This window comes from Bacillus sp. S71 (genome assembly GCF_016625265.1).
GTDB classification, from domain to species: domain Bacteria; phylum Bacillota; class Bacilli; order Bacillales; family Bacillaceae_G; genus Bacillus_A; species Bacillus_A cereus.
In genome coordinates this window covers 115,344-346,029 of sequence record NZ_JACVUW010000005.1, presented here as the reverse complement: position 1 = coordinate 346,029, position 230,686 = coordinate 115,344, and the positions used below count along the sequence as shown (strand labels likewise).

Sequence of the window (230,686 nt, the reverse complement as noted above, 5' to 3'; positions counted from 1 at the left end):
TTTATAATTTTTGTTTTAACTTTTTATATTTTTCAGGTGGGCTTTGTAGAAAGAAGGGTAGAAGATGAAAAGGAAAATCATATTTGGGATATTGGGAATAATAGGAGTAATGATTATAGGTGGCGGAGTATATGCCTATAATGTGTACTCAAAAGTCTCAAAAACATTAGATGAAGTTCATAAACCATTAAAGCGTGATGAAGGTAATAAACAAGAAGAGAAAATCAGTAAATCAGCACCAGTTTCAATCCTATTATTAGGGGCTGATGAACGCGGTGAAGACAAAGGACGTTCAGATTCTTTAATGGTCATCACATTAAACCCCAAAAATAATTCAATGAAAACAGTAAGTATCCCTCGTGATACATATACAGAAATCGTTGGAAAAGGGAAAAGTGATAAAATCAACCATGCGTATGCATTTGGTGGTGTAGATATGTCTGTCGCAACGGTAGAAAAATTCTTAAATGTACCTATCAATTACTATATTGAAGTGAATATGGAAGGATTTAAAGATATCGTAGATGCAGTAGGCGGTGTAGATGTTAATAATGATTTGGAATTTTCACTTGATGGGCAGCATTTCCAAAAAGGAAGTATTCATCTAACGGGTGACCAAGCGCTAGCATATACGCGTATGCGCTATGAGGATCCAAGAGGTGACTTCGGACGTCAAATGCGTCAACGCCAAGTGATGCAGGCTGTTATTAAGAAAGGCGCTACTTTCTCTTCTTTAACAAGTTATGGTGATGTGTTAACAGCAATTCAAAAAAATGTGAAGACAAACTTAACGCAAGATCAAATGTTTGATATGCAAAAGAATTATAAAAATTGCCTGGAAAACAGTGAAGATATTCAAATCCCAGGTGACGGTCACAAAGCCGCTGATGGTATTTGGTACTACTATGTTCCGGATGCTGCAAAACAAGATTTAACGAATAAGTTAAGAGCGCATCTTGAAGTGACTAAGTAATATGTAATAACCCAACTCCTTTGGAAGGAGTTGGGTTTATTTTTGCATGGATTTATATTAGTATTATATATTGTGAGATTAATAGATGAGGTGAATCGATGAATAAGAAAGCAGTACTTGTCCTTATTATTTTTGTATTGTTTGTAGCTTCGATTGTGAGTGGTAAACTGTACTGGAATAAGAAGATTGCGAATGCAACAGGACAAACGAGTGAAGTAACGAAAACAAAGGCTGAAGTGAAAGATAGCGGAGCAAAGAAAGAAGAGAAAAAGGAAGAGAAAAAACAAGATACAAAGTCATCTTTTAATGAAGCATATGCGAAGAACTTGCCAGATGCAGTGAAAGAGAAGTTAAAGAAAGCTGCTGAGGATAAAAAGCCAGTAAACCTTGTTATTGTTGGTGATGAAGCTTCTTCATCTGCAAAAGATGCTTGGGCAGCTAAGTTAACAACTAATTTAGAAACAGCTTACGGTAAAGGTTTATGGAATGTGACGGTAAAGGAATATAAGGGTGAAAGCACAGAAGAGTTAATCGCGAATAAGCGTGATAAAGAGATTGCGAAAGACAATCCAGATGTGATTTTATTTGAACCACCATTCATTACTGATAACGGTAAAACTGGTAATGGGAACTCTGTTGTGAATACACAGAAGTTTGTTCAAGCACTTTCTACTAGTGCAAAAGGCGCTACGATTATGATTCAACCATCAAATCCAGTGTATGGTGCGAAAAATTATCCGAAATCGATTGAAGCATTAAAACAATTTGCAACGCAAAATAATTATACATATATTGATCATTGGGGAGCATGGCCTGATGCGACAACAAAGGCTATCCTACCATACTTACAAGAAGAATTTGGTTTCCCAAGTGCAAAAGGACATGACGTTTGGGCGAAATATGTAACTGATTATTTTGTAGCTAAGTAATGAAGGAGAGATAAAAGGTGTACGAGTTCTCGTATACCTTGTCCTTTTATAATTAAGAGATTTGAAAATAGTAGGAGGAAAACAATGAACTCAATCCTAATCTGCGGCGGAGCCGGGTACATCGGTTCTCACGCTGTGAAAAAATTAGTAGACGAAGGTTTATCTGTAGTAGTAGTAGATAACTTACAAACTGGTCATGAAGATGCAATTACGGAAGGCGCGAAATTTTATAATGGCGACCTTCGTGATAAAGCATTTTTAAGAGATGTTTTTACACAAGAAAATATTGAGGCTGTTATGCATTTTGCAGCTGATTCTTTAGTCGGAGTTAGTATGGAAAAGCCCCTTCAATATTATAATAACAATGTGTATGGTGCACTTTGTTTATTAGAGGTAATGGATGAGTTTAAGGTAGATAAGTTCATTTTCTCTTCTACTGCGGCAACGTATGGTGAGGTAGATGTGGATCTTATTACTGAGGAAACGATGACAAATCCTACGAATACGTACGGAGAGACGAAGTTAGCAATCGAGAAGATGCTTCATTGGTATAGCCAAGCTTCTAATTTACGTTATAAGATTTTCAGATACTTTAACGTGGCTGGTGCAACTCCAAATGGTATTATTGGGGAAGATCACCGTCCAGAAACACATTTAATTCCTCTTGTGCTGCAAGTGGCTTTAGGTCAACGTGAGAAGATTATGATGTTTGGTGATGATTATAATACACCAGACGGTACTTGTATCCGTGATTATATTCATGTTGAAGATTTAGTAGCGGCTCATTTCTTAGGGCTTAAAGACTTGCAGAACAGCGGAGAGAGTGATTTCTATAACTTAGGAAATGGTAATGGTTTCAGTGTAAAAGAAATCGTTGATGCAGTTCGAGAAGTTACAAATCATGAAATTCCTGCTGAGGTAGCACCGCGCCGTGCGGGCGATCCAGCACGTTTAGTTGCTTCTTCTAAGAAAGCGAAAGAGAAGCTAGGATGGGATCCTAAGTATGTAAATGTTAAGACAATCATTGAACATGCTTGGAATTGGCATCAAAAGCAACCGAATGGATATGCTAAATAAATATAATAAGTGAAAGAGAGGGTATCGTCGACAAAATATGTTCGACAATACCCTCTCTTTTTTTGTACGATTTTTGCTATACTAAACTGTACTATAATACATGATGGAAGGAGGAAAATAATGAAAATACTTGTGGTTGATGATGAATCGAGTATTCGTAATTTGATTCGGATGCAGTTGGAGATGGAAGGTTATGAAGTATTGGCAGCGGCTGATGGGAGAGAAGCTTTAGAGCGATGGAATGAAGGGCCGGATGTATTGATTTTGGATGTTATGCTTCCAGATACGGATGGGTATGAGTTGCTTCGTTTGTTCCGTGAGAGGGATAGGGATATTCCGGTGCTTATGTTAACGGCAAAGAGTCAGATGAATGATAAGTTGCTTGGCTTGCAGCTTGGTGCTGATGATTATGTGACGAAGCCGTTTAATTATGCGGAGCTTATTCTTCGGGTTAAGAATATGGCGCGGCGTGTAAAGAAGACGGAGGCGGCTGTAAGTCATGAAGTAATTGAGGCTGGAGAGATAGTGATTTGTCCCAAGGAAAGAAAGGTACATGTGAGTGGAAAAGAGATTCAGTTAACGTACCGAGAGTTTAATTTATGTCAGTTGTTTGTTTCAAATTCGCAGCGTGTGTTTATGAGGGATGAGTTGCTTGAGAAAGTATGGGGATTTGAGTATATCGGAAATACGAGAGCAGTTGATATTATGGTGCAGAGACTTCGAAAGAAGCTTGGGACGAGCGGAGAATATATTAAGACAATTTATGGCGTTGGCTATAAACTGGATTGTTAAGTGGTGATGGTATGTCTTTAAAGCGAAATATGGTGTTTGGAATAGTTGGGCTGTTAATTCCGATTTTTGTTCTTTTATATGCAGTTGTTTATATTACGTTAGAAAAGAATATGTATCATAACGCAGCAGATTCTTTAGAAAAGTTAAGTGTAGAAGCACAAATTTACACGATGAATTATTTAGAGAAGGAAGCAGAAGTGGATACGCTTGGGCCTAATTCACTTTTAATTGCGTCGTATTTAGCGAAGCGTATGGATGTCCGTGTACAGATGATCGGGAAGAATGGCGATGTTGTTGCAGATACACAAAAAGGAGCATTGCTTCACCGTAACATCGACATTGAGAGTTCCTTGAAGGGAAAGAAGTCTTATGTTTTTGAGGAGGCGGATCCCGCTCCCATTCTTTTGTTTTCAAGCCCAGTATATTATGGAAACGATGTCATTGGAAGTATTCGTTTTATAAATGAGTTAACGGGTGAGAAGGAAGTTTTAACAAATGTGAGCTGGACGTTCTTAATGACGTCTCTTTGCCTAGTAGCTACCGGTATTTTCTTTGCGATCCGTTTGGCGAAGTCTCTTCATAAACCAATTGATCAGTTGAGACAAATGGCACAGCGGCTCGCGAATGGTGATTATAAGAGTAAGATTGAGTTAAATGAGTACGTGGAAATCGCTCAGCTTTCCGCATCTTTTAACGCGATGGCCGATGGAATTGAACTGCATATTAAGCAATTGCAGGAGGAGAAAGAGAAGCAGAAAGATTTCCTAGACCGTATTACGCATGAGCTAAAAACACCGCTAACGGCGATTATTGGTTATGTTGATTTAATTCCGAAGTTACAATCGAAAGAAGATGTACAGGAAAGTCTTCGTTATGTGGCTGTGGAAAGTGAGCGTTTATTATCACTTGTAGAGGAACTGCTTAAGTCTTCGAAATATGGGACGAGTACGTTTGAGGTGTCTCCTACAGTTGTGAATATAAAGGAATTGGCAGAAGAAGCAGTTTCAATTGTGAAACCTCGTCTAAATCAGTTTGAAATTGAAGTGATAAATGAGTTAACGGATGTACATGTTGTTGCAGATTTTGATAAGACGAAGCAAATTTTCTTAAATGTGCTTGATAATGCAATTAAGTATAGTGATGCTTCGCACATTCGTATGAATGTAATTGTAAATGAGCATGAGGCGAAGGTTTTTGTTCATGATGATGGGATCGGTATAGATGAAGTGGTGCTTGCAGAGTGGAATGAGTCTCCGAAAGGAAAGGCACTTCCTTCTAGTTACGGGAATGGTTATGGTTTGTATATTTGTCAGGAGATTATGAATAAGCAGGGCGGAAGCATGCGGATTGAGAGTAGTGAAGAAATAGGTACTACAATATTCATTACATTTTTGCTTCCGAGAAGGATGGAAGACATAAAAAACTTGAAAGCGGTTAAATGATACATTTATGAAACAATTATGCGGTATTTTCGAAACAACGTTTTTTTATCTTGGAGGTAGGCAGAAATGAAAAGGCTATCATTTCAAATTCTTATGTTTGTCATTTGTATGATTGTTTCTCTTGTTTTGTTTTATGTTATGGAGAAGCAAATCTATAATCGAATTAACATTGTAAATGATAAACAAGCCGTTTTACAAAGGGTGAATGAATCTCTTCCAATTGAAGTGAAAGTAAGACATGAAAAGTGGGGAGAAATTGTTGTAACGGATGAAGTTCGTTTGCATACGATTGTTTCATTCTTTGACCGAATTCGAATAGAGCCTGAGGGCGTTAAGAGCCAAGAACAAGTATTTACTGGAGAAGTAACGTACTTGAATGGACATAAGCGTACTTTTGCAGTAGGTGACTTGTTCCAGTATGGGGAAAATGTATACGGAAAGAATGGCATGGATCCGATGATTTCAGCACTTCAAACGTATTTATTAAGCCTGTATTACACGCCAGAGCGTATTAGTGATTTCTTTGCTTCAGCAAAGGACGTCGTAGTACGTCAAGGCGATGTGGTACGTACTATCAATCTTACGCACATACTTGATTCTATTCGATACGCAAAGCAAATTACAGATTACGGAGAAATTCAGAAGTTATTACAATCGCAGAATGAACCGATTGCTTATATTACAGCTTATAAAACAGGTAAGCGTGTAAAGAATGATCGTGAAGATATTCTTACGATTTCTGTGTATCCATCGTACTTTGTTGTGCAATATCTCGGTGATAATAACGGAAATGTCATGTATATGAAAGGCTCTCTAGCAGAGTTATTCGTAAAGGAGAATGCGTCATGAGAAAGATAGCCTTTTTCTTCTTTTTGCTAGTAATTGGAGGAGCGATGTCTAGTTGCTCTCGAGATACAACCTCTATTAAATATAGTAAAAATGGTCTCCCTATTTTGGATGATCGTCATATTGTTGCGTATGTAGCGGCTCGTGAGGAAGTTGGTGAAGCGTTACTTTCATCATTTTGTAAGCCGCGCGGATGTACGTATGAATTTATTCGTCTTTCAACAGAAGAACTTCTTCGTAGAGTGGAAGAAGAAGCTGGAAATCCGAAGGCGGATATTATTATTGGCGGTACAGTAGATGCGCATCAAATGATGAAGCAAAAAAATCTTTCTATTCCTGTGATAAGCCAACATGCAAATCGTATTTCAAAAACTGTTAAAGATAAAGATGGTTATTGGTACGGTTATGAAGTGGAGAAGCTGGCAATTGCGATTAATAAAGAGCGGTGGAACGAGGAAATAGCGCCGCTTGGTCTCTCGTATCCGTTAAGATGGAAAGATTTATTGAATCCAGTATATAAGGGAAAGATTGTCATGCCCGATCCAAATGTTTCAGGTACAGCATATACGTTTTTTCAATCACTTATTGATACGTTAGGTGAAGAGGAAGCGAAGGAATATGTGAAGAATCTGGCAGAACAAGTTGGAGAAGTAACAGTGAATGGTTACATCCCAGCAGAACTTGTTGCGAGCGGTGAATATATGATAGGCATCAACTTTATGGGAGATCAGAGAATGCTTCAAAAACAAGGCTTTCCGATTTTAAGTAACGAACCTGAGCAAACAGGGTTATCCGTTAATGCGATTTCTAAACTAAAACGTGCACCGAGTGGTATTATTGCGGATTTATTTATTGATTATTGTTTATCAGAAGAAGCGGGTCACATTTTAGAAAAAGTGTCGTTTGGCGTACCAACTATGTTTGCGAAGAATGAGAAAGAAATAGAAGGACAGCCGGTTAGAAGGACGAAACAAAATATATCAAATAGCGGAATAATCGAGATATGGAATAGACAGCGTCTCTCTCTGAAGTGAGAAAAGGAGACGAAAATATATGTTTAAATGGCTCAAGCCAGCACCTGCAATTGAAAGATTGCCAGCGGATATGATCGACCGTGTATATCGATTACTACGTATTCGTGTGTTAATCGGGATTTCAGTTGGATATGCTGCTTATTATTTAGTTCGTAGTAACTTTACGTTATCAAGTACGTATTTAGTACAAGAATATGGTTTTAGCACAGCTGAAATTGGTCTACTAGGTTCAGTAATGGCAATTGTTTATGGATTTAGTAAGTTCTTTATGGGTAATTTATCAGATAAAGCTTTCGCCCAGCGCTTTATCGCAGTCGGTTTATTCTTATCAGGGCTTGTAAATATTTGTTTCGGCTTTGCATCATCATTTGGGATGATTGTTACATTACTTGTTGTTAACGGTATTGTACAAGGTATGGGAGCACCACCTTGTAGTATTGTTATGACGAAATGGTTCTCGAAGAAAGAGCGCGGTACGAAAACAGGTCTTTGGAATATTTCACATAACGTTGGTGGAATGCTTGTGCCACCACTTGTCGGAATTGGTGTAGGTATTTTTGGTGAAAACCATTGGCAAGGCGGCGTGTTTATTTTCCCTGCAATTATCGCAATGGTAATTTCAGTTCTTGTTTGGATTAATGCGAAGGATACACCAGAATCTGAAGGTCTTCCTCCAATTGATGAGTATCGTAATGACTATGAAAATCTTGAAAAAGCAGATAATGCTAACAAGATGTCACCAAAAGAAATTTTAATGAAGTATGTAGTGAAAAATAAATTTGTATGGTTCTTATGTATTGCGAATGCTTTTGTTTATTTAATTCGTTTCGGTGTTATTAACTGGGTTCCACTTTATTTAACGACAGTTAAAGGATTTTCAAAAGCAGAAGCGCATGCGGCATATGCAATCTTTGAAGGGATGGCAATTCCAAGTTCATTAATCGTTGGTTTTTTAAGTGATAAATTATTTAAAGGAAAACGTATGCCATTATGTATTATTAGTATGGTTGGAGTTGTTATTGGTACGTTTATATATTGGCAAGCAACTAGCGTACTTGTTGTAAGTATTGCAGTTTCTATTATCGGTTGTTTAATTTATGTACCACAGTTCTTAATCGGTTTAAGTGCGATGGAATTAGTACCGAAATTTGCAGTAGGTACGACAGTTGGTATGTGTGGTCTATTCGGTTATGTAGGCGGAAGTCTTGTAGCTAACGCAGCAATTGGTGTTATTGTTGATCGTTCTGGCTGGGATGGTTGTTTCATCTTACTATTAACAGGTGCGGTTTTATCAACAATCTTCTTATTTATTGTTCAACGTGGACATGAGAGAAAAGATCCTAAAGTAGCGTAATATTTTGTTTGAAAAGCTATCCAATTATTATTTTGGATGGCTTTTTCTATATAATATAATCTTTCCTTAAATCTATCTTAAAAGATATAATGTCATATTTCTAATCATTGGAATTTTTGTTACAATATAAATGGATGTGTAAAACTTTGTAAAAAGATTGTAATAATATACAGTTTATTTTCAGAAAGTTTTATACAATTATGTTATTTATTAAACTATTAATTTATAAAGGGAGAGAGAATATGTTACCAAATACGGTTCGTACTCCAAACAAGAAGAAGAAATGGATTATTATTGGGGTTATTGCACTAATTGTTATTGTAGCGGCAATTAATATTTTTGTTATGCAAGGTAAGAAGAAGGGTGCATCAACAAATGCTGATGCTGTAAGTTTTGAGAAAGTGACAGAGCGTAAGCTGAATAATACAAAGTTAATTTCTGGTCAGGTGAAGCCTGGTAATATTGAAAGCTTCTATGCAGATCCGGCCAAAGGAAAAGTGAAAGATATTGAGGTGAAAGAAGGGCAAGAGGTAGAAAAAGGTACGAAGTTATTCTCTTATGACAATGAAGAGATTAACCTTCAAATGAAGCAAGCTGAGCTTGATCAGAAGATGGCGGATATGCGTTATGATCAAGGAAAGAAGAAGATTGATTCGCTCAAGAAAGAAATTAAGAAGGCAAAAGATAGCGGAGCTGGGAAAGAAGTAACAGATCCGATGGACGAGCAAGTAAACGAATTAGAGATAGCTCAAAAGACAACTGACCTTGAGAAAGAAAAAGGAAAGTTGCAGAAAGAAGAGTTAAGTAAGAAGCAGAAAGAGCTTACGATCTATAGTAATTTCGCTGGTGTTGTTCAAAAGTTAGATAAAGATGCGGCACAAAGTTCATCTCAAGCGTTAGGTGGTCAAGGAAAATCGTTTTTACAAGTAGCTTCTAAAGATCCATTCCAAGTTCAAGGTACGTTAACTGAGCTTCAGAAGTCACAAATTCAAAAGGATCAAACATTCACTGTAACAGCGAAAGCAAATAATAAGAAGAAGTGGACTGGTAAGATTACAGAGGTAAGCGAATTCCCAACAAGTGCAGAGATGGCGCAAGCTGGCGGCATGGGTGAACCAACTCAAAATATGTCCCAATATACATATAAAGCTAGCCTTGATAGTCAAGATGGTTTATCTCCAGGTTATCATGTTTCCCTGCAAGTAAACTTAGAGAATAAGACGATGATTGCTGTTCCAAGTAAAAGCATTGTAGAAAAAGGCGATGATGCATTTGTTTATGTTGAGGATAAAGGGAAGCTTCGTAAACAAAATGTGAAAAAAGGTTCTACTGATGGAGACTGGACAGAGGTTGTAGAAGGCGTAACAGTGGGGCAAAAGGTGGTTAAAAATCCTTCCGACGATGTGTATGACGGAATGGAAGTGAAAGAGAAATGATTACGTTAAATAATATTGCTAAAACGTATTATCAAGGAAAATTGGCGGTGCCGATTTTGCATGGCATTAGTTTAACGATTCAGAGTGGTGAGTTCGTTTCGATTATGGGACCGTCTGGTTCTGGTAAGTCGACGCTTATGAATATTATTGGTTGCTTAGATCGTCCAACAGAAGGCGAATATATGCTGAATGACGTGAATATCTTAACAGCAGACGAGTCAAAGCTTGCTTTAATTCGTAATGAATATATTGGCTTTGTATTCCAGCATTTTAATTTACTGCCTCGTCTTTCCGCAGTGGAAAATGTTGAGCTTCCGCTCGTATACGGTGGCGTGAAGAAAGCGGAGCGTCGCAAGCGTGCTTTGGAGGCGTTAGGTAAAGTTGGGTTAGCAGACCGCGTGCATCATTTACCAAATGAGTTATCCGGTGGACAGAAGCAGCGTGTAGCGATTGCAAGAGCGATTGCGAATAACCCAACGTTCATTATGGCCGATGAACCGACTGGTGCACTTGATACGAAGTCTGGTGAGCAAGTTATGGATATTTTCACGAAGCTTAATGCAGAAGGTACGACGATTGTTATGGTTACGCATGAAGAGGAAGTAGCAGCGTATTCTTCCCGCCGCATTGTACTGCGAGACGGGAAAGTTACAGAAGATAGAAGGTGTGCGGTATGAGTTTACTAGATAGTATAAAAATTGCCCTATCTTCTATTTTAGCTCATAAATTACGTTCAGCTCTTACGATGCTCGGTATTATTATCGGGGTAGGTTCGATTATTACAGTCGTTGCAATTGGGCAAGGCGGGGAAGCTGCATTGAAATCGCAGTTTGTTGGGGCAGGTAATCAAACGGTTCCGATTCATTATAGTGCAGATATAAACGATCCTTTCGGTATGGGAATGGTAGAAGCACCGAAGATAACTGAAGAAGACATTTTTGAAATTAAAAAAATTCCAGAAATCGCACATGTGGTAACAACAAATTCAACCATGGAACCACTTGATATTGAAGATAAAAAAGAAATGGTGAGTATTACTGGATTAGATAGTGAGTACTTTGCAGTAAATAAAGTAAAGTTGTTAAAGGGACGTTCTTTACAAGAATCAGATGTGGATCAAGGTAATAACGTTGTCATGATTAGTAAACAAATGGAAGAAAAGGTGTTTAAGGATACCAATCCAGTCGGTAAAATTATTGAAATGAAAGGTCAACCGATGCAAATTATTGGTGTCTACAAATCAGATAATGAGTTTATGGGAATGGGACCATCAGAAGCACTAGTTCCCATTTCATTATGGCCGACACTGTATGGAAAAGATGAAATTCAAAATATTTCTGTTCAAGCAAAAAATGTAGATAATCTAGAAAAAGCAGGTAAAAAAGCTGCAGATGTTTTAAATAGTCGTAAACCGACTGATGCAACTGGTAAATATGAAGTTATGAATTTAAAAGAAATTCAAGAAGGTATTTCGAAGATGACCGGTATTATGACAATGATCATCGGTGGTATCGCTGGTATTTCATTAGTCGTTGGTGGAATTGGTGTTATGAACATCATGCTTGTATCTGTAACGGAGCGTACGCGTGAAATTGGTGTACGTAAAGCACTTGGAGCAACGCGTAGTAAAATTTTATTACAGTTTTTAATTGAAGCAGTTATGTTAACACTTCTAGGTGGTTTAATCGGAATTGGTCTTGGGTATGGCGGAGCATATATCGTTTCTACATTCGCAAAATGGCCACCACTTGTTTCATGGGAAGTTGTCGTTGGAGGCGTACTGTTCTCGATGACACTTGGTATTATTTTCGGATTAATTCCAGCGAACAAAGCTGCGAAATTAGATCCAATTGAAGCATTGCGTTATGAATAATTAATAGTGTAGTAGAACTACACATTACCGTTCTAGTGGGCGGTTCGTAGCCTCTTGCATGAGGAAGTGAACCGCCCGTTAGAACGGGTTATATAAATAGAGGGAGGCGTTATAATGGAAGCGAATATTAATACGCAAGATGTAGTTTCAAAAAAGCCATCATTATTTGGAATGATTACTTCTCCAGGTGAGCAGTTTGAGAGAATGAAGACGAAAAGTCCGGTTTGGGGAGGGTTTTTCTTATTTCTTCTAATGGGGACAATCTTAGCGGCAGCGGTATCTTATTTAGGATTACTTAATACCCCGGAGTTGGCGAAGCTAGTTAAGGATGATACGACAGGCATAATGAAATGGACTACACTTGGATTTGGAGCTATTGGAGGTCTAGTTGGAACAGCTGTTGGTCTTTTTGTAGTAGCAGGATTTTATAAAGTTATTATGATGTTTATGAGTAATGATACTCCATATATGAAGATACTATCTATTTATATATATGCCAATGTTGTCTTTTATGTTGGTAGTCTTCTTAATGTAGCTATAGGATATATTTTAGGTGGGAATGGCGCTGATAAATATACAAGTTTAGGGCCTTTATTTGAACAAGGAACAATTGCATATGGCATTGGTTCTGCATTTGAAGTCTTTAATATTTGGAGTTTAATTTTAACTGGTTTAGGCTTGCATATTGTTGCTGGTTTAAGTAAAAAACAAGCAATAATTTTAATTTCTATATTCTTTATCCTTACAATTGGGTTTAGTATGTTAGGCGGCATGTTCTCTGATTTCGGTGCATAACATATTATTTTAAAAAGGTGGCTCTTCGGAGTCACCTTTTTTATTTTTATCCCTATTTCAAATACCGCCAACAAAATTTCAAATACTACATAGTGTAATTTCAAATTCCGTCGGTAGTATTTGAAATTACTCACAGTGAAATCTTTTCTTTATTTTTATATTGTGAAGGTACCGCGGAATACTAGAAAGGTATACCTTTTAGAAACGGGTACTGTGTGAAGCCAGCGACTTTTAAAGAGGCAGTTGTTTTGTATGAAGGGATGATTGTAAATCAAATAAAGAAATTAGGTATTCGCCAAGATTATGAAGAGTATTATCAATGTGGTTTAATTGGTCTTTGGCATGCGTATGAAAGATTTGATGCAAAGAAGGGGTATTTCCCTGCATATGCACTTGTAACGGTGCGTGGTTATATATTAGAAAGATTGAAGAAAGAATCTACTGTACAAGAAAGATGTGTATGTGTAGGAGAGTATGAGGACATCTTTCATTTTGAAGATGTTGAAATGAGAGTGAAGGATTTTATGAGTGTGTTAGACGAGAAGGAGAAGTATATTATTTTTGAACGTTTTTTTGTAGGGAAGACGATGGGAGAAATCGCTTTAGAGACGGAAATGACATATTATCAAGTAAGATGGATGTATCGGCAAGCACTCGAGAAAATGCGAGATAGTGTAAGAGGATAAAAATAACAAATAGAATGGAAGGTAAGGAAATACTACCTTCCATTCTATTTGTTATTAAGGTGATGAATCTTGCATGTTCATTTGGGATAATACATATCCAGCTTTCCATAATTGCTGACTTAGCTTATGGGAACTAATTTGTATCGTTACGGTAGCTCCGTTTGAAAAATGAATTTTAGCTCGTTTAGCTTTTTGGAAAAACTCTATTGTATGAACATGTTTAAAGAAAAGCCAAATACAATTTGGAGAAGCCGGAGATTCTGTTGGGAAAGCACAAATATATTCTCTATGATTGATCGGAATTGGAACGTTTTGTTTAAATTTAAATTTTGTTTTTACAGCATTACGTCTCCCTTGATAAGTAGAATGAATATTTGTTAGACAAGATTTCTGTATAAGTTGGAGAGCAGTTTGACAAGAGTAAAGATGGTTCCCGCTACTGTCGATAATTTTTGTACGGTAATAAGGGTGTTTACATGGTTCAAGCATCATTGTAGAACTAGAAATAAAAATGTTGTTTTCATTATCCATAATTCTATATCCTCCCTTATAATTTTCATTCTGAATATAATTATATATAAATTAAGTAAATTAATTGTTAATATTCTATTTCATATTGTAAATTTTGGCTATTCGTTTACAATCAATAGGTGATAGTCTTTCTAATTTGCATCGCTTGTACATATATATGAAAATAGAAAAGAGTAGGCGGTGATATAGTATGAAGAAAAAGTATATTATTATGGCTTTAGTTGTCGTTCTCCTAGTATATTTAGCAAACAGCAATCCGAGTAAAGGAGAATATACAGAATGGGCAGCGAAGCAGTTTATGAAGCGTAATGATGTGAGTAAGAAGCTAGATGAAGTTCAAAAAGAGAATGAAGAGGGTCTCCTTGGCGACTTGGCATCGGCCGGTAAAAAGTTAGCGAAAAAGTATGTTGAGCCACAAGTTGGGTTATTAATTGATCATTATACGAAGCGAAATGATTATATATTCTTCTCAACATATACGACTGAGTTTGATATAGGTGAAGAACATTATAAGTACGTATGCGTCGGTTTTTCAAAGATTTTTATTCCGATTGAAATGCCGAAGAAAAAAGACGAATCTGCAAAATGATGCAGATTCGTCTTTTTCATTTTATAGAGTAATTGGAACTTCAGATACATTTTTTTCTACAAGGCGAGCTCCCTTTTTTCTTGTATTTTCATCAATGGATGAAAATACAGATGAGTCAAGGATTGTATCCATTACTTGATTTACGACTTGTGCATCGATTGGTGTGATGGGCGTATCGATAGAAAAAACGACTGTTTTTCCATCTTCTTTCGCGAAAATCAATTCTAGTACTTGCATGTGTTATTCCCTCCTTTGTATTTATCCCGCTATTTACGGGACTCGGGTCTGCTGGTTAAATTGCGGCTAATAATCAGCGGGGATGAATAAAATCCCCACTGATCCGAGTTTTACTTTATAGTTTAGAAAGATCTGATGTGCTAACAAGTTGTACAGCGTGAAGTGGTGATGCTTGTAAGGAAGCGAGAGCATGAGCTACGTTGTGTACTTGATCTAAGCTCGCATTTGTTTTAACACGTTTAAATTGTTTGCTCTTGAAAACTGTTTTGCCGTTCTTATCTAATCCGTTGTTTAAGACAAGACGTAAAGTTAAATCCATTACGATTGTTTCAATTGCCATGTGTATCACCTCCTTTCACTTTATAAATAGGGTACAAATGTCATGTTTTGGCGTGAAATTTTTTCTTTTTTTTGGTACCCTTAAAAGATTAAGAGAGGAGAATTCTGGATAATGAATCGTAAATGGTTATTTTGGATTCCTGTATTACTATGGATGGGGCTGATTTTCTATTCTTCGGCACAACCATATAAAAAGCAGGATATGCGTTCAGATATTGAACAATATGTAAATGTTGAATTTGTGAAAGAGCATTTTTCATGGGTATCTATCGATTATGGTGGAGGAACCCCTGTTAGTATTGCGAATAAAGGTGTAGGCGGATTTATTGAGTTTTTCCTTCGTAAAGGTGCTCATTTTATGGTGTTCTTTATGCTAGGTTCATTGATTTATTACGCTTTTCATCGATCAGGTCATTCGAGGAAAAGATGTTTTATATATGCCCTTCTTTTCGTTACAGGTTATGCAACATTTGATGAAATCCATCAATGGTATACGGGGGACCGTACACCAATGTGGCAAGATTCATTGCTTGATACGTGCGGCGGATTAACCGGGATTATAATAAGTAATTGGTTTTGGAATAGAAAAAAGAGCTAATCTCATTTCGAGATTAGCTCTTTTTTGCGGGTAGTAAAATTTCCTGTAACTTGCCTGATTAAAGTTTCACTTTATCCCGCATTAACGGGCAGTAAGACCCCCACCTCAAAATTCAGCGAAAGCAAAGGAGTTAGGGAGGTGATCAACTGCCCGTAAAAGCCCGATTGGTTCAACTAATAATAAGTGGGGATGAACAAAACCCCCACTGATTAAAGTTTCACTTTATACACCAAGTAATTCTTTTAGTTCGTCTGTTGATAGTTCAGTCATCCAACTATCGCTTGTGATGACCGCATTGTTTAGAGATTGTTTTCTCTCTAGCATTTCATCGATTTTTTCTTCTAATGTTCCTGTAGTAATGAGTTTGTGAACATGAACAAATCGTTTTTGACCAATGCGATATGCGCGGTCCGTTGCTTGATTTTCCACAGCTGGATTCCACCAACGGTCGTAGTGAATGACATGGTTGGCAGCGGTTAAGTTTAGTCCTGTTCCGCCAGCTTTTAAAGATAAGATGAAAATGTCATACGTTCCATTTTGGAATTCCTCAATCATCTTGTCACGATCTTTTTTCGGTACACTACCGTTTAAGAAGAGGACACGCTGGCCGAATTTTTCTTCTAGCACACGTTTTAGCATGTTCCCCATGCCGATGTATTGAGTGAAGATGAGGCAACTTTCATCTTGATCCTTTATATTTTCGATGAGCTCCATTAACGTTTTTGTTTTCATGGAGCGTTCAACGACATTTTGTGGCTCTTCTTCTTTTAAATAAAGAGCAGGATGATTACAAATTTGTTTTAGCTTGTTCAGCATAAGTAATATAAAACCGCGTCTTTCAATTCCGCTTAATCCTTCGACATTTTGCAGTGTATCTTGAACAAGTTGTTCATATAAGGAAGCTTGTTCACCAGTAAGAGGACAGTAAGCTTTTTGTTCTTGTTTATCTGGTAAATTTAATGCGACTGTTTGATCTTTCTTCGTTCGGCGCAGTAAAAATGGTGAGATAAATCGTTGAACTTGTTGGATTTTTCCTTCATCACGATCTTTTTCAATCGGTGTGACGAAGCGGCGCTGGAATTGCCCTAAGCTTCCGAGATATCCATGATTAATAAAGTCGAAAATGGACCAAAGTTCAGCGAGGCGATTTTCCATCGGCGTACCAGTTAAAGCGATTTTGTGATTTGCTTGCAAGTTTCGTACTGCTTTCGACTGTTTCGTATGTGGGTTCTTAATATTTTGTGCTTCATCCAAAATAACAGCATCCCAGCATAATGAAGTCAGTTCTTCCTCATCGAGCTGAGCCAATGCATAAGATGTTAATACAACATCTGCCGATTGAAGGAAATCTTCAAATAAATTGCCCTTATCTCTATTACTTCCGTAATGTAATTGAACACGTAAATTCGGTGCGAAACGCTCAAATTCTTTTTGCCAATTTCCAAGAACAGATGTCGGAGCTACGATTAATGCAGGGCCTGTTTTGAGATTGTTTTCTTTTATATATAGTAAGTAAGAGATTGTTTGAATACTTTTCCCGAGTCCCATATCGTCAGCTAGCAATGCTCCAAATCCAAGCTTTCGTAAATATAATAACCATTCAATACCGTGTTGTTGATACGGACGAAGTGTTGCGTTTAGTGAAGTAGGGACATCTACTTTTGGAATATCTCCAATATGAAGCAGCTTCTGGAAGAGTTCTTCATAATATCCATCTAGTTCGATTTCAATATCAGTAAACGGGCTATTATCTTCTACAATTTCCGTTTCAGCCGTATTTGATAAATGTTGCTGCAGGACATCTTTCATCTCTAGTCCGTATTTATCGGCACGGTTCATGAGTTTCCTTACTTCTTCGATAAAGGCTGGATCTAGTCGCATCCATTGACCGTTTATATTAAATAGACGTTTGTTTTGTTCAACGAGTTCGAAAAATTCGCTTTCTGATAAATCAATGCCGTTTGTCGAAATGCGCCAGTCAAAATTAACGAGCGTATTCATACCGAAGAACGATTGTGTTTGTGCTGTATTTTGCTTCAACTGGACACGTAATTTCGGTTTTGTTGCTTTTAAATTTTGCCACCATGATGGTAGTAAAATTGTAATGCCAGCTGCAAGTAATTCATTGCTTGCTTCTGTTAAGAAGTTCCACGCTTCGGTTTCAAAGAGCTCATTTCGGAACGTATCTTCTTCTTTTAACCACGGTATGAGCTTACTAAAACCTTCTTGTGTTTCTGTAATCCGTTCTTCGTAATCGTGCCATCTTTTCGGTAAGGAATCGATGTTTTCATATACATATATGCGATGCGCCCCGCGCTTTGGTGTCACAATTGTTTCAAGCTTCCACATTTCAAATTCTTCTTGTGGTTCTTGCAGTCTTAGTCCGATTGTAAACGGAAGATCATCTTCAATATAACCAATTTTTCGAAGCCAATCTTCTTCATGTAGTGCTGTTTCCAATTGTCTTTTCGTAAAGTCGTAATGTTCATATAGTCTTTTGGCATCTTCCCAGCCGTCATTTGAGCGATTATCTTGTAATATGCTTTCATTAACTGCTGCTGAGAAAAGAGATGCTAATGTGTCATCTTCAATTGGTGTATTTTGAACTTTCCAAGATGGTTGTTTGGACCAATGATTCATATCTGGTACGAAGCTACCACTCGTAAAGGCATCCCATAATTCATTTGCATCTTTCGTAAGGGCTGTAATAGGTCCGTTTATTTGCATATGTGCAAATGAATTCATCGGTTTGTTTGCAATGTATTCAAATGCTTGTGCGTTTGTCAGCATAACACCTTGTTTTCCTTCGAAGGTTGCCTCTTTTAGAAACGTACCGTAGAAAGAAGTGGAGTGCCATGTGAATGCATTTCGTTTCCAACTTGTTACGGATAATGGAGTACCGCTGTCATCTTCTCCCCAAAGGAACCAACCTTGACTAACATGCTGGAGCCTAATTGTTACTTCAGTTTGATTGATCATCGATTAATTTTCCTTTCCGTAATTCCTCTTGTAGTGCACGCAGACGTGAATGGAGATTGGCGATGTGAATAATGAAAGCATCCCATTCATCGGTGCGTTTTAATCGTTTATATAATGTACGTAATTTCTTTAAGTAACGAACTGCGCGTTTATATGATTTGCGATTTCGTTCTTCAATTGCCTCTACAGCAGCAAGGTGGTAAAGAGGAAGTGCCGCTTCTGGCGCTTCTTTTTCAATATCTTTCAGTGGCTCTTTTAACAGTTCAATTGCTTCAAATCCATATAGGAGATGAAGCTCTGCCCATGTGCGATACTGTTTTTTCGCGAGTACGTACTGTTCATAGTTTGTGAAACTATACGGTAATAGTTCTTGTAAGATCATTTCGAAACCAGCTTGTTCATTTGTATGTGTTGCATATGTTTCATACATGATTACAAATAGGCGAACGACATCTTTTATAAAAATCGTATTTTCGTGATCTTGGATTGTTTTCTTTACTTGTTTATACGTAAAGGAAAGCCAATTTTTCGCACGATCCCACTGCATGGCACTTAATAGTTCTTCTAACCAATAGAAGTATAGACTCACAACAGAAGCAGGCTGTTTTTTTAGTAAGTCCATCGCTAGTAGATCTTCGTCATTCAAAAAGAGAAGATGGGAAGACGCTAACGCTTTGGATAGTGGATTGATTTTCGTATCGATTCGTTTTTCTTCTTCTTGTATTTTCTCTTTATTGTTTAAAAGTTCACTCCATATGTGACGATAAATGAAAAATCGCTCTTGCGTATAAGTGTCGGTAGAGAAGAATACTTCATGAACGAGACGAGCTGTTTCTTGTAAAATTATTTCAGACTCTGAAGGAATCGCTTCTGATTGTAAGTCCCGAACGATGGATTCCACTTTGTCTACAAATAGGCGAATGACATTAACAGGTTGGTGATAAGAATACGTTTTGTTTGCGTCGAATGCCTGAATTTCTTCTAATAACTTTTGAAAGCAGTAAAGTGCTGCGTGTAACCTGAATAATTCATGTATCGCAATGACACGCGGAGCTTTCCGCTCAAGTTTCGTATAGAAATCTGTAAAGATACTCATAAGAAAATACATTTGTTTATAAGTAAGCCGAGCTTGTTCTTTTTTAAATGATTCATATTCTTTTTCAAAATACGATTGCCAACTTTTATAATCGGTTTCTTCAAAAGCTGATGATTGCAATACTTGTCTTGCAGTTCGAATAGGAGGAAGGGAAGGTTTCGTATTATTTTTAAATAAAGTTAATACATCTCCTACTTGCCCGAAACTAGACGCTGCAGATAGTAATACAGCAAGCATATGCTCACATTGTGTTGGTGCGAAGCAATCACAATAACTTTCAGCGACGTTACGAATCGGAATATGAACGCTATATACGTTGCCTTCCGCATCTACAGTTCCTGATAGTGTATAACCATCAAAGTCAACGTTGTAGACAACACCACTACGATATAGGTGCCGAGCTGTAGCGACATGTTCCTGATCAGCTGTTTGCTGTGGATCTAGTCCTTGAACGAACTCATTCGCAATCATCATAATTTCATCTTTCGTAATTGAGTGTTGCAGCATAATATTCCTCCGTACACATATTTCTTTCCTTTACCATTATAAACAAAAAATGCTCAAAACAGAAAAAATGAAATTTGGATTACATAACTTGAAAATCATGGTAATATATAAAATGTTAATTTCATATATGAATATATACGTATAGGAGGAGAAATGATTTGTCAGATTTACAGACGAAGTTAGGTAGTGGAATGAATAAGTTACAAGAAGGAATAGAACAAGGGAAAATGAAGTTGCAAGTTGCACAAGAAATTGCTCAATTGAAAAAGGGAATGCAAGTGCAAATGCAGAAAAAAGCAGAGGTTCTATTAGAGGTTGGACAGCAAGTGTACGTTCAATTAAGAGGAAATGGAGTAAATGAAGCGAGCTTAAAAGAAATGATTGCTCCAGTTCAAGAATTTGATGTAGCTATTTATCAAGCAAGAAAACGCATTGTTGAATTGCAAAAACAACAAGGTGAAAAAGCTACATGTGAATGTGGTGGACCTTTATCAATAAATGATAAGTTTTGTGGTTCGTGTGGAAAGCCTAACCCAATGTTAGCAGTAGAAAATGAAGGTGAAACGGTAAATTGTATTTCATGTAATGAGCATATCGATAAAAACTCTACTTACTGTCCAGTTTGTGGAATTAAGCAAAGTGGGGAGTGAATTAAATGTATTGTCGCACATGTGGAAAACAACATGGTGAAGAAGTAAATTATTGTCCAAATGAAGGTAGTATGGAGATTGCAGGAGCTATAGATGCAATAACATTAGAAAAAGATACTGCAAAATACTGCAAAGGTTGTGGCAATGAAAATGCTCAAAAAAATTTATATTGTCAAAGGTGTGGGTATTCTTTATTTGTTGCGAAGAAAAAAGAACAATCTGTAAAATTGCCTACAATGGATGGTGCTCCTAAAGTTGAATTTAAAGCAGATAAAGCCGTTTTACAAAAAGGTTTTATTGGTGGGGCTGTTGCAAGTATTCTCATGTTAATTGCTGGTTGGATTGGTAGTTTATTATTTGCTTCTATGTTAAGTGAGATGTTTAGCAAATTTGCGAAAGAATTAGAAATGTTGCCGAATTTTTATTCGAGTGCAACTTCTACGATGTTAAGTTATCATTTACTTGGTTTTACAGCTAACGACGATAGTGGATTGATATTTTCTTTATCTTGGCATACTCCATTTACATTACTATTAATCATTCCATTTATTATTTTCGCTGGTACAGGAATTTGGTTAGGGAAGCAGCATGTTGCGAAAACGATTAAAGATCAAATTTTTATGGCATCAACAGTTGGTATTATTTATGGCGTCTTTTTATTCATTATAAGTTTTATAGCATCACAATCTTTTGCAATTCCATTCTCAGATGCAGGTAAGATTACGGTTGGCTATTCAGCGATTAAGAGTTTATTGAGTGGTTTTGTATGTGGGACATTATTTACCTTATTAGGATTTATTGCTCATACAAGCAAAAACAATATGGCAGCAGCATTTCAAGAGTTAATGCCATATGGAGCGTCTGTTTATTACGGTGTTTCAGCTATGATAAAAGGACTTTTAGTAACAGCGGTAGCGGTTTGTATTATGGCGTTAGTAAGTAAGGAAGATGGTATTGAACCATTAAAAGAAATAACAACTTTAAAATCTGAAAGTACATTATTAGCATTAGAGTTAACACCTCAATTATGGAGTATGGCTCATTTTGCGCCGTTAGAAGTATCAAGTCCAGCACTTAGTAAGGAATTTACTGGAATTGGTAAGAAATCAAAAGCATATGAGAGCACACTATCGTTTTCATTTATATCAGGCGTCTCTGTAAATGGCGTAGAGCTCAGAGAGATATTGATTTCAAAAGGAGCAAATGAGGAAAGCCTTGCAGAATTTGATAAAGTGAATAACGTATTCCATTATGGTTTATTACTGCTTATTATTCCATTGTTCTTTATGTTTAGAGCGGGAAGAAAGTTAGCTAAATTACCGACTGCCAATATATATATTACATTAGCGGTATGCAGTGGTTCTTACACAATTATGATGATTATAATGAATATGATTTCTAAGTTCCAAATTAATGTTTCAGGAACTGTAACAGGTTTATTTGGAACAAGTGGAACGGTATTATCTATGCAAAATTCATTTATATATTTAACTTTGTTTAGCTTGATTGTGACATATGTAGCAGCATTTGCTGGAATGAAATTAGCTAAAAAATAGGAGGAGAGCACGTTGAAGTTTTGTGGAACATGTAAAAAGAACGTTGCAGACCATTTAAACTTTTGTCCTGAGTGTGGGAGTAAAGTAGAAGTAATCGTTGATAACACTGCTGCTTCATATACAGAATTACAAAGCGAGACAAAACCAGTGAAAAGTAAGAAAAATGTATTTTTAATCATTGGTTTAGCTATTATTGTTATTTTATTATTTGGGGCATATAAATTTGGAGCATATAAGTTTTCAAAAGAAAAGCAAGTAAATGTAATGATTGAAGCATTCCAAAAGAAAGATATTAACGCAATTGATGAGTTTGTGAAAGCAAATGATTCAAGCTTAAAGATTAAGACAGAGGATATTAAAGCGTACATGCGTTATTTAAAAGAGAATCCTTCTTACAACAAACAATTGTTGTCTTATTTACAGAAAGAGACAGTAGATCAAAAGTTAACAAAAGATAAACCTGCATTTAAAGACGGGGAAATAGTAGAAGAGGGAAAAGAGTGGTTCTTATATCCAAAGTATAAGTTCAGCATAAAATCTTATTATATGAATGTAAGTACAACTGCAAAGAATGCAGAAATATATGTGAATGACAAAAAAGAAACAGAGCTTTCTAGTGATAAAAATTCGAAAGAGTTGGGGCCATACTTCCCAGGTACATATGTTGTAAAGGCAACGGCGAAGACAGAACTTACTGAATTAGAAACAGAGAAAGAAGTAGATTTAGCGGATGAGCAGAGTGAGAAAGTGAAAATTGATTTATCGCTTGAAGGCAAGTATGTAAGCATTTCTTCTGATGAAAGTGATGCAACTGTATTTGTGAACGGGAAAAAACGTGGAAAATTAAGTTATGGAAGTTATAAGCTTGGTCCTGTATCCACAGATGAAACAGTAGAAGTACATTTAGAGAAAACTACTGATTTTGGTGTGATGAAATCTGAAAGTATTAAAATTGGAGACCAAAGCACGTATTACTTAAAATTCCCGAAAGAAACATCAAATTCAGCAGTGGGCGAATTTGTAAAAAATCATATTTATGATAACGTACGTGCAATTTCATTAAATGATTTTAGTTTAATTGAAAATAATTATGATAAGAGCGGGAAATCGTATAAGGAAGACCGTGATTATATACAGTATTTACACAAAAAAGGAATTACAGAAGACTTATTAACGATGGAAGTTCGTAATGTAGAGCGTCAAAGTGATACGAAATATAAAGTAACGACATATGAAGAGTATCACATTCGTTACGGTGATGGATCTGTGAAGTTCAAAAGTTTTAATAACGAACATATTGTAACTGTGAATGGAAATGGAAAGATGCTGTATCATTCTCTTGGTGCAAATAATACGTTGAAATCAGAAGATGTATCTGGTCCAACTCGTTAATATGAAAGAGGCTGTTCAATATTTGAACAGCCTCTTTATTTTGTAGCTAAATCAATATTTCGTGTCAAACCGTTGATATATCGTAAGTTATGATAGATATAATTGAAAAATCGTTGATATATTGCGATTTATGATAGATATATTCGGAAAATCGTTGATATATTTTTTTAAAATTATGAGTGCGTTTCCTTTAATATCGCTTGTACATACGAATCATGTAGTATTTGCTCTATAATTGGCAACATATTTTGTTCAAATGGAATGTCGATAGGAAATGGTTTTTGAGAGCCTGGTTTTATTCCATATTGCACAATTTTGTAATGTGTATTGTTTTCAGACTTGAGCACAATTAACTTATAGCGATTATCATCGCCAGCGAGTGAGAAATCAATAGAAGTAGCGTTATATGTTACTTCATCTTTATATATGTACGGCTTTGGCGTACCAATCCAGTCTACTTTTGCTTGTACATTCATGGGCATAGCCTCCTTATATGTATTATAAATAAATAAAAGCCAGCTCTCAATAAAGAGAACCGGCTTGTAATTTAGCAGTCATTGGTTATTTTAAAATTTTCACTTTAACAGTTTTGCGTCCCCATTTTTGAGCAGCGCTATCTGATCCAAGTAAGATGTCGATACGGTTACCTTTAATTGCACCACCAGTATCTCCAGCGATAGCTTCTCCGTAACCTTCTACCCATACTTTAGATCCTAATGGGATTACTTTCGGGTCAACAGCGATCATTTTCATGTTTGGATTCGCAGTTAAATCATGACCCATTGCAGTTAATACACGGCCGCCATATGTGCCACCGTTTTCGCTCGGGTGAGCTGTATATGCTGTAGCTACAACTGTTAACTCACGACCACCAGATGGTGTGTTAGTTTCAGCAGCTTTCACAGCAGGCTTAGCAGCTGGTTTTGCTTGTGCTGCAGGTGCTTGAGCCTTAGCTGGTGCTTCAGCTTTAGCAGGAACAGTCGTTTCTTGTTTCTCAATTACAGGTGCTGTACCTGTTAAGAAAGGAACATGAACATAAGCTGTTTTCCCGTTATATTCAAATTGTAACCACTCATTTTGTACTTGGTTCGTTGTTTCGATTACATCGTCTTTCTTCAACTTTCCAAGAATTTCTGAGTTTGTGTTCGCTTCAGCACGTACGTTTAATACGTTAGCTGTTACGTAGTAGATGCTTTTTGTGAACTCTGCACTTACGAATGCGTCTTTACCGTCTAAAGTAACTTTTGACCATCCGTTCTCTGTATTTTGAACATCTATCTTATTACCGTTTAGTAATTTACCGACAACTTTTGATTCCATAGTAGGGTTTTCGCGTACGTTTAGTACGTCTGTTGTTACAACAGTTTCTGCATTAGCAGATGATGTGAAAATCCCAAGACCAAAAACTGCTGCTGTTGCTATACCAATTAATTTTTTCATGATAGCCTCCATTGCGTTTGTTTTCGTGTCCTCATTATAGCAACAGATTTTTTCGGATTTGGGGAAAACACACAATTACAAACCATTCGTAATAAGTCGTTAACATCCTGTAATATAACAAAAAATATAGGAAAGCGTTTTTCATTCTATATGACTCATAGGTTTCTAGTTATATTCAAAATATTTAATACAACATGTTTTTTTCGACGTAAATAAGAATATTACAGGAATGTTACATGATGTTTACTAAACGATTACATTCCTTGAGTATTTTACCGTTTTATGGGTAATATAGTTATATAAACATAAACATTTTGTTTGTGAAGCTATAAACACGTGCTATATACTAGCAAAAAAACCGCATAATTGTTACAAAACGAAAGGGTTGCAAGGAAGAACTTTGCCCTTTTTTACATATGTAACACATCCTTTTTTAGGAAAATACATTCCTATCCGCGTTTTTCTCACACAATTTGACAGCAGTATTTCTAACTTGTAGCTCTTGCAGAGTGAAAAGGTTATACGAAAGGTAAGGCTGTCCATAAGAATTCGAATTGGTGAAGGTGAAAGTAAGAAAATCACCGCAAAATTATAGTTTTCTATCCGATTTTACATATCGGAATTTATGTTATTTACAAAAACGAAACCTACGAAGGGGGATTTGATGAGGAAACTGACAAAAACATTCATCGTTTCATTAACATTATGTATTGCATTTACAATTTGGGGGATTATTCCCGAATCTATTATTGGAAAAGGTAGCTTAGGAAATGTAACAACCGCAATTCAAACTGCATTAGTTAGTAAGTTTGGCTGGTTTTATATTATTTCCGTTTCTATTATTTTAGGTGTATCTATCTTTTTAATTGTTTCGAAATACGGTTCTATTCGTTTAGGTAAAGATGATGACGAACCTGATTATAGTTATATGACATGGTTTGCTATGTTATTTAGTGCTGGTATGGGTATTGGCTTAGTTTTCTGGGGCGTTGCCGAACCATTAAACCATTTATACGCACCTCCGTTTGGAGATAGTGCAACTGAGGAAAGTGCGCGCCTTGCACTGCGTTTTTCATTTTTCCATTGGGGATTACATCCTTGGGGACTATATGCGTTTGTAGCGTTATGTATTGCTTACTTTACCTTTAGAAAAGGAAAAGCAAGTACGATTAGTGCGACAGTAGGTCCGTTATTTAAGGGCGGGGAACACGGGCGTATTGCTCATTCATTTGATGTGTTAGCTGTTTTCGCAACTGTGTTTGGTGTTGCAACATCATTAGGTCTCGGTGCAAAACAAATTGCAGGTGGTGTTAGTTATTTAACATCTATCCCGAACTCATTAACGACTCAGTTAGTTATTATTGCAATCGTAACAGTATTATTTATGTTATCTGCGCAAACAGGTCTTGATAAAGGAATTAAATATTTAAGTAATACGAATATTATTTTTGCCTTTGCACTTATGATCATTGTATTATTTGCAGGTCCAACAAACTTTATTATGAATTACTTCACTTCAACAATCGGTTCTTATATTCAGGAATTACCAAGCATGAGCTTCCGTTTAAGTCCATTGGATGAAGGTGGAAATCAATGGATTCAGTCATGGACAATTTTCTATTGGGCATGGTGGATTGCGTGGTCACCGTTCGTAGGTACGTTTATTGCTCGTGTTTCACGAGGTCGTACGATTCGTGAGTTTGTTATCGGTGTGTTACTTGTGCCGACCGTAATTGGTGCACTTTGGTTCTCTGTGTTCGGCGGTACTGGTATTCATATGGAGCTGTTTGGTGATGCACATATCTTCGCCAAAGTGAAAGAAATGGGAACAGAAGTAGGATTATTCGCTATGTTCGATCAGATGGGCAGCTTTGGATCAGCTTTATCGGTTTTAGGTATTTTACTTATTGCAACATTCTTTATTACATCTGCAGACTCTGCAACATTCGTTTTAGGGATGTTAACGACACATGGTAGTTTAAACCCACCAAATCGTATTAAAATGATTTGGGGTATCGTTCTAGCCGCGATAGCTTCAACCTTATTATATATTGGCGGATTAGAAGCATTACAAACAGCAGCTATCATTGCAGCATTCCCGTTCGTCTTTGTTATTTTCTTTATGATGGCAGCATTATTTAAAGAGTTACAAAAAGAAGGACGTATGAAGCGTCATTAATAATAGAAGGAAAAGAGCTGATTTCATATCAGCTCTTTTTTTATCCCTCTATTTGCTGAGCAGTAAGAACCTCACCTCAAAATTCAGCAAAAGCAAATAAATCGAGCTGCTTGTAAAAGCCCGATTGGTGATGGCTAATGAAAGTTTCACTTTATATAGAAGGAATTTGAAATGCGGGTAGGGGAAATAAAATACTTTACCATATAAGTAGTATGCCTTTTATACGAAGAAAAAACGATAGGTTTCGACAATATTCGATACCTTACGAATTCTATTCGTATTTTTGTCAAAAATATGTCGGAAATGTGTTGTCACGTTTATATATATGTGCTATATTATTTCCTGTAAGCGATTTCAAATAGTTTTAAAGCGCATTCAAGGGGGACATCTAGAATAATGAAACGTTACGAAAGAAAGTGGAAGCATATTTGTTTGAAACGTGTGGCACATCGTAGTGTCCAAGAAAGCACGGAACCTAAGACTGAAACGCGCAAAGAACAGCAAGAGAAGCAATTGGTTCTACAAAAATAGCAATCACTTTTTCGTATATAAATGAAGGTCGATCGTTCGTTGGGGGATGGACGTGAAATTACTTTCAGCTAAGGGGTATTGTCTGATATATAATTTATACGGCAATAAATAAGCACAGAGCATACGGCGCTCTGTGCTTATTTTTATTTATCTTTTTTGAATCGAACTGTCTTATCCCAGCCAATGACTTGTTTCTTGCTCTTTGCACGTAAGTATAAGATTAAGCTACGAATAAATAAGTACGTAAAGAGCTGTGCGTACGTAAAGTACATAATAACGCTAATAAAAATATTAGTCGGTGTAAAGGTTCGTTCGACACTCTGGGCACTAAATAATTGAGAAACATATGTAATATATGCGACATACCACATAAATAGTAGCGGAATGCTATATTGAATTTGGAATATCCCGAGTAGCCCAATTACAAACCAAACGTTCGAAATGATTAGGAATAGCCAAAATACAACATACACTAGAACTTGTTGTAAGGAATGGACGAGAAGTTTTCCTTTAAAGAAACTTAATGATGAGAACATTTTTTCTAAAATGTATAAATTCCCTTGGAGCCAACGTGTACGTTGTTTAATAAGGATTTTTAAATGCTCTGGTTCTTGTTCCCAAGTAACTGATTCTGGGACGATTGGTAAGAGATAACCTTTTTGTGTAATTCGTAATGTTAATTCGGCATCTTCTGCAATTGCATAAGGGTCATAGCCACCAAGCTCTTCTAGTGCAGAGCGACGAAGAAGCATGTTTGTTCCTGTCAGTGAGCCTGTTTGGAATAGTAACCAGCGTCCAGATTGCATAAGGAGCTGGAAGATTTGAAATTCTAGCGAAATCATTCGCGTCAGCCAGTTTCTTTTTTCGTTTACTGTACGAACATGTCCAACTGCTCCAACAGCATCTTCAGTTGTTTCAGCGTGCTCTACAAGCATTCGCAGTGCGTGTGGTTCAGGTTGGTTATCTGCATCGTACACACAGAAGTATTCACCATCTGAAATACTAAGGCCGTAGTTTAATACGCGTGATTTACCCTTCGGTTCACCGGACGGAACACGAATGTGACGAATGTGGGCATAAGCTTTGTCGAAATCATCGCCGATTTCAGGTGTTTCATCTTGAGAGTTATCATTTAATAAATAAATGGTTAGCTTTCCTGGATATTCAATCTTCGCCATCGCCTCTAAAGTATCTTTAATAACGACCCCTTCATTATGAGCAGGTATGAAAATATCAACGCTCGGATAATGTTCTAGCGTACGATCTTTTCGTTTACTATTTCGGTGAATTAAGCCCGCGATTGTTAAGAAAGAGTAGTAAACGAGTAAGCCAGAGAATAGAAAGGCCGTAAAAATAAGAACATATTTAATTGAAAATGTGATACTGATCCAAAAAACGAGTACACAAAACAGAAGAAATAAAAGAAGTATAACGAGAGTCATCATAACAATGTCTGTCCTTTGTTTCCAATTTGCTCACGTGAAATTTTTATATCTCGGATTGCTTCAGCTGCAAGCCATTGCTCCATTTTTGGCTTTAGGCGGTTCATTACAATATCAGCACCAGCTTCATTTGTGTTTTGTAATAAAATAACTAGCGTATTATTATCATATTCAGCAGCAAGGTCAAAATCATTCCTTACGGTTTCAACTAATAAGGAAGCTACACGGTCCATAACACTTTCCTTCGTATATTTACTAAAGGAAGTGAAATCAAAGTAAACAATAAAGCCTGTTTCATTACGACGATTCATTGCAGTCGTTAATAACGCTTGGCGTCTCTCGAATTCTTGTCTTGTTAGTAATTTTGATTCTCCAATATATTGTTCCAACGTTCTCACACGCTCAGTCAAAGTTTTATTTTCATGAATAACTTTTTTCAATAGGTGAGTTGTTATGTATACAATGAAGAAGTTAGCTGCCATCAGGAAGTGGGTAATCATATATTGCCATTGAACTGATGTACTCCATAAATGAAGCCATGCTTCATAAAATAAATAAAATACGGAAATGATGGTTCCTAGTATGAAGAAAATAAATGCTGTTTTGTCAGCTAAAAATAAGAATAGTACATTTACGATTACGTATATTATTGTAAAAATGAGCGCATGCTCATAATTCGTCACATGTACAGTAGTAAAATAAAATACAATTTGTAGAATCCACATAGAGAGGATTTTATAGAACTTATCTTTCACAAAACTTTCCTCCTTAAAGCTATTTCATCCATAGATACTTGTAGTATGCGCAATTATTAAGAAATTGACTATGTCGTTAAATTCTTTTGAAGGGCAACAACAAGTAGTATTTCTATTTTCATCAGAAAAATAAAAAGATCTAAACATTATTGTATCATAATGTTCTTATATTTGGGATAAGGTGGTTGATAGATATATATAATACGCTTGGATTGCATGAAAAAAGTCTTCTCTTGGAGAAAGAGAAGACTCTATATAAGTTTATAGGAACATCATACCTGCAACTGCTGCGTTTAAGAAGTTCGCTAATGTACCAGCGATAACTGCTTTAATCCCTAATTGTGCAATTTGTTTACGGCGAGTAGGAGCTAAAGTTCCTGTTACACCTAATTGAATTGCGATAGAAGAGAAGTTTGCGAATCCACAGATTGCAAATGTTAAAATTAGATTTGTTTTGTCAGAGAACTCTGCCATGTGTGGCCCTAAGTTTGCGTATGCAACGAATTCGTTGATTGCAAGTTTTTGACCGATAAAGCTTGCTGCTTGTACAGCTTCACCTGGAGAAACACCGATTAAGATTGCAAATGGTGATAATAAGTAACCGAAGATTAAATCAAGGCTAAGTTTAATATCGAACCAAGAACCAACCCATCCTAATAATCCATTTAATAAAGCGATTAATGCGATGAAAGCCATTAACATTGCTGCTACGTTAATAACAAGTTGCATACCTTCAGATGCACCGCGTGCAGCTGCATCGATAACGTTTGCATCTTCACGTTCTGTAGAAAGTTCAACGTTATTATCTACTTTTTCTGTCTCTGGCATGATTAGTTTTGCAATTAATAAGCTTGATGGAGCTGCCATAATTGCAGCTGCTAATAAGTGCTCTAACGGAATACCCATTGCTGCATAGCCGACAAGAACGGATCCAGCAACAGCTGTCATACCGCTTACCATAATAGTGAAGAATTCACTATTTGTTAAGCGTGCTAAGTAAGGTTTAATTAAAATTGGAGCTTCAGTTTGTCCTAAAAATACAGTCGTTACTGAGTTTAAGCTTTCTGCTTTAGAAGTGCCAAGAAGTTTACTTAATGCACCACCAACGACGCTAACAAATTTCTGCATAATACCGAAATGATATAAGATTGCTACTAATGAACTAATAAATACGATTGGAAGTAGTGCTTGAATAAAGAATACAAATCCCCAAGGTCCTTTTGCGTTGACTAAATCCCCAGCAACGAACTTAATTCCCTCGTAAGAAAAATTAATTAATCCTTGAACACCGTCAGCAGCGTGTTTTAAACCTGCTTTACCAGCATCCCATCGTAATACGATAAATGAAAATGACATTTGTAATGCTAGCGCAATTAAAATTGTGCGCCAATTAATAGCTTTGCGGTTGGAAGATAGTAAGAAAGCAATTGCTAATACTCCAATCACGCCGCCAATTCCCCATAAAAGATTCATGCAGTGTATGCTCCTTCCTCATAGTAAAAAAAGTGTATAAACCAGTTGTCTATACTTTTGCGAATATACATCTTAAGTAACTTATCATAATGGACATCGGAGGTCAAACGTCTAACGAAAAGTTTAAATAAAAAGAAAATTCTTCAAAAAAACACATATGAAATGAATGGACATGAAATAGGTTATGTTTTTTATGAGAATATATACATTATGATAACGTTATGGATTATTTTTGCAGAATAAAGTGTATGAAATGGAAGAATGGATACATTATTTTTATAGAGAGAAGGTAGGAGAAAGGGAGCGATATGTTGAACTCATAGCAAAAAGCCTTCTAGTAAACTAGAAGGCTTGGAAACTATTAATTAAGGTGCTTTCGTGTATCCTAAGAAGTGGCTCTTCCAATAAGAGTTACTTAATGAAGCGATTGCTACACCTTTATCTCCAGCTTGGATAAATGATCCGCCCCCAAGGTAAATACCCATGTGAGAAGGACCTGATTTATAAGTGTTTTGGAAATAAATTAAGTCACCTGGTTGTGGATTTGAAGTTTGTGGTAGGCTACTCCAATATCCCGCAACACTTTGACGGCTAATGTTATGACCAAATTTCTTAAATACGTGGTAGATGTAGCCACTGCAGTCTACGCCGTTAGCAGAAGTTCCGCCCCAAACGTATGGTACACCTTGCATTGATTTTGCATATGCAAGTACGGAAGAACTGTCGCCACTATTATTGCCTGTATTATTATTGTTGTTATTGTTTTGATTGTTATTTTGGTTATTGTTAGGCTTATTATCTACTGCGCCTCCAACTGGTGTTTTAGATAGGTAACGTGTTCCGATATAACCATTTTGACCGTTGTAGTTAATTTTGCTCCATCCAGAGTTTTCAGAGATTACTTGAACCTTCTGACCTTGTGGAAGTGCGCCTATGATTCTATAATTTGTACCTTCGCCGCTACGTACATTTAGTGCAGAAGCATTAATGTAATAGTCGCCAATTGCACCTTGGTTAGGTTTTTCAGGTTGTTTTGGTTGCTCAGGAGTAGTAGTGCCACCTTTAACGAATTTTACAAATTCGCTACTAACAAAGCCTGTTTTTCCTTGGTAATTTACTTTAAACCAACCGTTTTCAGATCCAACTACGTTTAATGTTGTACCGTTTAAAACGCCACCAATTACACTATGGTAAGCGGCAGGGCCTGTACGAACACGTAAAGATGTAGCGTTAACTACGTAAGAACCACCAGTTTGAATAGTTCCATTACTATTGTTTTGCTCTTGTTTGTTGCCTTCTGTAACGTTTTCGTTAGAACCGCCTTTTGTTACGTAGTCTTTGCTTATATAAGCAGTTTGTCCTGCGTAATTGATTTTGAACCAATCTTGAACTTCGCCGACAACTTGTACTACTTGTCCTTTTTTGACAGAACCTACAGTTGTGTGAGAAGTGCTAGGACCTGTACGAACGCGAAGGGAAGATACATTTACTGTATAGTTTCCGCTTGCTGGTTTTACTTCTTGGTTGTTATTATTCGTATTGTTGTTTGAAGAACCCCCATTAGAAGAAACGCCAGATACGAATTCGCCACTTACATAACCTACTTGTCCATTATGGTTAATTTTCACCCAACCATTTTCTTGTCCAATTACGTTTAATGTTTGTCCTTCATATACACGTCCAGAAACAGAACTAGATGTGTTAGGAGCTGTACGTACACGTAATACATCAGCAGTAACTTTATTGTTTCCACCTGTGCTTACATTGTTGTTTGCTGCTCCACTTTTTGATACAAATTCGCCACTAACAAAGCCTGTTTTTCCGTTAATGTTAATTTTGAACCAACCATTTTCTTCGCCAATCACGTTTAATGATTGACCGTTATAAACGCGTGAGATGATGTCGTGAGAAGTGCTTGATCCCGCACGAACATGTAAGACGCTCGCGTTTACCGTATAAGATGAGTTGTTTGACGCAGAAGCTTGGACAGTTGTAGCAGCTTTTTGTGTATTTTGTTCAGGTGCAGCTTGAACACTATCAAGTGTAGGTGCTGCTCCTCCTGCTACAGACACTGCCGCAAGACCGGCAAGATACTTTTTCATAATTTGTCGATTCCTTTCTGTCTGTAATGTAGTGAAGAAATATTTACCAACTGTTAAAAATTCTAAAGAGCATGTCGATTACTGTCAAGGCTTATGTGGGAATCTGAATATGACAAAAAGATTACAAGAAAAAATCAAGGCATAAATTTACACCTTGATTTCCATTTAAATGCATATATTGAATATGAAAGGACAGAAATTATTCGTGTTTAAGAAGATGACATATTGGATTGTAACAAGATTTTATTAAAAGATTTTTGCAGTTTTTTGGTGATAGGTCCAACTTGCCCATCTTGAATCGCGGTTCCATCGAGGTGGGTCATTGGTAAAATTTCAATCGTTGTGCCTGTGAAAAAGCATTCATCTGCTTGATAAACGTCACGAACGCTGAAAAGTTCTTCCTGTACAGGTATGTGAAGAGTATTCGCTAAAGAAAGGACATATTGACGAATAATGCCATTTAAAATAAGGTGATTGGCTGGATGTGTGTAAAGGGTTCCGTTTTTAATTAAAAAGAAGTTGGAATGACTTCCTTCCGTTACAATACCATTCCTTACGAGAAGTGCCTCTTTACAGCCTTTCCGTTCAGCTTTCGTAGCAGCTAGTACGTTTGGTAATAAATTTAATGATTTAATGTCACAGCGTAACCATCGAGTATCCGGTTCTGATATAGCGCGTATACCATATTCGATCCATAACGCTGGTCTTTCTTTTTTTGTAATATAGGCATAAATTGTCGGAGGGTTTTCATATGAAAATATATGTGTGCGAGCTTGTACACCGCGAGATACTTGCAAATAAATTGTGCCATCTTCGTGGAAATGGTTTCTTTCAATTAATTTGTAAAGTAAAGTGATGAGTTCAGCTTTTGAGAAAGGGAGCGATAATTCTATTTCTTCCATGGATCGATATAATCTCGTTATGTGCGGATCTAATAAGTGAAAGTTCCCTTTATATAGGCGAATAACCTCGTAGACACCATCTCCGAACTGCAAACCTCTTTCTTCAAGTTCTATGTACGTTTGTTGTTTTGTTGTATCAATAACTTCATCATTCCAAAGTACAAATTTTTCGTATGCCAATTTCCGTCCCATCCTTTCGTAAGTACGTAAGTAACGTGAAAGTTTCATTCATGCGAGATAAGAATCACTATAGTAATTTTTATGTAAGTAATTCTCTACATATGCCCGTAAATGCCCGATTGGTGAGGGCTGATTAAAGTTTCACTTTACAGCATTTTGTATATACAAATTCGAAAATAAGAATGAGAATCCTGCTTTTAAATAAAAAAAAGCAACATTCTTATGGAATGCTGCACAAGGAGGGTAGCTATCTTTCATAGGGACATTGTCTCGTTGAATGTTTTGTGTATGGAAACAAAACATGTTGAAAGACAATTATAAGAAAGTAGAAACAAAAGATTTACACACTTCTTTAAGGGATCTTACGAAAGATGAGAGATAAGAAATATGTAGAACCTTGTTTACATATTTTATTATAGAGATTCTTCATTAACACTATGTGAATATTTGGTAAAGGTTATGTAATTTTAAAGTTAATGAATATAAGTAGTTGTATGGAAGAAAATAAAAAAAGAGGCTGAGATTACTCAGCACTCTTCTTTTCTTCTTTAATAACTGTTTTTACTTCACCAGTTTTGATCTTATTACTTTCAGAGAAGCGAAGTAAGTCACCTTCAATGATTTTATCAGACATGTTCAATTCATTTTGGGCGCGATCAATTAGTGGTTGAGATTCTTCTTTCGGTAATTGTACAACTTCGCCAGTAGCACGATCGTAGAATGTACTGTTTGTGTACATGTATTTATCTGTAACGAAGCTACCGTCACGAAGAACAACAAATCCTTTATTATCAGGTGAGAATACATCATGACCGAATCGAACGTCATTTGTAGAATCTACACCAAGTAAGTTTAGAATAGTTGGTTTAATGTCAATTTCACCAGTTGGTTTCGAAATTGTTTTACCTTCTTTTTGACCCGGAACGTGAATAAACATCGGTGTTTTTTGTAAGTTCATATGGTCAAATGCAGTGATTTCTTCTTTTCCTAAGAACTGTGCCATTGCACGGTTATGGTTTTCAGAAATACCGTAGTGGTCACCGTAGAATACGATTACTGAGTTGTCGTAAATACCTTCTGCTTTTAGACGCTCAATAAAGTGTTTCATTGCTTCGTCTAAGTAACGAGCAGTTACCATGTAACGGTCAAATACTCCATCACCAGAATTGTATTCGTCGATTAATTTTGTACTGTCATCGTAAGTGAATGGGTAATGATTCGTTAAAGTAAGGAAGCGAGTATAGAATGGTTGCTTCACTTGTTTTAACATATCAATAGATTGATCAAAGTACTCGATATCTTTTAATCCCCAGTTTAATTTTGTTTCTGGCGTAATCTTGTAGTCAAGCTCGTTGTAGTAACGATCATAACCAAGTGCTGGGTACATAATGTTACGGTTCCAGAATGTTGCGTTGTTTGCGTGGAATACCGACGTGTGATACCCTTGCTGACGTAAAATTTCTGGAGTTGCTGTATATTCATTGTTACCGTGTGTGAAGAATACAGCACCGCGGTCTAGTGGATATAACGAAGTATCTACTAGGAATTCAGCATCAGATGTTTTACCTTGACCAGTTTGATGGAAGAAGTTATCAAAGTAATAACTTTCTTTCGTAAATTGGTTTAAGAATGGTGTAACTTCTTGTCCGTTAACTGTGGCACCAATTAAGAATGTTTGTAATGATTCAAGAGAGACAACAATTACGTTTTTCCCTTTTGCAGTACCGAACATATTTGGATCTGGTTTACTTTGTGTTGTTTTTACGTAGTTTTCTGTTTCTTGTAATTTACTACCGTCAGCGAATGCTTTTTGTGAACTTGATTTTGCTTGTAAGCCAAGATCGTATACTTGGTGTACATATAATCCTAAGTTTTTAACAAGCATAACGCGGTCGAATGAACGTGTTAATAGTTCTGGGCGTTCAGCTTCTGCAAGTCCTAAGTTTGCGAAGAAAATAGCAACTGTTGATACGAAGTATAGAGAACGCATCGGGCGTGCTACACGCTCTGTAGGTGCAAAGTTTTTCATTTTCTTCAACAGAACGAAGAATATGATAATGTCTGCAAATGCAAGAATAATTTTGTAGTTAAATAATTCTTTCACACTAGAACCTAAACTTCCGAAGTTAGATGTTTGTCCGAGTACTGGTAAAGTAACGAAGTCATTGTAGAATCCGTAGAACATTACGTTACCAACAAGAACGATTGTTAAGATAAAATTAATTCCTAGTGCTATATAGTTACGTTTTTTCCCTTTTGCAAATAATGCAAGACCAACAAGCAGTAATGATGCTGCTAATGGGCTAAGGAATAAAATGAATTCTTGCATGAAAGATTCAAGTTTTAAATCAAAGCTTGTGCGTGTAATAATGTAAGTTTTCAGCCATAAGGCTAAAGCTACGAATACAGTGAAACGCACATTTTGAAATTGTGATTTCAAGGTTTCTTTCATTCATTTCCACCCTTTCTCTATCAGGCTTGGTCGATTTTGGAGCGAAAAATGCTAAAATAAAAAATACATAGTTTTCTTGGCCATAATTAAAGGTTCTATATTCACCCATATACGACTATAACTATGCATACCCTTTTGGTTTCTTTTGTTGCTCATAAGCATAACGTCATTTCTGTATTATACAACAAAATTCATTTCTGAGAAACACTATAACATTTTACATTTTTTGTATAAGATTTGTCACTACCAGAGAAAACTTTAACATTCGTTTATATGTCCGTCAACTAGAAAATATAACAAAGATAGAGCAGAATGTTAAGTGGAAGTGAAAATTTTCTTTGTTGAGAAATAAGAAACGAAGATGGGCAAGGGTTATCTAGAAATCTATTATATGAAGGAAATCGTGTAAAAATTAACGAACACTTGTTCTTTTTTGGTTTGTTTGTTACAATGAAAGTTCATTGATAGGTTTTGTGTAATTTCCATGAACTTTTACTGATAACATATTGTAGCTTATTTCTTTTTAAAAATAGGGAGGCTTTTACATGAAACAAAAATTTTCAGTTGAAGCGTTTTGGAAGAAAGTAAAACATGTTGCAAAGCAAGCAGGGCAGTCGGTCATTTATACAAGTTTATTACTGTTTTACGTTTTGCAAAGACCCGATGTTCCAAAGCGAGTGAAAATTATTGTAATTGGAGCACTTGCTTATTTTATTGCACCGATTGATGCGATTCCAGATTTCATTGCTGGAATTGGCTATACGGATGATTTAGGGGCGTTAACGGCCGCACTAATACAGGTGTCGTTATACGTCAATGAAGATGTGAAAGATAAGGCACGAGTGAAGTTGGCAGAATGGTTTGGTTCGGATATAGACACAACATTTATCGATCAGAAATTAGGTCAATAGGTGAAACCTGTCATAAGGTGACAGGACGAACGTAAGCGAGGAAGTGCATTATGCCATCAGGAAGAACGCATACGAAAATAAACTTAATATCCCTTCCGGTTGTTTTGTTTTTGCTTTTTTCGTATGGATTAACAAATTTTGATTTTTTATTAACTTTTGCAATTGGTTTTTTAGTAGGTACTTCATTTTTAACACCGGATTTAGATACGTACAGTAATGCTTATAACAAATGGGGTTTCTTACGTATATTTTGGTATCCTTATAAAAAAGTAATGCCGCATCGATCTTTCTTTACGCATACGATTATACTTGGTGATGTGATTCGTATTGCGTACATGTTAATCGTCTTTTCTCCATTTTTATTTCTATTAAATGTAATCGCACTGGATGGTAATTTAATAGAAATTGCGAAGAAACATGAGGTTGAAATTGTAACGTTCTTAATGGGAATTGTTGTGGCAAGTACGCTCCACATTATAGCGGATAAAGTGAATACGCGCCGAAAGAAAATGATGAGAAAAAAGAAGAAACGCAGAAGATAAAGTGAACGAATTAGGAAAAGGGCCCCTTGCAATTTGCAAGGGGCCCTTTTTAAACAAACATTTGTTTAAAATTAAGCTTTCAGCACTTTAATTCCTTTTACAATGTTCCAGATGAAGTAGTATAAGCTGATGATTCCGCAAATAGCTAAGACAATCATTGATCCAATTCCAAGTGTTATATCTGCTTGTTCAGATCCCATGCCCATAATTCCTAAAATGGCTACGCCGATAAATGTAGCGATACTTGGAATGATGTGTGTCCATAGAGCACGTTTTGCATGTGGTTTTGTTTCAGCGTCCCCCACAATCCAAACGATAATTGGGAATAAGATAGGGGCAAATAGTACACTAAAGTATGATAACGCAGCTAATATTTTGTTTCCATTCATATATATCACCTCATAAATAATGTCCGTTGTTATACTATTATTATGCAATAATTTTTGCAAGCTTTCTATCGATGAACATTACAGGAACATGACGATTTTGTAAGATTTTTTTGTTAAATGATAAAATTTTCAAAAAAATCTTTTTTAATGGAAATTGTTATGGTACAGTATAAATGAAAGTTGTTGAAAACGTTTTCTTAAACGTTTTTTTATTTTTAGACTTAAAGGTATGATGACCTGATAGTCTATTGATAAGGTTGTATTTATTTAAAAGGGGATTCTTTAGGGGGAGAGGACAATGAACACATGGACACAAGTTTATGATCCGTTCGGTAATATTTGGATTTCAGCAGCAGTCGCACTTATTCCGATTATCTTTTTTTTCTTAGCTTTAGCGATTTTTCGCATGAAGGGGTATGTGGCAGGATTTATTACAGTTGTACTTACAGTTTTAGTAGCGTTATTCGCTTATAAAATGCCGTTCACGATGGCAATGGCAGCAACCGGATACGGTTTTTTGTACGGGTTATGGCCGATTGCTTGGATTATCATTATGTCGGTATTTTTATATAAAATTTCTGTGAAAACAGGTCAATTCGATGTGATTCGTGCATCGGTATTATCGATTACGAACGATCATCGTCTACTCGTTATTTTAATTGGATTTTCATTTGGAGCATTTTTAGAAGGAGCGGCAGGATTTGGAGCACCAGTAGCGATTACAGCAGCGCTTCTTGCGGGTCTTGGGTTAAATCCTTTATACGCAGCAGGTCTTTGTTTGATTGCAAATACTGCACCAGTGGCGTTCGGAGCGATGGGAATTCCGATTACAGTTGCTGGACAAGTAACAGGTATTGATCCACATAAAATTGGACAAATGGCTGGACATCAATTACCGTTCCTATCATTATTTGTTCCATTCTTTATCGTATTTTTAATGGATGGATTTAAAGGGATAAGACAAACGTGGCCTGCGTTACTTGTAGCGGGTAGTTCATTTGCAATTACGCAGTTCATTACAGCGACATTTTTAGGGCCGGAACTTCCGGATATTACATCGGCACTTGTAAGTTTAATTAGTTTAGCGCTGTTCTTAAAAGTTTGGCAGCCGAAAGAAATCTATCAATCCGAGCAAGCAAATAGTGAAGTAGCAGCAACAACGACAGCAGCATCGATGCCGAAATTAACGTTTGGAAAAGTAGTAAAAGCATGGTCTCCATTTATCGTATTAACGGTTATGGTAGTCATTTGGAGTCAAAGTTTCTTTAAGGCATTATTCGCTCCAGGAGGGGCTTTAGCAAGTCTTGTATTTAAGTTTGAAATTCCAGGTCTGCATAATCTAGTAATGAAAGCAGAGCCGATTGTAAATAAACCAACGCCTTACGAGGCAATTCTGAAGTTTGATGTATTATCAGCAACCGGAACGGCGATTTTAATTGCTTGTATCATTTCCATGTTTATTTTGAAAATGAATGTAAAAGATGCAGTAGTGACATTTAAAGAAACATTAAGTGAATTAAAAATGCCAATTCTATCAATCGGATTCGTACTAGGGTTTGCATTTATCGCAAACTATTCTGGTCTATCTTCTACGTTAGCGTTAGCACTAGCAGGAACTGGCGGACTATTCCCGTTCTTCTCGCCTTTCTTAGGCTGGATTGGTGTATTCTTAACAGGGTCTGATACGTCTGCGAATGCACTGTTCTCGAATTTACAAGCCATTACAGCACAGCAAGTCGGCGTATCTGAAGTGCTTCTTGTTGCAGCAAATACAACAGGCGGTGTAACAGGTAAAATGATTTCTCCGCAGTCGATTGCGATTGCTTGTGCAGCAGTTGGTCTTGCTGGAAAAGAATCGGATTTGTTCCGTTTTACAGTGAAGCATAGTTTGTTCTTCGTAATTATTGTTGGTATTATGACTTATGTTCAGGCTTATTATTTAACGTGGATGATTCCATAAACAACAAAAGAAATAAACTTTAAACTTTCCAAATTATGGTGTATGATGGAAGAGTATTGGAAATTAAATCAGTGATAAACTAGGGGTGCCTAACGTATGCGTAGGCTGAGAGAGAAGCGCGTGAACTTCTTAACCCCTTTGGACCTAATCTGGCTCGTACCAGCGTAGGGAAGTTAACGGCTTTACATAATGATGTCTTTATGAGCCAGGTCCTTATTTTTTTATGGACCTGGCTTTTTTTATGGAAGATGCGCAAATTGGGAATACCGACAGTAGTGGATAGGGTTGTTCAACAAGCAATCAGTCAAGTGCTTGGTTCAATATTTGAAAAACAATTTAGCGAATCTAGTTACGGCTTTAGACAAGGGCTCTTTTATGTTTGTATTTCGGAACTTCATCATATTTCTTTAAATAATAAGCACGGTAAGTAGCTTCACGAAGTTGTACAGAGTTGGCAGCTTCAACCATGTAATAACGAAGATACTGGTTTCCTGTTCGTGTCATGGGTGTTCGTTCCGATTCAAAGTTTCCAGATTGCGATTTTTTCTAGTAAAGACCGGTGTATTTGGCCAATTGTGCTTCGTTCTCAAAGCGTTCAATTTGTCCAACTTCTGCAATGATTCCCGCGGCGTATACGACTCCAATGCCTGGAACACTTGTTAAATATCTCGCTTCTGGAATGGCTTAGAATAAAGCAGTAATGCTTTTTTCTATCTCTTTGATTTGTTTTTTCAATGTTTGAATCAATCGTGCATAAGTGGCTAATACAACGTCCACAGAGTCTTGAACGACCTTACCTAGTCGGTAGGAGTCACGTATGGCTTTCTTGATGGTTTTCGCTAAATCTTCCGGGTCGCTAAAGCGTCCTTTCCCCTTTTTCTGAAGAAGAGTAGCGAGTGCTTCTAGATCCATTTCTGCGATTTCATCCAACGAAAGGGAATCTGAGAGTATTTCCATCATCGTCGCACCAAAAACAGAGGTATTTAACTCTTTCGATAACGTATTACATTTGTAGTAAAGGTTCTTCAGAAAGTGTTGCTTACATTCTGTTTGCTGGTGAACGAGTTGATATCTAGATCGTGTTAAACGTTGAAGGGCAACGTATTTTTCCTCCTTGATAAGAAACTTATTATACCGTCCGATTCGTAAAAAATCGGCAATACGGAAAGCATCTATTTTATCGGTCTTATCTTCTTCAAAGAGTTTTTTATACCGATGGATGGCTTTTGGATTTTGTACGACCACTTCCACGTCTAAAGCCTTCAAATCCTTATCTTCCGTTAGGAACATGGAAGGATGGAAACTATAGACGGAAGTAGATTCCATACCAATGACAATTTTTTTATAGTTGTACAACTATAAAAAAATGGAGAACATCCTCCTTAATGGCGTTGGTACCATTCACATCGTTTGAAAGACAAATTTCTTTCAAAACAGTGTCATGACTGTCAAGAAAACATACATCAAGTTTTTCAGAGCTTACATCAATAGCTACGAATAATCTCAAAGAAAGGACCTCCTTTCTTTGAATAGTATTTGGAATGAGCTTGGATACTGTGGGATCTCCCTAGAGTCCAAAACATAGCCACAACCTCGCGTATGAGTATTCAATGATTGCCTTCATCTAAGCTGCCCTCCTCACTATGAGAGGTAAGTGAAGGAAACCGATACAGCTTGTGCGTATGCAGTGCATTTTGGTCTGGGTCACAGTCTTTTAACGTGGTCGAACTACAGGAGGAGTAAGCATATTCCCGATGGGTCCATTTCTGCACTTCCATTATCTGGGGAAATTACCCAGTATCCAAGACTAAATTTTACCCATACATCATTTTTTTGATGTAGCTCTTGAAGATAAAAACTATTTAATTTTCAAGGAACAGTTATTAACTTAAAACTTATTACGAGGAGGGTGTATTATGAAAAAAATATGCTTTGTATTAATTGTCGATGCTGGTATAAATTATGGTTCAATATTTTCTCTACCATTTTTAAGGAATCAGGATGATTTGAAGGAATATTTTTCTAAGTATTATGATGTTTCAATTAATTATATTAGGGATAAAAACTCAGTTGACTATTTGGTAGTTCCCAAACCGTGTCCAGCTTTTGATAATGAAAATAATCTTCCAATAATTGAAGTACCAGCAATCTTATTTATGGAAAAGAATTTTGAAAAAATAAAGTCTTATATAGACAATTATTTTTCTAATAACTCATAAAGAAAATAAAAGTACAGTAAAAAGAAGTCCGATAAAAAACGAGTGGTGTAGAATATTTCTATTAATCATTCGTTTTTTATTATATTTACATATATTTTTTAAAAGAGGATTATAGACGTTCTGAAAAAAATTAATTATAACAAGAACAGTGTTCGTGCTACTATCTACGGTTATTTTTTGTACTAAGTACCCCTTTAACTAACAAGACAACAAAAAATAATTAACGTATTAAGGAAAATGTTACTTTAAATGTAAGAGCTTTTTCTTTGAGTTTTAGCTCTGAATAATAAAGGTAGTTAAATCACTAAATGGAGGAGCAGGTCAATTTTGTTCCTTGTATAGTAAATTGTTACCTATCTCTATTGCAGATTGTATGGCAGGTAGCAGTTGTAGCGAAATGCAGCAGAGACAAAGGCTCTTTGTCAAACGGGACTGATAAATGTATTTGGCAAGTAAAAAATGGTTCTTTCCGGAGTTAGTTGAAAAGTCTCATTCTCTCCAAAAGTAGAATCTTTGTCCGCAATGTGGAGAATTTGTATCGACCATACATGATTCTTTTAATAAGCTTTAACTTGTTTATGCTCCCTTCGGCAAGACCATTATTATTCTCATAAGTTACCGCATTTCTGACAGCTTCAATATCCACGGCTAATCCATTCGTAAAGCTCTTAAACTCTTGTATATTAGTATTCTTCATTTTCTTAATACAATGGTCGAAATTCTCAATACTCTTTGTGGTGAAGATGTTTTTAAACTCCCATGTTAAGTCATAAACTATTTTTACAATAGGGTGTTCTTCGTAATTATTGTTGGTATTATGACGTATGTTCAAGCATATTATTTAACGTGGATGATTCCATAAAGAGAAAAAGAAATAACCTTTGCATTTTTCAGATTATCGTGTATGATGGGAAAGTATTGAAAATTAAATCAGTGATAAACTAGGGGTGCCTAACGTATGCGTAGGCTGAGAGAGAAGCGCGTGATCTTCTTAACCCTTTGGACCTGATCTGGCTCGTACCAGCGTAGGGAAGTTAACGGCTTTACATAATGATGTCTTTTATGAGCCAGGTCCTTATTTTTTTATGGACCTGGCTCTTTTTATTTTGGCATGCGCTGGCCATATCTCGTCCTTGTCACGAACAGGGGAGGCAACAAAGGTTATGAAACAGTCTGTTTCAGCTGAGCAAATTGAATTGAAATCGAGTTTACCAGGGAGTAAGAAAGTATATGTGGATGGACCACGCGCAGGCATGAAAGTGCCGATGCGTGAGATTGAACAAAGCGAAACGAACGGCATCCCAAATCCTCCAGTCCGTGTGTATGATACGAGCGGTCCTTATACGGATCCGGCGTATAAAGTGGAGCTGGAAAAGGGAATTCCAACGCCGCGTCATTCTTGGATCATGGAGCGCGGGGATGTAGAGGCATATGAAGGGCGCGAGGTGAAACCAGAGGATGATGGTGTGAAAGTGGCTTCGAAACATACACCTGTTTTCCCGCAAATGGATCGCCAGCCGCTTAGAGCGAAGCAAGGTGCAAATGTTACGCAAATGCATTATGCGCGTAATGGCATTATTACGTCTGAGATGGAATACGTTGCAATTCGTGAAGGAGTAGAGCCGGAGTTTGTTCGTAAGGAAATCGCAGAAGGCCGCGCTATTTTACCAGCGAATATTAATCATCCAGAAGCTGAACCGATGATTATCGGGCGTAACTTCCATGTGAAGGTAAACGCGAATATCGGAAACTCTGCTGTATCTTCTTCTATTGCAGAAGAAGTAGAAAAGATGACGTGGGCTACTCGCTGGGGTGCAGATACGATTATGGATTTATCTACAGGTAAAAACATTCATACGACGCGTGAGTGGATTATTCGTAATGCGCCTGTACCAGTTGGAACTGTGCCGATTTATCAAGCGCTTGAAAAGGTAAATGGAATTGCAGAAGATTTAACGTGGGAAGTGTACCGTGATACGTTAATTGAGCAAGCGGAGCAAGGCGTTGATTACTTTACGATTCACGCTGGTGTATTGCTTCGTTACATTCCAATCACGGCAAAGCGTACGACAGGTATCGTTTCGCGTGGTGGTTCGATTATGGCGCAGTGGTGTTTATTCCATCATAAAGAAAACTTCCTATATACTCATTTTGAAGAGATTTGTGAAATTATGAAGCAGTACGATGTTTCGTTCTCTCTTGGAGATGGATTACGTCCAGGATCGATTGCAGATGCAAATGACGAAGCACAATTCTCTGAGCTTGAAACACTTGGTGAATTAACGAAAATTGCTTGGAAACATGATGTGCAAGTTATGATCGAAGGACCTGGACACGTACCGATGCACTTAATTAAAGAGAATATGGAGAAAGAGCTTGATATTTGTCAGGGCGCGCCGTTTTATACACTTGGGCCACTAACGACAGATATTGCACCAGGTTATGACCATATTACATCGGCAATTGGAGCTGCGATGATCGGTTGGTTTGGAACGGCGATGCTTTGTTATGTAACGCCGAAAGAACATTTAGGTTTACCGAATAAAGATGATGTACGCACGGGTGTTATTACGTACAAAATTGCAGCGCATGCGGCTGATCTTGCAAAAGGACATAAAACGGCTCATCAGCGTGATGATGCACTTTCAAAAGCACGTTTCGAATTTCGTTGGCGCGATCAATTTAATTTATCTTTAGATCCTGAACGTGCGATGGAATATCACGATGAAACGTTGCCTGCAGAAGGGGCAAAGACAGCTCACTTCTGTTCAATGTGTGGACCGAAGTTTTGTAGTATGAGAATTTCACATGATATCCGTGAATATGCAAAAGAAAATGATTTAGAAACGACAGAAGCAATTGAAAAAGGAATGAAAGAGAAAGCAGAAGAATTTAAAGAAGCTGGTAGTCATTTATATCAATAACACATTACGCCTCTTTACTTGATTGATCACACTGTAGTACCTAACTTTATTATAGAAGAAGCCCCATTTGCTAAGACGGTAGCAAATGGGGCTTCTGTTGTTTATAAGGCAAAGAAGAGATGTACCCAGTAGAATAAGAGGAATAGTGTGACGACTGTTGTGAGCGGGATAACGATAAGGGATACACTTAAATAGTCTTTCCATTTTACTTTAATTTTGTTTTGTTTCAGAATATACATCCAAATGAGTGAAGCTAGTGTACCGATTGGTAGTAATAGTGAACCGATGTCACTACCAATGATGTTTGCAAGATAGATTGTTTTTAATGTGACTGGATCTAGTCCCATTTCTGTTAATGTAATTGTACCAATCATAAGGGCAGGATGGTTATTGAAGACGTTAGAGAGGATGGATACAAGTCCGCCCATTGCAAAGCTAGCATAGAGTAGATGCTGATTCACAATTGGCTCGAGCCATTGTACAAGTGCAGCTGTTAATCCTGCGTTGTGGAGTCCGTAAATAATGACGTACATAGAGAAGGCGAAAATTAAAATGTGCCACGGTGTCTTTTTCAAAATGTCGACAGGATTTGTTCGTAAGTAGTACCATCTCCAAATGAGAAGAACGAGTGAACCAAGTACTGCAACGATTTCAATTGGGATGGATAAGAAGGATGCAACGAATAGAAGACAGCGCATAAGGAAGACGAAACCTAATACTTTTAACATGAATCTTGTCCGTTTTTGTTTCGTATCAACAGAATTATTTCCTTTTAGTGGATGGAAGTTTTTCGTGAAGAAAATTTCTTCAATATCATATGAAGAAACAGGTAACTTTTTCGGAAGTTTTTTCTTCAAAACTGTATACATGAGCCATGACATAAATAATAAGCCTAATGTTGCAGGTACAAACATCATAGCAGTATGCATATAAAGAGTCATATTAACGATATTTAATGCGATTAAATTTACGATATTACTTACACCAATTGGTGCACTAGATGCCGTAGCGATTAAAGCACCACTTAATAAATAAGGAATTTGCTGATGAGGTTTTAATTGAAGATTTTTTAGAAGAAGAATTAAAATGGGAGTTGTAATTAAAATACTACCGTCGTTATTAAATAAAAGAGTCATGAGAAAACATAATAATTGAATATACCAGTATAAGCGGCGCCCAGAACCCTTTGCTAAATTTGCTAGTTTCGCTGCGGACCAATGGAAGAAGCCGAAGCTTTCTAATATAACTGCCATAACAATAGTTGCTAATATTGTTATGGAGGCACCGCCAATTTTACTTATAATATCCATGATGTCTGGTTTTGATACAAGTCCAGTAATTATGATGATACCAGCTCCGATTGCTGCTGGCCATGCCTCATTTAAACCACGAGGCCGCCAAAAGATAACAATCATCGTTAAGAAGAATACAATAATAGTAATCCATATTTCAATGCTCATATTTTGCCTACCTTTCTATTTTCCCTTGAATAGATGTAGCTTGTCTCAAGGTTATATTGGTAGTATATTCAGCAAAAAATAAGAAGAACTAGACGTATAACGAGATGAAGCGAATATGTGTTTTTCATGCTAAAGGACAAGTGTCACTCGTAGTGAAATAACTATTGTGATAGGAGTCTATTAATTGATTGGGCAGTAAGGTAGTAAATGAGATTTATATCAGCGTAACTGAAAATGTATCAGCGATTATTGAAATATATCGGCGTAACTCAAAATATATCAGCGATCATTGAAATATATCGGCGCAACTGAAAATGTATCAGCGATTTTTAAAATATATCGACTTATCGACAAAACATGAAAAAAGGAGGCCATTCCAAAATGCCTTTTGGAACAGACCCCAAGACTATATTATTTTTCCTTCAAAAAAGTACGATCCTTCAAGAATAAATTCCAGAAGAAAATAAATCCTGGTAATAAAATTGCAATCCCAATTGCGTATAGAATGAGCAGTGCATAGAACGTTTCTGTCGTTGTAAAGCTTGTAAATACAGTTACGTCAGGATAAATAATATAAGGTAAATGTGCGACGCCGTAAGCGTAGCTTGCAAATGCATATTGAGCGACGACAGCTAAAACGGCAATGCGAGGATATCCTAGTGTATTGTACTTTTTGTTTGTCCACCAAAGGGACGAGTATCCGATAACGAATAAAACAATAGAAACTGTAAACCACGGGAATTGCTTTATTAATCCTTGCATAAGCCAATGTGTTTCAGGATCCATTACAACGAGGGCGATGATCGCCGTAACGAGCGTTGCAGGACCAAGGATGATGGCATTTCTTCTATAAATTCTATACGTATCTTCTGAACTTTGTTCTCTCGCAAAATCAGCAAGAAAGAGAGAGGAGAGAAATAGTTCAGACGTTATTCCGAAGAGCATATAGCAATAGATAACCGGGCTAGAAAGAAGTTTTCCATACAGGAGTACTTCTTTCCCTTCAGACATTGTAATATAGGCTCCCTCTGTAACGGGTAAAACGGTAATTAATAGTGCTGGAATTAAGAGACCAGTAATACCTGAAATAACCCGAAGAAGGTACTGATATTTCGGCAAGGAGTAAGCAAACACCATAAATGTACTACGTACTGCAACAAGCACTAAAATTAACATAACTGGTACGAACATTACTGTCGCAAGGGTAAAGGCCGCTTTCGGAAAGAAGCCGAGAAATGCGACAACGACGAAGACGAGAAACGTATTTGTTACTTCCCAAGTTGGTGATAAGTACCGATTCGCAAGTTTGGCAGCGAGCGTTGGATGTTTTGCGTATACCATGCCCCAAAAACCAGCACCAAAATCGATGGACCCTAATATACTGTATACGAAAATAAGGGCCCATAAGATGATGATTGCAATACTTTCCTCATGCATGAGAATCGCCTCCTTGGTGTTGTAAATCATTCTTTAATGGATGTCTTCTAAAGAATGTACGTAGAACAAAGACTGTTAAAATAGCGAGTCCAATATATAAAATGATGAACAAAATAAATAAAGGACCGACGAAATCGGCGCGTGTAGCTGCATCGACGGTACGTTGCATACCATAAATTGTCCATGGTTGACGACCGCTACAACTGAAAATCCATCCGAATTCAATACCGAGCATCATAATTGGTCCGCATGCGGCAGCCCCCCAAAGTAGCCACTTCGGTAGTTCTGTTCCCTTTTTTCGGTACACGAAATACCAATATAAGAGTGCAATTGCTGCAACTGCAAAGGTGAATGCAGCAGTGCCGACCATTAAGTTGAATAGTGTATGTGTATAAAATGGTGGCCATGTTTCTTGTGGGAATTCCTTTAAACCTTTTACGACAGTGCTAGGGTCTAGTCCCACTAATAAGCTAAGCATGTTTGGAATTTCAAGTGCGTAGTTTAGTTCAAGTGTATTAGGATCCACAACTCCGCCAATGGATAGCGGTGCGTGTGATGTCGTTTCAAATAAAGCTTCAGCAGATGCAAGTTTTTCAGGTGAGTGTTTATGTAAGGCAATCGCTGATTCATGTCCTGAAAGCCACATCGTAGCGCCTGTAATAAATGTAACGACAAGCCCTAATAGCAGCCCTTTTTTATGATAAGCAATTTCACGTGTACTTAAATTTTTCTTCAATAATTTAAATCCAGCGATAGAAGCAATGACAGCCGCACCAGTTGCATAAGCCGTAATAACAACATGGAATGCACTTGTGCCAAAACTCGGATTAAAGAAAGCTTTCCAAGGATCAACGTTAAAAACAGATCCATCTGGATTCATTGAAAATCCTGCTGGTGTATTCATCCATGTATTTGCTGATGTAATGAGTACGGCGGATGCCGTGGCACCAAGCATGACGAAAAATAGCGAGATTAATCTCATAAATGGAGGAAGTTTATCAGCTGCATATACGTAAATCGACATGAATAAAGCCTCCAAAAAGAAGGCGAAAATCTCAATTTGGAAGGGAACAGAAATAACTTGCCCAACAATTTTGGCGAAACCAGGCCAAAGAAGTGAGATTTGCACACCAACAATTGTTCCAGTTGGAATTGCTACACCGAGAAGAATAGCAAACGCCTTTGTCCATCTTTTCGCCATAATGGCATAGTCGGAGTCTTTCTTCCAGTGATAGAGTATTTCGCTTATAAAAATCATCAATGAAAGACCGACCCCAAGTGTTGCAAAGATAATGTGGAATGCTAATGAAGAACCAAAAAATGCTCTTGCTAATGTTACCGTATCCATATGTAAACTCCTCTTCTTTTTTGCCATTATTTTCTGATTGAATTGGAAGATTTATTCAAAAAAACTACCAAAAATATATATGTATTTAAAAAGTGAATATGATAATATAATGTTGTAATATTTTGAATAGAAAGAAATAAATAGTTGGTCATGTTTTGTTTGTTTTTTGCTCAGGAATCTTTTATAATCTTTTATGCGAACATAAGTTCTGTTTTTCGGAATCAAGAAGTTTATGTGAAATGGAGAGGGTGTTTTATGTATCCTGAAGTCATTAAAAAGATGGCATTTTCAAAAGAGCATAGAGATTTATTATTGAAGCTATATAATAAAGAAATTACACGTCGTGAATATGATCGACTTGTACAATCGCTATATAAACCTTCTAAAGAGGTTTGCGGGGGATAGAAATGCGGGAGACAATCTAATAGATTGTCTTTTTTAAATTTATGTATGTTCTGATAAAATTAAGGTTAGCCTTACTAGGGAGGTGAAAAGATTGCGGAAACGTTTATATATAGGGATTGGAGTTATCTTCTTAATCGCTTTAGCTGGAATTGTATTTTGGTCAGCTTTACAAGGAAACCGTACAGAAAATTTTATTTTAAGACATATGGTGAATGACAATGGAACACTTGCCACGTATCGTTTAGTAGATACTAAGGCAGGTACGGGTGAAGCTAAGGGACGTGAAGCTTTATCAGAATCGGCGGGATTATGGTTACAGTATACACTTGATAAAGATGATCAGGCGTTATTTGATGAGCAAGTAAAGGTTATTCAAGATAATTTCATATATAAGAATCATATCGTTTTATGGAAACTCTCTGAAAAGGGAGAGAGGCAGTCAGCTACAAATGCACTTATAGATGATCTTCGTATTATAGAACAATTATATCGTGCTTATGAAATGTATAAGGAAGAGCGTTATAAAAACCTTGCCGATCAATTAAGTGATGCTGTACTTCGTTATAATAAAAAAGATAATTATTATGTTGATTATTATGATGCAGATGCAGGAAAACAAAATAATTTTGTAACAACATCATACATAAATCCGCGTGCATTCTCCTATATGAAGAAGTACGGCAAAGTTTCTGCTCAGCAATATCAGGAAGTCGTTCAATTTTTAGCAGATTATCCAAGGCATGGCTGGGCATTCCCAAAAGAGTATAAAGAAGATGGTACATTTACGTACGATAAAGAAGTGAATCTTATTGACCAATCATACGTTGCATATCATCGAAGTTTAGGTGGTCTTTCATCAGCTGCTTATTTGGAATTTATAAAGAAGAAGTTCCAGGAGGATGGAAAGCTATACGGTCGTTACAATTTAGAAACGGGAAAACAAACTGTGAATTATGAATCGCCGGCCGCGTACGGACTAACGATTTTGTACGTACTACAAACAGGTGATACAAAGTTTGCGAAGGAATTGTATGATCATATGGCCACATTCCGAAATGACAACGTATTTAGTAGATATTACGGTGGATATGTAACAGGTGAAAATAATAATACGCATATTTTTGATAACGTATTGCCGCTTTTAGCGGAAATGGAATTGGAGAAGAGTAAGAAATAGAAGGTGCTATCCTCTGGAGATGGCACCTTCTGAAACTGTAAAAGATATACAAGATAAGATGATTGCTACAAAAGATAGCCAAATTTCATTTTTATAAGGACAAATATCTACCATTTCAATATGAGTTACTATAGCAGCTGGCATTATAGCATCTTTAGCATTTGCTTATGTAACATATTTAAATAAAAAAGTTAATAAAACTATTGAAGAAGGAAAAGAACGAAATAGAATCGCAGAAGAAAAAAATTCAGTAAGCTGAAGAATTAATTGGAGAATCCCAGTTGATAGCTACTACAGGGCAGGAGAAATTAGATCTATTAGAAAAAAAACAAAAAGACCTCCCGAAATGGTGGTCTTTTTGTTTATATATAAATATTTTTTTATGTATAAGTAATTGGATGTATTATAAAGAATTTACCTTAAATACAATAGCCCAAGTGATACCAACATAAACACCTTTACCTTTATTATTAGCATCTACTCGAGTGGCTAATAGACCATAATACGCAGCTGTCACCGCTACACCAGCACCAATAATAGGCATTACCGTTGCAGCTAATCCTCCAGCAACAGCTCCAGAATTTGCAACAGTATTTAAGTCAGAAACATATTTCTTTGCTTGAGAATTATTAAACTTTCTCTCATATCCCCACCAATTATAAGTCCATGATCCATAAACAGCAGCATAAGCTACAGGACCTTCAGGAGTTACATTTGTAATTGTTAAATCTGGATTAATAATAATAGTTTTTAATTCAACTTGAGAGTTTAAAAAATCAAAATGCTCTTGTAATTTATCTAGCTCAAACTTTTTGTATACATCTTGAGGAACAGATTGAGTAAAACCAATTTTTCCACCTTCTTTAAGTTCCACATATTGCTCTACAGTTTTTATCATATTTTGTTCCGCAAATGATAATTGTTCAACATTATTAGGTTGAATATTTAATTCTTCTTTCACTGGAGTTACTGTACTAGGTGTATCCGCATGAGCAGCTCCAGCAGCAACAGACGAGAATACAAGTAATGAAGATAAAGTAGAAATAGCTATTTTTTTCATGAATTAAGTCCCCTTTTACATTTATGTATTTTTCTAGTATAATATATTATTAGTTGGTTATTTTGTCAATTGTTTTATTTAAAGTATTTTTTTCCCAATTAAAGGAGGTGATAAGTATGTTAAATACGATAAGAATATTGCTTACTATTTTAGTAACTTTACTAGGTTCCTATGCATTAATAACACAGAATTTTAATCTTATGCCCTTAACATTCTCCTTCTTAGGATTATCTATTTTAATTAATGGTGTAATAGGCCTTAAAGAAAATCGCAAATTTATGTCTTATACTAGTTTTTTAGCAGCCGCTTTTCTTATTTTTGTAGCAATTTACACAGCTATAATTAGATAAATAAAAAAGATAGTAGTGCTAGTAAAATTATCTTTACAAAATAAAAACCTCTTTGACTTAAGAGGTTTTTATTTTATTTATATTAAAATATAAAAATGTAATTCAATATTTACATATATAGAAAATTATTACAAGTATAGTTATGTGTGTATTTTTTTGATATAATTACCTTGTGAATAAGCGGAAAGTTAATTAGGTTTATAATTAGTTATATGTAAATAAATTGAAGGGAAAATATAATTTGTAATTAATCAAATTGTTACCGTTATCCAATACGTATTATTAAAATTAAAGTAGTTCAAGTCGGAAAAAGACTGTATAAAGGACCATAGAGCGTAGCTTTACGGACGAAAAAACTACATGGCTACCGATATGCTTGATTTTGTGGGCTGAAGTATGTCCAAATACAGGAATTTCTCACAGTAGCCTGTAAAATATAGGGAAATAGCTCTTCACCTGATCCTGTTTGGTCAGGTGAAGAGCTATTTCCTAGTTTTTATTGTTTTCATTTAATACAATTTTAAAATATGTTAGAGTGTCGTTATTTATTTGTAAATCAATATAATTTTACGTCCTAATACTAGAGAAGTAATCAATCACAAATTCACGAAATTGCTGAGCAGTTTTCGATAAGTAGCGTTTCTTCGACCAACTTAATCCGATGGTTCGCTGACAAGTGGGTTCAATAATACGCAACTTGCTTGATGCTAAAGTAGAGTTTTTTAATAAAGTTAAACTTGGAACAAAAGCGATGCCGAGACCTTGCTTAATGAGGTCGCTAATTACGGTCGGTTCATCGACTTCAAAAGCAATATGCGGAGTGAAACCAGCTTCTTTACAAAATTCATCTGTTAAGTGTCGAAATCCATAGCCAGTGTTCATACTAATGAACGGTTCGTCCTTTACTTCATGGAGGTGGATATTTTCTCGGCCTGATAAACGATGGCCTGAAGGGACGACTAAGAAAATTTCTTCTGTAATAAGTGGTTCCCAAACAATTTCTTCTCCTTCAATTGGCACAGAGGAGATACAAAAGTCAATTTCTATATTATCTAGTTGTCGTTTCATAGAAGGAGTGGATGCCAGAAATTGTTGGAACCGAACGTTAGGATGTTCTAGTAAAAAAGAGCCAAGTAGTTCTGGTAATATTCTCGGAATAGAAACGGCTAGTGTAATAGAGCTTTGTTGTAATTCGGCTAAATCTTTAATTTCTCGTTCCCCTTCGCTTAATTCATGAAAAATACGCTCTACTCGTTTCAAAAATACTTTTCCGAAAGAATTTAAAGTAATCTGTCGACCTTGGCGATCAAATAAAGGGACGCCTAAATCCTTTTCGAGTCTAGCGATTGTTTTGCTGAGTGAAGGTTGTGCGATATGCAATTCTTCAGCTGCCTTTGTCATATGTTCTAGTCGTGCAACTGTCTGAAAGTATTTTAACTGGAGCAGTTCCATTTCGAATCTCCTTTCTATAGACCAAAAGGAATGAATTGATAATTAAAGATGTATTATACAGTATGGAAAGTGACGTGTATAGTAAATCTGTTAAACCATTCTAATGGTGTTAAATTCGGAGAAGGAGTATGTTTCATGAAGGGAATTCAACTTATATTTAAAGATTGGAAAGCGATGTGGCACCATAAACATGGACGTATCGCTTTAATTTTTTTATTAATCGTTCCGTTAATTTATTCAGGATTCTTTTTAGCTGGATATTGGGATCCGTACGGAAGATTAGATAAATTACCTGTTGCAGTTGTGAACTTAGATAAGGGTGCTATGATGGATGAAAAAACAATTCATGCAGGAGACGATTTTGTTAAAAATTTAAAAGAGAATAAGGAACTAGCTTTTCATTTCGTATCAGAAAAAAATGCAGATGAAGGGTTAAAAGAAGATAAATATTATATGGTTGTTACGATTCCAGAGAATTTCTCTAAAAAGGTAAGTACACTTATGGATGAGAAACCAGAGCCGGCAAAGTTGCAGTACAAAGTAAATCCAGGTAAAAACTTTGTAGCAGCTCAAATTGGAACGACAGCTGTTGAAAATATGAAAACAAAAATCTCGAATAGTATTACGAAATCTTATACAGAAGGTGTCTTTTCAAAGTTTCAAGACTTAGCACAAGGGTTGAGTGATGCAAGTAATGGTGCTGAGAAGTTACATGAAGGAACGACCGATGCAAGAAATGGAGCGAATCAGCTTGCGGATGGTATTGATCGTTTAAGTAATGGGACATCGAAATTGAAAGAAGGAAGTGACAAGCTTGCATCCAGTCAATCTGCTTTAACCGGGGGAGCAAATGAGCTGAGTCAAGGAGCGACATCACTTCATAGTGGTATGGAATTACTAGCACAAGGTGAAAAAACGTTACAATCAGGAATTAGTGAATTAAGTGCTGGTACAAATGAATGGGTGAATGGAAATGAAAAACTTGCTGAAGGGCAAGCGAAAGCGGACAATGCGGCAAATAGTGTAAAACAACAATTAGAAGAGTACGTGAAAAATCATCCAGAAGTGCAGCAAGATCCCGCTTTTCAAAAAATTGTTGCTACGTCTAATGGACTAGCTAAAGCAACAAGTACTTTAAATAATAGCCAACAACAATTGACACAAGGTGCGAAGAAGCTTACTGACGGTCAACATAAGATTGAAGAAGGCATAAATACATTCGGAGTTAAGTTAAATGAAGCTACTGCTGGAACGCAAAAGATAGCAGATGGTGCATCGAATTTGGCTGATGGATTTACGAAGTGGGGAAATGGGTTTACATCATTGCAAGAAGGTGTAAATCAGCTTGCGAGTGGTGGAACGGAGCTGAATAACGGTGCTGGTAAATTAACAAATGGACTTGTTAAACTTGATGATGGTGCGAAAGAACTTTCTACGAAATTGGGAGAGGGCGCAGAGAAGATAGCGGATGTTCGTAATGATGATGCACGTAATACGATGTTCTCAGAGCCAGTTCAGTTAGTGAAGTCAACAGTTTCTGACGTTCCTAACTACGGTTCAGGCATTGCACCATATTTCTTATCGCTTGCATTTTATGTTGGCGGAATTATGGCATCGAATATTTTACCGCTTGGTCGTAGACAAAATATGAAGGTAAGCGGAACGGTACATTTTATTAATAAACTAGGATTGGTATATTTAATTGGACTTATTCAAGCGCTACTCGTAGATGTAGTTGTGCTAGGTGTTATGAAATTAGAAGTTGCCAGTGTGCCACTCTTTGTTTTATCAAGTATTGTGATTTCCTTTACGTTCATGACATTTATTCTTATGTTAGTAACAGTATTTGGTCTTATTGGAAAGTTCTTAGCAGTAACGCTTCTTGTCTTGCAATTAGCGACGAGCGGAGGTACTTTCCCAGGAGAATTAAATATAGCTGTTCTTAGTAAAATTGGACAATTTCTCCCAATGTCTCATTCTCTTAGAGGATTACAAGATGTTATTTCTTTAGGAGATTGGTCGCAATTACAAATGCAAATTTTAATATTGTTATGTTATCTCGTTGTTGCCGGTGGAATTGCTTGGATCACGAGTCATATACAGCATAGAGAAACGAATGTAGAACAAGTTTCTTAAGATGAAATAAGCTATCCGATTTTTTCGGATAGCTTATTTTTTATTTACGTTCCATTACTGCAAAGTAATTATTTTCATTATCAGCAAAGTTGAATGCTCTACCAGTAGGTAAATCTACAACCTGTCCAACTGTGACATTTTTCTCAGAAAGATCTTTATATAGACGGTCTAAGTCATTTGAGAAGAACATAAGTGAAGGTGTATGTAAGTTTAACTCAGGTTGCATCTTTGCAATTAACGCTTTATCGTGAAGGACGATGCTTGTTCCTGCTTCTTTCGCCGGTGCAATTTCAATCCAGCGGAATCCGTTTCCGTTATTCTCTTCCGCAATGATTTGGAACCCTACTTTTTCTGTCCAAAATTGTAATGTTTCGTCTTGGTTATTTACATATAGCATAATTTGTCCAACTTGATTAATCATAGGTGTCTCTCGCTTTCTTTTTATATGCGTATCATTATATCAAATATATGGCTTGAATAGTTTTTTATGATTTTTTCGGAATACAACCTTCGTCCATTTCATCTTTGTTGTAGGAGAAGGACCTGTAATCCAAGTATGAAATGGTATTGTGCTACAAATGACCATTGTTGAAATAGAGATAATAGCCGTTAACACAAATAGTAATAGGCTATATAATATAGTATTTTCTTGCAGTGTGAATAAAGAAAGAAACTTTGTGCATAGTTGCAAGAAGAATAAATGAGCTAAATAAGCACCATACGTGTAATTTCCAATGAAACGTAACGTTTTATATAAGAAACCACGACGCTGTACTATCATAATAGATAACACATACAGTATGATAATTTCGCATACGATATATAAAAACATAGATGGCTTTAAATAGGTAGAAACAGTTAAATGAATAGAGTTTGCTCCGTAAAAACTAAACAACTCATAATTGATGAATAAAAATAAGATGAAAAATAATATTGTTATAAGCGGGATATGTTTCATGACGAATAGACGCCAAGTTTTTAGTGCTACAGCGGCAATGCCACCCATAACGAAATAGAATGAGTAGAATAGAAATGATCGATCTGTATAATGTAAAATTGTTGAGCTTGTTAATTTTTCTCCATTAAAAATATAGTGAGAAGAGAACCACATTAATAGAAAATATAGGCAAGCGAAAAAGGTCATATATTTATATATGTCTTTTTTATTTTCTGTTCGTTTTTGAAACCAATAAAAAAGTGTGCATAGTAAAGGGAACAATAAGTGAATTTGGAACATCATAATAACGTACCAAAGATGGGGCGCGGCTGTTCCGAGTAATAAACTTTTTATTCCGCCTTGTAATGTAATAAGATCATTTGTTGTTAATAAGTAAAGAATAGACCAAAAGAAATAAGGAATGAGTAAGTGTGTCGCTTTTTCAGAAATATATTCTTTATATACTAATTGCTTCGTATAGTGACGAATTAAGTGAAATCCAACGATAAATATGAATGCTGGTGCTGAGAATTTTGCAAGATTAAATAGCATGCCCATAATGAGGGATTGCTCAAGTAAGACATTTCCTTGATTCATTGTATATAATAAGGAACTTTGCAAAACGACAGCGAGAAATGCAATGCTTTGCAAAACTTTAAATTCAGGTGCGCTTTGTGTCATTATTTCCATCTCCTTTTCCATACATGATTATAGTACGGAGAATGGATAATGGATGTGGAATATTTGTGAAGATTTTAACAAATTTGTGGCGAGAGGAAATATCAACTTATCAACAAATAACGACAAAAAGAGGATGCTCGTTTAGAGCATCCTCTTTCTAGCTATTAAGCAAATTTGTTTTTGATCCAATTCTTACCTTCTACAAGGCGAGCTGTCATTACCGCACAAGCGTTATCTGCTGTTACGTTTAACATCGTTGCAGGTGGATCAATGATTGTACTAATTGCTGCGATAATTGGCAGTGCTTCTGGCGGGAAACCGTATAGAGATACGATTAACATTTCACCAATCATACCACCGCCTGGAATAGCACCCATTACTGTTCCTACTAATAAAGAAACAACAAGTGCGATTGCTAATGTTTTCGGTCCTTCGAATTCCATGTTGAAAATACCGAATAAGAAAGCAATTTTTAATACGCCACCTAAAACAGAGCCGTCTTTATGAAGTGTAGAACCAAGAAGGACAACTGTTTCACGAACGTCTGAAGAAATACCCATTTTCTTCGTTGCTTCTAAGTTCGCTGGAATACTTGCGGCACTACTACAAGTTGCAAGTGATGTAACTGTAGGAGAGACCATGTTCTTCCAAAATACTTGTACACCTTGCTTGCGACCTGCAAGGTATGCATAGAATGTGAAGAATACAAAGAAATAAATTAGAGAAGCTGGATAGTATACCATTGCCGCTCGGAAGTAAGTTCCAAGAAGTTGTGGTCCGAATTCACCAACTAATGCTGCGAAGTAAGCAGCAAGTCCGATTGGAGCGTAGTACATAATGAAAGATACAACCTTCATTGAAATCTCTGCACCAGCTTGTAGGAATGTAGCGAATGGTTTTCCTTTTTCGCCAACTGCTGAAGTTGCAATCCCCATTAAGATAGAGAAGAAAATAAGAGCTAACATATTTTCACGAGATAGTAACTTCGAGAAGTCAGATACTGTTAAAATACCGACGATTTGATCTGCAACACTAACAGCTTTGCCGGCTTTGTCAGGTTGTGTTAGTTCTAGTACAACACCTTGTGCTGGCGGGAATACTTTCACGACAATAATCATAAAAATAGCAGCTAAAATACTTGTAAATAAGAAAGTCCCAGCCATACTAGACATAATTTTACCGAAACGTTTTAATCCATCCATATTGGCAATAGACGATGCGATGCTAAAGAACACTAGAGGTACAACAATCGTAAACATTAAGTTTAAGAAAATGTCACCAAGCGGCTTTAAAGCAACTGCATCGGCACCCATGAAATAACCAATGAAACCACCAATTAGGATAGAAGATAATAAAATAAGCGGAAAGCGATATGCCTTCATAAATATATCCTCCTATCAATTAAAAAAATCATACTGAATCATTATAGCGAGTTAGAGTCCTCTTTACTAGGAGAATACGGATAAATGGAATAGCGTGAAAACCAAGAAATTTTTGTTTTTAAGCTCGGCATACAGCAGGAAATCTAGACATATATATTTGTAACCTAGTGGTGGCAAGGGATGCACCATAACTTAGGTTTAGAAAAAGGGGGAGGGAAGCGGAATGAATATTTTGCTTTGCTGTGCAGCGGGAATGTCTTCCAGTTTGATTGTTACAAAGATGGAGAAAGCAGCAGAGGCAAGAGGGATAGAAGTAAAAATCTGGGCAGTATCAGGTTCTGAAGTGAATAGTCATATTGATAAAGCTGATGTCCTTTTACTTGGACCGCAAGTACGTTATTTATTACCGAAAATGAAAGAATTATGTAAGGATAAAGGGATACCTGTTGATGTCATTCAATCCGTTCATTACGGACTTTGTAATGGAGAAGCTATCTTGCAAGCAGCTTTGTCAATGAAACCATGAGGAGAGTGGGATAGATGATACGGTTTTTAGAGAAGTACGTGATGCCGGTAGCAGGGAAGGTTGCAGAGCAGAGGCATTTGCAAGCAATTCGAGATGGAATTATTTTAACGATGCCTTTCTTAATTATTGGATCGTTTTTCCTCATTATTAGTGCACTGCCGATACCTGGATATAACGAGTTTATGGCAGGTTTGTTTGGTGAGAATTGGCAGAGAGCTTTAGGGTATCCAGTTAGTGCAACTTTTAATATAATGGCTTTAATAGCTGTTTTTGGAATCGCTTACAGGCTTGGAGAGTATTATAAAGTGGATGCTTTAGCATCCGGGGCATTGTCGCTTGTGACGTTTTTACTTGCGACTCCATTTCAAGTTGCATATATTATACCAAGTACAAAAGAGAGTGTACTTGTAGAAGGCGCTATCCCAGCAGCATTAATGGGAAGCCAAGGGTTATTTGTAGCAATGATTATCGCACTTATATCTACTGAACTTTATCGGTTTATTGTACAAAAAAAGATAATTATAAAGATGCCAGAGACAGTTCCACCAGCTGTCACGCGTTCATTTGCCGCACTTGTTCCAGGATTTATTGTTGTAACAGTTATTTGGATTTTACGCTTAATTATAGAAAATACTTCTTTTGGCAGTATCCATAATATCGTAGGACAAATTTTACAGGAACCACTTAGTGTACTTGGTGCTAGTCTTTGGGGCGCAATAATAGCAGTTATTCTTGTTCATGTTCTTTGGTCGTGTGGAATTCATGGTGCTACTATTGTTGGTGGTGTAATGAGCCCCGTTTGGTTGTCTTTAATGGATCAAAACCGAGTTGCTTTTCAAGCTGGGCAAGATGTACCAAATACAATTACGGCACAGTTTTTTGACTTATGGATTTATATGGGCGGTTCTGGTGCAACGCTTGCTCTAGTTGTCGGAATGTTACTATTTGCACGAAGTCAACAATTAAAAAGTTTAGGGAGATTGTCAATTGCACCTGGTATATTTAATATTAATGAGATGGTAACTTTTGGTATGCCGATTGTGATGAACCCACTTTTACTAATTCCATTTATATTAGTTCCAGTTGTGTTAACAATTGTTTCTTACTTTGCAATGGAATGGGGATGGGTCGCACGTCCGAGTGGGGCCGCTGTACCTTGGACGACACCTATTCTTTTTAGTGGATATTTAGGATCGGGCGGGAAAATTTCAGGTGTTATTTTGCAACTTGTTAACTTTGCGCTAGCATTCTTCATTTATTTACCGTTCTTAAAAATATGGGATAAACAAAAACTGGCGGAAGAAAAGGGGGAGTAAAGAACTAAAATGGATACGATAGAGACGAAAGCTTTTCATTTAATCTTGCATGGGGGAAACGCGAGAAGTTGTTCAATGGAAGCAATTGATTGTGCGAAGCGTGGGGAGTTTACAGAAGCTGAAGCTAAATTACAAGAAGCACTAGAGGAATTAAAAGAGGCGCACCGTGTACAAACGGAGCTTATCCAGAAAGAAGCTGGTGGCGAAAAGACCGAAGTTACTCTTTTAATGGTACACGCGCAAGATCATTTAATGAATGCAATTACGGTGAAAGAATTAGCAAGTGAGTTTGTAGAGTTATATAGGAAGATGTCGGTGGATGAATGAACCTTGCTTATGCAAGGTTTTTTTATCTCGAATTAACGGACAGTAAAACTCTCACTAATTAAAATTTCATTTTATGTATGTGCCTGTACCATCAGTGGAATGTTCATCCCACTGATGGTATTTACAATCCTCCTTTTTTCGGATGAGTAAGAGTTATAATTAATCGGCAGTAACAATTTCTCCTATACCACGAATTAATCTTTTTATATGCATCCGTTCCGGTTTTAATATATTTACGATATAATCAATCGCTATTTGTGGTTCAACGGTTGTACCGCAAGTATAACAGTCAATAGCTGCAAAATTTTGTTCCGGGTAAGTGTGAATGGAAAGATGGCTTTCTGATAATAGCACTAATACAGTAACACCATATGGCTGGAACTCTTTTTTACTTACGTTTAAAACATGGGCACCAGAGTAATCTGCAGCGTTAACTAAATGGTATTCTAAAAAGTGAATATCATCTAATAGGGAAAAATCCACTCCCCACAAATCTACTATTATATGCTTGCCAAAAGTAGAATATTCCATAAGGCAGCACTCCTTACTATAATATCGTCAAAACTTCATTTCCTGTTTGTAGCATTGATGTAAGATAAGATTTGATTCTGAATTTAAAAGAGCGAGGTTACGTTGTTCTAGATGTTCTTCTTTAAATTGAAATAAAGGAAAAAGAAGAGTAGGCAATGTTCGAGGAGTTGGTACTACATATAATTGTTCAATTTGATCGAGTACATGTGCAGAATTAGTAGCAAGATGAAATCCCCAGTCAGTTCCGAAAGAAGGAACGATTGTATGATAGCTTTTTACAGTTAATCCAGCGTGTTCAATTGTATTACCGATACTCCAATATACTAGAGGTGCATCAGCAGGTGAATTAGATTGACAGACGAAAGCACCATCTTCTGTTAAGAATGTAGCTATACGAGCAAATAGTTCGCTTGTATATAAAGTACTTAACAACTCTGTCGCTGGGTCTGGAAAATCAATAATGATTACATCGTATAAAGATGAAGGTGAATTTAGAAATTCTTTTGCATCGCATACGTGCACGTTCACGCGATTATCAAAAAAAGCATTTTTGTTTAAAGATACTATTTCTGGAACATTACGTGCCATATTAATCATCGCCTCGTCTAAATCAACAAGGTCTACATGTAGCACAGTTTCATATTTCAAAACTTCTCGTAAGGCAAGACCATCGCCACCACCTAATATGAGAACACGTTTTGGATCGATTACTTTTGACATAATTGGATGTACAAGTGCTTCATGATAGATTTGCTCATCAACGGAACTAAATTGTAGTTGCTTGTCCAAGTATAAGCGAACATCGTTTACTTGGACTAAATTAATATTTTGATAATTACTTTTTTCTTCAAATAGGTTCGTATGTTCACCAGCTTGTATTTCTTTTAGAGAAATTTCATCCCACACATCTAAGCTGTGTGAATCTGTAGGTACTATAATTACATTTTCTGATTGTACTTGCTTATCTTGCTTATTCTGTTTGTCCTGTTTATCTTGTTTGTCTTGTGTATCATGCTTGTCCTGCTGTTCTAGTTCAAATTTATCAGAGTCTAATTCAGAACGCTTGTCCTTTTTATAGCTTGTTATTCTATAAATCTTTATTTTGCTTTGTTTTCTATGTTTTGGCATAGGAATCCCCTTTCGAATTGTGTTATTTTATTCTATTTTATTTTATGTAATTTAGTAGAGTGTGCTTGGACAATAGAATAGATAGAAGACTGAGCTCAAGAAAATGTTGTTTTTTACTAGATTTCTACGATAAAAAATTTTTTTAGTGTTTTTTCATATTAAACATAACTAGACAACTAAACACTAATCTATTTTCATACAGTTATGTGTTAAAAGCGTGTTGTTTTATAACACACTGTGTGTTTTTTGGACGACACACTAATTGAAAGCGTTAACACACAAAGAAAATGCTCGAAAAAGCACTGATTTTAGTGGTTTTAAAAAGTTGGCACGCTAATTGCATTAATAAATAGCGTAAAGAAAAATAAATAAACATAAATTTTTTATACTACACAAGGGGGATTTTCAAATGAATATTTTATTATGTTGCTCAGCAGGGATGTCTACAAGTTTACTAGTTACAAAAATGGAAGCGGCTGCAAAAGCTCGCGGTTTAGAAGGCAAGATTTGGGCTGTATCTGGGGATGCAGTAAAAACGAATATCGATCAAGCAGATGTATTATTACTAGGACCACAAGTTCGTTACATGCTCTCTTCAATGAAAACGCTTGCTGACGAGAGAAACGTTGGAATCGACGTTATCAATCCAATGCACTACGGCATGATGAATGGGGAAGCAGTTTTAGATCACGCATTAACACTTAAAAAATAATTAGGGGGGAAGCAAAATGCAAAAGTTTATTGCATTTATGGAGAAATATATTGTTCCTGTCGCTGGTAAAATCGGATCGCAACGTCACTTAGCTGCGATCCGTGACGGATTTATTGCAGTTATGCCACTTATTTTAGTTGGTGCACTGGCATCACTAATTAATGGTTTTCCGTCTGAAGCTTTCCAAGATTTCATGAAAGGTATGTTTGGTGAAACGTGGAAACAAGTCGGCGGTGGAATGTGGACTGGTTCTTTCGCGATTCTAGCACTAATCATAGCATTTACAACAAGTTATAACTTAGCAAAATCTTACGGCGTTGATGGTTTGTCAGCAGGTATTATTTCATTTGGTGCGTTAATTATTCTTACACCAACAACACCGAAAGAAGGCGGATTGAACTTAGCTTGGACAGGTGCACAAGGGTTATTTGTAGCAATTATCGTGGCACTCCTTGTTACTGAAGTATTCCGTTTCTTTGTACAAAGAAACATTACTTTTAAAATGCCTGATGGAGTACCACCAGCAGTTTTAAGATCTTTCGCAGCTATAGTTCCAGCATTTGTTATCTTAACAGTAGTTGCAGGTATTCAATTAGCAGTGAAATTAGCTGGTACAAGTGTTCATGAATTTATCTTTAATACGATTCAATCACCACTACAAAGTTTAGCAGGGACATTACCAAGTGCAATTGTCATTGTACTCCTTGTTCATCTTCTTTGGTTCTTCGGCTTACATGGTCCAAATATCGTTGGTGGTATTATTGAGCCATTATACTTACCGGCATTAGAGAAAAACATGAAGTTATTCCAAGGTGGTACATCTGCATTTGATGTTCCAAACATTATTACAAAACCATTCTTTGATACTTTCGTATATCTTGGTGGTTCTGGTGCAACATTAGCATTCTTGGTAGTGGTATTACTTGTAGCAAAAAGTGCACAGTTACGAGGTGTATCTCGCTTATCGATTGGACCAGGTGCATTCAATATTAATGAACCGGTAATATTTGGTACGCCAATTATTTTAAATCCAGTTTTATTCTTACCGTTTATCATAACGCCAATTGTATTAGTAATCACTTCTTATACAGCTATATCTATTGGCTGGGTACCAAAAACAGTTGCGATGATCCCATGGGCAACACCACCAATTATTAGTGGTTATCTTGTAACAGGTGGACATCTTTCAGGTGCAATTCTACAGTTATTCAACTTTGTAATTGCGATGGTAATCTATTATCCATTCGTTGTATTATGTGACCGTTCAGTTGTTCGTACTGAAAAAGAAGCAGCACAAGGTAATAGTAATTCTTTACCTATGTAACATAGTAATTGTTCTCATAGACAACGATACCTGTGAGAACAATTACCTTTATATCATGTTCAAAAAGATGAAAAACATCTATATGAACACCAAACTATCATTAATAAATTAAAACTTTAATAGAGATGTTCAAACTGAAGGGGTATTTAAATCGGTTGAACCTTATAGAGAGGGCGGTAATTATGATGACTACAGCAGAACAAATTCCATTCCAATTGATTTTAAATAGTGGTAACGCACGAAGCTTTGCGATGGAGGCACTTCAATTTGCCAAACAGGGGAAAATGGCAGAAGCAGATGAAGCGATGGTAAAGGCGAAAGAAGCGATTAATGAAGCGCATCATTTCCAAACAGAGCTCATACAATCAGAAGCAAGAGGAGAAAAAACAGAGATTAGTGTTCTTTTAATTCACGCACAAGATCATTTAATGAATGCGATTACAGTGAAAGAATTAGCAGCAGAGTTTATCGATCTTTATAAAAAGCTTGAAGCGAAAGGGGAATAAAGCATGACTGGAATTAAAATTGCTACAATCGGCGGTGGATCTAGTTATACACCAGAGTTAATTGAAGGATTTATTAAGCGTTATGATGAACTGCCTGTTCGTGAAATTTGGTTAGTAGATATCGAGGCAGGAAAAGAAAAGTTAGAAATCGTTGGTAACTTAGCGAAACGTATGGTGAAAAAATCAGGTTTACCAATCGAGGTACATTTAACACTTGATCGCCGTGAGGCATTAAAAGATGCTGACTTCGTAACAACACAACTTCGCGTTGGTTTATTAGAAGCACGTGCAAAAGATGAAGCAATTCCGTTAAAGTATGATGTAATCGGTCAGGAAACGAATGGCCCTGGTGGTTTATTCAAAGCGTTGAGAACGATTCCTGTTATTTTAGATATTTGTAAGGATATGGAGGAGCTCTGTCCGAATGCATGGTTAATTAACTTTGCAAATCCAGCTGGTATGGTAACAGAGGCTGTCCTTCGTTATACAAATATTCAAAGAGTAGTTGGTCTATGTAACGTTCCGATCGGAATTCGTATGGGTCTTGCAAGATTACTTGAAGTAGATGCGAGTCGTGTTCACGTTGATTTCGCAGGTTTAAATCATATGGTATACGGACTAGATGTATACTTAGATGGTGTAAGTGTAATGGACCGTGTGTTAGAGCTTGTGACAGATCCAGAAAAACAAATTACGATGGAAAATATCGCAGCGCTTAACTGGGAGCCAGACTTTATTCGAGGACTTCGTGCGATTCCATGTCCATACCATCGTTATTACTACAAAACACGTGAAATGTTAGAAGAAGAGAAAGAAGCTTCTGTTGAAAAAGGTACACGTGCAGAAGTAGTAAAACAATTAGAAAATGATTTATTTGAGTTATATAAAGACCCGAACTTAGATATTAAACCACCACAATTAGAAAAACGTGGCGGAGCTTATTATAGTGATGCAGCATGTAGCTTAATTACGTCTATTTACAATAATAAAGGTGATATCCAGCCTGTTAATACACGAAACAACGGAACAATTGCAAGCTTACCACATGATTCAGCTGTTGAAGTGAACTGTATTATTACGAAAGAAGGCCCAAAACCAATTGCAGTTGGAGACCTTCCAGTACCAGTTCGCGGTTTAGTACAACAAATTAAATCATTCGAGCGCACAACAATTGAAGCTGCTGTTACAGGGGATTATCATAAGGCGCTGCTTGCTATGACAATCAATCCACTTGTACCATCAGATAAAGTTGCAAAACAAATTTTAGATGAAATGTTGGAAGCACATAAAGAGTATCTTCCACAGTTCTTTAAAAAGGTAGAGAAGTAAAAGCGGTGCTATTTAGCCCGCTTTTTTTATTCTATTAGGAGGTATTATGATGATTAAGTTAATTGTAAATGCAGATGATTTCGGTCTTACAGAAGGTACAAATTACGGCATTATTGATGGGCATATAAATGGACTTGTAAATTCAACGACGATGATGATGAATATGCCAGGAACAGAGCATGCGGTACGCTTAGCGAAAGAGTACAACCTACTCGGAGTAGGCGTACATCTCGTATTAACAGCAGGGGAACCACTTCTTGGAGACGTACCATCACTTGTAGGTAGCGACGGATCGTTTCATAAACAAAGTGTTGTAAGGGAAGGGAATATAAATCCAGAAGAAGTTGAGAGAGAATGGACTGCTCAAATTGAGAAGTTTTTATCTTACGGATTAACACCAACTCATTTAGATAGTCATCATCATGTGCATGGTTTACCGATTTTACATGATGTTCTTGAGAGATTAGCGGCTAAATATAATGTTCCGATTCGTCGTTGTGAGCAAGATAGAGCGGTGCATCCATTTTCTGATGTGTTTTACAGTGACTTTTATGCGGATGGTGTGACGGAAGATTACTTTGTGAAGTTAAAAGAAAGAGTACAAGGTGAACAAACGGTAGAAATTATGGTTCATCCAGCTTATATTGATCCAGAGCTTGTGAAGCGTTCTTCTTACGTAATGGATCGTGTGAAGGAATTGCGTATTTTAACAGAGAGTGAGTTGCCAGAAGGAATAGAGCTTGTGAAGTTCTAATAGAAAAACGACGGCTACATCATGCCGTCGTTTTTTCTATTTATAAAATGGACAGAATATATCCGCCAAAGGCTCCGAGTATAACGATAACCCAAGGTGGTGTTTTCCAAAAAGCTAGTAAGCAAAAAAGAAGCGAAGCGAAAACGAAATCTGAAGTATTTATAATTGTACTCGTCCAAATGGGATCGTAAAAAGCGGCAATTAAAATACCAACAACTGCGGCGTTAACACCAAGTAGTGCGCCTTGTATGAATGATATTTTTCTCACACTGTTCCAAAATGGTAAAACACCAATAACGAGTAAGAAAGCAGGGAGGAAAATCGCAATTGTTGCGAGTGTTGCCCCAAGCGTCCCGTTTAACACTGCTCCTATATAAGAGGCGAATGTAAATAGTGGTCCTGGTACTGCTTGTGTTAATCCGTATCCAGCTAGGAACTGTTCTTTCGTCATCATGCCGTTTTGTACGAACTCACCTTCAAGAAGGGGCAGCACGACGTGTCCTCCTCCAAATACAAGTGCGCCAGAGCGATAGAAACTATCAAATAAAGCGATGTAATAAGAGAAAGGTCTTAATATTGGTAGCAGTAGTAATAGTCCAAAGAATAAGACGAGACAAGAAACTGCTATCTTTTTTGAAATAGGTACTTTTATATGTTGAGATTGGCTAATTGGTTGGTTGCGATATAAAAACCAGCCGATAAAGCCACATATTATAATGAGGATCACTTGCGTCCAGCTACTTGGCCATAATAAGGCGATTGCGGCAGTTACAATCGCAATCGTCGCACGGTTGCGATCTGGAGTTAACTTTTGCGCCATTCCCCATATGGCGTGAGCGACAATAGCGACTGCTACAAGTTTTAGTCCATGAATCCAGCCAGCACTCCCAAGATCGAACTGATTAAGGAATGAGGCGAAGAAAACTAAAACAAGGACAGACGGTAAAGTGAATCCAATCCATGAAATAATAGCTCCTAAAAGCCCGCCCCGTAATAATCCAACCCCCATACCGACTTGACTGCTGGCAGGACCAGGAAGGAATTGACATAGCGCTACTAAATCTCCATAGCTTCGTTCATCCATCCATTTTCTTTTTTGCACGTATTCGTGGTGAAAATAGCCGAGATGAGCGACAGGACCGCCGAATGAAGTAAGTCCTAATTTAAATGAGACGAGAAAAATCTCTAATAATGTGTGAAAGGTGTGTTTGTTTTTTTTCAAAATAACCTCCTAGAATGTTTTTGCTATGTGCATTATACAAGAAGTGGTAAAGCAAAAGGAACAAATCTAATGTAAAGATTTTGTGAATCTTTTCTTTGTAATTAAAATTGAAAAAGTCATAAATGATTATGTCTAAACCATAAAGTAGTAGAAGTAGTGCTGGGAAATTTATATAAGGAGAATGCCTTATGACAACACATTTCTTTGCCAGGTTAACAGGTAAGAGGGAAGTGCCTCCTGTAAATACAGAAGCTTTTGGGGTAGCAGAGTTTATTTTTAGTGATGATTTAACGAAATTGCATTACAGAGTAATACTAAAAAATATAGAAAAGGTTACATCGTGTCAAATTCATTTAGGGAAGTCTACTCAAATTGGTCCTGTTGTTTTATATTTGTATGGTCCACTGGAGCAAGGGATTAGCTTGAACGAGGGAAGTATTACTGGTGTAGTGAATGTGGAGGATTTTGAGGGACCTTTACAAGGGAAATCATTTGTACATTTACTTCAAGAAATTATTCAAGCAAATGTATATGTTAATGTTCATACGAAATCACAAAAAAGAGGAGAAATAAGAGGGCGAGTTAGAAAAGTAAAGAAGTAGAGGAAAAGGCTGTCCATATGTTGGAACAGCCTTTTCTCATTATATAAGGTGCTAGTTTTAGCGATTATTGTCGTTAAATCGATATATTTTGAAAATCGCTGATATAACTCGCGTTACGGTCGATATTTTTAAAAACTGCCTCGATTAATTTTTCACAGGTTGATTTTTAATAAAGAAGTCCATAACGTAAAATACTTCGTCATCTGGTATTTGTATTTCAAATGTATTTTCAATTGGTTGCAATGCTTTTTTTACTTTCATATACATCCAGTATTCATCTTGTCTTCTTTTCTCCTTATCAGGATGAGGAAGAAGGCTTTCTCCTTTTTGGAGACGATCAACCATACAGCTCATATGCAGAATAACACCCATTAAGCTATCAGGAGTTAGCTGTAAGGAAATTAATTCTTGAATTGTATTTAATGCGTAACGAATTGTTTTGATCAGTAATGCCCCATCGTTACGTTGCATTTGTTGTTCAAGAATATCCGCCATTTTTGCATATGTTTCTTCATACGTAATTAATTCTTGAATGGGCTGAATCGCTGTGTAGTTTACGATGTCTTGGAAATGATATGTTAAGCACGGCACTTGCACATCGAAATTCGTGACGATACAAATGATGTTACGCTCTTTTTTTATGTTCTCGATCATTTTCGTTAAATCTTTTTCATGGACGATACTAATCGGAATAATTTCAATTAAGTCTTTATCAAATCGTAAATAGTTCTCTAACATTTTTTGAATAGCTAAAGCACTTCCTTCACCAGTTAAACAAGCTGTTAAAATAACAGATTTCATTGGAGAGAGAGGTTTTTTCTTTTCTTCTTGTACGTTTAAGTAAAATGGTGTTAAATTTTTTACTGTTTCATACAGCGCATCTAATGAATAACCGAGCTGAGCTTTTCGAGCTGCTTCTAGTGCATGTGGTGTGCTCGTCATCGAGAGAACACGTACAGGGATTTTGAACTCCGTTTCTAATATGTCACCGATATAAGCAAGTGACCCCATATCGACAAGTAAGAGAAGCCCATTTACATTTTGTAGTGTTTTCATATACACTTTCACACGTTCCAAGAAATCTTTCGGTGATTCGTGTAACGGCATATCAATACCGGTTACTTCCTCAATGCCGAGAAGTTCGTTTGCAACGTTTGCCATTTCAGTTGCGATGCCATTACCGTGTGCTAATATTAATACTTTTACTTCTGTTTGTGAGGCAGGAATTGGATCAACAACGAAGAACATTGTTAAAAAGCCAGCTTCATCAATAGGCATTGTTATTTGTAATTCTTCCTCCAGTAGTTGAATGCATTGCATGGCTACGGAAAAGGCTTCTTTATATTTCGTACGAATTTGATTTAATTGTGGGTGATGTATTTGTTTTCCGCTTTGTAAACGTTGTAGAGTTGTCTGTACATGTAAACTTAAAGCGAGAAATACCTTTTCATCAAACGTCTTAGATAAATGCTTTTCAGCAAGTTCCGCTATTTTTTCACATACGGAAACGATATTACGATCCACAATTTTAAAAACATTTTCATGGCTTGTTTTTTTTGATATTTGGTTAAAATATTGTACGAAAAAGCTTTGAACATCATTTTCTATTAGTAATTCTAATTCTTCCTCTTCAATACCACGTGCTTGAAGTTCTTCGTATTTATAATCAATATAATCGTAAATAGAAGAGCGTTTTTCATCTTCTGTTTTATGATTACTCCAACCTTCATCACCTGTAAATACAAATGTTTCATTTGGTATTTGATATAAGTGACGGCTCTTTCTTTCAATGAACAGTCCTTCTTTCATATACCAAGGTAAATCTGTACTTGAAACATAGACAGAATCACGTTTCTTTGTCACGAAGTCAGAATAGGCTTTCGCACAGGCGATTTGAACATCCGTTTTTAATTGACCGATGTTATTGGGACAATTGTAAAAGACGAAAGCACGCATTGTATTTGGGCTAACGTGAATTTCTTTTCGCAGACGAATTGCTTCATTTGTGAAAAATAGCTGTAGTAAAGCAAAGCGCTCTTTATGTGTACGCTCACGAAGTGGTGGCAACGTAACAGTCATCGGTATACGTCTTGTAAATGTTTTTAATAAAAAGGAATTTGGTTCTTCTGTTGTTGCAGTAATGATTAATACTTGTGCTTTACGTTCGTTCTCTGTTTCTCCAAGGCGGCGGTACACTCCGCGGTCAATAAAGGTGAAAAGCATTTCTTGTCCCTCTGGAGGTAGGCGATGTACTTCATCTAAGAAAAGAATTCCTTCATGTGCTTTTTCAATTAACCCTTTTTGATCACTTGCTCCTGTGTAAGCTCCTTTTTTAATCCCAAATAACTGTCCAAGTAGTAGTTGTGGATTGTTTGCGTAATCAGCACAGTTAAAGACGATAAATGGTGCATTTTTGGGAAGCTGTTCAACTTCAATTGCATATTCGTGCATTAAAGAAGCAAACATAGACTTTCCGACCCCTGTTTCTCCCAGTAGTAAAGTATGCATACCGTTTGGAGGGTAGAGAATAGAAGCTTTCGCTTTTTCAATTGCGATTTTAAGGCTCGTATTTTCAATTGCAAATGTATCTAATGAAGTTATGTCTTTTGAATGCGTTTCCAACGAAGTGTTCGTTTCTATGTAAAAACGAACAGGTCGCGTATTTGTTTTTAATAACCGTTTATCTTTTACAAGTTTATTTAAGTCGCTACTTACATTGGCGCGATCTAGTTGTAGAAATGTAGCGAGTTCTGATGCGGTTACACCTTCTGTATAATTTCCTTCTTGTATTGCATTAAAAATGAGATCTATTCGTTTCATTTCCATTCACCTCGAAACTTCATCACTATTTAAAAGTTTACACAAAAATGGGAAGGGTGGGAAGAGAAAAATAAAACAGCTTTAGTCTAGAAGTACTAAAGCTGTTACAATCTTGTGTCTTTCCAAAAATTTACCTCGAGATGAGAAGATGGATTATAGGGAAGAAGTTTGTATCCTTGTGACTGTAAATAATCAATTACTTTTGGCAGTATTTGTACGGTCACACTCGAATCATGCATTAAAATAACTTCGACTTGTTCATCACTTTGATTACGCACTCTTTCGAGTATGGCAGAAGGATTATCATAGCTTTTCCAGTCATAAGTATCAATCGTCCAATCCCACATTTTATACTGGGCTGATACAAGTGCGTCACGGTAATTCTTTTTTAAGTAAGGCATACTACCATATGGAACGCGAACGAGATGTGTATTTAATTTCGTAACTTGCTGGACAATACTTTGTGTTTGTTCCATTTCTGCAATTAAAGTGGAAGGGTCACCAGTGTAAAGGCGTTTTACATCATGTGACATGCTATGGAGCCCGATATAATGTCCTTCTTTAATTAATCGTTGCATCGTTTTTCTGTAATGCGGCACTTTTCCGCCAATAACAAAGAAAGTTGCTTTTCCGTTCTTTTCTTTTAAGATGTTTAAAATTTGCGTCGTATATTTGTTTGGTCCGTCATCAAATGTTAAGTACGCAATTTTTTGTGTAGGAGAAGTTGTTTCAGTATTTGGATGATGTTCAGCAGGAATAACGGTTGTTGCTTCAGTATTAGATGATGCGTACGTAGTAATTGTTAAGAATAAAATAATACATTGAAATACTCGCTTAATCATAACATTCACCCTCAGTTTGACAATCAAGATGTAAAAAAACTTGATACTTTTCTTATTATGTATATCTTTCTCCAATAGAGGAACTCTCAAACAATCTATATTTTGGAAATATAAAATAAGGAATAAAAAATAGCATCCTAAAGGATGCTATTTGAATATTTCATAATGGTAAAGGCTATACTACAATTAGTCTTCGCGTTTTTTCACTTTTTTATAAAAGGAAATAAGTGGTTTGTAACGTTCGTGTACAAGCCCGATTATTTCAGCAATGATTTCTGTGAAGAAAATCAAAGCGAAAAGAAGAATAATGGATAACCATAACGTTGCACTAGTGAAAATAATGGCATTTACACTAAAGAAAATACCGAATGCGTATATAATTAGTACCGTTTTACGATGAGAGAATCCCATTGCAAGTAAGCGGTGATGTAAATGCGATTTATCTGGTGCTGAAATAGGTTTTTTATTTACGATACGACGGATGATTGCAAATATCGTATCAAATATAGGTACACCTAAAATGATAATTGGAACGATAAAACTGAATAACGTTACACTTTTGTATAATCCAAGTAACGATATAACAGAAATACAGTATCCTAAAAATAGTGCTCCTGTATCTCCCATGAAAATTTTTGCTGGATGGAAGTTGAAGAATAAAAATCCAATTGTACTTGCTAATATAATTAATGCGAGTGGCAAGATAATAGCTGTTCCAGTACCCCATGGGCTAGTGAAGGCCATATATGCTAGCGTTGCAAGTACGATAGATGAAATACCAGCAGATAATCCATCTAAGCCGTCAATTAAGTTGATTGCATTCGTAATACCTACAAGCCAAAATACTGTAATTGGATAAGCAAGCCATCCAAGTTCAGTATCCCCAAGGAATGGGATATATAATACTTGCACTAATAATCCACTTTTTACAATCATAATGGCAACTAACAGTTGTCCACCGAATTTTACTTTCGCAGATAACTCGTACATATCATCTAAAATTCCGATGATTACAATGATAATCGCACCTAGTGTTATCGATAACATTCTTTGCTCATATAAGCCGCCGACAACAAATCCTACAGCTACACCAATAAATATTGCTAACCCACCAAGACGTGGCATAATCTTTTGGTGCACTTTACGTGCGTTTGGCTTATCTGTCGCTCCTATTTTAAAAGCTAATTTAATAACTAAAGGAGTAACGACGAGTACAGTGATGAAAGATGCCAAAATGGCATAAATCACTTGTGAGTCCATTAATACCCCACCCTTTATATTCTAACGTAATTTTTTTTTTTGAAAATATATTTATCTGAAAATTATGATGTTTATTTACAGGCTCATAACATATGGTATCACAAAAAGATTAGAATTCAATCTTTTTTTCTCTTTACGGTTAATGGAAGCGGATAGAATATATGACAATTGTATATAGAATGTTGCATCATATGAGAAGGTTAATCGTACTGGACTTTGGAATATGACATTTCCTTTTTTTCTTCGATAGTGAATACTTTTAGTTCAGTATTATAAGTGTTACACGTAGAAATGAGTAAGTTTCATGTTAAAATGTGGGAATTTATCTCGCGTCAACTAGTAGCCCCATTCCTACTAATTAAAGTTTCACTTTATCCCGCATTAACGGGTAGTAAGACCCCCATCTCAAAATTCAGCGAAGCAAAGAAGTTAGGTGGGGATCAACTGCCCGTAAAAGCCCCACTGATTAAAGTTTCACTTTATATTATAGTGCATTTAATTTTACAAAAACTTTAAAAAGAATGAGGGAAGTAATTCATATAATGAAGAAGGAAAAGGGTTTTCTCATTTTTAATGTGAGAGGGGGAAGCACAGGGAGAATTCTGTATTTCATATCTTTTCTATTGTAAATTCCTGTGCGAAAAGGAAATGAAAATTACGATAATAGGTACTGGATATGTTGGATTGATTACAGGAGTTGGATTGGCAAAGTTGGGGCATTCAGTTACATGTTTTGATATAGATGATGAAAAAATTGAACGGATAAAACAAGGGGATTTACCTATTTATGAGGTTAGATTACATGAATTAATAAATTATGCATATGAGAATAATGCTTTAACTTTTACATCAAATAAAGAAGAGGCATTTGATGATGTAGAGTTTATATTTATTGCAGTTGGAACACCACCTTTATTAGATGGGACGGCGGATTTAACGTATATTCAGAGTGCTTGTAACGATATTGGATTATATGCGACAAACGATATTATTGTTGTTACGAAAAGTACAGTTCCAGTAGGTACAAATGATGTAATGAAGGGATGGATTGAGGGGAATTTAAAAGGGAGGCATACAGTACATATCGTATCGAATCCAGAGTTTTTGCGTGAAGGTTCAGGTATTTATGATTTCTTTCATGGAGATCGTATTGTAATTGGAGCGGATAGTGAGGAAGTAGCAAGAAGAGTAGAGAGTTTGTATAGCCAATTATGCTTAGAAACGTATGTTACAGATATTAAAAGTGCAGAGATGATTAAATACGCATCGAATGCCTTTTTAGCTACAAAGATTAGTTTCATTAATGAAATTTCAAATATATGTGAGAAGGTAGGCGCAAATGTATTGGATGTTGCCAAAGGGATGGGAATGGATAAGAGAATTGGTGCATCTTTTTTAAATGCGGGCATTGGATACGGGGGATCATGTTTCCCGAAAGATACGAAAGCACTGGTGCAAATTGCGGGAAATGTTGCTCATGATTTTCGTTTGTTAAAAGCGGTTATTGAAGTAAATAATAAGCAACAGCTGCTATTGATTGAAAAAGCGAAAAAAGTTATGAACATGAATAAAAAGCGGATTGCAGTTCTTGGCGCGTCATTTAAACCGAATACGGATGATATTAGAGAGGCATCATCTCTTATTATAATAGAAGCATTACTTAATATAGGTGCAGAAATTGTTCTGTACGACCCAAAAGCAATTCAATATGTGAAAAATATATTTGGAGATGCTATACAATATAGTAGATGTATAGATGAATCGATTAGAGATGCGAGTGCGGTTTTTATCGTAACAGAATGGGAAGCTATTCGAGTGTACCCGTTAGAAAAGTACGTACAACTTATGAGAGAGCCTATTTTATTTGATGGGAGAAATTGTTATACTGATGAAGATGTTAAGAAACAAAAGATAGATTATTATTCAGTTGGCAGAAGAAGTATTTGTAATAGACATGTTTCTATTATGCGTTAAAAAGGGATGTACTCATCCATATTTTTATATGTCATAATAGAAGCTGTAAATAGTGAAAGAAAAGAGGCAATCACATGACTGAACGTTTAAAAGTAATGACAATTTTCGGGACACGTCCAGAAGCAATTAAAATGGCACCTCTTGTATTAGAGTTGCAAAAACACCCAGAAAAAATTGAATCGATTGTGACTGTAACAGCACAGCATCGCCAAATGTTAGATCAAGTATTAAATATCTTTGGAATTACGCCAGATTTCGATTTAAATATCATGAAAGACCGCCAAACTTTAATTGATGTTACAACACGCGGTTTAGAAGGTTTGGATAAAGTAATGAAAGAAGCGAAGCCGGATATTGTACTTGTACATGGTGATACAACAACAACATTTATTGCAAGCTTAGCTGCTTTTTATAATCAAATTCCAGTAGGTCATGTTGAGGCGGGCCTTCGTACGTGGGATAAGTATTCTCCATACCCAGAAGAGATGAATCGTCAATTAACAGGTGTAATGGCGGATCTTCATTTCTCACCAACAGCAAAATCAGCAACGAACTTACAGAAGGAAAATAAAGATGAGTCACGTATTTTCATCACAGGAAATACAGCGATTGACGCGCTGCAAACGACTGTAAAAGAAACATATAGTCATCCTGTACTAGAGAAACTTGGAAATGATCGTCTTGTACTTATGACAGCTCACCGTCGTGAAAACTTAGGTGAACCTATGCGTAATATGTTCCGTGCAATTAAGCGTCTTGTTGATAAGCATGAAGATGTACAAGTTGTGTACCCTGTTCATATGAACCCTGTTGTTCGTGAAATAGCAAATGAAATTTTAGGTGAACATAATCGTATTCATTTAATTGAGCCGCTAGATGTAATTGATTTCCACAATGTTGCAGCTCGTTCATACTTAATGTTAACGGATTCTGGTGGTGTACAAGAAGAAGCTCCATCACTTGGGGTACCAGTTCTTGTTCTTCGTGATACAACAGAGCGCCCTGAAGGTATTGAAGCAGGTACGCTGAAATTAGCAGGAACAGACGAAGAGACAATCTTTGGTCTTGCAGATGAGTTGTTATCAGATAAAGAAGCTCATGATAAGATGGCGAAAGCATCTAACCCTTACGGTGATGGTCGTGCATCAGAGCGCATTGTAGAAGCAATTTTACAACACTTTAATAAGTAAATAAAAAAGGCCCAATCGGATAGATTGGGCCTTTTTGTTACGGCTGATTGCGCATAATCCACTCTGCATGAGCATTTGTAGAAGGTGGCGGATCAGTTGGTGTTTTATTTTGGTTTGTTTCTTTTTTTGCTTGTTCGTTAGAATTAGAACTTGAATTTGAATCAGGATTTGAGTTGTTTTTTGTAGTTGGATTTTTTGCTTTTTCCCCTAATTCTTTTTCAATTTCGTTACGCACCGTTTCTACACTGATTGGATCTGGAAGGAAGTAATAAATACCGCCTATCTTTTTGTCTTCGCCTTCAAGCTTTAACGTTTGCATTGTAGAAGGATCAAATCCAGAAAGTTTATTGTAAAGAGCAAGTCCGTCTGAAATAGGAATGTCGGTTTTTATATATTTTCCAACGACAGCTGTTAAATCTTTAATTTTAAATACAGTAGAGGTGGAGTTTAGTTTATGAGCAACAGCGGCTAGTAATTGTCTTTGTCTAGCAGCTCGACCATAATCGCCATTTGGATCTTGCTTTCGCATACGGACGTAAGCAAGTGCTTCTTCACCGTTTAAGTTTTGCTGTCCTTGCTTAAATTGAATTTTTTTGTAGTAATCTACGTCAGAGCGCTCCCAGAAATCGAAGGGTACGTCAACCGTAACGCCGCCGACAGCATCAACGATACCTTTAAAGCCTTGGAAATCAATTTTAAGATAATGGTCTACAGGAACTTTTAGAAAGCCTTCGACAGTTTTGATTGCCATTTCTTCTCCGCCGTAAGCATGGGCAGCGTTAATTTTGTCTTCTTTATTTTTACCAACAATTTTAACTCGAGAATCACGAGGAATACTCATAAGTGAAATCTTTTGAGTTTTCGGATTGACTGTTGCAAACATTAATGAGTCTGTACGACCATTTTGACCGTCTGTCGCATAATCTTCTATACCCATAATGAGAATTGTAAAAGGTTCCTTTGTAATTTCTACATCTTTGTTTCTTAAATCCGATTTTTCACGAGTAAAACCACTATACATCCCCATAAGAGAAGAGTAAGAATTTAACACATAAACTCCTATACTGCCAAATAAAAATGCGAAAATAAGGAAGAAGAAAAGTTTCCTTCTTCGCTTCTTTTTTATTCTGCTATTTTGGAGATGATAATAACGTTCTTCCATATATAATCTCCTTAGTTCGTTAGTTCATTTGTAGGGAAGTAATTCACTACATTAATCTTTGAAGGTGATAAATGGGTTATGCTTAGATAACATCTTGTTCTAAGTACAACATATCTCCTTCTGTAATTGTACATTTCCCGTTTGTTAATTCAATCATCCAATCTGTAAATGCTTGTTTGCCGTCTTCTTCTACATACGTATCAAATGTGACATTTTCTAGATAATGTATATCTTTAATGGCATATTTTGAATTACGTAATTCATTTTCCACTTTGCCAAGTAATGTGTAATCAATCTCGGTTTGCATCACACGCATTAGTTTTCGCTGGACAACACCGACATGATTAATGCCTTCGCTTGTACACTTTCCATATGCACGAATTAATCCACCTGCGCCAAGTTTAATGCCACCAAAATAGCGTGTTACGACAACGACGGTATCTTTTAGCCCACGTTTTTTTAGTACTTCTAGCATTGGTACGCCAGCTGTACCGCTAGGCTCGCCGTCATCATTTGCTTTTTGAATATGATCTTGTTCGCCAATTAAATAAGCGGAACAATTATGTGTTGCATTCCAATGCTGTTTTTTTATTTTTTGTATAAATTCTTGAGCCTCTTCCTCAGTCGTTGCTCGGCTAATATAACAAATAAATCTTGATTTTTGAATGACGATTTCGTGTTCGCCGTAGTCTTTGATTGTTAAATATTGTAATAGCACTTGTATACGCCCCTATCTATCAAAATGACTAGTACTTTCCATTTTAAAAGCGAGCCTTTTTATATTCAAACATTTTTTCTAAATAGGCTGAAGTTTTTGGTGAGTATTTTATCTTTTTGTTGTAATTTGTCGAGATGGTGAGTATAATTTCAACCGGCATTTCCCTGTATGGATGCACCATTTGTAGTTTTCGTGTAAAATTAGGAAATAAAACTTTTTATAAGGCAGGTACGAAAATGAAAATAGCTATTGTTACTGATAGTACAGCATATATACCGAAGCAAATCCGTGATGAACTCAATATATATATGATTCCATTAAACGTTGTGTTTGGAACAGAATCTTATCAAGAAGAAGCTGAAATTTCAGCAGATGATTTTTATGTGAAAGTACGTGAACAAGAGGAACTTCCAAAAACTTCTCAACCAGCAATCGGAAAGTTTGTTGAGCTATATGAAGAACTAGCTAAAGATTATGATGCAGTTATTAGTATTCACCTATCAAGTGGAATTAGTGGTACATATCAAACATCAACGACAGCTGGACAGATGGTAGAGGGTATTGATGTATACACGTATGACTCTGAAATTAGTTGTGAAGTACAAGGATTTTATGTGCGTGAAGGTGCAAGGTTAGCAAGTGAAGGAAAGAGTCCAAAAGAGATTATTGCTCGTTTTGATGAAATGAAAAAAACGATGGACGCCTATTTTGTAGTTGATGATTTACATCATTTACAACGTGGTGGTCGATTAAATAGCGCGCAAGCTTTCATCGGCAGTCTGTTACAAGTGAAGCCAGTTTTATATTTTAGAGATAAAATCATTATTCCGTTTGAAAAGATTCGTACACGTAAAAAAGCATTAAAACGTATCATTGAAATTTTTGATGAGCAAGCAAGTAAAGGTGTACCTATGGAAGCAGTTATCATTCATGCGCAACGTGAAGAGGAAGCGAATGAATGGAAGAAAGAATTAGAAGCAAAATATCCTCACGTCACAATTCGTACAGGTTATTTTGGAGCTGTAATTGGTACGCACTTAGGTGAAGGTGCATTAGGTCTTGGATGGTATACGAAGTAATAAAGATATAAAAAGCTCTCTTTTTAAGAGGGTTTTTTTACGGGTATGTTACGTTTAGTTGACAAGTTAATATTTGGAAATGGTAAAATGTACGTAAAATAAAATAATGAGGAAAGTTTTATAACTTACTTTTTACAAGAAACTATATTATAATAGAAGAGAGGTGAAACATATGGAGCATAATTCTTGTTTATGTCCAAAGTTTGAGTCAGCTTTTACTCTGCTTAGTAAGAAGTGGACTGGCTTAATTATTAAATCTTTGCTTGAAGAGTCGAAACGTTTTAGAGAAATCGCAGATATTATCCCAAATATGAGCGATCGTATGTTGTCAGAGCGTTTGAAGGAATTGGAAAGCGAGGGCATTGTAGTTCGTAATGTCTATCCAGAAGTACCAGTTCGAATCGAGTATGGCTTAACTGACAAGGGGAAAGCGTTAGAAAGTGTTATGGATGAGGTCCAAAATTGGGCTGAGAAATGGATGAAGTAGCATTTCATTTGTATTCGTATATTTAATAAAACGTAAGGGATTCCTTACGTTTTTTCTTTGTTTATAGAAGTAAGAAAAGTATATAAATTTCTACACACACATACAAAAATATACGAATTTTGCGCTAGAGTTACATATAATATTACATTTGTTTTACAAAAACGTAACATTAGCAAAAAAAATCCCGAATTATGGTATAAATTTTATAGGTTATATACGGAAAAAGAAAAAAGAAAGCGGTGTAAAAAATAAAATGAAAAAGCTAAAAATGGCATCTTGCGCATTAGTTGCAGGGTTAATGTTTTCAGGGCTAACACCAAATGTATTTGCAGAAGATAAAATTTCTGACGTGAAATCACAAATTAATACACAAAATGACACTTTACATAAACAACAACAAGAACGTGATGAATTACAAAAACAAATGAATGACTTAAACAAAACAATTCAAGGTTTAGATAAGTCTGTTCAAGAGAATGCTGCAAAGCTTGATGAAACAACGAAAAAAGTTTCTGATACTGAGCAATTAATTGAAAAGAAAAATAAAGATATTGCAGAATTACAAACGAAGATTGCAAAACGTGAAGAGTTATTAAGAAAGCGTTTAGTTGCACTTCAAGAACAGCCAAATACGAACGTTGTAACAGAAGTTCTTGTAAACTCTAAAAACGTTGCAGATTTAGTTGATCGTTTAACTTCTGTTTCTAAAATTCTTGAGTCTGATGAAGATATCATGAAAACACAACAAGAAGACCAAGCTAGTGTGAAAAAAGATGTTGCAACGGTAAAAGAGAAACAAAAAGAATTAAAAGAAGCACAAGCTCAAATTGAAACTGCTAAGAAAGAACTTGACGCTGAAAAAGAGAAAAAAGCAACAGCGGTAAACGATTTAAGCGGTAAAATGGATACAGTTGTAACTTCAATGACAAGTACGGAAGGTCAATTGAAAGAGCTTGAGAAACAAGCGCTACAATTACAACGCATTGCAGAAGAAGAAGCACAAGCAAAAGCTGCACAAGAAGCTGCTGCTCAAAAACAAGCAGAGCAAGCTGCTAAAGCTGCGCAAGCTCAGCCAGCACAAGCACCTGCAGAGCAAGCTGCACCAGCAAACAATGGTGGACAAGCTCAAAAAGAAGAGCCAAAAAAAGAAGAACCTAAAAAAGAGGAACCAAAAAAAGAAGAGCCTAAGAAAGAAGCACCTAAACAAGAAGAGAAAAAGCCAGCTTCAAATGTGGGTGGCGTAATTGGTAAAGCGCAAAGCTACTTAGGTTTACCATATGTTTGGGGAAGTGCATCTCCATCAAACGGTGGTTTTGATTGTAGTGGATTCATTTCTTACATTTTTGGTGTAGGTCGTCAAGACGTTGCAGGTTACTGGAACTCAGTTTCTAAAGTAGGTAGCCCACAACCAGGAGACTTAGTATTCTTCCAAGGTACTTATAAAGCAGGTCCATCTCACATCGGTATTTACGTTGGTAATGGTCAAATGATTCATGCTAGTGATAAAGGAATTGCGTACGGTGATATCAACAGCTCATATAACCAAAAACATTTCTTAGGTTACGGTCGATTCTAGGATTTATAAAAGAATAAAAAACGTGTATAAAGTCGATAGCTTACTATTTTATAAGTAGGTTATCGACTTTTTTGAGTTTTTACGGGATTTGAAGAAGGGTTTATAGTAGTGCTGGAGGTGATTGTCGATGCTAGCGGGGAAACAGTTGCTATTAGACGAACTTTCTTCAGATTTACAGAGGGAATTAAATGATTTGAAAAAGAAGGGAGAGGTCGTCTGTGTACAAGGTGTAAAAAAGAAGGCTTCTAAATATGTATGTCAGCGCTGTGGAAATATAGAACAGCGGCTATTTGCGTCGTTTTTATGTAAAAGATGCAGTAAAGTGTGCACATATTGCCGGAAGTGTATAACGATGGGGAGGGTAAGTGAATGTGCTTTACTTGTTCGCGGGATTGCTGAAAGAAAGAGAGAAAAGAATTTAAACTTGCTACGGTGGAGCGGAACGTTGTCTACTGGTCAGAATTTGGCGGCGCAAGGAGTTATAGAGGCTATTAAGCGAAAAGAATCATTTTTTATTTGGGCTGTATGCGGGGCTGGGAAAACAGAGATGTTGTTTTACGGTATTAACGAAGCGCTTCAAAAAGGAGAAAGAGTTTGTATCGCAACGCCGAGAACGGATGTTGTTCTGGAATTAGCACCGAGATTACAGGAAGTATTTCCATATATAAAGGTAGCGGCTTTATATGGAGGGAGTGTGGATAAAGAAAAAGATGCAGTACTAGTCGTTGCAACCACGCATCAATTATTGCGTTATTATAGGGCGTTTCATGTCATGGTTGTAGATGAGATAGATGCTTTTCCATATTGTGCAGATCAAATGTTACAGTACGCGGTAAAACAAGCGATGAAAGAAAGAGCGGCGCGTATTTATTTAACTGCGACTCCAGATGAAACGTGGAAGCGAAAATTTAGAAGAGGTGAACAAAAAGGTGTTATTGTTTCTGGACGATATCACCGTCATCCTTTGCCAGTTCCTTTGTTTTGTTGGTGCGGGAATTGGAAAAAAAGCCTCATTCATAAAAGAATTCCTCGAGTTTTACTACAGTGGTTACAAACGTACTTAAATAAAAAATATCCTATTTTTTTATTTGTTCCCCATGTGCGATATATAGAAGAGATAAGCCTGTTGTTAAAGTCATTAAACAAGCGAATTGAAGGTGTACATGCAGAAGATCCGGGTAGAAAAGAAAAAGTAGCGGCTTTCAGAAAAGGAGAAATCCCATTATTAGTTACAACGACAATTTTAGAGCGAGGCGTAACAGTAAAAAATTTGCAAGTAGCGGTTTTAGGGGCGGAAGAAGAAATATTCTCAGAAAGTGCACTCGTACAAATTGCGGGCCGAGCAGGGCGGAGCTTTGAAGCACCGTATGGAGAGGTCGTTTATTTTCACTATGGTAAGACAGAGGCGATGGTGCGCGCGAAAAAACATATTCAAGGTATGAATAAAAATGCGAAAGAACAAGGATTGATCGATTGATGCATTGTTTACTTTGTGATGAGTGTTTTGTAGAAACGGTTAGTTGGTACAATTTTTTTGTAAAGTGTCATAGAAAATATATATGTGATAGATGTGAGCAGAAACTTTCCTATATTATAGGAGAAATTTGCATGGAGTGTGGGCGGCCTTTAGAATATGTTCCTGCCTCATTTCAAGAAGACGGTATTTGTATAGATTGTCTAAGGTGGATGAAAGAGGCGAAGTATCGTTCTTTTAAAAACCGTTCGTTATATATGTATGATGATGAGATGAAAGAAATAGTAGCGCAGTTTAAGTTTCGGGGGGATGCAGAGTTAGTGCGCATTTTTTATCGTCCTTTTCGAAGTTTATTTCAAAAGTATTTTGCTAATGTTTCAACCGTTATCGCTGTTCCGCTTAGTAAGGAAAGGGAAGTTGAACGTGGTTTTAATCAAGCTGAGTTATTAGCAGCTTGTTTACCTGTCAAAATTTCTTATCCATCATTAAGAAGAAGGGAAACAGAAAAGCAAAGTAAGAAGACACGTAAAGAAAGGGTGTCAGGAAGCAATCCTTTTTATTTTCAGGGAGAAGAGATGTTTTCTGGGCAACATATTTTACTCGTTGATGATGTGTATACGACTGGAATTACAGTTAGGCAAATCGGAAGTTTGTTATATGAAAGAGGGGCAAGGGAAGTATCTAGTTTGACACTTTGCAGAAGTTAATATGGCAGTGTCGAAAGGGATAATAAAAAGGCGATAAGTCTTCTTTGACTTCATATGTTGTCATTCGTTATAGTCAAAATATGGGGCGAATGCCCTGATTTTTAGAGTGAAGGGAATGGAATGAACATGCAAGGAAGAGTGAAATGGTTCAATGCAGAAAAGGGATTTGGGTTTATTGAGCGTGAAGATGGTGACGATGTATTTGTCCATTTTTCTGCTATTCAACAAGATGGGTATAAGTCATTAGAAGAAGGGCAACAAGTAGAGTTTGACATTGTAGATGGAGCACGTGGACCACAAGCAGCTAATGTTGTGAAACTGTAGGGGATATTGTTTTGGGAAGAGAAAGCTGCGTTTGTGGCAACGTTATATATATGTAGTAGAACCTCTTGTTTTTCGCAAGGGGTTTTTTGTTATAGGGTAAGTTGTCAAAAAGTTGTTTCTTTTCTGTAACGAATTGTCCACAGTTATATTCGTTATTCACGATGTTAATAGGATAAAATAAAGATAGAAACGATGCATCTTTTCATTTCAACAAAAAACGATAAAAAAATCGCAATTCCACTAATTTTTTTAAAAAAGTTAGAAGGAGTTTTTAAGCCAGTGTCGAAATTATAGTACATAGGCTTGAAAGGAGGAATTCATCTATGAAATTCAACATTCGTGGTGAAAATATTGAAGTAACTCCAGCATTAAAGGAATATGTAGAGAAAAAACTAAGTAAGTTAGAGCGTTATTTTGATACATTCCCAGAGATTAAAGTTAATTTAAAAGTATACTCTGACAAGCAACGTGTCGAGGTAACAATACCATTTACTGATTTATTACTTCGTGCAGAAGAAACTAATAGCGATATGTACGCTGCTATCGATTTAGTAGTTGATAAACTTGAGCGACAAATTCGTAAACATAAAACAAAGGTAAATCGTAAGTTACGTGAGAAAGGTTCTGTGAAAACGAACTTTATCCTTCCAGAAGCAGTAGCTGTTCTGGATGCGGTGGAAGAGGATGAATTAGAACTTGTACGTACAAAACGATTCGATTTAAAACCGATGGACGTTGAAGAAGCGATCCTACAAATGGATATGCTAGGACATAATTTCTTCGTCTTCACAAATGCTGATACAAATGAAACTAATGTTGTATATGGCCGTGAAGATGGGAAATACGGTTTAATCGAAACTAAATAATAATTCAAAAGCGCAGCCGAAATGGCTGCGCTTTTTTGTATTGAGATTTTGAATGTGATTATCTCCATAAGTATGTACTTGTTAGGAGTATACTAATTTTGTTTAATTTAACAATATTTTATAATTGTAAATAAAATATTAAGTTTTCTGGAATCAATTGATAGTGTATTTTGCTTTTGTTATCTTTAAATCGCATTATACAGATTTACTTTGTTTCTTTAGTAAAAAAATAAAATCGATATAATGCTACAAATTATCGGAGGTGCTTTTAGTGAGCATTAAGAAAAAAAGTCGTTTTATGTTTGGATCTGTTTTATCGTTAGGTATTTTAGCTAGTACTTTTGCTTTAACCGAACCTGCTAAGGCTGATACAAAGGATGATCATGTAGAATTTACCTTTAGACTTTGGAATGCATATGATTTTACTAATGCACGTCCTAAAGAGACACCTACTTCTATGTATATGCGTGTAAAGAGTAGTGAGAAGGGCGGTGGTTCTTTTAACGTTTGGACAGAAGCTGATAAAAATAAAGGTAAAGGTAATAGAGATTGGGTAAATGTTTCAGGTGAGTCGGGTAAGCATGAAGGAACGGTGAAACCAGGTAAAACGTATCTTTTCCAAAATTACGCATATGAAAACTATGGAAAAAATGTACCTGTGAGATTTGGTGGTTATTCTAGAGAAAATAATGCTTATCCTACTGCTTGGAGTCCTGATCGTGTAAGACCGAGTGAACCTTACACTGAATATTGATTTAGAAATTATAAATTGAAATTATTTATTGTGTAGTACTAGAAAAAGTCGTATAGTTCCGAGTCTTGATTATACGGCTTTTCCTGCTATTTCATTTTTAAAATAGGAGGAGTTGTAATGAGGTTTATCTCAAGATATATTTTAGTTTGTTTTTTTATATTGAGTATTAGTTTCTTAGTTTCTTGTCAAAAGAAAGTAGATGAACCGATTGTAAATATTGAAGATACTTTAACGGAAAAAGATAATTTGAAAAGTATTCAGTTACAAGAAATTAAGAAAAATACTATTGTTGAACAAGTGTTTTTAAAAAGTGAAAATGGTCATGATTTCTTTCAAGGTCAAATAGAAAGAAATGATAGTTTAATAGAGGATAAGCTTTCAAATAAAAAATTAAAGTCAGGAGTTATACCAGAAAATTATTATGTTTTTTTAACGGGTGTGACGAATAAGAAAAAACCAACGTATCTTTTGGGACGGATTGAACAAATTGATGGAAAAATAATTCAGTGGAAACAAGAAGTTAAGAGTGTAAAAAGAAAAGGTACAAATGATGTTTATCAGTATGAAGTTGAGTTTCCTAAATTTGAAGGAGAGAGAGCAAATGTTTCTTTTCGTTACATTTGGTTAAATAAAGAAAATAAATGTTATGGTGTTGCGGATCAACTGTTCATATTAAAAAAGATTTAAATTTCATTAATGCTTTATGGAGGAGTTGTAGATGAGTTACTTTTTAGGAAGGATTTTAAAAGGTAGGATGTTTTGGTTGTCTGTATTTATTATGTTAGTAATTGTCATTGCTCAATATATTGCTATGTGTGTAACAACGAAAGGATTTAATGATGCTGGGATTATAAAGGTATCTCCATATTTATCTAACATTTTACATTTTAATAGATTACCATTTTATAGTGAATTTTATCTACTTATATTTCCTATGATTTCTGCAATGGCTGTAGCTGGGATTTATAGAATTGATAAAAATTATGGATTTATTTATCCTGTCATTTCTAAGATGGGAACGCGTCATTATTTTAGATTACTTTATTGTATTAATTTTATAGTATCTTTTTTTATTATAAGTGTCCCTTTACTATTTCATTTTTATTTATATGCGATGACTTATCCGACAGTTGCTCCGCATCCGATATTAAATTATATGGCGGCTACTGTTTCACCAACAGCTCAATTTAATACGGTTTATTATGAGTATCCTACTTTATATTTTCTAATGTATGTATTTTTAAATAGTTTATACGGTGCGGTTTTTTCGAGTTTGGCTTTATCAATTTCGTTTTTTATAAAACGAGTTTATTTTATTTATTTAGTTCCATTTGTTTTACATATTTTTTGGCTTGGTATTGGAAAAGGGATTCTCAATCCTAAAGATTATTTAATTAAAGATTTCGGCTTTTTTGAATTGCAAATTTTTCTTAGTGTCCTATTATGTATTTGGTTTTGTTCTGTAGTTCTTTATTTACGGGGGAGTAGGAAGCATGTTCTTTTATAATGTAATGAAAGAAACTATAAGGATGAAATATGTTGGGTTAAGTATTCTCTTTTTACTTAATCTTAGTATCATTGGTTGCTTGTTCAATTATTTTGAACAGGGCATTGTAAAAGAGAAAATGAACGAATTGGAAACTTTGTATAAGGTTATGTCGTTTTATAATTTGTCGACTATATTTATTCCTTTAATAATTGTTTTTTCTGTATATTCTATGTCGAATTTTTTTAGTATTTATGTTGTTTACAGAGTGAATAATGTATTGGAATTAGTTTCCATATATTATATAAAGTTATTCGTTTTTGTTTCCTTTTTTGCTGGGAGTATGATTTTACAGTTGTTTTTGATGTCAAATAGGATGGCTGTAACTAGTGTTGATGTAAATTATCCATTATTATTTTGCATTCAATTATTTGCGAGTGTTTTTATATGTATGATAAGTGCTTTATTGCAATTATTTTTACCTAGTTTACTTGTAATAATATGTATGATTACTGCTGTTTTATTAGATAGATTTATATTACATGGATTTTTATTTACAAATGCTTTTTATATAAATGTGTTTGAAGATGCTACTGGTTTATTTATACGCTTATTTGGCTGTTTTTTTATCTTTTTTATAAGTGTATGGATTTTATCTAAAAAAAGTTATATTTCTATGAATGATGAGACAGAGGTGATCTAGTTTACATTATGATCTTATATAATTTGTTAAAAAGAGATTTACATGTAAGGTTTCGAGATTCCATCAAGATAATGGCTTTTTTATTCTTAATTTACGCTATTATTGCAAATGCTTTTTTATACAATCAGCCTCTTAGTAATGGTAAAGAATCTGTATTAGTAGATGTTACCTTTTATCGATTTTTTCATGGAGTAGACTTTGTGGATTTATCTTATTTTTATAAGGAGGGGCGATTTTCTATTCCTTTTTATTGGATATTCTTTCAAATCACTCCTTTGTTGCTTGTAGGGAATTTTGCTTTTTCAGATATTCAACAGAATGGTGTTTATTTATTTCCTCGTGTTAAGAAGAAGCATTTTCTGTGGTTAACGAAAATGCTATCTTTGTTTTTTTACATAGTTTGTATTTGGGTTGTTATGTATTTTATTTGGTTTACGGTGTACTATTTGCTTACTTTTGGCGAGAGTTCTTTATATAGTCAATTTTCTTATAAAATATTAGGTACTATGCTAATTCAAATAATTATAAGCTTTTTATTAGCTTTGATTTTTGAGTTTTTAACGTTTTATATACCAATAACTATTGTTTTTGTACTAATGTTGTTGTACCTGTTTTTGTCTATTTTCTTTCATAGTATTTATTTTTTAGGCTCTTTTGTTATGCCAAATCGTTGGTATTTTGTTGATCACAGTTCAATTCAATTGACTTTAGGTAATAATCAATCTATTCAATGGAATGATTTACTCCTAATAGGGGTAGTAATTGTTGTTGTAATGATTTTATTAGGTAGTTTTTGTTTTAAAAAACTAGATGTGATAGGTGAATAATTTATGGACAATTATATTAAATGTGAATGTATGACGAAAAGATTAAAAGGAAATATTGTGTTAGATAATATTAATTTGTCAGTAAAAAAAGGCGAATTTTTAGTTTTGAAGGGGCATAATGGCTCTGGTAAAACGATGATTTTACGCGCTATATCAGGGTTAATGCGTTTGAATTCTGGAGTTGTTTATGTAGATAATGAAATAATTGGAAAACAAAGGCGATTCCCTGATTCTATGGGGATATTGATTGAATATCCAAGTTTTATTCCAGCGTATACTGGTTTTCAGAACTTGAAATTTTTATCATCGATTAATAATAAAATTTCTGATGAGGAAATTTATAATATTATTCAGAGGGTTGGACTTGATAAAACAGATAAGAGAAAATATAAAAGATACTCTTTAGGTATGAAACAACGTTTAGGGATAGCGCAAGCTTTAATGGAACAACCAAAATTATTGTTATTAGACGAGCCAACTAATGCTTTAGATAGTGATGGGATAAAAGATGTTTTAGATATTTTGGAAGTAGAAAAATCTAAAGGAACGACTATTATAGTAGCTAGTCATGATGTGCATGTCCTGGATAATGGTATAGTAGATCGCATTGTACATGTTAATAATGGAAAGTTGGTAGATTAAGAGTGACAAGAAATCATGTCTTAATAATCATTGGATTGTGTCTGTTGCTATGTATATTTGCTAGTTTATTTAGATTTAAAACATTAAATCTAAATAATGAATCTTATAAAGTGGTAAAAGATGAATTTTTATCTAATAGAACTTTTGAAGATGGACAAGGAGTTACGTTTCATGCTCTTGATCCTCTTGATCCTACAAAAGTTTATGATCCTTATGAAGACCGTGAAGTAGTGACGTATGTTTTACCTTTAAATATTACAAATACAACAAATCGGGATATTAACTTGCTTAGTAATGAGTCTATTTCCGATACATTGTTTTATTCTAAAATAGGCGAGTTTTATAATGTAATTCCGTATGCAATGGAGTTACCTAAACAATATCAGTTTGATCCTGTAATACCTGCTGGTAAAACAGTACGAGGATATATAGGGACAAATTATTTTATAGGAGATGACCCTTATAAAAATTATAAAAACTTTTCAAATGAATCAACTAAGGTGAAATTTATTTCTTTTATGAAGGATAAGAAAGGGAAATATCATGAATTAGAAATACCAATAAATTAATAAAATTCGTGATTGATCCAGATATATTTTAAGGGTGTTTTTTGCTGTGGTTGAGTAGATCTTGCAACATAACAGTATCGTTTAAAGTCGGAGTTGTTTCGCAGGTGTAAGTATCTATGGATGCTGCACCTGCGGAATTTCCGACTTTTTGTAATTGTTCATTTAAAACTAATAGATTTTCTTCGATTATCCTCTTTTAAAGTGGGATATTTAATACGGAATTTGCAATAGAGGGATAGAGAAAAGACATATTAGTTTGTTGGAACAAATGAAATGAAAACTTTTTTGAATATAAGGCCTGACATTCGGCCGATTGTTGTCATAGTTATAAGACAAGTGTTACAATTATCATTAGGTATATACATTTTAGTTTTTTTAATTAGGAGAAAAATTGGCATAACATACATTTGATTTTTACAACGACTGATTGTAATAGAGAAAAAGAAAAACAATCGGAAGTTTTATTTTAATAAAAGAGGAGCGTATTTCCTATGATCGGTATTTTAAAAAAGGTGTTTGATGTAAACCAACGCCAAATTAAACGTATGCAAAAGACAGTTGAGCAAATTGATGCATTAGAGTCATCTATTAAGCCACTAACTGATGAACAATTAAAAGGAAAGACGCTTGAATTTAAAGAACGTCTAACAAAAGGTGAAACAGTAGATGATCTACTACCTGAAGCTTTTGCAGTTGTTCGCGAAGCGGCAACTCGTGTTCTTGGAATGCGTCCATATGGCGTACAGTTAATGGGTGGTATTGCCTTACATGAAGGGAATATTTCTGAGATGAAAACGGGTGAAGGTAAAACGTTAACATCTACATTACCTGTATATTTAAATGCTTTAACAGGAAAAGGTGTTCACGTTGTTACAGTCAATGAATACTTAGCACAACGTGATGCGAACGAAATGGGACAACTTCATGAGTTCCTTGGCTTAACGGTAGGAATTAACTTAAACCATATGTCACGCGAAGAGAAACAAGAGGCTTATGCTGCTGATATTACGTATAGCACAAATAATGAGCTTGGATTCGATTACTTACGTGACAACATGGTTTTATATAAAGAGCAGTGCGTTCAACGTCCACTTCACTTTGCTATTATCGATGAAGTCGATTCTATTTTAGTCGATGAAGCGCGTACGCCGCTTATTATTTCGGGACAAGCTCAAAAATCAACAGAGCTATACATGTTTGCAAATGCATTCGTTCGTACGTTAGAAAATGAAAAAGAGTATTCATTTGATGTGAAAACGAAAAATGTAATGTTAACAGAAGATGGTATTACGAAAGCAGAGAAAGCTTTCCATATTGAAAACTTATTCGATTTAAAACATGTAGCACTTCTTCACCATATTAATCAGGCGCTTCGTGCACACGTTGTTATGCACCGTGATACAGATTATGTTGTACAAGAAGGCGAAATCGTAATTGTAGACCAATTTACTGGTCGTCTTATGAAAGGTCGTCGTTATAGCGAAGGATTACACCAAGCGATTGAAGCAAAAGAAGGTGTAGAAATTCAAAATGAGAGTATGACGCTTGCGACAATTACATTCCAGAACTACTTCCGTATGTATGAAAAATTATCTGGTATGACTGGTACAGCGAAAACAGAGGAAGAGGAATTCCGTAACATTTACAATATGAACGTTATTGTAATTCCAACAAACAAACCGATTATTCGTGATGATCGTGCTGATTTAATCTTTAAATCAATGGAAGGTAAGTTCAATGCTGTTGTTGAGGATATTGTAAATCGTCATAAACAAGGGCAACCTGTTCTTGTAGGTACAGTTGCAATTGAAACTTCAGAGCTTATTTCAAAAATGTTAACACGTAAAGGTGTACGTCATAACATTTTAAATGCGAAAAACCATGCGCGTGAAGCAGATATCATTGCTGAAGCCGGTATGAAAGGTGCTGTAACGATTGCAACGAATATGGCTGGTCGTGGTACAGATATTAAGCTTGGAGACGATGTGAAAATCTTCGGTCTAGCAGTTATCGGTACAGAACGTCATGAAAGCCGTCGTATTGATAATCAGTTACGTGGTCGTGCTGGTCGTCAAGGGGACCCTGGTGTGACGCAGTTCTACTTATCAATGGAAGATGAATTAATGCGCCGATTTGGTTCAGATAATATGAAAGCAATGATGGATCGTCTTGGTATGGATGATTCTCAGCCAATTGAAAGTAAAATGGTTTCTCGTGCGGTAGAGTCTGCACAAAAACGTGTTGAAGGAAATAACTATGATGCACGTAAGCAGTTATTACAATACGATGATGTACTTCGTCAGCAACGTGAAGTTATTTATAAGCAACGTCAAGAAGTAATGGAATCGGAAAACTTACGTGGCATTATTGAAGGTATGATGAAATCTACAGTAGAACGTGCTGTTGCGCTTCATACACAAGAGGAAATTGAAGAGGATTGGAACATTAAAGGTCTTGTTGACTACTTAAATACAAACCTTCTTCAAGAAGGAGACATAAAAGAAGAAGAATTACGTCGCCTTGCTCCTGAGGAAATGAGCGAACCGATTATCGCGAAATTAATAGAGCGTTATAATGACAAAGAAAAGCTTATGCCAGAAGAGCAAATGCGTGAGTTTGAGAAGGTTGTTGTATTCCGCGTTGTAGATACGAAATGGACAGAGCATATTGATGCGATGGATCACCTTCGTGAAGGTATTCATTTACGTGCTTACGGTCAAATTGATCCACTTCGTGAGTACCAAATGGAAGGATTCGCGATGTTCGAGTCAATGGTTGCTTCTATTGAAGAGGAAATTTCTCGTTACATTATGAAAGCTGAAATTGAACAAAACTTAGAACGTCAAGAAGTTGTTCAAGGTGAAGCTGTTCATCCATCTAGCGATGGCGAAGAAGCGAAGAAAAAGCCAGTTGTAAAAGGTGACCAAGTGGGCCGCAACGATTTATGTAAATGTGGTAGCGGTAAAAAATATAAAAACTGCTGTGGTATTGTTCAGTAATATAGGGCGGTAGCTTTGGCTGCTTTGCAAACTTTTATATCAAAAATGTATAATTAAGAAGAATTAAACTCTCTCCGTAATAAGTGGAGAGAGTTTCCCTTGTTTTCATACGAAAGTAACAGCAATTACATAGAGGTGAAGGAAATGGAATTAGTAGAAATTAGACAGGAATTAGAGAAAATGGCTAAGCGATTAGCGGCTTTTAGGGGGTCTCTTTGACCTCCCTACTAAGGAGAACCAAATTGCAGAATTAGAAGAAAAAATGATGGGCGCAGGATTTTGGGATGACCAACAAGGCGCACAAGTTGTAATTAATGAAGCGAATGCGTTAAAAGATATGGTTGGAAGTTTCCGTCAGTTAGATGAGACGTTTGAAAATTTAGAAGTAACGCATGAGCTTTTAAAAGAAGAATATGATGAAGATTTACATGAGGAATTAGAATCAGAAGTAAAAGGCTTAATTCAAGAAATGAATGAGTATGAGCTTCAGTTACTATTAAGTGATCCTTATGATAAAAATAATGCGATTTTAGAATTACATCCAGGTGCAGGTGGAACTGAGTCACAAGACTGGGGTTCTATGTTATTACGTATGTATACACGTTGGGCTGAAAAACGTGGATTTAAAGTAGAAACGGTTGACTATTTACCAGGTGATGAAGCTGGTATTAAGAGTGTAACTTTATTAATTAAAGGTCATAACGCTTACGGTTACTTAAAAGCAGAGAAAGGTGTACATCGTCTTGTACGTATTTCACCATTCGATTCTTCAGGTCGTCGTCATACATCGTTTGTATCTTGTGAAGTTGTACCAGAGTTCAATGATGAAGTTGAAATCGAAGTACGTACAGAAGATTTAAAAATTGATACGTACCGCGCAAGTGGAGCGGGTGGGCAGCACGTAAATACGACAGATTCAGCAGTTCGTATTACACATACACCGACAAATACAGTTGTAACGTGTCAGTCAGAGCGTTCACAAATTAAAAACCGTGAGCATGCGATGAAGATGTTAAAAGCGAAATTATATCAAAAGAAACTAGAAGAGCAACAGGCACAATTAGATGAAATCCGTGGGGAACAAAAAGAAATCGGATGGGGTAGCCAAATCCGTTCTTACGTATTCCACCCGTATTCTCTTGTAAAAGACCACCGTACAAATACGGAGGTTGGTAACGTACAAGCAGTTATGGATGGAGAGATTGATCCATTTATTGATGCTTACTTACGTTCTCGCATCTAATAAGCGAAAAAAAGCCAACAAAATTGTTGGCGCATGCTGAGGATATAGAGGATATAGAGGATATAGAGGATATAGAGGATATAAGGCATTTGATTTTATTTTTATAGATGAAGTAAAGAGGAAGAGAAGTTGGAAACGACAACTTCTCTTTTTGATGGGATTATATGTAGATTACAATGCTGTATATTGTTTTGTAAAAAGTAGAGAATAGTAAAATAGAGCGGTAATAGGGTGAAGGTTTATATAGAACTTTTCTAATTTTCCTTTTAAAAAGGATTCTTTATAGAAGTTTTTTAAGTTGTTCACAGAATTGAAACAACTTATGAAAGCTTTATTTTATCAAGGTTCTCACTGTATTTTTGAGGAATATGAAATACACCTTAGTTTTTCTATATAAAGATAATGCTTATAATGAAAATGAGTGTGTTAGGAATAAAAAGAATATCAACAATGGGGAGCGATAGAAGTGAAAAAGAAATTGTTGGCTATTGCGCTAGGGACATCGGTTGTTTTTACTTTAGGAGCATGCGGAAATAAAGAAGAGAGTAAGTCTTCGAAACAGTCTGCAAGCACAGACAGCGCAGAACAAATTTTCCAAAGAAGTTGTGCTGGATGTCACGCAACAGATTTATCAGGGGCAACTGGACCTGATTTAAGAAAAGTGGGCGGTAAGTACGACGCCGCAGATATCGAAGAGATTATTAAAAAAGGCCGCGGTTCAATGTCACCAGGACTTATTCAAGGTGAAGATGCGAAAAAAGTATCTGAATGGTTAGCAGAACATAAATAAAAAAGGTGAAATGGACGAGTTGATAATATATTCAACTCGTTTTCCTTTTTCTAGGATGTAACATAACTGTAACAAAAATGTATCCAAATTGGAAACCGTTTGATGTTACAATGGGGTTTGTAGAATTTTGCTGAAATATATTACATAGAGTGGTATTGCTTATGAGAAAGCATAAGTAAACTACCTTCAACAAGGATGAATAAGTGAAAATGAAGGATGTCTTTTATTTTCAGATGTACAGAAAAGTATTTCGAAAAAAATCATTAAGTATTGGGTGATAAATAATGATAAAAATGACGAATGTTTATAAGGAGTACCCGAATGGTATGAAAGCCATTGCTGGTCTTACAGTTAACATTAAACAAGGTGAATTCGTATACGTAGTTGGACCGAGTGGAGCCGGAAAATCTACATTTATTAAAATGATGTATCGTGAAGAGAAACCATCTACAGGATCTATTAATGTAAATGGACTTACTATCGAAACATTGGCAGAAAGAGACGTTCCGTATTTTCGTCGTCAATTAGGCGTAATTTTCCAAGATTTTAAATTGCTACCTAAATTAACGGTATATGAGAATGTTGCGTTTGCTTTAGAAGTAATTGAAGAAGAACCGGATGCAATTCGTGAGCGTGTAACAGAAGTTCTAGGTCTTGTAGGCCTTGAAGATCGTGCAGACGCACTTCCAAGTGAGCTTTCGGGCGGGGAGCAACAACGTGTGGCTATTGCAAGAGCAATTGTAAATAGACCAAAGGTTGTAATTGCCGATGAGCCAACAGGTAACTTAGATATTGAAACAGCTCTTGATATTATGAATATTTTTACTCGCATTAATGAGCGCGGCACAACGATCGTTATGGCGACGCATAATGCAGATATCGTAAATACAATCCGTCATCGTGTAATCGCGATTGAAGGCGGAAAAATTGTTCGAGATGAGATTGAGGGAGGATACGGATATGAAGGCTAAGACCCTTAGTCGACATTTGCGAGAAGGTGTAAAGAATCTATCACGTAACGGATGGATGACATTTGCTTCTGTTAGTGCAGTAACAGTTACATTATTACTTGTAGGTGTCTTTTTAACAGCGATTATGAATATGAACCATTTTGCGACGAAAGTAGAGCAAGATGTAGAGATTCGTGTACACATTGATCCAGCTGCAAAAGAAGCGGATCAAAAGAAATTAGAAGAAGATATGAGTAAGATTGCAAAAGTAGATTCTATTAAATATTCTTCTAAAGAAGAAGAGTTAAAACGTTTAATTAAAAGCTTAGGTGATAGTGGAAAAACGTTTGAGTTATTTGAACAAGATAACCCACTTAAAAACGTATTCGTTGTAAAAGCAAAAGAACCAACAGATACAGCGACAATCGCGAAGAAAGTTGAAAAAATGCAGTTTGTCAGTAATGTTCAGTACGGAAAAGGGCAAGTTGAACGATTATTTGATACTGTAAAAACTGGTCGTAACATTGGGATTGCGTTAATTGCTGGTCTTTTATTCACAGCGATGTTCTTAATCTCTAATACAATTAAAATTACAATTTATGCTCGTAGTACAGAAATTGAAATTATGAAACTTGTTGGTGCAACAAACTGGTTTATTCGTTGGCCATTCTTGCTAGAGGGATTATTCTTAGGAGTATTAGGATCAATTATTCCAATTGGCCTAATTCTAGTTACGTATAATTCGTTGCAAGGTGTGTTTAACGAAAAACTTGGCGGAACAATTTTCGAGCTTCTACCATACAGTCCTTTCGTATTCCAATTAGCTGGTTTACTAGTGTTAATCGGTGCTTTAATCGGTATGTGGGGAAGTGTAATGTCAATTCGTCGCTTCTTAAAAGTATAAAAAGTTGCAAACATAATTCGTACAAGCTTATCATATAGTAGAAATAGGTAAAGGCATCACACACTGTGTGATGCCTTTTGCTACACCACCTGTGTGTTTTGGAAAGGGGAATTCCGCATTGAAACGTAGAGTTGCAATTATTGGAATGGTTGTTGCATTTTTAATTGGTGCTGGCGGAATGTTTGCAGGCATGTCTGTATTTGGGGTTACCCCAGCAGAAGTAACGCAAACAATTTCGAGTGGGAATGCTAGCACTGCGCAAGGGAATTTGGCAAAAATTAATGAGGCGTATGCACTAATTGATTCACGTTATGTGGAAGACGTGAAAGATGAAAAGTTAGTTGAAGGTGCAATACAAGGTATGTTGTCTACGCTGAAGGACCCTTATTCCACGTATATGGATAAAGAAACAGCCAAACAGTTTAGTGAATCGCTTGATCCTGAATTAGAGGGGATTGGGGCTGAGGTGAACAAGACGGACGATAAGCTTATTATTGTATCGCCAATTAAAGGTTCACCAGCAGAAAAGATAGGAATTAAACCGAATGATCAAATTTTATCTGTAGATGGAAACAGTGTGAAAGACTTATCACGTGAAGAAGCGGTATTAAAAATTCGTGGTAAAAAGGGAACGACTGTCGCAATTGAAATTAAACGTGCGGGAGTAACTGATCCGATTGTATTTAAAATTAAGCGTGAAAAGATTCCAATCTTTACAGTGTTTAGTTCTGTGAAGCAAGAGAGTGGAAAAGATATCGGTTATATGCAAATCACTTCTTTTGCTGAAAATACAGCGAAGGAATTTAAGGATCAGTTAAAAGAGTTAGAGAAGAAAAATATAAAAGGCTTAGTTATTGACGTGCGTGGTAATCCTGGTGGCTATTTAAATAGTGTAGAAGATATACTAGGGGAAATTATGACGAATAAAAAGCCAATGCTACAAGTAGAGCAGCGAAATGGTGAGAAGAAGAAATTCTCTACGGAACTGAAAGAGAGAAAACCATATCCAATTTCAGTATTAATTGATAATGGAAGTGCTTCTGCTTCAGAGATTTTAGCGGGTGCGCTGAAAGAAGGAGAAGGATACGATTTAATTGGTGAAAAAACATTTGGTAAAGGTACTGTCCAGCAAGCTGTTCCATTTAAAGACGGCAGCAACATTAAATTAACGATGTTTAAATGGTTAACACCGGATGGGAACTGGATTCATAAAAAAGGAATCGCACCAACAGTAGAAGTGAAGCAACCAAATTATTATCATGCGACACCAATTCAAATTGAAAAAACACTTTCATACAATTCAAATGATGTACAAGTAAAACATGCTCAAGAAATGCTTAAGAGCTTAGGGTATGTACCAGGTCGTGAAGATGGATACTTTAGTAAAGAGACAGAATCGGCGCTGAAAGCATTCCAAAATGCGAATGAGATGGAAGCGACAGGACAGCTTGATAAAAAGACAGCTGAAGCGATTCAAACTAAAATTATCGAAAAAATCCGTTCTGGAGAAAATGATTTACAATTACAGTCAGCATTAAAGTTAATGGCAAAATAAGAAGAAATACAGGCAGTTTGCTGCCTGTATTTTTTTGTGTTAAACAAACGTTTGTTTAGTTGTGATAATATAAAAAGAAAGAATGATATAAATGGTGGTGAATGAGTTCGTGGAGGCGTGGATTTTTGAAATAATGCGGGCAGTTGGACGTTTTTTCTTACACCCTGCTGTCTATATATTTGTAATAAGTAGTATCTTCGTTGGATACTTACGTATGTTAAGAGAACGAAAAGATTTTTCTTTTAAAGTTTATGATATTTGGTTTGAACTGCGAACCTCTCTATTTGCAGGGATTGGATACGGATTAGTAGTATCTATTATTACGATGGGGCTTGGACTTGTTGTTTCTAAAGCAAGCTTATGGGCCATTTTAATTTGGACATTACTATTTGGATTAACGACTATGTATCGATATTTATCGGCAGCTTATACATTTAGCATTGCGATTGTATGTGTTCTATTATCTTCTAAGCTACCAGTTTCCTTCTTACAGCTTCGAGAAGGTGAAGAGAGTACCATTGTATCCCTTGCTATTTTACTAGGCGTTATGCTTATTGTAGAAGGCTTATTGATTTCTAAAAACGCGGTAGGATACTCTACACCGAAGATTAGGAAGGGGAAGCGTGGATTAAAGATTGGTTTACACGAATCAAAGCGTTTATGGATCGTTCCTATTTTTATTCTTGTACCGGGTGATGCGGTAACGCAGTTTATTTCATGGTGGCCTGTCGTTTCAATAGGTTCAAATACATATTCTCTATTCCTCGTTCCATTTTTAATTGGGTTTATGAGAAAGATTAAAAGTTATGAGCCGACGGAAGCTTTATTATTTACAGGAAGACGTGTTTATGGATTAGCAGGACTTGTGCTCGTTTTAGGAATCGCAAGTTACTGGTGGCACGTACTTGCAATTATCGCGATGGGAGTCGCGATGCTTGGGCGTTTCACAATTTCGATGCAAGAGAAAATTGCCGATGAAACAAGACCAGCGTATTTTGCTGCACGCAATGATGGGCTCATTGTACTAGATACAATTCCAAATACAATTGGAGCAGAGCTGAAATTACTGCCTGGAGAAATTATTACGAAAGTAAATGGAGTCATTCCAAAAAGCGCCGAGGAATTTTATGATGCGCTTCAAACGAAGACGACAGGAGCATTTTGTAAATTAGAAGTATTAGATACAAATGGTGAGCTTCGTCTTGCACAAACTGCATTATATGCTGGTGGACATCACGAATTAGGTATTGTATTCGTTGAACAGGAGCATGAGTGGGATTCAGAAGCGATGTAATAGAAGTGAGGGTGTCACCTATAGGTGACACCCCTTTTTTGTGTGTGAGTGGTGATGGCAGTAGCAAATGAAATTTATATCGACTTTCCGGCCAAAAACGACAGCTATCGCAAAGCTTATTTTCAGTTTCATAGACGGATAACTTGAATAATTATTTGATAATGGTTATCATTTAGGGAGTATTTTTAATTTTGGAAAATGGAGGTAAGATATGCTGCGTAAATTTTTCTCGTACTATAAACCGTATAAAGGTTTATTTATACTCGACTTTTCTTGTGCGGTTGTCGCAGGATTATTAGAACTCGGCTTCCCGCTTATCGTAAATCAATTTATTGATAAGTTATTGCCAGGGCAAAACTGGACGCTTATTTTATGGGCTTGTTTCGGTTTACTCGCAGTTTATATGTTAAATGCAGGCTTACAATATGTCGTTACATATTGGGGACATATGCTTGGTGTTAACATTGAAACAGATATGAGGCAGAAATTATTTGATCATATTCAAAAGCTATCATTCAGATTTTTTGATAATAATAAAACAGGTCATTTAATTTCGCGCCTTACAAACGATTTAATGGAAATTGGGGAAATTGCTCACCATGGACCAGAAGATTTATTTATTGCCGTAATGACTTTAGTTGGGGCATTCTCATTTATGATGATGATCAACTGGAAGTTAGCGTTATTAACGTTCTTCGTCATTCCATTCCTATTATGGTTAGCACTTTACTTCAATAAAAAAATGACAGGTACATTTAGACGTTTATTCTCAGACGTTGCTGATTTCAATGCATGTATTGAGAACAACGTTGGTGGTATTCGCGTTGTACAAGCATTCGGAAATGAAAAGTTTGAGAAAGAGCAATTCGCTGTTAACAACGCTCGTTTCCGTACAACGAAATTAATGGCGTATAAAATTATGGCTTTAAATTCATCGATTAGTTATATGCTCATGCGTCTCGTAACGCTCTTCGTATTAATATGCGGTACATGGTTTGTTCTGCAAGGAGAATTAACATACGGTGGATTTATCGGATTCGTTCTATTAACGAATATTTTCTTCCGTCCAATTGAAAAAATTAACGCGGTAATCGAAAGCTATCCGAAAGGAATCGCTGGTTTTAAAAGGTATGTAGAGCTTCTTGAAACAGAGCCTGACATTGTAGACTCTAAAGATGCAATGGAAGTTAAACAAGTACATGGTGATATTCAATATAACAACATTACGTTTGGATATGAAAATAAAGAACCGATTTTAAATGATATTAGTTTGAACATACATGCAGGTGAAACGGTTGCGTTCGTTGGACCATCAGGAGCAGGGAAAACGACGTTATGTAGCCTATTACCACGTTTTTATGAGCAATCATCTGGATCAATTCAAATTGATGGTATTGATACGAAAGATATGACATTATCTTCACTTCGTAAGCAAATTGGAATTGTGCAGCAAGATGTGTTCTTATTCTCAGGAACAATTCGTGAAAATATTGCTTACGGGAACTTAAAGGCGTCAGAAGCTGAAATTTGGCAGGCAGTAAAACGTGCGCAGTTAGAAGACTTAATTTACTCACAATCAGACGGTTTAGATACTGTTATCGGTGAGCGTGGTGTAAAACTTTCTGGTGGACAGAAGCAGCGTCTAGCAATTGCTCGTATGTTCTTGAAAAACCCGCCAATTTTAATACTAGATGAAGCTACTTCCGCACTAGATACTGAGACGGAACTTGCAATTCAAAAATCACTTGCTGAATTAGCAGCTGGTCGTACAACGTTAGTTATCGCTCACAGACTTGCAACGATTAAAAATGCAGATCGAATCGTCGTTGTAAATAAAGACGGTATTGCAGAACAAGGTTCACATGATGAATTAATTGAGCGTGGCGGAGGATATAGTAGGTTATACGAAGCTCAGTTTAGTTCGTAAATATAATTTGTACTGAATTAGTGCACCATAAGTAGGTAAAAATCTCATATGGGAGGCTATAAAGTATGATTGTAACAACAACGTCTACAATTCAAGGAAAAGAAATTATTGAGTATATCGATATCGTCAATGGAGAAGCGATTATGGGCGCGAATATCGTTCGTGACCTTTTTGCCTCTGTCCGTGACGTTGTCGGCGGTCGTGCTGGCGCTTATGAAAGTAAATTAAAAGAAGCGCGTGACATCGCAATGGAAGAGATGAAAACTTTCGCAAGACAAAAAAATGCAAATGCAATTGTCGGTATCGACGTGGATTACGAGGTAGTTCGCGAAGGAATGCTAATGGTTGCAGTGAGCGGGACTGCTGTCCGTATCTAAAATGAAAAGCCGTGCTGATGCACGGCTTTTTGTATTCTATGTCGAAGATTCAATATTTCTTGGGAAATGCGGAAGGCCTTGTCGATATATAGGGAAGACATTAGAGCGCTTCCTTACATTTCCGGATTTGAGCTAATAATGTTTCGTATTCTTGGTTGAGAGATGTGATGTCATCGTGATGATTTGGAATGGAAATCCGGCCGATGACTTCTGTTAATTTTGTTTGTAATCGTAACAATTCTTGCTCAGTAACGTTTACAGAATCTCCGGTGGTTCTTTTTGTGTATTGCTCGTAATTACCGTGGAATACTCTTGGTTCACTCTCATCTACTTGTAGAATATGGTCTGCAACAGAGCGAATAAAGGCACGGTCATGGCTAATGAAAAGTATTGTGCCAGGATATTCTTGTAACATGCTTTCTAATTCTTCTTGCGTCGCTAAGTCTAAATAGTTTGTCGGTTCATCGAGCAGAAGCATATTATAGTTTCCTAAAAATACTTTTGCGAGTGCAACCTTCATTCGCTCACCCCCGCTTAGAACGTGCACAGGTTTATGAACATCTTCACGGCGGAATAGAAGCCGTGCAAGTATTGTGCGAACGAACGATTCTGTATAGTTTGTTTCTTCTAGAACATTTTCTAAAATGGTTTTATCTGTTTTTAAAATGGATAGTGTTTGTTCGAAGTATCCAATTTTACAACTTTTGGAAAGTTGAATGCCACGCTCGTTTGTGAGAAGCATGTTGAACAGAGTCGTTTTTCCACTTCCGTTTGCCCCTAAAATAGCAAGTTTTGCACCAGGAGCAATAGTTCCATTCATATTTTTAAATAGTGTGCGGTCACCTATTTTCTTTGTTGCTTTATTGAACTGTACTACTAATTTACTATGAATGGGGTGCATGGTATTGTACGTCAAACTGAGCTTGAGAAAGATTCTTTGGCTTCTCCTTCTTTTCTAGTTTTTCGAGACGTGTCTCTAATGCTTTCGCTGCTTTACTAACCTGTTCTTGGCCATGAGCCCCACTTAATTTATAAAGTTTAGATTCAGATGAACTGAACCGTGTTGGGATTTTTGTCATGCTAGAAGCACGTTGTTTTTTTTGTAAAATGGACTGCTCTAAACGATTTTTTTCTTGTACATATTGCTCATATTCTGCTTGTTTTTGTATTCGCTCACGTTCTTTTTGCTTGCGATAGTTTGAATAATTACCTTTATACTCTTGAATAGTACCGTCTTCGATTTCGATGATTTTTGTACATATCGCATCTAAAAAGTCACGATCATGTGATATTAAAACAAGTGCCCCTTTATAAGATAAAAGGGCCTTTTCTAATTGCTCTGTACCGACCATATCTAAGTGGCTTGTTGGTTCATCAGCGAATAAAATGCCTGCATTCTGTTCAAGAGCGTGGGCAATTTTTAGGCGCATTCGTTCACCGCCGCTCATTGAATCTGTAACGTTTGAAATGCTCCATTTTCCTTTTGCGAGAGAAGAAGCGGTTTCTGGTAGTTCTTCGCTAAGCTGAGGAATGATGCTGATAGAACTATGATGAGTTACTGTGCCTTCGTCAGCTTCTATTTCCTTACTTAATATTTGTAGTAACGTAGATTTTCCAGCTCCGTTGACTCCGACAATTCCTATACGATCCTGCACTTGAATTTCCAGTGATGACAACGTAAATAGGGTACGATCACCAAAGCTCTTTTCAATATTACGTGCGAATAAAATAGTCATAAAAAAACCTCCCTAGTTTCACTAGAGAGGATAAATGTCGCCCTTGTATGTAAAAATCGTACATAAATAAACGATTTTTTACATAATCGCTTCGAAAGAAAGTATCGACAAATGGACAGACTAATCCTCTGCTAGTTTTCATCATTTTTGTTCACTATTTGTGATGGATGAAATAAATAAGAGAATTAGAACTTCATTGGTCAAAGTACCTTCCTTTCATAATATTACTTTTATTGTATGCGCATACAAAACGGTTTGTCAAACTAATTTCTATTTATTATTTTTGAGTTTATTATTATACAATTGTGCTTTTGTCAGTGCCTCAGCATCATTTTGGATTTCATCTAGTCCATTCGCATCTCCAACAATATACCCTTCAAATGATGAACCAACAAAATCAAAGATATATTGGAATTGAGCAATAAGCGGTAATGCTTTTAGCTTTGGATTATCCCCGCCAACGATGACAACATACATCTTTTTATCTTTCATTTTCTCTTTGAAATGAAGAGATGTATCGCGCAAGCTTTGTGACCAGCGATCAACAAAGTTTTTCATATGTCCACTCATTCCGTACCAATATAATGGTGTAGCAAAGATAATCGTGTCGTGCTCTAACATGCGTTTCGTTAACTGCTCGTAGTCATCATTTACAGGTTGGAATCCTTCTGCATCATGACGCTTATCTGTAATAGGATAGACTGTGTGATCACGTAAATAAATTTGTTCTGTTTCAATTCCATCAATCATCATATGTGTTAAAGCTTCCGTATTTCCGTTTTGTCTTGAACTGCCATGTATAACAAACATGTAATCATCCCTTTTCTTTTGCTTGTTTTAGGAGTGAAACGTGTTTTTGCAAATTCGTTTGGATGTTGGAAAGTAATGTGATTTGCTTTGTTACTTCATTGAGTTTATCTTCGTAAAGCGTAAGGATACTGCTGCACGGATTGTCGTACAGGTGCGGTTCAATTTCAAGGCAGCGCAGCATCCTTGCCGTCTCTTCTAAATTTAAGCCAATTTGTAAGTACATTTGAATAAGCTCCACTTTTCCGATGGCACTTTCATCAAAATCACGGTAGCCATTTGCGAGGCGCTTAGAAGGGAGTAATCCCTTTTCTTCGTAATGTCTTAGTGATCTTTCACTAACGCCAGTTTCTTTTGATAATTCTCCAATTCGCAATGTGTTTCACTCCTTTTACATGTATTGTAAACCTTCACACTAATGTGAAGGTCAATGCTGTTTTTTCGCAAAAGAATTTACATGATTTAAGAACACTTGAATGGCTTTAGATGGAATGAAATATTTGCCGCGAACGATAGAGAACGGGCGGATGAGTTGTTCATTTGGAACTTCGACGTGGAATAGTTCTTTTGCCAGTAGCTCTTTTCGTACAGTCCAATCAGAAAGGATAGCGATGCCAAGCCCGGCACTAACTGCTTCCTTTACGCTTTGGATACTACTAAATGTAAAGAATCGTTTCATTTTCAAATGGTGTTGATGAATAAAACGATCGCTATAAGCGCGTGTACCAGAACCACTTTCCCTTAATACCCATACTTGATCTTGGAGTGTGCTTTCATTTATTTCATTTGTGCGGAGCAATGGATGATTTGGCGGAACGACAAGCTTCATTTCATCTTGCATAAACGTTTCAACGTCAACATCAGCGTATATGACTTGCCCTTCTACTAGGCCGATATCAATTTGATTAGAGCGAAGGCTTTGCAAAACGTCTTCTGTATTTGAGATGAAAGTATGAACTTCGACGTGTGGATTTTCATTCGCATAGTTAGCCAGTATTTTTGGAAGTAAGTATTCGCCAATTGTGAAACTAGCACCGATGCGAAGAGTTCCTGTTACAACGTTATGTAGTTCGTTAATTTCTTGTTTGGCTTCTTCGTAAAGAGAGAGCATTTGCTTTGCATGTATATATAATATGTTTCCAGCCTCTGTCACTTGGACGTGTTTTGGGGAGCGCTGAATAAGTGTAGTGCCAAATTCGTTTTCTAAGTTGCGTATATGCATACTTACTCCGGGCTGTGAAAGGTTTAATAATTCTGCTGCACGGGAGAAGTGTTTCTGTTCAACGACAGTAACAAAAATTTTTAAAATGTCTACGTTCATATAATGGGCTCCTTTCTTTTCTATCATCTTATCATAAGTATTTCTGATGATAGAGATTCGGTATTGGTATTAAACTTATTATAGAAACTCTCTTATAATGTAAGTAGAAAGAACATGCATGTTTCAATACGATTATTGGGGTGGTACAAGGTGGAACAAACACTTGTTATACAAAAGAAGAAGGGCTTTGGATTTTCGCAAGGAATTGGGATTACATTATTAATCGCAATTGCCGCGAAATATTTAGCGGAGCTTCCATTTTTAAATATTATGGGACAATTAGTAATTGCTATTCTAATTGGGATGGTTTGGCGCGCTGCAATTGGAGTTCCTCATGATGCGATTGCAGGAACGAACTTTGCGAGTAAGAAGTTACTGCGCTTTGGGATCATCTTACTTGGAATGCGATTAAATCTTGTTGATATTGCGAAGGCGGGGCCGAAAGTATTGGTCATCGCGGCGGTTGTTATTACATTTACTATTTTTGTTGTGTACGGACTAACGAAAGTATTTAAAGTAGAAAAGAAACTTGGGATTTTAACAGCATGCGGTACGGCAATTTGCGGCGCGGCCGCGGTCGTGGCAATTGCACCGCAAGTGAAAGCAAAAGATGACGAAACAGCAGTTGGAGCGGCGATCATTGCAATTTTAGGTACAATATTTACGCTTATTTATACGTTATTATATCCAGTGCTTGGCCTATCTCCATACGGATATGGAGTGTTCTCAGGGGCGACACTGCATGAAATTGCTCACGTAATTGCGGCTGCGGCGCCAGGAGGAAGCACGGCTGTAGATATCGCAGTTATCGTGAAACTAACGCGCGTTGCAATGCTTGTACCAGTAGCGATTTTAATCGGATTATGGTTTGGTAAGAGTGAAGGTAGCGAGGAAAAAAGATCATGGCGCGACCTTCCAATTCCGTGGTTCATCTTCGGGTTTTTAGCAATGAGTGCAGTGCATTCGCTTGGGATTATTCCAGAAGTTGTTGCGGGGTACATTGTTGTCATTGCTTATATGCTAATCGCAATGGCGATGGCAGGGCTCGGTTTAAATGTAGAGTTTAAAACTTTCCGTAAATTAGGAAGTAAAGCATTTGTGGCAGGGCTGATTGGCTCGGTTTGCTTATCGGTTCTTGGATACGTTCTTGTATGGGGATTAGGATTTATATAAGTAGGACGAAGAAGCTGTTCCAAAAGATATTTTGGGGCAGCTTCTTTCTTATGCTTATGGTGCTACTGATGTCGATATATTTGGGAAATCGCCGATATAAATGGAGTTGCGCTGATATATTTGCAAAATCGCCGATATATTTTAAGTTGCGCTGATATATTTAAAAAATCGCTGATATAAATTGGATTACTCTTGTACTTTGTTAGAGAAGATATGCAGTGAAATGTTTTTCTAAAATTTGTAAAGATATCTTTACTTTTAACTGGAAAATATTTATAATTCAAGTAAAGATATCTTTACTTTTGAAGGTGGATCCTATGGGTGTGAAAAATAAAATAAAAGAGTTAAGAAAGCAAAATCATATAACACAAGTTGAAATGGCAAAGGCGATGCAGGTGACGCGGCAGACGATAGTGGCGATTGAAAATCATCATTACAATCCGAGTCTAGAGTTATCCTTAAAAATCGCCAAGTATTTTGGAGTGAAGGTGGAGGAAATCTTTACGCTGGAGTAAGGGGAGAGAAAAAAAGGATAAGCTTGAGAGATTTCAATTAGATTAAACGTTTAAATATATAAGGATTGGTTTTGGTTTATTAATTAGTACGGCATCAACGAGCGTGTTAGCAGCAAGGAATAATAGATAGAAAAAGGGGAACTGGGATGGGATTACCGGTGTTATGTGTCGCTACAGCTATATTTGCGCTTCTTTGGGGAATGCAAAATTTTTCTCGTAATCCAGTGCCAAGTATTTGTATTATGATTGGTACTGTAGGTTTATCGTATTATTTATTAGTATTAGCCCATTATCATAAAACGGCAACGAGTGTTGTTGTTGGAGCACTTATTTTATTTTGTGGGCGCGCCATACAAAAGGGGTTATTTCCATAAAAGCTGTTTATACACTTTGTATAAACAGCTTTTTGTATTTTTTTACAAAACACTTGAAAGTTACGTAACGTCATCTTCTATAATGAGGGGGAAGAGGTGATGGTAGTGATTTCAATACAAGAATTGACGAGAGAAACAGGGGTTACAGTACGTACACTACGTTATTATGATCAAATAGATTTATTAAAGCCGAGCGGAAAAACAGAGGGTGGGCATCGGTTATATAGTGAAGCTGACGTTATTCGTTTGCAACAAATTTTATTTTTAAAAGAAATGGGATTTTCATTAAAAGAAGTTGCGAATATGTTAGTAAAAGGTGAGCTGGATTTGAAAAAATCACTTGAAAACCAACTTCGATTTGTACAGGAAGAACAAAAGAAATTTAATCGAATGGAGCGTGTTTTACAAGCGGTTGTTTATTCGGTAGATGTAGAGGGAGAACTTGATTGGAAAGTTATGTTTGAACTTATTCAGCTTTCAAAACAGTCTCCTCGTATACGTGAAATATTTCAAAATGAAGTATTTTCAAAGGAAGAACAAAAGTTGCTTCATAATTTGCCGAATATGAGTGAGGAAGATCCGAATGTTTTAGAATGGGTAGATTTATTAAAGCAATTACGTATTTTTATGAAAGAGGGTAAAGAAGCCACTAGTGATGAAGTACAAAGGGCAATGAAGAGATTAATGCAGAAGTGTTTAGAAATGGCTAATGGTGACGAAGCGTTTTTAGATAAGTTATGGGAAGTTAGAAAATCAAAGGAAGATTCACAGAAAATGAGCATGTATCCAATTGAAGAAGAGTTTTTATTATATATGGATGAAGCTTTTCGTATTTATGATGAAAGGGAGAAGGATAAATGAGCATACTCGCAGAATATCGTTGGTATTTTTTAATTGGAGCAGAGATTGTATTTTGGTTATCGGCTATCGGTTTCTTTTTACTCCGTTACGGATTCCGTTTGAAGAAGGCGAGCTTTATTATGGGGATTGTACTCCTCGTAAATGAAGTGTTTATTTTAACATTAGGGGCAGTGGACTATTATCAAACAGGAAAGTTCTCTAATTTTCAAATCATTACTGTAATTATTTTACTGTATGCAGTTTTCTACGGGAAAAAGGATTTGAAGAAGCTTGATATATTTGCGCAAAAGCTAGTTGCGAAATGGCGTAATGAACCGGCGCCTATTATTGAAGAACAGGTAGAATTAACAGGTATGGCCTATGCAAAGCAGGAAATAAAAAATTGGGTATTACATCTTGTTTTATTCGTTGGTGTGCACATATTCTTTTTCTTCGCGTATGGATTTATTCCATTTGAACAATGGGGTAATTGGTTAGAATCGGGAATCGTTTTAAATAAAGCTGCAAGTCGCGTGAGCCAAGTGTGGGCAATTATATTTTTAGTTGATACAGCGATTTCATTTTCATATGTGATTTTTCCGAAGAAGGAGAAAGGAAAAGAAAAGCTACTTTCATAGTTGAAAGTAGCTTTTGGGTATACAAATAATTTTTATAGGAGAGGATGACAATAGAAAAAAGAACCAGCTTTATATGTCTATTTCTCTTTAGTTTAGTAGCATGCTCACCATCTAACACTACAATTGATAAGAAGAACGATGTCATTGTAAAGGGAACCAGGATTTCCAATCTAGATAAATTTGAAAAGTTCGTTTTGAATGTCGAGCAAAGGGAAGTTGATAAAATAAGAATTGTACAGTATACCCTTGAAGGGGACCCGATTTTTCAAACGTTAGAGTATAGTGGGAACGATATATTTTATGTGTCAGATAATAGAAAAGACAAATTTGCTGGGAAGGATAAAGGGTTACATAAAGATAGTTGTAAAAGTATTGTTAAAGAGCAGCGCGAATCAGAAAGTACTTATCGGTTAATAGATTGTATGAATGAAGCTGGGCGCAATGGATATGACTTAGTATATGTACCTAAAAAATAGAATTAGTAGAGGAAGGAAGTATTTACTCCTTCCTTTTTCTATGTGTATATTGTCGAAAACTTTACCGAATATCTGTTCGTTTTTTTAGGTTTTTTATAGGCATTCGTGGTAAAATAATAATACAGATTTTTATGAGGAGGTCGGATTTTACTTGGAACATCAATTTGAAATTATATCAGCGTATTCCCCGCAAGGTGATCAGCCGGTAGCTATAGAGAAGCTTGTAGAGGGAATTAATAGTGGAAAGAAAAAGCAAGTGTTGCTTGGAGCGACAGGAACGGGTAAGACATTTACGATTTCAAATGTCATTAAAGAAGTGCAAAAGCCAACACTTGTTATGGCTCACAATAAAACGTTAGCAGGGCAGTTATATAGTGAGTTGAAAGACTTTTTTCCGAATAATGCAGTTGAGTATTTTGTTAGTTATTACGATTATTATCAGCCGGAAGCGTATGTACCACAAACAGATACGTTTATTGAAAAGGACGCGCAGATTAATGATGAAATTGATAAATTGCGTCACTCGGCAACGTCTGCATTATTTGAACGGGACGATGTAATTATCGTTGCGAGTGTATCGTGTATATATGGTTTAGGTTCTCCTGAAGAATATCGCGAGTTAGTTGTGTCACTTCGAGTTGGTATGGAGAAGGACCGCAATCAATTGCTTCGTGAACTTGTTGATGTACAGTATGGACGTAATGATATTGATTTCAAGCGTGGTACATTCCGTGTGCGCGGAGATGTAGTTGAAATCTTCCCAGCATCACTTGATGAGCATTGTATTCGGATTGAATTTTTCGGCGATGAAATTGATCGTATTCGTGAAGTAAATGCGTTAACAGGTGAAGTATTAGCAGAACGTGATCATGTAGCAATCTTCCCAGCATCTCACTTCGTTACACGTGAAGAGAAAATGAAGGTCGCTATTGAAAATATCGAAAAAGAATTAGAAGAGCGTTTAAAGGAATTAAATGATAACGGTAAGTTGCTAGAAGCACAGCGTATAGAGCAACGTACACGTTATGATTTAGAAATGATGCGCGAGATGGGCTTTTGTTCAGGTATTGAAAACTATTCCCGTCATTTAACACTTCGTCCAGCGGGTGCAACACCGTATACGTTATTGGACTATTTCCCGGAAGATTTCTTAATTGTTATGGATGAGTCGCACGTATCAGTGCCACAAGTAAGAGCGATGTATAACGGGGACCAAGCACGTAAGCAAGTGCTTGTGGATCATGGATTCCGTCTGCCATCAGCTTTAGATAATAGACCGCTCATGTTTGATGAGTTTGAGGAGAAAACGAATCAAGTTATTTACGTTTCGGCGACGCCAGGACCGTACGAGTTAGAGCAGTCACCAGAAGTAATAGAACAAATTATTCGTCCAACAGGGCTTTTAGATCCACCAATCGATATACGACCTATTGAAGGGCAAATTGACGATTTATTAGGAGAGATTCAAGATCGTATTGCAAAAAATGAACGTGTATTAATTACGACTTTAACGAAGAAAATGTCAGAGGATTTAACGGACTACTTAAAAGATGTAGGAATTAAAGTTAACTATCTTCACTCTGAAATTAAAACGTTAGAACGTATTGAAATTATCCGCGATCTTCGCCTCGGTAAGTTTGATGTACTGGTCGGTATTAACTTATTACGAGAAGGATTAGATATTCCAGAAGTATCACTTGTAGCGATTTTAGATGCTGATAAGGAAGGGTTCTTACGTTCAGAGCGCTCATTAATTCAAACAATTGGTCGTGCCGCGCGTAATGAAAACGGCCGCGTTATTATGTACGCAGATCGTATAACAAGATCAATGGGAATTGCAATTGAAGAAACGCAGCGTCGTCGTACTATACAAGAAGCCTACAATAAAGAGCATGGTATTACGCCGAAAACGATTCAAAAAGGCGTACGTGATGTAATCCGTGCAACGACAACGGCTGAAGAGACAGAAACATACGAAGCAACTCCTGCTAAGAAAATGACGAAAAAAGAGCGTGAAAAGACAATTGCGAAGATGGAAGCAGAGATGAAAGAAGCAGCAAAAGCGTTGGACTTCGAGCGTGCAGCTGAACTAAGAGATTTACTATTAGAATTAAAAGCGGAAGGGTGAAAAGAGTGAGTAAGAGCAAGGATTTTATCGTTGTAAAAGGTGCTAGAGCACATAACTTAAAAAATATTGATGTAACCATTCCGAGAAATCAGCTTGTCGTTGTAACGGGATTGTCTGGTTCGGGGAAATCATCATTAGCATTTGATACGATTTATGCAGAAGGGCAGCGCAGATACGTAGAATCGTTATCTGCGTATGCGCGCCAGTTTTTAGGACAAATGGATAAGCCGGATGTAGATACGATTGAAGGATTGTCACCAGCGATTTCAATCGATCAAAAAACGACGAGTCGTAATCCACGTTCAACTGTCGGAACGGTAACGGAGATTTATGATTATTTACGTTTATTATTTGCGCGAATTGGTACGCCAATTTGTCCAAATCATGGGATTGAAATTACATCACAAACAGTAGAGCAGATGGTAGACCGTGTTCTTGAATATCCTGAACGTACGAAATTACAAGTGTTAGCTCCTATCGTTTCTGGGCGTAAAGGTGCACATGTGAAAGTACTTGAAGATATTAAGAAGCAAGGATATGTTCGTGTACGTGTTGATGGTGAAATGCTTGATGTGTCTGAAGAGATTACGTTAGATAAAAATAAGAAGCATTCTATTGAAGTTGTAATTGACCGTATTGTTGTAAAAGAAGGAATCGCAAGCCGTCTTGCTGATTCACTTGAAAGTGCATTAAAGCTTGGCGGAGGCCGAGTGTTAATCGATGTAATGGGAGAAGAGGAACTTCTATTTAGTGAACATCATGCTTGTCCACATTGTGGTTTTTCAATCGGAGAATTAGAGCCGCGTATGTTCTCATTCAACAGTCCGTTTGGAGCGTGTCCTTCTTGTGATGGACTTGGTTCAAAGCTAGAGGTAGATTTAGAGCTTGTTATCCCGAACTGGGATTTATCATTAAATGAACATGCGATTGCACCTTGGGAACCGACAAGTTCACAATACTATCCACAACTTTTACAATCTGTATGTAATCACTACGGCGTTGATATGGATATGCCTGTGAAAGATATACCGAAAGATTTATTTGATAAAGTGTTGTACGGAAGCGGGGAAGAGAAGGTTTATTTCCGCTATGTAAATGAATTCGGTCAAGTAAAGGAAAATGAGATTTTATTTGAAGGTGTTATTCCAAACATTGAACGTCGTTATCGTGAAACGAGTTCTGATTACATTCGTGAGCAAATGGAAAAGTATATGGCAGAACAAGCGTGTCCGAAGTGTAAAGGCGGCCGCTTAAAACCTGAAAGCTTAGCTGTTTTTGTTGGTGATAAAACGATTGCTGACGTAACGAAGTATTCAGTTCAAGAAGTACAAGAATTTTTCTCGAATGTAGAGCTAACGGAGAAGCAACAAAAAATAGCTCATTTAATTTTAAGAGAAATTCAGGAGCGCGTTGGATTCTTAGTGAACGTTGGTTTAGATTATTTAACGCTAAGTCGTGCGGCTGGTACGTTATCAGGTGGTGAGGCGCAGCGTATTCGCTTAGCAACGCAAATTGGTTCTCGTCTAACTGGCGTACTTTATATTCTTGATGAGCCTTCAATTGGTTTACACCAGCGCGATAACGATCGTCTTATTCGTACATTGCAAGAAATGCGCGATTTAGGTAATACATTAATCGTTGTTGAGCATGATGAAGATACGATGATGGCTGCTGATTATTTACTTGATATCGGACCAGGTGCAGGTATTCACGGTGGGCAAGTTGTATCGGCAGGGACACCAGCTGAAGTGATGCAAGATGATAATTCGTTAACAGGAAAATATTTAAGCGGTAAAGAGTTTATTCCAGTTCCACTTGAAAGACGTAAAGGTGACGGACGTAAAGTGGAGATTGTCGGCGCAAAAGAGAATAACTTAAAGAATGCAAAAATGTCATTCCCACTCGGTACGTTTGTAGCGGTAACAGGTGTATCTGGATCAGGTAAAAGTACGATGATTAATGAAGTACTATATAAATCGTTAGCGCAAAAGTTATATAAAGCGAAAGCGAAGCCAGGTACTCATAAAGAGATTAAAGGTCTTGAACATTTAGATAAAGTAATTGATATTGATCAATCGCCAATTGGTCGTACACCACGTTCTAATCCAGCGACGTACACAGGTGTATTCGATGATATTCGTGATGTGTTTGCACAAACGAACGAAGCTAAAGTGCGCGGATATCAAAAAGGACGTTTCAGCTTTAACGTAAAAGGTGGCCGTTGTGAAGCGTGCCGTGGTGATGGAATTATTAAAATCGAAATGCATTTCTTACCAGATGTGTATGTTCCGTGTGAAGTTTGTCACGGTAAACGATATAATCGTGAAACGTTAGAAGTGAAATATAAAGATAAGAATATTTCTGAAGTGTTAGGGATGACAATTGAAGATGGAGTAGAATTCTTTGCCAATATTCCTAAAATTAAGCGTAAACTTCAAACGCTTGTAGATGTTGGGCTTGGTTATATGAAATTAGGTCAACCAGCAACAACATTATCTGGTGGGGAAGCACAGCGTGTGAAATTAGCTTCTGAATTACACCGTCGTTCTACAGGTCGTACGTTATATATTTTAGATGAGCCAACGACTGGGTTGCATGCGCATGATATTGCACGTCTTCTAGAAGTGCTGCAACGTCTTGTTGAGAGTGGTGAGACGGTACTTGTAATTGAACATAATTTAGATGTGATTAAAACAGCTGATTATATTGTTGATCTTGGACCAGAAGGCGGGGACAAAGGTGGACAAATCGTCGCTTCGGGAACGCCAGAGCAAGTAGTAAAAGAAGAGCGCTCGTACACTGGTAAGTATTTAAAAGAGATTTTAAATCGTGATAAAGCAAGAATGAAAGAGAAAATAAAAGAAGTAGAGTTATCGCAATAAGTTTATTGATGAAAACCGAGTGGAAATGACGCTCGGTTTTTATTGTATAGGGGGAGAAGATGGAGTTTTTAGAGGTGTTAAGAAAGAAAAATATGAAGGTAAGAGAATTTCAAAGTTGGGGTGTATATTTTCGAAAGCGCTGGGAGGATCACTTTGCAAATCATTTAAGTGATAAAGAAAAAGAAGATATTTTTCTTCATGGAGATAGGTATGCATGTGGTTATCTATGGCACATATTTAGTTATGAGAAAAAGAAGTGTTTAGAGGGTAAAGAAGCGGAAAACGCGTTTCATAATGAAGTGAAAAAGGATTGCTACATTTTCTACCAACACTGTGATGAGGTACTGTTAATAAAGGATGCGAGTTTGTTACATATGGATGATATATTGTGTGAGACAGAAGATGCGTATAAAGGTGATATCTATATCGTAGATAAAGATTTCACTTGGGCCTTTGTAAAAACTCATGAACATAGGTGGTGTGGTCCTTATTTTGCGAGGAAGTGTTAGTAGGTATACAAGCATAAAGGGTAGAATAAGTTGATATAAGTGTTTGTATCATACTTGCGTTTATTATCTATTAGCGTATGATGAAATATATATGTTTAAAAGGATGTGTAACGAAATGAGATGGATTGTATCACTTCTTGTAAATAGCGTTGTGTTAATCGCTGTATCGGGGCTTTTAAAAGGGATTGCACCAGATGCATTTTACGTAGCAAATATACAAACTGCAATTATTGCGAGTATTATATTGGCGGTTTTAAATGTGTTCGTAAAGCCGTTTTTAATTTTAATTACGCTACCAATTACTGTTGTAACTTTCGGCTTCTTCTTAATTGTTATTAATGCGATTACGTTAAAAATAGCAGATTCATTATTAGGAGATGCTTTTAATATATCAGGATTTGGTGTAGCGATTGTTGCGGCAATTTGTATTTCAATTTTTAATATGATTATTGAGAAGGCAATTGTGGAACCTCTATATGAAAAAAAGAGAAAATGACAAAAAGAAAAACATTTCATTATTCGTATGAAATGTTTTTTTCTATTTATTAGAAACCGTATTTCTTGTTTCCAGAAAAAAATGGTACAATATCCGGTAGAATGGAATTTTACATCAAACGAGACTGAACCCGCAGCGGAGTGGAGGTTTATACATATGCCAAAAGTAAGGACAAAAGATTTAATTGAACAATTTCAATTGGAGTTAATAAGTGGTGAGGAAGGAATTCATCGTCCGATTGATACAAGTGATTTATCACGACCTGGAATTGAAATGGCAGGATTCTTTACATATTATCCAGCTGATCGCGTGCAGCTTCTTGGAAAAACGGAGCTCACGTTCTTTGATACGTTAACAACAGAGCAAAAACAAGAGAGAATGAAAGCGCTTTGTACCGAGGAGACGCCATGTATTATTATAACTCGTAATCAAGATGTACCAGATGAGTTATTACAAGCATCACGTGAATCAGGCATGCCTTTATTACGTTCTTCTCAAACGACAACGAGATTATCAAGTCGTTTAACTAATTATTTAGAAGGTAAGCTAGCACCAACAACTGCTGTTCATGGTGTATTAGTAGATATTTACGGTGTTGGTGTTTTAATTACAGGTCAAAGTGGTGTTGGTAAAAGTGAGACAGCTCTTGAACTTGTGAAGCGTGGTCACCGCCTTGTTGCGGATGATAGTGTAGAAATTCGCCAAGAAGATGAAGACACATTAGTAGGAAGCTCACCAGATTTAATTGAGCATTTATTAGAAATTCGTGGTCTAGGTATCATTAACGTTATGACGTTATTCGGTGCAGGGGCAGTGCGAAATTATAAGCGTATTACACTTGTTATTAATCTTGAAATTTGGGATCAAAAGAAAAACTATGATCGCTTAGGTCTTGATGAAGAGAAGATGAAAATTATTGATACAGAACTTACGAAGATTACACTTCCAGTTCGTCCTGGTCGAAACTTGGCTGTTATTATTGAAGTAGCAGCGATGAACTTCCGTTTAAAGCGTATGGGAGTCAATGCAGCACAGCAGTTCTCAGAACGATTAATGAGTGCGATTGAGTTAGGGAATCAGGAGTAAACATTGGAGAGGGAGGTCATACATATGCTGTTAGGTTCTGTACCGCAGCTTGACCGCGTAGCTGTCCAACTTGGGCCGTTTCCTGTTTATTGGTACGGGATTATTATCGGTACAGGTGTGCTATTAGGTCTTTGGCTAGCAACTCGCGAGGGAGAAAGGCTAGGTATTCCAAAAGATACATTTGTTGACCTTGTATTAATTGCAGTACCGATCGCTATTCTATTTGCGAGAATGTACTATGTTATTTTTGAATGGGAATATTACGCGCAAAACCCGAGTCAAATTATTAATATTCGTCAAGGTGGCTTGGCGATTCATGGTGGTTTAATCGGAGCGGTTATTACAGGGATTCTTTTTGCAAAGCGACGCGGGGTTTCATTCTGGAAGTTGGCGGATATTGCTGCACCAAGTATTTTATTAGGACAAGCAATTGGCCGATGGGGAAACTTTATGAACCAAGAGGCGCATGGTGATGAAGTAACGAGACAGTTTTTAGAAGGTCTTCATTTACCAGATTTCATTATTAATCAAATGTATATTGAGGGTGTGTACTATCATCCGACGTTTTTATATGAATCATTATGGAATTTTGCAGGTGTAATTTTACTACTTGCATTAAGAAAAGTGAATTTACGCCGCGGGGAATTATTCTTCACATATTTAATTTGGTATTCAGTAGGACGCTTCTTCGTAGAAGGCTTACGTACTGATAGTTTAATGCTAGGACCACTTCGTATTGCACAAGTAATGTCAATTGGACTTGTTGTTATTTCTATTATTTTCATTATTGTGAGACGAAAAATGGGGCAAGCTGATAAAAGATATTCGGAAAATTAGAGAAAAGTAGCATCTTATTATAAGATGCTGCTTCTTTCATATTCAGGAAGGCGAAAGGACTAAGGCAATGAGAATAAATACAGTGTTATTTGATTTAGATGGAACTTTAATTAATACAAACGAACTTATTATTTCTTCTTTTTTACATACTTTAAATACGTATTATCCAAATCAATATAAGCGTGAAGATGTGTTGCCATTTATCGGTCCATCTTTGCATGATACTTTCAGTAAGATTGATGAAAGTAAGGTTGAAGAGATGATTACAAGTTATCGCGAATTTAACCATGATCATCATGATGAATTAGTAGAAGAATATGAAACTGTATATGAAACAGTTCGAGAGTTGAAGAAGCAAGGTTATAAAGTTGGTATTGTTACAACGAAAGCGAGACAAACCGTTGAGATGGGATTACAGTTGTCAAAGCTTGATGAATTTTTTGATGTTGTCGTGACAATTGATGATGTAGAGCATGTGAAACCACATCCAGAGCCACTTCAAAAAGCGCTTGAATTATTAGATGCAAAACCAGAAGAGGCATTGATGGTTGGAGATAATCATCATGATATTGTCGGTGGTCAAAATGCGGGGACGAAAACAGCTGCGGTTTCATGGACGCTGAAAGGTAGAGCGTATTTAGAGGCTTACAAGCCGGACTTTATGCTAGATAAAATGAGTGATTTGCTACCAATTTTGTCTAATATGAACCGTTCATAAAGGTCCAAGTAAGTTAGTAGAGGAGCGAGCTAAGTGCGACGGACAACGCGCTATCCTGTTTCAGGAGAAAATTCATTATGGAATGTGTATAAAACAGTGTCTTTTTGGAAGGTAATGAAAAACTTTATTATTATCCAAATTGCGCGTTACACGCCATTTTTATCTGTGAAGAATTGGTTGTACCGTACTTTTTTACGGATGAAAGTAGGAAAGAAAACATCATTTGCGCTTATGGTAATGCCGGATATTATGTTCCCGGAAAAGATAACTGTGGGAGAGAATTCGATTATTGGCTATAATACAACGCTTTTAGCGCATGAATATTTAATTCGTGAATATCGACTTGGGGAAATCGTCATTGGAAATGAAGTGATGATTGGAGCGAATGTAACAATATTACCAGGTGTGAAAATTGGAGACGGTGCGACTGTCTCAGCTGGCACACTTGTTCATAGAGATGTACCGAGCGGTGCTTTCGTAGGTGGAAATCCAATGCGTATTATTTATACGAAAGAGCAAATGACCGCAAGAGAAGGTTCATGGTGAAAATGTAACATTTCTCCTCTTTTTTTATGAATAAAAAGGAAATAATTGAGTATAATATACTGTTTTGTTTTTTACGGAATCGTTTATACTTATAGATAGAAGAATGTGTGAGCGAAGAAAACAAAAAACTGGAGGATATATGGGGAAAAATCAAAGGATATATAAGGAGAACGGACAAGTTATCTCTTTTAATCAATTAGCGGACTTCTTTTATAAAAAAGGGATGAGAGCTTACAAAGGGCAAAAATTGCAAGATGCAATTAAATATTTTCGAAGAGCGGCACAAAGTGAGAAGGAGCCGTTTATTTTATGTCAATTAGCAACAGTATTATCTGAGGCTGGTGAATATCAAGAGTCGAACCAAATATTCTTAAAGTTAGTTAGATCTAATCCAGAACTTGAACAGTGCTATTATTTTATTGCAAATAATTATGCATATATGGGGTTATTTCAACAGGCGAAGAAATATGCGGATCGTTATTTAGAAGTTGCAAAAGAGAAGGAATTCGTAGAAGATACATTAGAACTTCTTGAGATTATGGAAGAAGAAGCAATGGGTGCGGAAGAGATTGAAGATGAAGATGATTTAATTGTTATGCAGGAAGAAGCGAATCGTTATATTCGTAATGGACAATTGGAAGAAGCAATTGCTACATTAGAAATTGTTACGAAAGATTATCCGGAATTTTGGTCAGGTCATAATAATTTAGCCATTGCACATTTTCAATCGGGTAATGTAGACAAAGCACTGAAGTTAACAGAAATGATTTTAGAGAAAAATCCTGGTAATATACATGCGCTTTGTAATACGCTTATTTTTCTATATTCAATTGGAGAGCATAAACAAGTAGAAGCGTTAGCGGGACAGCTAGTTTCGGTATATCCGATTTCATTTGAACATCGTTTGAAACTGGGAACTACACTTGCAACAATTGGTTATTTCGAGCATGCATATAAATGGTTCAAACTATTAAAGCGTCAAGGGTACGAAGGAGACGTTAGTTTTTATTATTGGTTTGCATATTCTGCGTATATGGTGAAAGATCAGCAACTAGCTGAAAAAATGTGGCAACATGTCGTGGAATTGCATCCTGATAAAAAGGGAAAAGAACCGTGGAATGCGCTGAATTTAGCAGATGAAGGACAAAACGTGTTATTTGAAGAATTACGAAAATCATTTCAGCAAAGTGCGACGCTAGAAGAACAAATGCTAGCTTTATATTTAATGAATGAATTGTCAACGCCGGAGAAGGTTGGATTCTTCTTTGATATAACGCAAGCGAAGAACGGTGTTCCCATCGTATCGCAACTTGCAAAGTACTTCTTTTTACTTAATAGTCATAAGAGTATTCCAGCTGATTTACAACAATTTGAGCAGTGCGCGAGAATCGCGGATGCCTTATACAATTATACGAAAAAAGATGATGAATTAATTGAAGAGTGTTTACACTTTTGGTTTTGTACGTTCATACGTTTATATACATCTGGAGACATATTTACAAATGTGTACGGCTGGTCAGCTGCGATTGAATACATTGTACGCGGCGAACAAGGAAATAAAATGACACAGTCGGAGCTTGGGGATGTATATAATGTATCTGTAGCGACTGTCCGAAAGTATGTGCAAGCTGTTAAGCGTACGCACACATAAGATAAGCAAATCATTGGGAAAAAAATGATGCTAACAGTATAATGAGGGTAACTTAATTGTGTAGGAATGGATAGGAGTGAATAGTGTGTCAGAAGAAAAAATTTATGATGTCGTTATTATTGGTGCAGGACCAGCTGGTATGACAGCTGCAGTATATACATCTCGTGCAAATTTAAGCACATTAATGCTTGAGCGTGGTATTCCAGGTGGCCAAATGGCAAACACGGAAGATGTAGAAAACTACCCAGGTTATGAGTCTATTTTAGGACCAGACTTATCAAATAAAATGTTCGAGCATGCGAAGAAATTTGGTGCTGAATATGCATACGGTGATGTGAAAGAAGTCATCGATGGTAAAGAATACAAAACAATTATTGCTGGTAAAAAAGAATATAAAGCACGTGCAATTATCGTTGCAAGCGGTGCAGAGTATAAAAAAATTGGTGTACCGGGTGAAACAGAACTTGGCGGCCGTGGTGTATCATATTGTGCAGTATGTGATGGGGCATTCTTTAAAGGAAAAGAACTTATCGTAATTGGCGGTGGAGATTCTGCTGTTGAAGAGGGTGTGTTCTTAACACGCTTCGCATCAAAAGTAACGATCGTTCACCGTCGTGACACGCTTCGTGCACAGAAAATTTTACAAGACCGTGCTTTCCAAAACGAAAAAGTAGATTTCATTTGGAACCACACTATAAAAGAAATTAACGAAGCAAGCGGTAAAGTAGGAAGTGTAACACTTGTAGACGTAAACAGTGGAGAAGAGAAAGAAGTCAAAACTGACGGCGTATTCGTATACATCGGTATGTTACCATTATCAAAACCATTTGTTGAACTAGGTATTACAAATGAAAATGGTTACCTTGAAACGAACGAACGTATGGAAACTAAAATCCCTGGTATTTTCGCAGCTGGTGATGTTCGTGAAAAAATGCTTCGTCAAATTGTAACTGCAACAGGTGACGGTAGTATTGCAGCACAAAGTGCACAACATTACGTAGAAGAATTATTAGAGGAATTAAAAACTGTATCAGAAAAATAAGGGATAATATACCTTGTGAGAAGAAAGCTACCGACAGGAGCTTTCTTCTTTTTTTGTGTGAAAATGTCAAAGTATTGTCAAAAAATATAAGGATTATAAGCTTTCTTATTGATATACTGGACTTTACGGAAAAATCACTATAAGAAATGAGGAATTTATTCAGTATGGAATGGCGTAATATATATCGTGGATTTTGTATGGGCGTTAGTGATTTAATTCCTGGTGTGAGCGGCGGTACAATCGCTGTTGTGTTAGGGATTTATGAACAATTGCTTGCGGCAATTAGTGGATTCTTTAGTCGTGAATGGAAAAAACATTTAGGGTTTTTAATTCCACTTGCAGCTGGTGTGGCAGCAGCGTTTTTAACGTTAAGTCATGTTATTAAATATTTACTTGCAAATCATTATGAACCGACTCAATTTTTCTTCCTCGGTTTAATCATTAGTATATTACCGATGTTAATGAGAGAAGCTGATGCAAAGTCGTCGTTTAAAGGTAAGCACATTGTTTTATTAATAGTTGCAGCAATTCTTGTTGCGATCACAGCTTTCTTTAAACCAGATAAGGCAGCAGATCCAATTACGACGTTAACAATTTTAAATGCAATTGGTTTATTTTTCGCAGGATGGATGGCTAGTATGGCTATGCTACTTCCTGGGATTAGTGGATCGTTTATTTTATTAATTATTGGTGTGTATCCAACAGCAATTAACGCTTTAACTACACTTAACTTACCTTTAATCGTGGTTATCGGTGCTGGTGTTATGGTTGGATTTGTTGTAAGTAGTAAAGGCATTAGTTTTTTATTAGATCGTTATAAAAGTATGACATTTGCGGCAATTATTGGACTAGTTATCGGTTCGATTGTAATTGTGTTCCCTGGTATTCCAACTGGTGGATTTTCAATTATAAGTTCAATTATTACCTTTATTTTAGGATTTGCGATTGTTACTTATTTCGGTAAGAAATAAGGGCTTTAATCCCCTTGGCGATAAAAATCGTTAAGGGGATTTTTCATGCTATTCATTAAAAGTCTAAGCATTTACATTGCTTGTTATGGAAAGCTTTTTTAAAATTGTTGAGTAGCGTATGCTTAGCGAAAGAGGACTGGCTCCTTCGTTGTAGCAAACTGTTTTTGATAGTATAATGAAAGAAGTATGCAGTGAGAAATTTTACTGCAAGTAGCTGAGGTGAAGAAACATGCAAAGAGTGACAAACTGTGTGTTAATTAGAGATAATGAAGTACTCTTACTCCAAAAACCTCGCCGAAATTGGTGGGTTGCACCAGGCGGGAAAATGGAGCGTGGTGAGACTGTAAGAGATTCCGTTGTTCGCGAATATCGCGAAGAAACAGGTATTTATTTGAAAAACCCAGCGTTAAAGGGGGTCTTCACCTTTGTCATCCAAGAAGGTGATAAAGTTGTTTCTGAATGGATGATGTTCTCCTTTTTAGCGACAGATTTTGCAGGAGAAAACAAACTAGAGAGCGAAGAAGGCATCATTGGTTGGCATACATTTGATAAAATTGATGATTTAGCAATGGCGCCAGGAGATTATCACATTATTGATTATTTAATTAAAGGAAATGGCATAATCTACGGTACATTTGTATATACCCCAGATTTTGAGTTGCTTTCATATCGATTAGATCCGAGTTAAACCGTCAAGGAGAGGATACGATGACAGAGAATAATGATATAAAAATGGTAATTATTACAGGGATGTCTGGAGCTGGAAAAACAGTAGCTTTACAAAGTTTTGAAGATTTAGGATATTTTTGTGTAGATAATTTACCACCGATGTTATTGCCAAAGTTTATTGAGCTTATGGCGGATTCAAAAGGGAAAATGAATAAAGTGGCACTTGGTATTGATTTACGTGGCCGCGAGTTTTTCGAGCATTTATGGGGAGCACTTGATGATTTATCAGAACGTACATGGATTATTCCTCATATTTTATTTTTAGATGCGAAAGATAGTACGCTTGTAACTCGTTATAAAGAAACGAGACGTTCGCATCCACTTGCACCAACTGGTTTGCCGTTAAAGGGAATCGAAGCAGAGCGCAATTTATTAACAGATATGAAGGCACGAGCAAATATTGTGCTTGATACATCGGATTTAAAACCGAAAGAATTACGTGAAAAAATTGTTCACTTGTTCTCAACAGAAACTGAGCAAGCATTTCGTGTAAATGTTATGTCATTTGGATTTAAGTACGGTATTCCAATTGATGCAGATTTAGTATTTGATGTTCGTTTTTTACCAAATCCATATTACATTCCACATATGAAGCCATTAACAGGACTAGATGAAGAAGTTTCTTCGTATGTACTGAAATTTAATGAGACACATAAGTTTTTAGAGAAGTTGACGGATCTGATTACTTTCATGCTGCCTCATTATAAAAGAGAAGGCAAAAGTCAACTTGTAATTGCAATTGGATGTACAGGTGGACAGCATCGTTCTGTTACGCTTACAGAATACCTTGGGAAACATTTGAAACCAGAGTATAGTGTTCATGTATCTCATCGTGATGTGGAGAAGAGAAAGGGCCATTAAGGGATGAAAAAAGAGAGAAAGCCTAAAATTGTCATCATGGGAGGCGGGACTGGACTTTCTGTTTTATTAAGAGGATTAAAGCAATATCCTGTTGATATTACAGCAGTTGTTACAATCGCTGATGATGGTGGCAGTTCGGGTAGATTACGTGATGAGCTAGAAATTCCACCTCCAGGTGACATCCGTAACGTACTTGTTGCGTTATCGGATGTAGAGCCACTGGTGGAAGCTTTATTTCAGCACCGTTTCACAACAGGAGACGGACTGAAAGGTCATGCGTTAGGAAATCTATTGTTGGCAGGTATGACCTCGATTACAGGAGACTTTTTCCATGCAATTACGGAAACAAGTAAAGTATTAAATGTCAGAGGACGTGTATTACCAGCAGCGAATCAAAGTGCGGTACTTCATGCGGAACTTGAAGATGGGGAAATTGTAACAGGTGAATCAAAGATTCCTTATTACGGAAAGAAGATTAATCGTGTCTTTTTAACTCCAGAAGATGTAGAGCCATTGCATGAAACGTTGGCTGAGATTAAACGAGCTGATTTACTTGTTTTCGGCCCAGGAAGTTTGTATACGAGTATATTACCCAACTTAGTTGTTAACAAAATTGGGGACGCTGTTCTTGCTGCAAAGGCGAAGAAGGTATATGTATGTAACGTTATGACACAAGCGGGTGAAACGATGGGATATACTGCTTTTGATCATGTGCAGGCGTTACACGATCATTTAGGGCAACCATTTATTAATACTGCAATTGTAAATAACCGTGAGATTCCTTGTGAATTACGTAAGTTATATGAGGAAGAAATGTCTACACCAGTTGTAGTGGATGAAGAACGTTTTGCTGAAAATAATATTGATGTTATTCAAGAGGGATTAGCGAAGTATGATGATCGTGTTGTAAGGCATGATACGTTAAAGTTAGCTTCGATTTTATATTCATTGTTATAAATGTGCGTTGCCTCGTTTGAGGTGGCGCTCCTCATTCATATAGGACAAGAATTTTGTTCCATAATAATCGTATAAGGAGGTGTTGACTGTGTCATTTGCATCAGAAACAAAGAAAGAGTTGACGAATCTTGAAGTGAAAGAATGCTGTGAGAAAGCAGAATTATCGGCGTTACTTCGAATGAACGGATCGCTTTCTTTTTCAAACCGTCGTCTATCTATCGATATTCAAACAGAAAATGCGGCAATTGCAAGAAGGATTTATACGCTTTTGAAAAAAGGATATGATGTGACGGTAGAATTACTTGTTCGTAAAAAAATGCGATTGAAGAAAAATAATGTATATATCGTAAGGCTTGTTGAAAAGTCTCGCGAAATATTAGCCGATCTTCATATCGTTCGAGATGACTTTTCATTTATTCGAAATATATCACAAGAATTGATTGAGAAGAAGTGTTGTAAACGATCGTATTTACGCGGTGCATTTTTAGCAGGTGGTTCAGTAAATAACCCAGAAACATCATCTTATCATTTAGAGATCTTTTCGTTATATAAGGAACATAATGATGCTATATGTGAACTGATGAACGGATTTGATTTAAATAGTAAGACGTTGGAAAGAAGAAAAGGGTACATTACGTATTTGAAAGAAGCGGAGAAAATTACGGAATTTTTAAATATTATTGGTGCTCATAATGCACTTTTAAGGTTTGAAGATATTCGAATCGTACGTGATATGCGTAATTCCGTAAATCGTTTAGTGAACTGCGAAACAGCTAATTTAAATAAAACAATTGGTGCAGCGCTAAGGCAGATTGAAAATATCCGCTATATTGATGAGACGGTTGGTCTTGATATATTGCCAGATAAACTACAAGAGATTGCGCAACTACGAAGAGATTATCAAGATGTAACATTGAAAGAGTTAGGTGAGATGGTATCCGGGGGGAAAATTAGTAAATCGGGTATTAATCATCGTTTGCGTAAAATCGATGAAATTGCAGAGAAATTACGCGCGGGGGAAACGGTAGCAAAAAAATAAGAGGTTAAAGGGGAAATGGAGCTGTGGTTCAAAAACGAGTTCAGGTTTCATTAAAAAACGGTTTACAAGCACGTCCGGCTGCGTTGTTTGTACAAGAGGCAAATCGCTTTCATGCAGATATCTTTATTGAGAAAGATGGAAAGACAGTAAATGCAAAGAGCATAATGGGGATTATGAGCTTAGCAATTGGAACTGGAAGCATGATAACAATTACAACAGAAGGTTCAGATGCAGAAGAGGCTTTAGAAGCATTAGCTGCATATGTACAATAAAGAGCTATCGCGTATATGCGATAGTTTTTTTGTTTTGTTGTTTGTGCGGATTAGCGGGGAGGGGTATTTAGCTGGTTTGTCCTTGTCGGAGATTGTCGGTAAATCGATATGTTGTGTCGAACCGTTGATATATTAAAAAAATCGTTGATATAATTTGAGTTTTGTTCGATATAATTGCAAAATCGTTGATATATTTAGAGGGATACTGGATGGGGTATGTGAGCGGGGAACAATATATAAAAGAAGCGCCCACTTATAGGGCGCTTCCACTTTTAGTTATATCTAGCTCTAGCGGTTAGAATCTCCGGTTGTTTCGCCCCTTCATTCGAGGCAAAAAGCGCCTCGGAATCAGGGGCTCCATCGCCCTGCGATTCTAAACGAGCCGCTTTCGCTTTTTAGTATTAACGATTTGTAAAGATCTTATCGATTAAACCGTATTCTAAAGCTTTTTCAGCTGTCATGAAGTTGTCGCGGTCTGTGTCGCGTTGTAGTACTTCAAGTGGTTGACCAGTGCGGTCAGCAAGAATTTGGTTTAGTTTTTCACGTAAGAATAGGATACGTTTTGCAGCGATTTCGATTTCAGTTGCTTGACCTTGTGCTCCACCAAGTGGTTGGTGAATCATTACTTCACTGTTTGGAAGTGCATAACGTTTTCCTTTTTCACCTGCTGCAAGTAAGAATGCACCCATAGATGCAGCCATACCGATACAGATTGTTGATACTTGTGGTTTAATAAACTGCATTGTATCATAGATTGCCATACCCGCTGTGATAGAACCACCAGGGCTGTTGATGTAGATGTGAATATCTTTTTCTGGATCTTGAGATTCCAAGAATAAAAGCTGGGAAACGATTGAGTTAGCTACGTTGTCATCAATTGCACTACCAAGCATAATGATGCGGTCTTTTAATAGTCGAGAGTAAATATCGTAAGCGCGTTCTCCACGATTTGTTTGTTCAATTACTGTAGGAATTAAATTCATCTGTTATTTCCTCCTTATAAAGCTTTCTTAGTCTTATAATACAATTATGGTCAATAAAGGTCAAACGAAACCACTTTAAATCAAAAAAATATGTAGTTGTACCATGAAATATTCGCTATGTTTTCGAAATTCCCTGCTTATGTATCTTCAACATCATAACCGAATTACATAAATTTAAACGTTACGAAAACTGGAGAAAAAAGAAAAGAACGCCTTTTAACTGAAGCGTTCTTTCGATAATTAGTCTTTTAAAAGATAGGTTACTTTATTTAAAATCTTTTCGATTTGTTTCGCGTTTTTACTATACATTTCGCTTGCTGATTTCGACTTTGTTTCTAGGGAAAATAGTTCAAGATCAGCATGACATTTTTTTAAAGATGCTAATAATAAAGGTTTGTTTTGAGGAGAAGGCATTTGGAGTTTGTCATTGTAAATGTCGATAGTAAGTTGTCCGTATGAATCGACTTGACCGAGAAAGACATTTTCAATAACAACGCCGAGTTTTTCTAATTCTGAATGTAACCAAGCGCGGTTATGCCCGCTTGCTGAAAGAGGTTCATCTAGTACATTTCCATCCATAATAACAGTTTGTGGTTCTTTTTCATTCGGTACTTTTAAACCGATGTCTTTTGCAGTAAGTGGCTGAGAATCTTTCTTTAATAGTACATTTAATTCTCCACTCGGTTCTAAGACAGCAAATTCGACTTCAGCTACGCTGAACGCACTTTTCCCTCGGAGTAGTTCCAGTAATTCGTCACTCGTATATTTTTCTTTCTTTAAGTTATCTTCGAGTATCTTTCCATCTTTTATTAATACGGTAGATTTCCCTTCAAAGAAATCCCGAGCTGTTTTGTTCTTTAAGGAGAGGATTCCTGTGAAAAAAGGTACCGCAGCGAAAATGAGTATCGCAAAGACGCCGTGGAAAAATTTCGAATCGAGCCCTGTAGATACTTGGGCAGCGATGTCACCGATTGTCATTCCGGCAATGTATTCAAAAAAGGAGAGCTGAGAGATTTGTCTTTTCCCTAACCATTTCGTAATAGCGAATAAAATAATTAATATGAATACAGAGCGAAGAATGACAAGTGTCCATTCCGGCAGGTGAGACATAGTCATTTCCTCCAGTCTACTTAAAACCCTTTATATTGAGGTTCTTCACGTTCTAATACTGAAACTCTATTCTGTAAATCAGCGATGACGTTGTCCATTTCTAACATACATTCATGAAATACGCGTTTGGATTCGTCGTCTTGTGAATTTAATGAAAGAGAGCTTAAACTTGCTTGAGCTCCTCTTACACTAGCAAGGCAAGTTTTTACGCTAGCGATAACAGTCATACAAACACTCCTTATCCTTTCGGTTTAAATAACAATGCACCTATGAAGCCGAAAATAATAGCCGCGGATACGCCGGCGCTCGTTACTTTAAACATGCCAGTAATAACGCCAACGATGCCATGTTTTGCAGCTTCTTCCATTGCGCCATGAACAAGGGCATTACCAAAGCTTGTAATAGGTACAGTTGCCCCGGCTCCAGCGAAATCAATTAATGGTTCATACAAATTGAATCCATCTAATATTGCTCCGGCAACAACGAGTGTTGCCATTGTATGAGCTGGTGTTAACTTGCCGACATCAAACATAAGTTGTCCGATTACGCATATGAGTCCGCCGATGACGAAAGCCCAGAAAAAAATCATTGCGTTGCACCTCCAAATTCAATCGAAACGGCGTGAGCGATACACGGAATCGTTTCTTCTTGTTGGAATGTAAGTGGAGATAGTAAAGCGCCTGTCGCAACGACAAGTATTTTTTTGAACTCTCCTCTTTTCATTCGGTTTAATAAATGCCCGTATACGACTGTTGCGGAACATCCAGGCCCGCTAGCACCAGCTATGACAGGTTGTCCTTCTCTATAAATGATAATTCCGCAATCTTGAAATTGTTCGCTCGTTACTTTCGTTCCGTGTTTATGTAGTAAGTCATAAGCAATTTCGCGTCCTACATGTCCGAGATCGCCTGTTACGATTAAATCGTAGTAAGAGGCATCAATTTGGCGTTCACGTAAATGGGCTTCAATTGTATCAACTGCAGCTGGAGCCATTGCGCCTCCCATATTAAACGGATCCGTTAATCCCATATCAACCACTCGTCCGATTGTTGCAGAGGTTACTCTTGGACCATGTCCAGTATCGCTTAAAATGGCGGCTCCTGCTCCGGTTACTGTCCACTGTGCAGTAGGTGGCTTTTGTCCGCCGTATTCGGTAGGATAGCGGAATTGTTTTTCTACAGCTGTATTATGACTGGATGCACCAGTTAATAAATATTTTGCGCCTTTTGCATTTACGATACTTGCCCCAAGTGCTAAACCTTCCATAGAAGTAGAACAAGCCCCGAATAATCCGAGATAAGGAGTGCCGAGTGTGCGGCAAGCAAAGCTTGTTGGAGTGATTTGATTAATTAAATCTCCTGCGAGTACGAATTGAATATCGTCTTTACGAAGTTCTGCTTTTTCAGTAGCGCGGCTACAAGCTTCTTCGAATAAAATTTTATGTGCTTTTTCATAGGAATCTTGTCCAAGCCATAAATCTTCATGAAGGATATCGAAGTCTTCTGGGATGTTCCCCTTTGCTTCAAATGGTCCACCGACAACCCCTGTTGAGATAATGACTGGTTTGTTTTCAAATACCCACGTTCGGTGTCCTTGTAACATTTATAGCCCTCCCCATTGAACGAGAATCGTTTTAATAAGTGCGATGACGAAAGCGGAAAATACACCAAATAAAATAACAGAACCAGCTAGTTTAAACATATTGCCGCCAACGCCAAGGACAAATCCTTCCGTTCGATGCTCAATACATGCGGCAATAACAGAGTTACCAAATCCAGTAACAGGTACAGCTGTACCAGCACCAGCAAACTGTCCAAAACGATCGTATATACCAAATCCAGTTAGTAACATAGAAATGAAAATAAGAGTTGCGACTGTTGGATTTCCTGCTGAGCGTTCAGTGAAATCAAAATATGTGATGTAAAAAGTAGAAATAAGTTGTCCGATGAAGCAAATAAAACCACCGACGAAAAAGGCTTTTATACAATTTTTTAAGACAGGTCGTTTCGGTTCGCGTTCTTGTTCGAATTTTTTATACTCCTGTTGTACAGGGGTTAAGTTTTTATCTTTACTAGACATTGCAATCCTTCCTTTTCTTTTAAAAAGCGTTAAGTGTTAGACTCCATTTTTTTACCAATGAATTTTAATTGTTTATTAATTTCATCTTTAGATACTTCTTTTTCCTTAATTTTTCTTTCGAGTTTTTCGAGTAACATAAAGATTTTTTTATCTGTACTGACACGAACATCGAAAGTAGGATGCTCATCACTTAGCTGCTTTTGAAGCTTTTTACGAAGAGGTTTTAATCCAAACCTTTCGTGATGCTCAGGTGTAACTGCTATGTAGAGATCTAAATTTGAATTCACTGCTGTGCTTTTTATAATTTCATCCATAGCGAGAGCTCTTTTCTTCGCTCCTTGTGATATAGATTGATTAAAGGATTCCGTACTCGTCTTTGTTAACTTTGGACCTTTTTCTTTCTCCGTTCGTTTTGCTTCTTCTTTCACTTTTTTATCTAAAGGACTATTATCACATCCGGTAAAAGAGCTAAATAGAAGTGCAAATAATGCGGTTATGAGGCCGAGTTTTCGCATAATTATCATTCCATTTCTATTGCAATATGTAATGTGATAGAAAAAGGATGACTGCATATCATCCTTTTTCTATTTCACAGCAAGTCTGATTCGTTATTGCTGTGAGTATTGTGGTTCTTCTTGTTGGACTTCTTCAACGCGTGGGTTTAAAGAATCGATAATCGTTTGTGTTTGCTGCGCAGCTGTTTGGAAAAGTTGCTTAGCTTGTTGGTTATCCGTATCAAGAGCGAATCCCTCTAAGCTAGCTTGTGCACTTTTTAATCCAGAAACAGTTTGCTTTAGTTTCGTAATTACAGTCATTGAATGAAGCCCCCTTTGGAATATCAATTCAAAGATTATAATTTGTGAGTTGGGGTGAATTTATGATTGGAAAATTTAGGGGTGGAATAGATTTTATATGCTTTTAGCTAAGATGCATAAGGTATTACGGGGATATTTTTATTGATTTAGATGGATTTTATTGCTATTATTATGAGAAGAAAATGAAGTGTTTTCTATAATCATGCGCCCATAGCTCAGTCGGATAGAGCGGTGGTTTCCGGTACCACGTCTGCCGGGGGTTCGAATCCCTCTGGGCGCGTCAAAAAGTCCTAACTTACGTTTTGTAGGTTAGGACTTTTTTATTTATCTCATTATTTGAGGGTTAAACAAAACAAACTGATGGAAGTCTCATTTTATATGTGTACTTTCAAAATGCCTTGTCTCATTGCTTCTGTTAAAGCTTCGGAGCGTGATCCTACTTTTAATTTTTTGAAGATTTTTGTTAGGTTGTATTCTACAGCTCTTGAACTCATGTACAGTTCATCAGCAATTTGTTTATTGCTACTTCCTTTAGAGACGGATTCTAAGATTTCTAATTCTTTTTGTGTAAGAAGAGCGGTTTTATTTTCAAGTTGTTGAGTCGTTATATCGTCTGTACGTAGTTGACGTAATAACGAAATAGGAAGTAAAGTATATCCGTTTACAGCTGCACGAATTGCCATTAATAGCTCTTGTTGAGAAGCTGATTTACTAATAATGCCGCTGATACCAGAGTTTATTAATAAATTGAATTGGGATACATATTCAAAACCTGTATATAAAATGATTTTTGCATCTGTTTGAATATGTAATATTTTCTGGGCGAGTTCAATACCACTACAATTGGGCATATTCATATCCAAGAGGTATACGTCAAAAGGTGTAGCGTCACTTTTTATGAGTGCTTCCTGTTCATTTAAAATATATTCTGCTTGCATATCTTCTTCTAATTCAATCATGCTCTTTGTTCCTTCGCCTACAATTTGATGATCATCTACAATTAATACTCGAATCATTATTTACCACCTCGGAACTGTAATGTTTATTTGAAGTCCTTTTTTAGCTTCGGATACTATATGTATTTCTCCACCAATTGATTGAAGCCTTCCTTTTATACCGGAAAGCCCCATATGCTGCTTAGGAGAGTAGGGAGTGTCTATATTAAAACCTTTGCCGTTGTCTCGGTAGTCTAGGAAAATACAGTTATTCTCTTCCCATAAAAAAATCGATACGATGGTTGCCTCGGAATGTTTATCTGCGTTTGTTAGTAGTTCTTGAATGATACGATATAAAGATAGAATTTTGTCAAAATCGTAATGATGTTCTTGAATTGATTCATGATCAAATTGAATTTGAAACTGTACACGCAATTGTGTTTGGGCTAGCAATTCTCTTAATGCACCAATTAAACCAGCATCTGATAAAAGTGATGGACGCAATTCATTACATGTGTCGCGAATTTGTTGTATTACATCGTGCATACCGAAATGGATTTTTTTTAGTTCATTTTTTAATTCTAGTGGAACGGATTTGTTTTTTAATAAAGAGTCTAGTTTGCGGTACCATACAATTTGATCTTGTAATGCAGAGTCGTGTAAATCTGAAGCAAGTCGGCGCCTTTCTTGTTCAGAAATTTGAAAGAGTAGGCGTGATAAGCTTGCAGAATTTGTTTTGGATTCTAAACTCTCCTGCTCTAGAGAATGAATAATTTCATTAATGGTATACAAGTTTTCGTAAATAAGACGGACGTATGTCGTGACAGTGATGAACCATGATTTTTCATGCGTATTATATTTAATATTATTCACTTTTGTTCCAATCCAGATGTAGTGTTTTATATGTTTAGTAGAGTATAAGTAAATACCGATGCATCCATCATCCTCTAATAAATCATTAATTAGTAATGCTGCCATACTCCATTTTTTCTTTTTAGAAAGTGTGAAATCTTTCGTTTGTCCATATCCGTTGCATTGTGTATATGTGTTTTCTTTCATATCATATTGAACAAATTGAATAAAAGAAGGTTTCAACATTGAAACGATTTCATTAGTGAATTTTTTCTCTAACTCTTCTGTTTTCATAATAGATGATAGCTGTGCGGTAAACTGTTCAATGTTTACGTATAAGTTTGTTTTAGTCCGAAAGAGGTGATTACGAAATGTAAAATCTAATCTTTCTTTTAATATGAGAAATAGAATATTTAACGGAAAAATAATAATAAAACTTTGCAGCAGTCGAGAGAGAAAATTGTCTTTGTAATAAATGCTCCAGCTCGTAATGATTGCAATTAATAGAGTTGGGATTAATGACAGAAATGCGTAATACCGTAAACGATCAAATACAAAATCTATATCAAAAATCTGCTTCGTCGCTACTAAATAAAAATAACCGATTGGAAGAGCGATTAGGAACATAGCTCCAATATCTGCTGAGAGAATCGGTGTTCTGAATATTGCATCTGGAAGAGCATAGAGTGTAACGAACGGAAAGAAGGCAATGGAATGAATCGTGAGCATTAATTTTAAAAATGGTTTATGTACTGTACTGTGATATTTGATATAGGCACGGATTAAAAAATATATACAAAAGATAATATTTATTGAAAGGTAAATTAGTTCTAATCCATCGGTATTAACTATTGGAAATGGAATGAACATCGTTAAAATAGAGAATGATAGTAAAATAATGCCAATTCCAATATCGATTTTTAGAAATCTCATAGAAATGACGTATAGTTGCTTTTTCTTGAATAATTCATTCAACAATAAAATGAGAGACATAGGTGTACCTTGAAATACAATACTTAAAATAATGAGAGCGATAAAATCACCTTTACCAGATTCAACTGCGATTAGAAGACTTGAGGAAGTCATGAATAGAAACGTGATCAAAAAGAATGTTTCCCGGTTCAAAGGCTTCTTTGTATAAAGAAAAATAGATAACCCTAAACAAATAAAAGCGAGTAGGAAGGGAAAGTATACAGAAATAATTTTGTCACGAGAATCAATAAAATGTTGTGTTCCTTTATAAGTTTGGGTGATATCGTCTTTTTTAATTTGTATTTCAGATGCATTTAGTGATTGGTTTTGATATCCAGGAAGTATTCCTAAATGAGGCTTTTCTTTATTTATCGAATAGATTATATCTCCTTCTTTTAAGTCCGTCTGAAAAGCCCAACCGGAGGATTTAATTTTTGCTATTGTGTATGTAGTTGAGTCTGTTTTAGAAATAAGAACTCCACTATATGGTTGGTTTATTTTATATAAGATATAGCCTTGTAAACAAAAATACAGGATAGTTACACATAAAATGAAAACGAAGTTACGTTGTATCTGCAACGGTTTAGACACCTCTCTTTGTAGGTATATCGTTTAATTTCTGAATATTTTTATAATAACATTTAAGAAGTTTTCATACAATCAATGTCATCTGTTGAAATTGCGGTGAACCACATAAGAGTGGTTCGCCTTTTTTACGGTAAATACAGTACGGATTGCGGACAATAGCATCAGAAAGAAGTCTATGATAAAGATACAACTTAACAAGTCAATGAAGGAGGAAATAGTTATGAAAAAGTTTTTGTTGATGGTAGGCGGGATTGTATTAGGAATGGCGGTTATTTATTTCGTAAAAAGCTAAAAGGAGCTGTTATGGATGGCATTTGAAATTCAAGGATTAAATAAAACATTTGGTGAATATAAAGCCGTTAATGATTTAAATATACGTGTAGAAGAAGGTGGAATTTTAGGGATGCTGGGCCGAAATGGTGCTGGTAAGACGACAACGATTCGTATGATCTTAGATTTAATCAAACCGGATAGCGGCCAAATTCTATGGAATAATCGCCCTTTTTCAAAGAAAGACCTATCTATTGGCTATTTACCAGAAGAGCGTGGATTATACCCGAAAATGAATGTAGTGGAGCAATTGGTGTATTTCGGCAAGTTAGAAGGAATGCCAGCTAATCTTGCAAAAAGGCATGCGTTACAGTGGCTAGAAAAATTAGAAATGACACCACATTTAAAGAAGAAAACAGAGGAATTGTCAAAGGGAAATCAACAAAAAATTCAATTGATTTCAGCGATATTGCATAATCCGGAATTCATCATACTAGATGAACCATTTAGTGGATTGGATCCTGTAAATGCAGAGATGTTAAAAAATGTTGTGCTCGAGTTAATCGCGCAAAGAAAAACGATTATCTTCTGTAGTCATCAAATGGACAGTGTAGAAACGTTCTGTGAGGAAATTTGTATTATGAAAAATGGTCAACTTGTATTATCGGGTGCCTTGTCAGATATTAAGAAAAGTTATCAATACAAATATATGACGTTGCAAACTGAAGGGGATATTGAACCTATTCTTAAGAAGAAAAATTTCAATTTTGAAAAAGTTAATCGTACGTTCATGATTAAAGTTAATGATGGAGAGGATGCATTTTCGCTGCTTGAAGACATTAAAACTAAACAATATATCCGAGATGTTTCTATTAAAGAACCTTCTTTACATCAAATCTTTGTTGAAAAGGCGGGTGCATAAGTAATGAGGAATTTCTGGATTGTTTTAGGGCAAACGTATTGGGATCGTGTGAGGACGAAAATATTTATTGGGATGACATTGTTATTAATAGGGGGAGGGATATTCTTATTCTCCTTTCCAACTTTAGTACAAAAGTTTTCTGGAGAGAAAGAAAAAGCAAAAGTTGTATTTATTTCCGAAGCACCTAATGTTACTTTGGATCAATCTAATCTTAGTAAAGCTCTTCCAGAATGGGATTGGTCTTTAGGTGATAAAACAAAATTAAATCAATATAAGCAAGATTTGTTAGATAAGAAAGTCGAAGCGCTCTTTATATTAAAAGAGGGTGCGGGTGCTGAACCAGTATTAGATTACTTTATGAAGGTGGATAATCCTAAGTTGATTCAAAGTGCGCAGGTATTTGTACAAAATCAGTATTTTCAAAGTGCGGTAGTTAAACAACAGTTATCAGAAGAGACTGTGAAATCACTGACGATGAACGTGCAAGCGAAAAAGCAAAACTTAAATAACGAAGAAACAAGCTCATTCTTACTGGTGTATTTATTAGTAGCGATTATGTACTTAGCAATTACTTCGTATGGAAATGCGATTGCTACAGCGGTAGCGTCAGAGAAGGCGTCGCGTGTTATGGAAGTGATGGTAACGAAGGTGTCGCCTGTTCACATGGTCTTTGGGAAGATATTAGGAGTCGGTCTTGCTAGTTTGACACAGTTATTTATTTTCTTCCTTAGTATGGCGCTATATATTAAATCTGGAATTTTCAAGGTATCGGATTCGTTTTTTGGAGTGAATATTGATGTAAATATGATTACAGGTGAGCATGCTGCATATTTCTTGTTATATTTTGTTCTCGGTTACTTCGTTTATGCGGCACTTTTCGCAGTGTTTGGTTCTATGGTAAGCAGGCCAGAAGAATTATCCGGAACAACGATGCCGATTACTCTTATATTGATGGGAAGCTTAGTGGTGGAGTTATTAGTAGTACTTGATAACCCTGAAGGGCTAGTATCAAGGGTGACATCATATGTTCCGTTTACAGCTCCAATTAGTATGGTAGTTAGGATTATTAATGGATCCGTTGGGAGTTTAGAAATTATTACATCTATGGTTGTATTACTGGCTAGCATTAGCTTAATTGCTATGTTTGCAGCGAAGGTCTATCCGAAAGGTGTATTAAGAAGTGGTAAGAGCCTTAAATTCATTCAATTGTTAAAAAATAATTAATTGCAGGGGGAATAAATTATGGGATTTTTTTCGAAAAGAAAACAAAAAATGATGGATAGTAATAACGAGAGAAGCGTGAAAAAAATAGTTGAGTTGTCTGTGGAAGAGATGAGAGGAATTCAAGGAGCGTCTAGTGAATCGAACGATTATCTCTATGATTCCTATGTAATTAGGAATCAAAGTTCCTTAGCTTTAAATAAGAGGTTTCTTTCTTAATTAGGAATCGAAAAAGAGTAGTTAGGCATAGTGAAGTGTCACTATACCTAAACTGCTCTTTTTATTTTGGAATTGAACAGAGATAAATTTAATGTTGTTATATATAAAATTAAGGGTTACTATTAGTATGTGGTAATAAAAAATTGAGTTTATTATTTTCTTTCAATATTATTCAAATTTAGGTTGTAAGTTGTAAATCTCATTAATACATATAAATTAATAATATTTTGGAATGGGTGTCTGTGATAGCATTCTCCTTTTACCAAACTTATTGTACAATAGAAACAAGGGGGAGATTAGTTTGAAGGCAAGTCTTTTACAAGAACAAAGCTTACGTTTGGCAATGACACAAGAGTTAAGGCAAGCGATTACAATGCTCCAGTATAATGTACAAGAATTATCGGAGTTTTTGTATGAGCAATCGTTAGAGAATCCCCTTATTGAGTTAGGTGGTTTTGAGAGGGAGAAGAAAAAGAGCTCTAACAACAGTAAAAGTACCAGCAAACAAGTCGAGAATCAGATGGAGATCTACAGTGTGGATTCTACAACGATTCAGCAACATTTATTAAATCAAATACAGTATTATAAAATAGATGAAGAAGAGCGAAAAGTAGCTTCTTTCATTATTATGAACATGGATGGAAATGGATATTTACAAGAAACGAATGAAGAGTTAGCAGAGCTCCTTTCTGCGCATATTCATGTAGTCGACCGCTCTGTAGAGCTTGTCCAATCACTGGAACCAGCAGGGGTAGGGGCGCGTAATATTCAGGAATGTTTAACCTTGCAATTGAAGCGCTTACAAAGACGGAATGGATTAGCAGAAGAGGTTGTAGAAGATCATTTCGCTTATTTTGTGAAGAAAGATTGGCGAAAGCTCGTTCAAGTGTTGAAATGTAGTAATGAGGAATTACAGAGTGCGGTAAATTGTATAACGTCATTACAACCAAAACCAGGTCTTGCGTTTTCTTCAGATAAACCACTTTATATTGTGCCTGATATGGCGGTGAAAAAAGATGGCGATCGCCTCGTTTTACAAATGAATGAGAGAAATATGCCGAGAATTGAAATTCATTCTGAATATAGTGCGCTTCTTAATAATAGTGAAAGTGAAGTAGCATCTTACGTATCAGAAAAGTATCAGCATGTGCAGTGGATTATGCGCAGTTTGAAGCAGAGAAAACAGACGCTGCTGCAAGTGATGAATATTATTATGGAAAAACAACGTGATTTCTTCTGGAAAGGTCCAGAGTATTTAAGACCTCTCGCTTTAAAAGAGGTAGCGGAAGAGTTAAGTGTGCATGAATCAACAATTAGTCGTGCGACGCGAAATAAATATGTGCAAACACCACACGGTTTATTTGAGATGAAATCGTTCTTTAGCAATGCCGTTTCGACGACTGAAGATGAAGCAGTTTCTACAAAACGTGTAAAACAATTTATTCAAACGCTAATTGGGGCAGAGGATAAGAAAAAGCCACTTTCAGATCAAAAGATTTCAAAATTATTAGAAGAAGAGCATGAAATTGTTATTTCTCGAAGAACAGTGGCGAAGTATAGAGAACAAATGCACATCCCAGCTTCGTCATTACGAAAAACGATCGGATAGGTGAAGAAGATGAAAGTTGTACTGTATACTAAAAAAGATTGTGGCCTTTGCGTGAAGGCGAAACAAGTTTTACAGGAAGTACAATGTGAATATTCTTTTCAAATCGAGGAAATAGATATATATGAAGATAATGACCTTTTAGAAAAATATCACTTAATGATTCCGGTTGTAGAAATGGACGGAAAACAAGTAGAATATGGTAACATTCACAAAGGTGTCATAATAAACTATATAAAGAATGCAGTTAAGAGTTGAATAAGTTTCTATCTCCTGTTACAATAATACACGTAGCAGGGATTATTTTTTTAACCTATGTGGGACACAAAATGTCACTACGGGACGTAAAGTGACCACTAAGGAAAAATGAACCAATGTAGTGAGGAGAAAAGATATGCGCTCATGGATTCAGAACACAAAAAAATTATTACCTGATCTGCTACCTGTTATGCAAACGAGAATGCAAATTCTTCAATACATTAGGCTCATGCAGCCGATTGGAAGAAGAAACTTATCAGCAAGCCTCGGTATGACAGAACGAGTATTGCGAAGTGAAGTTCAAGTTTTGAAAGAACAAAACTTAGTTCACGTCGCTTCTTCTGGAATGACTTTGACAGAAGAAGGAACAGCTTTAGTTCTTGCTTTGGAAGACTTTATGAAAGAAATTTCCGGGTTAAAGGTTTTAGAAAAGCAACTTAAGGAAACATTAGACTTGGATGAAGTTTTCGTTGTCCCTGGTGATAGTGATGAATCACCTTGGGTCAAACTGGAGATGGGCCGTGCTTGTGTGACTTGTATAAAAGACCGTCTGACAGCGAATAATATCGTTGCTGTGGCTGGAGGAACTACGCTAGCTGCTGCTGCGGACATGATGCAACTTGATTGCAAAGATTTACATATGCTATTTGTCCCAGCACGTGGTGGAATTGGAGAAGGTGTTGAATTAGAAGCCAATACCATTTGTGCCAAGATGGCGCAAAATACGATGAGTAATTATCGCTTATTGTATGTTCCAGACCATGTTAGTAGCGAAGCATATGCGTCTATTGTGACAGAGCCTTCCGTGAAAGAAGTTCTTGAGTTGATTCGATCTTCCAATATCGTCATTCATGGAATAGGTGATGCGTTAACAATGGCACGTCGCAGAAGTACTTCAGAAGCAGATTGGTTAAAGATTCAGGCAAGCGAAGCAGTTGGCGAAGCTTTCGGTTACTACTTTAATGAAGAAGGAAATGTTGTTCATAAAGTAAGAACAGTTGGTATGCAACTTGAGGATTTACAAAATGTATCTCACGTTGTTGCAGTCGCTGGAGGTTCTTCAAAGGCAAAAGCAATACAGGCTGTAATAAAGCAAGGGCACACTTCAATTCTAATTACAGATGAAGGTGCAGCAAAACAATTAACAAAGGGTTTTACCCTTTAATATAATCCCCCAAGGAGGAAATTCAAATGACTAAAATTGGTATTAATGGATTTGGACGTATCGGACGTAACGTATTCCGCGCAGCTCTTAACAACTCTGAGGTAGAAGTAGTAGCAATCAACGACTTAACAGATGCTAAAACATTAGCTCACCTTTTAAAATATGACACAGTTCACGGAACTTTAAATGCAGAAGTATCTGCTAACGAAAACAGCATCGTTGTTAACGGTAAAGAAATTAAAGTTATCGCTGAGCGTGACCCAGCTCAATTACCATGGAGCGACTACGGAGTAGAAGTAGTAGTAGAATCTACTGGCCGTTTCACTAAAAAATCAGACGCTGAAAAACACTTAGGTGGATCAGTTAAGAAAGTTATCATCTCAGCTCCAGCTTCTGACGAAGATATCACTGTAGTTATGGGTGTTAACCATGAACAATACGATGCAGCTAACCACAACGTAGTATCTAACGCTTCTTGTACTACAAACTGTCTAGCTCCATTCGCTAAAGTATTAAACGAAAAATTCGGCGTAAAACGCGGAATGATGACAACAATTCACTCTTACACTAACGACCAACAAATCTTAGACTTACCACACAAAGATTTACGTCGTGCTCGTGCAGCAGCTGAAAACATGATCCCAACATCTACTGGTGCAGCTAAAGCTGTAGCATTAGTATTACCAGAACTTAAAGGTAAATTAAACGGTGGCGCTGTACGTGTTCCAACTGCTAACGTTTCTCTTGTTGACTTAGTTGTTGAACTTGACAAAGAAGTAACAGTTGAAGATGTAAACGCAGCATTCAAAGCAGCAGCTGAAGGCGAATTAAAAGGTATCCTTGGATACAGCGAAGAGCCATTAGTATCTATCGACTATAACGGATGTACAGCTTCTTCTACAATCGATGCATTATCTACAATGGTAATGGAAGGTAACATGGTTAAAGTACTTTCTTGGTACGATAACGAAACTGGTTACTCTAACCGCGTAGTAGACTTAGCAGCTTACATGACTTCAAAAGGTCTTTAATTCTTAATTATATAAGTTATCAATGACAAAACGAGGGAGAGGGTTTGTTCCCTCTCTCTCTTCTTTCGTTTTAAAAGCAAATGTGTTAAGCTTTTGAATGGGTTTTGTCAATCCTAACTAGTAGTCGGAGGGAAATCCAATGAACAAAAAATCAATTCGTGACGTAGATTTAAAAGGTAAGCGTGTATTTTGCCGCGTTGATTTCAACGTACCTATGAAAGAAGGCAAAATTACAGATGAAACTCGTATCCGTGCAGCTCTTCCTACAATTCAATATTTAGTAGAGCAAGGTGCGAAAGTTATTTTAGCAAGCCACTTAGGCCGTCCAAAAGGTCAAGCAGTAGAAGAATTACGTCTTACTCCAGTAGCAGCACGTTTAGGCGAGCTTCTTGGTAAAGATGTTAAAAAAGCGGACGAAGCATTCGGACCAGTTGCACAAGAAATGGTTGCAGCAATGAACGAAGGCGACGTATTAGTTCTTGAAAACGTACGTTTCTATGCGGGCGAAGAAAAGAACGATGCAGAACTTGCGAAAGAATTTGCAGCACTTGCTGACATCTTCGTAAACGATGCATTCGGTGCAGCTCACCGTGCTCATGCTTCTACAGCAGGTATCGCAGACTACCTACCAGCAGTATCTGGTCTATTAATGGAAAAAGAGTTAGATGTACTTGGTAAAGCACTTTCTAACCCAGAACGTCCATTTACAGCTATCATCGGTGGTGCGAAAGTAAAAGATAAAATCGGTGTAATTCGTCATCTATTAGACAAAGTAGATAACTTAATCATCGGTGGCGGACTTGCTTACACATTCGTTAAAGCTTTAGGTCATGAAATTGGTCTATCTCTATGTGAAGACGACAAGATTGAACTAGCTAAAGAATTTATGCAACTTGCAAAAGAAAAAGGCGTAAACTTCTACATGCCAGTTGATGTTGTAATCACTGAGGAATTCTCTGAAACTGCAACAACTAAAATTGTTGGTATCGACTCTATCCCTTCTAACTGGGAAGGCGTGGACATCGGTCCTAAAACACGTGAAATTTATGCAGATGTAATTAAAAATTCTAAGCTTGTTGTATGGAATGGACCAATGGGTGTATTCGAAATGACTCCATTCGCAGAAGGTACAAAAGCAGTAGGACAAGCATTAGCAGATGCAGAAGATACATACTCTGTTATCGGCGGTGGTGACTCTGCAGCAGCTGTTGAAAAATTCGGTATGGCTGATAAAATGAGCCACATTTCTACTGGCGGCGGTGCGTCATTAGAATTCATGGAAGGTAAAGAGCTTCCAGGTGTAGTTTGTCTTAACGACAAATAAGTAGCAGCCAAAGAAAAAGGACGGTGCAAAGCATGCGTAAACCAATTATCGCAGGTAACTGGAAAATGAATAAAACTCTATCTGAAGCAGTTAGCTTCGTAGAGGAAGTTAAAGGTCAAATCCCAGCAGCTTCAGCTGTTGATGCAGTAGTTTGCTCTCCAGCTCTATTCTTAGAGCGCCTTGTAGCAGCAACTGAAGGAACTGACTTACAAGTAGGTGCACAAAACATGCACTTCGAAAAAAATGGTGCATTCACTGGCGAAATTAGCCCAGTAGCACTTAGCGACTTAAAAGTAGGCTACGTAGTACTTGGCCACTCTGAGCGTCGTGAAATGTTTGCTGAAACAGACGAATCAGTAAACAAAAAGACTATCGCAGCATTTGAACATGGTTTAACACCAATCGTATGTTGTGGTGAGACTTTAGAAGAGCGCGAAAGCGGAAAAACATTTGATCTAGTAGCAGGTCAAGTGACAAAAGCACTTGCAGGTTTAACAGAAGAGCAAGTTAAAGCAACTGTTATCGCTTATGAGCCAATCTGGGCTATCGGTACAGGTAAATCTTCTTCTTCTGCAGATGCAAACGAAGTATGTGCGCACATCCGTAAAGTTGTTGCAGAAGCTGTTTCTCCAGAAGCTGCAGAAGCTGTTCGTATCCAATACGGCGGTAGCGTAAAACCAGAAAACATTAAAGAGTATATGGCACAATCTGACATCGACGGCGCTTTAGTTGGCGGTGCTAGCTTAGAGCCTGCTTCGTTCTTAGGTCTTCTGGGGGCGGTAAAATGAGAAAGCCAACAGCTTTAATCATTCTTGACGGTTTCGGACTTCGTGAAGAAACTTACGGGAATGCTGTAGCACAAGCTAAGAAACCTAATTTTGATGGTTACTGGAACAAATTCCCTCATACAACGCTTACAGCTTGTGGTGAGGCGGTAGGTCTTCCAGAAGGTCAAATGGGTAACTCTGAGGTTGGTCACTTAAATATCGGTGCTGGCCGCGTAGTATATCAAAGCTTAACACGCGTTAACGTTGCAATTCGTGAAGGTGAGTTCGATAAGAACGAAACTTTCCAAAATGCAATTAAAAGCGTAAAAGAAAAAGGTACTGCACTTCATTTATTCGGTTTACTTTCTGACGGTGGTGTGCACAGTCACATGAACCATATGTTTGCTCTTCTTCGCTTAGCAGCAAAAGAAGGCGTGGAGAAAGTTTATATCCATGCATTCTTAGACGGCCGCGATGTTGGACCACAAACAGCAAAAGGTTATATCGATGCAACGAATGAAGTAATTAAAGAAACAGGAGTAGGACAATTCGCGACTATCTCTGGTCGTTATTACTCTATGGACCGTGACAAGCGTTGGGATCGCGTAGAAAAATGTTACAGTGCTATGGTGAATGGTGAAGGCCCTACTTATAAATCAGCAGAAGAGTGTGTAGAAGACTCTTATGCGAACGGTATCTATGATGAATTCGTATTGCCGTCTGTAATTGTTAACGAAGATAACACGCCAGTTGCAACAATCAATGATGATGATGCAGTTATCTTCTATAACTTCCGTCCAGACCGTGCAATTCAAATTGCTCGTGTATTTACAAACGAAGACTTCCGTGAGTTCGATCGTGGTGAAAAAGTACCTCACATTCCAGAATTCGTATGTATGACACACTTCAGTGAAACTGTAGATGGTTACGTGGCATTCAAGCCAATGAACCTTGATAACACTTTAGGTGAAGTTGTTGCGCAAGCGGGATTAAAGCAACTTCGCATCGCGGAAACTGAAAAGTATCCGCACGTTACATTCTTCTTTAGCGGTGGTCGTGAGGCTGAATTCCCAGGAGAAGAGCGTATCTTAATTAACTCACCAAAGGTTGCAACGTATGACTTGAAACCTGAAATGAGCATTTACGAAGTAACGGACGCTTTAGTAAATGAAATCGAAAATGATAAACATGATGTTATCATTCTTAACTTTGCGAACTGTGATATGGTTGGCCATTCTGGGATGATGGAACCAACAATTAAAGCAGTAGAAGCAACTGACGAATGTTTAGGAAAAGTTGTAGAAGCGATTCTTGCAAAAGATGGTGTAGCACTTATTACTGCTGACCATGGTAATGCTGATCAGGAGTTAACTGCTGATGGCGGTCCTATGACAGCTCATACAACTAACCCGGTTCCTTTCATCGTTACAAAAAATGATGTAGAGCTTCGTGAAGGTGGTATTTTAGGAGATATCGCTCCAACAATGCTTACACTTTTAAATGTGGAACAACCGAAAGAAATGACAGGTAAAACAATTATTAAATAATTTGCTTATATAAAAAGGAGAGAATTTATTATGTCAACAATTATTGATGTTTATGCTCGCGAAGTCCTTGACTCTCGTGGTAACCCAACTGTAGAAGTAGAAGTTTACACAGAAAGCGGCGCTTTCGGACGCGCTATCGTACCAAGTGGTGCATCTACTGGTGAGCACGAAGCAGTAGAATTACGTGACGGTGACAAATCTCGTTATCTTGGTAAAGGTGTTGTTAACGCAGTAAACAACGTTAACGAAATTATCGCTCCAGAAATCGCTGGTTTCGATGTAACTGACCAAGCTGGTATCGACCGTGCTATGATCGAATTAGATGGCACTCCAAACAAAGGTAAACTAGGCGCTAACGCTATCCTTGGTGTATCTATGGCAGTAGCTCACGCAGCGGCTGACTTCGTAGGTCTTCCATTATACCGTTACCTTGGTGGATTCAATGCAAAACAATTACCAACTCCAATGATGAACATCATCAACGGTGGTTCTCACGCTGATAACAACGTTGACTTCCAAGAGTTCATGATCTTACCAGTTGGTGCTCCAACATTCAAAGAATCAATCCGTATGGGTGCTGAAGTATTCCATGCACTTAAAGCTGTATTACATGACAAAGGTCTTAACACTGCAGTAGGTGACGAAGGTGGATTCGCTCCAAACCTTGGTTCTAACCGTGAAGCTCTAGAAGTAATCATCGAAGCTATCGAAAAAGCTGGTTACAAAGCTGGCGAGAACGTATTCTTAGGAATGGACGTTGCTTCTTCTGAGTTCTACAACAAAGAAACTGGTAAATATGACCTTGCAGGCGAAGGCCGTACTGGCTTAACTTCTGCAGAAATGGTTGATTTCTACGAAGAGCTTTGCAAAGACTTCCCAATCATCTCTATCGAAGATGGTTTAGACGAAAACGACTGGGATGGTCACAAATTATTAACTGAGCGTATCGGTGATAAAGTACAATTAGTTGGTGACGATTTATTCGTAACTAACACTCAAAAACTTGCTGAAGGTATCGAAAAAGGTATCTCTAACTCAATCTTAATTAAAGTTAACCAAATCGGTACTTTAACTGAGACTTTCGAAGCTATCGAAATGGCTAAACGTGCTGGTTACACAGCAGTTGTATCTCACCGTTCTGGTGAAACTGAAGATGCTACAATCGCTGACATCGCAGTTGCAACTAACGCTGGCCAAATCAAAACTGGTTCTATGAGCCGTACTGACCGTATTGCTAAGTACAACCAATTATTACGCATCGAAGACGAACTAGGCGAAATCGCTGTTTACGATGGTATCAAATCTTTCTATAACATCAAACGATAATTGTAGAAAATAAACGACAGACCGTGAGAAATCACGGTCTGTTTTTTTATGTTAAAATTGTTCACCTGTCATAAGTGACATGAAATGTTTGAAGAAGCGGTTATAATCAAAATCAATTGCTATTTGATGACTCGGCCAATCAATAAATGGTTTAGGTTCTCCTAAAGAGCGAAATTCTCCAATGCTTGCCCCCTGTGCATAAGATTCTGTCATGACAACGATAGGTGATTTGTGATAGGTAAACATAGAGTTATCAAGTAAAGCGAGTATTGGCATTGTGTCATGGAAGGGACTGCCCTTTAAATGTGGTAGGGCGTCTTTATAATATCCGTAGTAATAATGATCGAATAACGGTTTGACAAGTGGGGCTTTTCCTTTTGCCTCAATGTATTCGGCCATTTCTGGTGTAATGATGGAATATTGGGTGACGTTTAATGGGTATATGTACATGTTAGCTGCGGATTGAAGGACTATATTAGCTGCAGTAGGATCGCCATAAAAGTTTGCTTCGGAAATAGGGGTAACATTACCAGGATGTAAAAAGGCACCGCCCATTACGTAGTAAGATTTAACTTGCTCCATTAATTGTTTACATACGATAAATAAAATTGCTAGGGAGGTAAGTCTTCCTAAGCTCACAATAATTAATTCATCTTTATACTGTTCAATAAGAGGAATAACTTCAAAAAAATTCTCCATTTCTTCGTTAGTTACATTCACCTTTGGAATAATTGGCCCGAGCCCTTGTTTCCCGTGTACATCTGTAAAAAAAGCAGGAGGAGCACCAGTAATTGGACGTTCTGATCCACCAAAGATTTTGATATTTCTACCCTTTACTTCGCTTGTAAGAAAATGAGCATTTTCTACGGCCATTTTTTTTGGAACATTGCCGTAATCAGCAACGATACCGACGATTTCTATTTCATTGATAAAGAATGCTAAGAGGAGAGCCATCGTATCATCAATCCCAGGATCACAAAAAATGAGAACTTTTTTGGGCATATGTTCACCACCTATCTTGTTTATCCCGTACAAACCCGCTTGGTGAGGAATGATCAATGGGGATGAGGAAACCCTCAATGATTAAAGTTTCACTTTATATATATGTAAGTTTAAGGATAAAAAGATTATTTTATTGAAATAACAGTCTTGTAAATTCAGAAAATAAAAACTTTTTATATTAGGTCAAGGTTTTTGACGTAATTTTCGTTTGAAAATGTAGTCATATCAAGGTTGTAAGCGTATAACATAGGCTGTTTTTGCTGTCAAGTTGATAAATTGCAGCTTTTTACAATTTATACTATGATAAAGATATTAACAGAAGATCGTATAAACATGAGGGATGATGAACATGAAATTTACAAAGATTCTTGTCCAAATTGCTGCTCTTTACGTGTTTTATATGGTTGGAACTTGGGTGCAAGAAATGTTAAACATTCCAATTCCAGGAAGTTTGATTGGGATGTTCCTCTTACTTGTTTTACTTAGCCTAAAAGTTCTTCCAGTGAAATGGTTCGATTTAGGAGCAGAAACACTCGTTGCTATTATGCCGTTTTTATTAATTCCGCCAACGCTTGGCCTAATGAATTACGGTGCTTTTTTTATGAGTAAAGGAATTTCTCTTTTCATTACAGTTGTAGCGAGTACATTTTTAATTATTATTGTCGCAGGACATACAGGACAATATCTTGCGAATAGGAAGGAAAGAGAGTCGCGATGAGCCAAATATTAATCGGAATCGGTTGGGTTCTTTTTACGGTGCTATTATATCAATTATCTAAAAAAATCTATAAATTATTTCCAACACCATTCACCATTCCAATGCTTGTAGCAACAGGATTAATGGCTTTCCTATTTATCGTGCTTGATATACCATATCAACATTATATGGAAAGTGGTGGTGGCTGGATTGCAAAGCTACTTGGACCCGGTGTTGTAGCATTTGCAATTCCTCTTTATAAACAACGTCATGTTCTGCAAAAATATGTTGTACCGATTGCTGGCGGGGTATTAGTAGGTACAACAGTCGCAATTGCTAGTGATTTTGCTATTGCTTCACTTATGGGAACAGATAAAAGCTTAATCTTATCGTCTTTACCAAAATCGGTAACAATGCCAGTTGCGATGAGCGTTTCTGAACAAGTTGGTGGTGTACCTTCCTTAACAGCAGCTTTCGTTGTTATCGCAGGTATTACTGGAACAATTACAGGACCTCTCTTATTAAAATGGAGCCGTGTTACAAACTCAGTTGGTAAAGGTATCGGATTTGGATGTGCTTCTCATATTATGGGTGTTATGAGAGCAATGAAAAATAACGAGCATGAAGGTGTTATTGGATCGGTAACAATGACATTAACAGCAATTTTGACATGTTTACTTGGACCGTTATTTGCAATGATGTTTATGTAATAGAAGAAAAGCGAGGGCAACTCTATAGCTCTCGCTTTTCTATAGGATTTATGCTACAGTTACAATAACTGAATCTTTGTAGGAGGTACGCCAAGTGCATACGTTATTATCCGTTTTACTTATTACTGTATCGATTTTAATGATTGTTATGGTACTTATGCAGTCTAGTAATAGCTCAGGCCTTTCAGGTGCAATTTCAGGCGGTGCAGAGCAATTATTTGGTAAGCAAAAAGCACGTGGAATTGAAGCAGTATTAAACCGTATTACAATTGTTTTAGCTGTATTGTTCTTTGTATTAACAATTGCTGTTACGTACTTAAACTTATAGAATTGAAAGAAGAAGCGTTAGTAAGATGTACTAATGGTTCTTCTTTTTTGTTTTGCCATTTGAAAGATGTTTCTAATTAGATTATAGAAATGTAAATATGGTACACTAGATATAGAAAGAATACGACTAGATTACAGAAGAGAAAGAGGAGAAGTACATGATGAAATTAGCATCTCCGAAACCATTTACATTTGAGGGTGGAGACCGCGCTGTTTTATTACTACATGGATTCACAGGGAACTCAGCTGATGTACGTATGTTAGGGCGTTTCTTAGAAAAGAAAGGCTATACTTGTCATGCGCCAATTTATAAAGGGCACGGTGTACCACCAGAAGAGCTTGTTCATACAGGCCCTACAGATTGGTGGCAAGATGTAACGGAGGCATATCAGCTTTTAAAAGATAAAGGTTTTGAGAAAATTGCTGTTGTTGGATTGTCACTTGGCGGCGTATTTTCTTTAAAATTAGGTTATACAGTACCGGTTTTAGGTGTAGTACCAATGTGTGCACCGATGTATATTAAGAGCGAAGAAACGATGTACCAAGGTATATTGGCATATGCCCGCGAATATAAAAAACGTGAGCAAAAATCACCAGAACAAATTGAACAAGAAATGTTGGAATTCCAAAAGACACCGATGAATACATTAAAAGCATTACAACAATTAATTGCTGACGTACGTAACAATGTGGATATGATTTATGCACCAACATTTGTTGTACAAGCACGTCATGACGAAATGATTAATACAGATAGTGCTAACATTATTTATAACGGTGTAGAATCTACGTTAAAAGACATTAAATGGTATGAAGACTCTACGCATGTCATTACACTTGATAAACAACGTGACGAGCTACATGAGGATGTATATAACTTCTTGGAGCAACTAGATTGGTAAGATCTAGTTGCCTCTTTTTTTCATAAGGAATTTTTTGTGAAAACTGTAAAAATCATAAGGGGAGTATTGAAGTTTCGCTTTATCCCGCATTAACGGGCAGTAAGCCTCCCACCTTAAAATTCAGCGAAAGCAAAGAAGTTAGGTAGGGATCAACTGCCCGTAAAGGCCCGATTGGTTCAACTAATAATCAGTGGGGGGATGAACAAACCCCCACTGATTAAAGTTTCACTTTATACATCCCCTATCTTTCGGATACACTAAATAATATAAGGTTTTAAAGGAGGTATTTTTGCTTGGAAGAAATCATACAAGAACATATTGATAAGTTGTTATTATTTATGAGAGAAGAAGCGTATAAACCGCTAACGATACAAGAGTTAGAAGAGGCATTTGGAATTGAAGGTTCTGAGGGCTTTAAAGACTTTGTAAAGGCACTTGTAATGATGGAAGAGAAGGGACTTGTTATTCGTACACGTAGCAACCGTTACGGTCTTCCTGAAAAGATGAATTTAGTAAGAGGTAAGTTAATTGGACATGCACGTGGCTTTGCATTCGTTGTACCAGACGAGAAGAAAACGGGAGACGATGATCTTTTCATCCCTCCTACAGAATTAAACGGTGCACTTCATGGCGATACAGTATTAGCACGACTTAGTTCTCAATCGAGCGGTTCACGTCAAGAAGGTTCAATTGTACGCATTTTAGAGCGTGGAACGAAAGAACTTGTTGGTACATATACAGAATCGAAAAACTTTGGCTTTGTTATACCTGACAATAAGCGCTGGACGAGTGATATCTTTATCTTGAAAAGTGCATCAATGGGTGCTGTAGAAGGTCATAAGGTAGTTGTGAAAATTACGAGCTACCCAGAAAACCGTTTAAGTGCAGAAGGTGAAGTTATTCAAATTCTAGGTCATAAAAATGATCCAGGAGTAGATATTTTATCTGTCATTCATAAACATCATTTACCTTTAGCATTCCCTGAAGAAGTGATGGAGCATGCAAACAGTGTACCAGAAACAATTTCAGAAGAAGATTTAAAAGATCGTCGTGATTTACGTGATCAAATGATCGTAACGATTGATGGTGCAGATGCGAAAGATTTAGATGACGCTGTTACAGTAACGAAGCTTGAGAACGGCAATTACAAGCTAGGCGTTCACATTGCGGATGTAAGTCATTACGTTCAAGAAGGTTCTCCAATTGATGTAGAAGCAGCGGAAAGAGCGACAAGTGTGTATCTTGTTGACCGTGTAATTCCAATGATTCCACATCGTCTATCTAACGGTATTTGCTCATTAAATCCGAAAGTAGACCGTCTGACATTATCTTGTGAAATGGAAATCAACAACTTAGGTGATGTTGTTAAACACGAGATTTTCCAAAGTGTGATTAAAACGACAGAGCGTATGACGTATGCTGACGTAAGAAGCATTTTAGAAGATGAGGACGAAGAGTTAATTAAGCGTTATGAGCCATTAGTACCGATGTTTAAAGAGATGGGGCAATTGGCACAAATTCTACGTGAAAAACGTATGCGCCGTGGTGCAATTGACTTTGACTTTAAAGAAGCGAAAGTATTAGTAGATGAAGAAGGAAAACCGACTGATGTTGTTATGCGCGATCGCTCTGTATCAGAGAAGTTAATTGAAGAATTTATGCTTGTTGCGAATGAAACAGTAGCAGAGCACTTCCACTGGATGAACGTACCGTTTATGTACCGTGTCCATGAAGATCCGAAAGAAGATAAGCTTGAGCGTTTCTTCGAGTTTGTAACGAACTTCGGATATGCGGTAAAAGGACGTGCGAATGAAGTGCACCCTCGTGCGCTGCAACAAATTCTTGAAATGGTTCAAGGACAGCCAGAAGAAGTAGTTATTTCAACAGTTATGCTTCGTTCTATGAAGCAAGCTCGTTACGATGCGGATAGTTTAGGACATTTCGGTTTATCAACTGAGTTCTACACACATTTCACATCACCAATTCGTCGTTACCCAGATACAATTGTTCATAGATTAATTCGTGAATACATTATTAATGGTAAAGTCGACAATGAAACGCAAGCAAAATGGCGTGAAAAATTACCTGAGATTGCAGAGCACTCTTCTAATATGGAACGCCGTGCTGTTGAAGCAGAGCGTGAAACAGATGAGATGAAAAAAGCAGAGTATATGGTTGATAAGATCGGTGAAGAGTATGACGGTATGATTAGCTCTGTAACAAACTTCGGTTTATTCGTAGAGCTTCCAAATACAATTGAAGGTCTTGTACACGTTAGTTATTTAACGGATGATTACTACCGTTATGACGAGCAACATTTCGCTATGATCGGAGAACGTACAGGAAACGTATTCCGCATCGGTGATGAAATTACAATTCGCGTTATTAACGTAAATAAAGACGAGCGTGCAATCGACTTTGAAATCGTTGGTATGAAAGGCACACCTCGCCGTAAGTTCAAAGATCGTCCAGTCGTTATCGAGCAGCCAAGAACAGGCAGAAAGAAACGCGGTGGACGTAGCGAGCGCAGTAATGAGCGCGGCGGTGAACGTGGCACAGGTAGAAAATTTGACCGTGGTGGCAAAGGAAAAGGAAGAGGATCCGCATCTGCATCCACATCCGCATCCGCAAGTCAGCCAGGGAAAAAAGATGGTAACGGCAAGAAGAAAAAAGGATTTTTCGAAAACGTACCAGGATTCAAGAAGAAAAAGAAAAAGCGTAAGTAAGAAAAGAGTGGCTTCGCTTTGATGAAAAGCGGGGCTTTTTCTTTTTTTATTGGTGGCTTGAGAGCGAGCCACTTTCGCTTTTAATGGAATCCAGCTACAGTGGCTAGAATCTGTGGGCCATTTCACTCCCTCGGACGAAGCAAAAAGCGCTTCTCTGTCGGGAGTTCCAATGTCCAAAGATTCTGAGCGAGCCACTTTCGCTTTTTATTAACATTTGTTACAATAGTAAAAATAGAGGAGGGACGTTATATGCCAAAAGGTACAGGTAAGGTTATTGCACAAAATAAAAAAGCGTTTCATGATTATTTCATCGAAGAAACATACGAAGCAGGGCTTGTCCTTCAAGGAACGGAAATTAAGTCGATTCGCGCTGGTCGTGTGAACTTGAAAGATGCGTTTGCACGTGTACATAATGGTGAAGTATGGGTTCATAATATGCACATTAATACATACGAACAAGGGAATCGTTTCAACCATGATCCACTTCGTACGAGAAAATTACTTCTTCATAAAAAAGAAATTGATAAGCTAGCGGGCGCTGCAAAAGAAACAGGTTACGCATTAGTTCCACTTAGAATCTATTTGAAAAATGGATTTGCAAAAATGGCACTTGGTTTAGCAAAAGGTAAGAAACAATACGATAAACGTCACGATTTAAAAGAGAAAGAAGCAAAACGTGAAATTGCACGCGTGTTCCGTGATCGCCAAAAGATGTAATACAGATATTTACATTTGTAAAACGGCGCGCGTATGATATAATAACTTATGTAAGGTTGTTGCACATTGAAAAACAGCTCTTAGTAGCTATCACGATATTTTCTTCGTATGCTCCATTTTTATCATGGGGACGTTACGGATTCGACAGGGATAGTTCGAGCTTAGGTTGCGAGTCGAGGGGATCGGCCTCGTTAAAACGTCAAAGCCTATAATTGGCAAACAAAACAATCTTTCTTTAGCTGCTTAATTGCACTAAAGGTTCCTCCCTCCATCGTCCATGTGGTAGGGTAAGGGACTCAAACTAAGTGGACTACGCCGGAGTTCGCCGTCTGAGGGCGAAGGAAGAGAACAATCAGACTAGCAACTTGGAAGCCTGTCGATAGGCCGAAGAGTTCGCGAAATGCTAATATATCGACTACACTCGTAGAAGCTTAAGTGCCGATATTTTTGGACGTGGGTTCGACTCCCACCGTCTCCACCAATACATATTTGGTGGTTTTTTTATTTTGTATGATATGAACCATAATTTTGCCAGGTTGGCGAGGTTATGGTTCTTTTTGTTTGTGGCAAATTTATGGTTCTAAAAATAGAATGTATCTAATTTCTTGGTTCTTTCAATTACATCATCAATGCATCTTGTGTGTTATCCCTTAACTATCACAATTTTATCCAGTAAAAGCCCGATTGGTGAGGACTGATAATCAGTGGGGGGATAAACATCTCTATTCAATTAATACTTCGCTTTATTCGAATCTTCATATGTTTTGTATTTTTATCTATATCTATTGTAAGATTATATAGAGTTCTCCTAATAAACTGTTTTAATGGATTATTTAGGGGTTTTAAATTTATAAATCTTAAATTATTTTTTTAAGATAATTTTTTTATCTAAATAATTTATATTGAAGTAGAGGTGAACCATCGGTGAAGCAGGTGTTGGTGATTAAAAATGAACGGTCTTCAGCAAAGAAAATCGTAAGCGGTTTAACGCAAGAAGGCTATTTCATTTTAAAACTTCACAATGAAAACGAAGGTTTAAATATAATATATGAACAAGATTGGGATATTATCATATTGGATTGGGACTCATTAAGTATATCTGGACCAGAAATTTGCAGACAAATACGACTTGTTAAAACCACACCGATAATTATTGTGACCGACAATATTTCTAGTAAGGATTGCATAGCAGGGCTACAAGCAGGAGCAGATGATTATATAAGAAAACCATTTGTGAAAGAAGAATTAGTAGCAAGGGTTCAAGCAATTTTAAGGAGAAGTGACTATATCCAGCAAAATGAGATGAAATTTTTTCAGTTTAAAGATCTCTTTGTTGATGCATCTAGCAATATTGTGAAAAAAGGTGGCGAAAATCTCTCACTTACTAAGCGCGAGTATGATTTACTTGTATTTTTAATCAAAAACAAAAACACAATATTGAGCCGTGAGATGCTTTTGAATCAAGTTTGGGGATATAACGTAGTAGTAAATCCAAATGTAGTAGATTTATATATTGGGTATGTAAGAAAAAAGTTAAAGTGCGAGAAGAAAGACAGATATATTCAAACGATACATGGCAGAGGCTATTCAATGATTGACTGATAAAAATAAGATAATAAAAAAATGAGTAAAACTATTTCATTCAGTTTTACTCGTTTTTTTATTAAATGTGATAATCAAATAGTTTCTGAGAAGTATTAAAAGATGTAAAAAAATATTTCTATCAGGTAATGGATTATGAAAACATTAGCTATTAATGAGCATTTTTTGCAGGGGAAATTATGGTTTATAAGGTGCTCATCTTTTGGGTATTGTGTAGGGGACGATTCTAGCGCGCATTAGTTGAGACCGGATCTAATGAAAGTGTCTACTCGAAAAAAATCGACACGCTCTGAAGAATAAAGGTTAATCAACACGCCCGACTTCATATATTACTTTGTTTGTCTGATTTTATGAATTCACACCATTCACAAGATTTTCACAGAATTAATGACTATACTAATTAACAGGATGTTCAAATGAAAATGATTATCAATAGCGATTCAATTGAATAAAAGTTACCTTCTAATTCAATCTATGGATGTCATCATTTTCGAAATAAATCACACTATAAGGAGTATACATATGAAAAAATCTATGCTTTTAAAATTAGTGAGTATTCTAGCAGTTTTCACTTTAATGTTAGTAGCTTGCTCAGATTCAAGTAAAGAAACTTCGAAGGCTAATAATAAAGATAATGGTAGTGATAAGCCAAAAACGGTTGAAATCACTGATGCTCATGGAACTGTTAAAGTCCCTGTAAACCCAAAGAATGTAGTTGCTTTGGATAACAGAACGTTTGAAACTTTATCTGATTGGGGAATTAAATTAGCGGCTGCTCCAAAGGATATCATGCCTGCTGATTCAGCATATAAAAAGGATGAAAAAGTTCAAAATATTGGGAATCACCGTGAACCAAATCTAGAAATTATTGCAGCGGCAAATCCTGAACTTGTAATTGTTGGTCAAAGATTTGCTGACCATTACGAAGAAATCAAAAAATTAGTACCAAATGCAGCAGTTATTGATCTTAATTTTGATGTTTCTGAGAAAGCTACTAAGCCTGGCGAAAACTTAGTAAAAGGACTTAAAGATTCTACAATTACTTTAGGAAAAATCTTTAATAAAGATAAAGAAGCTAAACAATTAGTAGCTGATTTTGATAAATCTATTGAAAAAGCAAAATCTGCTTATAACGGAAAAGATAAAGTTATGAGTGTTATCGTTACTGGTGGTAATATTGGTTTTGCTGCTCCACATTCTGGTCGTGTTTGGGGACCAATGTATGAAATTTTCGGTTGGACTCCAGCGTTAGAAGTTTCAAATTCTACTGCAGGTCATAAAGGTGATGACGTTTCTGTTGAAGCTATTGCACAAACAAATCCTGATTGGATTTTCGTATTAGATCGTGATGCTGCAACATCTGATGCAGCTAAGTCGACACCTGCTAAGGATGTTATTTCTAAATCACCTGCTCTTCAAAACACAACTGCTGTTTCTAAAAAACAAGTTATTTATGCACCAGAAGATACTTACACGAATGAATCAATTCAAACTTATATAGAGTTATTTGGAAATATGGCAAAAACTTTAGCTAAGTAGTGTAAAGGAGTACGAAACAGTGTCAAAAAATATGATTTCTAGGGTTGAGAATATTTCTCAACCCCAGTTTTATAATCAAAATAAAATATGGACAAAACCTTTTATAATAGCAGTTATAGTTGTTATAATTTTAGGGATTATATCACTGTTTACTGGAGTTTATGATATACGTGGACAAGAGGACGGGACAGAGATGTTTTTCATAACTCGTGTTCCGAGAACAGCTGCATTAATGCTTACTGGAGCTGCGATGGCGATGGCAGGGCTCGTCATGCAACTCATTACACAGAATCGCTTTGTTGAACCTACTACAACGGGGACTATTGAATGGTCAGGCTTAGGCCTGCTTTTTGTGTATTTATTATTTCCTGCCCCGACTTTAGTTCAAAGAATGACTGGTGCAATCATTTTTTCTTTTATAGGAACTATGATTTTCTTTCTATTTTTAAGAAGAGTTAAGCTTCGTTCGTCTTTAATTGTTCCGATTATTGGATTGATGCTTGGAGCAGTAATTTCTGCAGTGTCTACTTTTTTAGGACTCCTTTTTCAAAAGACGCAAAGTATTGAAACTTGGTTTGTAGGTTCATTTGCTAACATTCAGGTGGGAAGATATGAATATTTATGGCTGATTGTTATCATTACTTTTCTTATTTTTATGTATGCTAATAGATTGACTTTAGCTGGACTAGGAGAAGATGTCGCAACAAGTCTTGGAGTTAATTACAATAGAATTGTTCTTTTTGGGACTGCTCTTATCTCTGTTGCAGTTGGAATTGTTGCAGCTGTTATTGGACACTTACCTTTCTTAGGATTAATTGTGCCAAATATCGTTTCAATGTTTAGAGGTGATGATCTTAGGAGTAATTTACCTTGGGTTTGTGTGATCGGAATGGGATCAATAACTGCCTGTGACATCATTTCTCGAACAATTATACAGCCTTTTGAATTACCTGTTTCTTTAATACTTGCAACAGTGGGAGCAGTCGTGTTTATTACTATTTTATTGAGACAAAGAAAACCAAGGAGGCTACGATGATCACATTAGAATATAGAAAAAAAGAAAATGTCGAAATCGATTCTAGCCTTCATAATGAAAGTAGATCAGCTAGCGCTTTTCGGTCTAAGAAGGAAGCAAGACGTTATTGGATTTTACTGATAACATTGATTGCTTTAGGTCTTCTTTCTTCATATGGACTTTTAGTTTATAACAATCCAGTTCCGATAGATTCACCTTCTTTTATCCCAGTCGTTAAGAGAAGGATAGTAGCTATTGTTGCAATGATTATTGCTGCGGTTTGCCATAGCTTGTCGACAGTTGCTTTCCAATCTATTACGAATAATAAAATTATTACTCCATCGCTTTTAGGTTTCGAATCACTTTATTCAGCAATTCAAACGAGTACAGTATTCTTCTTTGGTGCTAGTGCGTTAATAAATTTTAATGGAATTGGATCATTTTTATTCCAAGTTGTTGTTATGGTCTTCATGAGTTTGATACTTTATGGATGGTTACTTTCCGGTAAATACGGGAATTTACAACTTATGCTTTTAGTTGGAATTATTATTGGTACCGGGCTAAATTCAGTGTCAACTTTCATGAGAAAACTACTTGCGCCTTCAGAATTTGATATTTTACAAGCAAGATTATTTGGTTCTGTTAATCATGCAGATCCTGCATATTTTCCTATTGTAATTCCTATGATCATAATTGTAGCAGTATTAATTTTTGCTCATTCTAAGAATTTGAATGTTTTGTCACTAGGAAAGGATGTTGCTACTTCTTTTGGAGTTAAATATCAACCTAGTGTAATTTATACGCTTGTATTAGTAGCTATTTTAATGTCCATTTCAACAGCTCTAATTGGGCCACTTACTTTCTACGGCTTTTTAGTGGCAACTTTGAGTTATCAGGCAGCGTCAACTTATGATCATAGATATATTTTTCCGATGGCTTTTGCTATAGGATTTTTAATAATGACGAGCGCATACTTTTTAATGTATCATGTATTCCATGCTCAAGGTGTAGTTTCAGTTATTATTGAATTATTCGGTGGAATCATATTCTTAACTATAGTTTTAAGGAAGAGGGCTTTATGATAAAAATTGATAATGTTAAAAAGTTCTATACTGATAAGGTAAAAATAGGACCTTTGGATATTGAAATACCAAAAGCAGGCTTTACTTCTTTAATTGGACCAAATGGCGCTGGAAAGTCAACGACACTTTTGATGATTGGCAGACTTTTAGATATGGATGAAGGTCAAATTCAGGTAGCAAATATGGATGTTTCTGAATCCAAATCAAAAGACTTAGCAAAAGTTTTGACTATATTGCGACAAGAAAATCATTTTGTAACTAGGCTTACTGTGAGACAACTAGTTGGATTTGGGCGCTTTCCTTATTCAAAGGGAAGATTGACTAAAGAAGATGAGGCTATCATCTCTAAATATATCGATTTCTTAGATTTAACTAGTTTAGAGAATAGATATTTAGATGAGCTTTCTGGTGGTCAAAGACAAAGGGCATATGTAGCGATGGTATTGTGCCAAGAGACTGAATATGTACTTTTGGACGAACCTTTAAACAACCTTGATGTTGCTCGTTCTGTTCAAATGATGGAGCATTTAAGACGTGCAGCTAATGAATTTGGAAGAACAATTTTGACTGTCATGCATGACATAAATTTTGCAGCTAAATACTCGGATAAAATTTGTGCTATGAAAGATGGACAAATTGCTGCTTTTGGAACAGTAGAAGAAGTTATGGACCCAACACTTTTGACAGATATTTTTGAAACAAAAATAGAAATTATTAATGGTCCTTATGGGCCAATCGCTGTTTATTAGTTATAAAATGTCTTGCGTAGATTATGCAAGACACTCTAGTTGAAGTTGCTGTCTGTATTTTATAGGCAGCAGCTTTTTTTATGTGATTACTCATAAAATGCAAAAGAATGCTTCACCTTTTCAAGTATGTACCAAGTGGAAAAAATATCTCTGTATAATTTTTCAAAAGAATTCAGCTTGTTTTTTGTATATGTAATATTGCATATCAGAGTGTATTGATAAAAGTGTAAGGGGTCACTATAATGAGGGCATAAAGATAAATCACATTTTCGTAGCAATAAAAAGGAGGAAATAATATGGAAATCGCAATGGCAGTTTTAAAATTTGTAGGTGGCGTAATCCCGTTAATTCAAGAACTTTTAAAAGCATTTATGTAAGTTTATTAGTTAACTATCATTTATCAATCATTATCATATTTTACTAAAAAAAGAACGGGGTGATTTTTCTGAATATTAAGAAAAACACTAAAAGAAGAAAGTTCCTTACATGTTTATTAGTTAGTCTATGCACTATTAATTATTCATCTATTTCCTTCGCAGAAACACAAGCAAGTAATGTAACTGATGTAACCAAAAATGCTAGTGGCATTAATACTGGTATAGCAAATCTTAAATATAATAATCAAGAGGTTTTAGCTGTAAATGGTGATAAGGTAGAGAGTTTTGTTCCGAAAGAAAGTATCAATTCAAATGGTAAATTTGTAGTAGTGGAACGCGAGAAAAAATCACTTACAACGTCACCAGTCGATATTTCAATTATTGATTCTGTAGTGAATCGCACGTATCCAGGAGCTGTACAACTTGCAAATAAAGCTTTTGCAGACAATCAACCAAGTTTATTAGTGGCTAAGAGAAAGCCTTTGAATATTAGTATAGACTTACCGGGCATGAGAAAAGAAAATACAATCACTGTCCAAAATCCGACATATGGTAATGTAGCTGGAGCAGTAGACGATTTAGTATCTACTTGGAATGAAAAGTATTCTACAACACATACGTTACCTGCAAGAATGCAGTATACGGAATCTATGGTTTATAGTAAATCACAAATAGCAAGTGCTCTTAATGTTAACGCTAAATATCTTGATAACAGTCTAAACATTGATTTTAATGCGGTTGCAAATGGAGAGAAAAAAGTGATGGTAGCGGCGTATAAGCAAATATTTTATACGGTAAGTGCTGAACTACCTAACAATCCATCCGACCTTTTTGATAATAGCGTTACTTTTGACGAGTTAACTCGAAAAGGCGTAAGTAATTCCGCTCCACCTGTTATGGTTTCAAATGTAGCTTATGGTAGAACGATTTATGTAAAATTAGAAACAACATCTAAGAGCAAAGATGTACAAGCTGCTTTTAAAGCCTTACTTAAGAATAACAGCGTTGAAACAAGTGGACAGTATAAAGATATTTTTGAAGAAAGTACCTTTACTGCTGTAGTATTAGGCGGAGATGCGAAAGAGCATAACAAGGTTGTTACTAAAGATTTCAATGAAATCCGAAATATCATTAAAGATAATGCTGAATTAAGTCTTAAAAATCCAGCATACCCAATTTCATATACAAGTACTTTCTTAAAAGATAATGCAACTGCTGCTGTTCATAACAATACAGATTATATTGAGACGACAACTACAGAATATTCAAGTGCTAAAATGACACTTGATCATTACGGTGCTTACGTTGCTCAATTTGATGTATCTTGGGATGAATTCACATTTGATCAAAAGGGTAACGAAGTACTAACACATAAAACGTGGGATGGTAGTGGAAAAGACAAAACGGCTCATTACTCTACAGTTATCCCTCTTCCACCGAATTCAAAAAATATAAAAATTGTAGCAAGAGAATGTACAGGTCTTGCATGGGAATGGTGGAGAACAATTATTAATGAACAAAACGTTCCATTAACAAATGAAATAAAAGTTTCAATTGGAGGAACAACATTATACCCAACAGCTAGTATTAGTCATTAAGTATAAAAAAACACTTTTTCCACGGAAGAGGTGTTTTTTTATAGGGAATACAAATAAAATTATTTTTAAAATATGTGGTTGAAATTCAAGTGAACGCAATTTTAGTGAATACATTTTAAAGTCTTGCAATCAAATCAATCTTGATATATAGTTTAGTTAAGTAAACTAAATTAAAATGTATTCGGAGGTTTTGAAATGGAAAAAGAAATAATTTCAAACGAAAATAAACAAAAAAAGCCATTGCTTTTTAAAGTTGGAATAGGGCTTCTAATCATATATGTTCTACTTTGGGGAAGTGCTTTAATCATACCATTTACTTCACTGTCGACGCAGGTAAAGACCATTGTCATTCCGGGGTGTATAGTAATAGGAGAAATTCTATTTTTGATAGGTGCTGTCTTTGTTGGGAAAGAAGTGGTGGCAAAATATAAAAAGTATTTAAACCCGAAAAATTGGAGAAGAAAAGGTGAGAGAGAGAAGTATGATAAATAAAAATATAGCTGAGGAAATCAATCAAACACTTGAAGAACTATGGATATTACTTGAAACGAAAGAAAGATCTTATACGAATTTTAATTTAAATAATCAGCAATATACGTTGTTAACATTAATTATTAGGTACCCATCATCCACTCCTAAAGAGTTAGCTGAAAAAATGAATGTGACGAAAAGTGCCATTAGCCAGCAGTTAGTGAAACTTGAAACGGAAGGATATATTTTCAGAAGGCAACATGCAGAAGATAAACGTGCATTTTCAGTTGAATTAGGTGAGAAAGGCTTGTTATATAAAAAAGAAATGGACGCATATATGCAACAGGTTTCTGAAAAATATTATGCAAGTTTATCACCTGAAGAATTAACAAACCTTTTATCAGCGCTTCAAAAGCTAACGAAAGTAATTGATGAGCTGTAGTGGTTATTCAATGTAAAAAATAGTATACGCTGAACAAAACGGTCAGCGTATACTAATTCATGTTTCGAATATAAAAAGTAGATTTTTAATCAAATCAATTAAAAACTAAATTGTGGTTTCATATCACCTTTATAAGGTTCATGTTCAACGAATATAGTTATATCCTTACCAGCTTGGTCTTTACCAGTTCTTTTATACGTAAATTTATTCTTATTTAGTTCAGTAAGCTCAAGAGCAGCACCGTATTTGTTATTTCCAATTGAAACATGGGCTCTTATTTTATTTTCGTGTACAACATCGAAGTAGCCATAGTCACCGCGGCTTTGACCTGTTTCGCTATTGAAAAACTCATATTTATTAGATTTGTCATCAAATTTTGCTAAACTTATAAAATTTGAATTAAACTGTGTTACATCGTTACCAGCTTCGTCTAATACCTTTGTTCCGTGCCAAAGGGTACCGCCCAAAATTTTATCTCCATCAACGTTTTTAACAATATCTCCTGTAGTCGTGTTCAGCTGCTTGTCCGGATCAGTGAAAGAAAGTTCTTTTTCTTTATATGGAACATGTTCAACGAAAACTTCTACATCTTTACCGTTAGCGTCTTTCCCCATTCGTTTATAAGTAAATACATTTTTATTTAGTTTTGTCATGTCAACGACAGCTTGATACTTCATTGATTCTGAAATCAATATTCTCTTCTTCCCATCATTTGTGACAAAGAAAGTGCCTTTATCGCCACGACTTGCACCTGTTTTAGCATCAAAAAATTCATATCTGCCTGACTTCGCATCATATTTTGCAAGACCAATGAAGTTTGCATTCTCTTTTGTTAAGTCATTCTTATCTTTGTCATACACTCGTGTACCTTGCCAATTTGTCTCGCTAAGAATATTAGCCATTTTTTGTCCTTTAGTTAATTTATTTTCCTTTTTTGTTTCTTTGGCAACTTGTTCTTGTTTTTGTTTCCCATGATTTTCTTCAGCTTTAGTACCAGCACACCCTGTTAATGCTAATGTGAATCCGAGCAGTACGGATGATAGTGCTTTTGCTTTTTTGTTCATGTTTTATCGTCTCCTTATTTTATGATTTCAAGTAGTACGGTTAGCGATTATAGTAGCAGTGCGTCATAGATGAACTTAGTTGCTACGTTTCCTATGTTAATCCCCGACTATAAACTGCCTCTAAATAAAACATTAAAAAAAGATAAACTAATTCCTAAAAAATGTTCATATTTATAAAAAATCGCTAGATTGCTGTAGTGCCTACGAGTAATCCAAAAAATACATTGTAAAGAAGAAGGAAAGCCGCTAATAATAATGTAATTGCTAATAGAGCTAATCGATTGTAGTGCAAAACTTTTGAGAAAAACTGTAGGAGTGGTGTTTTTGTAAGACTCTTTCGTTAGCAATCGGTTGTACATCATCATAAATTTGAACACCTACTGTATCGGGTAAAAAGAAAGTAGCTCCTTCATTGTTCGCAATATGTTGTACGTGAATAACTGTTTTATGTTTTTCACGAAATGCTTTCAAAACTTCTTTCGCTTTTTGTGCGGCTTTTTCAGGTTGATGTAATTCCATATTGCCACCTTCAAAGTAATCATTTTGTATGTCTACTAATAGCAACGCTTCGTTCATCGTTATGCCCCCATACTTAGTGATTCAGCACGTTATTTGTACTGTACCGTTATTATATAAATTGTAGCTATGCGGAAGTAATAACGTTATGAAACGATTTTAACGGATATAGTTTCAGTGTGAAAAAAGTGAAAGTTGCTATAAGTACAAATGGATTTTGTGGAATTCACGGCAAAGTTATAGATAGAGTGGCATTGCAGGGTTAAAAACCATAACTTTGCTGGAGGAGCGGGTTATGGTTTTTTTATGAGGAAATACGATTTTAAGTTTTTGCTGAAGGTGTTTTTCTAGGATATGCTGTGAGTGATTGGAGTGAGGTAGTGTCAGATATTGTCGACCAATCGATATATTGGAAAAATCGTTGATATATTGTGAGTTGTGATAGATATATTGAGAAAATCGTTGATATATTGTGAGTTGTGATAGATATATTGGAAAAATCGTTGATATATTTGTAAAGGGGTGTTTGAGGTGATTGTGAAAGAGAGAAAAATGCCGATTTATATAAGACAGTTAGAAGCACTTCTTAGAAGGTTACCTGTACATCATCCGAAACGAAATTTAATTGGAGAAAACTTGGCAAAACACATGGCGGGGTATAAAGGAGAGCAAGCGATTGATTATCCGCTTAGTTTTATTTCTGAGAAAGAGTATAGTGTTTTACATGATGTTCGCTTATGTAATTATGATAAATACTTTCAAATTGATACTATTATCCTTTCCACAAAGTTTCTTCTTTTTCTTGAGATAAAAAATATAGCAGGTACATTAATGTTTGATGCAAAGTTTAATCAACTTATCCGAATAACAGAAGGAAATTCAGAGGGATTTCCAGATCCGGTTTTACAAATAAAAAGGCAAGAAATACAACTAAAGAAATGGTTAAACTCACATGGATTTTCCTCTAGTCTTCCAATTGAGTCCCTCGTTGTTATTAGCTCGCCTCGTACCATTATAAAATCTTCAGATGACAATCTTCTTCATACAATTATTCATAGTGCAAATTTACCTCATAAAATAAAGTGGTTTGAAAGTAAATATAAGAGAAAAGTTATAGATAATGTAGATAGGCTCATTCATCAAATAATAACGGAGCATTCTCCACTTCAACAAAATATACTTGAGCAATATAAAATAGAAAAAGAGGAGTTGTTAAATGGAGTACAATGTGAGAAATGCTTAGTTATCCCAATGGTTAAAGTGAAGAAGGGCTGGCGTTGTACAAGTTGTAAAGATTTTTCAAAAGTGGCACATGAGGATGCTATACGAGATTATGCATTGCTCATTAGTACGACATGTACGAACGGTAATTTGAAAGAGTTTCTCCATGTTTCGTCGGGTATGGTTGTAAACAGAATTCTCCACACACTAAATCTCCCCTACACTGGCAACAACAAAGGACGAATATATGATTTAACTTCTTTCCAATCGTAATTTTGCTATAATAAATAAGTACTTATACGAAGGGGAGTCTAAAGAGAATATGAAGTCATTTAATATCGATCATGTTATAGCTAGTGTTTTGCAATGGATATTAAATATAGCTTTAATTATATTATCCATTGTGTTATCAATTTTCTTAGTAAATGAGACGATCACGTTTGTGCAGTATATTTTTTCGTCAAAAGAGTATACGTCTTATAAATTGGTTGAAAGTATCATCGTCTATTTCTTATACTTCGAGTTCATTGCATTAATTATTAAGTATTTTAAATCGAATTATCATTTCCCGTTACGTTATTTTATTTATATCGGAATTACGGCTTTAATTCGATTAATTATTGTGTCTCATGAGGAACCGATGGAGACGTTATTATACGCAGGAGCAATTCTTGTTTTAGTTATTGCTTTATACATATCGAATATGAGAGATTTGAGAAAAGAGTAGTAGTGCAGACGTAAGTTTGCACTACTTTTTTATTTGCAATTATCCATCATATAATTGGGGGGCTGTAATCAAATGAATAGTGTCAGGACATTCTAATTTATAAGTTACTTTGTTGTTTTCAATATCTTTCTTTATCTTTTGACATGTATTATTCGAATATTGAATCTCTTGATTTTCATTATGTTTCTCATGTGTTTTTGTGTAGTCAACGTCATAATAGACGGAGGTAGATTCCTTTTCTTTTTTTACAGTTAAATCAATAATAACTGGCTCGTCCTTGGTATTAAATTTAGTAATTCTAACGGAATCGTCTTTATTTGAATTATAGTTTTTTACGAAAGTATCTAATTTCTCTATATTATAAACTTTATCGTTTTTTTCAATAACATCACCACGTTTTTTAGAAGCCTCAAAAGTATATGTCTCTTTTCTATTATTTTTTTTCTCGTTATTAGTACAACCAATAAGAGTAAAAGTAAATAAGGCTAGCGAGATTACAGATAACGCATATTTTCTATATTGTATTCTCATAGATTCAGCTCCTTTTCTTAATTTTTAACGATGATATATTTATAATTTTATCTTACTGAGATTTTTGGAAAGCAAAAAGACTGTTCTTTTTTCGTTAAGTTATTGTAAATGTCTACATTCTTTATTAATTGGTTATAAATTTCGGCATAATATTGTTACATCTTGACCTTCAAGTTGCTTGAAAGTTTACAATGAAATTAGGGCGTTTGAAATCGAAAAAAATTGAGAAATTAAGTGAAGAGGTTTCTTTTACTTGGAGGTTATAGGAATGAATCAGGAATTGAAGTTACGTCCATTAGAACGAGAAGATTTAAAGTTCGTACACGAACTGAATAATAATGCGCATATTATGTCGTATTGGTTTGAAGAGCCATATGAGGCATTTGTGGAGCTGCAAGACTTATACGATAAACATATACATGATCAAAGCGAACGCCGATTTATCGTTGAGAAAGACAATGAAATGGTTGGGTTAGTTGAGTTAGTAGAAATCGATTATATTCATCGTAGAACAGAATTCCAAATTATTATTGATCCGAATTATCAAGGATATGGTTATGCAGCGGATGCGACGCGTTTAGCGATGGATTACGCTTTTTCCGTACTAAATATGCATAAGCTTTATTTAGTGGTGGATAAGGAAAATGAAAAGGCAGTACATGTTTATAAAAAAGTTGGATTTATGGTAGAAGGTGAGCTTATCGATGAGTTTTTCGTTGATGGTAACTATCATAATGCGATAAGAATGTGTATGTTCCAAAAGGAATACTTTGGCACAAAATAACCGATTGGAAGAGCTATAGATAAAATATTATCTATAGCTTTTTTGTGATTTGAAAACAATTATTTATTGTAAAACGATAAATAATTATTGATTTTTGATACTTCTGGGCGTATTATAATGGTAATAAGATCAGTGGGAATTAAAGGAGAGTAGTATATGATGAAAAATAAATACGTAGTAGCTATTTCTTTCATGATTTTAGCGATTATTTCTTTAACTATACATGCTTCAAACAGTAAAGTAGGAGCGGATGGATTCCTTGAAGAACCTTTCTTTTTCCTAGTACCGATAAGTTATGTATTGTTCCTTAGTGGCATTGGTGTATTATTATTTGGATTTATTACTTCAAAGCTGAAAAAGGGCAATAGATAGGGGCTACCAATAGGGACAAAACACTCACTATGAAATAGAAACATACCATATGGAAAAAAAGAATAAGTGAGATGAATCATGATGAACCATCATTTTTATAATGGAAGACAAGTAGGATCGGCTATTACTTGGGCAGGGGCACAGGGAACAATTCATGCTGTGTATCAGGCTATTCACATGCAGCAGCAAGCACAAGCAGCACAAATGATGCAAAGTCAGTATATGCCGTATTCACAGCTTCCGATGCAAATTGTACATTACGATGTACATCCAGCTGGTTTATTTTCCATTCCATATGGCGGGACATATTTCTTATGAAAGAAAGCGACTCAATAGAGTCGCTTTTTTTATATTCCACCTAGCTTCATCCCAAGGAATGCGAAGAGGATACCAATTATGTAAGTAGCACTTAAATATAAAAGGAAGATGTACGGTTTTTTAAGATTGAGAAGCTGAACAGATTCTAATTTAAACGTAGAAAATGTAGTGAATGCGCCCATAAATCCAGTACCTAATAATAGTTGCCAGCCTGTAGTAACTCCGTTGCCAATTATATATCCGAGTAAAAATGCTCCTGTTATATTAATAAGGAATGTAGCAATTGGAAATTGTGTTTTATTTCTTTTCTTAAACCAATTGCTAATTGCAAATCGTGTAATCGCACCGAAAAATCCTCCTGTTGCGACTAATAAAGCTTCTATCATGAGTAATCACCTTCCGTAAGAGATTTCTTAATTAAGAAATCTCCAAGTGTATAGCCAAGGCCAGACATAATGAGGCCACCAAGTATGCTACATGATACATATAAGAAGGCTATGCTCCACTCAGAATGATTGATCAATTGCACAGTTTCTACACTAAATGTTGAAAAAGTCGTAAAGGAACCGATGAATCCAGTCCCGATGCCTGTGATAACCTCTGAAGGTAAGATGTTTAGCCGAGCGATATAAGTAGTTAGCCACGCTAAGAAGAAGCAACCGATTAAGTTAATGAGTAATGTTGCTAATGGAAATGAATGATGCCAAAATGTAGTGATATTAAGACCTAAATAATAACGAGAAAGAGCTCCTAATATACCAGCAATGCCAACGATAATATAAATCAATTTTCTCACCTCTTTAAATAGCTTGCTCAAAAAAATAGACTCCTACCAGTATGTATACTGGTAGGAGTCATTAGCTAAGCAGCGTTTATGGCGAACTCCATCGCCTATGATTATTACATATAGTGTACTAAATATACCGTTTGATTTCCAGTGAGGAGGTGGGTGTAACGTTTCTTTTTTTGATGTCTGGAGGCTTTTTAAGTAATTAAAATGGGATCGATTACTTATCAACTAAATATAGTGATATAAGGTTTTAATTATGATAAAATGTTTCTTATGTGTGTCGTTTTATTTTATTTGACTGAAAATAAAGAAAAATAAATTCGCGTGAAAAGGAGTCATTTATTTGAAGAAATTTTTTAAAATCGTATTTATATGTGTTTTAGTAGTAGCGGGCATTGTAGGAGGATTTCTAGCGTATATGACACTTACTAAAGAACAGCCTGCTGATGTTACAAGCTTGAAGGTGGAGAATAATAAGGAGCGCGTATTAGCGACTGGAAATGAATTTAAAGTTACAACATTTAATATTGGATATGCTGGGTTAGATAAGGATCAAGATTTCTTTATGGATGGTGGAAAGGGATCTGGTTCCAGTAGTAAAGAGCAAACGGAAACTAATTTAAAGAATATGCTTTCGTTTTTACAAAATGAGAATAGTGATTTTGCGCTATTACAAGAAGTTGATATAAAGTCACTTCGTTCATTTGATGTAAATGAACATGAATTTTTGAAAAAAGGATTACCTGATTATGTTTCATCATTTGGCAAGAACTACGATACGAAATGGGTTCCAGTGCCAATAACAAATCCAATGGGCTATGCGGAGGCTGGATTAAGTACGTTTTCTAAATACACTGTTCAAGAAGCGAAGAGGTTCCAGCTTCCTGGAATGGAGCCTTGGCCAAAGCGTTTGTTTGATTTAGATCGAGCAATTGTGGAATATAAAATCCCTGTTAATAATGGGAAACATGTTAGACTTGTAAATTTACATTTGTCTGCTTATGATGAAGGCGGGAAAATTAGAAAACAGCAAGTAGAGTATTTAAAAGAATATATGAACAAGCATTATGAAAATGGTGATTACGTAATAATGGGCGGAGATTGGAATCAATTAGTTTCAAACGCTCAATTAAGTGATCCGAAGTTCGTGAAAGAGCGTCCTGAGTGGTTAGTAGAGTTACCGAAGGACTTTACGGACGGTGGCTTTAAGTGGGCTGTAGATCCGTCTGTTATGACTGTGAGAGATGATGTAAAGAAATATGTAGAAGGTGAAAATTTCGTCACTATTATTGATGGCTTTATCGTTTCACCGAATGTAGAGATTGTAAATGTACAAGGGAAAGATTTAAAGTTTGAAAATAGCGATCATAACCCAGTGAGTGCAGTATTTAAACTGAAGTAATTGATATGTATAAGTAGAAGGTGGGGCTTCATATGGAGTGGTTAAAGAGGACTTGTTTTTCTAACCTTGAGAAAGAATCACAGAAAAATCATTTATTACTGTTTATAACGATTTGTAGTTTCTTCCTTGGGATAATCGCGATTGGGTATTATGGATATATTTTTACAGAGAGAGCAATAGCGTTTTGGATTTGTGGTATTTCTGTCGTTGTATTTGGAACGCTTTTTACTTTTATAAAAAGTATGGAATCAGCGTATAAATATATCATGACATTTATGTTGCTTACAATGTCTTACATTATGGTACAAGCTTTTAATGAAAGCCCGGCTGTATTTCAAATGGTCTATTTTACATTAGCTGTTTCACTTATTTACTTAAGTGAGCGCCTCATTTTAATTCTTGGCGGGGTAGCTGTTGTGATCACATTTATCCTTTGTAGCTATTGGCCGGAGCAATTTTTTGCTTATACAGCCTCATCTGAAGCTGCTAATTTCGCAAGTTTGTTAGCGATTGTAACAATCGCTATGTGGGGCGTCACGAAAATCGGTTCTAATCTGCTCCTTCGTTTAAGTGATGAGAAGCAAGAAGTAATGAGAAAAGCTCAGGAGTTAGAAGAGACGCAAAGACTTATTGAAGAAACAGTTGTGAAACTAGATAGTAATTTCAATCATTTAAGACAAAATATGAACACGTCGATGGAATCGATGAGTGAAATTAATTTTGCCTTTGAAGAGGTGGCAGTTGGTACGCAATCACAATCAGAGATGATGTATCGTTCGGTAGAAGTATTGAATGATATGGAGGGAAATATTGAACAAATCATCTCTCAAGTAAGAACTGCATCGGCTCGTGTGGATGAAAGCTTAGAAATTTCAAAAGGTAGTGTGCATACTCTAAGAAATTTTGAAACTAACATGAGAAGTTTAAATGATGTTGTTTCACAGTCTGGAATTATATTTAGAGATTTAATGATGCAATCGAAACAAATTAATGAAATTGTAGATGTAATAACGAATATTTCAAGTCAGACGAGTTTGCTAGCTTTAAATGCAAATATTGAAGCTGCCAGGGCAGGCGAGCATGGAAAAGGTTTTGCTATTGTAGCGAGTGAAGTGTTAAAGCTTGCTGAAGAATCAAATCGTTCTGCGGGAAGAATTCAAGGGATTTTGAAGGAGTTTAGTAATCAAGCAAGTAAGGTAGAAGTGCAGGTAGAGAAGTCAGAAAGAGTACAAGAAGAGTGCAACGAAATGTTAGCAAGCGTTTTAACAAACGTAACTGATTTAGGGAAGTTTATTGATGCGATTAATGAAGTAATGCGAGAGGTTGTTGTTCATCAAGAAAGTTTCCAAGTTAAAACGACGAATATCGTAAAGGATGTTACGCATGCTTCTAACGTAATTCAGCAAACTTCTACAGCTACAGAAGAAGTGCTAGCGAGTGTGGAAGAAGAAAAACATCGAAATGATACGTCAGTGAAGACGTTACAAACTGTTAGCGAGCAAGTGAAGTTGTTAGAAGATATTTTAGAAAAGTAATATTGCTTGGAAAGAGCACAAATGATGTGCTCTTTTTTCATTGAAACGAATACTTGATAGGAATTTAATTGCTTTTCTGCGCGTTTTCTGCCAAGCTTAAGGAGATAAAGTGAGACTAGTACATACTGATTATTAGCCCTCACCAATCAAGCTATCCGCAAATAGCGGAATAAAATACTTCAAAGAAAGAATTATATAGGTGACGCATATGATCGAAGTTAAGACTTCTGAACTTAGTGATGGAGAATTTAATAGAGGTGTATTTGCAACTCGTGATATTAAAAAGGGTGAGTTGATACACGCAGCACCAGTTATCTCTTATCCGAATGAACAGCATGAACATATTGAGAAAACGTTACTTGCTGACTACGCATTTGAGTATGGGATCAATCATACGGCAATCCTTTTAGGATACGGTATGTTATTTAATCATTCATATAAACCGAATGCAACGTATGATATTGTCTTCGAGAACCATACGTTTAACTTCTTTGCTTATAAAGATATAAAAGCAGGAGAAGAAATTTTAATCAATTATAATGGTGAAGTTGATAACGATGAGCTGTTATGGTTTGATAAAGAAAAAGAAGAGAACGAAAAGTAATATAAAGAGTATAGAAAGAGCACATTCTGTCGGATGTGCTCTTTTTTATTGATGTAAATAAAGTAAAAAGTACAAAAAAATACCACTTTCTTTTTGTATGGTATAGTAAGATACTGAGGGATAGTGTTTTGAAAAAGTCACATATTTTACAAATTGTTGTCTTTCTGATGACATGTCAAGTTTAGTAGTCCATTTGGGTTGCTTTATTATGCAATATATATTTTAATATGAGTGGCACCTCTTATAAATTAAGAGGTTTATAGGTGTCTCGAATTGATTTTGGGTACACTGTATCCACCACTTTAGGTTCTTTCATGTACGTGGGGATATTATGGGCCCGTATAACGGGATAAAATGAATATAGAAATAGAGGAATCGTAAAATGAATATGCAAGAGGTTTATAAATATTTAAGTACGGTATTGCCTGAAGGACATGTTAAACAAGATGAAATGTTAAAGAATCATACGCATATTAAAGTTGGCGGAAAAGCAGATGTTTTTGTTGCGCCTACAAATTATGATGAAATTCAAGAAGTTATCAAATATGCGAACGAATATAATATTCCAGTTACGTTTTTAGGAAATGGATCGAATGTCATTATTAAAGATGGTGGGATTCGCGGGATTACAGTAAGTTTAATTCATATTACAGGTGTTACTGTAACAGGAACGACGATTGTAGCACAGTGTGGTGCAGCAATTATTGACGTATCACGTATTGCCTTAGACCATAACTTAACGGGTCTTGAGTTTGCTTGTGGTATTCCAGGTTCAGTTGGCGGAGCGTTATATATGAATGCTGGTGCTTACGGTGGTGAAGTATCGTTTGTGTTAACAGAAGCTGTTGTAATGACAGGTGATGGAGAGCTACGTACTTTGACGAAAGAAGCATTTGAATTTGGATATCGTAAGAGTGTATTTGCTAACAACCATTACATTATTCTTGAAGCGAGATTTGAACTTGAAGAAGGTGTACGTGAAGAAATTAAAGCAAAAATGGATGATTTAACGTTTAAGCGTGAGTCAAAACAGCCTCTAGAATATCCTTCATGTGGTAGCGTATTTAAGCGTCCACCAAATAACTTTGCTGGTAAGTTGATTCAAGACTCAGGACTACAAGGTAAGCGAATTGGTGGAGTGGAAGTTTCTTTAAAACACGCTGGATTTATGGTGAATGTTGATAACGGAACAGCACAAGATTACATCGATTTAATTCACTTCGTACAAAAGACAGTTGAAGAGAAATTTGGCGTGAAGTTAGAGCGAGAAGTAAGGATTATTGGAGAAGATAAGGAATAACGAAATACGTATGAAGATATGAATTATTTTAAAATAATATTTGGGTATTGTTGACAATTTGTTTTCAATTCAATATAATGCTAATAATTTAACAAATAACATACGTTGAAAGAGCCCAGTAGCAGTTTGTCACTGTTAACGAGAGAGCTAGGGGTTGCTGGAACCTAGCACAAACAAACTTGCGAATTACACTCTGGAGTATCTTAGGTAATGCTAAGCGGACTAGCAATCGATATTATTGCTAAGAGTGGTATGAGTAGCTATGCTATTTATGCAAACTGGGTGGTAACACGGTGAATAATCGTCCCTATGTCTATCGTAGACATAGGGGCTTTTTTGTTTTTAAAAAATAAAGGGGATGACAAAAGATGAATATTATTGATGAATTAGAATGGCGTGGCGCCGTTAATCAGCAGACTGACGAAGAAGGTTTACGTAAGCTAGTAGAAGAGAAAAAGATTTCACTATACTGCGGAGTTGATCCGACTGGTGATAGTATGCATATCGGACATTTGATTCCGTTTATGATGATGAAGAGATTCCAATTAGCTGGCCATCATCCTGTTATTTTAATTGGCGGGGCAACAGGAACAATTGGTGATCCGAGTGGACGACAATCGGAGCGTCAACTTCAAACATTAGAAGTGGTTCAGCATAATGTAGATGCGTTAACAGCACAAATGAAAAAGCTATTTGATTTTGGCGGAAATAGCGAAGTGAAGATGGTAAATAACTATGATTGGACACATGAAATAAATATTATTGAGTTTTTACGTGATTACGGGAAAAACTTTAGCATCAATAGCATGTTAGCGAAGGATATTGTAGCAAGCCGTTTAGATACAGGTATTTCTTTCACAGAATTCACGTACCAAATTTTGCAAGCGCTGGATTTCCATCATTTATACACGAAAGAGGATGTTCAACTTCAAATTGGTGGTAGTGACCAGTGGGGAAATATTACGAGTGGTTTAGATTTAATTCGGAAGTTAGAAGGTCATGAGGCGAAAGTATTCGGATTAACGATTCCGTTATTATTAAAATCGGACGGTACGAAGTTTGGTAAGTCAGCAGGTGGTGCGGTTTGGCTTGATCCCGAAAAAACGACACCGTTTGAATTTTACCAGTTCTGGGTAAATACAGATGACCGTGACGTAATTAAATACTTGAAATACTTTACGTTCTTAACGGAAGAGCGTATTGATGAATTAGCAGCGAAGGTAGAAGCGGAACCTCATAAACGTGAAGCGCAAAAAGTGTTAGCGGAAGAAATGACGAAATTCGTTCATGGAGAAGAGGCATTATTACAAGCTGAGAAGATTACAGCAGCGTTATTTAGCGGGGATATTAAATCGTTAACAGCTGATGAAATTGAACAAGGCTTTAAAGAAATGCCAACGTTCCAGTCTTCAAAAGAGACGAAAAACATCGTAGAGTGGCTAGTCGATTTAGGAATTGAACCATCTAGACGCCAAGCACGCGAAGACATTAATAATGGTGCGATTTCTATGAATGGTGAGAAAGTAACAGATGTGGGTACGGATGTTACTGTAGAAAATTCATTTGATGGAAGATTTATTATTATTCGTAAAGGGAAGAAGAACTACAGCCTTGTGAAGTTAGGCGAATAGTTTGTGTGAAAGGATGGGAGTAGGAAGAATACTTCCATCTTTTCGTATACACAATTTGGACATAAAATAATCAGTAAATTTAGATAATTAAAAGGGTTATATTATTCTTTTGCCGAATAAATAAGTTAGAGAAAATTACGGATAAAAATAGCCCGAACCATGCTGGGCATGATTCGGGCTTATATTCAGATTAGTAAGCTAAGCTGAATAGACCTTTAATGTGTGATAAGTAACGAACGTTACTTGCTTCTTTCATTAATGATGCTGGTAAGCCTTTAAGTGGAGTATTGCTTGCTCCAATTGTAGCAACCGCATCTTTACGTCCTAGACTAGCAAGTGTTCCAGAGTTTACAGGTGCGAACTCTTCGAATGCTTTGCCTTCTAGTGCTGCGTATAAGTTGTATCCAATTAACTCACCCATTTGCCAAGCGATTTGTGCAGTTGGTGGGTATGGACGACCGTCTGGAGAGAAGACAACAGCGCTGTCTCCAGCAACAAATACGTCTTTGTGAGAAGTAGATTGTAGGTATGCATCAACTGTTGCACGTCCACGGTTAACTTCAAGACCTGATTCACCGATTAATGGGTTACCTTGAACGCCACCTGTCCAAACGAATGTGTTAGCAACAAGTTTTTGACCGTCTTTTAAGTCGATTTCATTGCCAGCAACGTTTGTTACAGGAAGACCAGTTAAGAATGTAACGCCGCGTGCTTCTAGGCTAGTAGTTGCACGTTCGATTAAGTGGTCTGGTAATACTGGAAGGATTTTTGGACCTGCTTCAACAAGAAGAAGTTTAACTTCTTTTGGATTTACGCCGTGGCTTTTTGCAAGTTTAGGCATAATGTCAGCAAGCTCACCAACTAGCTCAACGCCAGTTAATCCGCCACCACCGATTACGATTGTAGCATCAGCTTCGTTTTTCGTTTTCGCGTATTCACGAATACGGTCTTCAACGTGTTTGTAGATTTTGTTTGCATCAGCAGCAGATTTTAATACCATGCTGTTTTCTTCTAGTCCTGGAATACCGAAGTAAGCAGTTTTACTTCCTAAAGCAACTACAAGTGCATCGTAAGATAAAGTAGTGCCGCCAGCTAGTTTGATTTCTTTGCTATCAACTGAGAATGACTCAACTGTTGCAATTTTAAGATCGATATCTTTACCTTTGAAAAGCTTTGTAAGTGGCATTGCAATTGCTTGCTCAGACACGTTACCAGCTGCAAGGCGGTGTAATTCAGTGATGATTTGGTGTGTTGGGTATTGGTTAATCACTGTAACTTGTGCTTCTGATTTGCTGTAATATTTACGTACGTTTAAAGCGGCAAGAAGACCGCCATAACCAGCGCCTAAGATGACAATTTGTTTTGACATAGTATGATATCCCCCGTCTTTACTAATTGTTGTTATAAGTTAAATTATTTATTGTTACGTTCTGCACTAATTTGAAGATATGCGTTCACAAAGCGGAACATTTTTTGTGCTTGTGGATCTTTTAGTAATTTTAATAGACCGAATAGGCCGATAACTTCAGTACTTTCGTCAGCACGATCTTTCGCTTCGATTGCAGTTGCAGCCATGCTTTTCACTGTATCTTTTACAGGTTCTACAAGCTCTGTAATTGCACCAACAGTGTCGCTTTTTAATACTTCATCAGTAGCAACAGTTTGAGCGAAGTCATAAGACTTAGTTAAAATGTTAACAAGCTCAGTTAATTTTGGAAGCTGTTCTACTAGTGTTGTTAATGATTCTTGTACCTCAGGTTTTAACAACTGATCAAGTACATCAAGTTGTCCTTGGCTAGCAGAAATTTGTACAGTTTCTTGTTCTGGCTTTGTTTGAGTCATAGTTTCTGGCATCTCCAATTCTCCTTTACGATAGCAATACTCTTATTTTTTATAAGTAAGATAGTAAACGTTTACGAAACTTTATGCAAAGTTTCACAAAACACAATAAAATGCCTTTAAATTTATGACAGCAAGTAAGCTGCAAACATAAATCTAAAACCATAACGTCTTACTTATTATTTATGAACTGTCCGATATATGGCTTGTCCGCATAATGGAAAAGCTCCGTTACCGGAAAGTGTATATAATATATATCCTATATTATATACTATATACACCTATGTTAACATAAAAATGATTCCTAATTATTTGATATTGAGTGTATAACGTAGTGCTGACAAGGTATGAAAGCGTATAAAATATTTTGTTTCAGTTAGAAATGTACATATATATATAGAAAAAAAGGAAAAAACGAACAAATTCATGTTCGTTTTTTCCTTTTTCCTATTATTCACCTTCTGCAATTAGCATCGATGTGTTACCTTCTTTTTCAAGATGGCATTCGCCCCAAGAACAAAGAGAGTCAAGAATGGATTCTAAAGACCAACCGTAGTCGGTAAGAGAATATTCTACTTTCGGTGGGACTTGGTTGTATACTTTTCTTTGAATGACCCCGTCGTCTTCTAATTCACGTAATTGCTGCGTTAACATTTTTTGTGTAATACCAGGCATGGAGCGTTTTAATTCACTCGTTCTCTTTGTACCTTTCGTTAAGTGACAAAGAATAACAACTTTCCATTTGCCGCCGATAACTTCTAAAGTCGCCTCTACAGGAATATTGTATTTCTTCATATGAACCCCTCCCTTTTTGAGTAAAGTAAGTTTAATAATACAAATGTTACTTTTTAGTACCTATAGCACTTTAAAGTACGTACTTTTTATTATGTTAAATATGTTTCATAATAGCACATGTAAGAGGCAAATGAGTAGTACAGTACCAAAAAGTGACTATGTTACTTTTTAGTGCCTATCGTACTTTAAAGTGCGTTCTTCAAAAAAGGAATGAAACCATTCATAATAGCATTTGTAAGTATGAAATATATTTTTTAGAAGATAAAAGGGCCTTTTTATCATACTATTATGATTGGATTTCTTGTAATAAGGAGGAATTCAATTGAGTTCATATACAGTACCATCTTCGGAAGCTCAGACGAGCCGAAGAAGTATGTTTGCTTTATTAGCGCTAGCAATTAGTGCGTTTGGGATTGGTACGACCGAGTTTATTAGTGTCGGTTTACTACCATCTATTTCAAAAGATTTAAATGTTTCGGTTACAACAGCCGGTTTAACGGTTTCCTTATATGCGTTAGGAGCAGCGGTAGGAGCTCCTGTTTTAACAGCGTTAACGGCTAGTATGTCGCGAAAGACATTATTAATGTGGATTATGGTTATTTTCATTATTGGTAATGGCATTGCGGCGGTAGCAACAAGCTTCACTGTATTAATTATCGCAAGAATTGTATCTGCGTTTGCACATGGTGTGTTTATGTCAATTGGATCTACAATTGCAGCTGCAATCGTACCAGAGAATAAACGTGCTAGCGCAATTGCGATTATGTTTACTGGATTAACAGTTGCGACTATTACTGGTGTGCCAATTGGAACATTTATCGGTCAAGAGTTTGGCTGGAGAGCGTCATTTATGGCGATTGTCGTAATTGGAATTATTGCTTTCATCGCAAACAGTATACTCGTCCCATCTAATTTAAAAAATGGTGTACCTGTATCGTTTCGTGATCAATTTAAATTAATTAAAAATGGAAGACTATTACTTGTTTTCATTATTACTGCACTTGGATACGGTGGTACATTCGTAACATTTACGTATTTATCACCCCTATTACAAGAAGTAACAGGATTTGAAGCAAGTACCGTTACTATCATTTTATTAGTGTACGGAATTGCAATTGCGATAGGGAATATGGTTGGCGGGAAATTATCGAATCATAATCCGATTCGAGCGCTATTTTACATGTTCTTTATTCAAGCGATCATATTATTTGTTTTAACATTTACAGCGCCATTTAAAGTAGCTGGATTAATCACAATTATTTTCATGGGACTATTCGCATTTATGAATGTTCCAGGGCTACAAGTATATGTAGTTATATTGGCAGAGCGCTTTGTTCCAAGTGCGGTTGATGTTGCTTCAGCAATTAATATTGCCGCATTTAACGGAGGAATCGCTTTAGGTTCTTATATAGGTGGCCTTGTAACGAATTCGTTAGGATTAATCCATACTGCTTGGGTAGGCGGTCTTATGGTAGTAGGTGCCGTGATTTTAACAGCATGGAGCATGACATTAGAAAAAAGAGATCAAGTAAAATAAAAGGAGAGAAAATAAAATGAAAAACTTACAAAGTAAAGCAGTATTAAATAACGGTGTAGAAATGCCTTGGTTCGGTTTAGGTGTATTTAAAGTAGAAGAAGGACCAGAACTTGTAGAAGCAATTAAATCAGCAATTAAAGCAGGATACCGCAGCATCGATACAGCTGCAATTTACGGAAATGAAAAAGCTGTAGGTGAAGGAATTCGTGCAGGTATTGAAGCGACTGGTATTGCAAGAGAAGAATTATTTATTACTTCAAAAGTATGGAACGCAGATCAAGGATATGAAACAACAATCGCTGCATACGAAGAGAGTCTAAAAAAATTAGGACTAGATTATTTAGATTTATATCTTGTTCACTGGCCTTCAGAAGGAAAATATAAAGATACATGGAGAGCGCTAGAAACACTTTATAAAGAAAAGCGCGTACGTGCAATTGGTGTAAGTAACTTCCAAATTCATCACTTACAAGATGTAATGAAAGATGCAGAAATTAAGCCAATGATTAACCAAGTAGAATACCACCCTCGTTTAACACAAAAAGAACTACAAGCTTTCTGTAAAGAACAAGGTATTCAAATGGAAGCATGGTCACCACTAATGCAAGGTCAATTATTAGATAACGAAACATTACAAGAGATTGCTGAGAAACACGGTAAAACAACAGCACAAGTGATTTTACGTTGGGATCTTCAAAACGGAGTAATTACAATTCCAAAATCAACGAAAGAACACCGCATTATTGCAAATGCTGATGTATTTAACTTTGAATTAACAAAAGAAGACATGGAAAAAATCGATGCGTTAAACCAAAATCACCGCGTTGGTCCAGATCCTGATAACTTCGATTTCTAAGATTAAAGTAAGAAAGAAAAAAGAGTGCTTTTATGCGCTCTTTTTTTTGCATAAAAATATTTTCTAATTAAATACTACTTAGTATTAAGTTTGTTATTAAGGGGCTGTAAACATGAATATAAAGCAATCGTTCAAACTTTTAGCTATGTTTTTAAGTGTCTTATTTGTATTATTCCCACTTCAAAAAGCATTCGCAGAAGTTATGGATCATACAAAGTATGAAATGAATTGGAGTTATAGTAAGTCAAAGAAGAAACCAATTCGAACAGAACTTATTAAAACGGCAGATGGAAAAATTGCATTTTGCTTAAATGTAGATTTAAAATCTCCGAGCGGTCAAGATTTACCAGAAATGGGGAAAGTGGATATTAATGTGTACCGTGTACTGTTGAATGGATATCCACAAAAGAGCCCACAAGAATTAGGGGTATCTGATTGGAGAGAGGCGCATTACGCAACGCAGCTGGCAGTGTGGAATGCGTTAAAACAAATTGATGTTAATGATTTAGATTTCCGCAATAAAAATGTAGAGAAAGTAACGAAAGACATCGTTGCAAAAGCAAACGCTAGTGAAGAGTTACAAGAAATTACGATGAGTGTAACTCCTACAGAAGAACAAGAAGCAGTATTAAAAAATGATTTCTTTGAAACAGGTTTATATACAGTAGAAACAAATGCAAAAAGCGGAACGTATAAAGTGCAAGCAACAGGTGCACCAGCGGGCGTGAAATTTGCAAATGAAAAAGGCGAAACAAAAACAGAATTTAATGTAGGAGAGAAGTTCCGCATTTTAATTCCGAAACAAACACCAGCTGGTGGATTTAGCTTTAAAGTATCAGGAAATTTAACGAAACTACAAGGAATTGCGCATAAAGGTACACCGACTATTCAAAATGCAGTAGTATTACTTGAGCGTAGTGAAGAAAAAACAAGTCCAGAGTTAGCGGTAAGTTGGAAGAAGGCTGAGGCTCCAAATAAACCAAATAAGCCATATACTCCAAATGAACCGCATAAACCGAATCAAAAGAGATAATGAGAAAGCATTGGCGTATGCCAATGCTTTTTCATATGAATTCTTTAAAAATATATCAAGATAATAATTAATCGATTGAAACACTATTTTAACGTTTGAAAAAGTATTTAAAAATAATAAAATATAACAAAATCTAAACATTACAATCAACGGATGTTATTCACAAAATTGTAACATTATTCTAATTATGAAGTCTATCAAACGAAGTAGAAAGCGTGTAAAATTCAGTTGGAAAAACTACCTATAGATGGTCATATATGAAGAAAATGTAAGGTTCTATTGCTATTTTTATTTTTAGATGTATAGATGACAATACTAAATGATATCTTTTACTATTCTCTTTTTATGTACGAAGAGAACTCATCACAAGTAGAGAGAAGTGAGGAGGGCGTAATACATAAAAAATTTTACAATATAAGAAAGCGAATACATTTAGAGAAATGCGGTAGTAATTGATATAGGTGCGAGAGGTATTAGTCTATTCATTAAATGTTTTTATAAAAATAATAGGATTTCTTATTAAATGAATATATAGGGTGGTTTGTCTAAAAAAAGGACAGGGGACACAGATTATGTCAAAGCAGAAAAAGAGTAGGGTATTAGTAGCTGGTGTTTGTTTAGCTACGTTATTAACGCAATATGGACTTGAATTACCTGAGGTGTATGCAGAGATGACGATTGAAAATAAAGAGAAACAGCAAGAAGAGCGAGTGTATCAATTACTGCCAAAAGGTGATGTAGAAGGGATGCGTGAGTTGCATCAGCGTCGAATGAGTTTTTCTCCTTATGAACCAACGGGCATTTATGTAAATCCAGGTGAAGAAGTAGTTATTCAAGTAGAAGGAACTCAACAGATTAAAGCTTATATTGGTACATATTCTTATGAAAAAGAAGAACCTAAACAATTCAATTTAAATCCCGGTGAGAATAAAATTTCTTCTTCAAATGGGGGGCTATTATATTTTTATAATTATCACAACACAGGAGAAGTAGTCGCTAAAGTGAAAAAAGGCGGTACACCAAATCCTTTATTTATTTTAGGTAAGCATACGACAAAAGATTGGAAGCGTATGTTGGCAGAGAATCCTGATCCATATGCAATAGAAATGAAGGGGGAAAATAGTTTATTAACTATGCATCCTGAAACTGTGGCGGAACATTTGAAGCAAGAAGACCCAGCTGCGTTATTAAAGAAACATGATGAAATAATTAATATAGAACATAAGATATCAGGTTTATCAAAAGCTGGTGCGGGTGTTGCGAATCAAGGTAAACATTCCATTCATTTTGTTGAAGACTGGTATACGGATAATTATATGTATGCGACTTATTATCGAACAGCTTATAGTAAAGGGAATTTAGAATCAGTACTAAATCTAGAAGAGTTAACTAATGATGGATGGGGGCCTTGGCATGAAGTGGGACATCAACATCAACAGGATACTTGGTTATGGGATGGACTTGGAGAAGTAACCGTTAATATTTATTCTTTGGCAGTTCAAACTACATTCGGGCATAAAACAAGGTTAGAGCAAGAGGGGCGCTATGAAGCTGCATTTGCTTATTTAGGTAAACCGGATGCACAAGAGAAGATGGATGTATTTGAGAAATTAGTTATGTTTTGGCAGTTGTATTTAGCTTATGGGGATCAGTTCTATCCAAATTTACATCAAATGTATCGTTTGTTACATGATACAGAATTGCCTAAATCTGATGAAGAGAAAAAGCAGATGTTTATTTATATGACGTCAAAAGTGGCAGGACAAAATTTAATTCCTTTCTTTGATAAATGGGGATTAATTGCAAATGATGCTACGAGAGAAAAGATTGAAAAATTAAATTTACCAAAATTAGAAAAAGAAATTTGGTTATCTACAGATAGCAATCCAATTCGTGAGAAACAAATTGAGTTATATGAAGTTCCATATGGCGAGCCAAATAATGAAAAAATCCAAAATGTAGTAATCGGTACTACATATAATGAGAAAAAAGCAAAAGAACTTGTACAGAATTTAGGGGAAGGTGTAAAAACAACAGGTGTGATTAAACAAGGCAAGCCTGAAGTTGGAGAAAAAACTGTAAAAGTAGAAATTATAGATGAAAAAGGTAATAAGAATTTAATTCCGGTTGTAGCAAATGTTAGTTATGGTGATAGCTTAGTATTCAAAGGGCTCAATTATGATAATAATATTAAATCAATCGTAACACTGCAACATGATCAGAAAAAGTTTAGTGCGATAGCTGATTCAAATCCAGTGCACTATTATTTTAAAGAAGACACGTATTTTGAATTCTCATTACTAGACCAAAATGGAAATGAGAAAAAGAAAGCAACAGTAAAAGGTGTTGAAAATGCGGAAGAATTCGCGAAATCAATTAATGAGTTAGAGTTCGAGTATGGTGATGTAGTAAAAGTGTATCACGCTGAATCAGATCGCTTTAATTGGTATCAAAATAATGACTTTATCGGACAAGGTAAGGCGAAGGTAGAGAAAGAATTATTATTTAAAGTAACAGAAAAGGGCTTTGAGAGAATGGAAGCGCAACAAGAAGTAACAGCAGTCCCACAAAAAGTAGTAATCGGAACAGACGTTGAAAAATTAGATGTAAAAAACTTTGTTCAAGTGAAGGATGGAGAAGTAGTTGGATTTGTAGAAAAACCGGATACAACAAAAATCGGTGAACAAAAAGTGAAAGTAGAAACGAAAGATCGTTTTGGAAATAAGAAAGTGACGGAAGTACCATTGGAAGTAATTTATGGCGATAGCTTAGTCTTCCAAGGTGATGGTAATAATACGCGTTCTATCGTAACTGCGGATCATAATACGAAAAAGCTACAGGCAACATTTACGGATGCTAAAGTTCATTATCGTTTTGCGAATGAAAAATATATGGGAATCACGCTATACAATCAAAATGGAAATGAAAAGAAAGTTATTTCGGCAGAAGGGCAAGAGAGTTCGAAAAACTTTGCAGAACAGTTAAATGGTGTAGACTTCGCATATGGTGATGTTATTAAGGTATATCATGCAGAATCAGATCGATTGAAGTGGTATCAAAAAAATGAGTTTGTAAGTAACGGTAAAGGAAAACAAGAGTTGTACTTTAAATTAACGGAAAAAGGTTTCGAGAGAATGGAAGCGCAACAAGAAGTAACAGCAGTCCCACAAAAAGTAGTAATCGGAACGGACGCTGAAAAATTAGATGCGAAAGACTTTGTTCAAGTGAAAGATGGAGAAGTACTCGGATTTGTAGAGAAACCGGATACAACAAAAATTGGTGAACAAAAAGCAAAAGTAGAAACGAAAGATCGCTTTGGGAATAAGAAAGTGACAGAAGTATTTGTGGAAGTTACATATGGAGATAGCATAGTATATCAAGGTGTGTCGAATGTAACACGTTCAATTGTTACGTTAAACCACGCTGAAAAGAAATTACATGCAACATTTACAAATGAGGAGATTCATTATCGCTTTGTAAATGAGCAGTATATAGGCCTTACGATTTATGATCAAAATGGAAATGAGAAAAAGCATGTAACGGCAGAAGGACAAGAGACTTCAAAGAATTTTGCTGGGCAAGTAAATGGAACGGCATTTGAGTATGGAGACGTGTTGAAAGTATATCATGCGGAACCGAGTCGTTTGAATTGGTACAAAAAGAATGAGTTCGTTAAAAAAGAGGATGCGATGAAGGGGCAAGAAATATCCTTTAAGATTACTCAAAATGGATTAGAGCAAGTGCAATAATAAGAAAAAGCTCGTAAAACATAATGTTTTACGAGCTTTTTTTATTATTCAGCTTCAGAAACTACTGTGAAGCGTTCGTTTACGTGTTTTGGGTTTTCGATTTCATCAAGTGCTGCAACTGCGAAGTCTTCGTAACTTACGTAGCTATCACCTTTTGAGTTAACAAGAAGATTGTCTTTGCCAGATTTGTAAGAACCAGTGCGTTTTCCTAATGCGAATAGTGCAGAAGGGCTGATGAATGTCCAAGTGATATCATTTGTTTGTTGCAAGATTTCTAAGTTTTTACCTTGGTTTTGAGCTGTTGCAAGGTATTCGCCCGGGAAACCTGGTGTATCAAATACACGTGTTGTTTTTTCTTCGTCTACAAATAAGCTTCCTGCTCCGCCAACTACAAGTAATTTTGTATTTGGTGCACCTTTCACAGCTTCAATAAGTACGTTTCCTGCATCTACGTGAAGGTGTTCTTCGCCTGCTGGAGCACCGAATGCATTTACAACTACGTCAAATGCCTGCAGGTCGTTAGATGTAAGAGAGAATACATCTTTCTCTAAAACTTTTACATTGTCTTCTGTAATTTTTGCAGCGTTTCTTACGATTGCAGTTACTTCATGTCCGCGATCCAATGCTTCTTTTAAAATACGACTTCCTGCTTTACCAGTTGCTCCGATAATTCCGATTTTCATAATAAATCCCTCCAAAGTGTTTTGTTAAAGTGTATATCTGAAAGTAAATGAATTTGTTGTAATTAGGTTTGTTACAACCTGTTGTAATCATTATAGTTACAGGTTGGTATTTTTGTCAATAGGGTTGTTTGTGAATTTATTTTTTGTTTTAGTATGCACAGTTAGAGGGAGGGTAGTCAGTCATAAAGATATTGTTACTGTGAACCTGGCTAATATTTGGAAATTGCAAATTGTCGAAAAATGTTGATTTTTGAATGTTTTTTAAATATAATTCGTTTTATGGAGAAAAGGAGGGGGTTAATTGTATGAATATTTTAGAGCAATTTATTTCATCAACGAATACAATTCTTTGGTCATATATTCTTATTGCAATGTTAATTGGTTTAGGGCTTTATTTTTCTATTAAATTAAAATTCGTACAACTTACTCATTTAGGGGAAATGATTCGTTTAATGAGTGATGGACTAACTGGCAAGACACGTAAAAAGGGCAGCGTATCATCGTTCCAAGCATTTTGTATGAGTTCTGCAGCTCGTATTGGTATCGGGAACTTAGCTGGTGTAGCGTTAGCTATTTCTATGGGAGGACCTGGAGCTGTATTTTGGATGTGGGTTATTGCGATTATCGGTGCGTCTTCAAGTTTCGTAGAAAGTACGCTTGCACAAATTTATAAAATAAAAGATGGCAGTGGCTTCCGCGGTGGTCCTGCTTATTATATGGAAAAAGGTTTAAATAAACGTTGGATGGGGATTTGGTTCTCTATTCTGATTACAATTAGTTATGGTTTAATTTTCAACTCAGTACAAGCAAATACAGTAACGTTAGCGTTTGAAAATGCATTTGGCTTAGAGCGTTATATTGTTGGTATTGTATTAGCTGCATTAGTTGGGGTTATTATTTTTGGTGGTGTAAAAAGTATTGCACGTATGTCGGAAATGATTGTTCCGCCAATGGCGCTTATTTATATTGCAGTAGCTATTTTTGTTGTCATTAAAAACTTCTATTTAATACCAGATGTGTTTACGGAAATCTTTAAAGGTGCATTCGGTTTAGATTCAGCTGTAGGTGGCGGTATCGGTGCTGCGATGAAATATGGTATTCAGCGCGGGTTATTTGCGAACGAAGCAGGTATGGGTAGTGCGCCGAACGCGGCAGCAACAGCTGATGTAACGCATCCAGCGAAACAAGGTTTTATTCAAACAATTGGAGTATTAGTAGATACATTCTTAGTATGTACATCAACAGCGTTTATCGTACTATGTTCTGGTGCATATAAAGCAACGAATTTAGAAGGTATTGAATTAACACAAAATGCATTAAGTTCACAAATTGGCCCATGGGCGAGCAGTTTCTTAGCGATTATTATTTTCTTATTTGCATTTAGTTCACTTCTAGGAAACTACTATTATGGTGAAACAAATATTGAATTCATTAAGCAAAGCAAAACGTGGTTAACAATTTACCGTATTGCGGTAGTTGGAATGGTATTATTCGGTTCTGTTGCGACGCTTCAAGTTGTATGGAATATGGCAGACTTATTTATGGGTCTAATGGTAATCACGAACTTAATTGCGATTACACTTCTTGGCCGATTTGCGTATGCAGCATTAGCAGACTATGTAAGGCAAAAGAAACAAGGAAAAGATCCAGTCTTCAGTGCAGATTCTATTCCTGGTTTAACGAATACAGAGTGCTGGGATAAGTCAGCGGTAACAGATAAAGAAAAAGCAGTGTAAATGAAAAGGCGAGCATCGAGGTAAATTCGATGCTCGCCTTTTTTGTTGTAGTAAATGATGAAAAGGGTGAGAGGTAATTATCAATATAACTTTTTTTGTTTGTTTCTCTCGTTATTTATGGGGAACGTACTATTTTAAAAGTATGACTGGTCGAAGAGGATAAGTGATTGAGTATTGGATAAAGTGAAACTTTAATCAGTGGGGGGTGTTCATCCCCCACTGATTATTAGTTGAACCAATCGGGCTTTTACGGGCAGTTGATCCCCCACCTAATTTCTTCGTTTTCGTTGAATTTTGAGGTGGGGGTCTTACTGCCCGTTAATGCGGGATAAATGCATGTAATAGCTATATTTTTATGAAAAAAACACGTATGTTAAGAGAATTAACATACTCATGTCATAAAACCTTACATAAAGTTCTTGATTACTTAAAGTTTTTAGAATATAATTTTCTTATTGTTAGGAAGAGGGGGCAATACAAATATGGATTTTTTAGCTAGGGTAATTGGGGATGTAAATAATATCCTTTGGTCATATGTCATTATTGCGATGTTAATTGGGTTAGGGCTCTATTTTTCATTTCGTGTGAAATTTGTCCAAGTTCGTTACTTCGGTGAAATGATTCGTTTGCTTGGGGATGGAGCAAGCTCGAAAACGAGGAAAGCGCAAAAAGAGAAGAGCGGTGTATCGTCATTCCAAGCATTTTGTATGAGTACAGCTTCTCGTGTAGGTACTGGTAACTTAGCTGGTGTAGCTATTGCAATCTCAGCAGGTGGACCAGGAGCAGTATTTTGGATGTGGTTAATCGCGGTAATTGGGGGTGCTTCTGCATTTGTAGAGAGCACATTAGCGCAAATTTATAAAGTAAAAGATGGGAATGCATTCCGTGGGGGCCCAGCGTATTATATGGAAAAGGGTTTAAATAAACGCTGGTTAGGTGTTGTGTTCTCTGTTCTAATAACAGTAAGTTTCGGATTGATTTTTAACGCTGTACAGTCTAATACTGTAGCAGCTGCCTTTGATGGTGCATTTAAAACAGATAGCAGATTAGTAGGTCTTGTTATGGCTGGTTTACTTGCAGTTATTATTTTCGGCGGAGTAAAACGAATTGCTCGCGCGGTTGAAATGATTGTTCCAGTAATGGCAATTATTTATGTAGCAGTGGCATTATTCGTTGTTGTAACAAATATTACGGCAATTCCATATGTATTTAAAGAAATTTTCTTACATGCTTTCGGAATTAAAGAAGTAGTAGGCGGAGGATTAGGAGCTGCGATTTTATTAGGGGTAAAACGTGGATTATTCTCAAATGAAGCAGGTATGGGTAGTGCGCCAAACGCAGCAGCGACTGCAAACGTAACGCACCCAGTTAAACAAGGTTTCATTCAAACTTTAGGGGTATTTACAGATACATTATTAATTTGTAGTTGTACAGCATTTATCATTCTTTTATCAGACGTGCATAATGCAGCTGATTTAAATGGAATTCAATTAACGCAGCAGGCGTTAAGTCAACATATCGGTCCATGGGCTTCTATATTTGTAGCAGTTGCGATCTTCTTGTTTGCGTTCAGTTCATTAGTAGGTAACTACTACTATGGTGAAACAAATATTGAATTCTTAAATGGAAGTAAAGTGCTATTAAATGCATACCGCATTGCTGTACTTGGTATGGTTATGCTAGGATCTGTAGCGACAATTCAAATCGTTTGGGATTTAGCAGATTTATTCATGGGAATTATGGCTGTTATTAACTTAGTAGCAATTGTATTCCTTTCAAAGTACGCTTTCGCAGCGTTATCAGATTATATTAAGCAAAAGAAACAAGGGAAAGATCCAGTCTTTTATGCGGAGTCTATTCCAGGTTTGAACAATACAGAGTGTTGGGATAAGCCAGCGGTAGCTGATAAAGAAAAAGCAGTATAATGAGGTGAGCATCAAGTGAAACTTGATGCTCATTTTTTGTTGGTTCAGCTATTTGTGTGAAGTGAAACTCCTGCTCATTAAAGTTTCGCTTTATAATGAAAAAGACGAACATTCATGAATGTTTCATAATAAAATGTATTTTTTTAAGAAAAGTGCGGATATGAGTTGTGATTTATGTTAGAATGGAAAATGCCTTTGAAATAAGAGGTTTTATGATCTTTCCTATCCGATTGAAGACTTTGGAGGAGAAATGGAAAGTTCGGATTATTTCTTGTTTTGAATGGTCAGACGTTCAACGTTAATGAAGAGTTAAATGGAGGATTTTATTAATGAAGTTTGTTATGTTCCTTGTAGGATTACTCGTTGTATTTGTACTCGGTTTTCTTATAAGTGCCGATCGAAAGAAGATTAAGTATAAACCAATCGCAATTATGCTTATTATTCAGCTAGCATTATCTTATTTCTTATTAAATACGCAAGTTGGTTATATTTTAGTAAAAGGAATTTCAGATGGATTTGGCGCACTTCTTGGATATGCGGAAGCTGGAATCGTTTTCGTATTTGGTGGTCTTGTTAATAAAGGAGAGGTTTCATTCTTCTTAACAGCGTTATTACCAATCGTATTCTTTGCGGTTTTAATCGGAATTCTGCAACACTTTAAAATTTTACCGATATTTATTCGTGCTATTGGTACGTTGTTAAGTAAAGTAAATGGTCTAGGAAAACTAGAATCATATAACGCAGTAGCAGCTGCCATTGTTGGACAAGCAGAAGTATTTATTACAGTAAAAGATCAATTAAGTAAAATCCCAAAACATCGTTTATATACATTATGTGCATCTTCTATGTCGACAGTGTCGATGTCAATCGTTGGTTCTTATATGAAAATGATCGAACCGAAATATGTAGTAACAGCACTTGTATTAAATTTATTTAGTGGTTTCATTATCATTCATATTATTAACCCGTACGATATTACAGAAGAAGAAGATACACTGAAATTAGAAAATAAGAAAAAACAATCATTCTTTGAAATGCTGAGCGAGTACATTATGCTTGGTTTCACGATTGCGATTACAGTAGCAGCTATGTTACTCGGTTTCGTAGCATTAATTACAGCAATCAATAGCTTGTTTGATACAATGTTCGGTATTACATTCCAAGCTATTTTAGGATATATTTTCTCACCATTAGCATTCGTAATGGGCATCCCGCAAGCAGAAATGGTAACAGCGGGACAAATTATGGCAACAAAATTAGTATCAAACGAGTTTGTTGCGATGCTTGACCTTGGAAAAGTAGCTGGTGATTTATCGGCTCGTACAGTTGGTATTCTTTCTGTATTCCTTGTATCATTTGCGAACTTCTCATCTATCGGAATTATCGCAGGTGCAACGAAAGGTATTGATGAAAATCAATCAAATGTTGTATCATCATTCGGTTTACGCCTTGTGTACGGTGCGACGTTAGTAAGTATTCTATCAGCGATTATCGTTGGTGTTATGTTATAAAAAAAGGATGGCTCTAGCTCATAGCTAGGGCTATTTTTTTTATGGTAAATTTGCATGAAAAAACCAATTAATTAGGAATATATTAACATATAAAAATCTTTTAAAATTTATATTGCATTTCACCTAGATAACGCTTACAATTTGATTTGTAGGTGGTATCAATTTCAGACTTTCAAGTATGGTAGGAGAGAAGAAGCTACCTTTTATAAATTGCAATTTATGTAAACGCTTACTGATTTTAGATGACAGTTGAATAGTTTTAGGGGTTTTAAATTTTTTTAACAACAATGGTCAGACGTCATTCGTTATACGTTATACGACCAATAACTCGTGGGAGAAGTGGAGGATTCACATATGAAGTTCGTAATGTTTCTAGTCGGTTTACTTGTAGTGTTTGTACTAGGTTTCCTTATCAGTTCAGATCGTAAGAAGATTAAATATAAACCAATTGCACTTATGCTCGTCATTCAATTGGTACTTGCGTATTTCTTACTAAATACAAAGGTCGGATTTGTATTAGTAAAAGGGATCGCAGATGGATTTGGTTCTATTTTAAAATTTGCGGAAGCTGGGGTTAATTTCGTATTTGGTGGTCTAGCAAACGATGGACAAGCACCATTCTTCTTAACAGTATTATTACCGATTATTTTCTTAGCAGTATTAATCGGGATTCTGCAACATATTAAAGTTTTACCGATTATCATTCGTGCAGTCGGTTTCCTATTAAGTAAAGTTAACGGTTTAGGAAAACTAGAATCATATAATGCGGTAGCAGCTGCAATCGTTGGTCAAGGGGAAGTATTCATTACAGTAAAAGATCAACTAAGCAAATTACCGAAAAATCGTTTATACACACTTTGTGCATCTTCAATGTCTACAGTATCGATGTCAATTGTCGGTTCTTATATGAAAATGATCGATCCAAAATATGTAGTAACAGCACTTGTATTAAACTTATTCAGTGGATTCATTATCGTTCATATCATTAATCCATATGAAGTAAAAGAAGAAGACGATATTTTAGAATTACAAGAAGACAAGAAACAAACATTCTTTGAAATGTTAGGCGAATATATTATGCTTGGTTTCTCAATCGCTGTAACAGTAGCGGCGATGTTAATCGGTTTCGTGGCATTAATTACAGCAATTAATGGTGTATTCGATTCAATTTTCGGAATCACATTCCAAAGCATTTTAGGATATATCTTCTCACCATTAGCATTCGTGATGGGTATTCCAACATCAGAGATGTTACAAGCAGGACAAATTATGGCAACAAAATTAGTAACGAACGAATTCGTTGCAATGCTTGACCTTGGTAAAGTAGCTGGTGATTTATCAGCTCGTACAGTAGGTATTTTATCTATCTTCCTTGTATCATTTGCGAACTTCTCATCTATCGGAATTATCGCAGGTGCAACGAAGAGTATCGATGGCAAACAAGCAAACGTTGTATCATCATTCGGTTTAAAACTTGTATACGGTGCAACGTTAGTAAGTATATTATCAGCGATTATCGTTGGGGTTATGCTTTAATAAATTTAAAAAAGCAATGAGCGTAGGCTCGTTGCTTTTTTTGTTTAACTTGCTTTATCCAAGTCTCTTTTAAAACGTGGTTTCTCTAAATAAGTTCCCAGTCTCCAGACATATTCCACTGGCCCCATTCGGTATTTCTGGAGCCAATAGGTGCTAACGAATAATTGAATCGTATAAATTCCGATGGTTAAAAGAATACCGAAGAAATAGCCGATTTTCCCGTATAAGCCAAATCCATATGCGTAAAAAATGGTTGTTGCGATAATAGATTGCGCTAAGTAATTACTAACGGACATTTTCCCCATGTTCGCTATGTATGTTAGTAGACGGGTTGCTTTTTTGTAATGGAATAATAAAATGATTGTGCTTCCGTAAAAGAAGGTCATAGTTACTGGTGTAAGGCCATCTTGTAACATAATTAAAACCGGGTGTTTTATGAACATAGCTAAGATTTTAATTGTAAAAGAGAAGAGACCGGTGGCAAACCATATTTTTTTGACAGCAGGTATATGTTTACTGACCTCAAATAGCCAGCCTTTTTTCCCTACATACATTCCGAGTAGGAACAGTGGAGACATAAAAATTATTGCGAAAACTGATATGAAAAATAATCCGAATGCACCGTCAATTCCCATGTAATCAAAAGGATTTTCAGTCAATCTAAAGTTGACGTGATCCATATAGCTTCCAGTTTGATGGACTTTATGTTCTTTTTCAGTATAAGGTGCGAAATCATTTATATTTGTAGATGGATCAGTTTGATAAGACATAAGTGTAATAAGTGCGAGTAGAATAATCGCCCAAATAAGCAAAGTTTTCGGTTTTCGATTGATGAACATCATTAAAAAAATCCCGATTATTCCGTATGCAAATAAAATATCTCCCTCCCAAACAAAAGTGCCATGAATGTAGCCGAGTAGTAAAAGAATGATAATACGTCTTATGTATGTGGGGAAGAATTTTTTGCCTTTTGCGATAATACTTTTTTGTAACAAAATAATGCTAAGCCCAAATAGAAAAGAAAATAGGGATATAAAGTTATGTGTGCCGAAAAATTGAATAAACCAATTAGCACCTTTATCAAGATCGCCAAATAGATAAGTTGGTTTTTCACTGGTGAAGAACCCAAATTGAATTAATGTCATATTGACTAGTAAAATGCCAAACAAAGCGAAACCACGAATTGCATCAACAGCTTCTACACGTTGATTCATTTTTCCTCTCCTCGTATATTCGTTTTTATATTGAAAATAATACCATTTTATATCTGGCACTATGTCAAATATGAGGAAATTTAAGGTGATTTTAAGATAGAGAGCAAACAAAAAAATCACCTTAATACATGTATTAAGGTGATTGAAATATTACTCAGCTGGAGGCGTAAATGTACGTTTCTCTAATTCAGCATCTAGCATAAACAGTGCGTTTGAATCGCTTGTAATACGTTTTAGTTTTTGGATGATGCTATCGAATGAAGCTTCTTCTTCAACTTGTTCGTCAACGAACCATTTTAAGAATGTAATTGTTGCATGTTCACGCTCATCCCAAGCGATATCAGATAAGTTGTAAATACGTTTCGTTACTTCACGCTCGTGCTCAAGTGCGACTTCAAAAGCGTTTAATACAGATTCGTATTCGTTATTCGGATTATCAAATCCAGTAATAATAGCGCGCTCTCCGCGGTCATTAATATAGTTGTAAAGCTTCATTGCGTGGAAACGTTCTTCTTCAGCTTGTACAAGGAAAAAGTTAGCGAATCCATCATAGCTCTCAGCTGTACAGTAAGCAGCCATTGCCATATAAGCATGGGCAGAGTAAAATTCAAAGTTCATTTGTTCATTTAATGCGTCGTGCAATTTTTTTGATAACATAAAATCCCCCTTAGTATTGTGACAAGAATATTATACCATAATTGATAATATTCTCATTTAGATACTTCGAACCTTTTCGAAAGCTTTGTGACGTGTGCGTCCATAATGTCTTGTAAGTCTAAATCATATTTTTGCGAAAGAATAATAAGGTTAGATAGTACATCGCCAAGTTCTTCTTTTAGTTCTTGTTTTAGCTCTTCTTCTGTTTTCGCATCTTCATCAGGGCGATCGCGGCCGATTTCAATAGCACGAACGACTCGTGAAACTTCCCCAACTTCCTCGGTTAAGAAATTTAAGCGAATAAAGGCATTATACTGTGACCAGCTTCGTTTTTCGTAAAATTCCTCAACCCATCTTTGAAATGCAACGATATCCATTTCTTCCTCATCTCCTCAATATGTTGTACAATGTTCATTGTATCATAACAATATATAGTTTCGGGGTGTAGGGATGAGAAAGATTTGTGTGTTTGCAGGTTCTAATTTAGGGGAGAGACCAGAGTTTAAAGAGCAGGCAATTCAGTTAGGTAAAATGTTTGTTGAGAACGAGTATGAGCTCGTATACGGTGGTTCATGCGTTGGATTAATGGGAGAAGTAGCAAACGAAGTTCTTCGTTTAGGTGGACGTGTAACAGGTGTTATGCCACGCGGTCTATTCCGAGGAGAAATTGTGCATACAGGATTAACAGAATTAATTGAAGTAGAGACGATGCATGAACGTAAAGCGAAAATGGCAGAGCTTGCAGATGCTTTTATTGCGCTTCCAGGCGGATACGGAACGTTTGAAGAACTATTTGAAGTTGTATGTTGGTCACAAATTGGTATACATAATAAGCCGGTTGGTTTATTAAACATAAAAGGTTTTTACGGACCAATTCTGCAAATGGTTGAACGTGCAGCAGAAGAAGGATTTATGAATCCATCAAATAAAGAATTGATCGTTTCAGCTGAGACGGCAGATAAACTAATTCATGCAATCCAAAATTATGAGCGTCCTGTTTTGGGAACAAAGTGGAAGCAACTATCATAGCAAATACGGAAACACATGTGTTTTTAATTTGGTTAAATATGTTAATGTTGAGATATGATGTTTTTTGGAAAAGGAGAAATTGATGGAGGAGTTTGTGTATTTACGTCCTGTTTTTAAAAGTATTTTAGCAGCGTCTATTCTTGTTATGCTAATCGTTTCAACACAGAAGAAAGAGCTAATTAATGAATTTTCGTTTTGGTTTATTTCGATATTGTGTATCGGTGTTTCGGCGATAACACTCTTTATGATTGGCTTTATTGTTGATGAGTATAATTTGGCTGGAGATCCACAATCGTTTTGTATGTTTATTGCGATTGGTTGTATTAGTGGCCTGAATTTCATTATTTATTACAGAAGGCAATAAAAGAGGCATTCCATATTACTTTGGAATGCCTTTATCATTTTGATTGCTTTGTTTTTTATAGATGTCTTTGGAAACACATGAAAGTTTATTTTAAAAAAGCATGTGTTTTTAATTTGGTTCAATATATTGATAGTGAGATGTGGAAGCGTTTGAAGAGGGGAAGTAGATGGAGGGATGTTTTGATGAATTAAAAAAGAACATCTGAATAAAGGGTGAGTAAGGAATTATTGAGTGACATATAATTGTTCCGTTAAAGGGTCAGATTGTGGAAGATACCGAATGTTTTTATGAAGTTACTAGAGGTTTTTTTAATCGAAATGAGAATAAATTTTATAGATGTAATCCTTTGGAAATTTTTAATCAGCTATGTATCATAATCTAATCATTAAAATGAAAATTGGAGGAGAGATGAGCATGGGGCGTTCTGTATTAAAAATGTATAACTACCACTTATGGGCAAATGAAGTTATTTTAAATCGCTTAAAAGAACTACCGCAAGACATTTTCCATAAGGAAGTTAAGAGTGGTTTTTCTTCGGTTGCAAAAGTAATGTCTCACATATACCTCACAGATTTAGCCTGGTTTGAGATTATTTCTGGTAAAAGCATGAGTGATGCAATGGTACACACAGACCAATTGAAAGAGCAGCTGGAAACAAAAAATATTGAGGAAATGAAAACTAGTTTTTATGAATTATCTAAACGATACAAAGTACTTTTAAGTAGTCAACAAGATTATGAAAAAGTGGTTGAGGTTGATAATCCATATGCTGGGCACCTAGATACGACGGTTTCTGAAACAATACTACACGTCGTCACCCACGGAGCATATCACCGTGGGAATATAGCCACAATGTTGCGGCAAATGGGTTATACCTCTGTTATGCAAGATTTTGGACTGTTTCTATATTCAAAATGAATTCTTTTTATTTACCATAGAATATGGGTTTTTATGATATTTTTTGGGGACTGCTTTTATTATTGGTTTAAGTTTAATTATGTAATATAGAATAAAGGCATTCCATATTATTTCGGAATGCCTTTATTGTTATTTTTATTTTGTTTTTTATACAGGTACCAGCCACCCCATCCGCCACCAATTGCTACGACAACGAGGAAAGCATAGTCTTTAACCTCGACACGTATATTGAAAATATTAGCTATAAGTAAGAGAATCCCAACTGTTATCAACGCAAAAAATGCTCTAATTAAGTAGTCTTTCAACTGAACCACTCCCGTCATTTAAGTAGTAAATGATGAATTTGGAAAAGCTTTTTGGATCTATGATACTAAAGGGTGTTTCCTATATTTTAACATAGATGAGATTGTAATATATTGATAAAAGTAGGGGAGAGGGGCGCTGATATTGTCGTGATTTGTCGGCAAATTGATATCCTTTGTCAAATCGTTGATATATTGCGGGTAATGATCGATATAATGAAAAAATCGTTGATATATTGCGAGTTATGATCGATATATTTGAAAAATCGTTGATATAATTTCGTGTACCGTTAAGTGCGACCATTACATAAAAAAGCGACTCTAAACGAGCCGCTTCCGCTTTAAAGTCTATTATTGATTCAAGAACGCACGTAGCATCCAAGCGTGTTTTTCTAGTTCTGTGTAGATACCTAGTAGTAGGTCAGATGTCATTTCATCGTCAGAATCTTGAGCGATTTCCATGCCTTTTTTCAGTTCGACTAGCATCATTTCGTAGTCTTTCATGATTGCTTCGACCATCCCTTCTGCAGTTTCTCCGTATGCTGCTTCTTGAATAGAAGATAGTTCTAAGTATTCTTTCATTGTTGCTACTGGTTTGCCGCCAATTGCTAAAATACGTTCTGCAATTTCATCGATGTGAGTAGCTGATTCTGTGTAAAGTTCTTCGAATTTCTCGTGTAATGTGAAGAATTGAGGTCCTTTTACATACCAATGGAAGTTGTGAAGTTTTGTGAATAAAACGCTCCAGTCTGCTACTTGTTTGTTTAATACTTCGATTACTTGTTTGTTCATTATGATCAATCTCCTTTTGAGTTGTTATGTGATATCAATTACTAATTTATAATTATTATAATCTAGTAATCTCTATAAATCAACCCTTTTGCTGGAATTAATTTGAACAAATTATGAACTGTTGTAAATAAAAGGCCCTATTACGGTGAAGTAATAGGGCCTTTGTTTGAGATATGGCTCTTGTTCTAAACGAGCCGCTTCCGCTTTTATTTGTTAAACAGCCTTTTGTTTTTCTTCTACATCCTGTCCATCCCAGCACTCTGTATTCTTTAAGCCAGGGATAGAGTTTGCAACGAAGACAGGATCTTTGCCTTGTTTCTTTTGCTTCAAATAGTCTACTAATGCAGCGTAAGCAAATTTGCTAAGGAATGAGATGGCAATTAAGTTTGTGAATACCATTAGTCCCATGAATAAATCAGCTAAACTCCAAACTGTTTTAAGAGCAGCGATTGATCCGAAGAATACCATTCCGACAACTGCAACACGATAAATCATTAACCATGTTTTGCTTTCTTTAATGAATGCGATATTTGTTTCACCATAATAGTAGTTTCCTAGAAGTGAACTGAAAGCGAATAGGAAAATAATAATCGCTAAGAAAGTGCTTGCCCACGGTCCAATTTGTGAACTTAATGCGTTTTGTGTTAATTCGATGCCTTCTAAATTTGATCCTTTGTAAAGTCCAGAACATAATACGATAAATGCTGTTGATGTACATACTAAGAATGTATCTACGAAAACGCCTAATGCTTGAACAAGCCCTTGTTTTACAGGGTGAGATACATCAGATGTTGCGGCTGCATTAGGAGAACTACCCATTCCTGCTTCTGTAGCGAATAAACCGCGCTGAATACCGAACTTGATTGCTGCTCCAATACCACCAGCGATGGCTTGGTCTAAACCGAATGCACCGTTAAAGATTTCCATGAAAATGCTTGGTAACATACTGAAGTTGTTAATAACGACAAAAATAGCCACGCCGATATAAACGATTGCCATTGGCGGAACAATCATTTCTGTAATACGTGAAATGCTCTTAATACCACCAAAAATAATAACTGCAACTAATAAGGCTAATAGAGCTCCTACGATCGTTCGCTCTAGTCCAAAAGCATTTTCAAACGCTATTGTTACTGTATTCGCTTGAACTGAATTGAAAATTAATCCGTACGCAACTGTAATAAGAAGTGAAAACCAGACGCCCATCCAGCGTTTGTTTAACCCTTTTTCCATGTAATATGCTGGTCCACCACGGAACCTACTTCCATCTTTTACTTTATAAATTTGCGCAAGTGTACATTCTACGAAACTAGTAGCTGCTCCGATAATCGCGATAAACCACATCCAAAATATTGCGCCAGGTCCACCCATTGAAATTGCTAATGCTACGCCAGCTAAGTTCCCAATACCGATACGTGCTGCTGCACTTAAGCAAAATGCTTGGAATGGGGAGATGCTATCTTTCTTTTTTTCTTTTCGATTAAACCCTTTACTAATTAAGCTGACCATCTCACTGAAATGAGTAATTTGGACAAATTTTAATTTAAAAGAGAAGTAAAGACCGAAGCCGATTAGCATTGCAATAAGAATATATGACCATAAAATATTATTCGTTACCTCAAGGAATCTGCTAAAGATATCAACCATATAATACACTTCCTTTTTTTCGTAATAAGAAAATTATATGCAAAAAATATACGAGAATCAATTTTTCTAAAAAATTATGTTACTTAAGTCATTTTTGTGTTATGATTATGTTACATCGTAATATTTTTAGAATTATTTACATTTTAAAAAACTAAATTTAAAGCGAGAAGGTGGGGATAATTTGAAAGAAGATTCTTTATTGAAAGTAAGCCTTGAGAGTTTGAAAATGAGAAGTAATATATTTTTTATCATTACATCTTTAAGTATCTTTTTAGGGTCCACTTATTATTACAATAAAAGATTTCCAAATCACAAATATCCTGAGTGGTTAGAATTTCTAAAGCTGATTGGATGAATAAAAGACAGAAAAACAGAAAATTAAAATAAATAAGTTATGGAGGAGCTAAAAATGAATATTAGAGAAAGTGAACTTCCGGGTATTGGTTATAAGTTTCAAATCGTTACGAAAGGTAACGAAAAGATGGTAATTGTTATTCATGATGATGGACGTAGAGAAATGTATCATTTTGATTCAGACCATGAAGAAAGCATCTCAAGTATTTCACTACGTGACTCAGAGGCAAGACAAATTGCAGCAATATTAGGTGGAATGGTATATAAGCCTAGGGCGTTAGAAAATGTTGAGATGGTTTTTGAAGGTTTAGCGATTGAGTGGTTCAAAGTGGAGAATACAGCTCCAGCAATCGGAAAAACAATTGGCGATCTTGAAATAAGAAAAACATATAGCGTAACGATAATCGCGGTTATGAAGAAGAACATGAAGAAGCTATTTAATCCAGGACCAGAAACAGTAATTGAAGAAGGAGATATGCTGGTAGTTTCAGGTGAGAGAGAAGAAATTAAAAAAATCATTAATGAATTACTTTCAAATAGGGGGGACTGATTAGATGGATACGTTAATTTTTGAAGTTGGTACAGCTTTAGTTTTAGTGGCAATTGCAGCAGTAATTGCTGGAAAATTTAAGTTCTCAGTAATTCCTTTTCTAATCGTTCTTGGAATGTTAGTAGGACCGCATGCACCGACAATAGGTGTTATCGATCTCAAATTTATTGAAAGTGCAAGTGTAATTTCCTTCCTTGGACGGATTGGGGTTCTATTCCTTCTATTCTATCTAGGATTAGAATTTTCAATGAAAAAACTAATTAAATCTGGACGCTCTATTGCGATTGGTGGAACGATTTATATTTTAATTAACTTTTCACTTGGTTTGTTATACGGATTTATAATGGGATTCCCATTACTAGAAATCTTAATTATTGCGGGTATTATTACGATTTCTTCTAGCGCTATCGTTGCTAAAGTGTTAGTGGACTTAAGAAGAACTGGTAATAATGAAACCGAATTAATTTTAGGAATTATTATGTTTGAAGATATATTCCTTGCTGTATATTTATCAGTTGTTTCTGGTTTAGTACTTGGGGATCACGCTTCCTTCTTAGGTGCCCTTACTTCAATTGGAATTGCTTTAGGATATATGCTTCTATTCTTTATAGTAGCTAGAAAGGCTACGCCGTTATTAAATAAATTGCTCAACATTAGCTCAGATGAAATCTTTATTATTGTAGTATTTGCTTCGTTATTCTTCATTGCTGGTTTTTCAGAAACAATTCACGTTGCAGAAGCAATTGGAGCACTTCTTCTAGGATTAGTTTTCTCTGAGACAGAGCATAGTGACCGAATTGAACATCTTGTTGTTCCATTTAGAGACTTTTTCGGAGCTATTTTCTTCTTCAGCTTCGGGTTAAGTATTGATCCGTTCTCATTAGGCGGAGCGATATGGTTAACGTTAGGCGCTGTCCTTCTTACGATAATCGGTAACTTTGTAGCAGGAATGATCGCAGGAAGACAAGCTGGATTATCTCATAAAGCATCAACAAATATCGGATTAACAATCGTTTCAAGAGGAGAGTTCTCCATCATTATGGCTAATATCGGTATCGCTGGTGGTTTAATGTCAGTACTGAAACCATTCTCAGCACTATACGTGCTTATACTATCCATTTTAGGCCCACTTTTGACAAAAGAGTCGAAGAATGTATATAAATTCTTAAATAAAATCTTTAAGTGGGATACGAAGACTAACTAAATTAAAAAAAATAAAAGTACAAGATATTTCCTGCTTGTACTTTTATTTTTGTAATGAAAACAGTAAAGAGAGGTAAATGATGTTAGGAGAGTTGATTCATTCGGTTTTAGTTTTTTTAGAAGGACTTGGTTATTGGGGAATTATGCTTGGATTAATGCTAGAGGTTATTCCAAGTGAAATCGTATTGTCTTATGCAGGTTATTTAGTATCAACAGGAAGCATTACATTTTGGGGCGCTGTCGCGTTCGGTACAATTGGTGGTGTAATTGCACAACTATTCATTTATTGGATTGGTCGATATGGAGGAAGACCTGTTCTTGAGCGATATGGAAAATATATTTTAATTCAGAAGAAACATATTGATTATGCTGAAGATTGGTTTAATCGTTATGGAACTGGCGTTATCTTTACCGCACGTTTTATTCCGGTTGTGCGTCATGCTATTTCGATACCAGCGGGTATTGCGAAAATGTCACATGCTAAGTTTATTACGCTAACTACATTAGCTGTTATTCCGTGGTCCATTGTGTTTGTATATTTAGGTTTTAAATTAGGAACAGAGTGGGAAAGTATTAATAAAGTTGCGGGGCCATATGTGAAATACTTTGCACTTGCTGCTATTGTTTGTGCAATTGGTTATTTTGTATTAAAAAAAATGATGAAAAAAAAGTGATTACAGAAAAGGAATCTATGTCGACGTAGATTCTTTTTTATTGGCATTTTTTCAAGGATGAAAGAATACGTTTAATATTTACCATATTGTGGCATACATATAGAAAAAGGGTGCTTGGAAAGGGGAATAAAGAGAAATGGAACTCCAGTTTCAAAATGTATATCAACAGGTAGAGAATTGGTATGTGTTGGATTCGGAGCTTCCTTGGGATGTCAAAAAGTTGAGAGAGGATTTGTTTTCTCTTATTGAAGTATGTAAAACGCCCGTTATTTTTTGTGATACGTGTGATGCAAACGATGTGCTTCTATCATTAGGAGAAGAGGAAGAAGAGTTCCTCTTCCCAGTAGGTGGTTTTTATCATAAAGAAAAGCAATTAATTTTCGTTTGTATATGGGAAGAGTATGAGCAAGTTCTCAAAACGCTACTGCATGAATTCCGCCATGCGATGCAGCATAAGAGAGATATATTGTATGTGGGAAGTGAACGGTACGAAGAGCGGTGGATTGAAAAAGATGCGAGGAAGTTCGCGGAGAGGAAATTGGATGAATATAAGAGTAGAAAGTTAATGTAAAGCATAGTGGAGAAATAGCGCTGTGCTTTCTTTGTACTTATTAAAAATAAGTATTTGACTTTTATAAAGTTTAGTTCTAAACTAATGGTATGAAACAAGCGAGGTGATGAAATGAAAACAGAAGATAGACTAGGGCTACTATTATGGTTTCGTTTATCACGTTTTTATAATAAGAGTATTCGTGAGACGAATCAGCATTTGAAGAACTGGAATGTATCTGCCGCCCAGTTTGATGTGTTAGCTCAAGTTGGAGGACATGATCGTTTAACGCAGCAAGAACTTGGAAATAAGCTATTTGTTACGAAAGGAAATGTAACGCAGCTTTTAAATAAAATGGAGCAGCTTGAGTGGATTTCGCGTGAACAAGAGGGTACTACGAAATATATTTCTTTAACAGAAAAGGGAAGAGCTTTATATGAGGAAATCGTCCCACCTCAAGAAACGTTCCAAGCAGAGAAGTTTCATAATTTAAATATAGAGGAACAAAAGCAATTATTAACACTACTAAAAAAGTTACAGTAAGAAAAAATTTTAAAATAAATCTCGAATTCGAGATAGTATGAGGTGAAGGATATGTTTAGAAAAGTTGATCATAAAAATATGGGCAGAGCAAATCATGGCTGGTTAAATACACATTTTCATTTTTCTTTTGCTAATTACTATAACCCAAATAACATGAACTTCGGAGCGTTACGTGTTATTAATGATGATCTAGTAGCGGCACAAACTGGTTTTGATATGCATCCGCACCGTGATATGGAGATTATTTCTTACGTTGTAGATGGTGCTTTAACACATGAAGACAGCATGGGAAATCGCGGAACGATTGAGCGTGGACATGTTCAATATATGAGTGCTGGCACGGGTGTATTTCATAGCGAGCATAATTTAGGAAATGAAACGCTGCGTTTATTACAAATTTGGATTTTACCAGACCGTGCGGATCATAAACCAAACTATGGTGAGTTTAAATTTGATTGGAGCAAGCGCGAAAATGAATGGTTCCATATGGTATCTTCAGTAGAAGGAAATGCACCAATTCAAATTCACCAAGATGCGAATTTATACTCCTTATCATTAGAGGCTGGAAAAGAAATTCATTTTCCAGTGAAAGAAGGCCGTCAATTGTACCTTGTACAAATTGAAGGAAGCAGTGTAATCAATGGTGAAAATCTTGTTATGCGTGATGCAGCAGAAGCGGTAGAAGAAGATATTCATATTGAAGCAAAAGAGCAATCTCATTATTTAGCAATTGAATTGAAAAAACAATAAAATGCGTAAAAAAAAGAGGACATCCGATAGGATGTCCTCTTTTTTGATTGGAATTGTCTGAAAAATGTTTCTCAAATTTTGGGTAGAGGTATCAGCTGTAAAAATCAGAATTGTATAAAAGTGTCAAAAATCTTTATGGGAATGGGGAATGTTATAGTGAAAAAGCAAGTCATTTCATCAGCATTAGCGTTAACTGTTATCGCCGGGGGATTTGGAGCGTTTGGGGCAACAACAACGAAAGCGGAAGAACAAAAAATTCAATATCATCAAGAATTTAAAACACCTGCATACATAGGTGAAGAATGGAAAGCACCGGAAGGACTAGATAAAAAAGAGACGGTCTTTCAATACTTAGAGAGTAAGAAAGATATGTTTAAATTAGCAGGAAATATTGAAAAGCATTTTAATATCGTTGGGGAAGAAAAAGACGCTGAATCTGATACGACACATGTGAAGCTAGTTGAGAAACATAATAACATTCCTGTGTACGGTTCTGATCAAACTGTTACACTTGATAAAGAAAATAATGTAAAAGCATTCTTCGGACAAGTTATTCCGAATTTAGATGATAAAAATATTCCTGCAGCTGCAAGCATTACTGCGGAACAAGCAGAAACAATTGCAAAGGCAGATATTGAGAAAGAAATTGGTAAAGTTAAGAGTTATGACGGTGTGAAAAAAGATTTATTTGTATATGAAAAGGACGGTAATTACTACCTTGCATACTTAGTTAAGGCATCGATTTCAAAACCAGCTCCAGGGTATTGGCATTATTTTGTTGATGCAACGAATGGAAATGTTATTGAGAAATATAACGCTGTAGATAACATTACTGGATTTGGTTACGGAGTATTAGGTGCTAGACAATCATTTGAAATTGCTCAAGATACGAAAACAGGACAATTCAACTTGTTTGATGGTAAACGAGGACAAGGTGTTCATACATTTGATGCAGAGAATATGGACGAGAACTGGTTTAATTTATTCTCACAAATTCTTGGATATACAGGAGAAGAAGTTGAAAGTAAATCTAAGTTCTTCGAAGATAAAGCTGCAGTTGATGCGCATGTAAATGCAGGAAAAGTATATGATTACTACAAAAAGACATTTAATCGTAACTCTTTCGATGATAAAGGTGCGAAGCTTATTTCTACTGTTCACGTAGGGGAGAGCTGGAATAACGCGGCTTGGAATGGTGTGCAAATGATGTATGGTGATGGCGATGGAAAAACATTCATTCCATTATCTGCTGGACTTGATGTTATCGGTCACGAATTAACGCATGCTGTAACTGAACATACAGCAAACCTTGTTTACAAAAATGAGTCAGGGGCGTTAAATGAATCGTTATCTGACATTATGGGTGTTATGGTTGAGAAGAAGAGCTGGGATTTAGGTGCTGACATTTATACACCTGATAAACCAGGCGATGCACTTCGTTCACTAAAAGATCCAGCATCTATTCCAAACCCATTAAAACCAAGTGAAGGTTACCCAGATCACTATAGTAAACGTTATACTGGAACAGCTGATAATGGCGGCGTTCATATTAACAGTAGTATTAATAATAAAGCTGCTTATTTAGTATCTGAAGGCGGAGATCATTACGGCGTGAAAGTAACTGGAGTGGGCCGTGAAGCGACAGAAAAAATTTACTACCGTGCGCTTACGAAATATTTAACTGCAAACTCTGACTTCAAAATGATGCGTCAAGCTGCACTTCAGTCAGCTGAAGATTTATATGGTAAAAACTCTAAAGCTGTACAAGCTGTAACGAAAGCTTATGATGCAGTAGGCGTAAAATAATAAGAGAAAAAAACCTGACTAGAGTGTCAGGTTTTTTTTCTTTATCCCGCTAGTCGCGAATGCCTAATGCGATTTTCGCCATACGTGACATACGTTCTTTCGACCACGGTGGATTCCAAACGACATTTACTTCTATTTCATTAACTTCAGGTACGTTCGTTGATAATACTTTTTTAACGTCTGATACGATTTGCCCAGCCATTGGACAACCGATAGAAGTCATAGTCATCGTAATGACAGCATTATTATTTTCATCTGCTGTAACATCATACACTAATCCAAGATTAACGATATCAACACCTAGTTCAGGGTCAATAACAGCTTCTAAATTGGCAAATAATTTATTTTCAAATGCTTCTTGTGACATAAGCAGCCCCTCCTACAATTTAATGATATCGATTCTCATTATAACGGAAATGAGTATAATGTGCAGGAAATGAGCTCAAAAAAATATCCCTCTTTGAAAGGGGGATATTTTTTTGAAAATCTATTCTGTTTTAAAGTGAGATACGAGTTGATCTAACTCTTCAACTGTTTGTTTCATTTTTCCAGCAGTTACTGCCATTTCATTCATAACGATAACTTTTTTTTCAGCAGATTGTGCCGTTGCGGCAGTTTCGCTGGATACTTCAGTCGAGATAGAAGCGATGTTATTAAGTGAAGCGTTCATTTCTTCAGCACTTGCAGCCATCTCTTCAGCAGTTGCTGATATATCTTGCATTTGAGTAGATACTTTATTTACTTGTTCTACAATTGTTGAGAAAGAAGTACCAGCTTCACGAATAACATTAATGCCTTCAAATGCTTCAGAACGGCCTTGAGACATCATAGAGCTAGCAGTTTCTGTATCATTTTGAATTTGATGTAGTAATTGATTAATGTCTGTTGCAGCTGTTTTAGATTGTTCAGCAAGTTTTCGAACTTCGTCAGCTACGACAGCAAATCCTTTTCCTTGCTCGCCAGCACGAGCTGCCTCAATAGAAGCATTTAAAGCAAGTAAGTTTGTTTGCTCAGCAATATTAGAAATAGATTGTACAGCAGTATCAATATATTTCGTATGAGTGATTAGACGTTCAACCACTTCTGACGTAGCATTTACAGCTTCGTGTATCGTTGTCATTTGTGAAACAGATTTTTGGATAACGGTACTTCCATCGCTAGCATGTTCAGATGTGGCAACAGCAAGTTCCGCTACAGATGAAGCAGATTCAGCAATACGCTGAACACTTACTGCCATATCGTCCATTGCAGTTGAACTTTCTTCCATACTAGAAGTTTGTGATTGAATACTTGCATTTAAGTTGGACATCGAGCTTTGGACTCTTACTGTCGCCTCACGTGATGTATTCGTTTTTTCTAGCATATTTTCAGAAGCAGTTTGTACTTCCACTGATGTTTTTTGAACACGATTAATGATATGTTGTAGGTTTTCTAACATTTTATTAAATGATGTTGCGATAGCACCGATTTCATCGTTGCTATTTACTTGTAGACGTGCCGTTAAGTCACCTTCTTGAGAGGCTAATTCTTTTAGTTTTGTGTCAATTTGTTGAATTGGTTTCACAAGTTTACCAGAGAACCACCATGCAAGAATAATTGCAGCGACAATACAAATAACAAGTGATAAGAAAATAACATATTCGATTAAGAGTGCAGATTGGTCAATTTTTTCAATAGATTGTTCACGTAATTTAGCTTGTTCATTACTGTAATTTGTGAAGTCACCAATTACTTTATAGACAGTTCCGTTCTCTGAAGAAGCTACTTGTAAAGCTTCTTCCCATTTTTGTTCTTTTGCAAGAGTGAATACTTTTTCTTCAACGAACTTTCTCCAAGTAGACCCTAATTCCATTGTACTTTTTACGGACGAAGAAGCATTTGGATTAGAAAGAAGTTTATCTTTTGAATCCTCAAGACGTTTACTCATCTCATTAAACTTGTCTAATTCGACTTGATCATGTTGTAGTAAATAACCTCTTAAAGCAGAGAGCTGTACTTGATAAGCGTCTCCACGTTCTTTTAATTCTGTTGCCAGTGGAGAAATTTCTTTTTGTAATGTTTCAGCTTTACGAGATTGGTCAATAGCAAAAAATAAAATAAATGCTAAGGCGATACCGAATAAAGCGCAAATCGTTCCCATCATGAACATAAGTTTTTTTCTGATACTTACAAAATTCATATGATAAAAAGCCTCCTTTGTGAAATCTTAGTATTAGAATTAATAAATGTAAAAAATTGAAAGAAAGCTTTACTCCAGTTGGAATAAAGCTTTCTTATTTCCTTTAGGAATTATAGCAGACGGAATGAGAGATAGAAAGAGATATTTTAAAGTGAAAAAAGAGAGACTGTAAAACTTGCTTTCCTATACCTTTGAGTTCGTGTCATTTTCACTTTAAGCGTTTGTTTTGAAATGAGAAACGAGAACTTCAAGTTCTTGTACAATTGTTTTCATTTCAGATGATTTGTTAGCCACGATACTCATTTTGTTTACTTGATCACCAGCCGAATGTGCTGTTTGTGATGTTTCTGCAGCAACTTCGTTTGAAATAGAAGCGATATTATTTAAAGCTGCATTCATTTCTTCAGAGCTTGCAGCCATCTCTTCAGCAGTTGCAGACATTTCTTGCATTTGCGTAGAGACTTTGTTAATGTGGTTAACAATTTCTGAGAATGAAGATCCGGCGGTACGAATAACCGTAATTCCTTCAGAAGCCTCTGCTTGACCTTGTGTCATCATGTCATTTGCTATTTTTGTATCAGCTTGAATTTGATGCAGTAAATGGTTAATGTCAGTTGCGGCTAGTTGAGATTGTTCAGCAAGTTTTCTAACTTCATCGGCAACAACAGCGAATCCTTTACCGTGTTCACCAGCACGAGCTGCTTCAATAGAAGCATTTAAAGCGAGTAAATTTGTTTGCTCGGCGATATTCGAAATAGATTGAAGTGCAGTATCGATATGATTTGTATGTGTAATGAGTCGCTCAACTACTTGTGATGTAGCGTTAACGGCTTCGTTAATTGTATGCATTTGTGTAATAGATTTCTCAATGACTTTATTCCCGTTATCTGCTTTTTCTGAAGTTGTGACAGCTAAACTAGTAACAGAAGAGGCGGACTCAGCGATACGCTGAACACTCGTTGCCATGTCATCCATTGCGGTTGAACTTTCTTCAATGCTAGAAACTTGTGAACGAATATTGTGTTCAAGAGCATTCATAGTTTCTTGGGTCCTTGCGGTATTTTCCATAGAAGCGGTTGTTTCAATAAATACATTTTCGGAAGCTTCTTTTACACTTGTTGATGTTTGTTGAACTTGTTTTATTATATGCTGTAAGTTAGTGAGCATTTGATTAAAGGAATTTGCAATGTCACCAATTTCATCTTTACTCGTTACGTGTAATCTAGCCGTTAAATCTCCATCTTGAGAAGCTAATTCTTTTAACTTCTCATCAATTTGTCGAATTGGTTTAACGAGTTTACCAGAGAACCACCATGCTAATAAAATAGACGTTAATGTACATGTAATGAGTGAGAAGAAAATAATATATTGAATAAGTGATGAAGAAGACTCGACATCAGCAATTAATGCGTCACGTTTCTCATTTTCTTCATTTGTATATTTATTAAAACGACCTAAAAGATCATTTACATAATCTGTTTGTGCTAAAGCAATTCTAGATGCTTCGTCCCATTTTCCTTCACGTGCAAGAGGGAGTACCTCATTATCTATGACGCTACGCCATTTTCCTCCCATTAAAATGGCTTCTTTCATTCCTTCTGGGAGCTTTTTGTCACTTGTTACTTTCTCTCTAGTATCAGCTAATTTTTTCCCTTCTCGGTTGAACTTATCTAATCCTTTTTGATCATGTGATAGCAAATATTCTTGTAAACCAGCAACTTGTCCTTGGAACCAATCGCCACGTTCTTTTAAAATCGTCGCTCTTTTTGATACATCATTTTTTAACGTTTCGATTTCACTTGCTTGATTCATGGCGAATGAAAGAATAACAATAAGAGCAATGCTAAATAAAGAAGAAATGCTTAAGAGTGTGAACAGTAGTTTTTTTCGAATACTAACATATTTCATCGTTACCCCTACCCTCATTTAAACTGTTTATTATGATTTATAGATATTTAAAACGAAATTAATAAAAACATTATTATGAAGTTATTAATCTGTTCAATAAAAATTATAGCAGATAATGGAAGGAGTCAGATTGGTATTAGAAAAAGTTCTTAAAATGTATACATTTGCATATCATAAAATTCATAAATAAATATTAGAAATGCTATTGAAATTTGAAATGACATCATGTATACTTCTAATTAGTTGATAACGATTATCAGTATCAACTAAAAACATTACTCTTCGTTATGTTGGTCATACCCCTTTTTGACGACGTAAGTCAGAGACGAAATGTTGAAATATCTTGTGTCCTATTCTACAGAATTATGGTAATCTCCAACCTCAACTTATATGCGTGAGCATGCAAAAAGGATCCTATCCGTGAAGGGATCCTTTTTTGCATACTGTCGCAATTATTGTATATAGACCAGGGATACGTTCTTCGATTCCTTCTGGTGCAGTAGAAGGGAAGACCCATCTTTGATGAGATCCATGTTCTTCAACTAGTTTTTCAATTTTAAAACGTTCTTCCGCCAGTGTTGTAATGATTTCTCCTAGCGTCCAGCGACGGATGGTTGTTTTAGGTAGCGATTCTTTCTGTGCTTCTGTAAGAAGGATGCTATAAGCAACATCATCTTCAATTAATTCTTCATCGAAATAATTTCCACTTGCTCGAAATGATGGATGGTCTACTCCTAATAGCTTTGTGTATATTGGATGGTAATCGCGAAGGATAAGTATCCCACCTGGCTTTAGTAGTTGAGAAATTTTTTTGAAAAGTGGTTTTAAATCTAGAAAGTAATGAAGTACACCAAGCTCCAGTAATACGATATCAAATGATTTGGAGAGATTTACATCTAGTACATCAGAAACGATGTAATGAATAGAGACGTCTGCGGCGTCCGCAAGTTCATTTGCATATTTTGCATTACTTGCTGAAATATCAACAACTGTTACGTCAGAGCCTAAAAGGGCGAGAGCGACAGCTTTATTTCCTTTTGAGCCGAGTAAGTTAATAATACGTTTTCCTTTTGGAGATTGTATGTAAGGTAAATAATGTGCTACTTCGCGTGTGGGATCTTCCATAATTTTTTTTGCATAATCCTCTGGCGTCCCATGGCGATTCGTCCAAGCTTCATAAGCAGCTGTATTCCAGCTTTTTTCATTTATAGTGCTTAGTTGTTTTTGGTTCAATGTTATCACTCCTTTTGTGAACGTATAGGTATTCGGCGGGAGGATGGGATTTCCTTTTCGTTCTGAATAAAAGTTTGATTTTTCTGTGATTAAGTCGTACAATACTTGTTATACGTAAAAGCGTTGAAAAGGAAAAGTAGGATGAACACATTCTTTCCAGAGAGCTTCGGTAGCTGAGAAGAAGCAAGAATATTCATTTGAACAATGGCCTTTGAGCTTCGTCCTGAACTTATCAAATGATAATAGTAGGCGGCGACGAGAGTTGGTACTCGTTATCAAAACCACAGTATAAGAGCATAGAGCTCCGTACTTGTTAAGGCTAATTATGTGAGTGATTGGCGAAATAAGGTGGTACCGCGACTGTTTATACAGCCCCGCCCTTATCTTTTTTAAGATAGGGGCGGGGCTTTTTATATTTTAAAGGAGGAATATAAGATGAGTATTTTTATTGGAGGCGCTTGGCCGTATGCAAATGGTTCGTTACACCTTGGCCATATTGCGAGTTTATTACCTGGAGATATTTTAGCGCGTTATTACAGGGCAAAAGGTGAGAATGTGCTGTATGTTTCAGGGAGTGACTGCAATGGAACACCGATTGCAATTAGAGCAAAACAAGAAGGTGTGACAGCAAAAGAAATTGCTAATAAGTATCATGAAGAATTTCAGCGATGTTTTCGTGATCTCGGTTTTACGTATGATTGCTATACACGTACCGATAGCGAGCATCATCATGAAACTGTTCAAAAAGTTTTTTTACGTTTATTAGAAGAAGGCTATATTTATAAAAAAACAGTGGAACAAGCGTATTGTGAAACGTGTACGCAGTTTTTACCGGATCGTTATGTAGAAGGAATATGTCCATATTGCCATGAAGCAGCAAGAGGAGATCAATGCGATGCTTGTTCTGCTATTTTAGATCCTCTTGATTTGTTAGAAAAGAAATGTAAGTTATGTGGTAGTACGCCATCTGTAGAGGAAACAGAGCATTTCTATTTTGCATTGCATACATTTCAGGAGCAAATTAAAAAAGTTGTAGAAATCGCAAAAGAAAAAGGAACATGGCGTGATAATGCAATTCAATTAACGGAAAGATATGTAAAGGAAGGGTTACAAGATAGGGCTGTATCAAGAGATTTACCAATCGGGGTATCAATTCCAGTGAAAGGGTATGAAGATAAAAAAATTTACGTATGGATTGAAGCAGTGGCAGGATATTATTCAGCGAGTAAACATTGGGCTGAAGAAACAGGAAAAGATGATCAAGAGTTTTGGAATAGCGATGCGCAAACATATTATGTACACGGCAAGGATAATATTCCATTTCACTCCGTCATTTGGCCAGCGGTATTACTTGGAATAGGGGAAGAAGCAATCCCACGTCATATCGTTTCGAATGAATATTTAACAGTTGAAAAAAGAAAATTATCTACAAGTAAAAACTGGGCAGTATGGGTGCCTGACATATTAGAACGCTATGATCCAGATTCTATCCGTTACTTCTTAACAGTAAATGCACCAGAAAATCGTGACACTGATTTTTCATGGCGTGAATTTATTTACAGTCATAATAGTGAATTGTTAGGAGCATATGGAAACTTCGTGAACCGCACATTAAAGTTTATTGAAAAATATTATGATGGCACTGTACCAAAGGGGACTATTGATATAGAGCTGAAAGATAAAGTAGAAGGATTATATAAAAATGTAGGAGAGGCGATTGAGCAAACTAAATTTAAGGTGGCGTTAGAGACAATATTTGATGCAATACGTTTTGCAAATAAATATTTTGATGAAAAGCAGCCTTGGAAACAAAGAGAAGATGATCCAGTTTCGTGTGAAGAAACGATTTATAACTGTGTGTATCTTATCGCTAATTTTGCAAATCTCCTTGAACCGTTTTTACCATTTTCAAGTGAAAGAGTTAGAAGCACATTGTCGATTATTAAACGAAATTGGGAACCGCAAAATACGTTGCCAAGTAGAATTGATAGCGTGCAGCCACTATTTGAGCGAATCGATGTAAAACAAATTGAGCATGAGGTAGGGAAGCTATATGGAGCGGTAAAGTGAAATATAGAAAAAGACCTTTCAAGTAAATGAAAGGTCTTTTGTTATGCAGTATGATTCTCTTTCTTATCTTTCAAAAAGAAAAGTACGGCAAGGATTACAAGAATAATAGCTGCAATATCATACGTTATTTTAAATGTAGTATTAAAGTTTAAGTACTCTACGAAAGGAGTTTTCACTGCTCCTGCATATATACAAACGGGAATGAGAAGTAAATCGTAAAATTTCTTTTCTTTCATATATCTTATTAGGAAGAAGATACACATAATAGCAAAAAATATGATGCTTAAAATAGTCATTTATACCTCCAGATAAATTTACTTATTTTAATTGCAGTTATATCTTTTATATAAATTCTGTATTTTTTCAAGCGCTATGCACGCGATTGTGTTTCCTTTCTTTCCTAGCCGTAAGCAGCTGAGGAGTGAAAATCCCAACCAATATAAAAATAATACCAATCCACTGCATGAATGTTACGACTTCATGTACAAGTGTAATAGAAGCGATAATAGCAGTTGGTAATTCAGCTGCACCTAATATTGTACCGAGTCCTGTTCCAACCTTTGGTACACCGATTGAAAAACAAATGACAGGTACGACAACACCGAACAAGCCGAGGAAGAAAGCATATTTCCATAGGCCAGCTTGCAAAGCACCATCTGTTAAAAAGGTTGGCGGAAAGAATAGGCATACGATAAGAGTAGCACTTGTTGTCATAAGAAAGCTTTTCGTATAAGGCGGAACATCGGTAGCAACGCGTCCGCTTGCAAAAACATAGAATGAAAAAGAGACTGCAGCTAATAGTCCAAAGATAATCCCTTTCGTAGAAAAACTTTGTCCGAGGCCTTCAAATACACCACCTGCAAACAATGTACCAGCAAATAAAATAAGGATAGATATGATCTTATCGCGGCTTGGAAATGTTCGATTTGCAATTGCTTCGATAATGACACCAATCCAAGTGAACTGAAAGAGTAGGACGACAGCGATAGATGCGGGTAGTTCTTCTACAGAAATAGCGTAGAAAATTCCAGTCATACTCATTGTTGTTCCGACGGTTAGTAATGAAAAGAATTGTTTTTTTGTTACTTTATGACGTGAAAAGAAAAGAACGAGTAGAAATAGTCCAATCCATCCGAAGACATATTGTCCCCCTAATAGCTGATGTGCTGAAAATCCATTTATGAATCCGAGTTTGAAAATAGTTGAAAGTATGCCGTAGCTGCAAGCACCGAATAAAACGAGCAATGAATATTTAAACTTATCCATGAAAAATCCTCCTTTTAAGTAATAAAAAACGCCCGCTATCCAAATAAGGATAACGGGCGAACGAAACAGAGTAAGACACTCTACAAAATTCCGCCACTCACACATGAAGTATGAGTTTGGGGTATGTAATTATAGTGAATGTTACATTGCTTTTGGGAATACAATGGAGCATTTTACACCTTGAGCTGTGTTTTGTATCCCGTAAGGAAACTGATGTTTATCTAATATTTGTTTCACGATATATAATCCAAGACCACTACCTTGTACTAAACCGTGTTTATCAGGGTTTGCGCGATAGAAAGGCTCAAATAAATGAGCAAGTTTATCTTCATCAATTTGTGAACCTGTATTCAATACTTCTAATGCGTAACCGTTTGGTTTTTCATAAAGCTTTATATATACGTGCTGATGGTCAATTGTATAATGAATTGCATTTGAAATAATGTTAAAAATAGCAGTTTGAATAAATTTAGGATCAGCTAAAATTTGTACGTCGTGTTTAATATTAGATTGTACATTTAATTGTTTTACAGATACAAAGTAATCTACTTTCTTTATAACATCCTCAATAATATTAGATAAAGAAATGACTTCTAAATTCGGTTTAAATTGAGGGTTTTGTATTTTGGATAATTCCGACATTTTTTCCGTTAATATGTTAATGTCTTGCATCATCTCGTAGGAACGTTTCAAATACTTATCTCTATCTTTATAAGCTCCAATTCCGTGAATCATGCCATCTAGTTGTCCCATAACGGCTGCGATGGGTGTTTTTAATTCATGGGATACCATAGACATAAATTCTTTACGAGATTGTTCTAATTGTTGTTCCTTCTTGAGCTCATTTCTTAAATCTTGATTGCTTTCATGTAAATTCTTCACAATATTTGGTACTTGTGAAGCGGCTACTGACAAATTAAAATCTGTTTGATCTGTATTTTTGCTAAGTAGCTTTTTATCTGAGAAATCAAGATTCATAATATCTTTTAAAGCATCGCTCATATATTGAAAAGGTTTAGCAATTAGTTTTGCGTACATTAAAGATCCGAGTAGAGATAATGCAAGCATTGTCGCGCCAACCTGTGGAGCTAACTGCTGCAACGCATCTGCTAACTTTGGATTATCATTTGTATCATTTGTTTTACTTGCTGCATTTTGTGTATGTAAGGCATCATTATTAGCGGCTTTCTTTTCTGCTTCTGTAAGCTGATTAGAAGTGCTATTTTTCCCCGAAAGGTTTTGTGTATGTTCTTTTGCTTTTGCAGTTTGGCTAGGCTGCAAAAGGTGATTGATAGCTGCAGAAAGAGATTTATAATCTACAATAGAAGATTGGAAATTAGAAATGTTCCCTTCTGACACAGCTTTATTTTGATTCGTTTTACTTTGATCGTTTTGCTTATCTGAATCCGCCTGTTCTGTAGTCGGCGTTCCATTTTCTTTCGCAAAACGTTCTTTATCGTAGTTTGAAGCTAGAAAGTAAATAATTTGATAAAGACAAAGTGATAAAAGAATACAAAATAATAAGGTTTTGATGAAAATATTTTTGGTGATGTTGTCTTTACTACGATTCGATTTTGTAGCCAATACCTTTCACCGTTTTAATATAAGTAATTCCTAATTTTTTTCTTAAGTTTTTAATATGTGTATCTATAACTCTTACATCACCATAATGTTCATAGCCCCATACCTTATTCAACAAATCACTTCTTGATAATACTTTTCCTCGATTTTGCAGTAAAGTATAAATAATTTCAAATTCTTTTGTTGTCAATTCAATTTGATTACCATGAACATAAGCTGCATATGCTGTAGAGTTTAACATCAATTCATGGAATTGTAGTATAGTAGCAGCTTCTGCTTCCTTCGTTGCTGCCCTTCTTAATACAGCCTCTACACGCTTAATAAATACAGTGTAATGGAACGGTTTCGTAATATAGTCATCAATACCTAACTCAAATCCTTTAATTTCACTTTCTTCATTATGTAAGCCTGTTAACATAATGATTGGTACATCAGATTGTCCTCGCATAATTTTACAAATACTATAGCCATCTATATCTGGTAACATTACATCGAGGAGGACAAGATCATATGAATTTTTTTGGAAAAGAAGAATACCTTCTGTTCCAGCACCAACTACATCAACGGTAAAGTTTTGTGCCATTAGAAATTCACGAATAAGTTCTTGTATATCTGGGTTGTCTTCAATCACCAGTATATGCGTCATAGTAACACCTCCTAAATAACGCTTTTTACTGCAATATTCGAATTCATCATTTTTCGAGTGACTCAGATTGTTTATACATATAATAAGCCCCCGCTATAAAATAATCATGAAGGTAGCAAGGGGAATAGTTTAGTGTTACTGAATAGTTCAGAATTACAGTAGTTCTATTATAGTATGTATTATAAAATTTATAAAACATTATAACTGTATAATTTTAATATCTACGTTTATCAATGTTTAGATATTAGCTAATCAAATCTATTCCTATTATATATGTAAATACAGTTGTTTTGCTACTGTAAATGAATAAATAAAATAAGCCAAGACATAAAATTCTTGGCTACACATAAATCTTGTTTTTAGGCTATTTGACAGTGACAGTAGCTTGCTGCTGAACGCGCTCAAATAACCAGTGTATATCATTATTATACATACGAATACAACCAAGTGTTGTCCATTTGCCGATTGCTTGATTATTGTTAGTTCCGTGAATCGCATAAGTTGTTCCGTAAGTTCCTGCCATATTTAATCCAAGCCAACGGTCACCAAGTGGATTACGTGGATCCCCGCCTTTAATTTTGCCTGTATAATAAGGGCGGTTTTTAATTTTATTTACGATTTGAAAAGTGCCTTTAGGTGTAGGCGTTGCAGCTTTTCCAGTAGCGACAGTAAAACTTTTTATAAATTTTCCATCCTGATAATAATCCATTTTATTTAACTGAGTGTCTACAATTAATTGATCTTTCGTTGTAGCGGCCTCTGCGCTAGCGAATGGAAGAGTTAAAAATCCTAATGATAATAGTGCGCTTAATAATAATTTTTTCATTGTTATTCTCCTTTTACTATCGTAATAGTCTTACATACAATGAAGTTGTAATCCTCGTAATGCTTTATTTACATTTTCATCTAATGTTTCAAAGAATGTAGTGATTTTGCTGTTGTGTTTGTTGTTTTTATCAATAAGTAATCTTTCGTTTAATAAAAGCTCACCACGTAGTCCAAAACTTTGAACTTGAATATTTAGCTCATCTTCATTTTCAGAAATAATTGGTAAGAAATAGTGAAAAGCTTTCGTTGGAATGATGTAGCTTTTGCCAATCATGCTTTCTTGGTTTGAGTTAGTCCATTTTTTCGTGACAATTTTAATATTCTTTTTTGAAACGATAAAAGATAGTGTTGTAGATTTTGTTAAACTTACGTCAAATTCACTTGTTTCACATATGTGTAAATTAAAAACGGTTTCATTTTGATGAGATTCAACATTTGTATTAATAAAATCGTGCATTTTATATGCTTCCATTTCGTATTCACCCTTTTTTCAATTTCGAAAAATGACTTATATTTATTCAAATTAATGCTTAGTCATATATTAGTTAAATTTTTCAACAAATTCCGATATAATCTTACAATACGTATATGAAGCTAATATGAAGTTAGCATGAGTTTGTGGTGGTTTTTTATTGAGAACAAAATAAGAAAGGTTTTCCAGTGTTAAAAAATGGATAAAATTTGCATATTATTAATGCGTCTTTTTGTTATTTCGACTTAAAAAATGCTTTTAGCTACTTAATAAAGAACGGAAATCATTAGTGTGCCCCTTACAAAAATGTAATAAAAATGTAAGCTATTGTGATAGTTATTTCGACAATTTTTTTATACAATAATAGTAAGAAGTTGTACGTGATTGAAAGGAGAGATGACATGGAATGGATTCATGAATTATTTCAGCAATACGGGTACTATGTTGTACTTGTAGGTTTGCTGTTAGAATATATTGCACTTCCGTTTCCGGGAGAGCCAACGTTAGCATATGCGGGATTTTTAGCACATAAGGGTGATTTAAGTTTACCGATTTTAATTATTCTATCCTTTATTGGGACAAGTGTAGGAATGACGATTCAATACTTTTTAGGAAATAAATTAGGTATGCCTTTCATTCAAAAGTATGGGAAATACGTATTTTTAACACAAAGAAAAATTGACTTAACGAGAATGTGGTTTGATAAGTATGGGTACTTCCTGATTTTTATTGGTTTCTTTATTCCTGGTGTACGTCATTTCACAGGATACTTTGCAGGAATTATTAATTTACCATTCCGTCGTTTTGCCATTACAATTTATTCAGGCGCTCTATTTTGGGTATCATTCTTCTTAATCGGTGGTTACTGGTTAGGTGGAAACTTACATGATATCTTTGGAGTGCTAGAAGGTCATATCGGTAAAATCATTTTTGGAGTTATTGTGATTGTAGCGGTTACGTTAGGTATTCGTTTCCGTAAGCAGTTAAAACGAGTATTACTACAAAACGCAAGCTAATATGAAATCCATTCTATGTCAGAATTTAGGAAGGCAGTGCAAAAGCACTGCCTTCTTTATTTTATCCCGCTATATGCCGGGCAGTAAGACCCCACCTCAAAATTCAGCGGAAGAAAAGAAGTTAGGTGGGGCCCTGCTGCCGGTAAAAGCCCGATTGGTGAGGGCTGATTAAAGTTTCATTTTATGTTCCAATCTATTTTAAATTTTCCTTTTAGCTGATTTCCGCTAACTATAATGTAATAAGTTCCTGTCTTAATTGCCGCGAAATGATATGTATTAGGGCCAGCTGGGGCTAAATAATTTTCTTTCTCTTGAAACTCACTAGCCATTTTTACGTCTCCCATGTAGCCATCCGGATTTTCAGCTCGTGATTCAATGCTGAATTCTAATATGTCACCTCGTCTTAGCTCAATTGGGACTTTATGTTCACCGCTAAAATGTTGAAAAGATGCTTCGAAAGAGTTTTCTGTTTTTGTTTCGACCCATTGTTCTTTTGATGTTCCAACCTTTTCTAAATCGATAAAGTTGATTGTGATAAATATAATAAGCATAATGCCTGGCACGACATATTGTATCCACTTAAATTTTGTTGCTATAACTGTACATAGGTAGAAAAAAAGAGAACACACTGCTCCAATTGATCCGAGAAACAAGAACTGTATTAGACTAGCTTCTTTAAATATTAGGAATGGAAGAGAAAATAAATAGCCGCAAAAAATATAAAGGCATAATGTCTTCAGTCTTGTATGTGTTTTTAATTTCAATTTATCGATGCAAATAGAACAAAAAATTGCATATGCCGCAAGAATAGGAACGAAGGGAACATATAGTAGTTCTCGTAATCCAGCTAAGAAACTATATAATGTTTGCTGATTAGTTGTTAAGAGAAGCGTGCTAATGAGTAATAATAACAAGAAAGTCGCTGTAAGCTTAGTAAGAATATAGGGAAAAGTAGATATTTTATTCATATGTCACTTCCTTTGTTTAATATTTCACATTCATTATATAGGTTATTTCTAACATAATACATCTTTATTTTTGTCAATTATTAACGTCAAAATGACAATTATAATTGACAAGTATAAGGATATTATTTACAATTTTAATTAAATAAATGAAAAAGAGGGAAGACATGAAGCTTCAAAATCGAGTGAGGGAATTGCGAGCAAAGCATCGTTTATCACAAGGGGATTTAGGAAAAGTGATTGGATCATCACGGCAAACGATTAGTTTAATTGAACGTGGGGATTATGCACCATCTATTGTATTGTCGTTAAAAATCGCACAAATTTTCAATGTACCAGTGGAGGAAATATTTACGTTAGTAGAGGGGGAAGAGGACGATGAAGAGTAAGAGTAAGCGAAAAAAACAATTTGATTCTGTGGGGAAAATAGCAGTAAGTATGATGGGTGGCTTTTTAACGTCTTATATAGCTTTAAATTTACTCTCGGATGAACCGAGAAAATTATCATCTAATACATTTATAGGTATATGTACTATTTTTGGAATTTTAATGATGTACTATACTTGGAAGAATACACGTATGTTAGCAGAGGCACGCGATGAAGAAGAGAGCGTACAAGGTAGGAAATTAGGCATTATAAGTATATATTTACGTGTAGGTGATATAGTTACGCAGGCATGGTTTGTATATGCAGTTATTACATGTAGACGTGCATTGTTGCAGGATACAAATGTTTCATTTGCGGTGTGGAATTTAGTAGTTTCTATTGTTTGTTTAACTACTGTAGTAACTATCGGACTCATAACAAAAAATCGTTATAACAAGCTATATCCTGAACAAGGTGTAACGTATATGGAATCTATGAAAATGTGGACGAAAAATGCAGATGAAGGATTAAAGCACATTGTGCATGAGGCTGGATATAAAGCGTATGAATTTACGAATACAATATTGGCATATGTATGGTGGGCTGCCGTTATATATACAGCTGCTAGTGATATCGATTTTGTGTTAATTGGTTTAATCTCATTTATTTGGATATTGCATCTCGGGAAGTTCATGTACGAAATGCAGAGAAAAATGATTTATTAAGGGGAGAAAAAGGTGGATATTTTAAGAAGGCCAGCTGGCTCAATGACAGTGGCGCTAATTCTGTCCATTTTATACGGAGTAATCCGAACTGGGAAATTAGAAGTAATTTTGAACCTATGGGCAATAGTTGGAATTTCATTGTTAGTGTTAGCCATTCATGAGCTAGGACATGTAGTATTTGGTGTAATAGGTGGTTTAACATTTAAATTTATGACAGTAGGACCCATTACTATTCAAAAAGAAAAGGGAAAATTACGTATTCGAGAAAATAAATTATGGGCGTACTTTGGAGGCGTTGCAACACTAGTACCACCTTCTATAGAGACACCGAATCTTTCGAAAAAGTGGGCGTGGCTCACTTTAGGTGGACCGATTACGAGTTTACTATTTGGTATTACTTCCGGTTACATATACATGGTGAGTTATTATCAATATCTTTTATATTTTTCCTTTTTCCATTTTGCAATCTTTGCGGTTACAATTGTGCCAATAAAAGGAATGCTTATGAGTGATGGGATGCAATTTCTTATTTTAATTAAAGATGATGAAAGAGCTAGAAATCACTTATATGAGATTCAAATATCGAGTGAGTTATTTAGTTATAAAAGACCGAAAGATTGGGATGAAAGATTAGTAGAATTGAGTGAGGAGAAAATAAAAGAGAATAAAGGGATAAGAGAGATAATGAGTAGACTTATGCTCGTCTTTTTTGCTCGTGCAGATCAAGAGGGAATGGAAAGAGCGATACCGTATATAGAACGAATTGTTCAACTACCTGTAACGAAAGAAAATAAGTTTTTCGTTAGTAGTTTTCATAGTTGGTACCTTTTATATAAAGCCCTTTATCAGATGGATAGTCTTTCTTTGCAAGAAGCAAAGGAACATGCAAAGGCTATTACAAAAATGGACCTAAGTGGATATTACCGTACACAAGGAATTATTAAATATGTAGAGGGCAATATGGAAGCGTCTCGTACTTATATGAAGAAAGCTGATCAAGAATTAAAGAGCGCCGAGAAGAGTGAGATGGGATATTTACAATTAGAAAGAGAATGGTTTAAGCAGCTGAAAGAGAGGGTATCTTACGATGGGTGAGGTATCCTCTTTTTTATATGTCATCTTATGCCGTTCCATAAACAGCCTAGGGCGAGTAAAATGAGATAAGAAGAGCAAAGCTTGGAGGAAGTAAATATGGAAATCTTATCAATTATTTTGATAGTCTTGCTCATTTATGTTGTTTTTAAAGTGGCATATGTAGCATTAAAGATACTCGCGATCCTATTAATTATCTTTTTAATCGTAGAGTTCGGCAGTAAGTTGCTTGGGGGATAGGGTATGTTGTGCGTTTTGAGTGTCGAAGGTTGTCGGTAAATCGATATCTTGTGTCGAAGCGTTGATATAATGAAAAAATCGTTGATATAAGTGGAGAAACAATCGATATATTTGAAAAATCGTTGATATATTTTAGTGAATACGAAGTGGGGTATATGGAAAAGAAGTTGCCGTGAGGGTAACTTCTTTTTATCGTGATGTGGGGATATGCAAACCAACATAAAAAAGCTGGAAGAGTATCTTCCAGCTTAAGAGTTACTTTCAATTTGGCGACCGCTATCTTCTTCATTGTCTTGTAATAGGTTGAATACGTCTGCTAAGCAGAATGCAATGAACCAAGTCCATAGACCGTGGAAGAAAGCTGAGCTTAATTGAAGTGGTAATGTATAGTTTGTCATTGAGTAGGAAATACATCCACCAACGATTCCGATCATTGTTAATAACATTGTTTTTTGAGCATTTTCTTCTGGATTGAAGAGGAAGTAAATGTATCCGCCTAAAATTGAAGCGCTTACAAGTGTTTCGATTCCATTAAAAATGATATTCTCTCCAAGCTGTGTGTTTGTCCAGAAGCAGATTGTTCCGCCGATAATAGCAAACAGGACAGCTATTGTATATCGTATATATTGATTCATATGTTCATCTCCTTATGTAATAAGATGATTTGGAAGTCAAAAAGGTAGGTATAGTATATTGAAGTGAGTTTTAATTGTACGTATCTTTTTATAAAAAGATCATTGAAGAGTAACTAAGATGATCGGCTGTTTAAACCGTTACGTGTATGGTGTCTGAAATATACCCGACTGCTCGTTTCTTTTTGCTTGTAAAATAAGAGAAACTTCCAAGTCTATATACTCTTTTTTTGTGAGTCTGCTTTCATTATAACACATTTAGAGACATAATAATAGAATTATCTGATTTTGTAATAAGTGTAAAAAATAAAAAGCGCAAGGAAATACCATTAACGGTGCAGTTTAGTGGAAGAAGGATTTTAATTTATTATGATGAAATATGTAATCAAGGTGAGATCTAAGAAGGAGGCTTAAATACTATAAAAAATGTTTTATAGTATGAATGTAAGGGAGGAGAGCTAACTTGGAGTTCACAACAGAAAGATTAATAATTAGACCTTTTAAGAGTACTGATTTACAGGATGTATTTGTTATTTATAATAGTGATGATACATGTAAGTTCCTATTACATAATAAGTGGACTCATGAAGACATGCAGAAAAGATTTAATAAGAAGTTAGCAAATAATGTACTTACTAAAGAATCAATATTAAGTTTGGCAGTTATATACAAAACTAAAGTAGTTGGTGATTTATCCGTATGGTACACAAATATGAAAGACACTGTTGAGATTGGTTATAGTTTTTCAAATGAAGTAGCTGGGAGAGGTTTGGCGACAGAAGCAGTAAGTAGTTTGGTATTGAAATTATTTAATGAATTTAATGTACATCGTATACAGGCTAATCTTGATGCACGTAATACAGCTTCACAAAAATTGTGTGAACGAATAGGCATGAGAAAGGAAGCCCATTTCATACAAGATTTTTGGAATAAAGATGAATGGACAGATAGTATTGTATATGGGATGCTATCCTCCGATTTGTAGTAATAAACTTAGTGATTTTATTATGCTAAAAGGTACGTGAGTTGAATAACAAAGGGCATAACATATTATATATGACTAATATGTTATGCCCTTTAATTTATTAACCTTTTTTATATGCGTTTGAAACGGCCGACAATTTCAACTGTTTCAGTAATGTTCATAAATGCTTTGTTATCCACTTGACGGATAATACGTTTCATTTCGCCTAACTCATAGCGAGTCACGACAGTGTAAATCATTTTTTTCTTATGGTTTGTATAGCCGCCGACAGCGTCTACCATTGTCACCCCGCGTATGCCGTGATGTAGTAGTGCGCTTTTTATTTCCTCACCTTTTTCTGTAACTGTCATTATCGTTAATTTAATATGTTTCGTATGCACAGCATCGATAACTTTGCTGACTACAAACCGGCTAATTAACGTATAAAGTGTAATATCCCATCCGAAAATAAAACCTGCTGCAACAAGTAAGACTAAGTTGAATACAAAGATGATTGCTCCAATTGAAATATCTCGATGTTTCGCTACAATCAATCCAACAACATCAAAGCCACCTGTTGAAGAAGCAAATCGGAATATGATTCCGGAAGCTGCTCCGCAGATTACACCACCGAATACAGAAGATAGTAAAATATCGTCTGAAACCTGGTGTACAGGGATAATGTTCATCGCTAACGATGATACAGCTACAAAGTAAGCTGTTAAAAAGGTTGTCTTCTTGCCTAAGTAAAAGTGACTTAAAATAAGAAGAGGAATGTTTAGTAAAAAGATAAGTGCACCGATATTGTAGTGCATTAAATAACCGATAATCATCCCTACACCAGCGAATCCACCGCTAATCATGTTATGCGGGATAAAAAACATATTCATAGAAATTGCATACAAAATAGAAGCTATAAAAATAACAACCAACTGTATCATAAATTCTAAGTGAAATGTTTTAGCTGCTGGGAAGGATAAAAAGGCGGTGTCGGGAACGTAATCGGCGTCTCCTAGTTGACCCATAGTATGTTTCATCTCCATATTCATTTTTGATTACAAGAAGAGAATAAAGGTTTTTTCAAAAACTGGCAATAGTTTTATTATAATGCAAAAATTTTATAAATTTCTAATAAATCAAGCCTATTCATTGATGTGTGTGAATATACTAAAGAAAGCGAATACAACGTTTCTTAATTATTATTTTCTTGAGAAAATATGCAAAATACTTTTTTTGAAAATAAAAGGAAATAGAGAATGTTTGCCTAATGTGCTAAAATGACCTTATTAAGGATGTGAAGCGATGGAATTTTTATTGCAGGATGCAATTCTATATATATCGTTTGTAACGACGGCACTTTGTTTATTAGAAGTTTTCTTCCTTGCTAATGTTTCTCGCTTTGTGCGTCAACAAGCGTCAAGCGGTAGACAAAGAGCTTTTGCGCTAGTTGATACATGTGAAGATAGTGCGGGAAATGTACCGCTATTTTCTATTTTTTATAAATATGGAATGATTCGTTCTGTACGCAGACAAGAATCAAGTGAAGAGAATGACGAGGTCGGTCCGTATACACCAATGTTTCGCTAAATAATTACGAAACATTGGAGGAATGAACATGTTAAAATCATACCGAGCTGTGCTCGTTAGTTTATCATTATTATTTGTTTTTGTTTTATCTGGTTGCAGTAATGCAGCCCCAATTGATGCACATAGTACTGGGATTTGGGATCATTATTTTGTATATCCAATCTCGTTTATGATTCAATTTGTTGCTCATCATATACCTGGAGCTAGCTTTGGGATTGCTATCATTATTATGACGCTCGTTATTCGTTCAGCAATGATTCCATTAGCTGTTTCGCAATATCGCAGCCAAGCGAAAATGAAGAAAATGCAACCTGAACTGCAGAAGCTAAAGAAAAAGTACGGTGATGTAAGCAAAGACCTTGAAAAACAAAAGCAGTATCAAAAAGAAATGTCAGAACTAATGAAATCAGGCGGTTGGAATCCACTTGCTGGTTGCTGGCCATTATTAATACAAATGCCGATTTTCTCTGCTTTGTATTATGCGATTAGCAGAACGGAAGAGATTCGCACATCTTCGTTTTTATGGGTGAACCTAGGACATGCAGATCCATATCATATATTACCGATTATTGCAGCGTTAACGACATTTATTCAGATGAAAGTTTTCCAATCGAATATTACACCTGGAGAACAAGTACAGATGCTAAAGATGCAGCAAATTATGATGCCGGCAATGATTCTATTTATGGGGTTTGCGGCGCCATCAGGACTTGTGTTGTACTGGATAACAGGTAACTTATTTACAATGACACAAACAATTGTATTAAGAAAAATAATGGAACGTGAAGAGTTACAATTACAAAAAGCATAGAGAAACACCGCTCATTACGAGCGGTGTTTTTTTGTTAAGTCGTTAAGGAAATGTTAAGAAACCGACATTACTATAGGCATTGTATACGAAAGTGTACATGCATTAGAAATATGAAGGAGGAAATTTCCTATGAAGAAGAAAACAGTTGGGTATTTAGCGATTGCAGGTGCGTTATCATTCGGAATCATTGGAGGAGTCGGCATTCCGGCATTCGCGGCAACGAATACTCCAGCAGTGGATCAGCCTGCAAAAACGGCGAAAAAGGATTTGGATGACGCTACAAAACAAAAAGTAAAAACAATTATGGACGATACAAAGAAACAGTTAGAGGAACTAGGTGTAAAGCTTCCAGAGAAAGAGAAGCGTAAAGACATGTTTGCAGGATTAGATGAACAGGCGAAAGAAAAAGCGAAGTCCATTTTAGAGCAAGAGAAATCTGGAAAATTAACACGTGAACAAGCGCAAGAGGAATTATCAAAGTTAGGTGTGAAAATGCCAGAGAAAGGTAAGCGTAAAGATATGCTTGCTAATTTAGATGAACAGACGAAAGAAAAAGTGAAGTCAATTTTTGAGCAAGAAAAATCCGGAAAATTAACGCATGAGCAAGCAAAAGAAGAATTAACGAAGTTAGGCGTGAAACTCCCAGAGAAAAAGAAGCATGAAGACATCTTTGCAGGATTAGATGAAGCAACAAAAGAAAAAGCAAAAGCGATTTTAGACAATGAAAAGAAACAATTAGAGGCATTGAATGTTGATTTACCGCACCATAAGTTTTTTATGAAAAAAGAAGATAAATAATTGAATGAAGTCGTATCTTTCGTGTGGGCAACAGGAAGGTACGTGCAAGGGCCGATTTCTATAAGTAGAAATCGGTCCCTTTTAATGAGGCATTGAAATTCTTTTTATTGTTAGTATGTATCCGAAGACGCAGTAGAAGATTGCAAAACCGATAAACACTTCCGTATATTGATATTTACCCAATACGTAGAAGGAAACAGCTGGTATAATAGCTACCGCTAAAATGCTATAACCAGGATACTTGTTTCGATACATGATAGCGAATAGAACAGAGAGAAACGTAGCGATGATACAAAAGACAGCAATCATTATTAGTACACCTCCTAAAAGAATTATACCATTTTTAGGGAATTAGAGAAGTTTTGTATGTTCTGTTATAATATAAGAAGAGAAATATTTCCTATGTTATATAAAAAAATATATTGATTTTTTCTAACAATTCAATATAATGAACAATAACTACAAAATTCGACATCAAGAAGTGATGATGAGGACATGATCAATTTTTTACGATTCTCAGAGAGGGAAGCCTTTGGCTGTGAGCTTCCTAATACGGAAAAATGGATTACCACCTCTGAACTGCAGCAGTGAACGAGCATCTAGTAATTGCTTGCCGGCAAAAACCGTTATTTAGACTTGAGAAATTGGTGAAGTGTGTTACTTTGCGAATTGAAACAAGGGTGGAACCACGAATACAACACTCGTCCCTTTTTTAGGGAGGAGTGTTTTTTTATTTCATTTTTGCATCACACTAGGATTGGAAGGAGGATACGCAGCATGCATCATGATGAGAAGAACAAAATTGGTTTAACAGTAGCACTTTCTATCGTAGTAGGAACGATTATTGGATCTGGTGTGTTTATGAAACCAGGGAGCGTATTAGATTACTCGGGGAGTTCTAATATGGCCATTCTTGCTTGGGTAATTGGTGGTCTGTTGACGCTAGCAAGTGGTTTAACAGTAGCTGAAATTGGAGCGCAAATCCCGAAAAATGGTGGGTTGTATACGTATTTAGAGGAGATTTACGGAAGTTTTTGGGGATATTTATCAGGTTGGATGCAAACAATTGTTTATGGACCTGCTATTATCGGAACATTAGGTTTATACTTTAGTTCTTTAATGATTAATTTTTTCTATTTAGATAAAGTGTGGAATTTACCAATTGCAATTGGAACGGTTGTGTTCCTTGGCGTTATAAATAGTATGGGAACAAAATACGGAGGTATCGTCCAAACAATCACGACAATCGGGAAGATGATTCCGATCATATTAATTGTCGTGCTAGGTTTTTGGAAAGGGAATAGCGATATCTTTAACGTAGTAGTGCCGATATCAGAAAATCAAAGTATCGGTATGGCAATTTTAGCAACGTTATTTGCTTATGACGGATGGATTTTACTTGCTTCGATTGGCGGAGAAATGAAGAATCCAACAAAGTTATTACCGAAAGCAATGACAGTGGGGATTTTAATCGTAACTGCTGCTTACGTATTAATTAACTTGGCGTTATTAAATGTATTACCAGCAGCGAAAATTGTAGACCTTGGAGAAAATGCGACAGCGACAGCTGCGGGTATGTTACTTGGAGAATATGGCGGGAAAATTATTAGTATCGGTATTATCGTTTCTATTTTCGGCTGTTTAAATGGAAAGATTTTAACATTCCCACGTATTCCAATGTCTATGGCAGAACGT

The 230,686-nt window shown here is 36.1% G+C and carries 223 protein-coding genes, 1 tRNA gene, 1 other RNA gene, 4 pseudogenes, 3 riboswitches and 3 other annotated features (1 of these 235 running past the window's edge); of the genes and pseudogenes, 151 read left to right on the top strand and 78 right to left on the bottom strand.

The window, feature by feature from the left end; translation table 11 throughout:
• The first annotated feature begins 64 nt into the window (after window positions 1-64).
• From tagU to IBT51_RS14515, 13 genes are all read left to right on the top strand, one after another.
• Window positions 65-973 carry a polyisoprenyl-teichoic acid--peptidoglycan teichoic acid transferase TagU gene (gene tagU, locus IBT51_RS14575; RefSeq protein ID WP_200458733.1) on the top strand — a complete coding sequence of 303 codons (909 nt, stop codon included), beginning with the start codon at window positions 65-67 and terminating at the stop codon, window positions 971-973.
• Between the two features lie 98 nt (window positions 974-1,071).
• A complete protein-coding gene (locus IBT51_RS14570) occupies window positions 1,072-1,902 on the top strand; it encodes an SGNH/GDSL hydrolase family protein (RefSeq protein WP_098975813.1) in 831 nt (276 codons plus the stop codon).
• 84 nt (window positions 1,903-1,986) lie between these two features.
• On the top strand, window positions 1,987-2,979 hold the full coding sequence (galE, locus tag IBT51_RS14565; RefSeq protein WP_200458732.1) for a UDP-glucose 4-epimerase GalE: 993 nt from the start codon (window positions 1,987-1,989) through the stop codon (window positions 2,977-2,979).
• Window positions 2,980-3,099: 120 nt separating this feature from the next.
• On the top strand, window positions 3,100-3,771 hold the full coding sequence (locus tag IBT51_RS14560) for a response regulator transcription factor (protein WP_200458731.1): 672 nt from the start codon (window positions 3,100-3,102) through the stop codon (window positions 3,769-3,771).
• Window positions 3,772-3,782: 11 nt separating this feature from the next.
• On the top strand, window positions 3,783-5,213 hold the full coding sequence (locus IBT51_RS14555; RefSeq protein ID WP_033696092.1) for a HAMP domain-containing sensor histidine kinase: 1,431 nt from the start codon (window positions 3,783-3,785) through the stop codon (window positions 5,211-5,213).
• A 66-nt stretch (window positions 5,214-5,279) separates the two neighbouring features.
• Window positions 5,280-6,062 (top strand): DUF3919 family protein, encoded by a 783-nt coding sequence (locus tag IBT51_RS14550; RefSeq protein ID WP_000826618.1) that lies wholly within the window; start codon window positions 5,280-5,282, stop codon window positions 6,060-6,062.
• Window positions 6,059-7,093, top strand: coding sequence for an ABC transporter substrate-binding protein (locus tag IBT51_RS14545; protein WP_200458730.1), 1,035 nt, complete (start codon window positions 6,059-6,061; stop codon window positions 7,091-7,093). Before IBT51_RS14550 ends, IBT51_RS14545 begins: the two co-directional genes overlap by 4 nt.
• A gap of 19 nt (window positions 7,094-7,112) precedes the next feature.
• Window positions 7,113-8,447, top strand: coding sequence for an MFS transporter (gene pgtP / locus IBT51_RS14540; RefSeq protein WP_000477603.1), 1,335 nt, complete (start codon window positions 7,113-7,115; stop codon window positions 8,445-8,447).
• Between the two features lie 242 nt (window positions 8,448-8,689).
• The gene (locus IBT51_RS14535) at window positions 8,690-9,883 is read left to right on the top strand and encodes an efflux RND transporter periplasmic adaptor subunit (protein WP_200458729.1); all 1,194 of its coding nucleotides are present in this window, start codon (window positions 8,690-8,692) and stop codon (window positions 9,881-9,883) included.
• On the top strand, window positions 9,880-10,560 hold the full coding sequence (locus tag IBT51_RS14530; RefSeq protein WP_000631624.1) for an ABC transporter ATP-binding protein: 681 nt from the start codon (window positions 9,880-9,882) through the stop codon (window positions 10,558-10,560). The genes IBT51_RS14535 and IBT51_RS14530 overlap by 4 nt, the downstream gene beginning before the upstream one ends.
• A complete protein-coding gene (locus tag IBT51_RS14525; protein ID WP_006922891.1) occupies window positions 10,557-11,756 on the top strand; it encodes an ABC transporter permease in 1,200 nt (399 codons plus the stop codon). The genes IBT51_RS14530 and IBT51_RS14525 overlap by 4 nt, the downstream gene beginning before the upstream one ends.
• A gap of 114 nt (window positions 11,757-11,870) precedes the next feature.
• The gene (gene yknW, locus IBT51_RS14520; protein WP_063538120.1) at window positions 11,871-12,551 is read left to right on the top strand and encodes a YknW family membrane protein; all 681 of its coding nucleotides are present in this window, start codon (window positions 11,871-11,873) and stop codon (window positions 12,549-12,551) included.
• Between the two features lie 215 nt (window positions 12,552-12,766).
• On the top strand, window positions 12,767-13,237 hold the full coding sequence (locus IBT51_RS14515) for a sigma-70 family RNA polymerase sigma factor (RefSeq protein WP_157417299.1): 471 nt from the start codon (window positions 12,767-12,769) through the stop codon (window positions 13,235-13,237).
• Between the two features lie 54 nt (window positions 13,238-13,291).
• Here IBT51_RS14515 and IBT51_RS14510 read toward each other — a convergent pair whose 3' ends face one another.
• The gene (locus IBT51_RS14510) at window positions 13,292-13,768 is read right to left on the bottom strand and encodes a competence protein ComK (RefSeq protein ID WP_000368314.1); all 477 of its coding nucleotides are present in this window, start codon (window positions 13,766-13,768) and stop codon (window positions 13,292-13,294) included.
• Window positions 13,769-13,958: 190 nt separating this feature from the next.
• Between IBT51_RS14510 and IBT51_RS14505 the strand changes: the two genes are divergently transcribed.
• Entirely contained in the window at window positions 13,959-14,357 is a 399-nt protein-coding gene (locus IBT51_RS14505; protein ID WP_000731405.1) for a DUF4359 domain-containing protein, read from the top strand.
• A 21-nt stretch (window positions 14,358-14,378) separates the two neighbouring features.
• Here the strand turns inward: IBT51_RS14505 and IBT51_RS14500 are convergent, their stop codons facing one another.
• Window positions 14,379-14,594 (bottom strand): DUF2922 domain-containing protein, encoded by a 216-nt coding sequence (locus tag IBT51_RS14500; protein ID WP_200458728.1) that lies wholly within the window; start codon window positions 14,592-14,594, stop codon window positions 14,379-14,381.
• Window positions 14,595-14,709: 115 nt separating this feature from the next.
• Complete coding sequence (locus tag IBT51_RS14495) at window positions 14,710-14,934, bottom strand: DUF1659 domain-containing protein (RefSeq protein ID WP_000963861.1); 225 nt, start codon at window positions 14,932-14,934, stop codon at window positions 14,710-14,712.
• A gap of 111 nt (window positions 14,935-15,045) precedes the next feature.
• Here IBT51_RS14495 and IBT51_RS14490 point away from each other — a divergent pair, with 111 nt between their 5' ends.
• Window positions 15,046-15,531, top strand: coding sequence for a VanZ family protein (locus IBT51_RS14490; RefSeq protein ID WP_098390426.1), 486 nt, complete (start codon window positions 15,046-15,048; stop codon window positions 15,529-15,531).
• A gap of 222 nt (window positions 15,532-15,753) precedes the next feature.
• Here the strand turns inward: IBT51_RS14490 and IBT51_RS14485 are convergent, their stop codons facing one another.
• Window positions 15,754-18,510 carry a DEAD/DEAH box helicase gene (locus IBT51_RS14485; RefSeq protein ID WP_078401587.1) on the bottom strand — a complete coding sequence of 919 codons (2,757 nt, stop codon included), beginning with the start codon at window positions 18,508-18,510 and terminating at the stop codon, window positions 15,754-15,756.
• The gene (locus IBT51_RS14480; RefSeq protein ID WP_000939149.1) at window positions 18,494-20,113 is read right to left on the bottom strand and encodes an SWIM zinc finger family protein; all 1,620 of its coding nucleotides are present in this window, start codon (window positions 20,111-20,113) and stop codon (window positions 18,494-18,496) included. Before IBT51_RS14480 ends, IBT51_RS14485 begins: the two co-directional genes overlap by 17 nt.
• 158 nt (window positions 20,114-20,271) lie before the next feature.
• On the opposite strand from IBT51_RS14480, the gene IBT51_RS14475 reads away from it, so the two are divergent.
• Genes IBT51_RS14475 through IBT51_RS14465 form a run of 3 tightly spaced genes read left to right on the top strand, consistent with a single transcriptional unit; the run spans window position 20,272 to window position 23,711 of the window.
• Window positions 20,272-20,763 carry a zinc ribbon domain-containing protein gene (locus tag IBT51_RS14475; protein WP_001281749.1) on the top strand — a complete coding sequence of 164 codons (492 nt, stop codon included), beginning with the start codon at window positions 20,272-20,274 and terminating at the stop codon, window positions 20,761-20,763.
• Window positions 20,764-20,768: 5 nt separating this feature from the next.
• The gene (locus tag IBT51_RS14470; RefSeq protein ID WP_197233086.1) at window positions 20,769-22,319 is read left to right on the top strand and encodes a zinc ribbon domain-containing protein; all 1,551 of its coding nucleotides are present in this window, start codon (window positions 20,769-20,771) and stop codon (window positions 22,317-22,319) included.
• Window positions 22,320-22,331: 12 nt separating this feature from the next.
• Window positions 22,332-23,711 (top strand): zinc ribbon domain-containing protein, encoded by a 1,380-nt coding sequence (locus tag IBT51_RS14465; RefSeq protein WP_200458727.1) that lies wholly within the window; start codon window positions 22,332-22,334, stop codon window positions 23,709-23,711.
• A 173-nt stretch (window positions 23,712-23,884) separates the two neighbouring features.
• On the opposite strand, the gene IBT51_RS14460 is transcribed toward IBT51_RS14465, so the two are convergent.
• Together IBT51_RS14460 and IBT51_RS14455 are read right to left on the bottom strand one after the other, a co-directional pair.
• The gene (locus IBT51_RS14460) at window positions 23,885-24,187 is read right to left on the bottom strand and encodes a DUF3910 family protein (RefSeq protein ID WP_001102541.1); all 303 of its coding nucleotides are present in this window, start codon (window positions 24,185-24,187) and stop codon (window positions 23,885-23,887) included.
• A gap of 85 nt (window positions 24,188-24,272) precedes the next feature.
• Complete coding sequence (locus IBT51_RS14455) at window positions 24,273-25,151, bottom strand: cell wall-binding protein EntA (protein WP_200458726.1); 879 nt, start codon at window positions 25,149-25,151, stop codon at window positions 24,273-24,275.
• 664 nt (window positions 25,152-25,815) lie between these two features.
• Between IBT51_RS14455 and opuD the strand changes: the two genes are divergently transcribed.
• Window positions 25,816-27,330 (top strand): glycine betaine transporter OpuD, encoded by a 1,515-nt coding sequence (gene opuD, locus IBT51_RS14450; protein ID WP_200458725.1) that lies wholly within the window; start codon window positions 25,816-25,818, stop codon window positions 27,328-27,330.
• 674 nt (window positions 27,331-28,004) lie between these two features.
• Here the strand turns inward: opuD and IBT51_RS14445 are convergent.
• From IBT51_RS14445 to IBT51_RS14420, 6 genes are all read right to left on the bottom strand, one after another.
• A complete protein-coding gene (locus IBT51_RS14445) occupies window positions 28,005-29,306 on the bottom strand; it encodes a glycosyltransferase family 2 protein (RefSeq protein WP_000988755.1) in 1,302 nt (433 codons plus the stop codon).
• The gene (locus IBT51_RS14440; protein WP_000653228.1) at window positions 29,303-30,058 is read right to left on the bottom strand and encodes a nucleotidyl cyclase domain-containing protein; all 756 of its coding nucleotides are present in this window, start codon (window positions 30,056-30,058) and stop codon (window positions 29,303-29,305) included. Before IBT51_RS14440 ends, IBT51_RS14445 begins: the two co-directional genes overlap by 4 nt.
• A 261-nt stretch (window positions 30,059-30,319) precedes the next feature.
• Window positions 30,320-31,531, bottom strand: coding sequence for a NupC/NupG family nucleoside CNT transporter (locus tag IBT51_RS14435; protein ID WP_001051020.1), 1,212 nt, complete (start codon window positions 31,529-31,531; stop codon window positions 30,320-30,322).
• A 365-nt stretch (window positions 31,532-31,896) separates the two neighbouring features.
• Entirely contained in the window at window positions 31,897-33,633 is a 1,737-nt protein-coding gene (locus IBT51_RS14430) for a C40 family peptidase (protein ID WP_200458724.1), read from the bottom strand.
• Window positions 33,634-33,842: 209 nt separating this feature from the next.
• Window positions 33,843-34,727: a D-amino-acid transaminase gene (locus IBT51_RS14425; RefSeq protein ID WP_084746299.1), complete on the bottom strand. Its 885-nt coding sequence runs from the start codon at window positions 34,725-34,727 to the stop codon at window positions 33,843-33,845.
• 511 nt (window positions 34,728-35,238) lie between these two features.
• The gene (locus IBT51_RS14420; RefSeq protein WP_120459785.1) at window positions 35,239-37,167 is read right to left on the bottom strand and encodes an LTA synthase family protein; all 1,929 of its coding nucleotides are present in this window, start codon (window positions 37,165-37,167) and stop codon (window positions 35,239-35,241) included.
• Between the two features lie 545 nt (window positions 37,168-37,712).
• On the opposite strand from IBT51_RS14420, the gene IBT51_RS14415 reads away from it, so the two are divergent.
• Both IBT51_RS14415 and IBT51_RS14410 read left to right on the top strand, forming a co-directional pair.
• On the top strand, window positions 37,713-38,078 hold the full coding sequence (locus IBT51_RS14415; protein ID WP_000810378.1) for a YkvA family protein: 366 nt from the start codon (window positions 37,713-37,715) through the stop codon (window positions 38,076-38,078).
• 50 nt (window positions 38,079-38,128) lie between these two features.
• Window positions 38,129-38,620 (top strand): metal-binding protein, encoded by a 492-nt coding sequence (locus IBT51_RS14410; RefSeq protein WP_001139059.1) that lies wholly within the window; start codon window positions 38,129-38,131, stop codon window positions 38,618-38,620.
• A gap of 71 nt (window positions 38,621-38,691) precedes the next feature.
• Here IBT51_RS14410 and IBT51_RS14405 read toward each other — a convergent pair whose 3' ends face one another.
• On the bottom strand, window positions 38,692-39,009 hold the full coding sequence (locus IBT51_RS14405) for a magnetosome magnetite crystal formation protein family (RefSeq protein WP_053563349.1): 318 nt from the start codon (window positions 39,007-39,009) through the stop codon (window positions 38,692-38,694).
• A 298-nt stretch (window positions 39,010-39,307) separates the two neighbouring features.
• Between IBT51_RS14405 and lldP the strand changes: the two genes are divergently transcribed.
• The gene (lldP, locus tag IBT51_RS14400) at window positions 39,308-40,969 is read left to right on the top strand and encodes an L-lactate permease (RefSeq protein ID WP_065485886.1); all 1,662 of its coding nucleotides are present in this window, start codon (window positions 39,308-39,310) and stop codon (window positions 40,967-40,969) included.
• 71 nt (window positions 40,970-41,040) lie between these two features.
• A riboswitch (TPP riboswitch) is annotated at window positions 41,041-41,157 on the top strand.
• Between the two features lie 169 nt (window positions 41,158-41,326).
• Here the strand turns inward: lldP and IBT51_RS27415 are convergent.
• From IBT51_RS27415 to IBT51_RS27405, 3 genes and pseudogenes are all read right to left on the bottom strand, one after another.
• A pseudogene (locus tag IBT51_RS27415) lies at window positions 41,327-41,587 on the bottom strand (transposase).
• Between the two features lie 66 nt (window positions 41,588-41,653).
• Window positions 41,654-42,325, bottom strand: a complete 672-nt coding sequence (locus IBT51_RS27410; protein ID WP_481748734.1) for an IS110 family transposase — start codon at window positions 42,323-42,325, stop codon at window positions 41,654-41,656.
• Entirely contained in the window at window positions 42,312-42,476 is a 165-nt protein-coding gene (locus IBT51_RS27405; protein ID WP_481748733.1) for a hypothetical protein, read from the bottom strand. The genes IBT51_RS27410 and IBT51_RS27405 overlap by 14 nt, the downstream gene beginning before the upstream one ends.
• 409 nt (window positions 42,477-42,885) lie before the next feature.
• On the opposite strand from IBT51_RS27405, the gene IBT51_RS14390 reads away from it, so the two are divergent.
• Window positions 42,886-43,188 carry a hypothetical protein gene (locus IBT51_RS14390; RefSeq protein ID WP_200458447.1) on the top strand — a complete coding sequence of 101 codons (303 nt, stop codon included), beginning with the start codon at window positions 42,886-42,888 and terminating at the stop codon, window positions 43,186-43,188.
• Between the two features lie 475 nt (window positions 43,189-43,663).
• Here IBT51_RS14390 and IBT51_RS14385 read toward each other — a convergent pair whose 3' ends face one another.
• Window positions 43,664-43,933, bottom strand: coding sequence for a transposase (locus tag IBT51_RS14385; RefSeq protein WP_481748735.1), 270 nt, complete (start codon window positions 43,931-43,933; stop codon window positions 43,664-43,666).
• A gap of 45 nt (window positions 43,934-43,978) precedes the next feature.
• Between IBT51_RS14385 and IBT51_RS27400 the strand changes: the two are divergent.
• Window positions 43,979-44,050, top strand: a pseudogene (locus IBT51_RS27400) (L-lactate permease); the annotation flags it as partial.
• A 71-nt stretch (window positions 44,051-44,121) separates the two neighbouring features.
• Window positions 44,122-44,237: riboswitch (TPP riboswitch) on the top strand.
• A 114-nt stretch (window positions 44,238-44,351) separates the two neighbouring features.
• Complete coding sequence (gene thiC, locus IBT51_RS14380; protein ID WP_000814450.1) at window positions 44,352-46,112, top strand: phosphomethylpyrimidine synthase ThiC; 1,761 nt, start codon at window positions 44,352-44,354, stop codon at window positions 46,110-46,112.
• Between the two features lie 101 nt (window positions 46,113-46,213).
• Here the strand turns inward: thiC and IBT51_RS14375 are convergent, their stop codons facing one another.
• The 3 genes from IBT51_RS14375 to cydA form a co-directional block, all read right to left on the bottom strand.
• A complete protein-coding gene (locus IBT51_RS14375; RefSeq protein ID WP_078400886.1) occupies window positions 46,214-47,572 on the bottom strand; it encodes an arsenic transporter in 1,359 nt (452 codons plus the stop codon).
• 411 nt (window positions 47,573-47,983) lie between these two features.
• Window positions 47,984-49,009, bottom strand: a complete 1,026-nt coding sequence (locus tag IBT51_RS14370) for a cytochrome d ubiquinol oxidase subunit II (RefSeq protein ID WP_000544183.1) — start codon at window positions 49,007-49,009, stop codon at window positions 47,984-47,986.
• Window positions 49,002-50,357, bottom strand: a complete 1,356-nt coding sequence (gene cydA / locus IBT51_RS14365) for a cytochrome ubiquinol oxidase subunit I (protein WP_000381975.1) — start codon at window positions 50,355-50,357, stop codon at window positions 49,002-49,004. Before cydA ends, IBT51_RS14370 begins: the two co-directional genes overlap by 8 nt.
• A 255-nt stretch (window positions 50,358-50,612) precedes the next feature.
• On the opposite strand from cydA, the gene IBT51_RS14360 reads away from it, so the two are divergent.
• Complete coding sequence (locus IBT51_RS14360; protein ID WP_000283180.1) at window positions 50,613-50,762, top strand: hypothetical protein; 150 nt, start codon at window positions 50,613-50,615, stop codon at window positions 50,760-50,762.
• 91 nt (window positions 50,763-50,853) lie between these two features.
• Window positions 50,854-51,939 (top strand): transcriptional regulator, encoded by a 1,086-nt coding sequence (locus tag IBT51_RS14355; protein WP_140155547.1) that lies wholly within the window; start codon window positions 50,854-50,856, stop codon window positions 51,937-51,939.
• A gap of 403 nt (window positions 51,940-52,342) precedes the next feature.
• Here the strand turns inward: IBT51_RS14355 and IBT51_RS14350 are convergent, their stop codons facing one another.
• Complete coding sequence (locus IBT51_RS14350) at window positions 52,343-52,999, bottom strand: hypothetical protein (RefSeq protein ID WP_000716866.1); 657 nt, start codon at window positions 52,997-52,999, stop codon at window positions 52,343-52,345.
• Window positions 53,000-53,115: 116 nt separating this feature from the next.
• On the opposite strand from IBT51_RS14350, the gene IBT51_RS27030 reads away from it, so the two are divergent.
• Window positions 53,116-53,349, top strand: coding sequence for a DUF3953 domain-containing protein (locus IBT51_RS27030; RefSeq protein WP_233935560.1), 234 nt, complete (start codon window positions 53,116-53,118; stop codon window positions 53,347-53,349).
• Window positions 53,350-53,916: 567 nt separating this feature from the next.
• Here the strand turns inward: IBT51_RS27030 and IBT51_RS14340 are convergent.
• On the bottom strand, window positions 53,917-54,801 hold the full coding sequence (locus IBT51_RS14340) for a LysR family transcriptional regulator (protein ID WP_200458449.1): 885 nt from the start codon (window positions 54,799-54,801) through the stop codon (window positions 53,917-53,919).
• A gap of 135 nt (window positions 54,802-54,936) precedes the next feature.
• Between IBT51_RS14340 and IBT51_RS14335 the strand changes: the two genes are divergently transcribed.
• Window positions 54,937-56,937, top strand: a complete 2,001-nt coding sequence (locus tag IBT51_RS14335) for a YhgE/Pip domain-containing protein (RefSeq protein WP_088022440.1) — start codon at window positions 54,937-54,939, stop codon at window positions 56,935-56,937.
• A 40-nt stretch (window positions 56,938-56,977) separates the two neighbouring features.
• On the opposite strand, the gene IBT51_RS14330 is transcribed toward IBT51_RS14335, so the two are convergent.
• From IBT51_RS14330 to IBT51_RS14320, 3 genes are all read right to left on the bottom strand, one after another.
• Entirely contained in the window at window positions 56,978-57,358 is a 381-nt protein-coding gene (locus IBT51_RS14330) for a VOC family protein (RefSeq protein ID WP_088022442.1), read from the bottom strand.
• A 39-nt stretch (window positions 57,359-57,397) separates the two neighbouring features.
• A complete protein-coding gene (locus tag IBT51_RS14325; RefSeq protein ID WP_000194332.1) occupies window positions 57,398-58,555 on the bottom strand; it encodes an acyltransferase in 1,158 nt (385 codons plus the stop codon).
• A gap of 164 nt (window positions 58,556-58,719) precedes the next feature.
• Window positions 58,720-59,937 carry a dicarboxylate/amino acid:cation symporter gene (locus tag IBT51_RS14320; protein WP_000649376.1) on the bottom strand — a complete coding sequence of 406 codons (1,218 nt, stop codon included), beginning with the start codon at window positions 59,935-59,937 and terminating at the stop codon, window positions 58,720-58,722.
• A 223-nt stretch (window positions 59,938-60,160) separates the two neighbouring features.
• Between IBT51_RS14320 and IBT51_RS14315 the strand changes: the two genes are divergently transcribed.
• The 3 genes from IBT51_RS14315 to IBT51_RS14305 are packed head-to-tail and all read left to right on the top strand — an operon-like array spanning window position 60,161 to window position 62,106.
• Window positions 60,161-60,463: a PTS sugar transporter subunit IIB gene (locus tag IBT51_RS14315; protein WP_001023543.1), complete on the top strand. Its 303-nt coding sequence runs from the start codon at window positions 60,161-60,163 to the stop codon at window positions 60,461-60,463.
• Between the two features lie 14 nt (window positions 60,464-60,477).
• On the top strand, window positions 60,478-61,779 hold the full coding sequence (gene celB / locus IBT51_RS14310) for a PTS cellobiose transporter subunit IIC (RefSeq protein WP_000617789.1): 1,302 nt from the start codon (window positions 60,478-60,480) through the stop codon (window positions 61,777-61,779).
• Window positions 61,780-61,788: 9 nt separating this feature from the next.
• Complete coding sequence (locus IBT51_RS14305; protein WP_000379645.1) at window positions 61,789-62,106, top strand: PTS sugar transporter subunit IIA; 318 nt, start codon at window positions 61,789-61,791, stop codon at window positions 62,104-62,106.
• Window positions 62,107-62,265: 159 nt separating this feature from the next.
• On the opposite strand, the gene speD is transcribed toward IBT51_RS14305, so the two are convergent.
• Window positions 62,266-62,637, bottom strand: a complete 372-nt coding sequence (speD, locus tag IBT51_RS14300; protein WP_000456817.1) for an adenosylmethionine decarboxylase — start codon at window positions 62,635-62,637, stop codon at window positions 62,266-62,268.
• A gap of 27 nt (window positions 62,638-62,664) precedes the next feature.
• Window positions 62,665-63,765, bottom strand: coding sequence for a polyamine aminopropyltransferase (locus tag IBT51_RS14295; RefSeq protein WP_197242293.1), 1,101 nt, complete (start codon window positions 63,763-63,765; stop codon window positions 62,665-62,667).
• Between the two features lie 409 nt (window positions 63,766-64,174).
• Here IBT51_RS14295 and IBT51_RS14290 point away from each other — a divergent pair, with 409 nt between their 5' ends.
• The 5 genes from IBT51_RS14290 (at window position 64,175) to chbG (ending at window position 68,390) form a co-directional block, all read left to right on the top strand.
• Window positions 64,175-64,477, top strand: a complete 303-nt coding sequence (locus tag IBT51_RS14290; RefSeq protein ID WP_001023569.1) for a PTS sugar transporter subunit IIB — start codon at window positions 64,175-64,177, stop codon at window positions 64,475-64,477.
• A gap of 16 nt (window positions 64,478-64,493) precedes the next feature.
• Window positions 64,494-65,801 (top strand): PTS cellobiose transporter subunit IIC, encoded by a 1,308-nt coding sequence (gene celB, locus IBT51_RS14285; RefSeq protein ID WP_053563357.1) that lies wholly within the window; start codon window positions 64,494-64,496, stop codon window positions 65,799-65,801.
• Between the two features lie 182 nt (window positions 65,802-65,983).
• On the top strand, window positions 65,984-66,307 hold the full coding sequence (locus IBT51_RS14280) for a PTS lactose/cellobiose transporter subunit IIA (RefSeq protein ID WP_000989050.1): 324 nt from the start codon (window positions 65,984-65,986) through the stop codon (window positions 66,305-66,307).
• Between the two features lie 3 nt (window positions 66,308-66,310).
• Window positions 66,311-67,636, top strand: a complete 1,326-nt coding sequence (celF, locus tag IBT51_RS14275) for a 6-phospho-beta-glucosidase (protein WP_000145762.1) — start codon at window positions 66,311-66,313, stop codon at window positions 67,634-67,636.
• Window positions 67,637-67,685: 49 nt separating this feature from the next.
• Window positions 67,686-68,390: a chitin disaccharide deacetylase gene (chbG, locus tag IBT51_RS14270; protein WP_197242291.1), complete on the top strand. Its 705-nt coding sequence runs from the start codon at window positions 67,686-67,688 to the stop codon at window positions 68,388-68,390.
• A 40-nt stretch (window positions 68,391-68,430) separates the two neighbouring features.
• Here chbG and IBT51_RS14265 read toward each other — a convergent pair whose 3' ends face one another.
• Window positions 68,431-69,612: a chromate transporter gene (locus IBT51_RS14265; RefSeq protein ID WP_097913012.1), complete on the bottom strand. Its 1,182-nt coding sequence runs from the start codon at window positions 69,610-69,612 to the stop codon at window positions 68,431-68,433.
• Window positions 69,613-69,800: 188 nt separating this feature from the next.
• Between IBT51_RS14265 and exsM the strand changes: the two genes are divergently transcribed.
• Window positions 69,801-70,214 (top strand): exosporium regulatory protein ExsM, encoded by a 414-nt coding sequence (gene exsM, locus IBT51_RS14260; protein WP_000207046.1) that lies wholly within the window; start codon window positions 69,801-69,803, stop codon window positions 70,212-70,214.
• Window positions 70,215-70,358: 144 nt separating this feature from the next.
• Here the strand turns inward: exsM and IBT51_RS14255 are convergent, their stop codons facing one another.
• The 3 genes from IBT51_RS14255 to IBT51_RS14245 form a co-directional block, all read right to left on the bottom strand.
• Window positions 70,359-73,034, bottom strand: a complete 2,676-nt coding sequence (locus IBT51_RS14255) for a sigma-54-dependent transcriptional regulator (protein WP_200458450.1) — start codon at window positions 73,032-73,034, stop codon at window positions 70,359-70,361.
• A 104-nt stretch (window positions 73,035-73,138) separates the two neighbouring features.
• Window positions 73,139-73,876 carry a polysaccharide deacetylase family protein gene (locus IBT51_RS14250; RefSeq protein WP_000597153.1) on the bottom strand — a complete coding sequence of 246 codons (738 nt, stop codon included), beginning with the start codon at window positions 73,874-73,876 and terminating at the stop codon, window positions 73,139-73,141.
• Between the two features lie 186 nt (window positions 73,877-74,062).
• A complete protein-coding gene (locus IBT51_RS14245; RefSeq protein ID WP_000378306.1) occupies window positions 74,063-75,136 on the bottom strand; it encodes a glycosyltransferase family 4 protein in 1,074 nt (357 codons plus the stop codon).
• A gap of 648 nt (window positions 75,137-75,784) precedes the next feature.
• Here IBT51_RS14245 and IBT51_RS14240 point away from each other — a divergent pair.
• Complete coding sequence (locus IBT51_RS14240) at window positions 75,785-77,110, top strand: UDP-glucose dehydrogenase family protein (RefSeq protein ID WP_200458451.1); 1,326 nt, start codon at window positions 75,785-75,787, stop codon at window positions 77,108-77,110.
• A gap of 74 nt (window positions 77,111-77,184) precedes the next feature.
• A complete protein-coding gene (gene wecB / locus IBT51_RS14235; RefSeq protein WP_000140121.1) occupies window positions 77,185-78,300 on the top strand; it encodes a non-hydrolyzing UDP-N-acetylglucosamine 2-epimerase in 1,116 nt (371 codons plus the stop codon).
• A 37-nt stretch (window positions 78,301-78,337) separates the two neighbouring features.
• Here wecB and IBT51_RS14230 read toward each other — a convergent pair whose 3' ends face one another.
• Together IBT51_RS14230 and IBT51_RS14225 are read right to left on the bottom strand one after the other, a co-directional pair.
• Window positions 78,338-79,462, bottom strand: a complete 1,125-nt coding sequence (locus IBT51_RS14230) for an LCP family protein (RefSeq protein WP_069356509.1) — start codon at window positions 79,460-79,462, stop codon at window positions 78,338-78,340.
• Window positions 79,463-79,544: 82 nt separating this feature from the next.
• Window positions 79,545-80,180 (bottom strand): YigZ family protein, encoded by a 636-nt coding sequence (locus IBT51_RS14225; protein ID WP_000926669.1) that lies wholly within the window; start codon window positions 80,178-80,180, stop codon window positions 79,545-79,547.
• Window positions 80,181-80,416: 236 nt separating this feature from the next.
• On the opposite strand from IBT51_RS14225, the gene IBT51_RS14220 reads away from it, so the two are divergent.
• From IBT51_RS14220 to IBT51_RS14110, 23 genes are all read left to right on the top strand, one after another.
• Window positions 80,417-81,259 carry a DegV family protein gene (locus IBT51_RS14220; protein WP_000684727.1) on the top strand — a complete coding sequence of 281 codons (843 nt, stop codon included), beginning with the start codon at window positions 80,417-80,419 and terminating at the stop codon, window positions 81,257-81,259.
• Window positions 81,260-81,431: 172 nt separating this feature from the next.
• Entirely contained in the window at window positions 81,432-81,746 is a 315-nt protein-coding gene (locus tag IBT51_RS14215) for a winged helix-turn-helix transcriptional regulator (protein ID WP_000400857.1), read from the top strand.
• Window positions 81,747-81,894: 148 nt separating this feature from the next.
• Window positions 81,895-83,322: a C40 family peptidase gene (locus IBT51_RS14210; RefSeq protein ID WP_140155510.1), complete on the top strand. Its 1,428-nt coding sequence runs from the start codon at window positions 81,895-81,897 to the stop codon at window positions 83,320-83,322.
• A 127-nt stretch (window positions 83,323-83,449) separates the two neighbouring features.
• Entirely contained in the window at window positions 83,450-84,799 is a 1,350-nt protein-coding gene (gene comFA / locus IBT51_RS14205; protein ID WP_000879410.1) for an ATP-dependent helicase ComFA, read from the top strand.
• Window positions 84,799-85,503, top strand: a complete 705-nt coding sequence (locus IBT51_RS14200) for a ComF family protein (protein ID WP_200458452.1) — start codon at window positions 84,799-84,801, stop codon at window positions 85,501-85,503. Before comFA ends, IBT51_RS14200 begins: the two co-directional genes overlap by 1 nt.
• 126 nt (window positions 85,504-85,629) lie before the next feature.
• Complete coding sequence (gene cspC, locus IBT51_RS14195; RefSeq protein ID WP_001990088.1) at window positions 85,630-85,827, top strand: cold shock protein CspC; 198 nt, start codon at window positions 85,630-85,632, stop codon at window positions 85,825-85,827.
• Window positions 85,828-86,150: 323 nt separating this feature from the next.
• Complete coding sequence (gene hpf, locus IBT51_RS14190) at window positions 86,151-86,693, top strand: ribosome hibernation-promoting factor, HPF/YfiA family (RefSeq protein WP_200458453.1); 543 nt, start codon at window positions 86,151-86,153, stop codon at window positions 86,691-86,693.
• 271 nt (window positions 86,694-86,964) lie between these two features.
• A complete protein-coding gene (locus tag IBT51_RS14185) occupies window positions 86,965-87,447 on the top strand; it encodes a hypothetical protein (RefSeq protein ID WP_200458454.1) in 483 nt (160 codons plus the stop codon).
• A gap of 117 nt (window positions 87,448-87,564) precedes the next feature.
• Entirely contained in the window at window positions 87,565-88,134 is a 570-nt protein-coding gene (locus tag IBT51_RS14180; protein ID WP_001211060.1) for a hypothetical protein, read from the top strand.
• A gap of 31 nt (window positions 88,135-88,165) precedes the next feature.
• Window positions 88,166-88,954: a hypothetical protein gene (locus tag IBT51_RS14175; protein WP_000120050.1), complete on the top strand. Its 789-nt coding sequence runs from the start codon at window positions 88,166-88,168 to the stop codon at window positions 88,952-88,954.
• Window positions 88,941-89,636: a hypothetical protein gene (locus IBT51_RS14170; protein WP_200458455.1), complete on the top strand. Its 696-nt coding sequence runs from the start codon at window positions 88,941-88,943 to the stop codon at window positions 89,634-89,636. Before IBT51_RS14175 ends, IBT51_RS14170 begins: the two co-directional genes overlap by 14 nt.
• A gap of 71 nt (window positions 89,637-89,707) precedes the next feature.
• Complete coding sequence (locus IBT51_RS14165; RefSeq protein ID WP_200458484.1) at window positions 89,708-90,463, top strand: hypothetical protein; 756 nt, start codon at window positions 89,708-89,710, stop codon at window positions 90,461-90,463.
• Window positions 90,464-90,466: 3 nt separating this feature from the next.
• Window positions 90,467-91,105, top strand: a complete 639-nt coding sequence (locus IBT51_RS14160; protein ID WP_200458456.1) for an ATP-binding cassette domain-containing protein — start codon at window positions 90,467-90,469, stop codon at window positions 91,103-91,105.
• 41 nt (window positions 91,106-91,146) lie between these two features.
• Window positions 91,147-91,674: a hypothetical protein gene (locus tag IBT51_RS14155; RefSeq protein ID WP_029948375.1), complete on the top strand. Its 528-nt coding sequence runs from the start codon at window positions 91,147-91,149 to the stop codon at window positions 91,672-91,674.
• A gap of 491 nt (window positions 91,675-92,165) precedes the next feature.
• On the top strand, window positions 92,166-94,673 hold the full coding sequence (secA, locus tag IBT51_RS14150; protein ID WP_078400870.1) for a preprotein translocase subunit SecA: 2,508 nt from the start codon (window positions 92,166-92,168) through the stop codon (window positions 94,671-94,673).
• 144 nt (window positions 94,674-94,817) lie between these two features.
• Window positions 94,818-95,916 (top strand): peptide chain release factor 2 gene (prfB, locus tag IBT51_RS14145; RefSeq protein ID WP_096001455.1). Its coding sequence is split into 2 segments (ribosomal slippage): window positions 94,818-94,889 and window positions 94,891-95,916, totalling 1,098 coding nucleotides; the frame shifts between segments, so codons are not numbered across the junction.
• A 466-nt stretch (window positions 95,917-96,382) separates the two neighbouring features.
• Window positions 96,383-96,706, top strand: coding sequence for a cytochrome c551 (cccB, locus tag IBT51_RS14140; protein WP_000727975.1), 324 nt, complete (start codon window positions 96,383-96,385; stop codon window positions 96,704-96,706).
• A 284-nt stretch (window positions 96,707-96,990) separates the two neighbouring features.
• On the top strand, window positions 96,991-97,677 hold the full coding sequence (gene ftsE, locus IBT51_RS14135) for a cell division ATP-binding protein FtsE (protein ID WP_000594319.1): 687 nt from the start codon (window positions 96,991-96,993) through the stop codon (window positions 97,675-97,677).
• Window positions 97,667-98,560, top strand: a complete 894-nt coding sequence (gene ftsX, locus IBT51_RS14130) for a permease-like cell division protein FtsX (RefSeq protein ID WP_000645028.1) — start codon at window positions 97,667-97,669, stop codon at window positions 98,558-98,560. Before ftsE ends, ftsX begins: the two co-directional genes overlap by 11 nt.
• Before the next feature lie 118 nt (window positions 98,561-98,678).
• Window positions 98,679-100,115, top strand: a complete 1,437-nt coding sequence (locus tag IBT51_RS14125; RefSeq protein ID WP_000830318.1) for a S41 family peptidase — start codon at window positions 98,679-98,681, stop codon at window positions 100,113-100,115.
• A gap of 91 nt (window positions 100,116-100,206) precedes the next feature.
• A complete protein-coding gene (locus tag IBT51_RS14120; RefSeq protein ID WP_200458457.1) occupies window positions 100,207-101,409 on the top strand; it encodes a PDZ domain-containing protein in 1,203 nt (400 codons plus the stop codon).
• Window positions 101,410-101,620: 211 nt separating this feature from the next.
• Window positions 101,621-103,336, top strand: a complete 1,716-nt coding sequence (locus IBT51_RS14115; protein WP_098678346.1) for an ABC transporter ATP-binding protein — start codon at window positions 101,621-101,623, stop codon at window positions 103,334-103,336.
• Between the two features lie 65 nt (window positions 103,337-103,401).
• Window positions 103,402-103,713, top strand: coding sequence for a heavy metal-binding domain-containing protein (locus IBT51_RS14110; protein WP_000637523.1), 312 nt, complete (start codon window positions 103,402-103,404; stop codon window positions 103,711-103,713).
• Window positions 103,714-103,813: 100 nt separating this feature from the next.
• Here the strand turns inward: IBT51_RS14110 and abc-f are convergent.
• The 4 genes and pseudogenes from abc-f to IBT51_RS14090 all read right to left on the bottom strand — a co-directional run bounded on the left by abc-f (window position 103,814) and on the right by IBT51_RS14090 (window position 107,577).
• Window positions 103,814-105,449: pseudogene (abc-f, locus tag IBT51_RS14105) on the bottom strand (ribosomal protection-like ABC-F family protein).
• A gap of 270 nt (window positions 105,450-105,719) precedes the next feature.
• Entirely contained in the window at window positions 105,720-106,259 is a 540-nt protein-coding gene (locus IBT51_RS14100; protein WP_200458458.1) for a flavodoxin family protein, read from the bottom strand.
• Between the two features lie 4 nt (window positions 106,260-106,263).
• Window positions 106,264-106,632 (bottom strand): MerR family transcriptional regulator, encoded by a 369-nt coding sequence (locus IBT51_RS14095; protein WP_001219209.1) that lies wholly within the window; start codon window positions 106,630-106,632, stop codon window positions 106,264-106,266.
• 51 nt (window positions 106,633-106,683) lie between these two features.
• The gene (locus IBT51_RS14090; RefSeq protein ID WP_200458459.1) at window positions 106,684-107,577 is read right to left on the bottom strand and encodes a LysR family transcriptional regulator; all 894 of its coding nucleotides are present in this window, start codon (window positions 107,575-107,577) and stop codon (window positions 106,684-106,686) included.
• Between the two features lie 150 nt (window positions 107,578-107,727).
• On the opposite strand from IBT51_RS14090, the gene IBT51_RS14085 reads away from it, so the two are divergent.
• From IBT51_RS14085 to IBT51_RS13980, 22 genes are all read left to right on the top strand, one after another.
• Window positions 107,728-108,750 (top strand): YeiH family protein, encoded by a 1,023-nt coding sequence (locus IBT51_RS14085; RefSeq protein WP_000438413.1) that lies wholly within the window; start codon window positions 107,728-107,730, stop codon window positions 108,748-108,750.
• A gap of 317 nt (window positions 108,751-109,067) precedes the next feature.
• Window positions 109,068-109,265 (top strand): helix-turn-helix transcriptional regulator, encoded by a 198-nt coding sequence (locus tag IBT51_RS14080; protein WP_000538364.1) that lies wholly within the window; start codon window positions 109,068-109,070, stop codon window positions 109,263-109,265.
• A 146-nt stretch (window positions 109,266-109,411) separates the two neighbouring features.
• Window positions 109,412-109,639 (top strand): hypothetical protein, encoded by a 228-nt coding sequence (locus IBT51_RS14075; RefSeq protein ID WP_043935807.1) that lies wholly within the window; start codon window positions 109,412-109,414, stop codon window positions 109,637-109,639.
• Between the two features lie 99 nt (window positions 109,640-109,738).
• Window positions 109,739-110,500, top strand: a complete 762-nt coding sequence (locus IBT51_RS14070) for a MerR family transcriptional regulator (RefSeq protein WP_000260342.1) — start codon at window positions 109,739-109,741, stop codon at window positions 110,498-110,500.
• Window positions 110,497-111,117, top strand: a complete 621-nt coding sequence (locus IBT51_RS14065) for a hypothetical protein (RefSeq protein ID WP_053563372.1) — start codon at window positions 110,497-110,499, stop codon at window positions 111,115-111,117. Before IBT51_RS14070 ends, IBT51_RS14065 begins: the two co-directional genes overlap by 4 nt.
• A 44-nt stretch (window positions 111,118-111,161) precedes the next feature.
• Window positions 111,162-111,593: a DUF4362 domain-containing protein gene (locus IBT51_RS14060; protein WP_088022476.1), complete on the top strand. Its 432-nt coding sequence runs from the start codon at window positions 111,162-111,164 to the stop codon at window positions 111,591-111,593.
• Window positions 111,594-111,744: 151 nt separating this feature from the next.
• Window positions 111,745-113,721, top strand: a complete 1,977-nt coding sequence (gene uvrB, locus IBT51_RS14055) for an excinuclease ABC subunit B (RefSeq protein ID WP_000400989.1) — start codon at window positions 111,745-111,747, stop codon at window positions 113,719-113,721.
• A 5-nt stretch (window positions 113,722-113,726) separates the two neighbouring features.
• Window positions 113,727-116,603, top strand: a complete 2,877-nt coding sequence (gene uvrA, locus IBT51_RS14050) for an excinuclease ABC subunit UvrA (protein ID WP_000045587.1) — start codon at window positions 113,727-113,729, stop codon at window positions 116,601-116,603.
• A gap of 59 nt (window positions 116,604-116,662) precedes the next feature.
• Window positions 116,663-117,112 (top strand): DUF4275 family protein, encoded by a 450-nt coding sequence (locus IBT51_RS14045; protein ID WP_000394744.1) that lies wholly within the window; start codon window positions 116,663-116,665, stop codon window positions 117,110-117,112.
• Window positions 117,113-117,227: 115 nt separating this feature from the next.
• The gene (locus tag IBT51_RS14040) at window positions 117,228-117,608 is read left to right on the top strand and encodes a phage holin family protein (protein WP_001267308.1); all 381 of its coding nucleotides are present in this window, start codon (window positions 117,228-117,230) and stop codon (window positions 117,606-117,608) included.
• A 156-nt stretch (window positions 117,609-117,764) separates the two neighbouring features.
• The gene (hprK, locus tag IBT51_RS14035) at window positions 117,765-118,694 is read left to right on the top strand and encodes an HPr(Ser) kinase/phosphatase (RefSeq protein WP_001127251.1); all 930 of its coding nucleotides are present in this window, start codon (window positions 117,765-117,767) and stop codon (window positions 118,692-118,694) included.
• Between the two features lie 24 nt (window positions 118,695-118,718).
• Entirely contained in the window at window positions 118,719-119,531 is an 813-nt protein-coding gene (gene lgt / locus IBT51_RS14030; RefSeq protein WP_000924240.1) for a prolipoprotein diacylglyceryl transferase, read from the top strand.
• 67 nt (window positions 119,532-119,598) lie between these two features.
• Window positions 119,599-120,249: a pyrophosphatase PpaX gene (gene ppaX, locus IBT51_RS14025; protein WP_001222403.1), complete on the top strand. Its 651-nt coding sequence runs from the start codon at window positions 119,599-119,601 to the stop codon at window positions 120,247-120,249.
• Window positions 120,250-120,282: 33 nt separating this feature from the next.
• Window positions 120,283-120,795 carry an acyltransferase gene (locus IBT51_RS14020; protein WP_001255070.1) on the top strand — a complete coding sequence of 171 codons (513 nt, stop codon included), beginning with the start codon at window positions 120,283-120,285 and terminating at the stop codon, window positions 120,793-120,795.
• A gap of 139 nt (window positions 120,796-120,934) precedes the next feature.
• Window positions 120,935-122,446: a tetratricopeptide repeat protein gene (locus IBT51_RS14015; RefSeq protein WP_000517723.1), complete on the top strand. Its 1,512-nt coding sequence runs from the start codon at window positions 120,935-120,937 to the stop codon at window positions 122,444-122,446.
• An 85-nt stretch (window positions 122,447-122,531) separates the two neighbouring features.
• Entirely contained in the window at window positions 122,532-123,488 is a 957-nt protein-coding gene (trxB, locus tag IBT51_RS14010; protein ID WP_001288078.1) for a thioredoxin-disulfide reductase, read from the top strand.
• Between the two features lie 164 nt (window positions 123,489-123,652).
• Window positions 123,653-124,459: a DUF368 domain-containing protein gene (locus IBT51_RS14005; RefSeq protein ID WP_000455196.1), complete on the top strand. Its 807-nt coding sequence runs from the start codon at window positions 123,653-123,655 to the stop codon at window positions 124,457-124,459.
• Window positions 124,460-124,688: 229 nt separating this feature from the next.
• Entirely contained in the window at window positions 124,689-125,147 is a 459-nt protein-coding gene (locus IBT51_RS14000) for an NUDIX hydrolase (protein WP_001190080.1), read from the top strand.
• A gap of 20 nt (window positions 125,148-125,167) precedes the next feature.
• Window positions 125,168-126,049 (top strand): RNase adapter RapZ, encoded by an 882-nt coding sequence (rapZ, locus tag IBT51_RS13995; RefSeq protein ID WP_000138459.1) that lies wholly within the window; start codon window positions 125,168-125,170, stop codon window positions 126,047-126,049.
• Window positions 126,050-126,052: 3 nt separating this feature from the next.
• Entirely contained in the window at window positions 126,053-127,006 is a 954-nt protein-coding gene (locus IBT51_RS13990) for a gluconeogenesis factor YvcK family protein (RefSeq protein ID WP_000712187.1), read from the top strand.
• Between the two features lie 88 nt (window positions 127,007-127,094).
• Window positions 127,095-128,045: a DNA-binding protein WhiA gene (whiA, locus tag IBT51_RS13985; protein ID WP_000006566.1), complete on the top strand. Its 951-nt coding sequence runs from the start codon at window positions 127,095-127,097 to the stop codon at window positions 128,043-128,045.
• A gap of 23 nt (window positions 128,046-128,068) precedes the next feature.
• Window positions 128,069-128,317: an HPr family phosphocarrier protein gene (locus IBT51_RS13980; protein ID WP_000250307.1), complete on the top strand. Its 249-nt coding sequence runs from the start codon at window positions 128,069-128,071 to the stop codon at window positions 128,315-128,317.
• A gap of 401 nt (window positions 128,318-128,718) precedes the next feature.
• On the opposite strand, the gene clpP is transcribed toward IBT51_RS13980, so the two are convergent.
• The 8 genes from clpP to IBT51_RS13940 form a co-directional block, all read right to left on the bottom strand.
• A complete protein-coding gene (gene clpP, locus IBT51_RS13975) occupies window positions 128,719-129,300 on the bottom strand; it encodes an ATP-dependent Clp endopeptidase proteolytic subunit ClpP (RefSeq protein ID WP_001049162.1) in 582 nt (193 codons plus the stop codon).
• 240 nt (window positions 129,301-129,540) lie between these two features.
• A complete protein-coding gene (locus IBT51_RS13970) occupies window positions 129,541-130,410 on the bottom strand; it encodes a DUF421 domain-containing protein (protein ID WP_053563375.1) in 870 nt (289 codons plus the stop codon).
• A 20-nt stretch (window positions 130,411-130,430) separates the two neighbouring features.
• Window positions 130,431-130,637: a DUF1657 domain-containing protein gene (locus tag IBT51_RS13965; RefSeq protein ID WP_053563376.1), complete on the bottom strand. Its 207-nt coding sequence runs from the start codon at window positions 130,635-130,637 to the stop codon at window positions 130,431-130,433.
• 11 nt (window positions 130,638-130,648) lie between these two features.
• Window positions 130,649-130,999, bottom strand: a complete 351-nt coding sequence (gene spoVAE, locus IBT51_RS13960; protein WP_000575919.1) for a stage V sporulation protein AE — start codon at window positions 130,997-130,999, stop codon at window positions 130,649-130,651.
• Complete coding sequence (gene spoVAD, locus IBT51_RS13955) at window positions 130,996-132,012, bottom strand: stage V sporulation protein AD (RefSeq protein ID WP_000938972.1); 1,017 nt, start codon at window positions 132,010-132,012, stop codon at window positions 130,996-130,998. Before spoVAD ends, spoVAE begins: the two co-directional genes overlap by 4 nt.
• Window positions 132,013-132,489 carry a stage V sporulation protein AC gene (gene spoVAC, locus IBT51_RS13950; protein ID WP_000095399.1) on the bottom strand — a complete coding sequence of 159 codons (477 nt, stop codon included), beginning with the start codon at window positions 132,487-132,489 and terminating at the stop codon, window positions 132,013-132,015.
• Window positions 132,490-132,518: 29 nt separating this feature from the next.
• On the bottom strand, window positions 132,519-133,004 hold the full coding sequence (locus IBT51_RS13945; protein ID WP_001228545.1) for a YhcN/YlaJ family sporulation lipoprotein: 486 nt from the start codon (window positions 133,002-133,004) through the stop codon (window positions 132,519-132,521).
• Window positions 133,005-133,097: 93 nt separating this feature from the next.
• Window positions 133,098-133,304, bottom strand: a complete 207-nt coding sequence (locus IBT51_RS13940) for a DUF1657 domain-containing protein (RefSeq protein WP_000216166.1) — start codon at window positions 133,302-133,304, stop codon at window positions 133,098-133,100.
• Window positions 133,305-133,508: 204 nt separating this feature from the next.
• Between IBT51_RS13940 and IBT51_RS13935 the strand changes: the two genes are divergently transcribed.
• Window positions 133,509-133,584 (top strand) — tRNA-Arg (locus tag IBT51_RS13935).
• A 94-nt stretch (window positions 133,585-133,678) separates the two neighbouring features.
• Here the strand turns inward: IBT51_RS13935 and IBT51_RS13930 are convergent.
• Entirely contained in the window at window positions 133,679-134,320 is a 642-nt protein-coding gene (locus tag IBT51_RS13930; protein ID WP_000621765.1) for a response regulator, read from the bottom strand.
• 3 nt (window positions 134,321-134,323) lie between these two features.
• Entirely contained in the window at window positions 134,324-136,642 is a 2,319-nt protein-coding gene (locus IBT51_RS13925) for a sensor histidine kinase (RefSeq protein WP_200458460.1), read from the bottom strand.
• 316 nt (window positions 136,643-136,958) lie between these two features.
• Between IBT51_RS13925 and IBT51_RS13920 the strand changes: the two genes are divergently transcribed.
• The 11 genes from IBT51_RS13920 (at window position 136,959) to eno (ending at window position 148,307) form a co-directional block, all read left to right on the top strand.
• Window positions 136,959-137,843, top strand: a complete 885-nt coding sequence (locus tag IBT51_RS13920) for an ABC transporter ATP-binding protein (protein WP_000863493.1) — start codon at window positions 136,959-136,961, stop codon at window positions 137,841-137,843.
• A 3-nt stretch (window positions 137,844-137,846) separates the two neighbouring features.
• Window positions 137,847-139,067, top strand: coding sequence for an ABC transporter permease (locus IBT51_RS13915; protein WP_200458461.1), 1,221 nt, complete (start codon window positions 137,847-137,849; stop codon window positions 139,065-139,067).
• 18 nt (window positions 139,068-139,085) lie between these two features.
• Window positions 139,086-139,283: a hypothetical protein gene (locus tag IBT51_RS13910; protein WP_000505575.1), complete on the top strand. Its 198-nt coding sequence runs from the start codon at window positions 139,086-139,088 to the stop codon at window positions 139,281-139,283.
• Window positions 139,284-139,584: 301 nt separating this feature from the next.
• Window positions 139,585-140,892, top strand: a complete 1,308-nt coding sequence (gene rpoN / locus IBT51_RS13905) for an RNA polymerase factor sigma-54 (protein ID WP_000647953.1) — start codon at window positions 139,585-139,587, stop codon at window positions 140,890-140,892.
• Window positions 140,893-140,901: 9 nt separating this feature from the next.
• Window positions 140,902-141,147 (top strand): glutaredoxin family protein, encoded by a 246-nt coding sequence (locus tag IBT51_RS13900; protein WP_000869730.1) that lies wholly within the window; start codon window positions 140,902-140,904, stop codon window positions 141,145-141,147.
• 136 nt (window positions 141,148-141,283) lie between these two features.
• On the top strand, window positions 141,284-142,312 hold the full coding sequence (gene cggR / locus IBT51_RS13895; protein ID WP_001258185.1) for a gapA transcriptional regulator CggR: 1,029 nt from the start codon (window positions 141,284-141,286) through the stop codon (window positions 142,310-142,312).
• 26 nt (window positions 142,313-142,338) lie between these two features.
• Complete coding sequence (gene gap / locus IBT51_RS13890) at window positions 142,339-143,343, top strand: type I glyceraldehyde-3-phosphate dehydrogenase (RefSeq protein WP_000161234.1); 1,005 nt, start codon at window positions 142,339-142,341, stop codon at window positions 143,341-143,343.
• A gap of 139 nt (window positions 143,344-143,482) precedes the next feature.
• The gene (locus tag IBT51_RS13885) at window positions 143,483-144,667 is read left to right on the top strand and encodes a phosphoglycerate kinase (RefSeq protein WP_001036331.1); all 1,185 of its coding nucleotides are present in this window, start codon (window positions 143,483-143,485) and stop codon (window positions 144,665-144,667) included.
• 32 nt (window positions 144,668-144,699) lie between these two features.
• The gene (gene tpiA, locus IBT51_RS13880) at window positions 144,700-145,455 is read left to right on the top strand and encodes a triose-phosphate isomerase (RefSeq protein WP_001231038.1); all 756 of its coding nucleotides are present in this window, start codon (window positions 144,700-144,702) and stop codon (window positions 145,453-145,455) included.
• Window positions 145,452-146,981 carry a 2,3-bisphosphoglycerate-independent phosphoglycerate mutase gene (gpmI, locus tag IBT51_RS13875; RefSeq protein WP_001231158.1) on the top strand — a complete coding sequence of 510 codons (1,530 nt, stop codon included), beginning with the start codon at window positions 145,452-145,454 and terminating at the stop codon, window positions 146,979-146,981. Before tpiA ends, gpmI begins: the two co-directional genes overlap by 4 nt.
• 30 nt (window positions 146,982-147,011) lie before the next feature.
• Window positions 147,012-148,307, top strand: coding sequence for a phosphopyruvate hydratase (gene eno / locus IBT51_RS13870; RefSeq protein WP_000103951.1), 1,296 nt, complete (start codon window positions 147,012-147,014; stop codon window positions 148,305-148,307).
• Window positions 148,308-148,358: 51 nt separating this feature from the next.
• Here eno and IBT51_RS13865 read toward each other — a convergent pair whose 3' ends face one another.
• Window positions 148,359-149,309 carry a nucleoside hydrolase gene (locus tag IBT51_RS13865; protein ID WP_001125071.1) on the bottom strand — a complete coding sequence of 317 codons (951 nt, stop codon included), beginning with the start codon at window positions 149,307-149,309 and terminating at the stop codon, window positions 148,359-148,361.
• Window positions 149,310-149,658: 349 nt separating this feature from the next.
• Here IBT51_RS13865 and IBT51_RS13860 point away from each other — a divergent pair, with 349 nt between their 5' ends.
• The 15 genes from IBT51_RS13860 (at window position 149,659) to IBT51_RS13790 (ending at window position 164,263) form a co-directional block, all read left to right on the top strand.
• Window positions 149,659-150,027, top strand: a complete 369-nt coding sequence (locus tag IBT51_RS13860; protein ID WP_000673222.1) for a CidA/LrgA family holin-like protein — start codon at window positions 149,659-149,661, stop codon at window positions 150,025-150,027.
• Window positions 150,024-150,716 carry an LrgB family protein gene (locus tag IBT51_RS13855; protein WP_000078304.1) on the top strand — a complete coding sequence of 231 codons (693 nt, stop codon included), beginning with the start codon at window positions 150,024-150,026 and terminating at the stop codon, window positions 150,714-150,716. The genes IBT51_RS13860 and IBT51_RS13855 overlap by 4 nt, the downstream gene beginning before the upstream one ends.
• Before the next feature lie 94 nt (window positions 150,717-150,810).
• Window positions 150,811-151,044 (top strand): preprotein translocase subunit SecG, encoded by a 234-nt coding sequence (secG, locus tag IBT51_RS13850; RefSeq protein WP_000557266.1) that lies wholly within the window; start codon window positions 150,811-150,813, stop codon window positions 151,042-151,044.
• Window positions 151,045-151,204: 160 nt separating this feature from the next.
• Window positions 151,205-151,945, top strand: coding sequence for a carboxylesterase (gene estA, locus IBT51_RS13845; protein ID WP_000761986.1), 741 nt, complete (start codon window positions 151,205-151,207; stop codon window positions 151,943-151,945).
• A 293-nt stretch (window positions 151,946-152,238) separates the two neighbouring features.
• Window positions 152,239-154,671, top strand: coding sequence for a ribonuclease R (rnr, locus tag IBT51_RS13840; protein WP_075719987.1), 2,433 nt, complete (start codon window positions 152,239-152,241; stop codon window positions 154,669-154,671).
• A 249-nt stretch (window positions 154,672-154,920) separates the two neighbouring features.
• Complete coding sequence (smpB, locus tag IBT51_RS13835; protein ID WP_001123920.1) at window positions 154,921-155,388, top strand: SsrA-binding protein; 468 nt, start codon at window positions 154,921-154,923, stop codon at window positions 155,386-155,388.
• 126 nt (window positions 155,389-155,514) lie between these two features.
• Window positions 155,515-155,869: a transfer-messenger RNA gene (gene ssrA / locus IBT51_RS13830) on the top strand.
• Window positions 155,870-156,312: 443 nt separating this feature from the next.
• The gene (locus tag IBT51_RS13825) at window positions 156,313-156,990 is read left to right on the top strand and encodes a response regulator transcription factor (RefSeq protein ID WP_053563383.1); all 678 of its coding nucleotides are present in this window, start codon (window positions 156,313-156,315) and stop codon (window positions 156,988-156,990) included.
• A 522-nt stretch (window positions 156,991-157,512) separates the two neighbouring features.
• Window positions 157,513-158,529: a siderophore ABC transporter substrate-binding protein gene (locus IBT51_RS13820; RefSeq protein WP_000749448.1), complete on the top strand. Its 1,017-nt coding sequence runs from the start codon at window positions 157,513-157,515 to the stop codon at window positions 158,527-158,529.
• 19 nt (window positions 158,530-158,548) lie between these two features.
• Window positions 158,549-159,565: an ABC transporter permease gene (locus IBT51_RS13815; RefSeq protein ID WP_000042077.1), complete on the top strand. Its 1,017-nt coding sequence runs from the start codon at window positions 158,549-158,551 to the stop codon at window positions 159,563-159,565.
• Window positions 159,562-160,626, top strand: a complete 1,065-nt coding sequence (locus tag IBT51_RS13810) for an iron chelate uptake ABC transporter family permease subunit (protein ID WP_000631245.1) — start codon at window positions 159,562-159,564, stop codon at window positions 160,624-160,626. Before IBT51_RS13815 ends, IBT51_RS13810 begins: the two co-directional genes overlap by 4 nt.
• Window positions 160,623-161,375 carry an iron ABC transporter ATP-binding protein gene (locus IBT51_RS13805; protein WP_000590061.1) on the top strand — a complete coding sequence of 251 codons (753 nt, stop codon included), beginning with the start codon at window positions 160,623-160,625 and terminating at the stop codon, window positions 161,373-161,375. The genes IBT51_RS13810 and IBT51_RS13805 overlap by 4 nt, the downstream gene beginning before the upstream one ends.
• A gap of 436 nt (window positions 161,376-161,811) precedes the next feature.
• Window positions 161,812-163,350 (top strand): anthrolysin O/cereolysin O family cholesterol-dependent cytolysin Alo, encoded by a 1,539-nt coding sequence (gene alo, locus IBT51_RS13800; RefSeq protein ID WP_000576745.1) that lies wholly within the window; start codon window positions 161,812-161,814, stop codon window positions 163,348-163,350.
• 195 nt (window positions 163,351-163,545) lie between these two features.
• Complete coding sequence (locus tag IBT51_RS13795; RefSeq protein ID WP_157417342.1) at window positions 163,546-163,842, top strand: transporter suffix domain-containing protein; 297 nt, start codon at window positions 163,546-163,548, stop codon at window positions 163,840-163,842.
• Window positions 163,832-164,263, top strand: coding sequence for a MarR family winged helix-turn-helix transcriptional regulator (locus tag IBT51_RS13790; protein WP_000608841.1), 432 nt, complete (start codon window positions 163,832-163,834; stop codon window positions 164,261-164,263). The genes IBT51_RS13795 and IBT51_RS13790 overlap by 11 nt, the downstream gene beginning before the upstream one ends.
• Window positions 164,264-164,361: 98 nt before the next feature.
• Here the strand turns inward: IBT51_RS13790 and IBT51_RS13785 are convergent, their stop codons facing one another.
• Entirely contained in the window at window positions 164,362-165,327 is a 966-nt protein-coding gene (locus tag IBT51_RS13785) for a DUF4822 domain-containing protein (protein ID WP_001034143.1), read from the bottom strand.
• 303 nt (window positions 165,328-165,630) lie between these two features.
• Window positions 165,631-165,903: pseudogene (locus IBT51_RS13780) on the bottom strand (isochorismatase family protein); the annotation flags it as partial.
• 477 nt (window positions 165,904-166,380) lie between these two features.
• Here IBT51_RS13780 and IBT51_RS13775 point away from each other — a divergent pair.
• A complete protein-coding gene (locus tag IBT51_RS13775; protein WP_200458485.1) occupies window positions 166,381-167,337 on the top strand; it encodes an NERD domain-containing protein in 957 nt (318 codons plus the stop codon).
• A 49-nt stretch (window positions 167,338-167,386) separates the two neighbouring features.
• The gene (psiE, locus tag IBT51_RS13770; RefSeq protein ID WP_000834709.1) at window positions 167,387-167,791 is read left to right on the top strand and encodes a phosphate-starvation-inducible protein PsiE; all 405 of its coding nucleotides are present in this window, start codon (window positions 167,387-167,389) and stop codon (window positions 167,789-167,791) included.
• Window positions 167,792-167,830: 39 nt separating this feature from the next.
• On the opposite strand, the gene IBT51_RS13765 is transcribed toward psiE, so the two are convergent.
• The gene (locus IBT51_RS13765) at window positions 167,831-168,322 is read right to left on the bottom strand and encodes a DUF4362 domain-containing protein (RefSeq protein WP_200458462.1); all 492 of its coding nucleotides are present in this window, start codon (window positions 168,320-168,322) and stop codon (window positions 167,831-167,833) included.
• A 268-nt stretch (window positions 168,323-168,590) separates the two neighbouring features.
• On the opposite strand from IBT51_RS13765, the gene speG reads away from it, so the two are divergent.
• The 3 genes from speG (at window position 168,591) to IBT51_RS13750 (ending at window position 169,796) form a co-directional block, all read left to right on the top strand.
• Window positions 168,591-169,106, top strand: a complete 516-nt coding sequence (speG, locus tag IBT51_RS13760) for a spermidine N1-acetyltransferase (RefSeq protein ID WP_078400850.1) — start codon at window positions 168,591-168,593, stop codon at window positions 169,104-169,106.
• A 159-nt stretch (window positions 169,107-169,265) separates the two neighbouring features.
• Window positions 169,266-169,478: a DUF3955 domain-containing protein gene (locus tag IBT51_RS13755; RefSeq protein ID WP_000792612.1), complete on the top strand. Its 213-nt coding sequence runs from the start codon at window positions 169,266-169,268 to the stop codon at window positions 169,476-169,478.
• Between the two features lie 78 nt (window positions 169,479-169,556).
• Window positions 169,557-169,796, top strand: a complete 240-nt coding sequence (locus IBT51_RS13750) for a DUF3947 family protein (protein ID WP_029443564.1) — start codon at window positions 169,557-169,559, stop codon at window positions 169,794-169,796.
• Between the two features lie 29 nt (window positions 169,797-169,825).
• On the opposite strand, the gene crcB (IBT51_RS13745) is transcribed toward IBT51_RS13750, so the two are convergent.
• Both crcB (IBT51_RS13745) and crcB (IBT51_RS13740) read right to left on the bottom strand, forming a co-directional pair.
• Window positions 169,826-170,182: a fluoride efflux transporter CrcB gene (gene crcB, locus IBT51_RS13745; RefSeq protein WP_000568579.1), complete on the bottom strand. Its 357-nt coding sequence runs from the start codon at window positions 170,180-170,182 to the stop codon at window positions 169,826-169,828.
• Window positions 170,179-170,583, bottom strand: coding sequence for a fluoride efflux transporter CrcB (crcB, locus tag IBT51_RS13740; protein WP_000639315.1), 405 nt, complete (start codon window positions 170,581-170,583; stop codon window positions 170,179-170,181). The genes crcB (IBT51_RS13745) and crcB (IBT51_RS13740) overlap by 4 nt, the downstream gene beginning before the upstream one ends.
• Window positions 170,584-170,637: 54 nt before the next feature.
• Window positions 170,638-170,697: riboswitch (Fluoride riboswitch) on the bottom strand.
• Between the two features lie 232 nt (window positions 170,698-170,929).
• Between crcB (IBT51_RS13740) and IBT51_RS13735 the strand changes: the two genes are divergently transcribed.
• The 5 genes from IBT51_RS13735 to tyrS all read left to right on the top strand — a co-directional run bounded on the left by IBT51_RS13735 (window position 170,930) and on the right by tyrS (window position 177,058).
• Window positions 170,930-171,988, top strand: coding sequence for an endonuclease/exonuclease/phosphatase family protein (locus tag IBT51_RS13735; RefSeq protein ID WP_000713106.1), 1,059 nt, complete (start codon window positions 170,930-170,932; stop codon window positions 171,986-171,988).
• A 32-nt stretch (window positions 171,989-172,020) separates the two neighbouring features.
• On the top strand, window positions 172,021-173,523 hold the full coding sequence (locus IBT51_RS13730) for a DUF4077 domain-containing protein (RefSeq protein WP_095690018.1): 1,503 nt from the start codon (window positions 172,021-172,023) through the stop codon (window positions 173,521-173,523).
• Window positions 173,524-173,731: 208 nt separating this feature from the next.
• Complete coding sequence (locus IBT51_RS13725; RefSeq protein ID WP_000573647.1) at window positions 173,732-174,127, top strand: SET domain-containing protein; 396 nt, start codon at window positions 173,732-173,734, stop codon at window positions 174,125-174,127.
• A 382-nt stretch (window positions 174,128-174,509) separates the two neighbouring features.
• Complete coding sequence (gene murB, locus IBT51_RS13720) at window positions 174,510-175,427, top strand: UDP-N-acetylmuramate dehydrogenase (RefSeq protein ID WP_001057106.1); 918 nt, start codon at window positions 174,510-174,512, stop codon at window positions 175,425-175,427.
• 96 nt (window positions 175,428-175,523) lie between these two features.
• Window positions 175,524-175,739 (top strand) — a binding site (T-box leader).
• Between the two features lie 56 nt (window positions 175,740-175,795).
• The gene (tyrS, locus tag IBT51_RS13715) at window positions 175,796-177,058 is read left to right on the top strand and encodes a tyrosine--tRNA ligase (RefSeq protein ID WP_197233465.1); all 1,263 of its coding nucleotides are present in this window, start codon (window positions 175,796-175,798) and stop codon (window positions 177,056-177,058) included.
• 190 nt (window positions 177,059-177,248) lie between these two features.
• On the opposite strand, the gene IBT51_RS13710 is transcribed toward tyrS, so the two are convergent.
• The 3 genes from IBT51_RS13710 to IBT51_RS13700 all read right to left on the bottom strand — a co-directional run bounded on the left by IBT51_RS13710 (window position 177,249) and on the right by IBT51_RS13700 (window position 179,692).
• On the bottom strand, window positions 177,249-178,427 hold the full coding sequence (locus tag IBT51_RS13710; protein ID WP_000043199.1) for an NAD(P)/FAD-dependent oxidoreductase: 1,179 nt from the start codon (window positions 178,425-178,427) through the stop codon (window positions 177,249-177,251).
• A gap of 44 nt (window positions 178,428-178,471) precedes the next feature.
• Window positions 178,472-178,912 carry a DUF1641 domain-containing protein gene (locus IBT51_RS13705; RefSeq protein ID WP_001115310.1) on the bottom strand — a complete coding sequence of 147 codons (441 nt, stop codon included), beginning with the start codon at window positions 178,910-178,912 and terminating at the stop codon, window positions 178,472-178,474.
• Window positions 178,913-179,347: 435 nt separating this feature from the next.
• Window positions 179,348-179,692: a winged helix-turn-helix transcriptional regulator gene (locus IBT51_RS13700; RefSeq protein WP_000760481.1), complete on the bottom strand. Its 345-nt coding sequence runs from the start codon at window positions 179,690-179,692 to the stop codon at window positions 179,348-179,350.
• A gap of 373 nt (window positions 179,693-180,065) precedes the next feature.
• Between IBT51_RS13700 and IBT51_RS13695 the strand changes: the two genes are divergently transcribed.
• From IBT51_RS13695 to IBT51_RS13680, 4 genes are all read left to right on the top strand, one after another.
• Window positions 180,066-181,229, top strand: coding sequence for an MFS transporter (locus IBT51_RS13695; protein ID WP_168410432.1), 1,164 nt, complete (start codon window positions 180,066-180,068; stop codon window positions 181,227-181,229).
• A gap of 16 nt (window positions 181,230-181,245) precedes the next feature.
• Complete coding sequence (locus IBT51_RS13690) at window positions 181,246-182,085, top strand: aldo/keto reductase (protein ID WP_000793526.1); 840 nt, start codon at window positions 181,246-181,248, stop codon at window positions 182,083-182,085.
• Window positions 182,086-182,197: 112 nt separating this feature from the next.
• A complete protein-coding gene (locus IBT51_RS13685) occupies window positions 182,198-183,118 on the top strand; it encodes a thioester domain-containing protein (protein ID WP_001022532.1) in 921 nt (306 codons plus the stop codon).
• Between the two features lie 572 nt (window positions 183,119-183,690).
• Window positions 183,691-186,867, top strand: coding sequence for a putative mucin/carbohydrate-binding domain-containing protein (locus tag IBT51_RS13680; RefSeq protein ID WP_200458463.1), 3,177 nt, complete (start codon window positions 183,691-183,693; stop codon window positions 186,865-186,867).
• A gap of 44 nt (window positions 186,868-186,911) precedes the next feature.
• Here IBT51_RS13680 and IBT51_RS13675 read toward each other — a convergent pair whose 3' ends face one another.
• The gene (locus IBT51_RS13675; protein ID WP_075717273.1) at window positions 186,912-187,550 is read right to left on the bottom strand and encodes an NAD(P)-dependent oxidoreductase; all 639 of its coding nucleotides are present in this window, start codon (window positions 187,548-187,550) and stop codon (window positions 186,912-186,914) included.
• A 305-nt stretch (window positions 187,551-187,855) separates the two neighbouring features.
• On the opposite strand from IBT51_RS13675, the gene IBT51_RS13670 reads away from it, so the two are divergent.
• From IBT51_RS13670 to IBT51_RS13655, 4 genes are all read left to right on the top strand, one after another.
• Window positions 187,856-189,286: an alanine/glycine:cation symporter family protein gene (locus IBT51_RS13670; RefSeq protein WP_016123726.1), complete on the top strand. Its 1,431-nt coding sequence runs from the start codon at window positions 187,856-187,858 to the stop codon at window positions 189,284-189,286.
• 482 nt (window positions 189,287-189,768) lie between these two features.
• Window positions 189,769-191,211 (top strand): alanine/glycine:cation symporter family protein, encoded by a 1,443-nt coding sequence (locus tag IBT51_RS13665; protein ID WP_000346413.1) that lies wholly within the window; start codon window positions 189,769-189,771, stop codon window positions 191,209-191,211.
• A gap of 329 nt (window positions 191,212-191,540) precedes the next feature.
• Window positions 191,541-192,722, top strand: coding sequence for a NupC/NupG family nucleoside CNT transporter (locus IBT51_RS13660; protein WP_000673841.1), 1,182 nt, complete (start codon window positions 191,541-191,543; stop codon window positions 192,720-192,722).
• A gap of 354 nt (window positions 192,723-193,076) precedes the next feature.
• A complete protein-coding gene (locus IBT51_RS13655) occupies window positions 193,077-194,258 on the top strand; it encodes a NupC/NupG family nucleoside CNT transporter (RefSeq protein WP_053563400.1) in 1,182 nt (393 codons plus the stop codon).
• A gap of 44 nt (window positions 194,259-194,302) precedes the next feature.
• On the opposite strand, the gene IBT51_RS13650 is transcribed toward IBT51_RS13655, so the two are convergent.
• The 3 genes from IBT51_RS13650 to IBT51_RS13640 form a co-directional block, all read right to left on the bottom strand.
• Entirely contained in the window at window positions 194,303-195,472 is a 1,170-nt protein-coding gene (locus tag IBT51_RS13650; RefSeq protein ID WP_200458464.1) for a DUF418 domain-containing protein, read from the bottom strand.
• A gap of 150 nt (window positions 195,473-195,622) precedes the next feature.
• Window positions 195,623-196,129 (bottom strand): ferritin, encoded by a 507-nt coding sequence (locus IBT51_RS13645; protein WP_000949403.1) that lies wholly within the window; start codon window positions 196,127-196,129, stop codon window positions 195,623-195,625.
• A gap of 53 nt (window positions 196,130-196,182) precedes the next feature.
• Window positions 196,183-196,506, bottom strand: a complete 324-nt coding sequence (locus tag IBT51_RS13640) for a MazG nucleotide pyrophosphohydrolase domain-containing protein (RefSeq protein ID WP_000355749.1) — start codon at window positions 196,504-196,506, stop codon at window positions 196,183-196,185.
• Between the two features lie 73 nt (window positions 196,507-196,579).
• On the opposite strand from IBT51_RS13640, the gene IBT51_RS13635 reads away from it, so the two are divergent.
• The 3 genes from IBT51_RS13635 (at window position 196,580) to IBT51_RS13625 (ending at window position 198,440) form a co-directional block, all read left to right on the top strand.
• Entirely contained in the window at window positions 196,580-197,158 is a 579-nt protein-coding gene (locus tag IBT51_RS13635; protein WP_001225756.1) for an LOG family protein, read from the top strand.
• 82 nt (window positions 197,159-197,240) lie between these two features.
• Window positions 197,241-197,522 carry a hypothetical protein gene (locus IBT51_RS13630; RefSeq protein WP_200458465.1) on the top strand — a complete coding sequence of 94 codons (282 nt, stop codon included), beginning with the start codon at window positions 197,241-197,243 and terminating at the stop codon, window positions 197,520-197,522.
• 414 nt (window positions 197,523-197,936) lie between these two features.
• A complete protein-coding gene (locus IBT51_RS13625; protein WP_000533785.1) occupies window positions 197,937-198,440 on the top strand; it encodes a DinB family protein in 504 nt (167 codons plus the stop codon).
• Between the two features lie 107 nt (window positions 198,441-198,547).
• Here IBT51_RS13625 and IBT51_RS13620 read toward each other — a convergent pair whose 3' ends face one another.
• The 3 genes from IBT51_RS13620 to IBT51_RS13610 form a co-directional block, all read right to left on the bottom strand.
• The gene (locus IBT51_RS13620) at window positions 198,548-198,745 is read right to left on the bottom strand and encodes a hypothetical protein (protein ID WP_000656311.1); all 198 of its coding nucleotides are present in this window, start codon (window positions 198,743-198,745) and stop codon (window positions 198,548-198,550) included.
• A 348-nt stretch (window positions 198,746-199,093) separates the two neighbouring features.
• Entirely contained in the window at window positions 199,094-199,534 is a 441-nt protein-coding gene (locus tag IBT51_RS13615; RefSeq protein WP_001041895.1) for a Dps family protein, read from the bottom strand.
• 213 nt (window positions 199,535-199,747) lie between these two features.
• Window positions 199,748-201,181 carry an alanine/glycine:cation symporter family protein gene (locus IBT51_RS13610; RefSeq protein ID WP_000227591.1) on the bottom strand — a complete coding sequence of 478 codons (1,434 nt, stop codon included), beginning with the start codon at window positions 201,179-201,181 and terminating at the stop codon, window positions 199,748-199,750.
• Between the two features lie 409 nt (window positions 201,182-201,590).
• Here IBT51_RS13610 and IBT51_RS13605 point away from each other — a divergent pair, with 409 nt between their 5' ends.
• The 7 genes from IBT51_RS13605 to IBT51_RS13575 all read left to right on the top strand — a co-directional run bounded on the left by IBT51_RS13605 (window position 201,591) and on the right by IBT51_RS13575 (window position 207,611).
• Window positions 201,591-202,085, top strand: a complete 495-nt coding sequence (locus IBT51_RS13605) for a cation:proton antiporter regulatory subunit (RefSeq protein WP_001026075.1) — start codon at window positions 201,591-201,593, stop codon at window positions 202,083-202,085.
• Between the two features lie 4 nt (window positions 202,086-202,089).
• Window positions 202,090-203,289 (top strand): cation:proton antiporter, encoded by a 1,200-nt coding sequence (locus IBT51_RS13600; protein ID WP_000380223.1) that lies wholly within the window; start codon window positions 202,090-202,092, stop codon window positions 203,287-203,289.
• 79 nt (window positions 203,290-203,368) lie between these two features.
• Window positions 203,369-203,962 (top strand): undecaprenyl phosphate transporter UptA, encoded by a 594-nt coding sequence (gene uptA, locus IBT51_RS13595; RefSeq protein WP_000900214.1) that lies wholly within the window; start codon window positions 203,369-203,371, stop codon window positions 203,960-203,962.
• Between the two features lie 136 nt (window positions 203,963-204,098).
• The gene (locus IBT51_RS13590; protein ID WP_000422799.1) at window positions 204,099-204,533 is read left to right on the top strand and encodes a DUF3920 family protein; all 435 of its coding nucleotides are present in this window, start codon (window positions 204,099-204,101) and stop codon (window positions 204,531-204,533) included.
• A 111-nt stretch (window positions 204,534-204,644) separates the two neighbouring features.
• Complete coding sequence (locus IBT51_RS13585) at window positions 204,645-205,055, top strand: MarR family winged helix-turn-helix transcriptional regulator (protein ID WP_000845486.1); 411 nt, start codon at window positions 204,645-204,647, stop codon at window positions 205,053-205,055.
• A 51-nt stretch (window positions 205,056-205,106) separates the two neighbouring features.
• Entirely contained in the window at window positions 205,107-205,805 is a 699-nt protein-coding gene (locus IBT51_RS13580) for a pirin family protein (RefSeq protein ID WP_161114364.1), read from the top strand.
• Window positions 205,806-205,961: 156 nt separating this feature from the next.
• Window positions 205,962-207,611: a M4 family metallopeptidase gene (locus tag IBT51_RS13575; protein ID WP_069356436.1), complete on the top strand. Its 1,650-nt coding sequence runs from the start codon at window positions 205,962-205,964 to the stop codon at window positions 207,609-207,611.
• A gap of 49 nt (window positions 207,612-207,660) precedes the next feature.
• On the opposite strand, the gene IBT51_RS13570 is transcribed toward IBT51_RS13575, so the two are convergent.
• From IBT51_RS13570 to IBT51_RS13555, 4 genes are all read right to left on the bottom strand, one after another.
• Complete coding sequence (locus IBT51_RS13570) at window positions 207,661-207,978, bottom strand: metal-sulfur cluster assembly factor (RefSeq protein WP_000076418.1); 318 nt, start codon at window positions 207,976-207,978, stop codon at window positions 207,661-207,663.
• A 120-nt stretch (window positions 207,979-208,098) separates the two neighbouring features.
• On the bottom strand, window positions 208,099-209,790 hold the full coding sequence (locus tag IBT51_RS13565; RefSeq protein WP_001012193.1) for a methyl-accepting chemotaxis protein: 1,692 nt from the start codon (window positions 209,788-209,790) through the stop codon (window positions 208,099-208,101).
• Between the two features lie 213 nt (window positions 209,791-210,003).
• Window positions 210,004-211,698, bottom strand: coding sequence for a methyl-accepting chemotaxis protein (locus IBT51_RS13560; protein ID WP_053563407.1), 1,695 nt, complete (start codon window positions 211,696-211,698; stop codon window positions 210,004-210,006).
• 414 nt (window positions 211,699-212,112) lie between these two features.
• Entirely contained in the window at window positions 212,113-212,931 is an 819-nt protein-coding gene (locus IBT51_RS13555) for a class I SAM-dependent methyltransferase (RefSeq protein WP_200458466.1), read from the bottom strand.
• Between the two features lie 114 nt (window positions 212,932-213,045).
• Window positions 213,046-213,316: a binding site (T-box leader), on the top strand.
• A gap of 50 nt (window positions 213,317-213,366) precedes the next feature.
• On the opposite strand from IBT51_RS13555, the gene metG reads away from it, so the two are divergent.
• The gene (gene metG / locus IBT51_RS13550; RefSeq protein WP_168410389.1) at window positions 213,367-215,001 is read left to right on the top strand and encodes a methionine--tRNA ligase; all 1,635 of its coding nucleotides are present in this window, start codon (window positions 213,367-213,369) and stop codon (window positions 214,999-215,001) included.
• A 41-nt stretch (window positions 215,002-215,042) separates the two neighbouring features.
• On the opposite strand, the gene IBT51_RS13545 is transcribed toward metG, so the two are convergent.
• The 6 genes from IBT51_RS13545 to IBT51_RS13520 all read right to left on the bottom strand — a co-directional run bounded on the left by IBT51_RS13545 (window position 215,043) and on the right by IBT51_RS13520 (window position 219,794).
• Window positions 215,043-215,297 carry a hypothetical protein gene (locus tag IBT51_RS13545; protein WP_000154123.1) on the bottom strand — a complete coding sequence of 85 codons (255 nt, stop codon included), beginning with the start codon at window positions 215,295-215,297 and terminating at the stop codon, window positions 215,043-215,045.
• Between the two features lie 67 nt (window positions 215,298-215,364).
• Window positions 215,365-216,267: an EamA family transporter gene (locus IBT51_RS13540; RefSeq protein WP_000357148.1), complete on the bottom strand. Its 903-nt coding sequence runs from the start codon at window positions 216,265-216,267 to the stop codon at window positions 215,365-215,367.
• Window positions 216,268-216,408: 141 nt separating this feature from the next.
• Window positions 216,409-217,851, bottom strand: coding sequence for a sensor histidine kinase (locus IBT51_RS13535; RefSeq protein WP_088023116.1), 1,443 nt, complete (start codon window positions 217,849-217,851; stop codon window positions 216,409-216,411).
• Complete coding sequence (locus tag IBT51_RS13530) at window positions 217,829-218,494, bottom strand: response regulator transcription factor (RefSeq protein WP_000148834.1); 666 nt, start codon at window positions 218,492-218,494, stop codon at window positions 217,829-217,831. The genes IBT51_RS13535 and IBT51_RS13530 overlap by 23 nt, the downstream gene beginning before the upstream one ends.
• 364 nt (window positions 218,495-218,858) lie before the next feature.
• Window positions 218,859-219,320 carry a L,D-transpeptidase gene (locus IBT51_RS13525; protein WP_000735058.1) on the bottom strand — a complete coding sequence of 154 codons (462 nt, stop codon included), beginning with the start codon at window positions 219,318-219,320 and terminating at the stop codon, window positions 218,859-218,861.
• Between the two features lie 30 nt (window positions 219,321-219,350).
• Window positions 219,351-219,794: a DUF3978 family protein gene (locus IBT51_RS13520; RefSeq protein WP_000388762.1), complete on the bottom strand. Its 444-nt coding sequence runs from the start codon at window positions 219,792-219,794 to the stop codon at window positions 219,351-219,353.
• Between the two features lie 401 nt (window positions 219,795-220,195).
• On the opposite strand from IBT51_RS13520, the gene IBT51_RS13515 reads away from it, so the two are divergent.
• Window positions 220,196-220,810 carry a DedA family protein gene (locus IBT51_RS13515; RefSeq protein WP_000454754.1) on the top strand — a complete coding sequence of 205 codons (615 nt, stop codon included), beginning with the start codon at window positions 220,196-220,198 and terminating at the stop codon, window positions 220,808-220,810.
• A 176-nt stretch (window positions 220,811-220,986) separates the two neighbouring features.
• Here IBT51_RS13515 and IBT51_RS13510 read toward each other — a convergent pair whose 3' ends face one another.
• Window positions 220,987-221,778, bottom strand: coding sequence for a hypothetical protein (locus tag IBT51_RS13510; RefSeq protein WP_200458467.1), 792 nt, complete (start codon window positions 221,776-221,778; stop codon window positions 220,987-220,989).
• A gap of 164 nt (window positions 221,779-221,942) precedes the next feature.
• Here IBT51_RS13510 and IBT51_RS13505 point away from each other — a divergent pair, with 164 nt between their 5' ends.
• The 4 genes from IBT51_RS13505 (at window position 221,943) to IBT51_RS13490 (ending at window position 224,199) form a co-directional block, all read left to right on the top strand.
• Window positions 221,943-222,164 (top strand): helix-turn-helix transcriptional regulator, encoded by a 222-nt coding sequence (locus tag IBT51_RS13505; protein WP_000776173.1) that lies wholly within the window; start codon window positions 221,943-221,945, stop codon window positions 222,162-222,164.
• On the top strand, window positions 222,154-222,867 hold the full coding sequence (locus IBT51_RS13500; protein WP_200458468.1) for a DUF3169 family protein: 714 nt from the start codon (window positions 222,154-222,156) through the stop codon (window positions 222,865-222,867). The genes IBT51_RS13505 and IBT51_RS13500 overlap by 11 nt, the downstream gene beginning before the upstream one ends.
• A 42-nt stretch (window positions 222,868-222,909) precedes the next feature.
• Window positions 222,910-223,962, top strand: a complete 1,053-nt coding sequence (locus IBT51_RS13495; protein ID WP_002083694.1) for a zinc metalloprotease — start codon at window positions 222,910-222,912, stop codon at window positions 223,960-223,962.
• Between the two features lie 96 nt (window positions 223,963-224,058).
• Window positions 224,059-224,199 (top strand): DUF3985 family protein, encoded by a 141-nt coding sequence (locus tag IBT51_RS13490; protein ID WP_000404758.1) that lies wholly within the window; start codon window positions 224,059-224,061, stop codon window positions 224,197-224,199.
• Between the two features lie 248 nt (window positions 224,200-224,447).
• Here IBT51_RS13490 and IBT51_RS13485 read toward each other — a convergent pair whose 3' ends face one another.
• The gene (locus IBT51_RS13485) at window positions 224,448-224,834 is read right to left on the bottom strand and encodes a DUF3938 domain-containing protein (RefSeq protein WP_001077773.1); all 387 of its coding nucleotides are present in this window, start codon (window positions 224,832-224,834) and stop codon (window positions 224,448-224,450) included.
• Window positions 224,835-225,294: 460 nt separating this feature from the next.
• On the opposite strand from IBT51_RS13485, the gene IBT51_RS13480 reads away from it, so the two are divergent.
• Window positions 225,295-225,816 carry a GNAT family N-acetyltransferase gene (locus IBT51_RS13480; protein ID WP_000397315.1) on the top strand — a complete coding sequence of 174 codons (522 nt, stop codon included), beginning with the start codon at window positions 225,295-225,297 and terminating at the stop codon, window positions 225,814-225,816.
• A gap of 110 nt (window positions 225,817-225,926) precedes the next feature.
• Here IBT51_RS13480 and IBT51_RS13475 read toward each other — a convergent pair whose 3' ends face one another.
• Window positions 225,927-226,820, bottom strand: coding sequence for a YitT family protein (locus IBT51_RS13475; RefSeq protein ID WP_000530043.1), 894 nt, complete (start codon window positions 226,818-226,820; stop codon window positions 225,927-225,929).
• Between the two features lie 277 nt (window positions 226,821-227,097).
• On the opposite strand from IBT51_RS13475, the gene IBT51_RS13470 reads away from it, so the two are divergent.
• From IBT51_RS13470 to IBT51_RS13460, 3 genes are all read left to right on the top strand, one after another.
• Entirely contained in the window at window positions 227,098-227,382 is a 285-nt protein-coding gene (locus IBT51_RS13470; RefSeq protein ID WP_000394930.1) for a hypothetical protein, read from the top strand.
• Between the two features lie 28 nt (window positions 227,383-227,410).
• Complete coding sequence (gene yidC, locus IBT51_RS13465; RefSeq protein ID WP_000920524.1) at window positions 227,411-228,193, top strand: membrane protein insertase YidC; 783 nt, start codon at window positions 227,411-227,413, stop codon at window positions 228,191-228,193.
• Between the two features lie 129 nt (window positions 228,194-228,322).
• The gene (locus IBT51_RS13460) at window positions 228,323-228,991 is read left to right on the top strand and encodes a hypothetical protein (protein WP_200458469.1); all 669 of its coding nucleotides are present in this window, start codon (window positions 228,323-228,325) and stop codon (window positions 228,989-228,991) included.
• A gap of 81 nt (window positions 228,992-229,072) precedes the next feature.
• Here IBT51_RS13460 and IBT51_RS13455 read toward each other — a convergent pair whose 3' ends face one another.
• Window positions 229,073-229,300 carry a hypothetical protein gene (locus IBT51_RS13455; RefSeq protein ID WP_053563416.1) on the bottom strand — a complete coding sequence of 76 codons (228 nt, stop codon included), beginning with the start codon at window positions 229,298-229,300 and terminating at the stop codon, window positions 229,073-229,075.
• Between the two features lie 166 nt (window positions 229,301-229,466).
• Window positions 229,467-229,703: a binding site (T-box leader), on the top strand.
• Between the two features lie 65 nt (window positions 229,704-229,768).
• Between IBT51_RS13455 and IBT51_RS13450 the strand changes: the two genes are divergently transcribed.
• A protein-coding gene (locus IBT51_RS13450) for an APC family permease (protein WP_023523356.1) crosses the window boundary here: on the top strand, window positions 229,769-230,686 show its 5' portion. The gene runs 393 nt beyond the window's last position; the window shows 918 of its 1,311 coding nt (coding positions 1-918); the start codon lies at window positions 229,769-229,771; its stop codon lies off the right edge, out of view.

Coding starts and splice junctions, on each gene's coding strand:
- IBT51_RS14240 (WP_200458451.1), top strand. CDS start 75,785: ATGAAAATTACGATAATAGGTACTGGATATGTTGGATTGATTACAGGA.
- IBT51_RS14560 (WP_200458731.1), top strand. CDS start 3,100: ATGAAAATACTTGTGGTTGATGATGAATCGAGTATTCGTAATTTGATT.
- lgt (WP_000924240.1), top strand. CDS start 118,719: ATGCTGTTAGGTTCTGTACCGCAGCTTGACCGCGTAGCTGTCCAACTT.
- IBT51_RS13520 (WP_000388762.1), bottom strand. CDS start 219,794: ATGGAAGCATATAAAATGCACGATTTTATTAATACAAATGTTGAATCT.
- IBT51_RS14360 (WP_000283180.1), top strand. CDS start 50,613: ATGTATCCTGAAGTCATTAAAAAGATGGCATTTTCAAAAGAGCATAGA.
- IBT51_RS13570 (WP_000076418.1), bottom strand. CDS start 207,978: ATGTCACAAGAAGCATTTGAAAATAAATTATTTGCCAATTTAGAAGCT.
- celF (WP_000145762.1), top strand. CDS start 66,311: ATGACTGGAATTAAAATTGCTACAATCGGCGGTGGATCTAGTTATACA.
- gpmI (WP_001231158.1), top strand. CDS start 145,452: ATGAGAAAGCCAACAGCTTTAATCATTCTTGACGGTTTCGGACTTCGT.
- IBT51_RS14500 (WP_200458728.1), bottom strand. CDS start 14,594: ATGCAAGTACTAGAATTGATTTTCGCGAAAGAAGATGGAAAAACAGTC.
- IBT51_RS13580 (WP_161114364.1), top strand. CDS start 205,107: ATGTTTAGAAAAGTTGATCATAAAAATATGGGCAGAGCAAATCATGGC.
- IBT51_RS14460 (WP_001102541.1), bottom strand. CDS start 24,187: ATGAATGTACAAGCAAAAGTAGACTGGATTGGTACGCCAAAGCCGTAC.
- IBT51_RS14375 (WP_078400886.1), bottom strand. CDS start 47,572: ATGAGCATTGAAATATGGATTACTATTATTGTATTCTTCTTAACGATG.
- IBT51_RS13930 (WP_000621765.1), bottom strand. CDS start 134,320: ATGATTCGAGTATTAATTGTAGATGATCATCAAATTGTAGGCGAAGGA.
- IBT51_RS14420 (WP_120459785.1), bottom strand. CDS start 37,167: ATGAAAGAAACCTTGAAATCACAATTTCAAAATGTGCGTTTCACTGTA.
- IBT51_RS13940 (WP_000216166.1), bottom strand. CDS start 133,304: ATGACTGTAATTACGAAACTAAAGCAAACTGTTTCTGGATTAAAAAGT.
- IBT51_RS13515 (WP_000454754.1), top strand. CDS start 220,196: ATGGAATGGATTCATGAATTATTTCAGCAATACGGGTACTATGTTGTA.
- exsM (WP_000207046.1), top strand. CDS start 69,801: ATGACAACACATTTCTTTGCCAGGTTAACAGGTAAGAGGGAAGTGCCT.
- IBT51_RS13505 (WP_000776173.1), top strand. CDS start 221,943: ATGAAGCTTCAAAATCGAGTGAGGGAATTGCGAGCAAAGCATCGTTTA.
- IBT51_RS13490 (WP_000404758.1), top strand. CDS start 224,059: ATGGAAATCTTATCAATTATTTTGATAGTCTTGCTCATTTATGTTGTT.
- IBT51_RS13795 (WP_157417342.1), top strand. CDS start 163,546: ATGGAAAAAGAAATAATTTCAAACGAAAATAAACAAAAAAAGCCATTG.
- IBT51_RS13485 (WP_001077773.1), bottom strand. CDS start 224,834: ATGAATCAATATATACGATATACAATAGCTGTCCTGTTTGCTATTATC.
- speD (WP_000456817.1), bottom strand. CDS start 62,637: ATGGAATATTCTACTTTTGGCAAGCATATAATAGTAGATTTGTGGGGA.
- IBT51_RS14250 (WP_000597153.1), bottom strand. CDS start 73,876: ATGATTAAGCGAGTATTTCAATGTATTATTTTATTCTTAACAATTACT.
- IBT51_RS13700 (WP_000760481.1), bottom strand. CDS start 179,692: ATGAAGAAATACAATATTCCTGTAGAGGCGACTTTAGAAGTTATCGGC.
- IBT51_RS14290 (WP_001023569.1), top strand. CDS start 64,175: ATGAATATTTTATTATGTTGCTCAGCAGGGATGTCTACAAGTTTACTA.
- IBT51_RS14000 (WP_001190080.1), top strand. CDS start 124,689: ATGCAAAGAGTGACAAACTGTGTGTTAATTAGAGATAATGAAGTACTC.
- ftsX (WP_000645028.1), top strand. CDS start 97,667: ATGAAGGCTAAGACCCTTAGTCGACATTTGCGAGAAGGTGTAAAGAAT.
- IBT51_RS14315 (WP_001023543.1), top strand. CDS start 60,161: ATGAATATTTTGCTTTGCTGTGCAGCGGGAATGTCTTCCAGTTTGATT.
- IBT51_RS14390 (WP_200458447.1), top strand. CDS start 42,886: ATGAAAAAAATATGCTTTGTATTAATTGTCGATGCTGGTATAAATTAT.
- hprK (WP_001127251.1), top strand. CDS start 117,765: ATGCCAAAAGTAAGGACAAAAGATTTAATTGAACAATTTCAATTGGAG.
- IBT51_RS14480 (WP_000939149.1), bottom strand. CDS start 20,113: ATGCTGCAACACTCAATTACGAAAGATGAAATTATGATGATTGCGAAT.
- IBT51_RS13585 (WP_000845486.1), top strand. CDS start 204,645: ATGAAAACAGAAGATAGACTAGGGCTACTATTATGGTTTCGTTTATCA.
- smpB (WP_001123920.1), top strand. CDS start 154,921: ATGCCAAAAGGTACAGGTAAGGTTATTGCACAAAATAAAAAAGCGTTT.
- IBT51_RS14490 (WP_098390426.1), top strand. CDS start 15,046: ATGAATCGTAAATGGTTATTTTGGATTCCTGTATTACTATGGATGGGG.
- IBT51_RS13560 (WP_053563407.1), bottom strand. CDS start 211,698: ATGAAATATGTTAGTATTCGAAAAAAACTACTGTTCACACTCTTAAGC.
- IBT51_RS14060 (WP_088022476.1), top strand. CDS start 111,162: ATGACAATAGAAAAAAGAACCAGCTTTATATGTCTATTTCTCTTTAGT.
- IBT51_RS14550 (WP_000826618.1), top strand. CDS start 5,280: ATGAAAAGGCTATCATTTCAAATTCTTATGTTTGTCATTTGTATGATT.
- IBT51_RS13785 (WP_001034143.1), bottom strand. CDS start 165,327: ATGAACAAAAAAGCAAAAGCACTATCATCCGTACTGCTCGGATTCACA.
- IBT51_RS14430 (WP_200458724.1), bottom strand. CDS start 33,633: ATGAAAAAGTATCTTGCCGGTCTTGCGGCAGTGTCTGTAGCAGGAGGA.
- IBT51_RS14165 (WP_200458484.1), top strand. CDS start 89,708: ATGGCTTTTTTATTCTTAATTTACGCTATTATTGCAAATGCTTTTTTA.
- spoVAD (WP_000938972.1), bottom strand. CDS start 132,012: ATGTTACAAGGACACCGAACGTGGGTATTTGAAAACAAACCAGTCATT.
- secA (WP_078400870.1), top strand. CDS start 92,166: ATGATCGGTATTTTAAAAAAGGTGTTTGATGTAAACCAACGCCAAATT.
- IBT51_RS13730 (WP_095690018.1), top strand. CDS start 172,021: ATGGAGTGGTTAAAGAGGACTTGTTTTTCTAACCTTGAGAAAGAATCA.
- IBT51_RS14330 (WP_088022442.1), bottom strand. CDS start 57,358: ATGATTAATCAAGTTGGACAAATTATGCTATATGTAAATAACCAAGAC.
- IBT51_RS13660 (WP_000673841.1), top strand. CDS start 191,541: ATGAAGTTTGTTATGTTCCTTGTAGGATTACTCGTTGTATTTGTACTC.
- psiE (WP_000834709.1), top strand. CDS start 167,387: ATGAAGTCATTTAATATCGATCATGTTATAGCTAGTGTTTTGCAATGG.
- IBT51_RS14005 (WP_000455196.1), top strand. CDS start 123,653: ATGGAATGGCGTAATATATATCGTGGATTTTGTATGGGCGTTAGTGAT.
- IBT51_RS13805 (WP_000590061.1), top strand. CDS start 160,623: ATGATAAAAATTGATAATGTTAAAAAGTTCTATACTGATAAGGTAAAA.
- IBT51_RS13855 (WP_000078304.1), top strand. CDS start 150,024: ATGAGCCAAATATTAATCGGAATCGGTTGGGTTCTTTTTACGGTGCTA.
- IBT51_RS14445 (WP_000988755.1), bottom strand. CDS start 29,306: ATGATGACTCTCGTTATACTTCTTTTATTTCTTCTGTTTTGTGTACTC.
- IBT51_RS13900 (WP_000869730.1), top strand. CDS start 140,902: ATGAAAGTTGTACTGTATACTAAAAAAGATTGTGGCCTTTGCGTGAAG.
- gap (WP_000161234.1), top strand. CDS start 142,339: ATGACTAAAATTGGTATTAATGGATTTGGACGTATCGGACGTAACGTA.
- IBT51_RS13510 (WP_200458467.1), bottom strand. CDS start 221,778: ATGAATAAAATATCTACTTTTCCCTATATTCTTACTAAGCTTACAGCG.
- IBT51_RS14230 (WP_069356509.1), bottom strand. CDS start 79,462: ATGGAAGAACGTTATTATCATCTCCAAAATAGCAGAATAAAAAAGAAG.
- IBT51_RS13860 (WP_000673222.1), top strand. CDS start 149,659: ATGAAATTTACAAAGATTCTTGTCCAAATTGCTGCTCTTTACGTGTTT.
- crcB (WP_000568579.1), bottom strand. CDS start 170,182: ATGATAGAAGCTTTATTAGTCGCAACAGGAGGATTTTTCGGTGCGATT.
- IBT51_RS13915 (WP_200458461.1), top strand. CDS start 137,847: ATGAGGAATTTCTGGATTGTTTTAGGGCAAACGTATTGGGATCGTGTG.
- IBT51_RS14255 (WP_200458450.1), bottom strand. CDS start 73,034: ATGAAACGAATAGATCTCATTTTTAATGCAATACAAGAAGGAAATTAT.
- IBT51_RS13705 (WP_001115310.1), bottom strand. CDS start 178,912: ATGCCAGAAACTATGACTCAAACAAAGCCAGAACAAGAAACTGTACAA.
- estA (WP_000761986.1), top strand. CDS start 151,205: ATGAAATTAGCATCTCCGAAACCATTTACATTTGAGGGTGGAGACCGC.
- IBT51_RS13615 (WP_001041895.1), bottom strand. CDS start 199,534: ATGAACAAACAAGTAATCGAAGTATTAAACAAACAAGTAGCAGACTGG.
- IBT51_RS13635 (WP_001225756.1), top strand. CDS start 196,580: ATGAGAAAGATTTGTGTGTTTGCAGGTTCTAATTTAGGGGAGAGACCA.
- IBT51_RS14115 (WP_098678346.1), top strand. CDS start 101,621: ATGCTGCGTAAATTTTTCTCGTACTATAAACCGTATAAAGGTTTATTT.
- IBT51_RS14455 (WP_200458726.1), bottom strand. CDS start 25,151: ATGAAAAAATTAATTGGTATAGCAACAGCAGCAGTTTTTGGTCTTGGG.
- IBT51_RS14405 (WP_053563349.1), bottom strand. CDS start 39,009: ATGAATGGAAACAAAATATTAGCTGCGTTATCATACTTTAGTGTACTA.
- IBT51_RS14335 (WP_088022440.1), top strand. CDS start 54,937: ATGAAGGGAATTCAACTTATATTTAAAGATTGGAAAGCGATGTGGCAC.
- IBT51_RS13710 (WP_000043199.1), bottom strand. CDS start 178,427: ATGTCAAAACAAATTGTCATCTTAGGCGCTGGTTATGGCGGTCTTCTT.
- IBT51_RS14220 (WP_000684727.1), top strand. CDS start 80,417: ATGAAAATAGCTATTGTTACTGATAGTACAGCATATATACCGAAGCAA.
- IBT51_RS13525 (WP_000735058.1), bottom strand. CDS start 219,320: ATGAAAAAATTATTATTAAGCGCACTATTATCATTAGGATTTTTAACT.
- IBT51_RS14495 (WP_000963861.1), bottom strand. CDS start 14,934: ATGGCAATTGAAACAATCGTAATGGATTTAACTTTACGTCTTGTCTTA.
- IBT51_RS13540 (WP_000357148.1), bottom strand. CDS start 216,267: ATGGATAAGTTTAAATATTCATTGCTCGTTTTATTCGGTGCTTGCAGC.
- IBT51_RS14160 (WP_200458456.1), top strand. CDS start 90,467: ATGGACAATTATATTAAATGTGAATGTATGACGAAAAGATTAAAAGGA.
- IBT51_RS14505 (WP_000731405.1), top strand. CDS start 13,959: ATGAAGAAAAAGTATATTATTATGGCTTTAGTTGTCGTTCTCCTAGTA.
- IBT51_RS14325 (WP_000194332.1), bottom strand. CDS start 58,555: ATGACACAAAGCGCACCTGAATTTAAAGTTTTGCAAAGCATTGCATTT.
- IBT51_RS14180 (WP_001211060.1), top strand. CDS start 87,565: ATGAGGTTTATCTCAAGATATATTTTAGTTTGTTTTTTTATATTGAGT.
- IBT51_RS13530 (WP_000148834.1), bottom strand. CDS start 218,494: ATGACGCATATACTGGTGATTGAAGACAACCCAGATATACAAGAACTT.
- IBT51_RS14175 (WP_000120050.1), top strand. CDS start 88,166: ATGAGTTACTTTTTAGGAAGGATTTTAAAAGGTAGGATGTTTTGGTTG.
- celB (WP_053563357.1), top strand. CDS start 64,494: ATGCAAAAGTTTATTGCATTTATGGAGAAATATATTGTTCCTGTCGCT.
- IBT51_RS14415 (WP_000810378.1), top strand. CDS start 37,713: ATGAAACAAAAATTTTCAGTTGAAGCGTTTTGGAAGAAAGTAAAACAT.
- IBT51_RS13675 (WP_075717273.1), bottom strand. CDS start 187,550: ATGAAAATCGGAATTATCGGAGCAACTGGTAAAGCAGGAAGTCGTATT.
- cspC (WP_001990088.1), top strand. CDS start 85,630: ATGCAAGGAAGAGTGAAATGGTTCAATGCAGAAAAGGGATTTGGGTTT.
- thiC (WP_000814450.1), top strand. CDS start 44,352: ATGAAACAGTCTGTTTCAGCTGAGCAAATTGAATTGAAATCGAGTTTA.
- IBT51_RS13685 (WP_001022532.1), top strand. CDS start 182,198: ATGAATATAAAGCAATCGTTCAAACTTTTAGCTATGTTTTTAAGTGTC.
- IBT51_RS13695 (WP_168410432.1), top strand. CDS start 180,066: ATGTTTGCTTTATTAGCGCTAGCAATTAGTGCGTTTGGGATTGGTACG.
- IBT51_RS13590 (WP_000422799.1), top strand. CDS start 204,099: ATGGAACTCCAGTTTCAAAATGTATATCAACAGGTAGAGAATTGGTAT.
- metG (WP_168410389.1), top strand. CDS start 213,367: ATGAGTATTTTTATTGGAGGCGCTTGGCCGTATGCAAATGGTTCGTTA.
- IBT51_RS14340 (WP_200458449.1), bottom strand. CDS start 54,801: ATGGAACTGCTCCAGTTAAAATACTTTCAGACAGTTGCACGACTAGAA.
- IBT51_RS13970 (WP_053563375.1), bottom strand. CDS start 130,410: ATGTCTCACCTGCCGGAATGGACACTTGTCATTCTTCGCTCTGTATTC.
- IBT51_RS14535 (WP_200458729.1), top strand. CDS start 8,690: ATGTTACCAAATACGGTTCGTACTCCAAACAAGAAGAAGAAATGGATT.
- IBT51_RS14350 (WP_000716866.1), bottom strand. CDS start 52,999: ATGAAAAAAATAGCTATTTCTACTTTATCTTCATTACTTGTATTCTCG.
- comFA (WP_000879410.1), top strand. CDS start 83,450: ATGCTAGCGGGGAAACAGTTGCTATTAGACGAACTTTCTTCAGATTTA.
- IBT51_RS14370 (WP_000544183.1), bottom strand. CDS start 49,009: ATGCATGAGGAAAGTATTGCAATCATCATCTTATGGGCCCTTATTTTC.
- spoVAC (WP_000095399.1), bottom strand. CDS start 132,489: ATGTCTAGTAAAGATAAAAACTTAACCCCTGTACAACAGGAGTATAAA.
- IBT51_RS13665 (WP_000346413.1), top strand. CDS start 189,769: ATGGATTTTTTAGCTAGGGTAATTGGGGATGTAAATAATATCCTTTGG.
- IBT51_RS13600 (WP_000380223.1), top strand. CDS start 202,090: ATGGATACGTTAATTTTTGAAGTTGGTACAGCTTTAGTTTTAGTGGCA.
- IBT51_RS14100 (WP_200458458.1), bottom strand. CDS start 106,259: ATGTTTGTTATACATGGCAGTTCAAGACAAAACGGAAATACGGAAGCT.
- yidC (WP_000920524.1), top strand. CDS start 227,411: ATGTTAAAATCATACCGAGCTGTGCTCGTTAGTTTATCATTATTATTT.
- IBT51_RS13810 (WP_000631245.1), top strand. CDS start 159,562: ATGATCACATTAGAATATAGAAAAAAAGAAAATGTCGAAATCGATTCT.
- IBT51_RS13605 (WP_001026075.1), top strand. CDS start 201,591: ATGAATATTAGAGAAAGTGAACTTCCGGGTATTGGTTATAAGTTTCAA.
- cydA (WP_000381975.1), bottom strand. CDS start 50,357: ATGGATACGGTAACATTAGCAAGAGCATTTTTTGGTTCTTCATTAGCA.
- IBT51_RS13750 (WP_029443564.1), top strand. CDS start 169,557: ATGATGAACCATCATTTTTATAATGGAAGACAAGTAGGATCGGCTATT.
- IBT51_RS13655 (WP_053563400.1), top strand. CDS start 193,077: ATGAAGTTCGTAATGTTTCTAGTCGGTTTACTTGTAGTGTTTGTACTA.
- ftsE (WP_000594319.1), top strand. CDS start 96,991: ATGATAAAAATGACGAATGTTTATAAGGAGTACCCGAATGGTATGAAA.
- IBT51_RS13630 (WP_200458465.1), top strand. CDS start 197,241: ATGGAGGAGTTTGTGTATTTACGTCCTGTTTTTAAAAGTATTTTAGCA.
- yknW (WP_063538120.1), top strand. CDS start 11,871: ATGGAAGCGAATATTAATACGCAAGATGTAGTTTCAAAAAAGCCATCA.
- IBT51_RS14080 (WP_000538364.1), top strand. CDS start 109,068: ATGGGTGTGAAAAATAAAATAAAAGAGTTAAGAAAGCAAAATCATATA.
- spoVAE (WP_000575919.1), bottom strand. CDS start 130,999: ATGATTTTTTTCTGGGCTTTCGTCATCGGCGGACTCATATGCGTAATC.
- IBT51_RS14065 (WP_053563372.1), top strand. CDS start 110,497: ATGAGCATACTCGCAGAATATCGTTGGTATTTTTTAATTGGAGCAGAG.
- IBT51_RS13910 (WP_000505575.1), top strand. CDS start 139,086: ATGGGATTTTTTTCGAAAAGAAAACAAAAAATGATGGATAGTAATAAC.
- IBT51_RS13645 (WP_000949403.1), bottom strand. CDS start 196,129: ATGTTATCAAAAAAATTGCACGACGCATTAAATGAACAAATGAACTTT.
- IBT51_RS14525 (WP_006922891.1), top strand. CDS start 10,557: ATGAGTTTACTAGATAGTATAAAAATTGCCCTATCTTCTATTTTAGCT.
- IBT51_RS14120 (WP_200458457.1), top strand. CDS start 100,207: ATGGTGGTGAATGAGTTCGTGGAGGCGTGGATTTTTGAAATAATGCGG.
- opuD (WP_200458725.1), top strand. CDS start 25,816: ATGAGGAAACTGACAAAAACATTCATCGTTTCATTAACATTATGTATT.
- IBT51_RS14555 (WP_033696092.1), top strand. CDS start 3,783: ATGTCTTTAAAGCGAAATATGGTGTTTGGAATAGTTGGGCTGTTAATT.
- IBT51_RS14245 (WP_000378306.1), bottom strand. CDS start 75,136: ATGGACTCACAAGTGATTTATGCCATTTTGGCATCTTTCATCACTGTA.
- IBT51_RS13755 (WP_000792612.1), top strand. CDS start 169,266: ATGAAAAATAAATACGTAGTAGCTATTTCTTTCATGATTTTAGCGATT.
- pgtP (WP_000477603.1), top strand. CDS start 7,113: ATGTTTAAATGGCTCAAGCCAGCACCTGCAATTGAAAGATTGCCAGCG.
- IBT51_RS13500 (WP_200458468.1), top strand. CDS start 222,154: ATGAAGAGTAAGAGTAAGCGAAAAAAACAATTTGATTCTGTGGGGAAA.
- IBT51_RS13725 (WP_000573647.1), top strand. CDS start 173,732: ATGATCGAAGTTAAGACTTCTGAACTTAGTGATGGAGAATTTAATAGA.
- IBT51_RS14280 (WP_000989050.1), top strand. CDS start 65,984: ATGATGACTACAGCAGAACAAATTCCATTCCAATTGATTTTAAATAGT.
- IBT51_RS13460 (WP_200458469.1), top strand. CDS start 228,323: ATGAAGAAGAAAACAGTTGGGTATTTAGCGATTGCAGGTGCGTTATCA.
- IBT51_RS14040 (WP_001267308.1), top strand. CDS start 117,228: ATGAGATGGATTGTATCACTTCTTGTAAATAGCGTTGTGTTAATCGCT.
- IBT51_RS13495 (WP_002083694.1), top strand. CDS start 222,910: ATGACAGTGGCGCTAATTCTGTCCATTTTATACGGAGTAATCCGAACT.
- tyrS (WP_197233465.1), top strand. CDS start 175,796: ATGAATATTATTGATGAATTAGAATGGCGTGGCGCCGTTAATCAGCAG.
- IBT51_RS14215 (WP_000400857.1), top strand. CDS start 81,432: ATGGAGCATAATTCTTGTTTATGTCCAAAGTTTGAGTCAGCTTTTACT.
- IBT51_RS13565 (WP_001012193.1), bottom strand. CDS start 209,790: ATGAATTTTGTAAGTATCAGAAAAAAACTTATGTTCATGATGGGAACG.
- celB (WP_000617789.1), top strand. CDS start 60,478: ATGATACGGTTTTTAGAGAAGTACGTGATGCCGGTAGCAGGGAAGGTT.
- IBT51_RS13455 (WP_053563416.1), bottom strand. CDS start 229,300: ATGATTGCTGTCTTTTGTATCATCGCTACGTTTCTCTCTGTTCTATTC.
- IBT51_RS14510 (WP_000368314.1), bottom strand. CDS start 13,768: ATGGATAATGAAAACAACATTTTTATTTCTAGTTCTACAATGATGCTT.
- IBT51_RS14305 (WP_000379645.1), top strand. CDS start 61,789: ATGGATACGATAGAGACGAAAGCTTTTCATTTAATCTTGCATGGGGGA.
- chbG (WP_197242291.1), top strand. CDS start 67,686: ATGATTAAGTTAATTGTAAATGCAGATGATTTCGGTCTTACAGAAGGT.
- IBT51_RS13865 (WP_001125071.1), bottom strand. CDS start 149,309: ATGCCCAAAAAAGTTCTCATTTTTTGTGATCCTGGGATTGATGATACG.
- tpiA (WP_001231038.1), top strand. CDS start 144,700: ATGCGTAAACCAATTATCGCAGGTAACTGGAAAATGAATAAAACTCTA.
- IBT51_RS27030 (WP_233935560.1), top strand. CDS start 53,116: ATGTTAAATACGATAAGAATATTGCTTACTATTTTAGTAACTTTACTA.
- IBT51_RS14075 (WP_043935807.1), top strand. CDS start 109,412: ATGGGATTACCGGTGTTATGTGTCGCTACAGCTATATTTGCGCTTCTT.
- IBT51_RS14545 (WP_200458730.1), top strand. CDS start 6,059: ATGAGAAAGATAGCCTTTTTCTTCTTTTTGCTAGTAATTGGAGGAGCG.
- IBT51_RS13920 (WP_000863493.1), top strand. CDS start 136,959: ATGGCATTTGAAATTCAAGGATTAAATAAAACATTTGGTGAATATAAA.
- murB (WP_001057106.1), top strand. CDS start 174,510: ATGAATATGCAAGAGGTTTATAAATATTTAAGTACGGTATTGCCTGAA.
- IBT51_RS13945 (WP_001228545.1), bottom strand. CDS start 133,004: ATGCGAAAACTCGGCCTCATAACCGCATTATTTGCACTTCTATTTAGC.
- IBT51_RS14295 (WP_197242293.1), bottom strand. CDS start 63,765: ATGCCAAAACATAGAAAACAAAGCAAAATAAAGATTTATAGAATAACA.
- IBT51_RS14015 (WP_000517723.1), top strand. CDS start 120,935: ATGGGGAAAAATCAAAGGATATATAAGGAGAACGGACAAGTTATCTCT.
- ppaX (WP_001222403.1), top strand. CDS start 119,599: ATGAGAATAAATACAGTGTTATTTGATTTAGATGGAACTTTAATTAAT.
- IBT51_RS14425 (WP_084746299.1), bottom strand. CDS start 34,727: ATGGGACGGAAATTGGCATACGAAAAATTTGTACTTTGGAATGATGAA.
- IBT51_RS13640 (WP_000355749.1), bottom strand. CDS start 196,506: ATGGATATCGTTGCATTTCAAAGATGGGTTGAGGAATTTTACGAAAAA.
- IBT51_RS13820 (WP_000749448.1), top strand. CDS start 157,513: ATGAAAAAATCTATGCTTTTAAAATTAGTGAGTATTCTAGCAGTTTTC.
- IBT51_RS13545 (WP_000154123.1), bottom strand. CDS start 215,297: ATGACTATTTTAAGCATCATATTTTTTGCTATTATGTGTATCTTCTTC.
- IBT51_RS13965 (WP_053563376.1), bottom strand. CDS start 130,637: ATGACTGTTATCGCTAGCGTAAAAACTTGCCTTGCTAGTGTAAGAGGA.
- speG (WP_078400850.1), top strand. CDS start 168,591: ATGAATCAGGAATTGAAGTTACGTCCATTAGAACGAGAAGATTTAAAG.
- IBT51_RS13475 (WP_000530043.1), bottom strand. CDS start 226,820: ATGGGTCAACTAGGAGACGCCGATTACGTTCCCGACACCGCCTTTTTA.
- IBT51_RS14200 (WP_200458452.1), top strand. CDS start 84,799: ATGCATTGTTTACTTTGTGATGAGTGTTTTGTAGAAACGGTTAGTTGG.
- IBT51_RS14045 (WP_000394744.1), top strand. CDS start 116,663: ATGGAGTTTTTAGAGGTGTTAAGAAAGAAAAATATGAAGGTAAGAGAA.
- IBT51_RS13680 (WP_200458463.1), top strand. CDS start 183,691: ATGTCAAAGCAGAAAAAGAGTAGGGTATTAGTAGCTGGTGTTTGTTTA.
- IBT51_RS14570 (WP_098975813.1), top strand. CDS start 1,072: ATGAATAAGAAAGCAGTACTTGTCCTTATTATTTTTGTATTGTTTGTA.
- IBT51_RS14070 (WP_000260342.1), top strand. CDS start 109,739: ATGGTAGTGATTTCAATACAAGAATTGACGAGAGAAACAGGGGTTACA.
- IBT51_RS13990 (WP_000712187.1), top strand. CDS start 126,053: ATGAAAAAAGAGAGAAAGCCTAAAATTGTCATCATGGGAGGCGGGACT.
- IBT51_RS14090 (WP_200458459.1), bottom strand. CDS start 107,577: ATGAACGTAGACATTTTAAAAATTTTTGTTACTGTCGTTGAACAGAAA.
- cggR (WP_001258185.1), top strand. CDS start 141,284: ATGCGCTCATGGATTCAGAACACAAAAAAATTATTACCTGATCTGCTA.
- IBT51_RS14320 (WP_000649376.1), bottom strand. CDS start 59,937: ATGAAGGCATATCGCTTTCCGCTTATTTTATTATCTTCTATCCTAATT.
- IBT51_RS14485 (WP_078401587.1), bottom strand. CDS start 18,510: ATGATCAATCAAACTGAAGTAACAATTAGGCTCCAGCATGTTAGTCAA.
- IBT51_RS14470 (WP_197233086.1), top strand. CDS start 20,769: ATGTATTGTCGCACATGTGGAAAACAACATGGTGAAGAAGTAAATTAT.
- IBT51_RS14170 (WP_200458455.1), top strand. CDS start 88,941: ATGTTCTTTTATAATGTAATGAAAGAAACTATAAGGATGAAATATGTT.
- IBT51_RS13625 (WP_000533785.1), top strand. CDS start 197,937: ATGGGGCGTTCTGTATTAAAAATGTATAACTACCACTTATGGGCAAAT.
- IBT51_RS13765 (WP_200458462.1), bottom strand. CDS start 168,322: ATGAGAATACAATATAGAAAATATGCGTTATCTGTAATCTCGCTAGCC.
- uptA (WP_000900214.1), top strand. CDS start 203,369: ATGTTAGGAGAGTTGATTCATTCGGTTTTAGTTTTTTTAGAAGGACTT.
- IBT51_RS13470 (WP_000394930.1), top strand. CDS start 227,098: ATGGAATTTTTATTGCAGGATGCAATTCTATATATATCGTTTGTAACG.
- tagU (WP_200458733.1), top strand. CDS start 65: ATGAAAAGGAAAATCATATTTGGGATATTGGGAATAATAGGAGTAATG.
- clpP (WP_001049162.1), bottom strand. CDS start 129,300: ATGAATTTAATTCCTACAGTAATTGAACAAACAAATCGTGGAGAACGC.
- hpf (WP_200458453.1), top strand. CDS start 86,151: ATGAAATTCAACATTCGTGGTGAAAATATTGAAGTAACTCCAGCATTA.
- IBT51_RS13790 (WP_000608841.1), top strand. CDS start 163,832: ATGATAAATAAAAATATAGCTGAGGAAATCAATCAAACACTTGAAGAA.
- IBT51_RS14410 (WP_001139059.1), top strand. CDS start 38,129: ATGCCATCAGGAAGAACGCATACGAAAATAAACTTAATATCCCTTCCG.
- rapZ (WP_000138459.1), top strand. CDS start 125,168: ATGACAGAGAATAATGATATAAAAATGGTAATTATTACAGGGATGTCT.
- lldP (WP_065485886.1), top strand. CDS start 39,308: ATGAACACATGGACACAAGTTTATGATCCGTTCGGTAATATTTGGATT.
- IBT51_RS13670 (WP_016123726.1), top strand. CDS start 187,856: ATGAATATTTTAGAGCAATTTATTTCATCAACGAATACAATTCTTTGG.
- wecB (WP_000140121.1), top strand. CDS start 77,185: ATGACTGAACGTTTAAAAGTAATGACAATTTTCGGGACACGTCCAGAA.
- IBT51_RS14530 (WP_000631624.1), top strand. CDS start 9,880: ATGATTACGTTAAATAATATTGCTAAAACGTATTATCAAGGAAAATTG.
- IBT51_RS13610 (WP_000227591.1), bottom strand. CDS start 201,181: ATGGTTGATATCTTTAGCAGATTCCTTGAGGTAACGAATAATATTTTA.
- galE (WP_200458732.1), top strand. CDS start 1,987: ATGAACTCAATCCTAATCTGCGGCGGAGCCGGGTACATCGGTTCTCAC.
- IBT51_RS14110 (WP_000637523.1), top strand. CDS start 103,402: ATGATTGTAACAACAACGTCTACAATTCAAGGAAAAGAAATTATTGAG.
- IBT51_RS13885 (WP_001036331.1), top strand. CDS start 143,483: ATGAACAAAAAATCAATTCGTGACGTAGATTTAAAAGGTAAGCGTGTA.
- IBT51_RS13690 (WP_000793526.1), top strand. CDS start 181,246: ATGAAAAACTTACAAAGTAAAGCAGTATTAAATAACGGTGTAGAAATG.
- IBT51_RS14435 (WP_001051020.1), bottom strand. CDS start 31,531: ATGAATCTTTTATGGGGAATTGGCGGCGTGATTGGAGTATTAGCAATT.
- IBT51_RS13650 (WP_200458464.1), bottom strand. CDS start 195,472: ATGAATCAACGTGTAGAAGCTGTTGATGCAATTCGTGGTTTCGCTTTG.
- eno (WP_000103951.1), top strand. CDS start 147,012: ATGTCAACAATTATTGATGTTTATGCTCGCGAAGTCCTTGACTCTCGT.